The sequence below is a fragment of the Occallatibacter gabretensis genome (genome assembly GCF_001449115.1).
In the GTDB taxonomy this organism is placed as follows: Bacteria; Acidobacteriota; Terriglobia; order Terriglobales; family Acidobacteriaceae; genus Telmatobacter; species Telmatobacter gabretensis.
Genome location: NZ_LAIJ01000007.1, coordinates 1 through 230,686 on the forward strand (window position 1 = coordinate 1; position 230,686 = coordinate 230,686).

The window sequence follows — 230,686 nt, forward strand, 5'->3', positions numbered from 1 at the left end:
CATATCCTGCATCGATCTGAACTCAGAAATCGATGCGCTACACTAACTCTTCACTGGTACAAAACGTCGGGCAATCCAGGCGCAGTAGGGCATTCATCTTCTTGACTGATTCGAGTCCAGAGCCAGTTAGAGCTTCGTTTAGCTCCGGTGGTAACTTTCCCTTAAATTGCAGCAGAAAGTAGCTGAAAACCACATTCGTATGTACTATGCATCGATGAATCCATGCCTTTTCCGATTCCTTGTCTCTCATCCTCATCGCAACATGTAGCGCGTCGCCGTGGACGGACGGATGCAGGACGTCCCGATATAGTTCATTTTCTGTTCCCTTTACCTTTTCGAACATGAAATCGAACATTTGCTGATCCCGATCTTTGAACTGTTCTTTAACCAGAGCAGGCGTATTCAAGTGGGCGACGCTGTCCGTTACCTCTCCGTCTTTCGCATACTTGAGTATCCAGACTCCCAGAACACATGTATCAATTAGGCTCCGAAGAAGCGTGGGAGTTGGCATTAGCAGGTCATTCTCTAAGCAGATTCTTACTGCCTCCTGTAACTCAGAGGCGAGAAGCGCCTGATTGGCAGCGCGAACTTCTCTACGCCTCTCCTTAGGGATCAGATTAATAGACAGGTCCGCGATGCGTTCATCACGCTTCTTTTTGTGCCCAGCCGCCTTTGCTGCCATCGTCAATCCCCCTGTCAATCAAACAATGTTCCTTGGGCCGTGGCTTCAATCACGGTCGTCTCTGTCTTGCTCCCGTTCGTACCTGTTGCACATAAGAACGATCTATGTCCTACTTAATCGGCCAAGTAAAAGCGTGGTAACCGATTTCGGCAAAAATGGAGTCCAGCTGAACGACACCATCAACATTGGTCGCCATCAGTCCTGAGGGATTGAACGCCGAAGTAAAAGCAGCCATTTCAACAGTCCATCCTTCCTCATGGGCGATATTAACGAGCGGAATGAAGTCTCTATCACCAGAAGCAATACGAGAACCATAGGCTGCGATGCCTTAACGATCGTTCTAGTTCCTTGCGCCACTAGCTCCGTATCGACGGCCTTCTCCTTGTTTTGCGCGTCTCTTTCATGCACAGTAACCTTGAAGCCGTTTCGTTTCGCCTCTTCCCACACGGTGTCACTATTAGGGGGAGTGGAGCCCACGAGAATCGCAGCATGAATTTCACGATCGCGTGCAAGTTGTTTGAGGAGCCTCCCAAAGTCAATTCTCCATGACGGGTCTTGGTCGCCTTCGCGCCCTTTGCTCTTGGCGGAGTACTTTAGACCCTCAATAAAGATGTTGGAGTTGTCAACGACGACGACGCATTTGCCGGGCATGTATCCTCCGATAGCTGTATCTGCGGTGCCACCAATGCTACCCTAATTGTCCGTCCCATTTTTGATTATCATTGCACCCCCCGCTGCCTGCATCTTCTCGATAAGTTTCTGTGAGAGCCTGCCCCGGAATATCTCAGTCGGCAGGTAGCGGCGCTTCTCCTGGCAAAGGGGACAGGCCGCAATGATCCATGATGAGGGCATCGTCCCGACCGGAGCGTTGATGTTCTCGTTGCAGCCCTTACAGCGGATGGTGAAGTCGCAGGTGTTGGAGATGAAGAACGCCATGCAATTCAGCATAGGCGAATAAAAAGCAAACGTAAATGACGGCCTGTGGAAAGCTTCAGCACATAGATACGCCTCATCACAGACCTCTACATGAGGCGCGTTAACCAATCGCAACACGCGCTTTCTTTCGCGAGATTGCACGTCTCACGCGAAAGTCGTCCCAATCTTCTAAGACGTCACCTAACAGTCCAAAACACCCTTTGAAGGTGCTTCGAATCGATGTTTTGAGCTTTCTGAGAGCGTAGGGAGCTAACCCAAGCGCAAAAACAATATAGTCGCGGGCGGTAATGGGAAGGATTGAATGTCCGAGAATCAACACATACGCCTCCGTAAATACACCCCGGCCTTAGGTGCTCTGGATTAAGCGTTTGTGATGGTTAGTTCGAACAATTCCAAACTGGCGATCTTGACTAGATAGGATTGGAAGGCCGTTCCGAATCCTGGCTAATGTAGCGCGAATATGCCCTGCAAGAGCATAACGCGGCTTGAAAACACGGAGATCATTTCCTGGTTAAGGAATACTCCCTCTGTTTCAGACTTTAGCGCTGCCCTCGGTCCGAGTCAATAGGGGTTCCCAGCTGAGGTGTAACAAACTCGCTGCCAGCGAGCGCGATTTTCATATCGTGGTTGCTCTAAGAATGGTGGGTTTTACTATCAGTTTTCACTATCAGTTTTGTAGATTTCAAAAGGTTCGACTTGAGCCATTTTGTGATAGCGAAATCACCCTTAACTATCATTTTTTCCAGCGACATGCAGCACTATGCAGCGGTTGTATGCGATCTTGGACACAAACTGATAGTAAAAAGGCCATCTGGAGATGTTCCAGGTGGCCTTAAATCCTTTAGATTCTGTTGGTAGCGCTAACGGGAATCGAACCCGTGTTTTAAGATTGAGAATCTCACGTCCTAACCCCTAGACGATAGCGCCACATTGGTGGGGGACGGCCATTGCGGCCACTCATTTAATGTAACAAAAATCGGGCTTTAAGCCAACGAGCTGAATGTGATTTAGATGCGCGGCTTCAGCGCCTCATCCTCAAATTCCAAGCCGTTTTACTTCATCGTTGTAATACTTGCGGTAGAGGATCTCCCACTCCTGCGTGCCTTCGAGGATGATCTTGCGCTGGGAGGAGATTTTGTTGCGCGCAGCAGCGTCAATCTTTGCCTCATCGCTCAGCAGAACTTCGAGCGCCTTGCGGGCTTCCTGGCGGATAGTGTTACGGTCCTCGTTGAAGCCCACCTCATTCATCTCCGCAAGAGTGTCGGCGACGGTGTGCGCCAGCTTATTGAGCTTGTCTCGGCTGATGCGCATTACAGCACCGCCTTGTATTTGCGCGCCAACTCGTTCTTGACCTTCTTGAACATCTCTGCGTACTGCGCTCCGGATTTCCGCATCTCGTCAGAGTAAGCATCAAGGATCACGCGCACTTCATCATTGATGCGGTCTTCAAGCGACATTTCATCAATGAGAGCCGCAGTGACGCGCTCCTCTGTCATATGCAAGTTGCTCGTGGTGATGAACTTGGCATCGATGAGGTGTTTGACCGCGCGGCGGCCTAGATAACCAATGTATTCCCGGGAAAAGATCATCTGCGTAAGGCTCAGAATAGCGCATTGGGGTGGCGGATGTATAGCCACGGGACGAGCATTCTGCGATGCAGTTCACGATCTGAGAAACAGGTCTAAGAAATGCCCCCTGCGGAGGACATATTCGTGTGCCTTGATCTTTACACTCTGATTTTCTGTATGCAAAAAACGGCGCCACATTGTGCAGCTCACGTCTCCCCAAGAGACCTTTTACTGGAACTGACGCATTGATAGACTTGATAGACCGTAAGGCGAGTGCATAGAACAAGTCTCGAAATAGAAAAAAAAACGGCCCCCGTTTTTGGCGGGGGCCAAGTTGCCTTGGTTCTCTCTTGCGAGAGCTTTTTTGGCGGCCGTCGGCGGGGTAAGCCGAAGGCGCGGTAATAGCCTCGGGGGCGTGGCTGAGCGGTTTAGGGCCGCTCCGCACCTGACGAAGACGCAGCACCCTGGGGTGATGCAGCATCCTGGGCCGCCAAACTATTTTCCATCAACCGGATGCGTACCATGCTCGTACGGACAGGCTCATCACTGTCCTCATTCTTGGCATTGCCAAGCGCAACGGCATGCAAACGGTAGACGGGGATGTTGTGTTCCACCAAGTAACGGTTCACTGCCTGCGCGAACTTCTGGGAGTTCTGGATGCCTGCAGCGCCGTGCACTGGCGATTGAGCTTCAATGTCGATGATGTAGCCCTTGCGTCCATTCACGCTTTGGATCACATCATCAAGCTTGCTTTTAGCATCAGCTGAAAGCGTGGGTACGCCGCCCCTGAACTTAACCTCAGTTTCGGTAACGGGCTTGTATTGGTCCAGACCATTTACAGTCGTGTTCAGAGTGTCCACATGCGTAGACGCGCCCTGAGCTGTAGTAGAAGCTGTTTGCGCCTGCTGTCCTGCTGCGGTAGCCGTCTGGTTGGCTGTGTCCGCAGTGGATTGGGCCTGATGAATGCCTGCTTGCGCGCGCGAATCTACATCTTTAATGTCCGCCGCGTTCTTAGCATTCAGCTGATCGAGTTCGGTGAGTCTGTCGTTAACGGGGTCGAGGCGTTTCTTGACCCACTTCTTGCGGGCAAAGGGATTCATGTGACCCCAGAAGCCTTCCTTGTCCGCGTTGTCGAGCCGCTGTTGATTAATGTCCGGCTGTTGCTGCTGCTGAGCCGCGGCCGGAGCTGCCTCCTGAGAAGTGCTGGAGGATTGCGCTCGGGCACCCGTGGGGAAAGCGAGCGCCGAGGCAAGCGTGGTGAGTGCTACTACACCGCGCAGGGCGTTTCTATCATATTTAGGAATAAGTCCTGTCATCTTTTATCCTCTGTATGTTTCCGTCCCTGCGGCATAACCAACACGGACAGTTATTGACAGTACGTCGATGTATAGAGCAACAACCGGGCCAAACTCTGGTGTCGCCAAAATATTTTTGGAAAATGCTGTATTGACAGGGTTTAGACAACGAAAACTGTTGAAATTTAAAGGATCTGACCGAAAAACCCGAAATAAGAAAGGTAATTTTTACCCACTAAGGGTAACTTCTACCTTGTAACTTTGAGGACAATAGCCGCAAAACAGTCGCGAAACGCTGCAAAAAGCGCCCTGGAACGAGGCATAATTGAGGAAATTAACGAGCCAGACCTGGAGCGCAATTAGCGGGTCTGGACGTGCAGGATGCGGAGTTCAGGGTAGGCTCCATCCCAATCCTGCGTGACAGGGTCGAAGATCAGGCGGAAGTCGCGTTCGTCGCCGGGTTTGAGCGGCGCGTCAGCCACAGACTGCAAGTCGACATACGGCTCCCGGGTACGGATAAGCTTCAACGGCTGAGTCTCGTTCTGCGCCACCTCGTGAGCCGGATCGCGAAAGAGAACCTGAACGGATATGCCCGTCACGGTCTGACTGCCCTTGTTCGCAATGTGACCATCCACATAGGTGACCTTGCCGCCGGCCAGATTGGCGGATTCGCTCAGGACCAGATTCGTGATAGGCAGGTTCGCTGCGTAGGGATCGGCAGCAGCATTAATCGGCGCGACGGTCGGCTTGGAGCGGCCATGTTCCACGACGAAAACAGCGATGGCGGCCACGGCGAGGACAACTGCGGCAGCAATAGCCAACGGTAGCCAGTTGCGCTCGCGCGGTTCGGCGGTTCGGATAAGTTGTGGTCCCGTGCTCACGCACTCCATTTTACTCCCATTACCAAAGACAACCTCTCGGCAACGAAGATCAGAATTTTCACAGAAGAATTGACCCTCAGGGACGATAAGGGGAGCAGCCAGGAAACGCGATTCAAAATAACGAAACCGGCGACAGCACCAGGTGTAGCAAAAGGTTCACCGCAACTGATTGCATTCTGCCGTGTCTTAGTCCCCAGGGAAAGTTTTTGCATCCAAGAAAGTAAGCAGACGGAAACGCTAACTCCACTCGGAACACCATCTGAAGGAAGCTCTAATTTGTGAGTCAGTGATCACCCTCGCCCCCAAAGGCGAAGAAAGACAGGACGCGTGATGCAGCCCTCCCCCAATTCCGGTATCGCGGCACGCGTCCTGCGCGGCCGCAAGTCTGAAGACCTGATCTACCAAGCAGTGGCCGCAGCAGCCATGGCCGCCACTCTGGTCAGCATCTGGTTGTTCTGATCGCAGCAGCATAGTTCGAGGAAACGGGCACGCTCTGGCGTATCCGTTTTCGTTTTCGACATTGTTTGCAGCACCGTACCAAGGTCGGCAATATCCGTCTGCAATAATGAATTCTCTTCGCAATCAGGATAAAAAGACGCACATAACGCAAGCGCCCGTGCGGCATATTCTGAGCGCAAAACTGAGATGGAGAATCTGCCGTGAAGATTGCCGCAAAGACAATGCGCACAGCGCTTACAGCCTCGATCGTTGTGCTCACCGCCGGTGCAGCGCACCGCGCCCCTTGCCAGTCCGCATCTGCCGAGCAGCCGGACAACTACACATGGCTCGAAGAGATTCACGGCGCAAAGCCGATGGCCTGGGTGAACGCGGAGAACGCCAAAACCGAGGCATGGCTCAACAGCGACCCGCACTTCGGCGCGCTTGAAGCCACGGCACTGACAGCTCTCGACTCACCCGACCGCATCGCGTGGCCTTCCTTTGTGCATGGAACAATTTACAACTCGTGGAACGATGCCAGCCACGTGCGCGGCATCGTGCGCCGCACCACGCTCGCGGATTACCTGACCACCGAACCACACTGGCAGACAGTGCTGGACTATGACGCGCTTGGCGCAGCGGAAAAGCAGAGCTGGGTGGGCCGTGGATTGAATTGCCTCCGCCCGGAAGAAGAGACCTGTCTCGCTAGCCTCTCCGCCGGCGGCGAAGACGCGGTCACAGTCCGCGAGTTTAGCCTCAAAACCAATAGCTTTATTGAAAATGGCTTCGTGCTCCCGCGCGGCAAGCAATCCGTCGCCTGGCTCGACAAAGACACGCTGCTCATCTCGCGCGACTGGGGTCCGGGAACAATGAGCCAGGCTGGCTATCCCATCACGGTGCGTGAGTGGAAACGCGGCACGCCGCTCGAAAGCGCCAAAGAGATCTTTCGCGGCGAAGTGACAGACAACGGCTACGGCGATCACGCAACCGTCCTGCGCGACGGCGAAGACCACGTTGCAGTGCTTCTTGAGCGAAGCGCCTCCACCTTTGAACACACCTCCTATCTTCAGTCGCCAGCCGGTCCCCGCAAGCTTGATATTCCACTAAAATCCAGCATCGTCGGATTCCTTGCCAACCACTTCATCCTCACGCTGCAGGAAGACTGGACCCCCGCCGGCCAGACCACGCGTTATCTCCAGGGTTCTGTTCTTTCCATCGATTTCGACGCAGCCAAAACCGATCCCGAGCACCTCAAGCCAACCGTCATCTTCACGCCCACTGAGCGCGAATTCATGCAAGCGGTCCGCACTACGAAGAACCATCTGCTGCTGACCACGCTGAACAACGTGCAGGCCCGCGCGTATATCTATTCGCCCGGGAAAAGCGGCCAGTGGAGCCACAAAGCGCTTCCCATTCCTGACAATCAGACTGCGGCAGTGGTATGGGCCAGTCCCACAGAAGAGCGCTTCTTTCTTTCGCTCAATGGCTTTATCAATCCGCCATCGCTCTGGCTGGGCAATGCCGCTGACGGCTCGTTCAAGCAGATCAAATCCGAGAAGCCGCAATTTGACGCCTCCAACCTCGCCGTTCATCAGTATGAAGCCACATCGAAAGACGGCACCAAAATTCCTTACTTCGTCGTCGGACCAAAAGATATGAAGTTCGACAGCCAGAACCCCACGCTACTCACGGCCTACGGCGGCTTTCAGGTATCGGAAACGCCCGGCTACAGCCCTACCACCGGCAAGCTCTGGCTCGAACGCGGCGGCATCTACGTGCTGGCAAACATCCGCGGCGGCGGCGAGTTTGGCCCGGCGTGGCATGACGCCGGCCTCAAGACCCATCGCCAACGCATCTACGATGACTTTTACGCCGTGGCGCAGGACCTGACAACGCGCAAAATCACATCTCCTGCACGGCTCGGCATCGAGGGCGGCTCCAACGGCGGCCTGCTCATGGGCGTCGAGTTCACGCAGCACCCTGAGATGTGGAAGGCCGTCATTATTTCCGTCCCGCTGCTCGATATGCTCGCCTTCGAGCATCTCTCTGCCGGCGCTTCCTGGGTGGGCGAATACGGCTCAGTATCGATCCCGGAAGAACGCCGATTCCTGGCCTCCATCTCGCCCTATAACCAGCTCCGCAAAGACGTGAATTATCCCGAACCGCTGATCTTCACCACCACCAAGGACGATCGCGTGGGACCAGTGCATGCGCGCAAGTTCGCCGCTCGCATGGAGGAGTTCAGCAAACCCTTCCACTACTTCGAAATCACAGAAGGCGGCCACGGCGCCGGCGCAGACAACAAGCAGCGCGCCCGCACAGACGCAGCAATGTACACCTACCTGACTGTGAAGCTAATGAATTGATCTCTACAGGCTTTGCAACAGAATCGGGTATCCCACCTAAAAGGTTGTCATCCTGAGCGAAGGCCGCAAAGCGGCCGCAGTCGAAGGACCTGCGGTTGTTCTTGCTTTTGCTCCTTCTCAGCCACCACAAGAGCTGGGTGCCCCAGTCCCTCTTCTGGGACCTGGGGCACCACAAAGGCCAGCCTAAAGCTTTATAACTGGACGACTACACCCTAGCCAAACCTAGCCCGCTTCACCGACTGCCGGAAGTCAGCACCTCGCATCTCAACGCAAATACACATTTCGGAGATCCGCGATCTCATGCGGTCACCTATCCGGTCGCCAAGAGTGTCCTCCGATTTGGCGGGTTTGCGACCTTCGTGATCGGCTTGAAAGCCAGCTCCTGCCGGCAAATCTCGATAATTAGTCGTAATAATCGTCGAAAGCTTTTCGTTGTAACGGGTGTTGAGGATGAGAGACACGATATCGGAGGCCCATTCGCTGAGCTTCTGGGCGCCAAGGTCGTCGAGGACGAGGACTTCGGCAGAGAAGACTGGTCGAAGCAGATCCATTTCTGTGGTAGCGATCTGTGGATTGTAGCTGTGTTGAATGTTCTTGAGCAGCTCACGATAATCACAGAAGAGACCGCGCACACCGCGCTCGCGAATGAGGCGCTGCAGGATTCCCGTGGCCAGATGGGTTTTACCGACGCCGATATCGCCAATAAAAAGCAGGCCCCGTCCGGCAGTATCAACCGGATAGGAATCGGCAAATTTGCGCGAGGTTAGCAGGGCCTCACGAAACGAGGGATCTGCGTTACGGTAGCCGGAGTCAAAGGTGTCCAGCGTGCAATGACGATAGCGCTCAGGAATGCGCGCAGCGGTCAGCCGCCGCTCCTCGCGCTCAAGCTCCTGGCACTGGCATTCCCGGGACACCCAGCGGCCGTCTTCTGCAACGACGCGTACAAGACCAACACCACCGCAGATGGGGCATACATTACTCATAGCTCTCTACCAAGCCTAACGCACAAGGCGCGTGCAAACAGATGTGCAAGCAATACGCAGAATGTGGAAATGCCGCCGGACAGCGTAAAATCGAACCCGCAAAAGGTATAGCCAAATTGAGGAGACTTACTCACGTGAAACTGCGCACAGGGTTAAAGATGGCAGCAGCGCTTGTACTTGTAACGGTGGCATGCGGAGTGGGCGCTCAGGGTTTGGCGCAGGCAATTGCAACCCAGGCTCAAAGTGCGGACGGCTACAGAAACGTCCACGAGAAGCAGCTTCTCACCGACTTCGGCTGGCTCGCGCGCTACAAAGATGCCAACGCGCAGCTGCCACCCTCCCAGCCGGACGACAAGCGCGTCGTCTTCATGGGCGACTCCATCACCGAGGGCTGGCACCTCGATCAGTCCTTCTCTGGCAAGCCGTATATCAACCGCGGCATCAGCGGCCAGACCACACCGCAGATGCTCATCCGCTTCCGCCAGGACGTGCTGGAGCTGAAACCAAAGGTCGTAATCATCCTTGCCGGAACCAACGACGTGGCAGGCAACACCGGCCCAATGACGCCGGAACAGACCGAAGGAAACATCCAGTCCATGGCTCAACTCGCCGCAGCCAACGGCATCCGCGTAGTCCTCTGCTCCGTTCTGCCGGCCAGCCACTTCAACTGGGCGCCCGCCGTGCAGGGTTCCGGAGACAAGATCCTCGCCATCAACACATGGATCAAAAACTATGCCACCGGCCAGGGCTACCAATATGTCGATTACCACTCAGCCATGAAGGATGCGCAAAACGGTCTTCCTCCGGAGCTGAGCAAAGACGGCGTTCATCCGCTCCCGGCAGGCTATGCCATCATGGCCCCTCTGGCCGACGCAGGCATCGCCAAAGCATTGGCGAAATAGAGCCGCTCAGTGCTTGCCCGGCGGCGGCGTTGCGGGAGCCTCTGCCGTCTGGGTTCCAGTATGTCCCTTCGACAGGCCGCGCACATATGCGACCAGTCCGCGAATATCCGCATCCTTGGCCCGGCCCTCTTCTTCGGGCGGCATCTTGTCTCCCCTGCCCTTGCGGATCGCGTCAAAGAGCTCTTGATCGGATTTGCCGGACAACGACTTGGCGTCGGTGTAATCGAGCAGCACCAGGTTCATGCTGGTGGCCAGTTCAGATTTGCCGTTACCGGTATCGCCGTGGCACAGCGCGCAGTCTTGCTTGTAGATTTGCTTGACTCGCGGAGTAATCTCCTGCGCAGATGACGCCTGCGCAGCGCCGAATGCAGCAATCACACCGGACAGCAATAGCCCAAAGCTTAAGAAGGTTTTAGCAGACATACCATGCCTCTCCAATTCATTCGGCAGCTTAGAGACTGTCATGAATTTTTCGGCTGAAATTCTAGGCCCGGGAGTCGGCTTTGGGAAGGGTAATCGTCATTGCCCTCAAACAAAAATCGCCGTATAATAACGTAGATTGCAGGAAAGGTCTGTTTCAGCGATGCCTAAGGAAAAGATTCACCCCCAATATGACGCTGTGCGCGTACTCTGCGCCTGCGGTAACAACTTTGAGACCCGTTCGACCCACAAGGGCGACATTCACGTGGAAATCTGCTCGGCCTGCCACCCGTTCTTTACCGGCAAGCAGCGCCTGGTCGATACAGCTGGCCGTGTGGAGCGCTTCCGCCGCAAGTACGCGAAAGCCGAGCCCGCTAAGTAAGCCACTGAAACGGCAGGATTTGTGCTAAACAGGCCTCCGCCGCGGCGGGGGCCTCGTTATGAGTCCCGCCAACGATGTCGACTGGAAAATTGAAACTACGATGTCACGACCAAAACGCCAAATCGGAACAAGCGTAGAAATCGACGGCGCCCGCCTGAACTGGCGCTTGCATCGCGAGCAGCAATATTTCACCGATGGTTGGCAAGGTGTCTCGATTCATGTTCAGAATGAAAAGAATGCACACCGCGACCTGCACTTGGAGTATCCGCTCGTGCCAATGCAGAAGCAGAACCGGGAGCGGGCGGATTTTGTTCAGGTGCAAATTTCGGCAAAAAAGGTAGAAGCCCACATCCGGCAAGCAATCACAGCAGGATGGGACCCGGAATCGCGTGGCAAACCGTTTGTGTTTGAAGTTCCAGAACTGCCGAACTGAATCGGAGTATTCCATGGCAGGACGAGGTTTTACCGTGAAGAAGGAGTGGGAGCAGCCCACCGAGCGCACCGGCTCCATGCCGGTTCCGGCCGAGATGAAAATCGGCCCGGTCCAGGTGCGCCCCGCCACGGTTCTGGCTCCCATGGTCGGCGTCACGGACACCATCTTCCGCCGCTTCATCCGCCACGCCAGTTCGTTTACCACCACTCTGGGTGCCCCCGGTCTCCCGGTTTTGGAGACCGGGGATAGCGAAGCCGCCAACGTCGAGTCTTCCGTCTCGAACACCCAGTCCGGCTGCGGCCTGCTCATGACCGAGTTCACCTCGGCGGACGGCCTCTCCCGCATGCGCGAATCCAAGCGCAAGCGCTACCTTACCTTCTTCGATGACGAGCACCCTATCTCCGCGCAGCTCTTCGGCTCAAACCCGGCAACACTCGCCGAGGCTGCCCGCATCGTCCAGGACACCGGCTTCGACATCGTCGACCTGAATCTCGGCTGCCCGGCCAAGCGCGTCGTCGGCTGCAACGGCGGCTCGGGCCTTCTGCGCGACCTGCCGAAGATCGGCGAAATCTTCCGCGCCGTCCGCAAGGCCGTCTCAATTCCCTTCACCGTCAAGTTCCGCCTCGGTTGGAATGACGAGAATATAGTCTGCGTTGAACTGGCGAAGATGGCCGAAAACGAAGGGCTCAATGCCCTCTCGCTCCACGCGCGCACCCGCGAGCAGGCCTACACCGGCTACGCCCGCTGGGAATGGATCGCCGCCGTCAAGCAGGCCGTCAAAATCCCCGTCATCGGCAATGGCGACATCCGCACACCGGAAGACGCCGCCGCCATGGTCGCTCAGACCGGCTGCGACGGCGTGATGATCGGCCGCGGCGCACCAGCCAACCCATGGATCTTCCGCCAGATCGCACAATTCACCGCGACAGGCGCGTACGACAAGCCCACGTCTGCCGACCGCCACCACATGATCCGCGCTTACTTCCAGATGCTGATGGCTGGCGGAGAAATAGGCGGCATTGCTGAGAACCCGGAGAATGCAGTCCGCGAAGCCGCCGGCAAGATGAAGCAGTTCGCCTCATGGTTCACGCACGGCGTACCCGGCGGAGCCAAACTACGCGCCTCTATCTTCCAAGCCAAGACATCCAGAGCCATTCTCGATCAGGTAGATGCCTTCTTCGAAGCGCAGACCATAGCCGGCACAGCTAACGAAGAGTCCACTGAAGTCAACGCGCCGCTGGATTTCTCTGACGCCGCACTGGTCTGCGATTAAAAATAGTAGCTAATAAACGGCGGGCAGCGGGCAATGATCTTCGTTCCCCGCCGCCTAGAGAAGCGCTTCAGTCATTCCGTCCTCAAACCATGAAAAGTCTGCGTCCTTGGCGGCAATATGGATAAATGAATTCCAGTCATGAACATAGAACCGACAGCAAAACGCATTCTCGGGTAATTTTGGTTTTAGATAAGCGAATGATGGAAACTCAAGCGCGTTCTCACTATGACCGTCAACCTGTATAGGCCGCTGTGGATAAAACAAGTGATCGGCATCGGGCGGATCAATCGCAAAATAAAACATCCCTGACAGAGTGATTGCTGCTTTACGATACTCATCGTGAAGTAGGCTGTCTGGTGGGTTACCACGAAGATTGATGTGTATAACTGCCGTGCGCTTTTCATAATTGATAGCACAGGCATTTATCTCTGCATCAGTAAATCCGTTTGGAAACTTGCAGTCCAGTTCCTCAAAAGTCACGGTAATGATTCCTCCGCCGCGAAGCCGCTAGTCAATCCGCTCCACCGCCATCGCCACAGCATTCCCGCCGCCCAGGCATAGCGCAACAATCCCACGCTTCCCGCCGCATTCCTTCAGGTCCGCCAGCAGCCGCACCAGCAACCGTGCGCCGCTTGAACCAATCGGATGCCCCACCGCCACCGAACCGCCGTGGACATTCACCTTCGAAGCATCAAGACCAAGCTCCCGATTCACCGCAATCGCCTGCACTGCAAAAGCCTCATTCAACTCAAAGCGATCGACCGAATCAAGCTCCCACCCCGCACGCTTCGTCACCTTGAGCACTGCATCAATCGGCGCAAGCCCAAACCACTCCGGCTCCCTGCCCGCCGTTGCGCTTGCACGAATCACGCCAAGCGGTTTCAGATTCCGCTCCCGAGCCACATGCGCGCTGGTAATCACCACCGCCGCCGCGCCATCGCTTACTCCGGGAGCATTGCCCGCCGTCACCGTGCCGCCTTCCTTAAAGGCCGGCTTCAGCTTCGCCAGTGTTTCCACGGTCGTATCCGGACGAATCGCCTCATCAACAGCAAAAACCCGCGCAGCCTCACCCTTCTTTGCCGCCGGAATCTCCACCGTCATCATCTCCTCGGCAAAAATCTCAGCCCGCGTCGCCGCAGCCGCCTTGCGATGCGACTCCGCCGCAAAAGCATCCTGCTCCTCGCGCGTAATGCCGTACTTCTCCGCAATCATCTCCGCGCCAACGCCCATGTGAAAGCCGCGATACGCCTCCCACAGCCCATCATGGATCATTGCATCCACCAGCGTGCCGTTCCCCAGGCGATAACCACCACGCGCCTGCGGCAGAAGATACGGCACATTTGTCATCGACTCCATACCGCCAGCAACCATCACCTCCGCATCGCCCAGCGCAATAGCCTGCGCCGCCAGCGACGCAGCCCGCAGCCCCGACCCGCAGACCTGGTTCACCGTCAGCGCGGCAGACTCAGGAGCCAGCCCGCCATAAATCGCCGCCTGCCGTGCCGGATTCTGCCCCAACCCCGCCTGCAGCACGCAACCCATGATGCACTCGTCGATCTGCCCCGGCTCAAAATCCGACCGCCGCACCGCCTCGCGCACTACCAGCGCACCCAGCTTGGGCGCAGTAAAGCCCGACAGCGAACCCTGAAACTTACCCACCGGCGTACGCACCGCCGAAACAATCACCGCTTCCCGCATTCCCAATTCCTCCACTCCAGCCAGCCGAGAATATCAACTCCGACGCCTGCCACGCGAAAGGCACAAGATTCACTTGAGCAAGCCGCACAGGTTTGCTAGCCTTGAGCCCGTCATGCGACTCACAATTCCTGCCTTCCTTGCAGCGCTCGCCGCTGCCTGCCTTGCCCTGCCCCTATCCGCGCAGAAATTCACGCCCAAGACCATCCAGTTCCAAGGCGCGCCGGATTACGCAAACGATGACTTGCTGGCCGCTGCCGGTATCAAAGCCGGCCAGACGCTCTCATCCGACGATATGCAGCAGCGCATGAACGCGCTCTCGCAGAGCGGCCTTTTTGACAGCGTCAAATTCACCTTCAACGGGCAGGATCTGGTCTTCCAGCTCAAGCCCGCGTCGCAGCTCTACTCCGTGCGGCTGGACAACCTGCCGCTCACGCCCGGCCCCGATCTTGACGCGAAGATCCGCGCAAAGCTCCCGCTCTATCACGGCAAAGTTCCCTCCGATGGCACGCTGCTCGATGGCGTACAGTCCGCGCTCGAAGAGCAGCTTGCCGCCATCGGAATCAAGGCAACAATCACCTCTGCGCCATATAGCGCCATGGGCGCTCGTGAAGCCACTGCCATCGCCTTCCATGTCACCACACCGCAAATTCTCATTGGCGAAATTCAACCTGGCGTCGCCCCGCAACTCACCCCGAAAGCCCAGGCGGTTCTGGCATCTCTCACCGGTTTACCGTACAGCACTGAAGGTTCAACCTCCGGCATCGCCAGGGACCTCCTCGGCATTTACCGCGACATGGGCTACCTGGACGTCAAGGCAGACGCCGCAAAGCAGCCCACCCTGATCATTGCTCCCGACATCGTTAAAGTTCCCTTCCGTTATTCACTCGATGCGGGTGCGCTATATAAAGTCACGGCCATTCAGCTTGCGCCGGACATGCTCGTCAGCCAGGCGGACTTCGACAAGCAGTCGCACGTTCATCCCGGCGACCCTGCCGACGCCGAGCACATCTCGCAGAACTGGCATTTCATCGAGCGGCAGTATCACAATCGCGGTTACGCGCGAGCGCGCATCACGCCCGCAGCCACGCTCGACCACGCACAGCACACCGTCAGCTATGCCGTAACAGCCGAGCCGGGAGCCATGTACACCATGGGCAAAATCAGCGTCGAAAATGTATCGGATGAGATTCGCACCATGATGCTGGCCGCATGGAAGCTGCCCGCCGGAGCCGTCTTCAATGAAAGCGCGCTGCTTTCTTACTTCGCCATCGACGCCACAAACACCCACGCCGACCCGCGGCTCTTCAAGCTCTTCCAATCGGTCAACTACAAATACACGCTGAACGTAAACGACGACACCAAGACCGTGGACGTAGTGCTGAGGCTGGAAAAACGTACCTCTTAAGCTATCCTCATGCCATGCTGCACACCATTCTGAACAACATGTTCCACCTGCCGCTTCCGATTCTGGAGAAGCTGCTCCGTCCAGTCGTCGTCTATTTGGTCCTCGTAATTCTGCTGCGCATCTTCGGCAAGCGCGAGCTGGCACAGCTCAATCCCTTCGATCTCGTTGTTCTGCTCTCGCTCTCCAACACCGTGCAGAACGCCATCATCGGCGACGACAACTCAGTCACCGGCGGCATCATCGGCGCACTCGGCCTGCTGGGCATCAACTGGCTTGTAGCCAGATTCCTGTTCAACTCGCCGCGTCTTACGCGGCTTGTGCAGGGCCGTTCCACGGTGCTGGTGCGTAACGGACAAATTGATCAAAAAGCCATGCAGCGCGAATCGCTCACGCATGAGGAGCTGTTGGAAGCCATCCACAAACAGGGCTTCACAATGGTTCATCAAGTAGGCCTGTGTGAGCTAGAGCCAAGTGGAACATTTTATGTGGAAGGCCTGGAGCCAAACTCTTACGAAAAGCAGCACGCTGATATTCTGGCGCGCCTGGACACACTGACAAAGGAAATAGCAGCACTGCGTCAGCAATCTGCCTGACAAACTCACTTTGTCAGGCATTCTCAGAACTCTGCATCAAATCATTTTTCGACCAACGGGGGGACCACAAAGGTTTCAGCGCGGCGAAGCCGCAGTCGCCTTGATAGCAAATCACTCCCACTCGATCGTCCCCGGCGGTTTCGATGTAATGTCGTACACCACGCGGTTAATGCCACGTACCTCATTCACAATGCGGCTGGAAATCCGCTTCAGCACCTCATACGGTAGCGGAGTCCAGTCCGCCGTCATTCCATCCTCGGAATGAACTGCCCGAACCGCAGCCGTGTAGGCATAAGTCCGCTGGTCGCCCATCACACCCACGCTCATCACCGGCAACAGCACGGCAAAGCTCTGCCATATCTTGGTGTATAGCCCGGCAGCCTTGATCTCGCTCACCACAACATCATCGGCTTCCTGCAGCAGCGCCACGCGGTCCGCTGTGACCTCGCCCAGAATGCGCACAGCCAGCCCGGGCCCTGGGAACGGCTGACGGCTCAAAATCTCCTCCGGCATGCCCATATCGCGGCCAATGCGCCGCACTTCGTCCTTGAACAGATCGCGCAGCGGCTCAATCAGCTTGAGCTTCATGTGCTCAGGCAGGCCGCCCACATTGTGATGGCTCTTGATCGTCTGGCTCGGCCCTTTAACGCTGCTCGATTCAATCACATCCGGATACAGCGTCCCCTGCACCAGCCAATCCACGCCGCCCGTCTCACGCGCAATCCGCGTAGCCTCATCGTCAAAGACAGCAATAAATTCGTTGCCAATGATCTTGCGCTTCTTTTCCGGGTCCGTCACACCGGCCAGCTTACTCAGGAATCGCTCGCTCGCGTCCACGGCCACCAGGTTCAGCCCCAGCTTGTCGCGCAAATTCTTCTGCACGCTCTGAAATTCGTTCTTGCGCAGCACGCCATTGTTTACAAAAACGCACGTCAGCTGGCTGCCAATGGCCCTATGCACCAGCATTGCCGCCACGGAAGAGTCCACGCCGCCCGAAAGCCCACAGATGACATGGTCCTTGCCCACCTTTGCACGGATCGCAGCCACCGTCGTCTCAACAAAGTGAGCCGGTGTCCAGTCGCCATCGGCGCCGCAGATGCCAAAGACAAAGTTCTTCAATATCTGCGGTCCCAGTGGCGTGTGATGCACCTCTGGATGAAATTGCACCGCCCAGATGCGCCGCTCTTCATTCGCAATGCCGGCCAGCGCATTGGAACTAACCGCCGTCCTTGAAAACCCTGCTGGCAGCTCCAGCGCCTCATCGCCATGGCTCATCCACACCTGCAGCCGCGGCGGCAACCCCGCAAACAAGGGCGTTGCGGCATTCTCCACCGTCACTTCGGCATCGCCGTACTCGCGCTTCGGCCCGGGTCTGACCACTCCGCCCAAATGATGCACAATGTAGTGCAGCCCATAGCAGATGCCGAGAATCGGCGTCTGCTCGTCCAGAATCTTCGGATCGGCGGCCGGAGCATCTGGATCATATACAGACGACGGGCCGCCTGAAAGGATGATGCCCAGCGGCTTATAACTCTGTATCTCCTTCAGGGGAGCCGTACAGGGCAGAACAACGCAAAAGACGTTCAGCTCGCGGATACGCCGGGCGATCAGCTGCGTATACTGCGAGCCAAAATCAAGGATAACGATGGTTTGGGTGTCCACTATTCAGTGTGTCAGGGAGATGCAGGGCCTGTAAAGAACTGCATCGAGTCCATTTCGAGAAACGCATCCCCCTGAATACGCTGCAAATTCCGTGTTCTAGCGTTTCCTCCCATATCGGACATCGAATGGCATGGAGTCCTTCGCCTATCTCTTCAATTTCGATTGACTTTCATGGAATGAATCGGAATAGTGAAACTGAAGAAATTCCTTGGTTTATCGGTTTTCCAGTCAGCCGCGCCATTTGCTGAGATTCGCGGAGAAGTAGAGAGCGTCCTCAATGCGTAGCAAGCGATCCGTCGCTCTGCAACTCTGGAAGATCGCGCTTGCGCTCGCTATCGTGGCCGCGGCATACCTGCTGCGCGCTTTCCTTGCTTGGCAATTTGGCTTCCATCTCTCGCTTTACCTCACCTATCTACCGCCCGTGATTGCCATTGCGCTGCTTCTGGGGCTGTGGCCCGGGCTGGCAGCCACCGCGGCTTCCGCTCTGGTCGTGAATCTCACCACCGTCATGCCGAAGGACTCGTCAGAGAATGTCCGGACGGGTCATCTGATCGCGTTTTTATTTTCCATTCTGACCTGCGCAGCCTTCTGCTTTATGGCCGAATATGTGCGCAGGAGCCAGGGCAGGCTGGCAGAGCTCGAGAGCGAAAATATCCTGCACGAACTCAGCGCCAAGCTGCAGGCGGCTCTTGAAAGCTCCGCGGAAGCGATGTTCATCTGCGACGCGAAAGGCAATTTCGTAGATTTCAACCAGGCATTCGCCGCCTTTCACAAATTTAAGGATAGGTCCGAATGTCCGCGTAGGAACGCCGACTATCCCGGCTTCATGGACGTGTATTTTTTCGATGGCACGCCGGCCCCGCTGGAACAATGGGTAGTGCCCCGGGCCCTGCGCGGCGAGCAGGCAACAGGCGTGGAATACCGGCAGCGGCGCAAGGACACCGGAGAAGAGTGGGTCGGAAGTTTCAACTTCGCTCCCATTCGGGATCGCGCGGGTGATATCGTCGGCTGCGTCGTCAGCGCGCTTGACATTACAGAGCGCAAGCGAGCCGAAGAAGCTCTCAAAAGTAGCGAAGAGCTCTACCGCAGCGTCTTTCACACCAGCACAGACGCCATGGTGATTACGCGCTTGTCCGACCGGACATACGTTGACATAAACCGCCGGTTTGCCGAGTACTTCGGATTTACCTGCGAGGAAGCCATCGGCAAGACTTCCGTGGACATGGGCATGTGGACCGACCTCGTAGATCGCGAAGCGGTATTTTCGGCCATAAAGCAAGGAGAGGAATTTCGGGATGTTCCGGTCAAATTCCGCAAGAGCGATGGCTCTGTGCTTTGGGGATTGGTCTCCGCTGCGCCGCTCATCATTCGCGGCGAGTCCTGCATGCTTGCCTCGATTCATGATGCCACCGGAGAAAAGCTGTCAGAGGATGCCCGGCGCGCCAGCGAAGCCCGCTACCGTACTGCTTTTCAAACCAGCGCCGATGCCATGGTGATTACCCGCTTCCCCGATTGCCGGTGTATCGACATCAACGGAAGATTCACCGAATACTTCGGCTATACCCCGGTAGAGGCAGTTGGCAAAACTTCGGCCGAATTGGGGCTCTGGGCCAACCCGGCTGACCACGAGCTCCTGCTGAATGTCTTCCGCGATGGCAAAGACTGCCGTGATGTGCAGGTGGAGTTTCGCAGGCGGGACGGCTCCGCGCTCTGGGGCATGCTTTCCGCTACCCGGCTGATCGTTGACGGCGAGGAATGCCTGCTCTCCTCGGTACGCGACGTCACGCGCGAAAGACAGGCCGAAGGTGCCCTTCGCTACAGCGAAGCACGCTATCGCGCGGCCTTTGAAACCAGCCCGGACATCATTGTCATCTCACGCATTGCCGACGGCATGTACGTAGATGTGAATCCAGCCTTCACTACCGTCACCGGATGGCAGCGCGAAGAGATCATGGGCAAATCTTCGCTGGAGCTTGATGTCTGGGCTGATTACGGCAACCGTGATGCCATGCTCGAAATCATCAGAAAGGGTGAGAGCTTCCGCGGCATCGAGGTTCAGTTCCGCAAGAAAAACGGCTCCTTGTTCTGGGGCGCAGTCTTCGCCACCACCATCGAGGTCAGTGGCGTACCCTGCCTTCTGATCCAGGTGCGCGACGTCTCGCATGAAAAAAGAGCCGAAGAAGAGATTCGCACCCTGGCCTTTTATGACCAGGTCACCGGGCTCGCCAACCGCCGTCTGCTCTTTGAGCAATTCCGCAAGAGCATCGCGCTCAGCTCGCGCACACACCGCAAGCGCGCCATGCTCTTCCTGGACCTGGACAATTTCAAAAGCCTCAACGATACGCGCGGCCATCATACCGGCGATCTGCTACTACGCGAAGTAGCCAACCGTCTGCAGGAGTGCGTCAACTCAGCCGACACCGTCTCACGGCTCGGCGGCGATGAATTCGTGCTTATCCTCGAAGAGCTGCACGGATATCCGGAGATTGCGGCCACGCAGGCCATGAGCGTGGCAGAAAAAATTCTCCTGCAGGTTGCGCAGCCGTATCTGCTGGAACAGGCCGAGGTCCGCACCAGCTGCAGCATCGGTATCACGGTCTTCGGCGACAACCAGGCCGATTTTCATCACGTGTTGCAGCAGGCCGATATTGCCATGTATCAGGCCAAGGCCGCGGGACGCAATTCCATGCGCTTCTTTGCGCCGGGCCTGCAGGCTGCCGTTACCGCGCGCGCCACGCTTGAGGAGGAGATGCGTCAGGGCCTTGAGAACAAGCAATTCGTCCTCTATTTCCAGCCGCAATATCTGAATGGCAAGCTCTACGGCGCCGAAGTGCTGGTGCGCTGGCGGCATCCGCATAAGGGCCTTGTCATGCCAGGGGAGTTCATCCCATTAGCCGAGGAAACGCGTCTCATTCTGCCGCTCGGAGCCTGGGTGCTTGAGAGCGCCTGCCGCCAGATTGCCTCCTGGGCGGATCGATGCTCGGACTTCAACGTCACGATTGCCGTCAATATCAGCGCGCTTCAGTTGCGCAAAGATGATTTCGTGGCGTCCGTGCTGGATGCCATCGCGCGCACTGGAGCCAATCCCAGCTGCCTCAAGCTGGAGCTGACGGAGTCTATGCTTATCGAAAACATTGAGGACGCCATCGCCAAGATGGCCGCGCTCAAAGAGCATGGCATCCGATTTGCTCTCGACGACTTCGGCACCGGCTACTCATCTCTGGCGTATCTCAAGCGGCTGCCGCTCTCGCAGATCAAGATCGACCGCTCGTTTGTGCGCGATCTTCTCGAAGACCCCAGCAGCGGCGCCATCGCGAGTATTGTCATTGCGCTCGGTAAAGAGATGGGGTTGCGCGTCCTGGCCGAGGGAGTCGAGACCCGCGAACAGCGCGAGGCCCTCCAGGCCCTCGGGTGCTACCTTCACCAGGGCTATCTTTATGGGCCGCCGCTGCCGCCGGAAGACTTCGAGCAGCTGCTGCTCGAATGTGCTGGCAATCCTCACCAGCAACAGGCATGAAATCCTTACACATCAAGCTCATCTGTATTCAGCCTGATATCTCTTGCTTCGATCACAGATGAGGATGCGGCCTGAATGCCTGAAAAATGGCTTTGACAAATTATTCCTTTCGATTCAGTATTTGTGGCATTGGAAAGCGCATCTAATCATCTACCGATGAATTGGTGTGCGACTGCCAGGAGTTCTATAGCTCGCAAGGAGAACCTCGATGAAAGCAAAAAAGCATTTTCTTTTCCTGTTTCTGTTATGTCTGCCGTCGCTCAAGCTATTCGCCGCGGATAATACTGCAGACCTCAACCAGAGGATCAAAGACGCCAGAGATGTGATACGGCAGATCATGATGACGCCGGACAAAGCCATTCCCAACAGCATCGCGCGTCAGGCCACCTGTGTCGGCGTCATCCCTAGCGTGAAAAAAGCGGCGTTCATTGTGGGCGCCTCATACGGTCAGGGTGTTGTTACCTGCCGCACCAGCACAGGCTGGAGCGCACCCGTGTTCATCCGTCTGGCTGGAGGCAGTGTCGGTTTTCAAATCGGCGGCCAGGCAACCGATCTCGTCCTCGTAGCGGTCAATGACAAGGGATTTCAGGACTTGCTCAAGTCGAAGTTCAAGATCGGCGCTGATGCTGCTGCATCAGCAGGCCCGGTCGGACGGAATGCGGCAGCATCAACTGACATAGCGATGAATGCGGAACTGCTGACCTATTCGCGCTCCAAAGGGTTGTTTGCCGGTGTCGACCTGAACGGCGCGGTAGTCTCGCAAAACACCGACGACACCAAAACTCTCTATGGCGGAACCGAGGATAATTTCCAGCACATTCTGCACGGCGCAGTTCCAGTTCCGCCGGCAGCGGCCTCGTTTGTGGCGACCGTTGGGCAATACTTCCACGCAGCCCATGCTGGAAAGTAACAATCCGCGCGTGTTCTGGATTTCTATGCCGGAATAACTCACAGCCAGGGGATGCTTAAGCGTCCCTTGGCAACGCGGTACTGAAGAAGTTAGGAGTTGTACATGTTCATTCTCTGGTGGATCATCGTTGGACTCATCGCCGGTTTCATTACCGGGAAGCTGATGAAAGGTAGCGGCTATGGCGCAATCATGGACATCGTGATTGGCATCGTCGGAGCGCTTGTGGGTGGCTTCATCATGCGCTCCCTCGGCTATGCCGGTCGGGGCGGCATGATCTATACCATCATTGTGGCAATCGCTGGCGCCGTAGTTCTGACGTTGCTGCTTCGCCTCCTTACCGGGAATAGATCCAGGAATCTTTAACGCATCCAGCGGTAGAAGGATTGAATCCGTAGGGCTACTGAAACAAAGACAGCAGTCCCAAATCTGCAAGCTGCGTTGATGAGCCAGGCAACCGTCCACACCGCAGCTTGCTCAAACTCAGAATGGGTGGCAGTCTCTCAATAAAGAACAGCGTAAAGAAATTTCACTATTGAACCGGAAGAAAATAACCCAGGAGTGACTATGGCAAAGAAAGATGCTGACGTTCGAGGAACCACGCCCGGTACGGGTAAAAAGATAACGCGCGAGTCTTTTACGGCTGCATTAAACGAAGACCTCTCACGCGAGTATCAGGCAATCATTGCGTATGTAAACTACTCACAGGTCCTCAAGGGCGCAGCCTATATGAACATTGCAGATGAGCTGGCCATTCATGCCACGGAAGAGCTTGCTCATGCTTTGCAGCTCGCCAACCACATCGATTATCTGGGCGGCATGCCCTCAGTCACGCCGAAACCTGTCAAGACCTCTGAAAAAGCGGAGGAGATGCTCAGGTTCGATCTGGACAATGAGAGGGAAACGATTCGTAATTACCGGCGGCGCGTCAAGCAGGCAGAAGAGCTGGATGAGTACGCAATTGCCGAAAGCCTGCGCACTATTCTGGTGCAGGAACAGGATCATCTTGTCTCTCTGGCCACCGCCCTGGGCATTGACCCGCCCAATCCTGGAATTGCCGATTAGGACGAATGTCCGAACACAATCGATCGCCAACAACTCAGCCACGAAAAATCTCCATTTTTCGTGGCTGAGTTTTCTTATGGCAGATCAATCTGTTCGGGGATGCGAACCAGCAATCAAATGACAACGCCCCCCGCTGCGGCGTGCTACATTGCTATCCATCTAAGCACGCACACCCACTCCCAAAGGGAAAACCGATGAACTGTTCTCGCATTGCATCCGCTCTGCTGCTTGCAGCCGGAATCATTTTCACTGCCAGTGCCCAAACCACCGGAGCCCAATCGAATCCTGACAAGCCCGCGCCACCACCCGAGGCCAAAAGCTTCGATCTCTCCGCCATCGACAAAACCGCGGACCCCTGCACCGACTTCTACCAGTACTCCTGCGGCAACTGGAACAAGGCCAATCCCATTCCCGCCGACCAGGTCCGCTGGGCGCGCAGCTTCTCGCTGCTTGGGGAACGCAATCGCTATCTCCTCTGGCAGGAGCTGGACGCAGCGTCGAAGGATCCCAAAACTCCGCTGCAGAAAAAATTCGGCGACTACTATGCCGCCTGCATGAACACCGATCTCGTGGAGCAGAAGGGTCTCGAGCCGCTCAAGCCTGCGCTCGACCGCATTGCCGCCTTGAACGATCCGCATAAGCTCGCCACCCTTGCCGGCGAACTGGCGGCTCACGGCGAACCCGCGCCCTTCTTCCGCTTCGGCGTCTCGCAGGACGAGAAGGACTCAAGCAAACAAATCGCCACCGTCGGCCAGTCCGGCCTTTCGCTCCCCGATCGCGACTACTATCTCGTCGACCGATTCGCAAAGATCCGCGATAAGTACAAAGATCACCTGACCAAAATGTTTACGCTGGCTGGCGACACGCCGGACGCCGCCGCCAAAGAAGCCGACAGCGTGCTGCGCATTGAAACCGCGCTGGCCAAGGCTTCCATGAGCCGCGTCGCCATGCGCGACCCCGAGGCCCGCTACCACATCTACACCGTCGCCGACTTCCAGAAACTCACGCCCGACTTCGACTTCTCCATCTACTTCAAGGATGTAAAGATAGGCAGCTTCGACACGCTCAACGTCACCACGCCGGACTTCTTCAAGTCGCTCAACGGCCTCATCACCTCCGAGCCGGTCGATGCCTGGAAGTCTTATCTGCGCTGGCACACCATCCACGCCGTTGCATCGAACCTGCCCAAGGCGTATTTCGACGAAAACTTCGCCTTCTTCGGCAAGGTGCTCGCAGGCCAGAAAGAACCCACCCCGCGCTGGAAGCAGTGCACGCAGATGACCGACATGGCGCTCGGCGAAGCCGTCGGCCAGGACTGGGTCAAGCAGAACTTCCCACCCCAGGCTAAAGCCAAGATGGACCAGCTCGTTGCCCCCCTCGAAAAATCCCTCGGCGACGACATCAAAACCCTGCCCTGGATGAGCGACGAGACCAAGAAAGCCGCGCAGGAAAAGCTCTCGCTGATCCGCAACAAGATCGGCTACCCGGAAAAATGGCGCAGCTATGCCGCTCTCGAAGTCAAGCGCGACGATCTCATCGGCAACGTCCGTCACGACGCCATCTTCCAGCGCAACTACAACCTCTCCAAGCTCGGCAAGCCCGTCAACGAGAAGGAGTGGGGCATGACGCCGCCTACCGTCAACGCCTACTACAGCCCGTCCATGAATGACATCAACTTCCCTGCCGGCATTCTGCAGCCGCCATTCTTTGATGCCTCCATCGATCCAGCCGTGAACTTCGGCGGCATCGGCGTCGTCATCGGCCATGAGATGACCCACGGCTTTGACGACGAAGGCTCCAAGTACGATGGCAAGGGCAACCTGCGCGAGTGGCAGACCGCCGAAGACCGCAAGAAGTTCGTCGAACGCACCGACTGCGAAGTAGCCGAATACAGCGGCTTTGAGACCTCGCCCGCGCATGATGGCATGACCGCGCAGAACCTCAACGGCAAGCTCACCCTCGGCGAAAACACCGCCGACAATGGCGGCCTCCGCATCGCCTATCTCGCGCTCCTCGACACCCTCGCCGCCGAACATAAGTCCATCGACGACAAGATCGACGGCTACACCGAAAAGCAGCGCTACTTCCTGGGCTTCGCGCAGGTATGGTGCGAAAACCAGACCGACCAGTCCGCCCGCCAGCGTGCCCTCACCGACCCGCACTCCACCGGCAAGTGGCGCGTCAACGGCGCCGTGCAGAACTTCGACGAGTTCGGCAAAGCCTTCAGCTGCACCAAGGGCCAGCCCATGTACCCAACAAACTCCTGCCGCGTCTGGTAGCAGCAAAAGCAAGCCCCGGCGAATATATCATTCACCGGGGCTTGCCTTGGTCTTTTCTATATCAGCGAATGGAACATCACGGCCCGGGTACAGCCACAACTTGGTGCCCCGCTGCAAAAACGACCGTTGATCCAGCCACCGCCCCAAATCCAATGTTCTGGGACACCGGCACCTGCACCTGCCATAAAAGCTCGCCCGACGGCAGCGAGTAAATGCTGTTGGTGGATGGATCGTAAGCCTGCCCAGGCGAGGGGAACTGAAGGCAAGCTGGACACCGGAAAGCGCCCTCCATCGTGATCGGCACTGTCGACAGAACTGCTCCGGTGGGATCGACAATCGAAAACCCCGAAACATAAGGCCCCTCCCCCTGCGACTGATCATCCGTATAATTTGCGACAAACAGATGCCCGTTATCGAGCCACCCCAGCCCGGTGCCGACTGCCGCTGAAATCAACTCGCCATTACGGTAAATATTCGTCGCGTAGCCTGATGCCACGTTAGCATCGCTAACAGTTGAACTTGCAATCAGCGTCCCATCCGGAGAAAGCACGATCGCCGAACCGCTCCCTGTATCGGAGAAAACCGTGGAGCCATTCTGAAGGTTCGTGACCGTGCGGGAGTACTCCATCTGTGTCGTCAACCCAGGGCTGGTGTTCTGCAATACCTGACCTAGGACCGTACCCGAACCGGAAAGGGTGAAGTTGATGAGATACGGGTTTGTGTAAGAGATGCTTTGGCTCGGCGTAGTCGATGGAAGCGAATACAGATTCAGCATTTGATTAGCCGCAAACGGAGTCTCCAGAGCTTCGCCAGCCGCGGCCAGAACCATACTACCGTCAGTTGAAAGACTGAGATTGTTGGCAAAGAAGTCGATGGACTCCATCTGCGTAGCAGTCGCCGGATTGAAGATAAGAACTTTTCCGATTGCAGTCGACACCGCCGCCAGGTTCGAAGAGCCCGCAATGCCAGAGACCGCGCCATATCCAAAGTAACGGCGTGTCGATGCTAAGCTCGCGCCATCCACCAGAACGCCACTACCGTTTCCCGCGATCCACTGCAAGGCCGACGCAGCCCCAAACGAACTCAGATTGCCAATCGGCGGAATTGGAAAGTCCGAACTCACAGGCGCCGAACCGGAGAGATCAATAACATGCACCGTCGAATCTTGTATTGGAAGGACCGCAATGCTGCTTCCTGAAGCGACGTATGTGTAAGAGAAGTCCGGCGAGAAGGAGAACACCTGCATCGGAGTGGCGCTGCCGCCTACCGCGTAGACGCTCACCCCAGGCGGATAGCCTCCCGCAGTCCAGAACCAGTTCCCTTGTCCCGTTAGATTGGTCGTCGAGGGAAGCGTGACCAACTCTTGCTGCACCGCTCCGCTCGAATAAACCCAGACCGTATTGCTCAGGTTGGTCAGGAATCTGTGCCCATCCAGGAACCATGAATTGAAAGTGCCGGAAAACTGCGCGCTGACTACGGACTTTCCGCTTGGGAGCGAATCCGTTTCAATCACATTCGCGCCGGAAGGCCCGCCAGCAAGCTGTATCTGCCCCGGAGCCGCAAACGCATTAGCGGCATGGTAGTCTCCCGACAAACTGAAGACTTGCTCCCCTGTCGATGACCAGGCAGTAAGAGAAGTCGCAGTGCCCGCGCACAGATAGCTCCCATCGGAAGCCAGCTTCCACCAGGTTGGCGAAGGAACCGACAAAATCTGATGACCGTCCACCACGGAATACATCTGCAATTGCTGTGCCGTGCCAACCACCGCAACCTGCCCGGCAAGATCAATCTGATTCAATGCCGGAGTGCCAACCCCAAGTGAGGTAACAGCCCCATCTCCGCTCGTAATAATGGAGCCCAAGCCATAATTCCAGAGCACCCAGTGACCAGATGTATCTTCACTCAACACATTATTCGCGTTCTCGCGTATGGCGAGAATCGGGCTTCCATGCCCCTGTTCCAGCAGAACCGTCTGGTTCACATTCACCGCAACGGTCAGTTGCGCCGTCGTGCTTCCACTGGAATTCTCGGCTGTAACTGTGTAAACAGTCGCCGGAGAAGCCGAAAGCGGAGTGCCGGAAACAATGCCGCTGGTAGGATCAAGCGTCAGACCGGCAGGCAGAGCAGGAGCGATTGAAAATCCCGCAACAGTTCCGGTGAAGGTGGGTACATCAGGCTGCATCGGCGTACGAAAGGTATCATTGACAACCGGCACGGCATAGGCCAGGTTGGCAGGAACAGCAGGGGGAGCAGCCGCAATGGCAATCGTCAACGTCACGGTAACGGATCCCGCCGAGTTCGCTGCTGTAATTACGTAGTTCGCTGAAGCTGCTGCCGTCGTCGGCGTTCCGGACACGGCTCCCGTGTTAACGTCCATCATCAGCCCGCCCGGCAACGCGGGGGTTGCGGAAAACGTGACACTGCTGGTCCCCGATACAGCAGCGGGGTCCATAATAATTGGCATGCCAACCATTCCAGATATGGCGTCCGTCGCATAGGTCAGAGTATTTGGCGCCGTTACCACAGGAGCGGGGGGCGTATTGCCACCGCCGGTCATCTTCGAAGATCCCCCGCAGCCCGTCAATATTGCGCCAATGATCGCCAGAACTGCGGCAAGCACGGCCAAACGCCCGCCATTCCCCCCGGTATCAGCCCGTTTCATGCTCACAAGCCCTGCGCGCACACGCTCAGCACTCTCACCCATAACCACACCCCCGGATAACCCGATGCTCACCCAGCGAACCAACTGTACCGGCGCCGCATCGGGCAGATGTCAGCCCCATGTCATTCAATCGTCAGGAGCCGCTTCCTGGACCGTGCCGGAACATTCGGAATAAACTCACCGATTGAGCTCATCTCCTTCGTTCTTCGATAACTTCCCTCGCCACGTCACGTCCAATTCGCAGCGGTTTCTCTTTCCTGAAACCGTAAATTAGGCACAACGCACCCTCGGCTTTTACAATGCAGCAGGGACCCATCCCAACCCAGCGCCTCCGCAGGGAACGACCACACTTGGCGCAGCACGCCTGACGAGCACGCCAGAGCAGGATGAAGGAATCGCATGAAGTTTAGGAAATTCGGCAAGGCCCTTCTGATGGGCGCAGTTTCGCTTAGCGCCATCCTCAGCATTACGTCTTGCGTTCAGAGTTATACAGTTGGCTTTTTGTATGTAACCGGCACGCAGACAACTGGCACCAGCGGCAGCGCCGGCCAGGGCATTGTCAGCGGCTTTAGAATCGACCACAACACCGGCAAACTGACCGCCATTCACGGCATGCCGCTCAGCTCGGGCGGTTCTTACCCCAATCGCGCTGTACTCATCCTCGGCAGCCGTTTTCTCTATGTTCTCAACCAGGGCGGCTCTGACTGCACTACCAATACCACCGACTCCGACTGCGCACAGGCCAACATCGTGCAGTTTTCCGTCGCCGGTAACGGAGCCCTCGTTTCACAGCAGACCTTCTATACGCAGGGCAAGAATCCCTTCCGCATGTTCGCCGATGCTACCGGCGGGCACATCTACGTGCTCGATCACGACGCTCCGGACAACTCTTCCTGCGCCAGGGCGCTTGGAGCCGGTGTTACCTCCTGCGGTGATATCACGGTCTTCAACGTCGATCCCAGCACCGGCCGACTCAGCCTCCTGCTCAATGCGCAGGTCGCCGCTGCAGATGGTTCGCAGCTGACTTACTTCCCGGTTCCGTCCAACCCCATCGATGTCTTGCTCAGCTCCAACTTCGTTCTCACTCTCTCGGGCACCCCGGGCACCGGCAACTTCGTGTTCCCCTACGCCTACAACACCACCGGCCAGCTCACCCTGAGCCAGAACAGCCTCCAGACGATCAACGCCACGCAGGCAACTGCCCTCCAGGCAGGCAACTCCTTCGTCTACGTCCTGGATAACGAGCCCATCACCTACGTTCCGACCAACAGCACCACTCCCGTGACTGTGCCCTCGCAGATTCTGCCTTTTACGGTGGGCGCAGGTGGCTCGCTTCAGGCGCAGACCGGTGGCGCGGTACCGGACGTGCCGGCCCAGAGCAATCCGCTCTTCCTGCTGGCTGAGTCCAAAGGCAAGTGGATCTATGTGGCCAATGCGGGCGACAACACCAATGCCACCGTCACTAATACGCAGAGCGGCATTGCGGGGTACGTCATTGATACCAGCAGTCACCAGCTGACCACCATGTCCGGCAGCCCCTTCGGCTCCGGTGCGGGCCCCTCATGCCTGGTGGAAGACCCGTCGAACCAGTTCATTTACACGGCCAACTTCAACGACTCCTCGGTCACCGGGTTGGTTCTTGATCCGAACGTCGGCACGCTCAGCAGCCTGCCTGGCTCGGCCAACAAGACCTACACGCTGAACGGTCCGGCCACCTACTGCCTGGTCAACGGTCGCACCAGCTAGCTCCATCCAGAGCGGGATGGACACAACGTCCCTCCCGCTCCGGGATTCCGCAAGGTGCGGAATCCATCCGATTTCAGAATGGAAGCTCCCTACACGCCGCGAGGCGCATTTCGGAGCTTCGATTCACAAACAAGGTATTGCAGGCCAAAACTGGCCGGCGGACGAAAGATGCGCATGAAGTTGAACAAATCGAGCCAGTTGTTGCTGGCCTCTGCGGTAAGCCTGGCAACCGCCGGCTTCCTCTCTGCCTGCGCCACGCTCACGACAGATTTTGTTTTTGTCTCCAGCGCCAAGGCGGCAGGGACCAACAACTACGGCGAAATTGATGTCTATGAGGTCAACTCCGAATCCGGCGTCATGCGCCAGATTCCCACCTCGCCCTTCCCTTCCGGCGGCCGTAACCCCGTTGCCGAGACTGTCTCTTCCGATGAGACCAATCTTTACGTCGTCAACCGAGACGACAACACCATCGTCCAGTTCATCATCGGCAATGACGGCAAGGTTTACCCGCAGAACACCGTGAACACGCCCGGTATCTTCCCCATTGCCACCGCCGTCTCCGGTACCAATCTCTTCGTCGTGGATACCTACCAGCCGCTGCCCACCTGCTCAACGGCCTCGCCCTGCACCGGCTCCATCGCCATGTATCCGATTCAGGTCACTAAGAATACAACCGCGGGAAGCACTAGCAGCACTCCTGTAAATGGCACGCTCGGCTCTCCGGCTGTAAACTCGGCGCTCAATACAAACTATTGGCCGCTCACGCTGCCTTCGTCGCCCACCGACATCATTCTGCCCACTTCCGTCGCCGCGCCGCCCTCCGGCAGCAACGTCTATGTAAGCGCCTACGACACTACATCGGGTGTAGGTTATGTCTTCGCCTTCGCCGTCGCCAATGGCACCCTTTCGCCTGTAAACAACGGCGTCCCCGTCGCAGCCGGCATTTATCCCTCCGGCATTGCTTCGGATCCCACCGGGGCATACGTCTACGTTACGGATTCAAGCAGCGATCGGGTCTTCGGCTTTGCTGCAGGCTCCGGCAGCCTCGCGCCGCTCCCAGGCAGCCCATATAACACTGGCAACCAGCCCTCGGCCGTCGTTGTCGACGCCAAGGGGCTATATGCCTATGTGGCCAACAGTCAGGACTCGACCATAACCGCCTACACCCTCGCCAGTGGCGTCCTCACCCGCATCGGCAGCTATACCACCGGTACGCAGCCAGTGGCCATCGGTATTGATCCCTCGCTCAACGAGTTCCTCTACACGGCCAACTTCCTCGGTAACTCGGTCTCGGGTTTCCAGATTCAGGCCGATAGCGGTTCGCTCGTCAATTCCAAGGGCACGCCCTTTATTGCCAACGCCAACCCGACAGCCGTGGCCGCCATTCCACACGGAGCCACGTCCAAGCAGTAAGGCGCGCTCTGGAAATTCCTCCTTATGGACTTTTACAATCCATAAGGAACAACTGAAACAGATTGCCTGGGCATTTCTCATGGACGCCCGGAATAAAAGGAAGCGCATGAAGTTACGCAAACTCAGCCAGCTCGCACTGGCCTCCGGAATCGGACTGGCCGTGGCCGCTGCTCTTACCGCCTGCCAGCTCGTGACCGTCGACTATGTCTTTCTCGCCGGCTCTGCAACAACCACCAGCGGCGGCGCCATCCAGACCTTCGCGGTCGACTCCCAGTCAGGCGCTCTGCGCTATGCCAACAATTCCGGCACCAAGCCAGTCGACTCCGGCGGCAGCTCCCCGGTGGCCTTGGCCGTCGATGGTACCTACGCCAACCTCTACGTGGCCAATCAGGGCAACAACACCGTCGTACACTTCACCATTGATGGCTCGGGCAATCTCAAAAACTCTGATTCCATCACCCTCCCGGACACACCCGTCGCCCTGGCCGTCGCTCCTTCCGGCTCGGCTCTCTTTGTCGCCTACGGAAGCAGCTCCGCCACGCTGGCAGAGTACTCGCTCTCATCCGGCACGATCGGCTCCGCTGTCGCCCTACAGACCCTCACCGTTCCCGGCTACGAGGGAGACACCGTGGTGCCTACCGCAGTCACCGTCATGGCAAATGGCGCAGGCGTTTACGCCACCTTGTATGACAAGTCGGCCTACAATCCTGGTGGAACCACCACCAGCACCGCCAACCCCGGATGGGTTTACAGCTTCGCCATCAGCTCCGGCGGAGGGCTCACTGCCACCACCAACAGCCCGTATCGCGCCGGCGTCAAGCCCTCCGGACTCGCGGCCGACCCCGCCAACCGTTTCCTGTATGTCGTGGATTTTGCCTCCAATCAGATGGTCGGCTTCGGCATCTCCTCCGGAACCACTCTTAACTATCTGATCAGCGGACCCTACAAGACCGGCAACCAGCCTTCGGCCATCACCATCGACCCGCGCGGCAAGTTCATCTACGTCGCCAATGCGCTGGACTCGACCGTTACCGCCTACGCCATCGATCTGACCACCGGCATTCCTTCCGCTGCAATCAGCACCACCGGCTCATCCAACACCTCCACTGATACGCAGCCCAACGCCATTGTCGTCGAGCCTGCGGAAGCGCGCTACGTCTACACCGCCAACACGCTCGGCAACTCCGTCTCCGGCTTCAGGCTCAACACGAATACCGGCGTCATCAACCAGACTCAGGACACTCCTTACCCATCCGAGGAGAAGCCCGCTGCGATCGTCGTCATCCCGCACGGCAACCGCTCCTCGGCGATTGTTACGCAGTAGGTCGGTCCCGTAACTCGCGCCATCATTCAAAAAGCCCAGCCAACCGGCTGGGCTTTTTTGTTCGGATTCACAGCAACGCCAAACGTATTTCCAGGCATTCAATGCGAGCACAATCTTCCAGCACTCTCCCTGGAAACCATGTTGCCTCGTCACGGGGCGGAATAAATCGAGTGCCCGCCGCGAACTACTTCGTGGATTTTGGAAAACGCAGTAATGTCTTTACCGGGATCACCATCCAGAACCACTAAATCGGCATCCATTCCTTTCGCAATGCGCCCGCTGTGGCTTGAATATCCAAAGCGCGCTGTCGGATTGGTGGTAAGAGAAGCCAGGATTCGCTGAAAGCTCATTCCTCCGCGCGACATCCACATAAATTCCTCGGAAGTATCAAACTGGTAGATGTAGCCAACGTCGGTACCGAACAGGATTTGGCCTCCTGCCTGCGAAAAACTCTGTAGCTGCTGGTCGGCCTTCGCCATACCTTTTTCGATCTCATTGGAGGGGGCATGCTGCTTCTTGGCTTCGATATCCCACAAAGTCAGCGTCGGGGTAAGAGCCATGTGCGCTGCAGCCAGGCGCCCGACAAGGGATGGGCTCCAGGCGTCATCAAAGGGAGTGGTGTGAGCCAGAATGTCGACGCCGCTTTCAAGCGCAACTTCAATTCCTCGAGTAGTGGAAACGTGGGCAAAAACAGGTTTGCCGGCGCGGTGGGCTTCGGACACAATTGCCTTCGCCAGGTCCACAGGCATGGTCAAAATGCCATTTTCCTCGATGGAATCTACAAATATCTTGATGCCGTCGGCGCCGTCGCGGACCTGCTGGCGGACTCGCTCCGTCGCTTGCGCAGCCGACTCAACTTCCGGGATGCTGACGTGATTTGTCTCCAGAAAGTCCTTCACATACACGGGTGTTCCGCCCTTGACCCAGAAAGGTTCCCCGACTGTAAGAATCCTCGGCCCCTTCACTTCGCCGCTTTCGATACGGCGACGGATCAGCATCGAATTGCGTTGAATAGACGCAATGTCAAACACCGTCGTAAAGCCCCAGCGAGTAAATATCTCCTGGAGTTGCGCAGTCAGTTCGTCACCCGAGATTTTTTCGCTGTGCAGAAGCGCAGCAATCAGGATATGCACATGGCTGTTCCAGAAGCCTGCAGTCACAGCCATGCCTTTGCAGTCAATCAACGTCGCATCGCGCGGAACTTTAACCTTGCCGGTCGGGCCAACCTCGACAATACGGCCATTACGCATGAGTATCGTCCCGTTTTCAATGGGCGTCTCAGCGGGAGACGGATAGACTTTGGCGTGGATCAAGGCAAGGTCAGAACACAAACCGGGCAGGCTCGAAAAAAGCGCCCCGACAAATAAAAGGAAGAGAACGCGACGGGCTTGCATGGCAACGGTATACGGCGAGAGTTCCACGATAGTTCCCTGAAATCCGAACCTGAATTCACCGCCGAATATCAATCGTCTTTTGCCACGCCGCTCCTGATAAACCTGCCTTTGTTTCCTAATCCCTGTTCCCTAGTCCCTATTCCCTGCTCTCTGTTATGGTCAGTAAGACACATGAACCCACCCCTAGGAACTCGCGCGGATGCTCAAGCGATGGCGAACTCGAATTCTGCTCTTTCTCGCCGTGCTCGGTCCCGGGTTCATCACCGCAAACGTCGATAACGACTCCGGCGGCATCTTCACCTACTCCCAGGCAGGCGCAAAGTACGGCTACAACCTGCTCTGGACCATCATCCCCATCACCATAGCCCTGATCGTCGTGCAGGAGATGTGCGCCCGGATGGGCGTCGTCACCGGCAAGGGCCTCAGCGATCTCATTCGCGAGGAATTCGGTCTACGCCTCACCTTTGTCCTCATGGTGGCGCTGGTCTTCGTGAACTACACCAACGTGGTCACGGAGTTCATCGGCATCGCCGGCTCGCTCCACCTCTTCCACGTCACCAAGTTCATCTCCGTGCCGCTTTGCGCCCTGCTCGTCTGGTTCATGGTTGTCCGCGGCGACTACAAAAGCACGGAAAAAATCTTCCTCATCGCCTCCGTCGTCTACATCGCCTACATCTTCACCGGCGTACTCTCGCAGCCCAGCTGGCATGACGCCCTGCTCGCCACCGTGCAGATGCCCAAAGAATCTGTCTGGCGCAACAAAGACTACGTCTACATGGCCATCGGCATCGTCGGCACCACCATCGCCCCGTGGATGCAGTTCTACCTGCAATCCTCCGTCGTCGAAAAAGGCATCCGCGTCAAGGATTACGCGGCCTCGCGCCTGGATGTCATCGTCGGCAGCTTCTTCACCGATCTCGTCGCCTGGTTCATCATCGTGGCCTGCGCCGCCACGCTCTTCGTTCACGGCATGGGAGAGATCAAGGTCGCATCCGACGCAGCAGAAGCCATGCGTCCGCTCGCCGGCGACTACGCCTTCGTCCTCTTCGCCTTCGGCCTCTTCAACGCCTCGCTCTTCGCCGCGTCCATCCTGCCGCTCTCCACGTCCTACACGGTCTGCGAAGGCCTAGGCCTCGAATCCGGCGTCGACAAATCCTTCCGCCAGGCGCCCTTTTTCTATTGGCTCTATACTCTGCTCATCGCCGGCGGCGCAATCACCGTGCTCCTGCTGCCGGACGCCACACTGATCCAGTTTTCCGTCGCCTCTCAGGTCCTCAACGGCATCCTGCTCCCCGTCATCATCATCCTCATGCTGATGCTCATCAACCGGTCAGACCTCATGGGCAATTACAAAAACTCCCGCCTCTGGAACCTCATCGCATGGGCAACCAGCATCATCGTCATCGGCCTGACGCTAGTCATGCTCTGGGGAATGATTCCCGGCCACTAAGGCAGCAACGAATTCACAAAGATAGGATTGTCATCCTGGCCATTGCCGTTTTTCAGGCGGAGGGCTGGGGTGGAAAGCGAAGGACCTGCTTTGGCCTTTTATGGATTTGGTTTTGCTTTTTATCTATAGCTCTTGCTCTTTATCTATAACCCTATTCCCGAATCCCTGCCTCACAACAGCTTCCCCTGCGCCAGATCCCTTACCAGCCCGCGGTCCGCCGGAAGAAAATCATACGTCGGTAAATCTTCCAGCTTCGCCCACACCAGCCGCGCAAAGATCCGATTCGTAATCTCGCCCGCAAACTCGCGTACCGTAAAGAACCGCAGATCCACCGCGCCGCCATTGCGATAGTTGTGCCGGATGTGCGTCACCGGCGCCCCAATTGTAGCCTGAATGCCAAGCTCCTCATCCAGTTCGCGCGCCAGCGCCTCTTCCGCGCTCTCGCCCGGCTCAATTTTGCCGCCTGGAAACTCCCATTGGAGCGCCATCGGCTGATCCGGCCGCCTCTGGCAGATCAGAACTTCGCCTCCCCGCATAATCAGCGCCGCAACCACAAAGCGCAAAGCCGGGGAAGACGGTCGGGCGTTGGAGGGGTCTTGCTGAGCGTTCTCCACGGCTTCAGTGTACCCGCTCACGCGCCGCGCATAACTCCGCGGCCCCGGATACAGGTAACGACTTAAGCACCTTTCCGCAGCGCACAACTGCCGAAAAGCCAGCTACTTGCCAGTCTTTGGAGGCTCAGCAATTACGCCGTCCGGGGCTGAAAATAACCCCACCCACGGCTCGTAATCACTTCCAGCAGTCCAGCCGAAGGGTTCACCGCAAACGGGTGCGCCGCAATCTCCAGCATCGCCAGGTCATGGATCGAGTTGCCGAAAACCGCATCCGGATGCGCCAGGCCCACGCGCTTCAGCGCCTCGGCCTTGCCCTCGCCGGTCGGCACATCCACCAGTTCACTGGTAATCACGCCGCTCTTCACAGCCGCCTCGGCAGCCAGCACGCGGTTTTCAGGAATCCCAAACTCCCGCACGCCCTCAGCCACCACCCACTTGTTCGTGGAGCTCACAGCCCACAGCTCAACGCCGCTCTCTCGCAGGCTGGCTACCAGCCTCTCCATCTCCGGAAAAACCACCGGACGCACAAACTCGCTTACATATTCCGCCGCTGCCTTGCGAAGCTCATCCTCGCGCAGCCCGGCATAAATCTGTACCATTTCGCCGCAGATCTGCAGCTCGCTCACGTCGCCCACACGATAGCCGCGGTAGCGCGTGTCAACCCAGTCGCTTGTGGAGCGAGAAACAAGTCCCCGCTCAATCGACCACTCCAAAAAGCCCACGCCGGAATCAATTGCCCACAGCGTCCCGTCGCAATCAAATACGGCAACGGCAGGCTTTATGCCTTCAATCTTCTTCTCAAACTCGCCGGCGCTCCAGCGCTCGGCCTCAAGCTGCGTTTCCATTTAGCTCGCTTTGCCCTGTCTATAAATTCCATCTCTATTCTCCTCGATATCGGGTGAATTTGCACGTTAACGTTCGTTTACGACCTGCCACCTTTTTGCTATCCCCTTCAATCTCTTGTTCCTATCCCCCTTCGTTGCACTCTTGAGTCCGTGATGAACGAGGTTCACATTCCGCTCTAAAACGCCCGACTCATCCCCGCGCCCACAGATAATCATCCTGTGAACCCCACAGCCAATTCCGGAGTCGGTAACTCCTCCCTCATGAAGGACTACCACTCCTATCTCCGCGTAGAAAAAGGGCTGCGGCCGCTCACCTGCGAGGCCTATCTCGGCGACCTGCGCACCTACGCCGAGTTCCTCGAAACCCGCCATGGCGTGCTTCTCAACGCCACCCAGCAGGACGTCGCCGCCTTCCTCGAAAACCTTCGCACCCACGGCCTTGACTCCCGCTCCTCAGCCCGCAAACTCAGTTGCCTGCGCGGTTTTTACAAGTGGCTTCTGCTTGACCGCCGCATCGACCACGACCCCACCGTCAACATCGAATCCCCCAAAACCTGGAAGGTGCTGCCCAAGTCGCTCGCCGAGCCGGAAGTCTCCGAAATGCTCGAGCGCGCCGCCCTCGCCGCCAACCATCCCCAGGCCCGCGCCACCGCCCTGCGTGACCGCGCCATCCTCGAGCTGCTCTATGCCGGCGGCCTCCGCGTCTCTGAAGTCACGGCGCTCAACATCAGCGACCTCGCTCTCGATCACGGTCGCGTCCTCGTGCGCGGCAAAGGCGACAAGGAGCGCATCATCCCCATAGGCCGCACCGCCGTTGAAGCCATCGAAGCCTATCTGGCCCTGGGCCGTCCTCATCTCGCCCGCATCGGCACCTCGCGCCGCAAACCCGGCGCACATGGCAGACCCCAGTCCAGCGGCTCCTGTCTATTTCTCTCGCTTCGCGGAATGCCCCTCACCCGCCAGTGGGTCTGGCATCTGGTCAAAATGGCCAACAATGACTCCAGCCCGCACATGCTCCGCCACAGCTGCGCCACGCACATGGTCGAACACGGCGCAGACCTCCGCAGCGTGCAGACGCTTCTCGGCCACGCCGACATCTCCACCACTCAGATATATACGCATCTAGCGTTGGGCCGCCTCAAAGAAGTCCACCGCCAGCATCATCCCCGCGCCAAACGCGCCTCCGTCGAGCAGCCGGGGCCAGGCATGCTCGAGGAAACCGCATGAACACCACAGCAACGCTCCAGCAGAAACAGGTAGGCCGGGGATTTATCCCCGGCAAAAAGGCCGTTATGAAAGGAGTGGGGCTTTAGCCCCCGAGGTATGTGCTCGCCCGCCGAAGTACAAGCTCCCACGCAAACTCCCCTCCATTCCCTAGCCTCCGCCTATCTCCACATGCTCACCAACGAGCGCGCCGCCTCCGCCCATACCCTCCGCGCCTACGAACGCGAACTCGCCGGCTTCTGCGCCTACATTACAGATATCTTCGGCGGGGATTGCGCCCCCGCCCGCATCGAGCACGTCCACATCCGCTCGTATCTCGGCACGCTCTATACGCGCGGGCTCTCCAAAGCCTCGGCCGCACGCGCTCTCGCAGCAATACGCAGCTGGTTCAAGTGGCTCGCCCGCACCGGCCACGTTGAAAAGAACACCGCATCGCTCGTCTCCACGCCCAAGCTGCCCAAACATCTACCCCGCGTGCCCTCCATCGAACAGATGAACCGCGTCGTAGATACCATCAGCGAAGACGCCGCAACCTGGCCCGCCCGCGACCGCGCCATTCTCGAGCTGCTCTACGGCTGCGGCATACGGAACGCCGAGCTCACCGCGCTCAACCTCAACGACATCCACTGGGCCAACGACGCCATTCTCGTCCGCGGCAAGGGCCAGAAGCAGCGTTACGTCCCCCTCGGCGACGCAGCCTCCCAAGCCCTCCGCGCCTACCTCACCGAACGCTCCGCCCGCCTCGAAGCCAGTGAAACCGCGCGCACCACACCCGCCGTCTTCCTTAATCTCAAGCTCCGTGGCCTCAACACGCCCGGCGGCCAGGCGCGCCTCACCACGCGCTCCGTGGGCCGCATCGTCAAGCGCATCGCCATCCTGCGCGGCCTCTCGTCAGACGTGCATCCGCACACCCTCCGCCACGCCTTCGGAACTCACTTGTTGGAAGAAGGCGCAGACCTCCGCGCCATACAGGAACTGCTCGGCCACGAGCGCCTATCGACAACCCAGCGCTACACACAGCTAACCGCAACCCAGCTGGCCCGCGTCTACGACGACACGCATCCAAGAGCAAAGTAACAACGCTACTTTGCAGTTGGCTTAGGTTGAGGATCTGTATATGCCTCGCAGCTAATCGAGGAATCAACTTTAGCCGGGTTCTCAATCGAGATCGTGAACTTCGACTGTTTTTCGATGTGTCTGATGGCTGATACAAGATGCTCTTGAGTCCATGTACCGCCTAGCGGGGGATCCACAAAAGAGACCCCTTTATCTCCATCCTTGGAGAGTACAAAGCGAGCGTTATTTTGGACATTGAAATCCTGACGGTCATCATGTTCTGTCAGGAAGATAGTAAATACGAATCCATCTGATCGCGAGGGGCTTCGATAATTCACAACGTAAAGCACTCTCGCGCGCGGATAGGACTTCTCATCAAGAAAGTAGCCGAACACCATACTCGACGTTTTGGTTGATCGAAGAAAACCCTTGGTAGCCAGGCAAGAAGCCGCGCTATGTAAGAGCGCGGCTGCGCTATCCTGCGCATGGAGTGCGCAACTCAAGCAGATGAGTGCTCCCAGTAAAACCTGCTTCTTGAAAAATCCACTCATGTTCCCTGTTTCTTGCTGCGCGAACGCGATTTAGCCCGCACTCTCAAAATCAAGCTAGAGGCTAGCGGCTAGAAGCTGTCTTATAACAGCCCCTTCCCCCGCAAATACAACTCCATCCCCGCCACAGCATCCGCCTTCAGCCGCTTGCCCTCAGGCTTAAACGGAATCCCCTCAATCCACGTCGCCCCGCGCCCGCGCCGCGCGCGATCAATCGCCTCATGCGCCACGCGATACACCGCCACCACGTCATTCGCATCCACATACATGCGCGGCAAATGCCCTTCCGCCGGCACATGTTTCGCGGTCTTGCTCTTCTTAGCCGGTCTGCGCACAGCGCGCTTCTCCGCAATCTCATCCGCCGCATCCCCGCGGCTCACCAGGATCAGCGGCAGTGCGTACTGCCTCGCCGCCGCCAGCGCATCTTGAAATGCCACCGCATCCGCCTCACCAAAAACCACACTCACCTTTCGGCTATTATGTGTCTTCGCCAGCAGCGCCGCGCCCACAACAGCATCAAAGCCCGCTCCAACGGAGGGCTTACCCGCGCGCTTCAACCGCAACGCATCATTCGCACCCGCCGAAGCCACCGCATCGCCCTCGCCCAGGTCCATCAACACGCCTGAAATCATCGCGTCAAAGGTCGCGCTCGACCCGCCACGCTTCGCCACGCGCTCGCACTTCCGCAAGTCCGCGTACAGCGCCTTCAGCGTCGTATTCGAAATCAGCGAAAACTCTTCTTTCTTCTCTGCCTTTGCGGACACTGCCGCCTTCGGCTTGCTGCTCTTGATAGCCATTCAGAAGTTTTCCTAAAGATGTAATCCGGTGCTGCGATTGTAACCCGCGCTAGGCTGTGTCTGACGAATCGACTTCGGCTTGCTTTGTAACAGGGCACGACTTCAGTCGTGCCGAAAAAGTCCAAAAACTGACCGGGCTTTAGCCCCTGCGGGAACTTACTTCTGGGGGAAAAACCTACGTCGAATAATCCGCATTGATCGCCACATATTCCTTCGTCAGGTCCGTCGTCCAGAAGACGCACTTCCCTTCACCCTGATGCAACTGAATCGAAATCGAAAACTCGCTCTGCTTCAAATACTCATGCGCAGCGGCCTCATCCAGCTCCTCCGCTCGCCCGCCATCCCGGCAAATCCGCAAATCCCCAAACCAAATATCAATCTGGTTCGGATCAATCTCCGCCCCGGAATACCCAATCGCAGCCATCAACCTTCCCCAGTTCGGATCGCACCCAGCCCACGCCGTCTTGATCAGCGGCGAGTGAGCAATCGCCTTCGCCACCTTCAGCGCATCCGCATCGCTCACCGCGCCATCAATCCGCAGCTCCGCTACATGCGTCACGCCCTCGCCATCAGCCACAATCTGCTTCGCCAATGACGTGCAGACCTGCCTCAGCGCCTCATCAAACTCCGCATCCCCCGCCGCAATCTTCGCCCCGCCAGCGCCGCTCGCCAGCAGCAGCACCGTATCGTTCGTCGAAGTATCCCCATCCACAGAGATGCGGTTAAAGCTCACATCGATCGCGCCGCGCAGATAACCACCCAGTGCCGCAGGCTCAATCTCCGCATCCGTCAGCACATACACCAGCATCGTTGCGTGCGGCACCAGCTGCGGATGAATCATCCCCGATCCCTTGCCCACCGCCGCAATCCGAACCTCTTTGCCATCGCGCTCCAACCGCGCAAAAGCCGTCTTCTCCACCAGGTCCGTCGTCAGAATTGCCTGCGCCACCTGGTGAAAATGATCGCTGTCAGCGCCAATCTGGTGAGCCAGCCCCGGCATCACCGCAATCAGCTTCTCCACCGGCAGCGGCACGCCAATAACTCCCGTCGAAGAAGGAAACACCTCTTCCGCCTTACAGCCAAACACCAGCGCCGCCGCCGCGCACGTCTCGCGCGCAGCATCCAGCCCCGCCTGCCCAGCCGCGCAATTCGCATTGCCTGCGTTAATCGCCACCACGCGCACCTTACCGCCCGTCGCGCGCAGGTTTTCCTTGTCAATCGCCAGCGGAGCCGCGCTCACCTTGTTCGCCGTGAATACCGCCGCCGCGTTCGCCGGCTCATCCGCCACAATCAACGAAAAATCCGCGCGCCCGCTCGCCTTCAAACCGGCCTTCGTTGCGCCAAACCGAAAACCCTTCGGTATCAGAAATGAAGAAATATCGCTCATGATCCTGTCTTGTAACAGGGCACGGCTTTAGCCGTGCCGGAATGAGATTAAGAAGATCTGGGGCTTTAGCCGCTGTACAAAGCCCGGCTCGCCGCACCCGCGTCAAATCAAGCCGACAATTTAATCTAGCAAATGAGGACCCCATGCCGGAGAACGCAATCGCCGCATCGCAAACCAATTTTCTCGAACTCGAAAACGTCAACGTAGCCCGCGGCGAGCGCATCGTCCTCCACGACATCAACCTCACCATCAAAGCAGGCGAGCACGTCGCCATCCTCGGCCCCAACGGCTGCGGCAAATCCACCCTCATCCTCACCATCAACTGCCAGATCTACCCCCTCGTCCAACCGGGCATGAAAGTGCGCATCTTCGGTCGCGATCGCTGGGACCTCACCGAACTCCGCAAGCACTTCGGCGTCGTCGGTATGGATCTCCCCGGCGAGCGCACCGCCGTCACCACCGGCCTCGACGCCGTAATTGCCGGCTTCTTTTCCGCCTTCACCCTCTGGCCCAACCTCCACGTCACAGAAGAAATGCGCACTCGCGCCATGGAAGCCCTCGAACGTATCGATGCCACGCGCCTTGCCACGCAATTAGTCGGCGAAATGTCCGCCGGCGAAAAGCGCCGCATCCTCATCGCCCGCGCTCTCGTCCACCGTCCGCGCCAGCTCCTCCTCGACGAGCCCTCAAACGCCCTCGACCTGGCCGCCCAGCGCGAACTCCGCAACACCATGCGCCGCCTCGCGCACGAAGGCACAGGCCTCGTCCTCGTAACCCATCACCTCGGCGACATCCTCCCCGAAATCGACCGCGTCATCCTCATGAAGCAGGGCCGCATCCTCGCCGACGGCCCGCGCACCAAGCTCCTCACCGAATCCCACCTCTCCGATCTCTTCAATGCCCCCATCCGCATCGGCCGAGATGAAGAATGGCTCCATAGCTGGTAAAAGTATTCATTTCCTTCACAAACAAACTTCTCCGCGACCATCGGGAGCGTTCCACAGCTGACTGGCGCGCAAAGCGCGCAGTGGCTGCATGCAATGCTTTCTGCTACCATTTCGGCTATTGATCGTCTCTCTCTCTCGTAAACCTCACATCCGCCGGAGGTCCCCAATGAATCCCTATTCTCGCCGCGATTTTCTTAAAACCGGCATCGCAGCCGGAACGGTTGCCGCAGCCGCGCCCACAGCGCTTCACGCCGCCATATCCCCAACCACGCGCACGGCTCTCGATAAAGTCACCCTGGGCCGCTCCAACGTCAAAGCCACGCGCCTCGCCTTCGGCAGCGGAACCAACAACGGCTACGTTCTCGCCGCACTCGGCCAGCAGGAAGTCAATCGCCTCGTTGCTCACGCCTACGACCGCGGCATCCGCTTCTATGAAACCGCCGAATCCTACATGACCCCCGCTATGCTCGGCGAAGCCCTCAAGCCCTACCCGCGCGAGAGCTACGTTCTCATGCACAAGGTCACCACGAACAACGACGGCGACCCCAAGCAGCGTTTCGACGCCATGCTCAAAAAATCGCAGACTGATTACTTCGACATCATGCTCCTCCATTGGCAGACCACCGCCGACTGGCCCACCCGCAGCAAGCGCTGGCAGGAAGGCATCGAAGAGTTCCAGTCGCAGAAAAAGATCATCGCCCGCGGCGCAAGCTGCCACGGCCTGCCCGCATTCCGCCAGGTTCCCGGCAACCAGTGGCTGCAGGTCTCGCTCGTCCGCATCAACCACAACGGTTCGCGCATGGACGGCGACACCTACATGGACAACAACAACCCCGATCACCGCGACGAAGTCGTCTCCCACATCCAGCAGATCAAAAAAGAAGACATGGGCGTCATCGGCATGAAGCTCATCGGCGGCGGCCAGTTTGAAAACTCCCGCGCCGACCGCCAGGCCGCCATGCGCTTCGCCGTCCAGACCGCCGGCGTAGACTGCGTCACCGTAGGCTGCAAAACCACCCAGGAAATCGACGAAACCATCGACAACCTGAACCTCGCGCTCGTTTAAACAGGAAAGCTGGTATTCGCAATCCGAAACGGTAGTTCGGGACTGGTAGACCGGGGATTTATCCCCGGCAACAATCGCACAAACAAAAAAGGGCCTTCAGGCCCTGAGGTATGCTCTTTGAGACTCCCCCCAGCTTGACCTCTTTTCCCATCCAGGACTAATCTCTTCTTACACGGGAAAGGAGGTTGATCCAGCCTATGAAATTTGATTTACCAAGTAGTCCGGTACGTGAGGTGACTGAGGCCTAGGGCATCGCGCTCTGGACCCCATGTAAGCCCCCGGCATTTCATCGCTGGGCCTTGGCTCTCGCGAGTAGCGATGGCCTTAGTCCAATCCCAACAGTTAACCGCCAGCGGCCTGAGAGCAATCTCAGGCCGCTGTTGTTTTATGCCAAATTTATGATGTGTCATCCTGAGCGAACGGGGCCCAGGCCGTTCTCTTCAGGCTGGGGGTGGTGAGTCGAAGGACCTGCTTTTGCCTTAACGTCCCCAGGCACCTCGTCCTTCGTCCCTACAACGCACTCCCCCACCGTCTCAGCCTAATCGTCGCCACAAGAAACGCCGCCGCAACAGCCAGCCCAATCCATAATCCCGGACTCGCCAGAAAATGCAGCGGATCGATCATCTCCATCGAATCGAGCTTCATTCCGCCGCCGGCCCCCACAGCGCCTGAGGATTCTCCCGTCAGCCTGTCCCGCAGGATCGAGAAAACATACGTTGTGTTGAACGCAATCTTCTCCACAACGCCTGCCAGCACCGGAGGCACCACGGCCCACAAAAACGGCGCGCGCTTCGCCCACGCGGAAACCATCAGCATATAGGCAAAAATCGGTGCATACCACAGCACATGAATCGTCACCAGGTGGTAGAGCGTCATCCCCCATACCTGCGGCAATCCGGGATTCGGCCACGCCAATGACGCGCCCTGTCCCTGTGCCGCAAACGTCGCGGAAAGAATCAGCAGTATCACCAGGTGCGTCACAATCACCAGCGTCATCATGATCGCTGGAATCACCACAAACGGGATCGCCGCCTTGCCCAGAACCGCCGTCGTATCGGATACCGGCAGCGATTTCCAGAACAGGATGCTCCGGCTGTTGCGCTCACCCTGCAGCGTGCTCAGGCAATAAAACCCGGAGACAATCAGCGCCACGCCCATAATCGCAGCAGACGCCACGTTATATGCCGCCACCACGCCACTGTGCTGCCCTTGGCTCATGTTCATGTCAGCGCTGATGTGCAGCGCTCCGCGGAACACAGCAATCAGAAGCCCCACAATCAGAAGCCCGGCCACAGCCGCCGGCGCAATATAAATCGACCGGTTCTCCCATATCTCGCGCCGCACGCTCCAGTACAGCCGCCTGCCGGGCGAAATAGAAGTTTGCGCCATCGTGCGCCCAGCCATCGGTAGTTCGTTTACTGCATTCGATTGCGTGCTCATCGGCTTGCTCCCATATACGAAGTCGTATACCTCGGCGCCCCAGCGCCGCTCTCGCTAATCATGGCCACAAATACATCCGCAATGCTCGGCGTTCTCACCTCGCCAAGCGCTGTAATCTGCTGGCGATCCACGCCGTTAAACAACAGCATGCTCTTCCCAAACCCCGCACGCTCATACATCGGCTTCAGTGCGCGCGCGGCCTCAATATACTCCGGCCCCACCAGCGCCTCCGTGTACCGCGTTTCGAACTCGTCCATGCTGTGGTTCAACACAATCCGGCCGCTATTCAAAAACATCACATCGGTCAGAATGTTCTGTATCTCCTCCACCTGGTGCGTGGTCACAATAATCGTCCTGCTGCCGTCAAAATAATCATTCAGCAGCGAGTCATAAAACTGCTTGCGGTACAGCAGATCCAGTCCCAGCGTCGGCTCATCCAGCACCAGCAGCCGAGCGTCAATCGCCATCACCAGCGCCAGGTGCAGCTGAGCCACCATGCCCTTCGACAGCTCCCTGACCCGGCTCCTGGGCTTGATCGCCGTCTTCGCCAGAAAACCCTCTGCCTTCGCGCGATTAAACCTCGGATGCACGCCCGCGACATAATCCAGAGCCTGCGTCACCCGCATCCAGCGCGGCAAAATCGCCACATCGGAGATAAAGCAAACCTCGCGCATCAGCGCATCGCGTTCCGTCCACGGGTTCAACCCCAGCACCCGCAGCTCACCCTCAAACGGAGCCAGTCCCAAAATTGCATTCAGCGCCGTAGTCTTGCCCGCGCCGTTCGGCCCAATCAACCCCAGAATGCGTCCTTCTTCCACGCGCAAGTCAATCGAGTCCAGCGCTACCGTAGTGCCATACCTCTTGCGCAGTCCATGTGCCTCAATCAATGCCATAGCTTTACCGCGCCTCCTTCATCGAACCCGAGCCATTCGCTCCATTTTGGCCAGCCAGCAGTTGCTTCGCGCTCAGTCCCAGCCGCTCAATCGTCGCGTACACCCGCGGCCATTCCTCTTCCAGAAACTTCTTCCGCTCGGCCTCAAGCAGCAATCCCTTTGCCCCATCTTTCACATACATTCCGCGCCCCCGCATCGTCTCCACCAGGCCTTCGCCTGACAGCTCCTGGTAACCCTTCAGAACCGTTAGCGGATTTACGCGATACTCCGCCGCCACGTTCCGCACAGAAGGCAATGGATCGCCCTCTTTCAGCGCGCCATCCAGTATCAGCGCCACCACGCGGTCGCGCAGCTGGCGATAAATCGGCTGACTATTGTTGAATTCAATGTCCATAAGCCTTCCAGATACCTTCCATCGTTTTTGTCACCCCGTTTGCAGACTCGGCCCAGCCACTCCGCGCCGCCACACAGCTCACCGCTAGACCCAGTTCCCGAACGGCCGGCCTCAAATGCCTCATCTCACGCGCCACTGCACGCGACGCACATTCAGATGCCCGTTCCATCGTCTCTTCATTCATCCCGGCCAGCGTCTTCACCTTTTCAAATGACTCCTCAAGCGTGAACTGAGCAGCCGATACCGCCGAAATGAGCAACAACACCGCAAGCAAACTACGCATCATCGATTCCATCTCCCCCTCCCAGATCCATAACGGTCGAGGTCGTTTCCCGTTTACACATGATCAAGATCACTCATGCTTACTGCTATACATAACTACAACACTAACTCTCTGTCAAGCCCTTTTCTTAAATATCTCTGGACTATGCGATGTCATCCTGAGCGAATGGCGTCCCAGCCGTTCTCTTCAGGCTGGGGGTGGTGAGTCGAAGGACCTGCTTTTGCTTTTTAGCCAGTTACACCCCAACACACGGGTGCCCCATTCATCCCGGGGCCCCACCGACAGGTCTTCGTCGGTGGGGTGGTGAAGCGCTTTTGCGCCACGGGTGGGATAGCACGAATCCCCATGTTCCCGTTTCGATTACCTAAGCCCACCACCCTTTCGTACCCAAACGTCCCTTCAGAAAGTTTGCGTAGAATTACGAGGTTTTATGCCACACTTAAAATAAGCAGGGAGAAAAGCGGACGAGACTCCAATGACAGACGAAGAAAGAGGAAACACATACCGCCACCCCTCCCCCACAGTCACAGCATGCTCTCGAAATAATTGCTATAAACAATTGAACCTATTAAGGTTAATGGATAAATTGCAGCTCTCCACGTATCGCAATATGATACTTCTTCATAAATCCCGAGCCTTTGACAAACCATGATGTCGGTCCCGCTGATTCCACTACACTGAAATCAGACCGCTATGTCCTTCATCAGCCTCTTTGGCAACAAGTCCGAACCCGAAAAACCCGAGCCAGAGGAACCCGAGCAGAAGAAATCCGGTTTCTTTAGCCGCATGCGCGAGGCGGTAACCCGCACCCGCGAATCCCTCGGCTCCAAAATCGAAGGCATCGTCGCCCTCACGCGCACGGTCGACGAGTCTTCCCTCGAAGACCTCGAGATGGCGCTGCTTTCGAGCGACATCGGCGTCCAGACCACCACCGAAATCCTTGATGCCCTCCGCGACCGCGCCAAGCGTCAGGCCATCGAAGGCGGCGAAGAACTCCGCTCGCTCCTCAAAACCCAGATTCGCTCCATCCTGGAAGCACCGCAGAAGCCCGTCGTCGATCCCGCCCAGCCGCCCCGAGTCATCTTCCTCGTCGGCGTCAACGGCACCGGCAAAACCACCACATCCGGCAAGCTGGCCGCCTGGTCCCGCGCCCAGAATCGCACCGTACTCCTCTGCGCCGCCGACACCTTCCGCGCCGCCGCCATCGAGCAGCTTGAAGTCTGGGCCACCCGCTCCGGCGTCGAAATCATCAAGACCCGCCAGGGGGGCGATCCCGCCGCCGTCCTCTACGACGCCGTCACCGCCGCCAAAGCCCGCAACATCTCAGACCTCTACGTTGACACCGCCGGCCGCCTCCATACCAAGACCGGCCTCATGGATGAGCTCGAGAAAATGCGCCGCACCGCTTCCCGGCTAATACCTGAAGCACCACATGAAGTTTTACTCGTAATGGATGCAACCACAGGACAAAACGGTCTTCAACAGGCGCGTCTTTTCACCCAATCCGCAGGTGTCACCGGCATCGTTCTCACCAAGCTGGACGGCACCGCCAAAGGCGGCATCGCCGTAGCCATCGCCCGCGAGCTCAACCTCCCCGTCCGCTTCGTAGGTGTTGGCGAAAAGATGACCGACCTGCTCGAATTCTCCCCGGAAGCCTTCGTAGACTCGCTCCTCGGTTAGCCTTTATTCTCTTGATCTTGCATCTATACCGTTGAAGGAGCCCTTCATGCGCCTCCGCTTTCCCGTCCTCGCCTCAGCTCTCCTTTTCGCTGCTTCCTTCTTACCCGCCCAGCAGCCCGTCAACCTCACCATTGACGCCAACGCAACCACCACGCCCTTCCCGCACTTCTGGGAACAAACCTTCGGCTCCGGCCGCGCCATCCTAGCCCTCCGCGACAGCTACCGCCGCGACCTCCGCACCGTAAAGGAAGCCACCAACTTTCAGTCCGTCCGCTTCCACGGCATCCTCATGGATGAAGTCGGCCTCTACGATCCCGACCGCCAGACCAAGAATCCCGGCCTTGCCGCCGTGGCCGCCAACGACGCCTCCGTCTACAACTTCTCCTATGTCGACCAGATCTACGACGGCCTCCTCGACAACGGCGTCCGCCCCTTCGTCGAGCTCAGCTTCATGCCCCGCAAGCTCGCTGCCGATCCCAACGCCCTCCACGCCTTCTGGTATCACCCCAACGTCTCCCCGCCCGCCGATTACGCCAAATGGGACGCCATGATCAGCGCCTTCGCCCAGCACCTCATCTCGCGCTACGGAATCGAAGAAGTCTCCACCTGGAAGTTCGAAGTCTGGAACGAGCCCAATCTCGATTTCTGGGGCGGGAATCCAAAGCAAGCCACTTACTTCGAGCTCTATGACCACACCGCCCGCGCCATCAAGTCGGTCTCGCCCCGCCTCCAGATCGGCGGACCCTCCACCGCGCAAGCCGCCTGGGTCACACCATTCCTCGCCCACGTCCACGAGAACAACGTCCCCATCGACTTCGTCTCCACCCACGTCTACGCTAATGACCTCGCAAAAGACGTCTTCGGCGCCGAGGGTTCCAATCCGGCCGAGACCATTCCCCGCGACCAGATGGTCTATCGCTCTGTGCGCAAAGTCCACGACCAGATCGCCGCCAGCGCCTTCCCGCATCTCCCGCTCATCTTCTCTGAGTACAACGCCAGCTACGCCAACGAGCCCAACATCACCGACTCCATCTACCTCGGCTCCTGGCTCGCCAACACCATCCGGCAGTGCGACGGCCTCGTAAGCAACATGGCCTACTGGTCCTTCTCGGATGTCTTCGAGGAGCAGGGCGTCGTCCGCACACCCTTCTACGGCGGCTATGGCCTCCTTGCGGCGGACAACATCCCCAAGCCCAGCCTCAACGCCTTCCGTGCCCTGCATAAACTCGGCGATCGCCGCATAGCCGTCGACTCCGACTCCGCACTCGCGACAACCACCGCATCCCACAGCCTCACCCTGGCTCTCTGGAACTACGCTCCACCCGACGGCACCGGCGCAACCTACACCAAGCCCGCCAGCCCAGCCGGCCCATCCAAAACCTTCCATCTCGAAATCAAAAATGCGTCCAACTCCGAGGTCACCATCTGGCGCGTCGATGAAGACCACGGCAACGTCCTCAAAGCCTTCGACGCCATGGGCCGCCCTCCCGCCGATCTCACCCGCACTCAGATCGAGCAACTTCAGGCTGCCGGCGCCATGGCCCCACCCGAGCACACCCATCTCGTCAACGGCAAGCTCGACCTCACCATCCCCGCCCACGGTCTCGCCGTCCTCACCTTCAACCGCTAGCCACCAAAACAAGTGTCCCCTTCATGCAGCCTCTTTCGGCGCAAGAAGGGGACACAATATCTCTATCCGCCAGAAACTACAGCAGAACATCAAAGTCGATCCGGCACAAACTCCTTCCCATCTTTCCCAGCCTTCACAGCCTGCTCCGCACGATCCACCACCGCATCCCTGTACTTGCGCGCATGAGGGCCTCCGCCGTTATACGCCCGCGCCGCCTCGGCCCAGCTCTTCACACTCTTGTGCTTCTCAAACACCGCCCGGATACCCACGCGAATCCAGAAGTCATAATCCTCCTCGCGCTTCTTTCCGCCATCCTTGGTCTCAAGAAACTCCTTAACCGCATCCACAAATCCCGGATAATCCAAAAACCACGGCTGCCAGTTCTTCTGCGATTTCGCCCTCAGCTCAGTCAGCCGCGCCGTATCCGCAGCCTTCATCTTGCCCGCCTTCTCTTTCGCCACCAACGTATCCAGCTCCGTCTCCGCCGCAATCAGATCCGTCCGAACATTTTCCAGGTGATTCTTTTTGATCAAATCCGGCGCCTCTTCCTCGATCACCGGAAGCTGCTCCTCCGGCCACGAATCAATCGCCTGCAGCAGATTAAACCGGTTGAGAATTTTGTTGGTCGGCGGATCGTCCATAAAATCCCCAAATGTCCCCATCTGCGATTCCTGGTACACCATTGCCTTGATCAGGTTTGGATCCAGCGCATCCGCGCCTTTGAACTCGAACTCACCGTTGTAATGATCCACCCACTTCTTAATACTGTCGTCAAAACGGTTCAGCATCTCCCCCTGAATCAGCCGCTCATTCAACACAGACTCCCGGCTTGACTGCAGCTTCTCGCGGTCATGCAGGTCGCTGGCAAAAGATGCCTTGGACTTTGCGCTTTTGTATGTGGGTTCGGTTTTCTTGAACGCCTCAATATCCGCTGCGCCCTTCTCCACCGTCGATTCCAGCTTGCCCAGTCCCGCACCGTATTGCGAAACCCCGGCCACCTTCGTCTGCGCCGGCTCCAGCAGATACTTTGGCACATTGTAGGAGTCTTTTGCGGAAGCGCTGGTCACTTCAGCCGTGTTGCTCGCGTTATCCCAGCTCTTCACCGTCACCACTTCACCTGCAGGAATGTTCACAGTACCGTCACTGAAGGCTTCACGAATGCTGAACGGCTGCCCCACCATCTCCTTGCCAACATCCGCAGGGCGAATCTTCCGCTGAACTACACTCCTCAGCCCGCGCCCCGTCCCCATCAATGCCTGCGCACTTCCCTGTGCGGGCTCTTTCATCCGCAATACCCGGTCCGCCATCGCATCAGCCTCATGCTCCAGCGGATCATTCACTGCTCCAAGAATCGCCTTGCGCTGGGGCTCAACAGCCTTACTCCCCTGCTGTGGATCGGCAGCTCCACTGCCCTGCTGCTCTTTTGCCTCCGCGTCTGCCTCAGCCTTGTCAAAGTCTTCCTTGGCCTTCGCGTTTTCAGCGTCCACATTGGCCTGCGCCGGCGCCTTGGCGTCATAAAACGGCTTGCCCAAACCATAGCGGTCGTCAAAGTGCATCACATCACCGCTTTGTGTGCCGAAATCAATGGCCCCCCATCGTGGCACAGCCTGTGCAAGACCCAGCACCACCTCGCGTGGAATGGTCAGGAAGCCCGCAGCCGGGTCCCTCTGCGACCCGTTTGGATCAAATGGACGGCTTACATCAGGCCGCAGCTTGAAGCCCGGCAAGCCACCCTTCGGAATCGCGCCGCCGAGCAGTGCATAGTCCTGCCACATCTGTTTCTTGATGTCATCAAACGCTGGCGCAGTTTCCTTAGGATGCAGCGTCACCCAATCTTTCGTCAGAAAATCCTTCAACGCGTTGTCATCCTGCATCAGCTTGAAGTATTTCTGCATGGCCTGGCTTTCCAGCGCGAGCCGGTCATAATACTGTGCCGTCCGGTCTCGCGGAGACAACTTCTGTCCCTTCGGCAAGGTCTCCGTAGACGTGATCTGTTTGGGAATGACCGATTGTTCACCATCAATCGGAATATTGAGTATGAACTGAGCAATGTGTTCGTAAACCTGGTTCAGTTCTTTAGTCAGCTTCTGTGGTGCGCCGGCCTCATCTCCCTGATGGGAGATATACGGATTTTCGCCGGCATCAATATCAATCGCCACACCCGCACCATGTGGGCTCACCTGTCTCCGGTAACCTCCGATAGACTTGATCCCGAATCCGGCTGAAGGCATGGTGCTCGATTTCTTGAACTCATCATTCACCTTTGACTCAGCCGAGGTAAGCAGAGCCTGAAACTCCGGCCGAATCCCCTTTACCGGTTCCGAGCCCCCGTCAATCGCATGCCCAAGAAACTTGCCCGGCTTGATCGTCTTTTCCCAGGCCTCCACATCAGCATAGGGACCTCCAAGTCCCTTCATCTCTTTCACTACGTCATCAATCGAGAGGCCCCGGCCTTTGAACTTCTTTTTCTCGGGCTTCTTGCCCTTCTTCGGCGCACTTTTACTGTCCTTCGGCGGGTCCCGCCGAATACGGCCATCGGCTGCGCGCCCGCCATCCTGTTGCACTACATGGGCCAGCTCATGCGCCAGTAGCCGCCTGCCCGTCTCCGTTTCGGGCGCATACTCTCCTGTGCCAAAAACAACATCGCGTCCAATCGTGTATGCGCGAGCGTCAATCGCACGCGCTGCACCGGCTGCATCTGAGTCAGCATGCACGCGTACCTTGCTGAAGTCATATTGAAATCGCGGCTGGAAGTAGTTCCGAATTTCCCCCGGTAGCGGCTGGCCCACCCCTGCCGCCACCCGCGCCGCCGCATCTACATCCAGCCGTCTGACAGCCTTCTGCTCGGTAGCCGCGCCTGCGCGGTCAGCGTCTTGCGACTTGCCTTGTTGGCCCTTTTGCCGCTTCTGCACAAAGGAATGCATCATCTATTCTCTGGTTCAAACTCTTTTGCCTGCAAGACCAAATAAAGACCGCTCCATCTTGCTCAGTAGTGTGCGTGGAATCGAATCGTATCACGCACCTTGAACAGGGAGATATTCCTATGTGTAGAGCTCATCTCCCTCACACTCATGGTTCTAACCTCCATTACGTCGATGCTTTTTCAAGCATCAAGGCAACTTCCTTCCAATCCACAAGCCCCTGATGCATCGAGTACACCTTGTCAACCACTAAGTGTTCACGCTCCACGGCGAGCTTCACTTCGTGCATCATCTCCGGGTCATACAAAGTGTGATCCGGGTTCACCACCAGCGTATCGCTCGCATACAGTAGCCGGTGCTCAGGGAAATAAACCATATACTGCCGCTCCGTTGCAGGGCCGCCCAGCGGATACAGCACCAGTCGATTATCCCCCGAGCCAATCTCAGTCTTGCCGGAAACAACATGCCAGCGCGGTGCGCGCTTCGCTTGCTCCAGCGCATCGGGATGAATCGTATGCGGCGCCCCCAGCATGCGATCAAGAAGCGGCTGGTTCAGGTCGCGGATATAAACAGTCGCGCCCTGCGCCACGTCGTAGCGAATTCCTCCCACGTGCGGCCAGGAATCCGATGTAGATAAAACAGCCTTGATCGGCACGCCCGGATATCGCTTGCCAGCCTCCGCAAACAGCCCCGCAGTAAACGAAGACGAAATCGGCGACTCAAGCACGATCACGCCATCATCCTGCTTCACAAGCGTCGCATTCCACGATCCTTCAAAGAACTCCACACCCGGAGCAAGCTCCGTCCCATGCCCTGCATCAAATTCGCGATCCCAGCCCTTGGCCTGTGCACTCTGCTGCGCCGCCTTAGCATCCATCGCAAAGTCTTTCTCCTCGATTGGTACATTGAATTCAACATTCAACGCCTGCATCGAGTTCCAGACTTTGCCATTGCGCTCAATCACCTGGTTGGTCGGATAGCGAATCCCGTGGTTCAGGTTCCAGTTCTCCCAATACACAACCTGCCGAACGTCGCCCCAGTAGTACCAGAAGTCGTTAAACTGCTGCACCGTCTCAACAGCATCCGGAAGATGACTCAATCTGTTGATCAAAATCCGCACCGGTATAGAATTCCATCGAAAACTCACCGTCGTATGCATCGTCGACCGCAGCTCTTTCGGAGCCTCATAATGCAGATCCGTCGCCGCCGATGCATTCAACAACAAGCGCTCAGGCCCCAGCGCAAGTTCCTGCCGCGCCGTGTCAATATCGGCAAGCGAGCACGGAGCAAACTTGTCGCCAACGTGATACACCCCGCCATTCGGTGTAGCAATCAGCGCCAGATCGGACTCAGCAGTGCCAGGGTCTGACTCCGGCCACACCGAATGCTGATTCTCAAGCATCCGCTGATGCACCAGATCCAGCACCACCTTGTCGCGCTCATAAGAAGTGATAAACGGATCTTGCCGGTAAGACTGCTCCATCAGCTCCGTGTGCCCAATCACGTCCAGCCGAACACTCTTGAGCGCAGCCAGGCGGTCTCGCCCACCCATCGCAGTCAACGCCTCACCCACACATTGCGCAGCCGTAAGCTTTTCGCAGCCGGGAGCCTCCCGAGATTGCGCCAGGACACGCGCAGAAGGATGAATCAACACCAACGCCGAGAGCAATGACACTGCCTGTAATACAGAGAACCGATTAAGCTTTCGCATCCTTCGGATATCCTCCTGAGTTTCCAATCTCCAATTTCAACAACTTTGATGTGTTCTGATGATTCATTCGACTTAAGCAGCGTAACAAAGTAATTGACCTGCAAGAACTTCCTGCAAACCATCTTCGCCGTTCCCTTTTTATTCGCATCCTGCGCTCATCGCCTCGCATCTTCCAGAGAGGCGGAACGCGAGCACCTCATTCGCTACTATGGATACGTCAGTTAAAAACCCATATCCGCGGTCACAATCAACATCAGGAGCAAATCGGAGATCGTTATGGCCACAGTGGAAGTCGATTTTCTCCACGCCCAGCTCATGAAGCGCAAGTCGCGCCTCGAAGCAGCGCTTATGCACTCCGCATCGAACTCTGGGCTCGCCGGTCTTCTGCGTGAAGTCGATTCAGCGCTCGATCGCATGACCCGGGGCGGCTACGGCATCTGCGATGAATGCCATGACACCATCGAAGCCGATCGCCTTCTCGCTGATCCGCTCATCCGTTACTGTCTCGACCACCTCACCCCAGCCGGACGCGTAGCCCTCCAGCGCGATCTCGATCTTGCCTCGCAACTCCAGCGCCGCCTTCTGCCGCCACCCAGCCTCCGCGCCGGCAATTGGGAAACCAGCTATCACTACGCGCCCGCCGGCCCCGTCAGCGGTGACTACTGCGACCTCGTCCTCTCCGATGGCCAGCTCTTCTTCATCCTCGGCGATGTCTCCGGCAAAGGCGTCTCCGCCTCCATGCTCATGGCGCAGCTCCACGCTCTCTTCCGTAGCCTCATCGGCATCGGCCTCCCACTCTGCCAGATCATCGAGCAGGTCAATCGCGTCTTCTGTGAGAGCGTCCTCGCCGGCCTCTACGCAACGCTCGTCTTCGGCCTGGCCAAGCCATCCGGCGAAGTCGAGATCCACAACGCCGGTCACTTGCCCGTCATGATCGCAGCCGGCGAATCCGTCCAGCGCCTCGACTCCACCGGCCTTCCACTCGGCATGTTCCAGGAGATCGAGTTCACCGCAACCCGCGTCCAGCTCAATGCAGGCGAAACCCTCCTGCTCTTCACCGACGGCCTCTCAGAAGCCCGCAACCACGCACTCGACGAGGACGACGAATACGGCGTCGATCGTCTCGCCCAGCTTCTGCACACGCAGTCCGCTCTCCCGCCCATCGAGCTCATCTCAGCCTGCCTCAATGATGTCCGCACCTTCACCAACGCCAGTCCCTACACAGACGATCTGACGATCCTCGCTATCCGACACCTCGGCGCGGCTTAAGCAGAAATCAGGCTGGCCGGCTGCTTGCATCCTTCAAAAGAATCCAAAAAACGAGCCCATGCGTAATCAGCAATAGCGGCACAATCAAAGTCGGAATAAAATACGCTGCTCCCAACTGCCCTGCCTGCATCCCGGCATGATTGGCCTGGTAGAAAGCATCGATCAGATCTGCAGCCCCCCAGAGATTGAAAATCCACACCAGGACAACGCCCGCCCTGCTCTGCAGAAATAGCAGTGAGAGCAACGCGAGTACCGCCGCAATCAGATCTCCATAAGCCGCAGAATGCGCGAAAGCAGCAGGCAGATTAGGAGACACGACACCCGGCACCAGAAATGCCAGGCCCATGAAGCGAAAACTGTGCAGCATCAGTAGAGGCCGCAGCGCTTCGGCTCGCTGTCTGCCCCGGACTGCCGGCCAGATATATCGAGCCGCAACCAATCCCCACGCCGCAAGACTGAATGCAATACTCACAAAAAACGCAAGCTGAGAAGCAATAAGTGTCCCTTGAACCATGACGACCTCCGTGTATGGTTATGGGATTATATATATCATCCTATAGATTCAGATTTTCTCGGCATCGCTGCGTGCAAGCGCGGTTTTAGATGATGACCGGCATCCTATAATGAAGCATGCGTTATCAGCCCGAGCATAAAATCGAAATTCGCCAGAAGATCGTAAATAACACCTCACACCGGCTCCGTGCCGAGGGTTTAGCAGGCGCCGCAGTCTCAACCGTCATGCAGGACGCCGGACTCACGCATGGAGGCTTTTACAAGCATTTTGCCAGCAAGGATGACCTGCTTTTGGAGTCCTTGAGCGAAGCCTTTCGGCAAATCACAGATGTTTTGACTCGTGCTGCAAATCAGTCCCGGCCGGGGTCGGCCTGGAAGACCATCGTGAAAACCTATTTGAGCCCGGAATACTGCGACCACGCTGAGCGTGGCTGTCCGCTAGCGGCTTTAGGATCAGAACTGGCGCGGGCCGATAAGGCGATGAAGCCACAGATTGCCCAGGAGTTGGCAAAATACAAAAATCATATGCTCCCATTTATGCCGGGCCGACGCATCTCCGATAAAGAGCGTGCTTTCTTTGCGATCTTTTCAACCATGACCGGAGCAATCACAATCGTCCGTCTGCTTCCAGATCTGGCAATGCGAAAAAAAGTGCTCGCAAATGCGCGCAAATTTCTGTTGCGCAGCTTCTGATCGTCTGCCGCCGCTTGTTTTTGCACCTGAATTCGCTGAAGGAATTTTTCCCTTGGGTTGAATTACTCTGCCATACCTCCGAATTGTTCCCTCTGGGCGCAAGCACCATCATGGCTGCGCACCCCGATGCCCTTCAGCGGAACAAGTACTTCGACCAAACACTGCCTTATTAATTTTCCCCGCGCCGCACATGGAATATGATTCTGTACAAATTCTCATCAATCCCAAGCCCACTCTGAAATTTCCACAAGGAGAGAAGGATTGCTATGACAAACGATGCAAACTCAGCGCCCAAACCACCATTCTTCCCGGATGACATCCAGTTCTGGTATGAAACCAAGCGCGCCTTCGGTTCCTCCAGCTATGGCGGCTCTGAATTCGGTGAAGTCATGGCCACCGTTAGCCACATCCTCCCCGGCAACTTCGATAGCTGGTATGACGCCTGGAACGCAACCGCCGAGCGTGTCGCTAGCGCAGCAACAGAACAGCTAGCCCGCGGCCATCGCATCAGTGCCCGCGACGGCTTCCTGCGCGCCTCCACCTATTACCGCACCTCGGAGTTCTTCCTGCACGGCAATCCCGCCGACCCCCGCATCAAAAGCGCATACGAGAAATCAATCCACGCATACAAGACCTGCGCCGCGCTCTTCGATCCGCCAATCCTGCCCGTCGAAATCCCCTATGAACACACCACCCTGCCCGGATACTTCCATCGCGTCGATAACTCAAACCACCAGCGCCCGCTTCTCATCATCCATTCCGGTTTTGACGGCGCAGCAGAGGAAGTACACATGGATGGCGCTCGCGCCGCAGTCGATCGCGGCTACAACGTGCTCGCCTTCGATGGCCCCGGACAATTCGGCCCCCTGCATCGCGAGCACCTCACCTTCCGTCCCGACTGGGAGAACGTCCTGACTCCCGTCATCAATTTCGCCCTCACCCTGCCCGAGGTCGATCCCGCAAAGATCGCGCTCATGGGCATCAGCCTCGGAGGCTATCTCGCGCCCCGCGCCGCTGCCTTTGAAAAACGCATCTCCGCCGTCATCGCCAACGACGGCGTCTATGACTACGGCGTGGCCAACATGAGCGCTTTTCCGCCGGAACAGCGGGCAGCCGCCGAGATAGCAGTTCGAGCAAAAGATGCGCCCCAGATCGATCGCGCAATCGCGCAAGCAATGAAAAACTCACCCACAGCCGCATGGGCCATGACGCACGGCATGCACGCCTTCGGCGCTCCCACTCCGCGCGCATACGTAGCGGCCTCTCTCGACTACAACCTGCGCAACGGAATCGCGGAATCCATCTCCTGCCCAACACTAGTCTGCGAAGCAGAAGACGACATGTTCTTCAAAGGCCAGCCACAGGAACTCTACAATCACCTCGTCTGCCCAAAAACGCTAATGCGATTCACCGACAGCGAAGGCGCCGGCGCTCACTGCCAGGTCGGAGCAGCACGCCTTGCCTTCGGACGCATGTACGACTGGCTCGATCAAACCTTCCGCCTCGCCGTCCCCGCCTAGCACGTAAGCAGCAGCAATCCAGAGCACATTCATCTGACGAGAAGCCACGACGCATCTATAATTTCGACCATGAGCCCGCCGCTGCGAAGCCGCAACCGGCGTCATCACACCCACTCCCCGGCATAGGTCGTGCGCACTTGGAAACGCCGTTAACTGGCAGCGAAGTTCTGAGTATTTTCCGTAGCGATGAAGTGCAGCTCTTTGTCGCAGCAGCATCGATCACCGTGGGTCTGATCGCAATCGGATTCTCACTCATCCGTCGACGATTCGATCGTCTGCTTTCCTTCTTTGCCTGGTTCGCGGCACAGTACGGCTTCCGCCTCTGGATGCAGTCAGGAATTTTCAGCCTCATGGCCGGTCCCTCCGTTGCCATCAATAGGCTCCAGATGGCTATCAACTTTTTTGTAGCGATTCCCGCATTCCTTTTTTTTGAGGCAAGCGGACTCGTTGGCCGCGGGGGCCGGCAGATTGTCTATGCAGCGTGTCTCTTAGAACTGTGCCTGATCGCGGCCATCTTTCTGGGTGTTCCTTTGCCATGGCTCAACAACGCAAATAGCGTGCTGGTTATCGTGGGCTCAGCTTTGTTAGTGTCTCTCGCCTTCCGTCAGCCCGCCCTCACGGCAGATGCAATTGTCTTTCGTGCTGGGATGACCGTGTTCATCACTCTCGTCCTGTGGACGAACATCGTGCGGCTTTTGGGATACCGGGCCGCATATGAATTCTACGGTTTTGCTGTTTTGATGGGCTGCCTGGCCTATATCGCGGCTCGGCGAGCGCTCGACCGCGATCAACAGCTCAGCTCCATTCGGCAGGAGCTTGAAATCGCGCGACGAATTCAGCTCTCCATCCTCCCTGCTGCTGCCCCGGCCGCAAAACACTTCTCCATTGCCGCACGATACAAACCCATGACCTCCGTAGCAGGCGACTTCTATGACTTCCTTGAAGATGAAAACGGGGCGGTCGGTTTACTGGTTGCGGACGTGTCCGGCCACGGCGTTCCGGCAGCCCTTATTGCCTCCATGGTCAAGGTCGCAATCAAAACGCAGCGGCATCGGCAGAACGATCCTGCGGCATTATTGGTGGGTGTGAATGAAGCTCTCTGCGGAAATGCCCAGAGTCAATTTGTAACCGCAGGCTATGTCTACCTGAATCCAAACACTGATCAATTCTGCTATGCAGCCGCCGGCCATCCGCCCATGATCCTGCAACGCGCCCGGCAGATTGTTCGTATCGAAGAAAATGGGCTTGTCTTGGCGCTGCTGCCCTCTGCGGCCTATACCTCTACAACACAGCCTCTTCAACCTGGCGACCGCATTCTGCTTTACACCGACGGAATTATAGAAGCGGCTAACGCCAACGAAGAAGAGTTCGGCCAGGAGCGCCTCGGCCATTTGCTTCTGGAAAGCGATGGCAAAACCGCTGAACAGACAGCACAGCTTATCGAGTCGGCCGTCACCGCCTGGTCCCCCACCCAAAATGACGACCTGACAATCATCGTCTGCGATTACCAGCCAATCTCCACTCGGTAATAGAGGCATTGGATGATCTCAGGCTGGGAGCGAGACCGTAGTTAAATCGCGTTTTGCAGAAGGTCAACGAAATTGACTGAAGGGACACTTGCAATGGTTGTCGTTGCTGTGATTATAATAGAACGGTCATTCGTTTTATTATAATGCGAAGAGGAAACGCCTCATGAAAGCACATGATCCCAGCCGGACGGCAGAGCACAATGCCCTCTTTCGAGCGATCGAATATGCCCGCCGGCCAGGTGAGCGAGTCGTCAATGACTGGATCGCCAAAGAATTTCTTACTCCTCCCTTTCGGTTTGTCGCTGGGCTTTCGCGAAATCGGATTTGCTCGGCATTGCTATGCAAATACATTGACCTCCGCTGGCCTGGATCGCGAACTTCACTCATTGCCCGAACTCGATTGATCGATAACTACGTCGCCTCTGCTGTCGCAAATGGAATTCAACAGATTGTGCTCCTGGGCGCGGGATTTGATTCCCGCGCCTATAGGATTGCTGGAGCTGAACATACGCGGTTCTTTGAAGTCGATCATCCCAACACATCCAGGGTCAAAAAGGCCCACATCGCACGCGTTCTGGGTGCGTTGCCTGACCACGTGAAGTACGTCGCAGTTGATTTTCAACGAGATCGACTACCAGACTCGCTTCAGGGCGCAGGCTTCAACCCGCTTGAGCGAAGTCTGTTTGTGTGGGAAGGAGTTTCGAACTATCTCACCGAGGACGCGGTCAGGTCCACGCTCTCCTACATCGGCAGCTTATCTCAAGGCACTGCTCTGGTATTCACGTATGTGGATCGTGCAGTCCTCGATGATCCTGCGCATTTCATCGGCGGCAGTGAAGTACAGAAGGCCATCGTGCGCCTCAAGGAGCCGTGGACCTTCGGAATCCCGCCAACCCGGGCAGCCGGTTTTCTAGAGGAGTGCGGACTCGAGCTAAATTACGATCTCTCCGCCGCCGAGTACCGGAAGCAGTGCTACAAAAATGCCGCGCAAATCAAAGGATATGAGTTTTATCACGTGGTTCTAGCGCATGTCCCCATGCGAACCGCGTATTGCCAGCCGAACAAAGCCCAGGAGGCTCTCATTGCCTAAAGTAAGCAAAGAATACCTCGCCTCGCGGCGCGAAGAAATTCTCGATGCTGCACTGGTGTGCTTCTCAAGAGACGGCTTTCATCGGACGACGATGCAGGACATCGTCCGTGAATCCGGATTAAGCCCCGGCGCCATCTACAACTACTTCAAGAGCAAGGAGGAAATTGTCGAAGCCATTGCCAATCAACGCCAGACGAAAGAGGGCCAACTTTTAAGAGATGCGGTTGAAGCGGGGCCTGCAGGTACGGCACTGCAACGTGTTCGCGATGCTTTTTTGGGCGAACTCAACAATCCGAAGGAACGGCTTCGACGCAGGGTCAGCGTGCAACTTTGGGCTGAAGCACAGCGCAACCCGAGTATCCGGCGGCTGGTTCGGCGGAGCTTTGAGCAGCCTCGGAAGCTCATCTCTGAAATGCTTTGGGCCGCGCAAAAAGAGGGGGCAATCGCTGGCTCCATCGATCCGGATGCGCTCGCAAGTTTTCTTATCGCGGTTTTTCACGGTCTTGTGTTGCAGCGTGAATGGAATGATCGATTCTCTGCTGAACCACACAAGGCGCTGTTTGACTTGCTCTTGCAAGCGGCCACGGGCTCTGCAAATGCTGCCGAGTTGGAAGTCGTCGAGCGGTGAAGGTACACAATTTCGTCAGAAACTAGATCGTTCACGATTCGCGAGGCCTGGAGAAGCTGCCGAATTTCTCAGTTCTCGGCCACGGCGCGCGCCGCTCGTCAGATTCCCTTCTCTCGCCCCGAAAATATTTCCCCGAACTGTGGAAAACCATTGCGTAGAATTATGGGGTTTTATGAAACACTCATAATGAACTGAAAAATAGCCACGGCCCGAACCGGATTTTATCCGGTTCGGGCCGTGGCCGTTTTGGGGAGGGGACGGGACCCCTCCCCCACCCCCTCTGCACCAGAATGAGTGCAAACCGGGCCAGTTCAAATAAGGTTAGGCGGTTGCGAACACAGGTGAAGCTGCACAGTTCCGGAATGAAGATCGCATAAAGATTTCCATAAGAACTGTGGGACCCACTGCAACCCACAGAAAACAAATAACCTCCGCAAGCGCGCTGCACAGGATAACTCAGCCCGCAGCTCAGATTTCCAGTTTTCCGCCCTGCGCGGTCTATTTGAACTGATTCATGAAGTCCACTACGTAATAGCCGACGACAAACAGCGTCGCCGCCACAGTCAGCCATAGAGCCACGCGTTCAACCGGCTCAATCTTGTGCACACGAGCCACAAGAGCCGCCTGCGCGTTTTTCATATGGTCAAAAGAGTCATCCAGAAAGATCTGGTCGTCTTCGTCGCGCTCGAGCCGGGATTTATAAGCATGCAGCCCGGCCAAAACCACAGCAAAGACGGCCCAAACAGTCCACATCGTTGGCACAAAGTGCATAATCGCCACCTCCAGTGTTTGGAAGGTCCCAGATGCCGGCGGGACGTCAAACGATCGGCGGGCTCGTGGGTAGAGGGGCCTTTCGGCTGAAAATAATACTCCTTTTCCCATATCGCGCAACAGTGACACCCCGCACACCATTTAGGCGAACAAATCTTGCCAATATGTGGAATTTACCCTTGCGACCACGGCGCCCTCTGTTGCATCGAATAAGCAGCCCGACCAAATTGGTCTTGTTTCTACAGCCAAGGCTCGGTAACATAGGAAGAGCAGAATTTCCGAAAACTGGAGACGTCATGGCCACCATCGCAGTTGCACCCGAACTTGAAGTCAAGAAAGCGCCTCTAAACCTGACCCCGCAGGCAATCACCAAAGTGCGCGAAATCATGGCCACCCAGGATCCCCTTCCTTCTGGTCTGCGTATTGGTGTCGTGGGCGGCGGCTGTTCGGGATTCCAGTATTCGATGGCTTTCGAGAATCAGAGCGGCATGATGGATAAGGTCTTCAAGTTCGACGATCTGAATGTCTACGTCGACGCCACCTCGCTTATGTACCTCAATGGCTGCATCGTCGACTACGTCGAGACGCTCGAAGCAGCAGGCTTCAAGTTCGAGAACCCCCAGGTCAAGTCCACCTGCGGATGCGGCTCCTCCTTCTCCGTCTAAGCTGCTCTCTCTTCAAGCAGAAGGCCCGCTCAATTGAGCGGGCCTTCTGCTTTGAACGCAAACTTGTTTGCGCTATTTATTGCGGCGGCTGGCTGCCGGATCCGTTAGATCCATTGTTACCGCTACCAGTCCCGCCATTGTTATTGGTGTTGGTATTGGTGTTGCTGCCGCCATTGCCGTTATTACTATTACCGATACCAATGTTTGTCTGCGTCCCGTTTCCATTCGTTCCAGTCGTGGGCAGGCCGGTGGTTCCACCTGCCATGCCAGGCATGTCTGATAGCGGACTGTAAAGGAATTCCCACTCGTTGTAGTGATTCTTGGTTTTGTATACAAAAATTGATTGCTTCGAGCTTGCCGGAGAGACCCCGATCATCGCTCCACCCACTGTCATGCCCGAGTCTCCAAAACCGCTGGAGGAACTGCTGGCATCTCCCGACCCTGAAGTACCAGTGCCCGATCCTGAATTACCTGTACCGGTATTGCCTGCATTGGAATTACCGATAGTCTGTGGTTGGTTGGAGGTGGTCTGCGGTTGCACAGTTGAGCTTGATCCAATCTGCGTCCCAATGGTCGAGCCAACGCCACCAGGCCCGGTTCCGGCTATCACATTGCCTCCGGTGCCGCCGAGTGGTTGCCCGAAGAATCCCATCGCCATGGGCGTTTTATTTTGTCCTACATAGATTGGCTTCCAGTCGTCTTTGCCGGTAATCGGATCAATATACCGTTTCCGCAAAAAACGGATCTCCTGCGTCTTCACCAGCGCATCCACATTGGGCGGATAAGCATTGAACTTTTTGTAATAAAGCTTGATCGCGCGAATGTACTGCCTGCCGCGGCGCATCGTTTCAAGATCATGGTCTCGCTGAATCTGCTTTGCGACCTTTGGAGCAGCCACCGCCATTGCAATCACAAACAGCGCCAGCAGAATGATCACACCCAGCAGGACGTAGCCCTCCTCACTGGGTCTCTTCGCTCGCCGGATTGAAAGCCGATTCGTCATCGTCCCTTAATTTGCAATCAGTGGCAGCGTCTGCGTGTTGTTGTAAGACAAATCCGTAACCTGCACGCCACCCGGTGAAATCGTGCCCACCTTATATCTGTGATCCACAACCTCGCCCATCCGCGCGATGAAGATGTCGTCACCATGCACAAAAAAAGCCCGGATCGACTTGTCTTTTCCTTGCGAATAGCCAAAGTATTTCAAGTCAATCGGCGGTGGAGGCGGCGGACCCGTAGGCACAGGCGGTGCATTTACTTTCGCCTGCTCCCGACCAGTGGTAAGTGGCTTCGGAATGTTTACCGGCTCGCTTGTCGCGGAGAAAATGTTGCGTCCCGTTCCCGCGTATTCCACATCTTCGGTGGCGGCCAGCATATCCAGATGAAGCGTTACATCCGTGCTTGCATTCGAGGCAATATGCTGTGCCTCAGGGGCTGACGTCGAATTGTGTGCATTACCCGTATTACGCAATGGAGTAGAAACGACCGGTATGGGCTTGGAGGTTGGCGAGGAGAAGAAGCCTGATACCTCCCACACTGCAAGGACCGCAATCACCACGCCTAGACCAGCAAGGATCATCACTTTGCGTCTGTCTTCCGCGCCTGCTTTCATGGCTGCTGACTCTCCTTTCCACCAGCAGCGAGTCCCGAGTCCAGGCTCTCCGTGCTTGGCAGTCCGCGCGGAACATCCGCCGGCCGCAGCCACGTCGAAACCCGAAGCCGCAGGTTCACCTGCCCGCCTTGCTGGCTAGTCAGCGCCATCGCGCGAATGAGAAAGAAATTCTTATCTCGCTCCAGCGAGTTCACAAAGTGCATGATCTGCGAATAGTCACCGCTGATGCCGGCATCCATCGTAATCTCGGTCAATCCGCTGTCCGGCTTGCCCTGCGCATATTGCAGTCGCGAGAGCCGCACTCCCGGCTTTACCTGGAGCTCAATCATCCGCGACTCAATCGCCGAGTAGCTTGCAGGAATTCGTTTTGCGTGAAAGTCCTTGACTTGGTCTCGCGTCGCTGCAATGCGCTTGTCCATGCCGCGCATCGGAGCCGTCTGTATTTCCAGAAGTTTCAACTGGGTCTGTTTGTTCGCCAACGCATCAGTTGTGCTGCTGCTTGTCGCACTCCAATCCATCGCAAATCGTGCGCCAAGCACAAGGGCCAGAATGACCAACACTCCGCATCCGGCAAAATGCCAGGTCAGTGGCGAAGCCAGCCGTTCACGCCATACGGAAGGAGTCGTCTGGCTCATTGCAGTCCTCCCGGGTGCGGGTGAGAAGCACCGGCATATGGCGGCCTGAGAGCGCCTGGTCGGGCGTGGAATTGCGCATGCTTCGGCTCGCCCTGCTCCGAACCTGCGGACGCTGCCGCCTTCTTTGCTGCTGCTTTACGCTCTTCCGGAGTAGCTGGATTGTAGTCCGCCAGAAGATCGAAGTTCACGCGATTCTCAGCGCTTACTGGAACCATGCGTTCAGCCGGTCCGCTACCAGTCTCTGCGGTCTCATTCACAATGCGCGGCTGTACAAAGCGCCTCGAGTGTTCCAGATTCTGCACCAGAGTCACCGCGTGGTCTCGCGGTCCCTGAACGCGCAGATGCAGCGTGATCGTACCATTCTTGTCCCGCACCGGCTCCAGGCTCACCACTTGCACGCCCGCAGGCAGAACCGTCTCCAGATCTTCCATTGCCAGCGTCCAGGAAAACGACTTTTCATCAAATAGCCTGTTAAGCGCATTTGCTTGCGCCAGTACTCCAGCATTGTTAGGTTGTTGCAGCTGATTTTGGTAACTCTGACGCTCTTGGGCAAGCTGCGTTGCTGCTCCGTCCAGAACGCGTTCTCGTTGTCGCGCGGCCTCAGCCTTGCTGCCCAGCAGGTGGATCCCCAGCCAGAATGCACCGGAGAGCACAACAAGAATCACCATGCCGATTCTCAGCCGTTTAAGCGCAGGTCCCAGATCGGCAAAGGGCCGCGTAGCAAGATTGACGGAAATCCGCATCAGGCAGCCCCCGCCAATGCGCCGGTAACACCGGCAAAACCAACCGGGCCCCTCGCTGTCATCGCGCCTACTATCGAAGCCGGCGCCAGCTCCACCATCGGCAGATGCGTCTCCGTTAACGTGCGCGCAAGGTCCTCGGCATCAACGCTACCTGCGAAATGGAGTTGCGCTGGACGCACGCCCAGCCGATCCTCGTAATACGCCGCAGCGACTGCTATGCCGCGCTGTATCTCAACAAGACGAGAATTCGGCTCCGTGGGCAGGTCGAGCGTGCGATACAGCAGCAGATCGTTGCCTGCGGCAATCGCGGTTGTGAGCGATACACCCGTCAGATTGACAGCCAGTATCGGCTCGACTACATTTGCTGCTGCCAGGACGGCCAAAGCGGAGGGCAGAACGACGCCTGGCTCGTAACCCGCTGCTCGCACCGCGCTTTCATACTCGTGCAGGTTCGTCAATGGCATAACGGTGGCAAGCACTTTCACCGAGTGCTTCTCCTGCGAAAGAACTTGATAACTCACTGCCGATTGATCTACATCAAACGGCGCCACTTTTCGCAGCCGGAAACGCAACACCGGCAGCGCTTCCGTGAGCCTCGCAGGCAGCGAATCGAAATCCAACACGAATACACGTGCCGCCGTATCCGGAATGACTAGAGTTACGCTGCGAGAACGCGGGGAAACCTGATCGAGTGCAGAACGAAGTGCCGCCGCAACAGCTTCAGGAGCGAGCAGATTGGTCTCGGCAATGCCCGGTATGAGCGTTCCAGGAGGCAGTGCGACAAAAGAGACCGCTGGAGCTTCGCCAGGCGAGGAGAGCGCTGCGGCCAGCACGCCCTCCGGCGCTATCTCCACCGCAGCCGGAGGACGCCGACCAAAGGGCGTGGCTCGCTGAGTAAATATATCCAGAATGCCCACTATCTCGATGCCTCGATAAACGTTACCTTGTTTATCTCTTTCAGTGTCGTCAACCCGCGCCGTACGCGATCAATCGCAGATTCACGCAGAAACGTCATTCCTTCTTTTTGCGCCAGCTTCCGGACCTCGCTGCTCGGCTTCTTTTCCAAAATCATTTCGCGGATTGGATCGGTCAAATCCAGCAATTCGTGGATAGCTGTCCTTCCCCGGTATCCAGTGCCGCCGCATTCGATGCATCCTGTGCCTTCACGAAAATCGAATTCGCGCCATTCCCCAAGATCAAGCCCGGAAGACAAAAGCAGCCCATCGTCATAGCGCACGGTGCGGGCGCAGTGCTCACAGATCATACGTACCAGCCGCTGAGCAAGAATGCAGTTCAGCGCCGAAACAAAGTTGTATGCTTCGACACCCATATTCAGAAAACGTCCCAGCACATCCACGACGTTGTTTGCGTGCACGGTCGTGAAAACCAAGTGCCCAGTAAGCGCTGAGTTGATGGCAATCTGCGCAGTTTCCTGGTCGCGGATCTCACCTACGAGAATCTTGTCCGGGTCGTGCCGCAGGATCGATCGCAGTCCACGCGCAAAGGTCAGTCCCTTCTTTTCATTGACTGGAATCTGAGTAATGCCGCGAATCTGGTACTCTACCGGGTCCTCGATGGTAATGATCTTGTCTTCGTCGCTCTTGATCTCATTCAACGCAGCATAGAGCGTGGTCGTTTTGCCCGAACCCGTTGGCCCCGTTACCAGAACCATTCCGTACGGCTCGCGGATATAGCGCCGGAATCGCTTCAAATCAGACTCGGCAAAGCCCACTACATCCAGCGTCAGGTTGCGGAACTTCTCGCTCATCGACTCCTTATCGAGCACGCGCAGCACTGCGTTTTCGCCATGCACGGTAGGCATGATGGAGACGCGGAAGTCGATCAATCGTCCCTTGTAGCGCACACGAAAGCGCCCATCCTGCGGCACTCTGCGCTCGGCGATGTCGAGCTCGCTCATGATCTTGATGCGGCTCAGAATCGTGGAGTGGTGCTCGCGAGCAATCGGCGCCATCGCCAACTGCAGCACGCCGTCGATGCGGTACTTCACAATGACTGAATCGTCCTGCGTTTCAATATGAATATCCGAGGCCCGCCGCTCCAGCGCCGTAAAGACGGTGGTGTCCACCAGCCTGATGATCGGGCTGATGTCTTCATCGCGTGTGAGCTTCTCAATCGAAATATTTTCGTCGCTTGTATCCTCGCCGCTGATTACATCGAAGGTCAGGCCTTCGCTGGCCTCATCCAACACCCGCTGCGATTGCTCGGTCTTTTTGAGCAGGTCCGTAATCTGCGAGAGCGTGGCGACGCGGGCAATAATCCGATGCCCCAGCAATCCTGCGACCTCGTCCAGCACCATGAGCTGGGAGGGATCTGAGACAGCAATGACCAGCGTGTCAGCCTGTTGCTCAATGGGCACAAAGTTGTACCGGAACATGAGTTCTACGGGAACAGTCCGCAGAAGGTCGTGCTGAATCTTGAAGTTCTTCAGATCGACAAACTCGGCATGATAACGCGCGGCGGCTTGTTCAGCTGCGGAGCGCTCGTCTTGAGGAGCCGCCAAAGGTATGGAAAGCAGGGTGGAATCGGCCATAGCGTTATTGCCCCGTCTGTCCGGCGCCCATCGAGAAGATGGGCAGATACAGCGAAATGAGAATCAGTGCCACAACTACCGCCATGAACATCAGGATCACTGGCTCAATCAGAGACAGTGCGGCGGTAAGGGCGGTGGAAACATCTTCCTCGAAGAACTCTGCTACAGAATTCAACATTGCCGGGAGCGCACCTGTCTGCTCTCCCACTGCGATCATTTCCGTGGCGAGACCGGGGAAGACCTTCGTTGCGGTCAACGAATCGGACAGTCCCTGGCCTTCCCGTACTGTTTCGATCGACCTAACAACTCCCTTGGCAATCTTGCGCGAAGTAATGGAGCGGGCCGCGGTCTCAAGCGCCGGCACCAACGGAAGGCCTCCTGCAAGCAAAGTGGAAAGGGTGCGCGAGAAGAGCGCAATCTGGTATTTGAGCCAGATATTGCCGATGAGGGGAAGCCGTATCCGCAGGCCATCCACAGCTTCGCGTCCGCGTTCGCTTACAGAAAATCTCCAAAAACTTATGCCGATGGCCAGCACTACCAGCGCCACCCATAGGAAGTTATGCCGCAGCCATGTGCCAAAGTTCAGGAGCCAGGTGGTGAGCGGCGGAAGCTTATTGCCAAGCTGGTTATAAAGGTCGGCGAACTCCGGAATCACTACCGTAAAGAGAAAGACCATGACGGCGGTGACAAGAACCATGAGCACGCACGGATAGATCAGCGAGGCGACAAGTTTTTTGCGAAAAGAAAGCGAGACGCGCTGGAAGGCGACATAGCGCTCCAGCACCTCCTGCAGATTGCCCGAGCGCTCGCCGGCCAGCAGGGTGGTGGTGTACATCGGCGGATAACCGGCCTGCGCTTCAAACGCCGCCGATAGGGAATCGCCGTTCTTTACACGGGCGGCGATGTCGTCCAGTTGCGCAGCAAAGTTCGAATTCTTCTGCGCCTTAGCCAGCATTTGAAGCGACCCGAGGATGGGCAGACCTGCCCGGATCAGTGTTAGAAATTGCTGGTTGAAGATTAGAAATGGTTCGAGCTTTGTCTTTCGGCGCGAGGATCCGCCCCGCTCCTTGACGCTGAAGACGTGATAACCGGCGTGGGTAAAGCGCACACGCAGTTCTTCGGCGGTGGCAGCCGTCTGTACTTGTTGCTGCACGCGCCCGCGCTCATCGGCCAGCTTGATGACGAACTCTGCCATAACGTTCTCGCCGGCACCTCCGGCTTGCTCGCAACCTTCTCCACTTTCAAGGGTAACAGCGCTTGTTGATAGATTGACGCAAGGCTGCGCAGGAGCGTTCGCGGCCGCAATTCTGTCCTATCAGGCAGCTCAATATCCGTTGGCGACGAGCCAGCTTTCGGACAGATCAAACTCCGGTTTCTGCTGCTCGGACTGGCGCTGCCAGGCCATCTTGACCAGTACATCCGCCTCGATGTTGAGGGGCGCGCCAGGTGCGAGAGAGTGCAGATTTGTACGCCAGTAGGTCAGTGGCAGGATTGCGATGCGGATTCTCTCGACTTCTACTTCCGCAATTGTCAAACTGATTCCCTCGATGGCAACAGAACCCTTGGGAATCATCCACTTACGCATAGGTTCCGGAACTTGCGCTTCAAAGATCCAGTCTGTGGTTTCCTTGTGGAAATCAGGGTTGGATGGATCGTTGACCGGTTTCAAAAGCGTGAGAACACCGGTTCCGTCCACGTGCCCCTGGACTATGTGACCGCCCAGCGGGGAGCCTGCTGCTACCGGCAACTCAAGGTTGACTTTGGCGCCGGGAGCGAGCCTGCTGAGAGACGTTTTATCCAGAGTCTCCTGAGCAAGGTCTGCGTAGAAATAAGCAGGATTTACATCTAAGGCCGTGAGGCAGACGCCGGAGACAGAGAGCGAATCACCTTCATGGAGACGCGAGGCGATTCCTGGAGCTTCTACCGTGATGCGCTGAATGCCGCCGCGGTCCTGAATGCTGATGAGTGTGCCGGTTTGCTCGATGATTCCGGTGAACATGGTTTTAGTTTACTGCGTGATGATCTGTTCCTGGCTCTGGGGCCAGGGATCACGAAGCAAGGAGCAGAGGCCGAGGTCATTTCCGTAGCGCTCGACTTCGACAGCTGCCATCTTGATCGGATTCGTCATGCCTTTGAAGGCGGGTACGGCGTCTGATCCCATGATCTGCGGGCTTACGAAAAGGTGGACGCGGTCGACAAGACCACCAGCCAGAAGAGCGGTGTTCAGACGCGTGCCGGTCTCCGTCAGGAGCGTCAGGATGCCTTCCGAGCCGAGGCGATCGAGTACGGTTGGCAAGGAAACGCGGCCCGCCTCAGCGGATAGAACTTCTACGCGTATGCCAAGATTGCGGAGCTCAGAGATGCGCTTTTCATCTGTGGAAATCGTGTAGATCAGGACGTCTTTTTGTGCGGTCTTAATTATCTTTGAATCCAATGGCATACGCAGGGTTGAATCAAGTATTACTCGAAGCAGCGGGCGACGGCGGCGCAGGCCGCTGCGGTCGGTAAGAAGCGGGTCGTCGGAGAGTACGGTGTCGACGCCGGTGAGGGCGGCGTCGGCCTGCCAGCGCAGGGGCTGGACGGCTTTTCTGGATTCCTCGGTCGTAATCCAATATGGCTCCCGGGCGGTGTGCCTGCCGGGTGGCGGGGCGATGCGGCCGTCGAGGGTCATGGCGACTTTCATGAGCACGTGCGGGCGCTTGAATCGGATCCAGTGGGCGAAGCCCTCATTGAGGCGACGGGCCTCTTTTTCGCAGACGCCGAGGACGGTTTCAATACCGGCAGTGCGAAGGCGTTCCATGCCGTGGCCGGCGACGTTAGGGTTCGGATCGCCGGTGGCGGCGACTACATGCTTGATGCCGGCGGAGATGAGGGCTTCCGTGCAGGGGCCGGTTCGGCCGATGTGATTGCAGGGCTCGAGGGTTACGTAAGCTGTACCGCCGTGGAGGCGCTCACGGGCGTGTTCTTTGGCTTCTTCCAGGGCGACAACTTCGGCGTGGTCGAGCAGATCGTATTCGTGCCAGCCCTCGCCGACGACCTGACCGGCGCGATCAAGGATGACGCAGCCGACGGCGGGGTTGGGAGAAGAAACCGCGATGCCTCGAGTGGCGAGTTCGAGAGCGCGCCGCATCCAGTAGATGTCCTGTTCGCTGGCCATGGGTAATTCCAGGAGTGAGTGTAAACCTCGGGAGTTATCCTGTGCAGGGGTGAATTATAAGTAATTTATTTTGTTTATGTTAAGAGTGATTCCACACTCCTTGTCGGAATCTTTATGCGATCTTCATTCCTGGACTGTGCAACTTACACTGAGATGAAAAGGCAGTTTGCATAATTTTTGGTGCAGAGGGGATGGGGGAGGGGCCCCTCCCCCTCCCTAACGACGACGGCCCGAATCCGTATGGATTCGGGCCGTCGCTTTTCTCTGCTGATTATGAGTGTGTCACAAATGGGCCTAATTCTACGCAAACTATCTGAGGGGGCCAGACGGTACGAAAGGACAATGGACGAAAGTAACCTGCTGGTGACGGGTAACAGAAGAGATGCCCCAGCAAAAACTGACGGACGCCGGGACCATTCAGCCGGTTATTTTGCCGGCTGAATGGCGCTCACTTGATTCCATTGCCCGAGATCTATGGTCCTTTGGATTGCGAAATGCGCACCGAAGCGGTTCAGGTGATGGCTGTCGTCCATAAGGGGGATTCCCTGCTGCTCGTTGGCGAACTCGACGCACTTTCCGGCAGGATCACACAGGGCATCATAGATCGAGATGAATGGGAGATGCCACTTGTCCTGAACCAGAGCGCGCAGGCGCTGCTCGACTTGCGCATCCTTTCCGAGGCGGTGTTGGCCGGGCAGTTCAGGCTTGTTCCATTCCACCGAATACGCCACCAGACGGGCGAGTGGCGCGTCGTACTCCGGTACGCAGCCGATGACGATGACAGGGATCTGGTGCTGTTTGGCCCAGGCGAGCGTGTCATCGAGCGCGGGAAGCAGACTCATGAGCCAGTCCGCCTCAAGGATCAGTCCGTCAATGCGGTGCGAGGGCAGATAGCTCTGGAAAATGTGCTCCATGACGGTCTTGCACAGACCTGGCTTGTCATGATGAAGGACGGGGGGACAGGCGGCGACATTGACCTGCATGACGTTTACGCCGGAGAAGGACGACTTGAGGGCAGGCCAGATGGCGGCGGCGTGGCTATCGCCGAGAAGCAGGTAATTCTTCTGCGAGGGGTTCTGCGCGAGGCAACGCTCGTAATCGAAGGAAGTAACGCCGAAGGATGGTTCAAGAAAGCAGGAGCCGAGGCGCTGCGCCTGCTCGTCGCGCTGAAGTTCGGATTTATCGAGGAAGGAAGCAGGACGGAGCGTGGCCTGCGAAAAGCGGACCTGCCAGCCATTGGACCCGATCATCGCTACTGAAAAGGCGACGAAGCAGAGCATGGTAGCTGCCGCAAGCGCAAAAAGCTTTGACCCAGCGAAGCGAAGGCGACCTTTGCGAAAGGGCTGCTCGACGAATCTCCAGGAGAGGATGGCGAGTATGAGGGAGACTCCGATTTCCAGAATATGATCGAAGCGGTCCGGAGCGAACTTGCCCGAATAAGCGTGCTCAAACTGCGCACTGAAATCGAAGATGCCCATGCGATACACCATGATGACGGGCCAGTGCCAGAGATAGAGCGAGTAAGAGATGAGTCCAAGGAAGACGAAGGGACGCCAGGCGAGCACGGAATAGACAATTGAACGGCCTTCTACGCCGGCGCCGATGATCAACGCACAGCCGATGCAGGGCAGAAGAGCGCTGAGACCGGGAAAAAGCATGAGTGGCGAATAGAAGCGACAGGCGAAGAAGATCATTCCGATGCCCAGGAAAGCTACGAGGTTCCTGGACCAGACGGACTGGAGTTTCGGGAAGACTCCGAGGGAGAGCAGGGTGCCGGTGAGCAGCTCCCAGGCACGGGTATAGGGCATGTAGAACGCGGTGTCGCGGCTAAGCGAGACGGTAATAACGCTGCTGGCAAGAGAGACGAGAAACAGAATGATGACGGCGAGGCGGAGTCGCCGCGGGAAGAGACGCCGGACTATGACGAGAAAGATTGGAAAGAGGATGTAGAACTGCTCTTCAACCGCGAGCGACCACGTGTGCAGGAGAAGGCTGGCGTTACGGTGATCGAAGTATCCGGCTTGTCCCCAGAAATAGAAGTTGGATACAGATAAGGTGGCAGCGAGCAGCGATTTGCTGAAATCAACGATCTCACTGGGTAATAAGAAGACGGCTGCGAAGACGGTGAGCCCGAAGAAGAGTGCCAGGAGGGCCGGGAAGATCCGGCGAATGCGGCGCTCGTAAAACGAGACGACGGAGAAGCGTGACTGAGCAATCTCCGCAAAAACGATAGAACTGATGAGATAGCCGGAGATGACAAAGAAGACGTCGACTCCGATGAAGCCGCCGGATATATGCAGGATCCCAACATGGAAGGCAATCACGCTGAGAACCGCAACCGCGCGCAGGCCGTCAATATCGGGACGATAGTCTAACGTTCGCTTGGAAAGCGGAGCCTCTACCATATTCACCATTAGTTATGAATTTTTTATAAGACCAGGACTGCCTAATTGAATTTTACAGAAGTGCGGGAGGGACGGGGGACTGATCCACGTTTGGATCGTGAAATGAATGAGTTACCGTTCTAAGGTATCACCCTAAAGATCGCCGTTATTCAGACGGAGCGACTCCGTTATGAGTGAATTCTGGATGGAAGAGTTCCCCATAAAAGCATGGCTCTGTGGTTGAGGTCGCTTACCCAAGCCTGATGCTGGACCCTGTTTGGGCCGTGCGAATACTCGTAGTACTCGGGCGGCGCGACGGCTCCGGTGGTCTTGTTGTGGCCGTGCACCTGGTCGTGGCAGCTATCGCAGAGGGCCACGCAGTTGATGACGGTTCTGAGCCATGCGTGGTTTGCATCTTCGGGATCGCCGGACTGATTGGGGATGACGTGGTGCGCTTCTTCCCACTGATCATTCAGGGACATTCCACAAACGGCGCAGAGCCCAAACTGACGGAGCCGCGCTTGCTCCCGCACCAAATCGCTGAAGTCAAACGGCCTGTTGCTGCTCATGAAGTCTCCGATTCCGGGGGAACTTGATCGCGACGCGAGCGGGGGCGGCGATCTATATGAAGTGATCCGTGGATCGGGGGCGTTTCAGTAATCTCCGGGCCTGAAGGCCCCGTTTTTCCGGAAGATGTTCCGTAGCCTAAAGGCTCTGGCTCTCTCCGGTTGGGGATTGAAGTCCCGAAATCCGTTTAAAATTGCCCTCCCACCCTGGCCGCACAGAACGCCGAAAGGGTGCGACAGCTAAAGGGAATGATTTTCGTTGTGGTAGGTTGGGGCTTTCCCACAGGTTGGAGGAAGATTGAAGACGCGGAAATGGATTGCGTTTGTAGTGATGTTGGGCGGTTGGGCGTATGCGTCGGCGCAGGAGAAGCAACCTGCTGTCGATCCGCAGCGGGTAGAGGTTTCGCTGTACGAAGCGGGTAAAGTGGCATCGTTTCCGGAGCTGCTGCCTGCTGACTTGTCGAGCCTCATGGCTGACAAGTGCGATAAGTCTGCATCGGGGGAAGTTGAGCTTACCTTCATTGTGGACGCTGACGGGCACCCGCGGAACGTGATGTTTATCCATGCGATTGGCAATGATCTGGATAGGTTGGCCGTCGTGCTGGCGCGCGCCAATCGTTTCAAGCCGGCGATGCTGAATGGCTCTGTTGTGGCAGTGGACCTGACGGACACGATCAAGCTCACGGGGTGCACGGCGACGGAGAAGAATGCACTAGGACAGGAGGTACATTCCCTGCGCTTTCACTCACAGCCGGAACAGCATTTGAAGGCATTGAAAGGTGTGCCGGAGAAAGCGGTATTTGCGCTGGGTTCTATAGCCCAGGTGCGGCACGATCCGGCTGGACCGGGTTTGAAAGATCCGAAGCTAAAAATGCCTGTTGCAATCTTCACCGTGGACCCGTCTTACACCCAACAGGCGAAGGACAAAAATATCGACAGCACTATCATGCTGGAGATCACGGTGAGCGCGGAAGGATTACCTGGGGATATAAAGATCGCGCGGCCGGTAGGCTACGGAATGGATGAACAATCCATTGAAGCAGTGTTGCGTTATCGCTTTAAGCCGGCGACGTATGACGGTATGCCAGTGCCGGCGATCATGAAGATCGCGATATTTTTTCATTCACGATAGGACGAGATCTGGATGAAGTCATACCGGCTAAGCTCGGGCCGAGCATAGCCGATATGCAGCGAGACAGGAGCTATTCGACTTCCGGTTTGGCGCGGTAGCCGTCGCGGTAGACGGTGTCGTACTTGAGCGGCTTGTGCTTTTCGTCCTGGAACTGGAGGGCGTGGCCTTCATCGTCCACCAACTCGACGCGTAGCTTGCGGTAGGTGCCATCCGTTTTGGTGTTGAGAGGGTGGTACACGAGCTCATACTTGGAGCGGATGTTGTGGTTGATGTCTTCGAAGATATCCGGCATTTCGCCCACAAAGCGGGGGAAGTAGGAATTACCGCCGGTGTATTTGGCGAAGGTCTTCATCTCGTTATCGGCCTGGAGGTAGTCGATGTCGCGCATACCGCCGCGCAGGCCGCCGCTGCCTTCTGTCATGGCGCGCATGGCTCCGCCGGTGGAGACGGTGAAGATGGAGATGTCAGGAGTGTTCTTCACCTTCTGAAGAATCTTGTCGTAGGTGATTTTGGAGAAGGTGTCGCGACCTGAGGCGATGAGGACGATGTACTTGCGGCCTTCAATGCGGGAGAGGCGGTCTTCGGCTTCATAGACGGCGTCAAAGAGATTGCGCTCAGAGAAGCCGGGGATGCGGAGCATGTTGATGGCTTCAAGGAGCTGACGCTTGTCCTGGGTGAAGTCGGTGATGATCTGCGTGCGCATATCGAAGGTCATCATGGCGACGTAGTCCTGCGGGTGGAGCTGCTGGGCGAAGGCCCAGGCGGCGTTGCGCATGTCGTAGATGAAGTTGTAGTTGGTGGAGGCGAATTCGCAGACGAGCAGGACCGTGATGGGGGCTTCGACGCGCTTGAAGCCGATGACCTTCTGCTCGACGCCGTCCTCATAGACCTTAAAGTTGGCGGGCTTGAGGTTAGGGACAAACTGATGGGTCTTTTCAAGGACGACGCCTACGTCGACGGTGACTTCAGGCACGGTGATGCGGAGGGCGGGAATGTTGGTGAGGCCCTCGGGGGGCCTCACCTTGGGCTCGGCGGGCGCGGGCGGCGCCGGGGCCGTGTCGGCGGGCTGGTCCTTCTTTTTGGGCAGGGCGATGTTTCCATTGTCGCCTGCGGGGCCGCCGGAGTCGGGTGCGGTCTGGTCTGGCTGCTGAGGTTGCGGGGCCGGCGCGGGTGCGGGAGTGTTCTGCGCGATAGCGAAGGGCGCGGCGAGGGCGAGAAGGACAAAGAGTGGAAGAATTCGATTTGTGATTCCGATATGCATTGCAGCCTCAGTGCCAACAGGATACGCGGTGGGACGCTGATCCGGTTGGGGGATCTTTCCTCGGGGGCTAACGCCCGTCAGTTTCGCAGAGGTTCAAGTACGGGCTAAAGCCTGTACCTTTCAATTCGGTTCGCCGCTTTTCGCACGAGATAACAAATGTAACCGTCTAACTGAATATCCAGACGGAGCGGATTTACAGTTATAGACGTGGGAATTCAAGTAATGGCGATAGGTGTACGGCGGAGATTGGTGGCGGCGGTGCTTGTGGCGGGGTTGGCTGCGGGTGTGGGGTTGTGTGTCGCAGCACAGGATGGGCCGCCGGTGAGCAAGGGGTTTGTTCCGCTGAGCGAGGTGAAGCGCGGCATGATGGCGACGGCCTGGACGGTGTTTACCGGGACGAAGCCGGAGCCGATGCAGGTGGAGATCCTGGGTGTGCTGCACGGCGGGCGTGGGCCGGGACACGACATGATTCTGGCGCAACTGCATGGCGCGAAGCCGGAGTACACGGGCGTGGTGGCGGGAATGAGCGGCAGCCCGGTGTATGTGGGCGACCGGCTGCTGGGGTCGCTGAGTTACCGGATTGGGCAGTTCAGTAAAGACCCGATTGCGGGGATTACGCCGATTGAGCAGATGCTGGAGGTGAGGGATCTGCCTGCTTCTTCGCTATCCCACCCTAGCGACAAAAACAACGACGTCGCGAGGGTGAGGCACCCTAGTTCTGTGACCGACTTAGATCCCAGGTCCCCAAATGCGAGAGACCTGGGGCACCCGGATGATGCAGGAACCAGCATGATGCAGGCGATGGAGACGCCGCTAGTGATGAGCGGGTTTCATCCCGAGGCGGTGCGGCTGTGGCAGGAGCGGATGAAGGGCACCGGGCTGGATATGGTGGCTGCGGGTGGGATGGGATCGAGCGGCACCACAGAGATTGCTCCTGAGGGGACAAGAGTATTGCCGGGTGAGGCGGTGAGCGCGCAACTGGTGCGGGGCGATGTGGAGATTGCCGCGACATGCACGGTGACGTATGTGGATGAAAAGAACCTGCTGGCATGCGGGCATCCGCTGCAGCAGCTGGGGCCGGTGAGCCTGCCGATGACGGAGACGGAGGTGGTGGCGACGCTGGCTTCTCCGCTGAATGCCTTCAAGATTGTGAACACGGGGCGGGAGATTGGGGCGTTTACGGAAGATCGGGACGCGGCGATCAAGGGCGTCTTTGGCGCGAAGGCGAAGATGATTCCGGTGGAAGTGGCGATTCATTCCGGTACGGGAAAAATGCGGATGGTGCGGTTTGAGGTGCTGGATCAGTCCTCGCTGACGGCGCAGGCGGTGCTGGTTGCGCTGTATAACGCGCTGCTGGACTCAAACGACAACGCGGCTGAGACGAGCTATCACGTGACGGGACGGATTGAGATGGATGGGGCGGAGACGGTTCCGGGTGCTGCACCGTTTTCAGCTCCTGTGGACTCATGGGCGAGCGGCGGCGATATGCAGCCGGCGCCGCTGATGGCTGCGCTGGGCGCGGCGGAGGAGTTTAACCGGTTCTACGCGAACAGCGGACGGCAGGGCGCGATGCATGCGTTGAAGCTGGATGTGGAAGTGATTCCGCGACGGGTGAGCGTGGATCTGGAATCGGCGCGGGTGATTTCGAGCAATATTGCGCATGCGGGCGACACGATTGAGGTGGAAGCGACGGTGCGGCCGTGGCAGCAGCCGGCGCGGAATGTGCGGATTGCGGTGAAGCTGCCGGCGCGGCTGCAGCCGGGATCGCTGCGGGTGCTGATCAGCGATGCGGGAACGCTGGACCGCACGATGGATCCACCACGGCTTTCAGCCAAGCCGAGCAGCATGGAAGCAGCGCTGGCGCAGGCGCGGAGCCAGCATGCGGCGGACCGGATTTATGTGAGCCTGCTGGCTCCGGAGACGCAGGCGGGCGTGGCGGGACAGACATTGACGAGCCTGCCGCTGAGCATGGCGAATGCACTGGAGACGCTGCGGGCAGGCCAGGAGGCAAGCCTGAGCGGCGAGACGGCGATTGTGGCGGCGGATGCGGCGGTGGGTGGAACGCTGAACGGTTTTCAGGTGTTGACGGTGAGCATTGAGCCGGGCGGCGGGGTACACTAGGAGGGAATTCGGTTGAAGTAAATCGGATTGTCACTCCGAGACAGTCCTTCACTGGTACCGGCATTTTTCCGGATCATCCCCCTTTCTTGCGAGGACAGGCACGACCATGGCCCAGATACACGGATTGGCAGCCCATGCGGCGGGCGCAGAGCTTACGCGCTTTCACTATGAACCCGGCGAGTTGGGACCTGAAGAAGTTGAAATCGCCATTACCCATTGCGGCATCTGCCACAGCGACCTGCACCTGATTGCGAACGACTGGGGCATCAGCCAGTATCCGTTTATTCCCGGACACGAGATTGTGGGCACGGTGGCGGAGGCGGGCTCGCTAGTGAAGGGCCTGGAAGTGGGCCAGCGCGTGGGGCTGGGGTGGCAATCGAACTCCTGCGGCGTGTGCGACTGGTGTATCCAAGGCAGAGAAAATCTGTGCTCGCAGTCTGAAGGTACATGCGTGAAGCGAAACGGCGGCTATGCGGACCGCGTGCGAGCGCATGCGCGGTTTGTGGCGCCGATTCCGGAAGCTCTGGAGAGCCAGCATGCGGCTCCGCTGCTGTGTGGAGGAATTACGGTCTATAACCCGCTGCGCGAGTATGACGTGAATCCGTCGTCGCGAGTGGGAATTATCGGGATTGGTGGGCTTGGACATATAGCGATCCAGTTTGCGCGGGTTTTTGGCGCTGAGGTGACGGCGTTTTCGACTTCCGCGGCGAAGGAAAAAGAGGCGCGTGCGCTGGGAGCGCATCATTTTGCGAATATTCGCGAAACGCGGTCATTGAAAGACCTGGCGGGCAATTTCGATTTGATTTTGAATACGGCGAGTGCGGATATGGATTGGAGCGCGTTGTTGCAGGCGCTGCGGCCCACCGGGACTCTGTGCTTCCTGGGAGTGACGCCGGGGCCGGTTTCGCTGGGGCCGGTGTTTCCGCTGATTGCCGGGCAGAAGGCGGTGGCTGGAAGTCCGATCGGCAGCCCGTCGCGGATTCGCGAGATGCTGGATGTGGCGGCACGGCACGGTGTGAAGGCGCAGACTGAGGCCTTCCCGATGGCGAAGGCGAATGAGGCAATTGAGAAGGTGAAGAAGAATAAGGTTCGGTATCGGGCTGTGCTGGCTAACTGAGAGATCAGTGGTCAGAGATCAGAGATCAGAGATCAGGAAAATCTAAATAGAAGGGCCGCTTTCATGCGGCCCTTTGTATTTAGAATGCGCGATGATATATCTGGCACGCTGCCGCAAGGAGAGTTCATGTCTCGACAGATCGTCTTTACAACCGATGCGGCGAAACCACCCGCTACATATAGCCAGGCGGTCAGGGCAGGCGGCCTGATCTTTGTTTCCGGGACTGCTCCGCATGATCCTGCGACTGGGAAGATTGTTGGAGAGACGATTCAGGAGCAGACGCGGCAATGTCTGAAGAATATCTCCGCTATTCTCGAAGCGGCGGGAAGCTCGCTGGACAAGGTTGCAAGCGTGACGATCGTGCTGGCGGATGAGGATGAGTTTGCGGGCATGAATGAAGAGTATTTGAAGTGGTTTGCTTCTAATCCTCCGGCACGACAGGGGGCGAAGCTGCCGGCGAAGATTCCTGGATTGAAGGTTTCAATTGCGGCGATTGCTGAGGCTTGAGTGGGTGAGAGATGAGTCAAAGTTCACATATCCGGATTGATAAGTGGCTTTGGGCGGCGCGTTTTTTTAAGACGCGGGCGCTGGCGGTGAAGGCTTGCGATCTGGGGCGGATTCGCATCAACCACCTGGAGGTGAAGCCGGCGCGCGAGGTGCGCGTGGGCGACATGGTGTGGGTACGGAATGAGGGCGGCGAGTTTGAGATTGAGGTGCTGGCGGTGAGCGAGGTGCGCGGGCCGGCGAGCGTGGCGCAAGGGCTGTTTCGCGAGACGGATGCGAGCAAGGAGCGGCGCGCGCAGGAGGCCGAGGCTCGCAGAGCGATGCAGGCGATGATGCCGATGCCGGAACACAGACCGAGCAAGAAGGATAGACGGCTGATACACAAGTTCCGGCAAGGGATGGAGTAAAGAAGATTGCGGTTGTCGCGTGCGGCTCTATAGAACCACATATCTGTGCTCTAGAATCGGCTTTAGCATGACACCTCCATCACAGCGTCGAGCTTTTGGTCTGGTTGCCGGACTCGGAGTGGGCGCAGGAATCTTCTATTACAGATCTCTGGTAAATGCTCACCTGGCCCGCGGTGTCACGCCTGATCTGCTGATGGTTCACGCGGATGTACGGCGGGTGATGAGTCTTGCAGCTGCGCGCGAAGCTCGTGAACTTGCGGAGTATTTATCTGGACTGTTGGCGCGATTGGCAGACGGCGGGGCCGCTCTTGCCACGATTCCTGCATTTGCGCCGCAGGTATGCGCTGAAGAGTTAGCCGCCATGTCTCCTTTGCCGCTGATCAACATTCTGGATGTGATCGTGGATGAGATGGAACGGCGCAGACTTCAGCGCGTTGCTATCTTTGGAGCACGGGTAACGATGGAGACCGGGCTGTTCGGCAGGCTGAATAATCGCGCCGAGGTTGTTTCTCCGCAGGCAGGAGAGATCGACCTGATCCATGAGATTTATGTGCGCATTGTGGCGAAGGAGCAGGCATCGCAAGAAGAGTATGAAACATTGCGTGGATTGGCGCATACGCTGATCGAGCGTGAACAGCTGGACGCGATTCTTCTTGCCGGAACCGATCTTTCGTTTGTCTTCAACCCAGACAATACGGATTTTCCGCATGTGGATGGGGCTCGCGTACACATTGATGCCATTATGGGGGCGATTGCGCCTGATTGAGTTATTGAGATCATTTTCCCGGGATCGAACTCACCGAAAGTTGATGGCGATGTCCCACTGATGCTCGTTGCCACTGGTTCGATGCGTGGCTCCTATCACGCCGGTGTTGACCACGTTGATATGGGGGGCAGCACCCGCCGCGGGAGGCAAAGTGGCGGTAAAAGTGGAAGTCCCTCCGGCTCCGACGTTGTAAATCATCGTCACCGAGCCTCCGGCGTTGAGATCGGCTTCACCGCTATGTCCCTGCACCGTGTTCAAGGGGCTGTTGTGCGGTACGTTCGAAGCGACCGGATAGAGATTGGAGGGCGGCGCGGTGACCCATGCTGCCGCGTTTGTCCCGTAGGCTCTCCGTGCTATCAGCGTCTGCGACATGTTGGAAAAGGTAAAGCGCACTCTCGTCGGCATAGTCCCTCCAGAAAGAGGCTTACAGGTGTTCGAAGATTCAGGCGCGGTATTTCGCCGCGCGTCCACCACAACCTGTGTCTGCGGCAGACATCATAGCAAAAAATCGGTTTTTCTATTTTGAAACTCTGCAATGGACGGTTGGCGGATAACTATTCCCTGCCCCATATCGTCTAGTAGACTCAACGGCAGCATGAGGCGTGAATTTCTCTTGAATTACAGCTACTTACAACGTTGGGTTTTTGCCGGTGTGACGGCAGCAGCAGTGTGTGCTCCGGTGATGGCACAGGGGACGCATCTGTGGACGCAAACGCGGGCTGAGGATTTTGAAAAAGGCACTCCGCTGGGCGTCTCGATTGAGAGCAACGGCAGGCTGCGGGAGGCTCCGGGAATTAAGGAGCTGGCGACCACGCCTTCAACGTTTGTGTGGAGCGTGGCGGCGGATAAAAACGGCACGGCGTTTGTGGGAACGGGCTCGCCGGGAACAGTGTTGCGGATTGGGAGCGACGGAAAGCCGTTCACCGTTTTCGAGACGAAGGACCTGGCGGTGCAAGTGGTGCGTGTGGGGCCGGATGGGGCGCTGTATGTGGCTACAATTCCGAGCGGCAAGGTGTACAAGCTGAATCCTGCGGCGACGGCAAAGCAGGATGAGTCGAATGCGACGGTGGTGTTTGATCTGGCTCAAGCTGGAATGCCCGCCGATGCGAAGGACGCGGACAAAAACGACGATAAGGCTGAGGCAAAGTCGCGGTATGTCTGGGATCTGAGCTTTGACAATGCTGGGCGGCTGTATGTTGCGACGGGTGGGCCGGGCGCGGTGTGGCGCGTAGATGTGTCGAAGTCGAACACTAAGCCGGAATTATTTTTCAAGAGCGATGAAGCGCACATTCGTGCACTGGCGTGGGATGCGAAGGGAAATCTGATTGCTGGGTCGGATGGCTCGGGGCTGGTCTACCGGATTGACGCGAGCGGAAAAGGGTATGTGCTGTTTGAGGCGCCGCGGCGGGAGATTACCGCGGTTTCAGTAGGCGCGAACGGCACGATTTTTGTGGCGGATGTGGGAGACAAGACGCGGAATCCGCTGCCTCCGCTGCCGGTGCAGGGCACAGGCACGGTGACGATTACAGTGGTGCAGCCGGGCAGTGTGCAGGCTGCGAATGCGAGCTCGTCCTTGCCGGAGGGATCGGAGATTTATGCGATTGATCCGAAACAGGATGCGGGCGGACAGGCTCCGCGGCGGGTGTGGGCGGGCAAGGATGAGGTGGTGTACGCGATTGCGGCGGCCCAGGATGGGCTGCTGGCGCTGAGCGGAAATCGCGGAAGGGTGTTCCGGATTCGCGAGGATGGAAGCTTTGCGGATATTGCGCATCTGGAAGCGCAGCAGGGGTTGGCGCTGGCGAGCGCGAAAGATGGCGTGCTGATTGGCACCGGCAATACGGGCAAAGTGGTTGCGCTGACAGCGAACGCAGACAAGCATGAGTACCAGAGCGATGTGCTGGATGCGGGCGCGCTGGCGCGGTTTGGACGCGTGGAGATTGAGCCGGGATCGAGTGGCTATACGGTCTGGACGCGCAGCGGGAATGTGGAGCAGCCGGTACGTGGGTGGAGCGAGTGGGCTGCGGTGAAGAATGGCGCGGTGGCTTCACCCGCCGGGCGATACATGCAGTGGAAGGCTCAGCTGAGTGCGGGCGGCGTGCTGGGCGGAGTGGGCGTGAATTATCTGCCGGTGAATTCGGCTCCGGTGATGGATGAGCTGGTGGTTGTTCCGGGAGCGCGGTGGACGCCGCAGCCGCAAGGATCAGGCCAGCAGCAGACGGTGAATATTACGTTTCCTTCCGCGAGCAGCGGCTCGGGTGGATTCGACAGCGGATCGAGCTCGACGCTGAATGCGGTGAAGGACAAGACGGCGGCGACGGCGCGGTGGGCGGCGCATGATGACAATGGCGATGATCTGACCTTTGCGCTGTATCTGCGCGGGGATGGTGAGACTGTGTGGCGTCTGCTGAAGGATGGAATTACGGAGAAGGCTTATAGCTTTGACCAGACGCTGCTGCCGGATGGCGGGTATGAGCTGAAGGTGGTGGCGAGCGATGCGCCTTCCCACACGCCGGGCGATGCGCTGACGGGCGAGAAGGTCAGCGATCGGTTTGAGGTGGATACGGCTCCGCCGGTGGTGAACGGGCTGGCGGTGAGTGGGATGAATTTCCGGTTTGATGTCGAGGATGCGGTGAGCGCGATTGAGAAGGCAGAGTATTCGCTGGATGCGGGGCCGTGGCAGTACGTTGAGCCGGTGGGTAACTTGTCGGATGCGAAGAAAGAACATTATGAGATTACGATTCCGGCTTCTGCGGGTTTGAAGGCGGGAGAGCATTTGTTGACCGTGCGAGCCTACGACCGGCATGACAATGTTGGTGTGGCGAAGACGGTGTTTGTAAAGTAGGTTTCTCTGGGGGCTAAAGCCCCGAATTATTTTTCTCGCATTTTTGGCACGGCTAAAGCCGTGCCCTTTCAAAGCAAATTCGAACTGAGACACCCACTTCATGCGGTTTGAGCTTTTTATTGCGGCGCGGTACCTGAAGGCCAAGCGGCGGCAGGCCGTGGTGGGCGTGGTGACGGCGATCTCCGTGGCCGGCGTGGCCGCAGGTGTGGCTGCGCTGATTCTTGCGTTGGCGATTACGAATGGGATGCGGCGCGACCTGCAGGACAGGCTGGTGGATGCGAGCGCGCATGTGCAGCTGATGCATGTGTCGGGAGGGATTCGCGCGTGGCAGCCACTGATGGAGAAGCTGCGCACGGTGCCGGGTGTGAAGGCCGTAGCGGGCGAACTGGATGAACAGGTGATGGTAGCGCATGGGGCGCGAGCGGGATTTGCGCTGGTGGAAGGAATTGTGCCGAAGGATGAGCTGACGGTGAGCCGGCTGCTGGAGAAGGCTGGGCCGGAGGCGATGCGTGCGCTGGAGCCAACTAGTGAAATGGACCCTGTGCCGCCGATTGTGCTGGGGAAGGACCTGGCGGATTCGATTGGCGTGACTGTGGGCGACTCCGTGATGCTGGTGAGCCCTCAGGGGGATTTGACGCCGATGGGGATTGTGCCTAAATCGGTCCCGTTCAAGCTGGTGGGGACGTATCATTCAGGGTTTTATCAGTACGACTCGGGGTGGGGTTACGTACGGCTGACAGATGCGCAACGGCTGTACGACGAGCCGGACCTGCTGAGCGTGATGAGCTTTAAGCTCGATGACCTGAATCGCGCGCCGGAGGTGGGACGGGCGATTGAGCAGGTGGCGGGCAAGGGCTTTCTAACGACGAACTGGATGGAACAGAATAAGGAACTCTTTCGCGCGCTGAAGCTGGAACAGTATGTGACGTTTATTGTGATTGCACTGATTGTGATTGTTGCGGCGCTGAATATTCTGATTGCGCTGACGATGATGGTGATGGAGAAGACGCGCGACATTGCGGTGCTGATGAGCTTTGGCGTGGCTCCGGGGCAGGTGCGAAGAATTTTTCTGCTGCAGGGGCTGCTGATTTCTGCGATTGGCACGGTGATTGGCCTGGTGCTGGGGTATGCAGGCGCTTGGGTTGGCGGACATTATCCGATTCACTTGTCAGCAGAGGTGTATGCGATTGACCGGCTGCCGTTTGCGCCGCGGCTGGTGGATGGCGTAGTTGTGGCTGTAGTGGCGTTGGGTGTTTCACTGCTGGCGACACTGTATCCTTCGCAGGCGGCTGCTCGGATATTGCCGGCGGAGGCGCTGCGGTACGAATAGTTTCTGCTATCCTGGGGCGCGTTGGAACGTCCAGTGGTTAGGGGGGTGCAATGAAGCTGATCGTGCTGGGATCTGTGTTTTGTGCTGCGGCGATGGCTGCGGGGCAATCTGCTAATGAAAAATCTCTTGGCCGCGGTGGGACGATTTTTCAGCTTCCACAGGGTGCAGTACCACCGGACCATAACTCCATTCAACTTCCTAATATTGTTCTCACTCCACGGCTCGATGAGGGAATTATTGTGCACCCGCCTGCGGGGAGCTTTGTGTTGCAATCTCCGGTGCCTCCAGCGGCGCAGGCCCAGAAACTCTATCCCGGCTTGAAACTGCTGCCCACTGATACTGCGAAATTAGAGGCGATTCCGCTGGAGTGGCCGAAGTTCAAGATGGAGCAGATTCCGACGCAGTGGCAGGGGATGAAAGTGATATCGGTGAAGAAGGATTCTGCTGCGAACACGCCTTCAACTGCAAGTGCGTTAAAGAAGAAATAGCGATTTCACTGTGGCGTGATGATGCCGCCGAGGGCGTGACGGCGGGGCAGGACGATGCCGCGATGATCGACTTCTGGCTTGCCTGCGGCTGTAGGGTGCAGCGCGGGATCCGATGCGCGTTCGAGGATTGCGCCACCGCAGGCTGGGCACCAGTCGGCCTGAGTTTCTTCAGCGAGAACAGCGTGGCAGTTGGCGCAGAAGCGTTCCATAGGTTTTAGATTATTCTTTTTTCTCTTGATCTGCTTCCGTTGTGTTTTCCAAATCAACTTCAGATTCATCTTCCGGGTCGTCTCCTGGTTCGGCGGCGAGTTTGGATGGTTCGCTCGGAGAGGGATCGGGTTCGAGTTCAGACGTGTCTATGGTTCCCGGCTCTGATTGCGGCTCTATTGATTCAGGGTCTGGTTCTTCGATTGGTTCGGCGGTTGGCTCGGTTGTTGGTTCTTCGATTGGCACTTCCGTTGGCGTTGTCTCAGGCTCGGTGATTGGATCCGGTGGGATGATTTTGTCGAGTCGATAGCCGGCGTCTTCGAGAACCATGAGATTCCTTTCTACCTTTTGGGAGAGTGATTCAAGCAAGGCCGGATTCGGCGCGGGTTGTGCGGCCAGCGAAAGCAGGTCAGGAAGCTGAAGGAACCAGAGAAGTTCTTCGTAGGGCTCGCGGACGATGTATTCGTGACCTTCGGCCTCGTGGACTCCAGTGAGCCAGTGGAAGTCAGGATCGTGCCAAAGATCGTGCGGGACTGTCGGCGACTCGGCTTCCACGTTTTCGGCCTGGGTCTGGACGAGCAACAGGATCTTGATACGGGCCGCGGTGCGCCAGGCTTCTTCGCTCTCCATACCGAGAGCTTTAAAGGCTTTGGCGAACGGCTCGCGGAGGCGGAGCGCGTCAAAAAGAGCGAGTGCTGTTTGAGCAGGATTTTTTGTTTCCTGCGCTTCAGTGAGCGTTTGAACGATACACCAGCCGAAGACCGGGCCCCAGAGGGCTGTTGAGACAGCGCTGGGGCTGGCGGAGGGCAGGACACGGCGTGCGGCTGCCGGCCAGGAAGCGGGGAATGCGGCTTCAAGCGCTGGAATATGAAGAGCCGCGCGGATGAGCTTGCGGAAGACGGCGGATTCGCCGGTGAATTCTTCTTCCTCACAGGAAGCGGACTGGCTGGGCTTGGGGGCAGCGGAGCGCGTTTGGGCTACGCAGGCCTGGGCGAGCAGGGACTGGAGGCGGGTCCAGGCATCATCGAGAAGAGCGGTCAGTTCCCTGCTCTTGATTGTAGAAGCAGGGCTTGCAGAAACAGGGCTGGATGCTGTGGGCGCAGTGGCGGCGGCGATTTGCGTGGGGGTGATAGTGGCGTTGTCTGCGAGATGGCGGATGAGAACCGGATCGAGAGCGGCGGCGAGAGCAGCGTGCACGGGACGGAGTTCGAAGTTGGCCAACGCATCTTCAAGATGAGGCACGCCTGCGCCTACTAATTGATCACAGAGTTTGTCCCAGGGCTTTTGTGCGGAGGCGTGGAGGGTGCGCCAGTTAAGGAGGACGCGGGACTCGTATGCGTGGAGCGAGAGCGGGAGACCGCGAGTGGCGAAGTCCGTAGCCCGGACGAGATATTCGAGACCGGTGAGAGAGTCCGTCCAGGCGAAGATGACGTTGGGGGCGGTATCGGCGGGTGTGAAGCCGAGGGCGTCCCAGAGGGATTTCTCGCGGATGGTGCCGGCGGACTTGTCAGCGTAAGGGACCGACTGGCGGATGGTGCCGCGGGTGGATCCGTAGACGTTGTTATAGACGACGAGTGCATGTGAGCTGCCGGAGCTGTTCGAGTAGGCGAAAACGTTTTCGTCGACAGCGCCGCTGTGATGAATGAAATCGTAGAGGAAGAAATTGGAAGATTCCGCGAAGAGACGGCGGAGCTTGAGGAGCGGGGCGACTTCGCGCTGATGGCGCGCGATGAGCGAGGGATCAGGGTCTTCGTTGTAACGCGGGCGGCGATACTCCATGCCATACTTTTCGGTAAAGCCTTCAATCTGGCCGTGACCGAACATGGGCAGGCCCGGGAGCGTGGCCATGAGCACTGCGACGCCAAAGCACTTGTCGCCTTTACCGAACTGGTCGATGGCGGTGCGCTCGTCTGGATTAGACATGAAATTAACGTAGCGCTTGAGGATGTCGGGATCGAACTCGATGGTGTTTTTGAGGACGGTGCGGTAATTGGCGTTGTCTTCATCGCGAAGCATGACCATGAAGGCCGAGTTATAGACGCGGTGCATGCCGAGGGTGCGGACAAAGTAACCTTCCATGAGCCAGAAGGCTTCCGCGAGGAGAAGCGTGCCGGGGACTTCGACGGCGACACGATCGACGACTTCGCGCCAGAATTCCAGCGGCATGTGGCGATCAAATTCAGCCTGAGTCATGCCGTATTCGGCGCGTGAGGGAATGGCGCCGCTTGCGCCGGGACCAGGAAACCAGAGGCGATGAAAGTGGCGCTTGGCAAGGGTCATGGCGGCGTCGAAGCGGATGACCGGAAAGAGGCGCGCGACGTGAAGGATTGTCTGGATGACGTGCTCGCGGACGTCGGGGTTCATGTAGTCGAGCTGCGCGGTGTCATTCCAGGGAAAGCTGGTGCCGTCATTGCCGTGATAGACGTAGCGGATGTCGCCGGAGGAGTTGTCTCGACGGCGGAAGACTACGGCGGCGTCTTCCTGGGAAAAGTATTTGTCGTCGATTTTGATTTCGACGCGAGGATCGGCGGAGAGATCGGGACCGTTGAAGCTATAGGCCGGGTAGGGCGAGTCGCCGCGGGACATAAACCACTCGGGATGTTCGACTACCCAGGGGGAGTCGATGCCCATGTGGTTCGGAACCATGTCACTGGCGAGGCGGATGCCGTGATGGTAGGCGCGATCGCGGAGGCGAGTGTAGCCGGGATCGCCGCCGAGATCATCGGCGATGCGGTAATCGAAGAGCGAGTAGGCGGAGGCCACGGCGTCCGTGTTGCCCATGAGGAGCTTGATGGTGCGTGAGGCGCGGCTGCGCTCCCAGACGCCGATGAGCCAGAGAGTGTTGATGCCGCGCTTGGCGAGAGTGGCGAGCTCTTCGTCAGGAATTTCATCGAGACGAGTGATTTCGCGGCCGTGCGCCCTGCTGAGCTGGGCGAGCCAGACGTAGGTGCTTTTGGCAATCATCACCGTTTCCGGCATCCAGGCTGTGTCTGGGGAGAACTTTTCGTATTCCTGCGCAGGATCGCCGTAAGTTGGGACTTCTGCGCGGCTTTCCAAGCCGCCCCAGTCGTGGTGGAGGCCTTGCTGGCGAGCGAGTTCGCGCTGCTCCGCAGCTTGTGCCGCGGTTGCCTGAGCTTGAACAGCGGGTGGGTTGAACTGCATCCAGATGGCGAGTTCTTCTTCGTGGAGTACTTCACCGGCGACTAAGAGGAAGCGATCCAGGGATTCGCCGAGGAGAGGCTTCCAAAGCTGGCGGAGACTCTCAAGCTGGGCTCGAAGCGATGTGGGCGCGGCCTGCGCCGGGGCGACAAGGAGCGAGAGAAGATCAAGCGCTTCAGCGCCTTCCACGGGAATGAGCGGACGCGTGGCGAAGTAATCAGGAAGCTGCTTTGCGACTTCACGGTAGGCGGTGGTTTGCGCTAGAGCTGAGTCGTTGAAGAGCTCATTAAAGGGCTGGAAAGCGGGATTGTGATTGGCGGCCCAGAGAAGCAGGAGCTCTTCCAGAGCGACTTCCCGATGCGGGCGGCCCGAGGTGGCGGCAGCGAGCCACTGCTGCGGGGTGTGCTCGCTGCGGATGACTGTGGAACCCGGGAAGTTTTCGACGAAGGTGAGCAGAAGCTTGTCGACCTCAGAGCCGCCGACTTGCCCGGCAAACCATTCGAGCGCGCTGGTGAGGAATTCGGGATCGAAGCGCTCACGGTAACGGGCGATGAGGGCGTGGCTGGCCTCATCAATGAGGCCCATGGCGTAAAGCTGGCCGGCGTGGATGGTACGCTCGGGGTGTTTTTCCACTTCGCGGATGAGATTCATGCGGTGCGCGAAGTCGCGGCAGGCGGAAAGCGAGGCAAAGATGACGTTGCCGTTGAAGGAGAAGAGGGTTTCGTCGAAGTGGTAGCGCTGGCGCACGGCTCGCGCGATGTGGAATTCCATCATGGGATGGGCTTGCTCCTGTCCGGCATCTTTTCGGCGAAACGCAATCCAAGGGTACAGTATCATTCCGGGAGTGTGTGATGCTCAGGAAGCATTCTGGGCTGTCGCGGCATTGCCATGCAGATGCTGACCCGGTAGACTAGGAGAGTCCAATCGATACGGAGAGGTGGCAGAGTGGTTGAATGCACCCGCCTCGAAAGCGGACGTAGCTGAAAGGCTACCGTGAGTTCGAATCTCACCCTCTCCGCCATCCTATGAAAACATAAGGGTTATGGGAGCTGTTACTACTCCTGTTACCGAATTCTGGTCTGATCCACAAAAAACCTGTGCTGACGTCGGTATTCCTCTACGGGAGTATTCTCGTGAGTGCTGGTATTTACATTCGCATCCGCAGGGGCGGACGGGAGCTGCCCGTTCGCCCCTGCGGTTAAGACCAGCAATGGAAGACTCAGGCCCTTTTACGCGTTAGTGAATGGCGAGCCAGAACATCATCAAGGAGGCGTTTACCATGTTCGTCATGTGGTGAATGAGAAGAGAGGCTGGGAGAGACTGTTTTGTTAATATTATTGCGCGGCATCTTAACGAGATCAAGCAGCCTTACAGTCGCAATTAGACTTTCTTCCGTTGATTGAAATCCTGCTCGGTATTGATTTCCCAGATATTTTGTTTGCTTTTGACGCCTGTGAGAATATTCTCGACAGCAACCATGGCGGTCAACATGGAATGGTCCTGATTGTTGTACTTGTGCATGCCATTGCGCCCGATCAGGAAAAGGTTCTCATACCTTTCCATATAGCGCACGATCTCATCGAAACGGTCGTAGGTTCCAAAGTAAGCCGGGTAGGCTTTGGGGACCCGCAAGACGCATGAATCGCGCACTTCGTCGCTCTTCAGAATGCCGATGCTTGCTACCTCATCAATAGCGAATCGTATAAGATCAGTGTCGGATTTCTTCCACAAGGGGTCGGCTTCATAGCAAAAATATTCAAGTCCAATCCACATTTTGGTTGGATCTGCAACTAAGTGCGGACTCCAGTTATTGAAGATTTGGATGCGGCCGACCATTACATCCGGTTCTTGAATGTAGATCCAATTGTCTTTTACGGCAGAGCCGTCGTTTTCAGTGATCAGGAGGCGGTCAACCAGCAAGCCTACGGTAATGAAGTCGCGGTAAACCAGGCCATCCGAGATGGCCTTCACATCTGGCGGCGCTGGAACATCGATAGCACGAATCAGTTCACACACGGGCATCGTAGAGAGAAAGTAATCTCCGTGTACGGTTTCCAACGCCCCATCGGGAGTCAGGGCGCCCAGCGAAACGATACGCGCCGTTCCATCCGAATCGATGTCCACGTGCAGCTTTGTTACCTTCCAGCCCATGCGGATCTCACCGCCGCAGTGGCAGATAAGTTTCGATACGTGTTCCCATAACTGACCGGGACCATATTTTGGATAAAGAAACTCCTCGATGAGCGAGGTCTCAGAGCTCTTCTGCCGAATATCCGTGGAATTCTTACCCGCCAAGAGCCGATTGAAGAAGTGCAGTAGAGCTGTACGTAAAGAAAGGCCTTTGATACGTTGTGCACCCCAGGCGGCGGAAATCTTATCGCAAGAAACACCCCACACTTTCTCGGTATAGCTTTTAAAAAAACTGCGGTAGAGCTCCTGTCCAAAGCGATTGATAAAGAAATCTTCGAGGCTTTTCTCCGGTCTGCGCTGGCGCAATTGCGAACGGAGATAACTTATCAAGATGAGAACGGTGCGACGGCCGCCAAGAAGACGGAATGTCGCGCGTGAGAAAGAAAGAGGATAGTCCAGTAAAGAGCGCATGAAGTAAATTCGGCTCTTACGCGGCCTGACGAGCATGACGCAATCTGCATTTGGAATGGGATTGAGCAGGTGTGAAGATGCAGAGCTGGGCGCTTTTGTGACAATACGCTGTTGGTTTTGATACTGAATCAAGAGATCTGTCTTCTCTTCCCTCCCTTCGATGGGCATGATGCTCATCCACCAGTCCATCACTCGATCGGACTTGGAGAAAAAGCGGTGGCCGCCAATGTCGATGCAATTTCCATTGTGGCGAATGGTGCACGATATTCCGCCAATTCGGTCGGACGCTTCAAGAACGATGGGATGGATTGATGAGTGTCGACAAAACTCCAGAGCTGCCGTCAAGCCCGCTGGTCCTGCGCCGATGATCACTGCAGTGCGGGTTGGTTTCGACATCGTAATGATTACTTAATGTCCTGCGGGTGGCCATCGGATTCACCACACTCCGCATCGGCGGAACACGACAGCTAACTAAGTTGACTCGCAATCCTGGCATAACGCGTTCTTGCAGACGGCGACGCCGCTGTGAGGGCTAGATCTTCCAGTTCCGCCTTCGAGGGTTTGAGCGTAAGCGGAAGGTTTTCCCAATAGAACTTCAACTCATCTGAGCGCCAGAATGCGTAAGTCTTGTGCCACGATTTGCCGGACTCTCCAGCAAAAACCAAATTAGACGGGTTGACGGCGCGTCGCGCATCTTGAAATCTGCAATCAAGTGAAATACGAAGACACTCGGAGCGATTGGGCAGGGCTGCATGAACGGTCAGGCTATGAAATATAAGCACGTCGCCTGCGTTTACACGGCCGCCTACCCATTCTTCTCCCGCGAGTACTCCATCCTGAATCTCTGGAACGTGCAGATTATCTCGTTCGTGGTGCAGAACTCCGAAGCGATGCGATCCCTCCAGTATCTGCAAAGGTCCTGCTTCAATCGGGCAGTCATGCAAGGATATCCATACAGTGAAGAACTCCGGATCTCCACCCATGAATTCGTAGTCCTGGTGTGCATGGACCACCAGGCGCTCGCAGTCTGGAAAGATAAGGCGCCCAATGGGTTTTGGATGAATCAGAACCTGATCGCCGATAAGCATCTCCATGATTTTTCTCAGCGCTGGATGATGTGGCAGAGCATGAAATGATTCCAGGTTAAATACGTCCTGATAGGTCCGTTTAAATGCGGGGTCAGGATCCCCACATGCCATATTAGAATCCGCGATGCGCTCCAGTGGTTCGCGGTCATGGAGAAGCCATCCTGCTGCGGATAACACCCGTGTTATATCGGCAAGCACTGGATCAACAGCTTCACACGGCAAGAGCTCGCGTATGAGCGCATATCCCCTAGTGCTGATTTCTTCCTGCAGTTGCTCCGACGTGATGTTCTCTGCCCGAGTTTCATGAAAAGCTTTCAATCAACTGCCCCCGCCGATTACTGGATTGTGACGACACCATGGTAGTCACGATACACAGTGGAATCGCGGAGCTTGTCTGGAGATCGTATGTCGATTGTCAACAAGTTGTCATGCTCGCCTCTTCGGCATATACGTCGTGATGGAAATGGCGTTGTGACAATCCCATGACCTGCTGGTGACAAAGACTTTGTCTGTGTGGTCCTATGCTTACGATAGCGAGGGCGGAGCGGACATGCGTACTTCGCTTTCCTGTCCTAAATCAGCTCCGCAGAAAAGACGGAATGCAAACGCGGATGGCCACGTTCTCTCAACAGGCACAGTCAAAAGAGGATGAAAAGAATAGGCCTGCAGCCGGTCCAGATTCCCTTCTCTTTGATATGGATTTGCCTCTGCGCGAGACCTTCTATCCTTTGGGCTTCGCTGTTGAAATTCTCACGAACGATCAAGATGTTCTCGCAGCCGCAGAGGATAGCTTCGGCCACGTCGCCGCGTGCAGGACGAATACTAACTTGCAGATCAGAATCGGTATAACAGATGGAATCGATTCTGGAACTCCGCCAACGCCCACCAGGCGGGAGTACAACCATCTATATTCCTTGATCGCTGATGCCTCAAATCAATCGCTGCTCGATCTGAATACTCACACGAACTTTGCGTGGCTGACACGTTCGGCACTCAATAACAGACTCTACTTCCGTTACAACTTCCTTGAGAAGATTGTCTATCTTCTCCTCGGATCTTCCTTAGTAACCGATATTCATGCTGCCTGTGTCGGGAAAAATGGGAAAGGTATCCTATTGTGTGGCAATTCCGGCGCAGGCAAATCAACTCTGGCTTACGCCTGCGCTCGCGTGGGTTGGACCTATACATCCGATGACACGAGCTATCTGGTTAATTCTTCTGATGTTCCATTCGTGATTGGACATGCGCATCGGGTTCGTTTCCGGCCAGCGGCGAGAGATTTATTTCCGGAGCTGAGAGACTTCGAAATCACGCCGCGCATGGAAGGAAAGCCGTCAATCGAGCTACCGGTATCCAGACTTCCGATCTTCAATACCGCAACCGATGCAACAATCCATGCCGTGGTCTATCTCAATCGTTTTCCAGCAGCAATGGGGCGACTTGACCGGTTATCAGACGGTACGGCAACAAGGAGTATGTGCGCGGAACTTTATTCCGCCGGAGAAATCCGCGCGAAGCACGAGAGGTTACTTGAGGTGTTCTTCAATACTCCAACGTATGAGCTTCAATATTGCAGTCTGGATCAGGGTATAGCGCAGCTGGAAGAATTAGTACAAGCCATATAAAGCCGCCGGCACGGGAAGAGATTATCCTTCAAGGTACTACCTTTCTTCTTGATACTGCTGTAAGCCAGATACTTCGGCCGCAATCGGTATCATACAGCAATGTTTTCGAGTCGCTTTCCCAGAACGGTTGAATCTGGTTACAGGGAACATCAGCGATTCTTCGCGTAGTTCCGTCCACTTGGTTACGGAGCCAAAGATTCCAGACACCGTGATCCAGTTGGCTATACGCCATCCATCGCTCGTCGGGTGACAGGGCAGGATAGCGTGTTCCCGGGATGGAGATAGACGAGTTGTTGTGGGTCACATCTGTCAGATATATCTGCGGAAGGCCGTCCCCATCGGTAGCTGAGAACGCATAGTGCTTCTCCGACAACAGTGACGCTTCATAGACGTTCATTTCGAGCGGCGTGAGTTCAGTTTCACTTGCCGCATTGGACAAAACGTTTTTGCGGAGCATCAAGCGTCCGCGGCCATACTCGTCGCGGATGAAAGCAAGACTTTGTTGATCGGCTGACAGCATTGGTTCACGGGCATTCTCTATGAGTGTTTGGGATGGCTGCTGGAGATCTACGATTTGAGAACCGGTGCTCGAAGCCCGTTCCGCCCAGGTATGGCCGGCCCCGCTGGCAAACGACAGCAGATCGTATGAAGCGTCGACATCGGGCTCTTGGTGAACTCTATCCTGAGCTTGTGTGATCAAGCGGTATCCGGCCATCGTGAACGCTGAGAAGCGAACGCCACTCGCAGTCAATTGCGGCCCGCTATTTGCAAATCCTTGCATCTGCAGAGGTATCCGATAGGCATATTCTTCTCGCTCGGCTCGTTCCGTATAAAGCGTGGAACGCATACTCAAGGCTACCGCTGTGACCATCGCAACAGCCCATGCGTAACGAGTCCAATCTCGCGTAGAGTCTTTCCGGCAATCGCGCCAGAGCAAGACATAAATCCCCAAGAGTATCGCGAGCATCAACGGAAGCCTCGGGACGTAGAGCAGAACCCTGAGTCCTTCAACATTTGGTGGCGACGCGATGGAAAACCCAATACCGAGATACGCCACGATCAAGGCACTAAGCCACCAATATTGTCTCCGCGCGAGCAATGTAGATGCGAGTACGCATATGGGAAATACCATGAGAACGAAGTTGTACGACGCGGGAATAGTAGAGATCGTGAGTGCTGCAATCACGAGCGCGGACCACTCAAGGAGAACCCGCTCTTTGCTCCTATCGTCTCTACGAATCAGCAGGATCGCTGGAGCCAAAGCCAGCATCTGTAACCCAGGGGCCAAGAGGGAATACCAGAACGGAGAGTAGTGCCACGGATGTGGATTCCACTGCGGCTCTGAGAGCAGAAGACCATGTAGAACGCCAGAGATCGATGACGACCCCCCATATGTTCCTAAACCCTCACCTCGCATCACCCAGGGAAATATCTCTTGCAACCACGTACGGTGAGCATTCAATCCAAAGATGGCGATAGAAATACTGACTGCAACTAGGCTTGTAATTGCACCAGAGACTAATGCGCGCCAATCTCTCCTCTGAAAGAAAAATACAAACAGCAGAAGAGGAAAGATTTTGCATGCGGCGGCGACCGCTATCAGTGCTCCGGCCAAGATGCGGAGTCCACGTAGATAGCTCCAGCACGCTGCCGTGAGCAGAAGGAGAAGAACAATATAGAACTGCCCGAAGAGCAGATTGCGATGCAAGGGGTAACTGAGTGTAATCACCAAGGCTATGCGCCGGTAGCTCAATCCTGTCATTGCCCGCAACATCCATCCAATGGGCACGAGTAGAGCAAGGTTGATCAGAATCCAGTAATGCTTGGCGGTAAGCGGTGACAGACCGACAAGGGGCCAGACAGCCAGTGTCGAAAATGGGGTGATTGGAAGCAGTCCGATGACGCGGACATCGATAGCGCGATGGTCCTTCTCGCGTTCGACCCAGGGCCACTCATACATGCGCGAGGTGTCGAATCTCTCCTGTGCCAAGTGAGCGGCCAGATAGTAATTCGGGAAGTCGGTGTTCAGCGTCTTCCATGCACGCGGTAACGTATGCACGCACAAGAATAGAGTGCACAGGCAAAGTATGGCATTTTCAAATGTTGAAACAACCTGGCTGTGTGGAACGATCACGCCTCAGGGTACGGCCCACTCCAAGCTAAGTTGTCATTCATTTGTCAAACGAACATATTCCCTTATTGTCCGATTTGTTGTTGGCTGACTTGCTAGTCAACAACACGGCTAGCCACGACTTTTCAGGGTCTCTTCGATAATATCCGTGGCGCGCTTGAGACCGTGGGCAGACAGTATCTCTTTTTGCAGCTTTTGGGCAGCGAACCGATACTTTGGATCGTTCAATATTCTCATCACTGCATTGCGAAGGTGAAGCGCGGTAAGGTCCTTCAAACGAAGCACTTCTGCCACACCCAACCACTCCAATCGAGCTGCAATTGCTGGCTGGTCGAAACACTTTGGCAGAGCGATCATCGGTTTACCTTGTAGCAGAGTTTCAAACACTGTATTCGGGCCAGCGTGCGTAATCACTATATGCGCGAGCCTTAACAGTTCAAGTTGAGGAGCATTTCTCACGACCAGTGGTCTTCCCGGAAGACCCTGGAACACTTCGGGATCACGACGGCCACCGAGAGAAATGACGAGCTGTATTTCCGGTCCGCTGCAAGCCTCAGCAATCAACCGATAAGTACTCAATTCACCCTTCAAAGTCGTCCCAAGGGAGGCGTATACAAGAGGTCGTCCATCAAGGCGATCCCACGGGAAATCGACGGATGATCTTCCAGTGCCATCTACGAAAGGCCCAGTGTAATAGAAGTTGCGAGGTAGTTTCGTTCGTGAAAAGTCGAGACTCTGAGGCAACTGAGTTATGTGCGCTAGCTCGGGATAGACCGAGCTTCTCTCTCGAACAGGGCCTAGTCCAACTCGTCGCCTATACCTGTCCAGTCTCCAACGTACTGGACCCCTCATCCGGAATATTGAAATCTCCACGAAGGCTTTCTTCACAATTGAGAACCACGACTGCGGTGGAGTGATTCTACGGGGAGCAGACCAACCAAAATTGTGTGGAATCGAGGTAGAGATAATGTAATAGGGCACGCGCAATATCTCGGCGAGAGTCGGACCAGACAGCACAATCTCGTCCAGGATGAGTGCCTCAACTCCTGCGCGAATCATGGCCTCAGGGGCCTCACGCAGAGAACTCTCCATTTCCCCAATGATGCGAGAAATGCGAAATCGCAGGTCGGCCAGTCCCAAGGGCCGCTTCTGCCGGCTCTTGGAGCGATTGTCTTTTACTAAGCCTCTGACTTCCGAAAACTCCAGTCCGGCCTCGAGGATCCTTTCCTTCATCTCAAACGGCAGAAAGAATGTAACCCTGTGCCCTCTGGCAACTAATTGCCGGGACAGAGCGATCATCGGATTCAAATGGCCGGTTCCCTGAATGGACAGTACACCGAAGTGTGACATTGGTTTCGTTTGCGAGAGATTGTGGTCTACGGAGACAGTAATCGTCCTTACCTTCATTCAAGTTACGCGAGTCATATCCATACGCATACAGCGATCGAGGTAATCGACAACAGGATGACAATCAAAAGACATGTCCACAATGCCAGGCACAGCGAGACAGAGTAGTTGGACCTTCAATTCGCGGCTTCTATGCAGCTGGCATAGGGTTGAGGGATTATAAGAAAGACTTGGGTCTTTAACTCGCCACAGCCCTCTTGCTTCAGTCTCTCGGTAAATGGCATGTCTTGATCCGCGCAACGTCGATTCATTGCCAGGAGTCATACTTCGTCATTATCCGTATGGATGAGTTACGAGAGGACAACTCCCTTGCCACCCAATCGTACTTGCCCCTTACCTAGAACCTCCTCCGTTCTCTGCAGGAGATCTTTAACCGGTGCCCGTAACCACCGCAAAATGCCGTCAATCCACAATGGTTCAAGTCCCTTTTTCGATGCTGGCGGCAGCCGTTCGAATATCGTCTCAGAGGCAAGCTGTACCTGTCCTGAAATCATTACTAACTCAATGTCTTTAAATGAAAGCCTGGGTAAAGTGTCGGCGGCTTGGCGGCCGGTATCTCGAACGGCGATCAAGTCAGCTGACCCCGACAACCTGATGACGCCTTCGCCGTCTTTCAGCCGGAGCACAGCAGCAGGCGCTTCTGTCACCATTCGATAGACTTTCTCCAATGCGACACCGCACATGTTTGCGGCAAACCGCACCTCATCCAACAGGTCTCCCGTTGCAGTCAATGGAGAGTCGTTTCCGAGGACGAGATTCTCGATCCTGTCAAAAGCAAAGATGTTTGGGAGTCTTTCAAACAGGAACTCGTTCGAAGAAGGACAGACAATGAGAGAGACTCCTCGCTCTCGCATCAGTGCGGCTCCACGATCGTCTATCGCCAGGCCATGGACCAGGACAGTATCTGGCTGTAAGAGGCCGAGTCGATCGAGACTGGAAAGCTCTTCCCTTGCCTGGTCATCTATGCCTTCGCATGCATGCATAATAAAGACGGCTCCCTTCGGTGTCGAAGCATATGCCTGCACAATGTCTCCACCGAGCGCGAGGGAATGTGCCCAGCCGTACTTTTGCACCACCTTAATCGGAAAGTCTGTTTTTTGCAGCTCGGGCCAAAGAACGTCGTGATGGCATACGGTCGTAGCACCACAAAGGAGATTCCGTATGCCACCCCAACGTAAACGAACATCCTTCGGGATCTTACGGTGAATTGCGAGAATGTCTGCAAATTCCGTATGGATGTCTTCTCCCCAATCAACGTAATTTCGATACGGTGGATTTGCCAGCCTGGGAAAGAGAGCGAACTGAAGATGATCGTGTGCGTTGACCAAACCAGGCATCACCATATAGCCATCAAGGTCAATGACGGAACGCGCTGAGGACACATCGTCCTTTAAATATGAGGCGCTTTGAAGTTGAGTTATCCGGCCATCGAGGATGCTTAGCGAAGCATCCATACTGTGACGGGGACCCAGGCAACAGCGAGCCCCGAAAAGAACCACCGGTGCGCCACTGCCCAAAAGTTGTGCAGACTCAACCATGCTTTCTCGCCACGTAGATGCGAAATCGCGAAGGCTCGCGACGACGACTCAACTTTGCGCCCCAGGGACGCATTGCCCACTTCACGCCGTACCATGGAGCGTATGTCGTCCAGGAGATCGACAACTGTTTCTCAAGATCACGGAGACGTTCATCCGTCAGATACTCAAGACTTCTGACAGAATTCGAAGCTGTTCCGAAACGTTTGCGAAATGCGGCCTGACGCTCCGCGATCATCTGTCTGCCACTTTCTTCACAGGAATACCATGGAGTATCGCTGACGATAACGCAACCGTTGCTCCGCACGCAGCGCAAAGCTTCCCGCAGAGTGGCCTCATAATCTTCGGAGTAGTGGAATGAAGCATTAAAGACAGCAGCATCGAACTGCTCGTCTTGAAAAGGCAAATACGTATTCTCGGCTTGGAATCTCGCGATAGGAATTGAAAGATATTTACTATAGTGGGCGGCAGCTCCCAGGCCGTCGTGGTTGTTTGTGAGTAGATCCACCGCGACAGCTCGATGTCCAGCGAGTGCCAGGCGATAGCTCATCCAGCAGTTGCCGGCTCCTAGATCAAGAATTGTCCGAAATGTTTCAACCGGTTGCACGATGTGCCGAGCCAGATAATCGAAACTCTTTGAACGGATTTTCCATTGACTGCTGTTTCTTCCGGTTGTGTCCTCGTAGGGAAGTCCGAGGTAATATTCGTCGCTCGGGCTGCTCCGGCCTTCCGCTGAGCGGATCGCTTCGTAATCCTCTACGAACTGCGAGAAGTGCTGGACACGCTCCGGCGGCAACGCGCGAACAATTCCCCCCCTGTCAATTAGAAAAATGAAATTACACTTTGAGCACTCTGGACCGTTCAAGTGTGCCCTACAGCGCGTGCACTGCAATAGCAGATCCGTAGGAATGACGTTGTTGAATTTTGAATGCTGAGGTTCGTGAACTAAAGGAGATCTCAGCATCTATGCCTTCCAGGATGAGGCTAGTTGCTCTATCGATACAAACGGCGACTTAGAGCGAGAGTTGACTGTTTCTGAAAGGGTGAGGGCGTCCGACTCTCTGCTCACTGGCTCAAGATCAAGAACTGTCTGCCACAACGCTTTCACTCTTGCATCTACTTCCGTAGTTATGGACTCCATGCTCCAGGAGTCAACTTCGGCGTGGAGAGCCTCGCGTACGGCTCTATAAAAATCGGTCTTATAGGCTGCATGAAACATGATGCACAAATCGTCGCTATCGGTCCAATTGCGCTTCAGACCAAGTTCCGCTCGTACACGCTCGTAGAACACAGTGCCAGGCAGAGGATATGAGAACGAAATGCCTATATCGTCGGGGCGCACCTCTCGAACGAAAGCGATTGTCTCCTGCAACTCAGCCCAGGTCTCGCCGGGATATCCGAATTGAAGAAAAAAGCAGGCTCGAATGCCTACTTGTTTCAACCGCTCCCGTGCGGTAATCACTGTTGAAAGATCGAGTCCCTTATCCATAGCATCAAGTATGGCCTGAGCGCCGGACTCAACTCCCATCCACACCTCGGTGCATCCAGCGATCTGAAGGTTCGCCGCTGTTTGTTCACTCATAAGATCAGCGCGCGATTGCACCTTGAATGGTATGGCGGCGTTCCGCTTCGTCACCTCTTCAGCAAGTGCCTCGACCCAGTGATGATTCAGCGCAAAGATATCATCGCCAAACCAGACATGCTCCACTCCCGCGCTCTTCAACAAGCTCATCTCTTCCGCAACGCTATTAGCAGAACGCAAGTGAAAGCGGTTACCCGAGATAGGCTTGGCGCACCAGTTGCAGTGGAAAGGGCAACCGCGGCTAGCGACCATGTTCGTGGAAAAGTAGCCGTGAGTATTGAGCCACGCCGTCCGATAAAGATCCAGGTCGATGAGGTCGCGCGCGGGCGAGGAGAGTTGAGTCCAGGATGGATTCTTAGCCAGATACTGCTCGCTTCTCACGAGTTGGCCCTGATCACCGAGACTCACGAGCCCATCTACCTGGGGGACCGGAACGCCTCGAATGATCGAATCGCATAGTTCTCTTAAAACATTTTCGGCTTCTCCGCACAACACGTAGTCAAAGCCATTCAGAAGAAACAGGCCGGGATTGTCTGTAGCGTCAGAACCATGCACAATCACAACTGCGCCAACTTCTCGAGATGCTTTCGCAATCTCCCAGGCGACTTCTCTCATGCGGGTAAGACACATCTTCGAGAGAAAGTTGAAGTCGTCTTCGTAAACAACAACGATTTTAGGTTGGTGCTTGTGCAGCATAGCCTGAAACTGGATGGACGGTTCTTCGAGCATCGCGTCGAAGACTGCAACGCGAATACCCTGTTCGCGCAGCGCAGTAGCCGCGTAAAGTGTGCCAATCGGCGTGTACGGCTGCATCTTACGTAGTTGCTTCGCGTCGTAAGGAAGATGATACGAATGCGTTAGCAGGACATCAGTCAAGAATCACCTCGAGAATCGGTCGGCGGTGGATTTGAAATCCCGCGTATCCAAGTCATTTGCAATGGATGTTGACGCACCCTGCGGATACACTAGCCTCACTTCGCACGGCGTTTGTCTCGACAATGTCATGTCAATGTCAGCTTTTAATAAGAGGGATTAAGTCTCATAAATGTCCTAGCTGATCGCGCTTTACAGCAATGTAATGAGCGGAATAAGGGCTAGCAGGAACGCTGGCGCTCAGTCGTTCAGTGATTTCGATGCCCGACGACAGTACCGCCCCTATCTTGTCTGGATTATTGGTCATCAATCTCAGTGAGGTGACTTTGAGAAACCTGATGATCTCCACGACAAGCCGATAGTCGCGCAGATCGACTGCATGGCCTAGCATCCGGTTGGCTTCAATGGTATCGAGGCCATCATCTTGGAGCGCATAGGCACGTAACTTCTCCATCAGACCGATGCCTCGGCCTTCCTGCTGTTCGTAGAGCAATACTCCTGCGCCTTGATCGGCTATCGTTTGCAATGCCAGGTGAAGCTGGTCATGGCAATCGCATCGCAGTGAATGGAAGACATCTCCAGTAGCACATTGTGAGTGGATACGAACAACGGGCGGAGTGCTGTGAATGTCACCCAGTACAAGCGCGACGGCGCTTTCCTGGTGCTCCTGTATTACTCCTTTCGATGGAAGGGTTCTCTGAAACGCCAGAAGGCGAAAGTGAGCCCAGCGCGTTGGGAAATCGATGTCGGCGATTGGTTGCAGCGTTGTAAGCGTGCATAAATCATAAGAAACCTTCAATTCTTCCCCCTGTAGCGGCCGCAGCAACGATCGCAAATCATCCTCGAGTACCGTTAATAGCGGCGATCTACTGTTCCGTGCGCCGAAGTTGATACAGCACATGGTCTCCGAAGGCCGCCATCCGATGCGACAGAACACGGTCTAGCGATTCCATTGCAGAAAGCAGCCGAGGTTGCTTGGTGATCCACGGCTCAGCCGCGCTGGGTGGCACAGTGATGCCAATACCAATTCTCTTCTCAAGCACAAACCACGGGGCAAACGCGCGCCTGATCGAGGCAGAGCGATGGTAGACAACATGAAACTCACGCTTTGCGATCTTTGCCCGAACGTTGCCTTGCTTGCAGCGGCGAAGCGCCTCTCTCGGACGGCCACGAAGGATCTCGATGAGCATTTCAGCGGGACAAAACGTGCCAAACACAACCAGCATTGCGACAGCTCCTGGCTTGAGTAGCCGTGCGAGGCCACGCGCCGCAGGCACGAGGTCGTCAACGCAGTTAAGCGGAGCAAAATTGGAGAAGGCGCCGTCAAACAGCGGTCTTTCATCAGCGAGGTAGCGTTCCGCAAAATCTTCCATTTCCTCTGCAGCGGCAACCTCTGCTGAAGAGCTCAGCGGCGTCAGCCTGGATTGCGCCAGTGCCACCATGGCCGGTGAAGGGTCCGTAAGAACGACATCGAAGCCGTGCTCTGCAAGAAAAGCAGCATCCAGTCCGGTGCCTCCACCAATCTCAAGCACGCGGCCTCGAGACGGGAACTGTCGCAGCAATGCTGCGCGCACGGCGCGACGCTGCGCAGCAACGCTTTCCCAAACGCCGAACCGCTTATCGAAGATGGGTGCGACCGCGTCGAATGCGATGGCTGCAGGACGGAGCATAGGGCTGCTCATGGAAGCCTCTCCAGCAATTGCCGCCAACGGAAGGACTCCCAGAAATAGCAGGTTCCTTCTCGTAAGTGAAATAACAGGCGGGATAAGATCACGCGGCACTGCAGGCGGTAGCGGGCGATACGGGTCGAGAGAGTCTCGTTAGCGGTGGCTCGTATCACCGGTAGAGGCAGGCGCAACGGTAGCAAGATCTTTCTAAGAGAATGTTTACCGGGAAGGCCGGCATTCTCAAGCTCCTTTTTCAATAGCAGATGAAGCTTTGTGCCCGGAGGCTTTCCGAAGACGATGCGATGGCCATATACGTCTACCCAGAGCCGCACGGAAGGCGGGAGAATCTGGACGGTCCAGTCTGTGAGCTCTCTGGGAGCAAAGTCACCCATGATGGAGGTAAGCAAATATGTGACGACGCCTATTCCCAGGCAAGCCTTGCGGTTGACCGCTGGATTGCAACGAAGTTCTAACCAGAACGCAGGATCATCGCGCCGGGAGGCTATATGACGATAGAACTCGAGAAGATGCGAGGCGCGGGAGAATGGGCTGCTTACGTCCTTGAAGGCATGCAATGCATGCCCCAGGAAAAGATCGACAGGCGAAAGCACCGGCATCAGAATGCCGGATACCTCACGGTAGATGACTCGGCTTAGACGGGAGGAGTCTCCAGAATCCTCTGGTTCTACATGCAGCTCTACGGCCTGCTCAGGCGAAGGCTTGTACATGTCTTTAAGCGAGCCATGTGGTACTTCGTTGACTCTGAACTCCCAGCTCTTGCCACTGATGGCATATAGACGGTAACCCCTGCTCTGAAGAGTTTTGCTGGCGTCGAATATGCTCTTTTCCGAGACGAGAAAATCGAGATCGAACTGATGCCTCAATTCCGGCCGCGGGACAGCATTAGGACAGAGCGATAGACCTTTCAGGACAGCGTAAGAATGACCTGCCCGTTGGAACTCCCGCTGGATCGCAATAGACTCCTTCACCATGCTCTGAGTGCGTTTCTCGTTGTCGATGGTATTTTTCCTGAGACGATCAACAACGGCAGGAGGAAGTCTATCGTGTAATCCGAGTTCAACAAGTCGATCCAACAAGTACAACGCAAGTCCACTCACATCCAGCCAATAAAATAACCTATGCCACTCTTTGCCGGTGAGACGAAATAGCCGCTGACACTCGTCAGGTATGGGATCGAGAAAGATGAGCAACACGGCTCGCCGTATCAACCGCACTCTGCTCAGGGGCTTCCTTTCCCTGGCAATGTTTGGTCTGTCGATCGACACGGCCGGCTTATTTTGTAAATACGGCATGCGCTGTTGCAGTGAAGCGGACTTTAGCATACCCCAGGTTTCAGTCTTAGAGGGAGTTTCTGGACCATGCAGCGGCGTCAAGCAGATGCCTCTTTCCAGTTCTTTTTTCTCCTGCGCAATGAAGTGTATGCGCCGGCCCGACCTCAAGAAACAGGCCGTGATGCGACATTAGCAAGCTCCGGTGGAGAAATTGTCATGTGTTGGTCAAAGGATTGTCAGGAGCTTTGCCGAAGCAACTATTGCATCCCAGTGATAACGCGGCGGCGTCTTTAGGGTTGGAGGCGGTGTCCAGCGTCATGTTGCGCCCGGGCCGGCGGCTAGTGAATATCGCCGAGGCTTGCCAAAATCGATTCGTCCGTCAGATGATCACGACGAGCAGTAATAGTCTCGCAGGCGACCAATCTTCGGCTCTTTGGGGGCACACGCTACGATTCCAATGACGAGTTTGTCGATGGCGGAGTGGAAGCGCCACGAAGAATGCCGCCTCCATAAACATCTAACTCGCCATAGCCCAGATTGTCTACGAGGATGAAGACGATGTTTGGCTTTTTACTTGGCGCTGGAAACTGCGTCTCTGGACTCTGAGCCCGGCTTTCATAGGGTCACAGAAAATCCGGCAAACATTGCGGTACAGATCGCCAATGTTCGGCATAGTCGCTTCATGACTTCCTGCTTTCCCGGCTCTTGCGTTCCTATACGTTCTCAGTCATTTGCGTCTTGCACATGCTGTTGCGCCTTTTGCATCTGCTTGATCTTCTTGTTTATTCCCTCGGTGATCTGATCGACGGAAAAACTTGCCGGCAATTGGCTTGGCGGATATTCGATAAAGGTGTGGAGGAATACCGCAGTCCTCCTGATCCCCTCGAAGGCTACATATCCGTTGTCGTTCCTCCATTCGTCATATTCCGCACCTGAAATCTCGGCGTGTTCGAGGGGGTCCATCCGCAGATTGAACATTCTGGGAGCACGCAGGCAGGTGAAGGGATTGGACCTGACGTCGAGCTGGCCGGGCTGTCGTTGATCTCCCAGGTTGTCAGGAAAGAGGTATTCCACAGCTTCTTCTTGTCGAGCGAATAGCCTGCGCCGCCCTGGATCTGTTGCTCCCAGAACCCCAGGCCGGGATTCAACGGCGAGGATGGATCAAAGCTGCCGGTGGGCGCGTAGAAGCCATAGTTGACTGTGTAATTTGCGTTCCCCTTTTCCCAGCCAAGCACGAGGGGGGAGAAATAGATGTCCGACAAACCACCCGATTCAGCGGAAGCATTGAGGAGATTTGCGGTGAAGCGTGTGTTGACCAAGGGGACAATGACGCTAATTCCGTATTCTGCTCCGAGAATCTTCTTCGGCGTGGTTGCGGCGATCGCAATCATGTCGGCGAAGATATTGATGTCGGGTCTGGCGAACGTGGCCCCCTCCGGCCCCTTCAACGCATTCACGCGCTCTACAATCGGCATATTACCGATGTAAAATCCGGGCGGCGCGGTCGATCCGTTATCAAGGCCGGTGGCCCCACCGATGTAGTGGCCGGCCTGTTGCGCGCAGACCCTTGGCGCCACCAGGAAGCCAGGGATCGAAAGAGCAACGGAAATCATGAGCAATACACGCGCATGGGGTTTCAAGAAAACCTCCATCAGCAGTGAATCGAGTGAACCTAGTGCACTCGTATGCGATCTTCTCGTTTTTTACGATTCAATGGCCCGAAAATCGGAGAAAGATCCGAGGCTGCCCAACCGGTTTGCGTTGGACCGAGATGGAGGTAGAGGTCGCTCCAGGTCCTTTGGGAACCATCGCCGATTCGCAACAACCCTACGCTGGTGACTACTATGCCGACACTGGCAGAATTGACAGTTTACCGAGAGGCTGATGATCGGCAGGCGTCCTTCAGATCAGGACCGAGGATCGACGAACACAAGTCGCCTTGCGTCCTTCAATCAGAACCCATCCACTCGAGAAGAACTTCCGGCAGACGCGATGATTCAGCCAGCTTGAGTCGCCTACCTTGAGTAGTTGCAGTCCTAAAGCGGCGTCGCTCGAAACGGGGGGAGTGAACTCGATAGTTTAGTGTTGCGGAAGCTCACTGGGATGCTGAAGCCAAGGCTGCTGCACACTGTTCCGCATGCAGGGCGACTTGATCTGTGTATACGCGATGACGTAATCAAACAGACTACGGATGAGTTCCTGTCCGGTTGATAGCATGCTCATCCTTTGGGCGACTTCACATTTTTGAACACTGTGACCATTAAGTCGATAGGGAATACGCTGAAGAGGCTCATATGGTCGCCTCTTAAGAGCTCCTGAACATCTCGTTTGAGCGTCCACAAAGCGAAGCCTGCCCGATGACGCCGGATTTAGATAGCAGCAAGGCGTGAATTGCATGTGATTTGCTGAGATACTCGCGGCATTGCATTTGAATTCCAGAGCCTTTGTAATGCGCGCACGCTGTCTAACACTTTTCGGCAGTGCGGGCTCAGGGCAGCAGCCTGAACACGTTGCTCAGCTTCGCTGCACGCTCTTCTCAGGCTCGATGCTCGATTGGGCGTGCGTGCTGTCAGCGGAAGAAACAATTTGACAGTGTAGCGATATGTGATATACAAGACACATGCGCAAGCGCGGCTATAGATTCGTTGATGGTTCTGTTGCCGCAGCGGTGTGCCTCCTTCCTTGTCGATGTCGCTAACGGCATCCAACTCAATTCCATTCTCATCCGTATCGAGCTATAGCTGACGCGCGAAGTCACGATGCATTGCTTGGTTTCGTGTATCTGAAATCTGCGCATTCTCCTGGTTGTTCCGCAGTGTGAATTTGTGCGTCCCGGCTCGCCCTTGACCTGCGTGCATTTGCACGTGCAGCCAGCGCATTCTCACGCGCCGAGAGATGAAAAATGATTTCAAAAAAGATTTCCACGCTCCTATTTGCATTTTTCCTGTTCGCATTGCCAGTGCGCTCCATCTTTGGGCAAACACTCACCAGCGCAACCGTTGTTGGCACGGTGAGAGACACAAGTGGCGCTGTTCTGGCGGGCGCTACGGTTCGCATCCGACAGCCGCAGACGGACGCTATCAGTACTACCGTCAGCGGCTCGACCGGACAATATCGCTTCCCGTTTCTCAAGCCTGGCGACTACGAAATTTCAGCGGAGGCCAACGGACTTTCGGGAGCACCAGTGATTATCCATCTGCTGGTGGGACAGGAGCAGTCTGTCGATGTGGCGCTTTCCGTATCGTCCGTAAGCCAGACGGTTCACGTGGAAGGCGGGAATGCTCTGCTGCAAACAGAAAACGGAAATAACCTGACGGACTACAACCTGCACTACGTGGAAAATACGCCGATCAATGGCGGCGACATCACCAACGTCGCGTTTTCTACGCCGGGCGTGCGCGTGAATGTGGGGGGCGGCAACACAAACTTCAACGTCAACGGCCTTCCCTTCAGCTCGGTGCTTTTTACCTACAACGGCGCCGACATTGTCGAACCGTACAACCTGAACAACAAGTCGGGATCGAGCAACAACACACTGGGGCAGAATGATGTTGCGGAAGCATCGGTGATTACGAATGCTTATAGCGCGCAATATGGGCGCATGGCCGGCGCTCAGGTGAACTACATCAGCAAGTCCGGCACCAACAGGTTCCACGGCAACCTGGTAGAAAATTACAACGGCGACGTGTTGAATGCGAATGACTATTTCAGCAACGCGTCGAACACGCCGCGCGGTCGCGCGGTTGCCAATCAGTATGCCGGATCAGTTGGCGGGCCGATCAAGAAAGACAAGATCAGCTTCTTCTTCAACTACGAGGGTTTGCGCTACGCGCTGCCGACCAACAAGGTGGTTTCGCTTCCGTCGACGTCATTGCAGAGCTATGTTCTGGCTAACCTGCCGAGTGCATCCGTGCCGTACTACCAGGACCTCTTCAAGTTGTATAACGCGGCGCCGGGAATTAATCGCGCTGTTGCTGTGACGAATGGGACGGGCCAACTGCAGGATGGTACGGGCAACTCAGGCTGCGGAAAGAACAATGGATTGACCGGAGTTACAGCGCCAGGCGGGGGCACGTTTGGCGGCGCAGATGGCGTTTCGTGCGCTGTGGCTTTTGTTTCCACGGCATCAAGCGTGAACACGGAATATCTGACGAGTGGCCGCGTGGACTGGAACATCAATACCAAGCAGAAACTCTACTTCCGCATCAGCCGCGACTATGGAGTGCAGGCCAGCAGCACCAGTCCCATCAGCCCTTTGTTCAATGGCTTCAGTCCGCAGCCGTGGGTGATTCCGCAACTGAACTACACCTACGCCATCACACCGAACCTGGTGAACAACCTGGTGCTGAATGGCAACTACTACTCAGCTATATTCTACGGATCGAGCAACTTTCCGGAGGCGCAATCGGCGCTTCCGCTGGCCTTCAGTTTCTCGGATGGCGGCGCGGGAGACGCGGGGTTCCAGGCTCTGGGACCGGCAGCGCCGGAAGGTCGTCTGGGCCAGCAGCTCGGCATTATCGATGATCTCTCATGGGCGCACGGAAAGCACACACTGCAATTCGGTGTGAACAACCGCAACAACCGGATTACGAGCACGGCGAATCAGACGGGAACGATTATTGGAACCTATGCGTTCGGCAGCGTAGCTGATTTTGCCGAGGGTAACATTGCCGATGCGAAGAATTACAACAGCTTCACGCAGTCGTTCCCGCTGCTGCCCACGGTTCATCTTCGCGTTGACTCGCTGGGATTTTATGGTCAGGATGAGTGGGCGATTCTGAGGAATCTGAAGCTGACCTATGGCGCACGGTTCGAGTATCAGGGAAATCCCTGGTGCAAGGAAGCGTGCTACTCGCGTGCAAACACGGAGTTTCTGGCGGACGGCTATGAGGCGGGAAGCAATGTGGCATACAACACGACACTGCAGACGGGAATCCACACTAACTTCACCCACTTCGAAGGTGTGATTCCAGAGCCGCGCGTGGCCGTTGCGTACTCGCCATTCGGCGAAGGCAAGACGGTAGTTCGTGGCGGCATCGGGCTGTTTGCCAATACGATTGCCGCCAGCATTGCCGCCAACATTTACGGAAATGCGCCCAACAAATTTTCGCCGAAAGTGACCAACGGAATTGTGGGCCTGACGAGCGACAGCGGCTCATCGCAAGCCGCCGCCGTTGCCTCAAACACTGCCTTTCAGACGGGTTTCTCGCAGGGTGATACGTTAAATGAACTCAAGGCAGCGGTACCGAGCGGGGTTACATTCTCAACGCCGACGCTCTACGTAAATCCCAATCGCTTTCATACCATCAAGACGCTGGAGTGGAGCTTTGAAGTTGAGCAGCCGCTGACGCATCGCGATGTGTTTTCCATTGCATATGCCGGCAATCACGGCTACAACGAGTCTATTTCCAACACCGCGCCAAATGGCTGGGCGGCAAATGGATTCGGCGGACTACCGACTGCGATTCCTGATCCGCGCTTCGCTACAGTCACGCAGGTCTTTGACGAGGGCTATTCGCGTTACAACGGCGTCACCCTTGTGGAACGGCACGCGTTGTCGCACAACCTGCAGGGACAGGCCAGCTACACGTGGAGCAAAGCGCTTCAGCTAGGCACGATTTACAACCCGACGGTCTACGCACTGAATGGGCTGGTTGCCACCGGAACACCGGATCAGAATTACGGTCCGGCGGCTTTCGACACGCGGCACAACTTTACAGCGGATCTTGTCTACTCCACGCCGCGGCTAAGCAACGCATATTTGAACAGGGGTCTGAGCAACTGGAAACTGGGCGGCAAAGTATATCTCTACAGCGGCCGGCCATTTGCGGTGACGAACAGCGGTGTGAGCACGGCCAATGTGTTTTCAAGCTCCTTCACTGGCACAGTGCTCGCGGACACAACGAATCATTCGGTGATTGGAATTCATTGCGGCAAGGGAGCCGTGACCACGCCCTGCCTGAGCACCAGCGACTTCGCTCCTGCAACGGCCACAGGATCGACTCCAGCGCAGTCGGACTGGGGCAACACGAAGCCAGACAGCTTCCGCGGACCAGGCTTCGCGTCCTTTTCTGCGCAGCTCGGCAAAGAGATTCGCGTCACCGAAAGCACGCGCTTTGAAATTGGCGCCTCAGCCTACAACTTGTTTAATCATCCGAATTTCGGCGTGCCAAATTCGGATGTGAACAAGGGGCAGACCCTGGGCACGGTCACGACGGATGTGAGCGTTCCGACCAGCATTTACGGAACCGGGCAAGGGGCAATCGTTTCCGGGCGCGTTCTGGTGGTCTACGGCAAGTTCATCTTCTAACCGCGCGAGGCCGCACTTGCGGCCTCTACGCGCTTCGATTTGGAGCATACGCAATGCGAAAAATACTGTTGATGATTCTACTGGCCTCGCCTGTGTTGCTCACGGCACAGGCGCAGAAGCTGACGATCGATGATTTGCTGGGCGCAGGATCTGGCGGCGGCTACGCACGTAGCGGTGGCGAGGTGACAACACCGGATGGGAAGTACACCGTCACGCTCGACAAAGGACAGATTGCACTCAAGCCCGCAGACGGCGGAGCAGAGAAGCTGCTGACGTCATCGCCTGAACCCAAGTCCGAGCTTGTACTCGCGCCGGATGGCCTGCATGCGGCCTACATAAGCAAAGGCCAGGTGTGGTCGGTCGCCCTCGATGGAGGCGATCCTGTTCAACTGACTCACGACCCGGCAGGCCCGGGCGACCCGCGCGGCGCCACGGACCATCATCCGCAGTGGAATCCCAAGGGGAAGTGGATTCTCTATGAGTCCGGTCAGAAGGGGTTCAATGAACTCTATGTCGTGAGCGAAAACGGCAAGACACTCAACCTGCTGGCCGCGACGGAGATTTATCACGGCGCCGATTTGATTGCGAGTTCCGCGCCGGATCGCGGCGACGCGGTCTCTTCCGACCGCTTCGATCCGCGGCCGCTCTGGGCTCCGGATGGAACACGTGTCTCGTATACGGAGCGCTCGCGCGAGTTTTTCTCAGGCAAGCTCAAGGTGCTTCCATTCAATCAGAACACTGGAAGCGCAGCGGGTCCAGCGATTGATGTGTATGTGGCAAAGAATGATCCCGGCGGCGCGTGGGCTATCAACACAGCTGCATGGTCGCCGGACAGCCGCACGCTCGCCGTCGTTCTGCAGGAAACGCATTGGGACAAGATCTGGATCATCCCCGCGACTGGCGGAAAGCCAACGCAACTGACCTTCGGAACCGGGGAGGATGAAGAGCCAGTGTACTCGCCCGATGGCAAGTGGATCGCATTCGAGTCCAACCGCGGTATCGCGGAAGAGCGGCATATCTGGGCGGTTCCAGCATCCGGCGGCGAAGCCCATCGGATCACGAATCTGAAAGGTTTTGAAAGCGGGCTGCGCTGGACCGCTGACAGCAACTCAATTCACTTCCAGTGGCGATCCACACTCGGCGCATCGGCAACGTACATTGCCGCCGTCTCAGGCAAAGGCGAACCGCAGCTGCAGGGCTCAGTCCGTCCTTCCCGCTTTGAAGAACTCGGCATTGTGCCTGAGGTTGTGCACTACAACAGCAAGGATGGCCTCCCGTTGGCCGGGATTCTCTACAAGCCGATAGGCTATCAAGCGGGCAAACACTATCCGGCTGTGATTCTTGCGCACGGCGGCCCGGAAGGCCAGGTAACTTTGAGCATTGCACCGTGGTCCATCTTTCTTGCGGACCAGGGTTACGTAGTGCTTGAGCCGAATTTTCGCGGCGGCACCGGCTATGGCGAGCGATTCCGCAACGCGAATGTCGAGGACTCCGGCGGCGGCGAGATTGATGACATTGCCGCATCCGTAAAGTACCTGGTGGATGCGGGCCTGGCAGATCCGAAGCGTGTCGGGATCTCCGGCGGCAGCCATGGAGGCACTGTAGTAGCCAACGCGGTGGCAAAACTGCCGGACACCTTTGCTGTGGGCATTGAGAAGTTCGGCGTTGTCGATCGCGCGCTCTTCCTGCGCTATACCAATCGCAACTCCGCGATTCGCTGGGAGACCAAGATGGGCGGACCTCCAGAGAAGAAACCTGCTGTCTATCGCAAGGCAAACATTCTTCCAGATGTCGCCGATATCAAAACCCCGCTCCTGATTCTTCACGGTGAAGAAGATCCGCAGGTGCCTCCGCAGGAGTCGCAGGAGCTTGCCGCAGCGCTTAAACAGAAGGGAAAAATCTATACCTACATCACATATCCAGGCGAAGGCCACGGCTTCCAGCAGCGCGAACACAGGCGCGATGCGTTTGAAAAGGAACTTGCGTACCTGAACAAATATCTGCAACCGGAATCGGCGCAATGACACGGCGCATGGACCACGATCGAGTGATTCGAACGTGGTCCATGCCTAACGATAGAGAATGAATTTTCGCCGCGAGGCGAGCCCACCCTTCCGCTCCGTGCTCATGTGGAAGAGCTTGAGCCGTCCAGATCACATCCGAATGCAATAAGCAAAGAAACGGCGAATACGCTAGAATTTGCTATGCAGATTTCGGCAGAACTGTCGTGGGCTCACCCGGTCACGGCCGAATGGTTCATCCGCAAATTCGGCTCGCCTACAGAGCCGCAGATTGAGGGTTGGCCGAGCATCCTGGCGGGCAACCCTACACTCATATCCGCGCCCACAGGATCAGGGAAGACTCTCACCGCGTTCCTGGTCTGCATCGACCGCTTGCTTCGTCAGTCCATTGAAGGATCTCTTCGGCCTGTCACGCAGGTGGTTTATATCTCTCCGCTCAAGGCACTCTCGAACGATATACAAAAAAACCTTGACGGCCCGCTCGCTGAAATCCAGCAGCTGGCACTTGAGCGGGGCTATCTCTCCGCTGAAATTCGCACAGCCGTGCGCACCGGCGACACTCTGCCACGTGAGCGTGCCGCAATGCTGCGCCATCCGCCGCACATCCTTGTCACCACCCCTGAATCTCTTTACATTTTGCTCACTGCCGCGAAAAGCCGGCAGCGTCTCCGCTACGTACAAACAGTAATCGTCGATGAGATTCACGCGCTCGCAGACGACAAACGTGGGTCGCATCTCTCCCTATCGCTGGAGCGGCTCGATGCGCTTGTCTGCGGAGAAAACCGGCTTTCGGGCGATGTTTGCTTGAATGGCCTGATCGCTCCGCCGCAACGCATTGGTTTGTCCGCCACACAAAACCCGATTCAACTTATAGCCAATTATCTATGCGGCTCAGATGAAAATCGGACGCCGGCAACCATCGTGCAAGTGGGCCAACGAAGAAAATTCGACATCGCTATTGAGATACCTTCTGATCCGTTGACCGCTGTTGCCTCCACAGCCATGTGGGAAGAGATTTTCGATAAGCTCGCCGCTCATACACAAAACCATCGCTCAACACTGGTATTTGTTAACACGCGCAAACTGGTGGAGAAAGTTGCGTACGCTTTAGCCGAGCGGCTTGGGGTAGATGATGTTGCCGCGCATCACGGTTCCCTTTCGCGCGCGTTGCGCCTCGATGCAGAGCAGCGATTGAAGAATGGCGTAATCAAAATACTTGTTGCTACTGCATCGCTGGAGCTCGGCATCGACATTGGCAATGTTGATCTTGTATGCCAAATCTCCAGCGCTCGCGCCGTCGCTGTGGCGATGCAGCGCGTCGGCCGAGCCGGTCACTGGCGTGGCGCCATCCCCAAGGGTCGCCTTTTTGCCACCACCCGTGATGATCTTTTAGAGCAGGCCGCGCTGGTGCAAAAAATGCGCGCCGGGCAGCTCGATGTCCTTGAGATCCCACCCCAGCCCATCGATGTGCTCATGCAGCAAATCGTCGCTGCATGCGGTGCGGAATCCTGGGAGATCGGAGCCCTCTATCGCGTCTTCCGCCGCTCCTGGTCGTATCGCAATCTCTCCCGCGAAGAATTCCAACAACTTATCGAAATCCTCAGTAACGGTATTCAGTCCAGCCGCGGCCGATACGGTGCTTACCTCATGCAGGATGGAGTCAACGGTCACGTCCACGCCCGCCGCGGGGCGCGCATGGTAGCCATTGCCAACGGCGGAGCCATCCCCGATAGCGCGCTCTATCAGGTCATCCTTCAACCCGATGATATTCAGATCGCCACTCTGGATGAACACTTTGCCGTAGACTCCTCACCGGGCGATGTCATTCTTCTCGGCAATACAAGCTGGCGTATCCAGAGGATTGAGTCCGCAGGCCGAGTCCTCGTCGAAGACGCGCACGGCGCATCACCCACCGTGCCCTTCTGGAATGGCGAAGCCCCGCAGCGCAGTGACATTTTGTCTGATGGCGTAAGCGAGCTTCGAGGACAAATTTCTGAGCGCACCACCAGCATCACTCCTGAAACTCTTTCGCTTGCCCAGCCACATGTCACCGACACGGCACAGTGGTTAATGGAAGAGACGAGTATCTGTGCATCCGCAGCTTTGCAGCTCATTCAATATATTGTCTCGGGACGTGCCGTACTTGGAGCAGTTCCCACCAAAAAGACAATCATCGCCGAGAGATTCTTCGATGAGGGCGGCGGTCAGCAACTCATTCTCCATGCGCCCTTTGGGGGCCGCATCAACAAGGCATGGGGTCTGTCGCTGCGCAAGCGCTTCTGTCGCGGCTTTAACTTCGAGCTTCAAGCCGCAGCCACGGACAATGGCATTAACATTTCTCTTGCGGAGCAGCACAGCTTTCCGCTTCTCGATGTCTTTCAATTCCTTACAGAGCGCACTGCAAAAGAGCTTCTCGAACAGGCCTCCATTGCTTCCCCCATCTTTAAAGCGCGCTGGCGCTGGGCGGCTGGCCGCAGCCTGCAGCTTTTGCGCTTCGCAAAGGGCAAGCGCATTGCTCCCCAGATTCAGCGAACCCGCTCAGACGACCTTATGGCGAGCGTCTTTCCCCAGGCAGCGGCTTGCTTTGAAACTCTCGTCGGAGACATCCAGATTCCAGACCATCCTCTTGTCCGCGAGGTCATGCAAGATGTCCTGCAAGAGGCCATGAATCTTGAAGGTCTACAGGAAGTCCTCCGCGGTATTCAGTCTGGTGCGATTCGCTGCGTTGCCGTCGACACACCGGTTCCATCGGTATTTGCCCATGAGCTCATCAATGCCAATGTTTACCACTTCCTTGACGATGCAGGCCTGGAGGAGCGTCGGGCGCGCGCTGTGTCACTTCGCGGGTCCATTCCTCCCAGCGTCCTTGAGCAGGCCGGCAGGCTCGACCCAAATGCCATTGCAACTGTCTGCGAACAATGCTGGCCTGATCTGCGCAGTGAGCACGAGCTGCATGATCTTCTGCTGAATGTTGTAGCCTTCCCGTTGACTAAGCTTAGGTCACAGACAGCACCTGCCTGGACGCAATGGTACGAAATGCTGGAGCACACTGGACGAGCCTCTACGGTCAATCTCAGTAATAACGCTTGCTGGGTTGCCACCGAACGCATGGAGTCCGCTACCGCTCTGCATTCAGGTGCTCCCACCTCCCAAGCCGTTTTGCAAGCTACGGATCCCCTCGTCCGTGGTTGGCTCCAGATTTTGGGGCCAGTAACAGCCAACGAGCTCGCGAGCCTATTTGGAATCGAAGCCTCGGCAATCCAACAGGTCTTCATTGCCATGGAAACACAGGGCTTGCTCATGCAAGGGGCTTTCAAATACCCCGTCGCCGTGGAAACCCACGATATCGAATGGTGTGAACGCCGCATCTTGCAAAGAATTCATCAGCTCACCCGTAACACTTTGCGTAAACAGATTGAAGCAGTCACACCGCCAATGTTCATGCGTTGGCTGCTTGCCTGGCACCACCTTACGCCGCAAAGCACACTCACCGGCGAACAAGGTCTCTTTCAAGCCCTTTCTCAACTTGAAGGCTTTGAAGCTCCGGCAATCGAATGGGAACGCACCATTCTGCCTGCGCGCATTGCCAACTACGATCCCGCGTGGCTCGACCAGCTTTGTCTCTCCGGTTCGGTAGGCTGGGGCCGCGTCTCGCCACACGCAGCCTGGTCCGGTGGCAGCGAATCTGCCCCCGTGCGCGTCATTCCGTCCAATGCTGCACCCATTACCTTTTATCTTCGAGACTCCGCGGAGTGGCTGCCCTATGCTCTCGCAGAGCAAAGCGTGGAAGAGTCAAGATTGCAGAAAGCATTGAGCGCCGCTGCGCTCGAAATCAGGTCCTATCTGCAGCAAAGGGGCGCATGTTTCGCTGAAGACATCGAACGCTCGCTCGGTTTAAGCCGTATCGTAACGCTTGAAGGACTGTGGGAGTTGGCGGCCGCGGGACTCGCTGCCGCAGATGGGTTCGATCAACTTCGCGCGATGATTGATCCGGAGCGTAAATCGGCAATGCGCCATGGATATCGCAAGATGCGTAGCACTGCGGGACGCTGGTCTCTTTTTCATCGGGAATTGCATGACCGTTCGAGCGAAATCGGACAAGTTCGGCATCGCGATCTGGCTCTCGAATCTGCTGCGCACACATTGCTTGCGCGATATGGCATCGTTTTTCGCGACCTTCTTGTGCGCGAATCAAATTTGCCTAAATGGCGTGATCTTGTTGGCATGTTACGGCGTCTTGAGGACCGTGGCGTCGTTCGAGGCGGACGATTTGTCAACGGGTTTAGTGGTGAGCAGTTCGCCCTCCCGGAGGCTCTCGAAAGTTTGCGAGCATCGCGGCAGATTCACTCTGACGAAGTGATCACACTCGCCGCCGCTGATCCGATGAATCTCGTCGGCATTCTGTCGGCAGGAAATCGCGTCGCCTCAATCCCCGGACGATCAGCTCAATATCAAAATGGCTTAGTCGTGGGAGAACCAGAAGAAACGCAATCTCCGCTTAACCGGCGGCAACGCCCGCGACAGATCATAGACGAGGCATACAGGCGTATCCCGATGAGCAAAACCGCCACGAAGAACAGTTCCATGCCTCTCTTCGATAATTGGGAAAGCATCAAAGCCTAGCGGTAGATGGCGCGATGACAACCATCAGCGAACTCACTGAACGCATTGAACATTCCCTGCTTTAGAACGCCAGATTATCGCGAGGTGCGCGTGTTCGATCTTTTCGCTGTTTTGTGGTGAACATTTCGATGGGCGCGTTTGCGGATTTTGACGCCATCGGATTCAAGGTCGAACGCGGCATTGACCAGGGCTATATGGCTAAAGGCCTGAGGAAAATTTCCAACCATGCGGTTTTGCTCAAGGTCAAATTCCTCGCTAAGCAGTCCCACGTCATTACATAGGGCAAGCAGCCTTTCGAAGAGTTTTTTGGCATCGCGCTTTCGTCCGATGGCCTTAAGAGCAGAGACCATCCAGAAGCTACACGCAAAGAAAACGCCTTCACCCGGAGGCAAGCCGTCCTGGACCTTCGCGGTGTCGTAGCGCAGAACAAAACCGTGCGGCATCAACTCACGCTCGATGGCCGTTACCGTGCCTTTCACACGCGGATCGTGACCGGGTAAAAAGCCCACGGCGGGCATGAGGAGAAGCGCAGCATCGAGGTCTTCGGAACCATAGGCCCGTGTGAAGCTGTTCTTGCCATGATGGAATGCATGTTTGCAAATTTCCGCATGAATGGCGTCGCGTATCGTCTTCCATGTTTCAATCGGCGCATCGTAACCGAACTGCTCAGCTAACATCACTGCGCGGTCGAAAGCGACCCACGCCATCATTTTTGAGTGAGTGAACTGCTGAGGGCCGCCCCGTGTCTCCCAGATGCCCTCATCGGGTTCCTGCCAGATCGCTTCCAGACGCTTGAGCAGCAGACTCAGCACGCGGAAATCGCTCTGGTCATGACGGCGCATCCTGTGATGAGCGTGGAAGAAAGAGTCCAGCACCTCACCATAAATATCAAGCTGCATCTGCCCGGAAGCAGCATTCCCAACCCGTACGGGGCGGGAGTTTTCATAACCGGCAAGCCAGGGAATTTCACTCTCGATGAGCTGCTGCTCGCCACGCAGCCCATACATAATCTGTGCCTGGTCAGGGCTTCCCGCAAGTGCACGAAACAGCCAGTCGTTCCATGCTTCCGCTTCGTGATAGAACCCGCCATTCATGAGCGCAAGCAGCGTGAACGTCGAGTCACGCAGCCAGCAGTAACGGTAATCCCAATTGCGTACGCTCCCAATTTGCTCGGGCAGCGAGGTCGTGGGTGCGGCCACGATGCCGCCTGTGGGGCGGAAGGTAAGGGCTTTGAGCGTGATTAGCGACCGTTCAACTGCTGTGCGGTATTTTCCCTCATATTTGAGACGGCGAGTCCAATTGCGCCAGATGCGCACGGTATCGTTGAATGCGCCTTCCCAATTAACCTGCGCCGGGTCATCCTCCCACGAGTTGCCATAGGTAAGGGTGAACCAGACGCGCTCTCCCTTTCGCACTGTGAAATCAGCGACGGTTTTGAGCCCTTCGCCAAGTACAGGAACGGAGGCGTGCAGCATAGCAAGACTGGGGCCGGCCACGGCACGAATGCCATCGGGAATGCTTGTAACCCATGGGACTACGCGACCGAACTCGAACCGTAGGGCCAATCCCATGCGCATGGGCACACTGCCACGAACACCTTCGATAATGCGGATAACATCGGAATGATGACCGCGAGGAGGCATGAAGTCGATCAGCCGAACTGCGCCGCATGCGTGATTGTAGGTAGTTTCAAGAATGAGCGTGTGTTCGCGGTAGCGACGAGAAGAACTCCACTCCCCTTCCAAAGGAGCGATCTTCCAGTTGCCATTCTCTGGCGTACCAAGGAGTGCTGCGAAGCAGGCATTCGAGGAAAAATCGGGCCAGCACAGCCAATCAATCGAACCATTACGGTCCACTAAAGCTGCCGCTTCCATGTCGCCTATAAGTGCGTAGTCTTCGATTTTTGAGGCCATGCATCTCCAATGGATGGATGTTCCGGAAAGTTCTGATCGCTATTCATTGTTCGTGATAGTTACGGATCAGTCCGCCATCTACGGTGTAAGTTGCACCATTGACGTAGGCAGCTTCATCCGAAGCAAGAAAAGCAACCACGGCGGCAACATCTTCCGTGGTGCCGAGGCGGCCAAGCGGAATGTTCTTCAGAAGCGCATCGAGCTTAGGCTTATCTTCCAGCAGCGTCTTGTTGATGGGGGTAACAATAGCGCCCGGAGCTACGTTATTAATGGTGAATCCAAGGGGTGCTAGTTCGACTGCAAGATTGCGCATGAGCATGCGGAGCCCGCCTTTACTGCAGCAATAGGTGGAGAACCCAGGAAACGCCATGTCTTCATGCACGGAGCTGATGTTGATAATGCGGCCTCCCCGGTATTGGACATCAATCAACCTTTGAACGAATCTTTGAGTCAGAAAAAAAGGGCCGCGGAGATTTACGGCCAGCACCTTGTCGTATTCCTCTTCAGCCGTTTCCCAGAAGTTCGATTTGTGCTCCATGCCGGCGTTGTTGACCAGAATGTTGGCCGAACCAAACCTGCTCCATGCGGTATCAATGAGCTTGTCGACATCAGCGCGTTGAGTAATATCGGCCTGGACAATTTCTGCATCGCCGCCAGATTCGCAAATGGCGCGTTTTGTCTCTTGGGCTCCTTCTGCGCTACCCACGTAGTCGATGACCACGCGGGCACCTTCGCTACCGAGCCGTTTTGCGATTGCCTGCCCGATGCCGCTTCCAGCGCCCGTGATAATGGCGATTTTTCCCTCAAGACGCCTCATAGTTAGTCAGCCTTTCAGAGTTGAAAGCATTCGAGCAAGAAACGTGGACGACGATTCACGCATGTTATCTGGCTAATCGCATGTTACCTGAGTGAAATTCAAGCCCAGCAGGAGTTTGGTGACGGTGACGCATGCATTCTGGTGAGCGGAGGCGAGGATGCCGCCTGCAAGTGCGGACTGGCGAAGGTTTTCAGCAGCTTTCTCACGAACTTCGCCCTCTAGGCTCGGATCGACAGGAACAAGGAGGCCTGTCTGGCGCTCGTAAACATGGGTTCGAGCATTGTCCAAGGCGACAGTGAAGAGTTGTGCCGGCGGCAGATGGACGTGGATGGTGCGAGCGTCAACATGAACATCCTGGGAATTGAGCTGAGTGAGGTCAACCCCGGCAATGGCCTCACCATGTACTTCAAGCAGGATGCGGTCACCCGTGAGGACTGGAGGAAGAATGCGGCCTTCCCGGTCGCCGCTTACCATCTTGTCCATGGAGTAGGAAACGGACTCGAGCCGAGCGAGCCTTCGGATTTGCATGACCACCGTGGGCTGTGAAGTGTCGATGCGCGTCATGCGCGCGGAGACGGCGGTTGCGAGCCGATCCCAAATGCCGACCCTGGCGGTGTGGAGGAAGACGACGAGAAGTAAGATGCCTGCCAACACACCGATGATCCCTGATAAGGCGGCAATAGTAACGGTGCGCGTGCGGCGGCCGGGTTCAGTCATTACGGGCACGATGAGTTAGATGCACGATATGAGCCTGAAGCTGACCGATACAAGAACAAGCCTGGTAGCTGTTAGCCGGAAAAAAGGCTTCAAATGCTCGAAATAATGTCTCCGGACTCTGAAAGCAACCGATACCGCGATCGAGAATCTCAATCTTATTAGGGAGTTTTCTCAATGGCTCGTGCATTCTGGTCTGGTCAGCTACGCATTTCACTCGTATCGTTCGGAATCAACTTGGTTCCTGCCTCCGAATCCAAAAGCGAAATCCGGTTTCATCAGCTCGATCGTCGCAGCGGAGAGCGCATTCGGCACCAAAAGGTGTCTGCCGTAGACGAAGAAGCGGTTGAGAAGGACGACATAGTTAAAGGTTACGAATATCGTAAGGGGAAATATATACAGCTGGAGCCGGCCGAGATTGCGCAGGTGCGAATCGCATCCCGTCACACGATTGAACTTGAGCAGTTTGTGAAGACGAGCGAGATTGATCCTGCCTATTATGAGAAGCCTTATTTTGTTTTGCCTGAAAATGCAGCGCAAGAAGAAGCATTTGCCGTAGTACGCGCGGCGCTTGAAGATACGAAGGAAGCAGGCCTGGGAAAGATCGCGCTGAATGGCAGGGAACGCCTTGTTGCGGTATGCGTTCCAAACGATCCTAAGCTACGCGGCTTGATGGCTTATACGCTGCGATTTTCAACAGAACTGCGAAATGCAGCGGACTATTTTAAGGACATGGCGAAGCACGCAGTTGATAGTGATCAGCTCTCCCTGGCAAAAGAGTTAATCCAAAGGAAGTCGGCTTCGTTTGAGCCAGACAAATTCACCGACAACTACGAAGCTGCGCTGCGTGAATTGATTGACGCCAAGCTTAAGCATGTGGCTGTGCCGGTAGACGAGCCCCGCGAATCGCGTGGAAAAGTTATCAACCTAATGGACGCGCTACGGCGCAGCGTAGGCGAACATGGCAAAGGAAAGAAGCCTATTGTTAGGGCTGACGGCAACGCCTCAAAAAGTCGAACAGGCAAACAGACTTTACGGTTGATGCCCGCCCGCTCGCAGCGCGTGGATAAGCGCCGCAAGTCGGCCTGAGTCTGCAATCATGGCCATCCGAAAGAAAGACCTCTCCGATTCGGCGAAACCTGCTGTCAAACGTCAACTTGCGAAGTACCGTGCAAAACGGGATTTCCAGTTGACTTCCGAGCCAACTGGAAATCCCGAGAAAAAGGAATCTGACCGCAAGCGCAAGGGCTTGGCTTTTGTGATTCAGAAGCATACGGCAACCCGCCTGCATTATGACTTCCGCCTGGAATGGAAGGGAGTTTTGAAGAGCTGGGCTGTGGCGAAGGGGCCAAGCTACAACCCGAAAGATAAGAGGCTGGCCATCCAGGTAGAAGATCATCCGCTTGAATACGGTGGCTTCGAAGGGATCATTCCAAAGGGACAATATGGCGGAGGCACGGTGATGGTGTGGGACCGTGGAACGTGGGAACCGCTTGGCGATGCTGCCGCAGGGTTTCGCTATGGGAACCTAAAATTTGTGTTGCACGGCGAGAAGCTGCGTGGCCACTGGGTTCTTGTTCGCATGGCTGGTAAATTTGCGAATCAGCCGAAGCCGAGCTGGCTGCTAATTAAAGAACGAGATGGGGATGAATTGGAGCAAAGTGATGTTTCCATCACAGATGCGGCCCCGAACAGTGTACTGAGCGGGCGTGAGATGGATGCCATCGCTAAAGCGAAGGACGCGGTGTGGAATTCCAAGGCGGCAGATCATTCACACTTGGAAACCAAGCCTGTTGCTAAGCAGGGGAAGCCATCCAGCGCCAAATTGTTTTCAGGGATGAAGGCGCAGATCGCACATTTGCCAAAGGAATCACTACCACCTTTTGTGCCGCCGCAGCTCGCCTCGATGGCCACATCTTCATCCGGCGGCGAAGAGTGGGCGCATGAACTCAAACTTGATGGATATCGCATCCAGGCCCGAGTTGATCATGGAGCGCGCAAACCGGTTCAGCTTCTTACCCGGACGGCTTTGAACTGGACAACACGGTTGCGACCAATTGCTGAGGCAGTTGATGCACTGCCTGTCCACAGTGCTCTATTCGATGGAGAGGTTGTGGTGCTGGATGACAACGGCACCTCGAGCTTTGCTAAGCTGCAGGCCGCATTTCAGGAGGGGGCACCGTATTCGCTTACTTATTTCATATTCGACCTGCTACACGTGGATGGCCGCAATTTGCGCAATCTGCCGTTGCTAGAGCGAAAAGAGATTCTGGAGCAGATCATCTCCGGCCTACCTCCGGAAAGCTCGATTCGCATCAGTGAGCATATCTCTGGCGACGGCAAGATCATATTTGATAAAGCCTGTGGGCTGGGTGCTGAGGGAATCATCTCGAAGCTGGCAAAAGGTAAATATGTCTCGGGCCTCAGCAACAGCTGGCTGAAATTGAAATGTTATCGAGAACAAGAGCTTGTCATTGGCGGATACACCCTTCCATCTAACGGGACCCATGGAATTGGCGCACTTCTACTGGGATACTACAAGGACAAGAAGCTCATTTATGCGGGTCGCACTGGGACTGGATTTACTCAGAAGACTCACCGCATGATGCGTGATCGCCTGGAATCCATCCGAAGCAAGGCATCTTCGTTTGTCGAGGTGCCTGCAGGAATGACCCGCGGAGTGCACTGGGTCAGGCCAGAGCTTGTAGCACAGATCGCTTTTGCCAACTGGACCGCCGATAACCTTGTGCGGCAAGCTGCGTTTAAGGGTTTACGCGAGGACAAGCCCGCGAAGTCGGTTCAACGAGAAGAGGAGGGGCAAGTGTTGCCAAAAGATGCTAATACAAAGGCAAAGCCGCGACCGGCTCGAAGCAAGGCGCCGAACACTTCCAAGGCATCTGCTAACAGAGGTTCATCAGATCTTTCGGCGATCCGTCTGACTCATCCTGACAAAGTGCTCGATAGTGCGTCCGGTCTTACCAAGGACGAGCTTGCACATTATTATGCCGCGGTTGGCCCTCATATGCTGCCGCACATCGCTGGCCGTCCGCTATCTCTTGTTCGCTGTATGAGTGGAACCAGCAAGCCTTGCTTCTTCCAGAAACATGCGAATGAGACGTTGCCGAAAGACATTGAAAGTGTCGACATTACAGATAAGAAAACAGGCAAAGCTGAGCCATACATCACCTTGTCAACTGCCCAGGCGCTGATTGAACTTGCCCAGCTGAGCGTACTGGAGATTCATTCCTGGGGATCCAAAAATGATTCTATTGAAAGGCCGGATCTGATTGTGATCGATCTTGATCCGGATGAAGCTATCGACTGGAAAACGCTGGCATCTGCCGCTGTCGAAGTCCATGAGCGAATGAAGTCAGCAGGTCTTGAGTCTTTTCTTAAGACTACCGGCGGGAAAGGATTACATGTCGTAGCTCCGATTCGTCCTGAGCATGATTGGGCATCCGTGAAGGATTTTGCTCATCGTATGGTCATTGCCATGGAGACGGATAATGCATCGCTTTTCCTGACACGGATGACAAAAGCGGCGCGCAAGAACAAGATATTCCTCGATTATTTACGTAACGACCGAGGGGCTACAGCCATTGCGCCGTATTCTCCGCGCGCACGGAATGAAGCGCACGTAGCTCTGCCGTTGCATTGGTCAGAATTGAAATCGAGGGAGCGACCAGTTTTTCTTGTGACGAATTTCTCAAAGTGGCAAAAGCGGTTGAATGATGATCCCTGGGAGGGGATGTTGAAGACGACTGCACGATTGAAGCTCTGACTTTCCATCGGGAGGATTTTCCATGACAACAGATCTTCATTGGCCGGAAATTGCATTGCGATTATTAGTCACCGTCGTGGCCGGAAGTGCTCTTGGTGTGGAGCGAAGTAAAAACGGCCATCCTGCAGGCCTGCGTACCACGCTACTCGTCATGCTCGCGGCCTCTATCTCAATGATCCAGATGAATCTATTGATTCAGACTAACGGAAAACCGCAGGACTCTTACGCGGTGATGGATCTAATGCGTCTTCCTCTGGGCATTTTGACCGGAGTTGGCTTTATTGGAGCGGGCGCAATTGTGCGGAAGGGAGAGCTTGTCCTAGGGATCACAACAGCCGCAACGATGTGGTTTGCGACAGTTGTGGGATTATGCCTCGGTGGCGGACAGCTCGCGCTGGGGATCATTGCAACGGTTCTTGGCTTACTCGTTCTATGGGCACTTCGCTTTGGTGAAAATCACCTGGAAACTCACGAACGAGCCGTAGTCACCGTAGTGAGTAATGGCGAAGATGTTTCGGCTCAAATGTTATCGCGCCTTCTCTGTTCAACGCACATGCGTATCCAATCGACCTCTGCGCTTTATGAAGGCCCGGAATGCCGCAATAAGTTTCGATTTGAAGTGCACTGGCATAGAACCAGCCGGGGCGATGTACCAGGAGTAATTGAGCAGTTACGTAACTTTCCAGGAGTTATCTCTTGCGAATGGAGCGTGAGCGGCCAATCCTCGGTTTGATGATTGCATTTAGCGCTCTAACATCCTTGTATCGCTGCCCAAGGGCAAAAGCGCAATCAAGTGGAGCACGCAGCGCTCCACTTGATTGCGCCGGGATCTGATTACAGGCACTCAACGAATCGTTTTTCAATCGCATGGCTGGGTTTCTTCGCCGGCAAATCTTTGCATCCATGGAAGCATGGCTTATGTAATCGCGTCTCCCTGCATGACATATGGCTGCTCAGTGAATGCCGATCGCACGAAGCTTCTGATTCCTACGGTCCAGCGGAATCAGAGCGATATCAATATTGCTACGCTCAATTAAGCGCGACGGAGACGAACAGTTCTAAATGTCCTGTCTTCAAATTAAATACAAAGCCCGCTCAAGCGGCCGGCCAGGTGGGTGCCGGTATCTTTGAAAACTCCCGCGAGGATGACCGGTCGTCAGATATTGGATTGTGTTCTATCCGTAATCCCCCGCCTCCAGAGGTTGTTGGCGCATCCAATACGCCTTCAGCAGGAATAAAGATGCGAAAAGAAGTAGCGCAGCCAGCTGTGTGGAAGTAACTCCGGCACACAATGCGGCCATTATATTTCTGGATAATTCCCTTGCTGATCCAAAGCCCAAGGCCTGTTCCCTTGGTTGACTTTGTGGTGAAAAACGGCTCGAAGAGCCTGCTCTTGTGCTCAGGCTGAATACCCTTTCCTGTGTCAATGATGGATATAGACACTCCGTGTTTACGGGTAACCGAGTCAATTGTGTCTTGCACACTGAGCCGCAAAATACCTCCATTGGGCATTGCCTGTATGGCATTCGCGATCAGGTTCATAAACACCTGGCGCAGCTCGAATGGAAAACCATACACACTGGAAGAGTCGGAATACCTCTTCTCTAACACGATATTGCTACTGTGAATCCGGGTGTCCTGAAGCTCAACGACTTCGTCGAGCAGCATTCCGATGGAAACCGATACTGGCTGCTTTGATTCGCGATAGAAACTCAGCGTTTGACGCGTGATGTGAGAAACCCGCCGCAACTCCTGATCAGCAAGTGAGGCAAAATGCCGCGCTTCATCATTTAAGGATGCATGATTCTGAAGCAGATAGAAGATGTTCGTAATTGCAGCAAGAGGGTTGTTAATCTCATGCGCAATAATGCCGGCTACTCGCCCCATTGCCGCAAGCTTTTCTGTCTCGCGCAGAGCCTCCTCCGCACGTAACTGAGCAGTAATATCTCTTCCGACCTCCAGAATCGCGTTGCTCTCCTGATTCACCGTCTTGCGGCAGGCAACAATGATCTCAAATCCGCTTTTGGTCTTCTGAAGCAGGTTTCCCTGCCAGGAGCTTTGCATTTCAAGCGTTGCAGCAACTTCTTCCCTGGAAGTAGGAAAGATCGTATGCAATAGAGCATGCAGATCCCGGCCAATAGCTTCTTCCCTGCTCCACCCGTAGAGATTTTCAGCGCCAACGCTCCAGAGTTGGATTGCTCCGGTCAAATCCCGCACGATAATGGCCTCGGTGGCCAGATCGAGTAACTCTGAACGAGTGCGAAACGCGGCTTCACGTTCCCGCAGTTCCCGAGTTCGCTCTTCCACGCGCCGCTCAAGATCCAGGTTCAGTTTTTCGAGCATTCGCGTCTTGCGATGCAGTTCAGCAAAGATGCTTACCTTGGCGCGAAGCACCTCGGGAATAACCGGCACTGCAATATAGTCCACGGCGCCGCTGCGATAGCCTTGAATCTTATCTGAGTCCGCAAGATGAACGCCGGAGACGAAGATAATGGCGGTTTTCTGAAACCGGGGATGCTTGCGAATGACATCCGCAAGCTCAAATCCATCCACGTCCGGCATGCTGACATCCATTAGTACGACAGCAATGTCGTTTTTCAACAAGATATTCAATGCCTGAGATGCAGTGGTGGCCTTAATGAGATTCGCATCCAGCTGCTCGAGAATTACCTCGTAACTGAGCAGCTTGGCAGGCTGATCATCCACCATGAGGATATTGACTTTTTGATCCCAAGTCATCGCTATTCCCCTGGTCCCTTCTTGAACGTCTATAGTGAAACCGTAGTTATCATCATTTACCGGTGAAGCCACAACCGCAAGGCCGACAGCAATTGCTCAGTATTTACCGGCTTTGCGAGATATTCTGAAGCTCCTGCTTCAAGGCAGCGTTCACGATCGCCTTTCATTGCCTTGGCGGTGAGCGCAATGATGGGAAGGCGCCGCAATGCCGCGTTCTGACGGATCACCTGCATCGTCTCGTAGCCGTCCATCTCTGGCATCATAATATCCATCAGCACGATCGCAAGATCAGGGGTCGATTCAATCATATGGATTGCCTCGCGGCCTGTGCCTGCTGAAAGCACGGTCATGCCGCGACGTTCCAAAACGCTGCTCAAAGCAAAGATATTGCGCACATCATCGTCAACAACGAGCACCTTGCGTCCAATCAGGGCTTCATCCGAACGATGCAGCTTTTCGAGCATCCGCTGTTTTGCCGGAGGCAGATCTCCAACGACACGATGAAGGAAGAGCGCCGTTTCATCCAGCAAACGCTCCGGAGATTCAACATCTTTAAGCACTACACTGCGCGCCAAGGTGCGCAATTGCAAATCTTCTTCTCGTGTAAGGTCTCTGCCCGTAAACACTATTACGGGAAGGTCCCTTAAATTTGGCCTGGTACGAAGCTGCTCGAGAACTTCAAAGCCTGTCATATCCGGTAACCGGAGATCGAGCACGACACAATCATATTTTTGCTGGTCAAGAGCCCGTAATGCCGCTGATCCAGAATCCGCAATATCGAGATCGATATCGTCATGCCACAACAATTCCCTTGTACTCAATTGCTCTGCAGGATTGTCTTCCACCACGAGCAGGTGTCTACGACGCATATTGGAGAATTCCCGAACGTTCGTTAAAGCATGATCCAGGTCTTCTGCCGAAGTCGGCTTGGTGATAAATGCAAACGCACCGCGTGAAAGGCCGTGGTGGCGGTCTTCATCGAGAGTAAGCATCTGAACTGGAATGTGGCGGGTTTTGGGATTCTGCTTCAAATGGTTGAGCACCGTCCATCCCAGCATATCGGGCAAAAAAACGTCTAGCGAGATCGCTGAGGGATTATATTCGCGCGCCAGAGATAATGCCTCAGTTCCAGTTTGAGCAACGAGGGTCTTGAATTCTTTTGTACGGGCGAGATCGCGCAAAAGGCGTGCATAATGCGGATCGTCCTCGACGATCAACAAAATTGCATCGCCGGCCGATAGGCTTCCGCGATCATCCTCCACGCGAGATTCCTGCTCGACAACCGAAACCTTGGAAAGAAAGGCCGGCACCTGCAGCTGCGCACCGCTCTTCTCCGCCTTGGGAATGTTGGGCACAGCTGGTCCCACATAGGTCTGCGGGAGGTATAACGTGAAGGTGCTTCCCTGACCGGGCGCGCTCTTCAGCTGGATTTCACCGCCAAGGAGATTGGCGAGTTCGCGGCTGATGGCCAACCCAAGCCCTGTGCCGCCAAATTTGCGGCTGGTGCCCGCATCTGCCTGCTGAAAGGCCTCAAAGATGATGCGCTGTTTCTCTGCCGGGATTCCGATGCCAGTGTCTGAAACCTCGAAGGCAATCACAGAGCCGGCTCCGCTCAGCAAAGGATGATCGGCGCTCCATCCACTTTTTGGGCGTGAGATGTTCAGTCGCACGTTGCCCTGCTCGGTGAATTTGAACGCATTCGAGAGCAGATTTTTGAGAACTTGTTGCAGACGTTTTGAGTCAGTGACAAGGCTGCGGCCCAATCTTGGATCGCTGGCAACCTCGAAGACGAGCTTTCGATTTTCCGCCTCGTGACGGAACGGCCGCGAAACAGTTTCTAGTAATGCCCCGAAGAAGACTTCCTCTGCTTCAACGGAAACGGTGCCTGATTCGATCTTGGAAAGGTCGAGAATATCGCTGATGAGGTTGAGCAGGTCGGTTCCAGCACCATGAATGGTGCGTGCAAACTCAACCTGTTTAGCCGAGAGGCTGCCATCAGGGTTTTCCGCAAGCTGCTGGCCGAGAACAAGAATGGAGTTGAGCGGCGTGCGCAACTCGTGGGACATGTTGGCGAGGAACTCAGACTTGTACTTGGAGGTGAGTGCGAGTTCGCGCGCTTTTTCTTCCAGGGCACGCCGCGCCTGCTCGATCTCCTGGTTTTTGCGCTCTACTTCGTAGTTCTGCTCGGCAAGCTGTTGGGCCTTTTGCGCGAGCTGTTCATTGGTCTGCTGTAATTCCTTTTGCTGCGTCTGCAGCTCAGCGGCAAGTTGCTGCGACTGTTTCAGCAAGCCCTCTGTCTGCATGGTGGCTTCGATCGAGTTGAGCACAATGCCGATGGAAGAGGTGAGCTGTTCGAGGAATGCCAGGTGAGACGCAGTAAAAGAGCTCAGGCTCGCAAGCTCGATCACAGCCTTGACACGATCTTCGAAGAGCACGGGCAGAACAATGACGTTCTTTGGCTTAGCCTTAAAGAGACCGGACTGTATAGGCGAAGTGCCTCTGGGCAGCTCTGTAATGTGCATGCGGCGCTTTTCCGCAGCACACTGACCGATCAGACCTGCGCCGATGCGCACTTCACGGATGCTCCCCTCAGGTGTATCAGCGTACGTGGAAAGCAACACTAACGTGCCGTCGCCAACTGAAGACTCGCTGCCCATCTGGTAGATGACACCCTGCTGCGCATTCACGAGTGGAGCCAGCTCGGAAAGCAACATGCGACCGACAGTACTGAGATCCCGCTGGCCTTGCAGCATGCCGGTGAATCGAGCAAGGTTGGTCTTTAGCCAGTCCTGCTCTGTGTTGCGGTCAGTGGTGAGCCGCAAGTTGTCGATCATCGTGTTGATGTTGTCTTTGAGCTCAGCCACTTCACCGCGGGCCTCCACCTGAATGGAACGAGTGAGATCGCCCTTGGTCACCGCAGTTGCCACTTCAGCAATGGCGCGCACCTGGTTGGTAAGGTTGTCGGCCAGCAGGTTCACGTTGCCGGTAAGGTCTTTCCAGGTTCCGGAAGCGCCGGGAACATTGGCCTGACCGCCGAGACGGCCTTCCACGCCGACTTCGCGGGCCACTGTGGTGACCTGATCCGCAAAGGTAGCAAGGGTGTCCGTCATATTGTTGATGGTCTCGGCCAGCGCTGCAACTTCACCTTTCGCGTTCACCGTGAGTTTTTGGTTGAGCGCGCCGTTGGCCACAGCCGTAACGACTTTCACAATGCCGCGGACCTGTTCCGTAAGATTCGCCGCCATTACGTTGACGTTATCTGTAAGATCCTTCCAGGTTCCGGCCACACCGGGCACCATAGCCTGGCCGCCAAGATTTCCGTCCGTGCCTACCTCGCGGGCCACGCGCGTTACTTCGGCAGCGAAGGCGTTGAGCTGATCCACCATCGTGTTGATCGTGTTTTTCAGCTCGAGGATTTCGCCCTTCACATCCACTGTGATCTTGCGGGATAAGTCGCCACGAGCAACGGCCGTAGTGACCTCGGCGATGTTTCTCACCTGTGCAGTGAGGTTACCCGCCATCGAGTTCACGTTGTCAGTAAGATCCTTCCAGGTGCCGGCTACACCGGGGACGTTGGCTTGGCCGCCGAGCTTGCCGTCTGTGCCCACTTCGCGTGCTACGCGCGTGACTTCACCGGCAAAACGGTTGAGCTGATCGACCATCGTGTTGATGGTTTCTTTGAGCAGCAGAATTTCACCGCTGACGTTTACGGTGATCTTCTTGGAAAGATCGCCGTTCGCGATAGCCGTCGCGACATCTGCGATATTACGCACCTGGCCGGTGAGGTTGGAGGCCATGGAGTTGACCGAGTCAGTAAGATCTTTCCACGTTCCTGCTACACCGGATACCTGCGCCTGGCCGCCGAGCTTGCCGTCTGTGCCCACCTCGCGCGCCACGCGCGTCACTTCGCCTGCGAAGGCGTTGAGCTGGTCCACCATCGTATTGATGGTGTCCTTCAGCTCAAGAATTTCTCCCTTCACGTCCACGGTGATTTTGCGGGAAAGGTCGCCGCGTGCGACGGCTGTTGCGACTTCTGCGATGTTACGCACCTGGCCGGTAAGGTTGGAGGCCATGAAGTTAACGTTGTCGGTGAGATCCTTCCAAGTGCCGGCAACACCGGATACCTGCGCCTGACCGCCGAGCTTGCCGTCCGTGCCCACTTCGCGCGCCACGCGTGTTACTTCGCCTGCGAAGGCGTTGAGCTGATCGACCATCGTATTGATAGTGTTTTTCAGCTCGAGGATTTCACCCTTCACGTCCACGGTGATCTTGCGGGACAAGTCACCACGCGCAACGGCTGTTGTTACTTCAGCGATGTTTCTTACCTGCGCGGTGAGGTTGCCGGCCATCGAGTTGACGTTGTCGGTAAGATCCTTCCACGTGCCGGCAACACCGGGCACCTGCGCCTGACCGCCGAGCTTGCCGTCTGTTCCGACTTCGCGCGCGACGCGCGTCACTTCACCGGCGAAGCGATTGAGCTGATCCACCATCGTGTTCAGTGTTTCTTTGAGCTGAAGGATCTCGCCGCGCACATCTACGGTGATCTTGCGGGAAAGGTCTCCATTCGCGATGGCTGTTGCAACTTCAGCGATATTACGTACCTGACCGGTGAGATTGCCGGCCATGAAGTTCACGTTGTCGGTAAGATCCTTCCAGGTGCCCGCCACACCGGGAACGCTGGCCTGGCCGCCGAGCTTGCCTTCCGTGCCGACTTCGCGCGCCACGCGCGTCACTTCACCGGCAAAGGCGTTGAGCTGGTCGACCATAGTGTTAATGGTGTCCTTCAGCTCAAGAATTTCACCCTTCACGTCTACAGTGATCTTGCGGGAAAGATCGCCGCGTGCAACGGCTGTAGTCACCTCGGCGATGTTTCTCACCTGCGCGGTGAGATTTCCGGCCATTGCGTTCACTGAGTCCGTAAGATCTTTCCACGTGCCGGCCACGCCGGGAACGACGGCCTGACCGCCGAGCTTACCGTCAGTGCCGACTTCGCGCGCCACGCGTGTCACTTCCGCCGCAAAGGAGCGAAGCTGATCGACCATCGTGTTGATGGCTTCCTTGAGCTGAAGAATTTCTCCTCGCACGTCGACGGTGATTTTGCGGGAGAGATCTCCGCTGGCCACGGCAGTTGCCACTTCTGCAATATTGCGAACCTGACCGGTAAGGTTTGAAGCCATGGAGTTGACCGAGTCCGTAAGGTCTTTCCATGTGCCGGCCACGCCAGGAACGACAGCCTGGCCGCCGAGCTTGCCATCTGTGCCGACTTCGCGCGCCACGCGCGTCACCTCGGCCGTGAAAATGCCGAGCTGCTGAATCATCGTATTGACGATGTTGGCGGAGCGCAGAAAATCGCCCTCAAGCGGACGGCCATCTACATCGAGACGTACGGTTTGCGTCAGATTTCCCTGGGCCACGGCAGCAATCGCACGCGTAACTTCAGTGGTGGGCCGCAGCAGATCTTCAACGAGCGTATTGACCGAGACTTCCATGTCGTCCCAGGCCCCGCGGTGCCGCTCAACACGGATACGCTCACGGGTTTTGCCTTCTTTGCCCACAGCCTGGCCGACACGCTTCAATTCGCGAGCCATCTCTTCATTGGCCGTCACAATTTCATTGAAGATATCCGCAATTTTCCCAGGCAGACCGGTCCAGGTACCCGGCAAGCGGGTACTGAAGTCACCGTCCTTCATGGTTTGCAGGCTTTGCAGGATGGCCGCCAAATACTCGTGCGAAGGCAGTTCTGCCCCATTGGCCGGATACGAAGAAGTCGCTCCCCCCTCGTTCTGAGGAGGCTGTACGTAAGTCCCCATGCAAGGACTCCTACTATATATGAAATGTCAGGCAATCATTGATGCAGGAAGCATATCCCCGGCCAGCATGAACCGTGGGATATGCACCGACACAAAAATACTTTAATACAGATGCCGAGATCCAATGTCAGGTTGTCTGTTACACCTCAAACGGAATCGACAATCCGTTTTATCTGAGACATTTAGCTCTGTAGTCGTGGATACTCGTGGTGTGCGGCGATTGATATGGCTGATAAGCGCTTTGGTTTTCCTGGCGGGCGGTCCGCTGTGTGCGGCACAGGCAGCTGCTTGGCAGGCGGCTGTGACGGATGTGGCTAAGAGCGCGCCGGACGCGGAGATTGTAGTGGTTGATCTGGCGTCGGGACACGTAGCGGCGTCACGAAGGCTGATTGAGGCGGGGCGAACGCTGGCTCAGCCCGGCTCGACGCTGAAGCCGATCGCACTGTACGAACTGCTGGAGCAGGGAAAGTGGAATCCGGAACGGCGGATTGCGTGCAGCAGACAGTTGCATGTGGCGGGTAAGGAGCTGAACTGCTCGCATCCGGAGATACCGGCGCTGGATGCGCGTGAAGCGCTCACATGGAGCTGCAATACATACTTTGCCGCTGTTGCGGGAAGTGTGTCGCCAGCGGAACTGCGCGGTCTACTGGAGCGATCGGGACTGCTGGGGGCGACAGGGCTGGCGGGAAGTGAGGCTGTGGCGCAATTTCGCGAGCCACGCACGACCGATGAGGCAAAGCTGGCACTGCTGGGCGTGGAGGGGATTGAGGTGACGCCGCTGGAACTGGTCCGGGCATACCGGTGGCTGGGGCTGAAGTTTGCAGCGCATCCCGAGACAAAGGCAACAGAGATCGTGAGCGCGGGAATTCGAGATTCAGCGAGCTTTGGAATGGCGGGTGCGGCAGGTTTAGGTGGCGTGACGGTAGAAGGCAAGACCGGAACAGCAAGCGCAACAGCTGGCGGGCGAACGCATGGCTGGTTTGTGGGGCTTGCGCCAGCGCAGAATCCTAAGGTAGCAGTGGTGGTGTATCTACCCGTGGGGCGCGGCGCGGATGCGGCAGGGGTCGCCGGAGAAGTACTGAAGCGATCCCCGCTGAGGGCGCGATGAAAAAATTGTGTCTGGTGTTCGCGTTGGCACTGAGCGCGGCTGGCGCATTTGCGCAAGAGGCTGCGACGCTGCGCGTGGGGCTGTGGACACTATGGCACGACCGCGAGATCACAGTGCGAGAGGTACAAGGCGGCCCCGCAAGGCTTCGGACGTGCGACCAATGCAGTGCAGTTCCGCTGACGCAGGAAACTAGACTGCGCGCGGAGGGCAGTGCAATTGCCTTTGGTGACAAGCACGCTGCGGAGATCTGGCTGAGCGGGTCGCTGACCCTGGAAGCGCATGGCGAGCATGTGGCGCTTCCCTACCCCGTGCATGTCACGGCGCGCGGCGGAGTGCTAGTGATGGCTGTAACGATGCCCGTGGAGCGCTATGTGGAGCGCGTGGTGGCGAGCGAGAGCGGAATGGGCGATTCCGACGAATCCTTGAAGGCGCTGGCCGTAGTGGTGCGAAGCTTTGCGTTACATGTGCGGCATGGACACACCGAATACGACGTGTGCGATGCGACGCACTGTCAGCTTTTGCATTGGGGCCCAACAGGACGCGAGACAGCTGCTCATGCGGCTGCGCTCAGGACTGCAGGCGAAACGCTGTGGTTCCATGGGCGACGGGCGGCGGCATGGTTTCACCAGAACTGTGGCGGGCATACGTCTGCACCTGCGGAGGTTTGGGGCGCGAAGGGCGATGTGGCTCCGTGGCTGGTGGGACGAGCGGACCCCTATTGCACGGCACATGGCGTGCGGGAGTGGAGCACAACCTTGACGTTGGAGGATCTGACGCGGGCGCTGGCGGATGGAGGGCTGGTTGCGCCGGGATGGAAAACGCTGGCAGTAGCGAAGAGAGACAAGTCAGGACGAGCAATGACGCTGATGGTGGGCGGGACATCGGTTTCCGCAGAAGATTTCCGGCTGGCGGTGGGACGGACGCTGGGATGGAACAGGATTCCGAGCACATGGTTTGAGGTATCACGAAGTGGCGATGGGCTCCTGTTTCATGGGCGCGGCACGGGACATGGGGTGGGGCTTTGCCAGGCAGGTGCGGCGGCCATGGCAGCGCAGGGGATGGCTTGGGATACGATTTTGGCGCAGTACTTTCCTGGCGCAGAAGTGCGGGATGAAGCGAGCGGCTTGAAATGGCAGAGTTTCGAACGCGCGGGTTACATGCTGGAAACTCTGGAAGATGAAGACCAGGCATATTTGCCGGAACTGGATCATGCACTGACCGAGGCGCGGAGCCGCTCTGGATTGGAGCCTGCAGGGATGATTACTATCCGGGCATTTCGGTCCACTCCGGAATTTCGCGCAGCGACGCTTGCCCCGGGATGGGTAGCAGCGTTTACAGAAAATAGCTGGATTGGCATTCAGCCGTTGCGAACGCTGGAGGGACGTAAGATGCTTGAGCCTGTGATGCGGCACGAAATGCTGCATGCGCTGGTGGAGAGCACAGCGGGAACCAAGGCGCCGCTATGGCTGCGCGAAGGACTGGTCGAAGCATGGAGTGTAGAGACGCCTGGCACAGCCGCGTGGAATGCTGAGAAACAAGCCACAGTTGCGCCGAAGGTGAAACTTGAGGATGTGGACCATACGCTGGCACATCCGGCGAGCGAAGCTGAGTCCGAGGCAGCTCATGCCGCGGCACGATGGTACACACAAAAGCTGCTGGGAAGCTATGGGCGAGCACAGGTAATTGCGTGGCTGCGGAATGGCGTGCCCGCGCAAGCGATGACTGCCGTGCAGCGTTAAAGCCTCGTTGCTTCCTGCTGTTTGAGCAGTGCGCAGACCCAGGCGAGAAGCAGAGTCCAGCCGAGGAACATAAGCAGGTACGCGCCGATGAGCTTCAGCGCGACGGCCCAGATTTGTGCGCTGAATGTGCCATGCGGCAAGCCGTTGAAGAAATGGCTGGGCAGGGCTACGCCAACGAGCGCAAAGAAAGCGACAGCGAAAAACCAGCGCCAGTTGTGCACGACATGAAGCGTGCTCAGCCAACGAAGACGCCAGGCGCGCACGGCAGAGGCTGCGCCGAACGGGATGAGAAGTGCAGGAATGACGATCCAGCGCAGGCACCACTCGATACGTGAAAGCCAGAGCGAGAGATGCTGATAGGTAAAGATGCGCGCACGCCACCAGGCCGAGGCTTTGGAGTTAAGATACCCAGCCCAGAGATAGATCTTGTCGTCCCAGCGGTCGAGCAACGCCCAGAGGAGCCAGACAATGGCGATCCAGACGAGCAGCGAAAGCGCTCCCCAGAGGAACGGTACACGCGGTTCGCTTTCACCCATCATGCGGCGGACAATTCCAGCCTTCAGCATAAGCGCTGCGGCGAGAAGCAGTAGTGGCAACAGGACGGAAAGCGCAAATTGCCACCAGTACTTGTCCGGCAGACGCGTCCAGCCAATGCCGGCAAAAATGATGAGCAGGAAGCCGATAAATTGCGCGAGAATCCAGCCGCGTGCAACGCGCAGGTTGCGTGCCAGATCGCGCATAAGCTCACGTGAGGCCATCACGGTTGCACCTCCAGCGTAGCGGGATCGGTGGTGGCATTTACAGAAGGCTGGTACATAGGGCCGGATTGTGCTGGGCTGATCATAAAGCGACCGGGCGTAACCACTTTGAGCAAGTAAACGTACTCAGTGCGCTTGCTGAATTCGGTATTGAAGAAAGCCGCGCGATCATCGTGGAATTCCTTGCGCGTAAACCAGTCCGCCCACCAATCCGGCTTGTTGTTGAGTTTATATAGATCGCTGCGCTCAAGGAACTCAGTGCCTGCGGGGATGGGATCTTCAGAGAGCATGTATTTCCAGTCCGTGCCTGCAATGGCAAAGCGCACGGCAATGATGTCGCCGACGTGAACGGGGCCGTGGAGTGGGACAAGATCGTAGGTGATGGGATCGTCGGGCTTGTCCTGCTTCTTCTGCAGCAAATAGTAGTCGCGCGTGGCGTTAAGAGAAAGCTGACCGTTCTGGTAGAGCTTTTTATCGGCGCTGTACCACTGGCTCTCAGCGGACCAGTAGGTGATGCCATTGCCGGTTTTGCGGATCGTGAGCTGACCGCCTGAGCCGACCTGTTGAGCAGGGATCTTGATCTTCCATGGAACGCCAAATGCATCTGCCGGAGCGAAATGATGGCTGCCGACGCTTGTGCCATTGACGAGAACTTCGACGTCAGAGCTGTTAGCCAGCTCGCCGCTCAGAGAGAGATAGTCCGTAAGGCCAGCGATAACCATGGCGGTCTGCTTGGTGGTCTCCCAGTAGTCGCCGCTGCGATGCTGACCAAGCCAGACTGCGGCTTTGGGTACGAGACTGCTGTTGCGATCCTGGCGAATGAGCAGTCTGAGCGCGACGGAGGTAGCTTCGGGCGAGTTATCCCCCCAGTCGTCAAGAAGGTTATCGTACTGCGACTCCCACCAGACATCGTTGCCGCTGACTTTCGCCCTGAATTCGAGAATCCGTGTTGCTTCATGAGCACGGCTGTCGCCTGCGGCGTCGAGGGCCAGGCCTGCGAAGGCAAGAGCTTCTGTGCCGAGCTTGCCGCGATCGCTCCAGAGCGGGTCAAATTGCTCCTTCGGAACGCCGCCCGTCGTGGCCATCGCGTAGAGTGTGTATGCGCGGAGATCCGGAACCATGTCAGGGTGCTGCGAGAGCGCGGTGAGCAGCCACTGACGACCGCGATTGAGGCGGTTACCTTCGATCTTGTAGCCTGCGTCACGCGCCTGGCCCAACCCGCTGACAACGTAAGCGGTCATGAAGACGCGGCTTGGATCATCCGGCCACCAACCCCATCCGCCATCATCGTGCTGGTAGTTGTAAAGGCGTTCGAGGCCGGCGCTGACCATCTTGTTAAGCGTGACACGGTCAATGGGAGACTTGAGGTGCAGCTTGTCCACTGCCTGCGCAACGATGATGTCCGGCAGGAAGCTGGACATGGTTTGCTCGGTGCAGCCCCAGGGATAGCCCGTGAGGTAGTCGAGAGCATCAAAGATGGTTCCGGCGACTGAGGGCACGACGGTAACAGCAACAGCGTGCGTGCCTGCGTCAGAATTTGCCGGGAAACTGTAGCTCCACTGCGCCTGACTTGCACCGGAAAAGATTACGCCAGAGCCCGCGCTTCGCTGTTTCACACCGTAAGGCAGAATGGGCAGTGGAATTTCAAGCGCGTCGGACTCCTCATTGGTAAGGGCTTTAGCGGTGAGTGTAGCGGAACCAGTAGCGCGAGCGCGGACACGCCACTCCGCGACGCTTTCGCCGCGCGCAGGTATGTTGATCTTCGTGGTTTGGCCGCTGATAAGGTCAAGTCCTGCGACATCGAGAGCGAAGGTGACGTCTTTGGCAGATTCAAGATAGTTGTGCGCGATGACTTTCAGCGTAGCTTCATCGCCTTGCCGCAGGAAGCGCGGCGCGGCCAGGCGCACAATGAGATTCTTGCGGACTAGAACGCGCGTGATAACGCTACCCGCTTTGCCATCATCGGTCATGCCGCGAACGGTAGCGCGCCAGGTGGTAAGAGCGTCGGGGAAGTTGAAGTCGACACGCGCATGGCCGTCGGGGCCGGTACGGACGGTAGGGTTCCAGTAGGCGGTATCGGGAAACGCCTTGCGGATCTTCGGCACGACCAGATCCGAGCCGGGCTTGACCTGCGCCATGCGGGGATGGAAGAGGCCATCTCCGGCGAGGCGCGCTAGTAGCAGACTCTTTGTGCCGGCTTCGCCGTGAAAGTAGTACTCGAAGGAAGTTTCTGGATTAAGCCACGAGTAGCGCTTGGGATAGAAGACGGAAAGAATGTCGCTGGTGGTATCGGGACGGACGGAGTAGAGCGCCTCATCGACCGCGCCGAAGCTTAGGTCGGCCTGCACTGGCCTGCCGGATGCATCCTGCGCAAGGACATCGAAGGAGCCCTTTTCGCCGGGCAGGTATTTGTCCTTGCTGGGCGTGGCCGTGATAGTGAGGCGGCGCTCAGTGAGCGGCACGGAAAGACTCTTTTGTGCCGTAATAAGTTGGTCCGCGTGGACCAGCATGGCGCTGATGATGAGATTGGGCTGGGCGCGATCAGTAATTGGTAGATCGAACGCAATGCTGGTGCCTTTGCCGTGAAGTAGCTGGCGCGATTGGATGCTGGCGCCTTCCGCGGTGACGATGGCCCAGAACTCCTGATCGGTCTTGTCGTCGAGGCCTGTGACGAGAAGCATGTGGGCGGTTTCGCCGACCTTGTAGGACTTCTTATCCGGAACGAGCTGAGCCTGGACGTTCTGGTTGTACATTGTGCCAGCGCCGCTGAATATCCAGAGCCAGGTGCGTCCTTCCACGATGCGTTTTTCGGGTGTGAAGGCGGAGGCTACGACGGTGAAGCTGCCGCTCGCGTTATTGAGAGGAAGATCAACAAGCACTGTGCCGTCCGCGCCGGTCAAGGAGTCGCGGTTATCTACAACGGATTTGGTGGCTGTGTGCGTTGCGGGATCCCACTTTGTCTGGCTGGATTCAAGGTGAACGGGGGTTTGCACAGGCTTGCCATCGTAATCCTGCGCGGTGACTTTGACGCGCGGCGTCTGGCCGGGCGAGATGATGTAGCTGGTGGGTTCCACGCTCAGGCGGAAGGAGCCGTAGGTGGCGAGAACAGTAGCGTGGCCGGCGACTTCGCGGTTGGCGGCGTCTGTGACGCGGGCCTCGACGCGAAAGTCCTCGTCGTTGTGTTTGGGATCGAGACGAACAGGGAGCGAGATGGTGAGGCGGCCATCGGCGTCAAGCACGCCTTCGTGTTCCTGCTGTTCCTCCGCGCCCCAGGTCTCATCGGAATCATTGGAGTTATCCGAACTGTCGGAACTGTCCCCGCTCGCCTGGTCGCTTGAGTCATCTTCGCCATCATCCCACCACCAGTGCGTGGAGGTGTGCACGACGTACTTAACCTTGGCTCCGGCGACAGGCTCGCCGAAGAAGTAACGCGCCTCAATAACGGCCTGGAGTGTGTTGCCCTGAAGGATGCGCTTGGCTGCAGGCTTGACGGTGACCTGATATTCGGGCTTTTTGTACTCCTCAACGTAGAAGCTGCCCGCTCCCTGAACCTGGCCGCCGATCTGGATGTTGTAGTAACCGAGTGATGCGTCGGAAGCGAGTGTGAGATCCGCCGAAACTGTACCGTGTGCGGAGACGGGCAGGTCTTTCTTGAAGATAGTTTTGCTGTCAGCATCCTGCACGCTGAGCTGCACAGTTTTGTCTGTGGGCAGAAGAAGATTGTCGTCTTTCTGTTGGCGCAGGACTGCTTTGATGTGGACATCGTGGCCGGGACGATAGACGGGACGGTCGGTATAAATGAATGCGTGCGTGTTGGCTGAGGGGTTCTCATTAAAGCCGTAACCCCAGGGCGTAACGATAGCTGCTTCGCTGCCTTTGTGCGCGAGAACCCAGAGGTTTTCCGGCTGACCGGCATGCTCGCCCATGGTGAGCGAGGCGAAGCCTTCCGCACTGGTTTTTGCCGTGGATTGCTGTTTGGCGCTGGCCCAGAAAACGACGTCGGCATCAGCGACTGGCGCACCGGTTTTGCGATCGGCGACAAAGACTTCAACGTTGTTATTCAGTGAGCGTTCCACCAGAACCATACTGGTGACGATGGCGATGGTGTAAGCCTTGTATGTGCCGTCGGTGGCTTCAATGAGATAGACGCCGGGCCCGGGATTGTCGATGGGCAGAACCTGTGTTTCGCTAACCAGCGAAGGCGGCGTAATGAGCTTCCATCGGGCAACGAGCTGGCTTTCGTTCAGCAGAAGAATGTTGGCAAATTCCGTAGCGCCGATGATGCGGCTGCGCTTGCCCAGGCTGGCTTGGTGGTCACGGATGCTGTCGCGGGCTTCTGATGTGAGCTGGCTGCGGAAGAAGTGGCGGATGTCCCACCAGATGTCGGCTTTGAAATCGTGCAGGCGTTCGATGAAGGTGCGCTTGTCGATCTGCTCAGATGGCGAGTAGCTCTGCGCGCCAAAACTATGCAGGTCCTTGAGACCGGAAAAGAATTTTTCGGTATCGCGCACCTTGTAGACGCGGAACTCGAATGCGGGCACGTTGCGCGCATAGAGCTGGATCTTCATCTGCTCGCCCGGAGCAAAACTACGCTGCGTAGAAAGCGAAAAGGAGCGCGGCTCGGCGCCACGGGCTGCGAAACCGGCGAAAACGAAAGCAAGAACCAGAGCAAAGAGCAGCCGTAGAGGTTTCATTCCGCTCCTCGCAGGATGTTCCAGCGGTAGACGCCAAGGAAGTTAGGGTTGGACGCGACGGGCCGCCATTGCGGCTGGGGATGATCGAGCAGTTCGGCGATGAGTACGCGGCGAAGTTCGCCAGGGTGTCCGTGATCAGGACCGGTGTCGTAGACGACGCGGGCCTGCGCGCCGACTTCGGCAACAATCATGGAGTGCCAGGGCGACGACTGGCCAAATTGGCGGTAGAAGAGCAAATCGCCTGGTTGCGCGGCGCGCACGTCGCGACTGACAAGGAAGGCGTTGCGCTCGACGAGGATTTTGGCGTCGGCAAATTGCGCGAAGCTGCCATTTGTGAGGTCGGAGGAGTCAAAGCTGCCGGGCTGGATGCGGAAAAGCTGCGCGCCGAGAGGCGTATCGGGATAATGCCAGGCGCGAATTTCGCCGGGAAGCGCATCGACTTCGATGCCTGTTGAGAGAAACCAGGAGTCATCATGCCGCTTGAGGGCTTCACGGTAAGCGTAGCGCAGCAGGCTTGCGCAATCCGTGATTTCGGAGGGGACTTCAGCCTTGGGCCGCAGGGCCTGCTCATCGGCAATGAGCACGAACCAGCGCCGGAAAGCGGCCTGATCTGCCGGATCGGCGAGACGAAGAAAATCCGGCGTGCCGTCGGAGAAGCTGTCCGTAACGACAAGCGGTCGGGAGTAGGCGGCGGTGGAAATCGCATAGACGCGGGTACGATGCGAAGCGAATCTGCCTGACTGAGTCAGCAGCAGTATTGCTACACCTAAAAGGAGGATTCCTGCGAACGAGCGCATACATGCACGAGACAACTCTCGTGACCGGGCTATTCCAGTTGGCAGCGCGATTTGCGGCATATGCAGGGACGAACGCTATAGTACCCCAAATTCGTTTCTGTGGAAAAAATGCCGTAGATGTGGGATGAAGCGGGGCTGCGGGTTACATCCGCCCCGCTATCCCTTACCGAGCGGCTTGGCATAGATCTCTGCACCATGGCCGTTTTGATAGTAGTGCGGGTGATGGCCGTGACGTCGGTAACCGCAGGCACAGTAGAGGGCAATGGCGGCCGCGTTGGTTTCATCCACGTGCAGCCAGATGTGGGTGGCGTGGGCCTGACGGGCTGAATCTTCGGTGAGACGGAGAAGCTCGCTGGCCACGCCGCGGCGGCGGAAGGCGGGATCGACCTCGATGGTTTGGATATAAGCCACGATGCCGCGCAGCATCCGTGTCCACTCGACAATAGCGAAGCCGGCTAGCCGGGTGCTTTCTTCAGTGGCCCATTCCGCCGTCCAGGTGACGCTTGAGGCTCGCTCGGTGAGCTGCTTCATATAGTGACGGTCAAAGCGTAGGACGGAGTCGAAGCACGCCTCTTCTATGGCGTAAAGTTGCTCGAAGTCGGCGGGATGGTAGAGGCGGTATTGCACGGATTCATCCTGACATGAATTCACGGTGCGAATGCGAATAAAAAGCCATCCCGGAGGGGATGGCTTTTCGTATCGGACAGAGCGTACTACGCTAGACCTTGGCTTCGAGGCCGGCGATCACATCGAAGAAACGCTGGTCAAGGCGACGGTTGGTGGAGATAGCTTCCTTGATGGTGATGTCTGTGATGTCCGTGCCTTTGAGAACGGCGATGCGGCCCCACTTGCCTTCATGCACCATGTCGATAGCGTGCAGGCCATAACGCTGGCCGAGCAGACGATCGTATGCCGTTGGCACACCGCCGCGCTGGGTATGGCCCAGGTTCACGCTGCGGGTCTCAAAGCCGGTCTTTTCTTCGATGAGCTTGGCGAGCGCCTCTCCCACGCCGGAGAGCTGCGCGTGGCCGAAGGAATCGACCTTGCCGGAGCCGAGAATCTGGCCGCTTTCCGGCAGGTGGCAGCCTTCAGCGACAACCACGACACCGTAATGCTTGCCGTGGTCGTAGTTGTACTTGAGCAGCGCGCAGACGTGATCGAGATCAACGGGCTTCTCTGGCACGAGAACGACATGCGCGCCACCAGCAATGCCTGAGGCCATGGCGATCCAGCCTGCGTCGCGCCCCATCACTTCCACCACGATGACGCGGTTGTGTGAGTCGGCCGTGGTGTGAATGCGATCCACGGCTTCTGTGGCAATCGAAACAGCGGTATCGTAGCCGAATGTCGCGTCAGTGCCGTTGATGTCGTTATCGATAGTCTTGGGCACGCCGACCGCGCTGATCCCGTTCTCGGCAAGGAAGAGCGTGACAGACTGCGTATCGTCGCCGCCGAGCGCGATGAGCGCATCAATCTTGTTTTCTTTAAGAACTTCCTGGACCTTTTCGATGCCGCCGGGGATCTTCTTCACATTCGTGCGCGAGGAGTGAAGGATGGTGCCGCCTTTGAGCTGAATGCCGTCTGTGCTTTCCAGCGTCAGCGGAATCCATTGGTTTTCAAGAACGCCCTTCCAGCCGTTGAGAAAGCCAATAAATTCGTCGCCGTAATGGTTAATTCCCTTCTTCACGGCTGCATAAATCACGGCATTCAAGCCAGGGCAGTCTCCGCCGCCGGTCAACAAAGCTACACGCATCGAAAAGCTCTCCTAGTGAGGAATCTTTTGGGGCGCAGGGCCCGCAGGGCGCTTCGATTTCTGGGCCACTGTAAGAGCATGCGGCCAACTCGACGCCATGTACAGTGTACTCCGGGAGAGTCAAGAGAAAATCATGACGGGCACGCCTTTACAATGAGGAACAATTCGCTTTTCATTCGGAATTCACACACTGAGATGTTCCAATAAATCATGCCCGGAACCGGAGCACTGCTTTTACTAGCCTTTGCCACTTTCGTCGTTGCGGTGCTTCTGGTGCTGCTGCAATTGACGCGGCTGGGCTATCTGATCCGCGCCACGATTCCCGACCGTCCGCGGCGGCGGATGTTCCTGTCTTCGGTCTCGTTCCTGATTACGTTTGTAGGCGTTCGCTTCATTGTAGACATGGTTGTGCGTGATCGCGGCCCCTTTGACTGGGTGATGGTGCGCGGAGTGCACATCCATCATCTGGTATGGGGAATCCTGATTTTGCTTCTGGTCGGTTACGGATGGCTGCTCGATGTAGGCCGCTCGCACTCACCGACCTCTATTTTTCTGAGCAGGCTGATGTGCGTAAGTTATGGAGCGGGCGCAGCGCTGACGCTGGATGAGTTTGCGCTATGGCTGAATCTGGATCCGAATACCTATTGGACGCGCCAGGGACGCGTCAGCATTGACGCCGTGATCCTGTTTGGCGGACTGCTGGCCGTGAGCATGTGGGGCGCGCCGTTCTTTCGCGGCTTGCATCACATGTGGACAAAGCGAGGAGCCTTTGGCCGCGGCTTGATTTCTCCTATTCGGCGCGCGAGGTTGCTTCGTCCGCGTAGATCTCGGCGACAATCGAGGCATAACGTTCCGTAATTACGCGGCGCTTCAGCTTCATCGATGGAGTCAGCTCGCCGGTCTCTTGTGTCCACTCCTCGGGTACGAGCCGGAAGCGCTTCAGCGATTCGAAGTTGGCAAGATCCGCGTTAATGTTATGAACGATGCCGCGGTAAAGCTCATGCACACGGCTGTCGGCAACCAGCTCGGCGTGGCTTGCGAAGGTGATTCCCTGCTGGCGCGCCCACTCATCAAGCGCCGTAAAGTTAGGCGAAATAAGCACGGAGATGAATTTGTGCTTGTCGCCGATCAGTGCCGCATTCCCAATAAGGACATTCGTCTTGAGCTTGTTCTCAATCGGTTGGGGAGCCACGAGCTTGCCGCCGGAGGTTTTGAGCAATTCCTTCTTGCGGTCGGTAATGTAGAGAAATCCGTCGGCATCCCGGTGGCCGATGTCGCCTGTATGAAACCAACCCTCGCCGCTGAAGCACTCGGCGTTGGCCTGCGGCTTCTTCCAGTAGCCCTGAAAGACGATGGGGCCGCGGACGAGCAGCTCGCCGTCCGATGCAAACTGGATTTCAATGTTGGGCTGTAACGGACCAACCGAGCCCATGCGCTGCGCGGTGGGATTGTTGAGCGCGATGACAGGCGATGTTTCCGTGAGCCCGTAACCCTCCCATACAGCGATGCCTGCCGATGCAAACCAGCGAGCGGTATCTACGCCGAGCGGTGCACCGCCTGAGACGAAGTAGCGCACGCGCCCGCCGAATGCCTCCTGCACCTTGCTGTAGACGAGCTTATTGGCAAGCTTCCAACCCAATGCAGAGGGCATGTGGCCACGGTAGACTTCATCGCTTTGCCCCGCGCCGATCTTGAGCGCGAGAGCGAGCAAACGCTTGCGTATGGGGCTGGCTGCGGACTTATGTTCTACAGCCTGGCGGATCTTTTCATACACGCGCGGGACGCCCACGAAAAAGGTTGGGCGAATCTCCTTCATGGCCTGGGGGAGCTTGTCGAACTGCGCGCAGTAAGCCACCTGCGCTCCGGCGTTGTACATGGCGTAATCCAGTGCGCGCGCCGTAATGTGCGAGAGAGGCAGAAAGGAGATGCAGGTGTCGCTGGGAGAAATTTCGTAACCGCCAACGCAATGGCACTGGTTGGATGCGACGTTACCGTGCGTGAGCATCACACCCTTCGGCTCGCCGGTGGTTCCTGACGTATAGATGAGCGTGGCCAGGTCTTTCGGGTCGGCAGAGTGCGCGAGAGCATCAAAGACCGGATCGTGTTTCGAGCCGACCGCATCCGCACCTTCGATGAGATCACTGTATGGAATCGCGTCTTCGAGTGCGTCCGCATCCATCATCACGATGCGTTCAAGCGGTGTCTGACTCCTTACAGCATTAATCTTGTCAAACTGCGCGCGCGTAGAGACAAATGCAATGCGGCAGTCTGCATCCGTGAGCAGCACGGCGATCTGCTCACCGGTAAGCGTGGGATAGACGGGCACATCTGCCGCTCCGACGGCGAGAATGGCGAAGTCTGTAACTGCCCACTCCCAGCGGTTTTCCGAAATAAGCGCAACGCGGTCGCCTTTTTTCACGCCCCATTCAAGCAACCTGGAGCCGACAGCGCGCACCCGCTGATAAATCTGATCGGATGAAAGCGGCTGCCATTGGCCTGCGTGATCCTGCCAGAGAACGGCGCGCGGATTGGCGGCATTCGCGACGCGAAAGAAGAGGTCATTGATAGTGCTGGTAAGAGCTGATGTCATGGGCGCAAACTGGATCGGCGGAAGCTGATGCACTCCGAACCACCGTGAGTGTATCAGCCCCGTGCCTGTTTGTCGTCTAGCAGTGTCACGCCTGCGGCTTAGGCGTAAGGCGCACAAAGCGCTGAGACTCGACTTCCCAGTTGGCCAGCAGCCACCGTGCGCGGCGGCTCTGCGTTTTAGCGGCGTGCAGTTCCACCAGTTCGTATATGGATTTGCGCGCGGCGTGATCGAGGTCATCCCATGTTTCCGGCTGCAGAAAAGAGTTATGGTAACGGCCCTTGTTGAGGAAGTCGCCCTCCTCGTCATAAATCCAGGCGAGACCTCCGGTCATGCCCGCACCGAAGTTGATGCCGGTTTCGCCCAGGACAACAGCAAGGCCGCCGGTCATGTACTCGCACCCGTGATCGCCTATGCCTTCCACAATGGCCAGCGCGCCGGAGTTGCGGACACCAAAGCGCTCGCCTGCACGACCTGCAGCAAAGAGCCATCCGCCGGTGGCGCCATAGAGCGCCACGTTGCCCAGCAGCGTATGAGCAGCGGAATCCTCCGCGGCACGCCCCACGGCACGCAGAATCAGCTCGCCGCCGCTGAGGCCCTTGCCAACGAAATCATTGGCAAGACCGTCGAGTTCCAGCGTCATGCCGGAGCCCGCAAAAGCCCCGAAAGACTGGCCGGCAACGCCGTGCATCTTGAAAACAAGCTTTGAGCCGGTAGCTGCCGGATTCTGCGTTTTAAAGAGCGCCAGTTCACCGGAAAGCCGCGCACCCAGCGTGCGGTCTTCATTGGTGACGCGCGTTACAAGACGGAAGGGCTTGTTCAACTTGAAGGCTTCGAGTGCCGGCTCGACCCATGCGTTATCGATGGGGATGTGCGGCTCGGGGCGGTCGTTACGGCGGCCCTCCCAGCGGATGGCGCCGCCTGTCTTCTCGGCGATAGTCACAGACTTCAACATCGGCTTGAGGTCGAGATCTGAATCCCACCGAACCTGTTCCAGGAGATCGGCGCGGCCCGTGGCTTCAGAGAGGGAAGAAAGACCCAGCTTGCCAAGAAGTTGGCGGACTTCCGCGGCCAGCTCGTCGAAGAAACGGACCACGTGCTCCGGCTTGCCGCGGAACTTGGCGCGCAGCTCGGGACGCTGTGTGGCAATGCCCGTGGGACACGTATTGAGATGGCATTGGCGCGCCATATCGCAGCCAAGCGCGACAAGAACTGCGGTGCCAAAGGCATACTCATCCGCGCCGAGCAGTGCAGCCATAACAATATCGCGCGCCGTGCGAAGACCGCCGTCCGTCCGCAGTCGGACGCGGCCACGCAGCCCATTGTGCACCAGCACCTGCTGTGCTTCGGCCAGGCCAAGTTCCCAGGGATTGCCGGCATACTTGATGCTTGAAAGCGGCGAAGCGCCGGTTCCGCCGGAGTTGCCGGCGATGACAATGTAATCGGCGTATGCCTTGGCCACGCCGGCAGCAATAGTGCCCACGCCGCAGCCGGAGACGAGCTTGACGCCCACAGCAGCGCGCGGATTCACCCGCTTCAAATCCCAGATGAGCTGTGCGAGGTCTTCGATCGAGTAAATATCGTGGTGCGGCGGTGGAGAGATGAGCTGCATTCCCGGCTGCGCGTGACGCAGGCGTGCGATCAACTCCGTGACCTTGTGGCCGGGAAGCTGGCCGCCTTCGCCCGGTTTTGCACCCTGCGCGACTTTAATCTCAAGCTCTTCGGCGTGGGCCAGGTATTCGGCCGTAACGCCGAACCGCGCACTGGCTACTTGCTTGATCTTGTTATTGAGCAGTGAGGGCGCACCGTTGATCGGAGAATAAACGGCGGGATCTTCTCCGCCTTCGCCGGTATTGGAGCGCCCGCCGAGCAGGTTCATCGCTTCCGTAATGGTCTGGTGCGCCTCTGGTGAGAGCGAGCCAAAAGACATGGCCGAGGCGATGAACTTGCGCGTGATATTGCCCGCGGATTCGACGGACTCGACGGCAACCTCAGGGCCTGCGGGACGGATTTCAAGCAGATCGCGAAGATTCTGCGGCTCGGTCTCCGTGGCTTGCGCAGCAAAGGATGCAAACGGCGTGAGCGCCAGGGCCGCGCCTTGCTTGGTGGAACCGACAACAGTCTGTAGTGCGCGCACAATCTGCGGCTGCCACTGGTGCAACTCAGCGCCCTCAGCTTTGCGGAAGCGAATGAAGCCGTAGTCGGGCAGATCCTTGGTTTGAGTGGTCACCTGCGCCGCGGCCACAACAGCAGCATCGGCCTCAGAAGGCTCATCAGCGCTGTCGGATGCGGACCAGAACTGGCGCACATGAGACTCGATCTGCTCAAACCCGATGCCGCCAATAGGCGCGGGAACGCCAGGGAAGCATTTATCGACGATGTGCTGCGCGAGACCGATCGCATCAAAGAGATGAGCGCCGCGATAGCTGTCCACTACGCTGATGCCCATCTTCGACATGACCTTGGCAAGGCCAAGCTCCATTGCGTGAATCAGGTTCGTCTCGCCCTTTTCAGCGTCAAGATCGCGTGCTGTTTCCAGTGCCAGCCATGGACAAACCGCACCCGCGCCCATGCCCAGCAACACAGCAAGATGATGAATCTCGCGGCAATCGCCGGCTTCGACAGCCAGGCCAACCTCAGCGCGCACACCGGCGCGAATGAGCGCATGATGCACAGCACCCGTGGCTAACGCCATAGGAATAGGCAGCGCATCCGGTGAAGCATTGCGATCGGTAAGCATGAGCAGAGCGGCTCCTGCGCCCACTAACTCAACCGCGCGCGCTGCGAGGATGTCTACCGCAACTTCAAGTGAGGTATCAGGCGTCCAGGTGCAGTGCAGAATGGCATGCTGCATGTTACCGGCCTGCGCATGATCGCCCTCCATGAGCGCATGCATCTGGCCCAGCGTAAGCAGCGGCGAATTGAGGCTGAGGCCAGGCAACGGCTCCCGCAACTCAAAGATGTGCGGCCACGGCCCGAGGCGCGTGTGCATTTTGAGCACCACTGCCTCACGCAGTGGATCGATGGGCGGATTGGTGACCTGCGCGAAGCGTTGGCGGAAGAAGGCGTAGAGCGGGCGCGGAGCCCTGGCAAGCGGCGCAATGGCGGTGTCGTCGCCCATAGACCAGACGGCATCCTTGCCCTCTGTCGCCATCGGAGCCAGAACCATCCGCACATCTTCACGCGTATAGCCAAAGCCGCGCTGCAGCCGGTTCAGCTCCGCGGCAGCAAGCGGCGCAGGCGCACCGACGGCGTCCGTGAGCGGCACATCCTGCTGAATTAAATCTTCGTATTGCCGCTTCTGATCGTAGATATTGAGAATCTCATCATTCTCAAAAAAACGGTTAAAGTCGAGATCGGCCACGATCATCTGGCCAGGGCCCAGACGGCCACTGTGCACAATATGCTCCGGGTCCATGTCGACGAGGCCCACCTCCGAGCCAGCGACCACGAGGCCGGTGTCATCCACGGCAAATCGACAAGGACGCAGACCGTTGCGGTCAAGAATGGCGCCCACTTGGCGGCCATCCGTAAAGGCCAGCGCGGCGGGGCCGTCCCACGGCTCAATACAGTCACCGCTGTACTGCAAAAACGCGGAGTTGTAGGCAGGGTTTGCGGGAGGCAGCAGCATGCGCGCGGCTTCGCCCACGGTTCGGCCGTTGTTCGCCAGCAGCTCCACGATCTCATCCAGCGAAGTCGAATCCGAGCCACCCTCGCTCAGCACCGGATACAGATCGAGCGGCAGAGTGGCCGCGCGAGCTTCCATACGCGCACGATTGCCCCAGATGGTGTTGATTTCACCGTTATGCGCTATCGTGCGGAAAGGCTGTGCGCGATCCCATGAGGGCAGCACATTCGTAGCGTATCGCTGATGGAAAAGTGCGATCGGTGTCTTGAACTCCCGGTCTGCGAGATCGGGATAAAACTCCTTCAGCAGGCGGCCCGCGCATAGAGCTTTGTAGATCATGATGCGGGAAGAGATGCTGCAGATGTAACCCGGTAGAGCTGAACGCTCAAACTGCTTGCGCGCCAGGTAGAGCCGGCGGTCAAAGTCTTCCGCATTTCGCGTGGTGATGAGTAGCTGCCAGATGGCCGGCCGCGAGGAGTTGGCGATCTCGCCCAACACCTCAGGACGCACCGGCACGGAGCGCCAGAAAAGCTCGTCAAGGTTTTGTGCGGCAAGGGCCGTGCTCATTTCGGCGCGTTGCGCGGCATCATCCTGCGGCAAAAAGAACACAGCCACGCCCAGCGGCTTATGCTCGACCAGAGTCAGGCCCACCTGCTTCAGCAACCATTCACGCGGCACCGTGGTGGTGACGCCTACGCCATCGCTCGACTTCCCGTCTGCCGCAACTGCGCCACGATGCTCAAGGCGCGAGAGCGCCGTAAGCGCGTGATCCAGAATCTGATGCGAAGGCTCGCCCGAGAGCCGGGCCACAAAACCCACACCGCAGGAATCGGAATCGAAACGCGGATCAACCAGGCTGCCCTCAAGATGGCGAGCGGGATGAACGGGGTAAGAGCCTTCCGGCGCAGGCGCTGGGTATGAAGCAGTACGAGCAGAAACTTCCATGTCTAACTGTAGCCCTCAAATTGTTAAATTTCGAGGCCCGCGACAAAAGTTTTGCCGCATTTTTCGATTGGGTATACATTTTTGGCTGCAAAAGAAGAAATTTTGCCGGTGTCGTTCCGAAGACGATCGGAGAGGCAACCCAGAACTGAAATGAAAGAGCCAATCGGCGCAGCTTGCGTGGCAAAAAGCGCCAACAATTTTCAATAAATCTTCTTTGCATAGTTATACAATTTCGTTGTATATTTATGCAAGCGCGGCGCCATTTGGAGCCGCGCTCATTTCTTTTGCCCCCAATTACACGGGGGCGAGGCGGCGAAGTTGAAGATGCGGCGGCACAATGCGATACGCGAAGTTGTTGCCAGCTCTCCGGTGACGAATCAGGATGAGCTGCGCCGCAAGCTGCGCCGCCGCGGCTTTGCCGTTACGCAGGCCACGCTCTCGCGTGACATTCACGAGCTGCATATTTACAAGGGGCCTGCAGGCTACTCGCTGCCGAACGGCAACGGCAATGGAGCCAGCGCAGCCGCAGCGGAAAAGGACGAGGACACGCCTCCCTCCGCGCAGGAAGTGATTGACAGCTTTGGCCTGCGCGCGCTTCAGGCAATGAATCAGGTGGTTATCCGTACAATGATGGGCGGAGCGCAGCCAGTGGCTGCCGCACTCGATTACGAGGAATGGCCAGAGATTGCCGGCACGATTGCCGGAGACGATACGGTTTTGGTGATTTGCAAAGACGCGCGCCGCGCCGCGGAGGTGGAAGCACGGCTTAGGGTGATGTTGGAGTCATGAGCAACACGGTACAGACTGCTGTAGTGGGCATAACAGGGTATGCAGGCGCGGAGCTTGCACGGCTGCTTCTAAGGCATCCGCGGCTGAAAGGAACGCCTCCGATCTTTGCGGGCAGGCTCGATCAGCGCGAGGCTGAGCGTGGTGGGGTCCCTCTCGCCGAGATTCATCCGGAGCTTGTGGACTCAAAGGGCAGCGGCAACTTGCGGCATCAGCCCTTTTCATGGGAGTTGCTGTCAGACCACGACGTTCAGACGCTTTTTCTCGCCACACCGCATGAACTGTCGCGCGAATGGGCCCCTGAAGCGCTCTCGCGTGGGATACGCGTTATCGATCTGAGCGGCGCGTGGCGGCTGACTGAAGCAGCCAATCGCGCAATCTACGCCTTCGAGGATGAAGGCTCAGTGCAGGCGATCAAGATTCAGAATGAGGCTGTGTACGGGATGCCGGAGCTGCATCGCGCGGAAATTGCCGGTGCGCGGCTGGTAGCAAATCCTGGTTGCTATGCGACGAGTGTGATTCTGGCGCTGAGGCCGCTCGTGGCAGCCGGCCTGGTGGATCTCGAAGCGGGAATTGTGGCTGACTCCAAAAGCGGCGTAAGCGGGGCAGGCAAGGCGCCCACTGCCAAAACGCACTTTATGTACGCGGCTGACAACCTCTCCGCGTATGGGGTCTTTAGCCATCGGCACACGGGCGAGTTACTGGAGCAGATTGGAATTTCAGGGGATGCAATTGTTTTTACGCCGCATCTGCTTCCGATTCCGCGCGGGATTCTGTCCACCATCTATGTGCGTTTTAAACAGCCCCAGACGCGCGATAAGGTGCTGCAAACCTACAAGACGTTTTTCACCGGCAGTCCGATGGTTCGGCTGCATGAAAAAGGGCTGCCGCAGATTCTGCATGTGGTGCGGACAGGCTATGCGGACCTTGGTTTCCAGCTTTCCGCAGATGGACGTCGCGCGGTGATTGTGAGTTGTCTCGACAATCTGTTGAAAGGGGCATCCTCACAGGCGGTGCAGAATTTCAATGTGATGCACGGCTGGGGTGAGCAAGAAGGACTCGAATAGAGGAGGGTCTCGAATGAAGTATGTCGTAAAACTCGGCGGCGCGGGACTCGAAACGCCGGAGTTGTTGGCTGGCTCGCTGAAGGCGATTGCGGACCTGGTGCGCGATGGCAACCAGGTAGCCGTAGTGCATGGGGGCGGCGTCCAGCTGACCAAAATGCTCAAGGCGCTGGGCAAACAAAGCGAATTTATCAATGGCCTGCGCGTGACCGATGCCGAAACGCGCGATGTGGCGTTGATGGTATTTGCGGGCCGCGTGAACAAGCAGCTTGTAGCCGGACTGGGCGCGCTTGGACAGCCCGCAGTGGGGCTTTGCGGCAGCGATGGACTGACCTTTCGCGCGCGCAAGAAGCGCACTTCGCCGGATCTTGGCTATGTGGGCGAAATTGCGGCGAGCGATCCGCGCCTGATTGAAGCGATATGGCAGATTGGCGGAGTGCCTGTATTTTCGTCTATGGCGCTGGGCTTTGACGGCGAATACTACAACATCAATGCCGATGAGATGGCCTCAGCATGCGCGATTGCCTGCCATGCCGATGCGTTGGTCTTTTTGACCGATGTGCCGGGCGTGCGCGGTGGCAACGGCGAAACACTGCGATGGCTCAGCATTGACCAGATTGCCGAGATGGCGAAGAACTCCGTTATCTCCGGTGGCATGCTGCCCAAGCTGAGCGCCTGCCGCGAAGCGCTGTTGAACGGAGTGAAGCGCGTACGCATTCTGCCCGCAGACGCTTCCAGTTCCCTTCCCGATCTGACAAGCACGCGCGTGGCTTACGGCACGGAAGTAATGGTGGCCTAGAGGAGATTGAAAATGTCTAAGCTGGAGCAAATTAAAGCTGCGGAAGCAAAACTACTACTGCATACCTACGACCGCAATCCGATTCTCTTTGTGCGCGGCGAAGGCGTGCACATTATCGACGAGAACGGCGAGCGTTATCTCGATCTGCTGAGCGGCATCGGCGTGAATTCACTGGGATACGGTCACCCGGCAATCGAGCGGGCGATCATCAATCAGAGCCGCGCACTGATTCACACCTCGAACCTCTTCTACCACGAGGGGCAGGCAGAGTTGGCTCTGCGGCTCACCGAGCGCTCGGGCCTTGACCGCGCCTTCTTTGCCAACACCGGCACAGAGGCGATTGAAGGCGCACTGAAGCTGGCGCGCGCGCACGCCGGCCTGCTGCGCAGCGAAGGCAAGACAATTGGCACCAAGGTACTGGCGCTTGAGGGCAGCTTTCACGGGCGTACCTTCGGAGCTGTCTCCGCAACGCACAAGGCCAAGTACCGCGAACCCTTCGCGCCTGTCGTGCCCGGCTTTGAGTTTGTGAAGTTCAATGACGTAGCCGATCTGCACGCGAAGTTTTCAGACGAAGTCTGTGCAATTCTCGTCGAGTCGATCCAGGGTGAAGGCGGCATCCGTCCGCTCACGCAGGAGTTCTTTGCGGAGGCGCGTAAGCTCGCGTCGTCCACCGGCGCTTTGCTGATTGCGGATGAAATTCAAGCCGGCCTGGGTCGCACCGGCAAGTGGTTCGGCTATCAGCATTTCGGCATCCTGCCGGACGTTACCACACTGGCCAAGCCGCTCGCGGGTGGCATTCCGCTCGGAGCGATTCTCTGCACGGAAGAGGCAGCGCGCGCCATTCACGCTGGCATGCACGGCACCACCTTCGGTGGTGGTCCGCTGGCCTGCGCCGTAGCACTTGCCGTCCTTGAAACCATCGAGAGCGAAGGCCTGCTCGCGCACGCAACAGAGGTAGGAAACTACTTCCAGGAGCAGCTGCGCGCGCTGGCCAATAAGCACGAAAGCATTGTTGAGGTTCGCGGCAAGGGCCTGATGATCGGAGTCGAGCTCGATTCCGCCGATCTGGCCAAGCTCACTGTAGCGGAGATGCTCAAGCAGCATATCGTCATCAACTGCACCAGCGATACGACGCTGCGCTTCCTTCCGCCGTATATTCTGGAGCGCGCACACGTAGATACAACCATTGCCGCGCTAGATGAAATCTTTACCGAACACGCAGCCGCATTCAGCGGCGCAGCGGCTTCGCAGGCCGCAGGAGGGAACCGTGGCTAGTAAAGCAACCATGGAACGTTTACAACTTGAAATTAACGTCGCATCGGATTCCGATATTTTGGCCGCTGCCACGCGTATGGCAGGCGAGGATCTGTGCTCCATCTCGGATCTTTCGAGCTCTGAAGTACGCGCGCTTCTCAAGATCGGCCATGACGTAAAGCGCAATCCACGCGATTACCGTCATGCACTGGATGCCAAGCAGATGGTGCTGATGTTTGAGAAAGCCAGCCTGCGCACTCGGCTCAGCTTTGAAACCGGCATCAACACCATGGGCGGCAACGCGATCTTTGTTGACCAGACCAACTCGCCGCTGGGCGAGCGCGAATCCATCGCCGATGTGGCCAAGAACGTGGAGCGCTGGGTGGATGTGATTGTGCTGCGTACGTACGCACATGACACCATCACAGAGATGGCCGCCAACTCGCGCGTGCCGGTCATCAACGCGCTCTCTGACTTTGAGCATCCATGTCAGGCGCTTGCCGATTTTCTGACATTGCAGGAACACTTCGGCACCGTTAACGGCCTGAATCTCACCTACGTCGGCGATGGCAACAACGTTTGCCACTCGCTCATGCTCACCGGCGCACAGCTTGGCGCAAATGTCACCGTAGCTACGCCGCGCGGTTACTCGCCGGACATTGAGATTGTGACCAAGGCGCGCGAATTGGCCGAGGTCAACGGCTGTGAGATTAAATTGCTGCAAGACCCGCATGCCGCTGTCGAAGGCGCCGATGCAATTTACACAGACGTCTGCGTGAGCATGGGGATGGAGCACGAGTCTACGAAACGAGCGCCCATCTTCCGGCCCTTCCAGGTGAACGAGACGCTGATGTCGGAGGCGCCTTCGCACGCGGTCTTTATGCACTGCCTTCCGGCACACCGCAATGCGGAGGTTTCGGATGTGGTGCTCGACGGACCACAGTCGATTGTCTTCGATCAAGCGGAGAATCGCATGCACGCGCAGAAGGCCTTGCTACTTCTTCTGCTGGGCGGGCTGCCGAACGTAACCAAATTTAGCGGACAGTGAACAAGTGACTGTGGGCAGCGAAAAGCACTGCACCACGTCGCATACTTATTGTTCCCTATCTGCTTTGCACGATTCACTGGAGAGACTGAAGTGAAGATGTGGTCGGGCCGCTTTCGCGAGCCCCTGGATACTGAATTCGAGCAGTGGCAGCGGTCGATTGTCTTTGATTGGCGTCTGCTTCCGCAGGAGGTCGCGGCCAGCAAGGCGCATGCCTCTGCGCTTTATGCGGCTGGAATTATTACAGAGAGTGAAAGAGCGGAGCTCCGCGCGGGGCTGGATGCAATTGCCTCGGAACATTCGTCAGACGCAGGCAAAGCTGCAGTGCGTGATCACGCAACCGCCGAGGACATTCATCATTTTGTCGAGCTGTCGCTGGTGGAGCGTGTCGGCTCGCTCGGCCTCAAGCTGCATACGGGCCGCAGCCGCAATGAACAAATCGCAACCGATCTGCGGCTCTATGTCCGCGAGCAAATTCAGCTCACCATTGCATCGCTTGCCGCATGGGCCAGTGCGCTTGTGGAGTTGGCTAAGCAGTCCGGCGACGCCGTGATGCCGAGCTATACGCATCTGCAGCGCGCCGAGCCTGTGCTTATCGCGCACTGGCTTTTGGCTTACGCAGAGATGCTGCTGCGTGACGTATCGCGGCTGCATGACTGTGCTGCGCGACTCAACTACTGCCCCCTCGGCTCCGGCCCCATTGCCGGCGCAACGCTTGCATTGGATCGCACGATCGCCGCGCGCGAGCTTGGCTTTACCGCTCCGACTGCGAATTCCATGGACGCAACGAGCGACCGCGACTTTGTGCTGGAGTTTCTAACTGCGCTCACCTTTGTCGGCCTGCATGCCAGCCGCTTTGCCGAAGAGATCACACTCTTTGCCACGGCGGAGTTTGGTTTTGTCTTGCTGCCGGAAGCATTTTCAACCGGCTCCAGCGCGATGCCTCAGAAGAAGAATCCGGATCTGACCGAGTTGCTGCGCGCGAAAGTCGGCCGCATTCATGGCGCAGCGGAGGCCGTAACGCTACAGATCAAAGGACTACCACTGGCTTACAACAAGGATTTGCAAGAAACGCAGGAACAGGCCTTTGCCGTCGAGTTTGTTCCGCAGATGCTGTCCCTGGTGGCGCGTTTTACCGCCGCGCTTAAATTCAATCAGGATGCGATGCGAACCGCAGCGCAGAACGGCTATCTGAACGCGATGGCAGCGGCCACGTACCTCGTCTACAAGGGAGTTCCCTTCCGCATAGCACATGAAAAGATCGGCAACACTGTTCGCTATGCGCTTGAGAAGGGCGTGGAATTGAACGCGCTGTCGCTTGCAGAGTTGAAAGAGTTCGGCGAAGAGTTTGAAGCGGACTTCTTCCCTGCCGTTGATTTGAATGCGACTCTTGATTGCCACGATGTCATCGGCGGCACGGCCCGCGAGCGCGTGCGTGAGGCATTGCATGCAACGGAGTCTCGGATTGCGGCTCTGACGCATCCTCAGGAGGCCGTTCATGCTGGTGCGTAAGGCCCGGCTGCATGACGCATCAAACGTCTACGACCTGGTGAACTCACTCTCGCATGATGGCACGCTGCTCAAGCGTTCTTTCGCGGAAGTCTGCGAGAACATCCGCGACTTTACCGTGGCCGTCTCAGACTCCGGCATCTTTCTGGGCTGTGGCGCGTTGCATTTATATGGCCCACATCTTTCCGAGGTGCGCTCCATCGTTATTAAGCCTGAGGCGCGTGCGCAAGGTGCAGGTGGTCGCATCCTTGGCGCGCTCATTGATGAGGCCGAGGAACATGGCATCCAGTCCGTGTGTCTCTTCACACGTATTCCGGATTTCTTTTTCAAGTACGGCTTCCGCGTGGTTGAGGATAAGACCGAGCTGCCGGATAAAATCTTCAAGGACTGCCAGACCTGTCCCCGGCTACACCGTTGCGATGAAGTCGCGATGGTGCGTGGGAGGATTCCACGCGTCTCGATCCTGGGTCCGCGTATTGAAGCCGAACAACTGGTCCGCATTGGCGGTTGACCCTTAGTCAAGCCCCATCGCGGGCAACCAATTTCTCAAATTAGTCATTTATTCCTATGTAGTTGTCATCCTTTGCCGCGTGCACGCATCTCGCGCCGCGGCAATTTTCCGCGCGTTCCAGGTGTCGAGAAAGGCGCGTACAGTTTCCCGTTGCTGCATAAATTAATAGGAGAAGATGGAATGAAGAAGCAATTGATAGTTTTGAGTGCAGTGCTTTGCGCCACTTCCTTTGCATGGTCCGAGTCACGCGAGGATGCAACCAAGCGGCTGGCGAATGCTGCCCAAGTGCTTACGGCAATTACAACGGCGCCGGATAAAGGCATCCCGCTTGAAGTCCTTGATCATGCCAAGTGCATTGCAGTGGTTCCACACATGGTGAAAGGTGGATTCATTTTTGGCGGAGAGGGCGGTCGTGGCGTAGCAAGCTGCCGCACAGCCACCGGATGGAGTGCGCCGGCGTTCTTTACCATTGCGGGCGGCAGCTGGGGCCTGCAGATTGGCGTTGAGGGCGTGGACCTGGTCATGATCGTGCAGAACCAGCAGGGCATGGATCATTGGCTCTCCAGCAAATTCCAGATCGGCGGCGACGCCTCGGCTGCCGCGGGCCCGGTGGGCCGCCATGCGTCGGCGGACACAGACTGGAAGATGGATGCCGAAATCCTTACCTATTCGCGCGCCAAGGGAGTCTTTGCTGGGCTTACGCTGAAGGGTAATGGCATAAGCGGCGACGGCGATACGAACAAAAATGTTTACGGTACAGACGACGAAAAGGCCATTCTCACCGGCACAGTACCACCTACGCCGGAGGGCACGACTTTCCTCCACTCCATTCACCACGCTCGTGAGGCGGCTGCCGCTAGCAAGTAACGGCGTTTGTCCCTGGTTTAGCAATTTTCCTCCTTCAATCCCCGGTTCGCTGCGCATGCGGATCGGGGATTTTTGTTTGCCGCTGCAATATACTGCACACGAGATGCTTTTTCCCGGTGACTGGAAACTTGATGCTGCGCTTGGCTCCTGCCTGCTGTTGGGGCTGCGCCACGGTTTTGATTACGACCACCTCGCCGCCATCTCCGACATTACCGCTGTTCAACGTAACTGGCGCAGCGGCTTGCGCTTGGGCGTGACCTATGCGTTGGGTCATGCTTTTACCGTAGCGGCGCTCGGCATTGCGGTATTGCAGCTGCATATGGGCCTGCCGGATGGGTTGGATCACTGGATGGAGCGGTTGATCGGCCTCACTCTCATCGTGCTTGGCATTGGCGTGGTGGCAGGAATTCTTCGCAAAGACGCGCATGGCCACGCGCACGGCCGCATCGAAAGCCGGCTGGCCATTGCCATCAATGGCATTCGCTGGCTGGGCTGGCGCACGCGCCGGATCTGGAATCAAGAGGCTCCGCGTCCAGAACGTTTCCAATGGATGTACACCGGTAAATCGGTCTTTCTCATCGGTATGCTGCATGGCGTCGGCGCGGAAACTCCCAGCCAGCTGGCACTCTTTTTTCTCACTGCGAATCTCGGCGGCACATCGCGCGGGATGCTCGGGCTGGCGGCGTTTGCCGTGGGTCTGGTGGCTATGAATGCGCTGATGACAGCCTCCATTGGCGGAGCCTTTCAGGCGGGCGCCGTCCATGCGCGCTTTTATCGCATTATTGCGTGGACCGGCGCAGCATATAGCTGCGTCATCGGCACCATCTTCCTCTTCGGCCTGTCGGAAAAGCTGCCGCCGCTCGGTTAAAGCATTTTCATCAACAACGCCATGTCTCAGGACTCAAAGCCCACGTTACCTTGGTACATTGTCCTTTCGTACTGAAATTCCCTCCAGATAGTTTGCACAAAATTACCGTCATCTATGCCACACTGATCTTGAAGTGAAAAAAAGGCCAAATCTTCTCATCAATCCCGAGGAGGTAGCCTTCATCTTCCAACAGCATTTCAGCCTGATTTGAATTCCAAAAGTGCGATTTTCACCGCGTTTTGACCGCATTTTCGCACTATTTTTTAGGTAAAAAATCGCCTATAAATGATTGAATATAAACGACTTACGAAGGTACAAAAACCAAGAAATACAGATTTTTCTCCCGTACAGAATCTGTATTTCTGTAAATCTGCAAGCCCCTCCGCAGGTTAAACCCATGAAAAAGAACTAGATAGCACCATCGCGCACCTGTTCCTGCCCACAGATTCTGTAAATCTGTAAGTCAACAGCCTGTTGGGGCCCCCCATCGAGGGATTGTTGCTCCCGGGGGCAGAAATCCGTAGCAGCAACCGTCTCTGAATCTCAAAAAGACACACCGGCTCAGGATTCGCCTTAAAGACTCACTTCTCCCGCGGCCATGCTGCCTGCACAGCCTCGCTCAGTTTTTCCTGTCCCGCTGCATTGGGATGCAGGGCATCGCTCATCTCAGCGCTGGTGCCTTGCAGATACTGGCGCGTATCAAAGAGCAATACGTTCAGCCCGTCTCCGGCAAACATATTTACATCCGCCAGAGTATCGCTGTTGTAGGCCAGGCAGGGCGCATCCGTGGCCTGGCATCCCACGTTCAGGCCGGTATGCAGTTGATATGGAACCGTGCCTGCCAGTACGGTGGGAAGCTGTCCTGCCGGCAATGCTGACGGCGCACCGATGCCTACAACGGAAATTCCGGCTGTGCCGGCGCTGGTCTGAATGAACGTGACGATATGCTTTCCTGCGGAAACCCATGGCCAACGCAGAAAACCCAGCGAGCGCGTGGTCCCGTTCTTCGTAGCCATTTGCGGACTAGTCTGCACTGCGGAGGTTCCGGTCTCTACTCCATCGAGTGCGTACCCATAGGCCGCCGTTGAGGCATCGTCAATCAACGGCCATGCATAGATCGGCCCTCCCGTTGCCATGGTGATAGTAAAGCTCACCGTCGATCCCTGCCCCGCCGTGGTCCACGCATTCCAACCGTTTGTGGTGTCTACCTGGCCAGGTCCGTCGGCGACAAAGCCAGCCGACCCTGCCAGCACTTTGCCCTCTGCGGGCAGCGCCAGCCAGGAGAGAGCAGCCTGATGGCACTGAACAAATACCTGCTCATAGGCGCCCTGGCCCTGGTTGTCCACGTCATTGGCTCCGATCAGTACGGAGTATGTGGTGTGCGAGGCCAGTGTAGGCGAAACGTTATTGGGAAAGATCTGCCGCGCAGGCACGTCGCAAGCCTGATCGCCCGCGATAGCCAGATTGGTCAGGGGTGAGTTCTTTTCCCGGGAAACAAGCGCGGGGTACGCCTGCTGCGACGGATTGCTCAGCGTAACACCGTCGGTAATAAAGTCTCCCAACGCAAAGTACGGCGGATTAGAGTTCAGCACCACGTCAGCGCATCCGGATAGGCAAGCGAGAACTGCAAGTACAGAAAAGGATGCAACCTGGAATCGCAGCTTCATAACAACGGATTCAACGGCTGCAAAAGCGAAGAGCTTCCGGTCACGCAGGTAATATGTAGAACGCTAGATGCCAGCCTTGAACTTATATTTCAATTCGGGACCAGCTATTGCTCGCTTAGACCCGCCACCAGCGCTTGCCACTCTTCTTCGAGAGAAGGTCGCCGATATGCTCGACCGGCGCGGCGGTACCAATAGTCCGCATTCCATTCCTCGCCTTCTTTACGATGCAGGTAGGCATGGATGGCCATTCCCTCCGGCGTATCCAGCTCGTCTACCAGGCTGTGCGCGCGTGACCAATTCCCTTTGGCGTCCCACCAGAGTGCAGCTAGTGGGACGCTCAACTCAGCCGGAGGCTCGTGACCCTGCAGGCTTTTCTTGAATTCAGCTGCCTTCATTCCGTCCTCCGATCAAAGATAATGTGAGATCCGTCGCATTCTGCGCTGTGCATACACGATACGACTGAAGTGGCACAGCGAGGCCGGCAATGAAACTCATCCCTTTTCCTCAAAAACAGCATCGGCGCAATCTCCGCAACGGAGGATCAGTTGACCGGACCGCTAGTCCTTGTAACTCAGACTGTTTCGGTCGTATACTGAAGTCCGACTGTTCTAGTCGCAGATTCAGGTTACGCGGAGTTTACCGGGTGAGCGTGCTGAGCGAATTAAATGTTGGTCAACACGGTGTCGTGATGGCGCTTGATCTGCCCGAATCTGTCCAGAACCATCTAATGCACATGGGTTTTGTGCCCAGCGCTCTCGTGACGGCGCTGCGGCGCGCTCCGGCTGGCGACCCCATGGTCTATCTCGTGGACGGACTTGAAATCGCACTGCGGCGTGAAACCGCCAGGTCGATTCGAGTGAAGATTCCGCGCACGCTGAGCCGTCAGCAGGAGCAGGAGCTGCTCGAATCTGCGCGGCAGGCAGCACAAGCCGATCCCGTACAGACTGATTCTTCTCAGCTTGAGGCTGCCCCGGTTGAGGCAATTCGATGAGCAGCTGTTGCGAGACTCCGGCCTTTGTTCCGCCTCCGCCTCCTCCGCCGGGAGGAGTGCTGCGGACCATCGCACTGATTGGCCCGCCGAATGCCGGTAAATCCACGCTCTTCAATCGCCTGACCGGCCTGCGCCAGAAGGTGGCAAATTATCCCGGTGTAACCGTGGAGCAGCGCATGGGCTCAATGGCCGGAGTGGGCCGGCCCGATCTGACGCTGATCGACCTGCCGGGTATTTACTCGCTTACACCGTATTCCGAGGACGCGAGGGTAGCCGTCGATGTGCTGAAAGGGCGGATGAATGGCACGCCCAGGCCGGACGCGGTTCTCCTTGTTCTTGATTCGCTGCATCTGACACGCCAGCTAATGCTCGCGGCTCCGGTATTGGCCCTGCGGCTTCCCACCCTGGTGTTGTTGAACATGAGCGACCTCATGGAGTCACGTGGCGGCGCGGTGGATGTGCTGCAACTGGCCCGCGAGCTGGGCGCTCCTGTTGCACAGATTTCCGCATCCCACGGGACTGGCATCGATTCTGTACCGCTGTTTCTGAATCAGCACGACCGTCCGGCCGAAGCGCCGCAGCGGCCGCTCTCGTTGCCCGTTTTGGGCAACGCGGCCAGCACGCACACCTGGGCCGCACAGGTAAGCCGCAACACCGGCTACCGGGCCCCACTCTCCGCCGCGAGCACGCGCCGGTTAGACGACATTCTGCTGCACCGCATCTGGGGACCGCTGCTGTTTCTTGTCGTCGTAATCGCTGTCTTTGAAGTGGTCTTTTCACTCGGCCAGCCACTCTCGGACGGCTTCGGCGATCTGCTGGCTAAGATTGGCGATCTGGCTCGTCCGTTTCTGCCTGCCGGATGGATTCAGTCCCTGGTCCTGGACGGCGCATGGAAGGGCATCGGCTCCGTACTGGTCTTTCTGCCGCAGATTCTGCTGCTCTTTCTCTTTATCGGCATCCTCGAAGACACCGGCTATCTGGCTCGCGCTGCGCTCATCGCCGATCGCGTCATGCGCGCCATCGGCCTGAACGGCAAGGCGTTTATTCCGCTACTCTCCGGCTACGCCTGCGCGGTTCCGGCCATCATGTCCACGCGCACGATCGAGAACAAACGCGACCGCTTTGCGACGATTCTCGTGACGCCGTTCATGACCTGCTCGGCACGGCTGCCGGTGTATCTGCTGCTGATTGCGGCCTTCATTCCGAACACGTATGTTGTCTATGGATTGCTGAGCCTGCGTACGCTTGTGATGCTGGGCTTGTATCTCGCGGGTTTTCTGGCTGCGCTGGCTACGGCTCGCCTGCTCAAGAGCTCAATCCTGAAATCGAGCGAGACACCATTCATTCTGGAGCTGCCACAGTACCGCATGCCTACCCTGCGCGCACTTGGCCTTCGCCTGCTGGACCGCTCAAAGATTTTTCTGAACCAGGCTGGGCGCGTGATTCTGCTTGTCACCCTTGGCGTCTGGGTTCTTGCGCATTTGCCGGCTATGCGGACGGCTGCGGGCGTGCTTACCGCGCCGGAACTGGCAGACAGCCTCATCGGACGGCTCGGCCACTTTATTGAGCCGGTCATTGCACCGCTGGGCTTTAACTGGAAGGTTGGCATTGGATTGCTTTCGAGCGTGCTGGCCCGCGAGGTAATGGTGAGCACCATGGGCACGCTCTATGGTGCCGACCCAGGTACACAGGCCCTCAGCCTGCAGTCCGCCATGCACCATGACATGACGCTGGGCGGCGCGCTGGCGCTGATGATCTTCTTCGCCTTCGCAATGCAATGCACGTCCACCATGGCCATAGTCAAGCGCGAAACCAATAGCTGGAAATGGCCTGCACTGCAGTTTGTTTACATGCTGGTGTTGGCCTATGCCGCGGCGTTCGTGGTCAATCACGTTGTCACCGCAATCTTCGGGTAAAAAATTACTCGCAATTCACAAAAGCCATGTTATTCTTGTTGACGCTGTAGTCACGCATATAGTTCTCTTTGCGAGATTGTGACGTAATAACGGGCCCCATCCGAACACAATCAGGAGGGATTCCAAAATGAAACGTCCAATTGTCTGGAAACTGTTCATTGCAACCGCGGTATTGTTGTTCACCCAACTTGCATCAGCTCAACACCTACCAAGCTTGGTCAATTCGACAGGAGCCCCATTACAAGTTGTCTCTATAACAGGCACCCGAGCAGATTTTCTGAGCGTAGTAACTACACAAAATTCATCTGGTAAGGCCATCGTCGATTTTCAGCTTGGCATGATTATGGCTGTTCCGCAGGAATGCGGGCCCGAGGAAACATATAGCAATGAACTGAAGCTTCCAATTGATAGAGTAGCCATTCAACCCGGTGCACAAGCGCAGACGCGAGATTATGGTGTTGCGCCAAATGATATATCCACATTTGAAAATGATCACGCCGCCAAATTTGTCCACAGCCAACTTGCAGTAATTCGAGTAGATTTTGCTGACGGAACCAATTGGTCTATTACACGTACCAGCCCGATCTACGATCAAAAGCTGATGACTCGTGATGCAGAGTTGCAATGCTCCAATAAGCCCAGTGCTGTCCTTGCACGAACAAACCTGAGTTGCGCGCATTTAGTTATTAGCCAAGCTAAGCCCGATGGGGTCTACGGCTATTATTCGTGTGCAACTGGTGCTGGCCAAGTATGTTCGAATGCCAGCAATGCCTTGAGTTGCACCAATACCGTGTGTTCTGGCAATGGGGGCTACTATCCTGACCAGACCTGCCAATTTACTGTTCCCAAAACTCCTCCTCCTAGTTAATACAGCCGCCTCATCTGAGTGAATCCATCCGCTCGGCCGCCGCCAACATCGCTGCGCCTGTGATCAATCACTGCGATTTTCGGCTGATACCGGTGCCTTTGCCTTTGCTGCAGTCGCCACGTCATACGACTGCAGTACCCTTGTCTGCTCTGTTCGAATCGAGGTAAGATCGTCGCATTATGCAGGCAAACGCAACCAAACAGCCGGCAGTGGGTCAATTTGAAGGCAGGGGCTAAGCCTCTTCTAGGCGGCTCATTCAGCGCGACTAAAGCTGTGTCTTGTTACAAAGTAAATTCAAACTGACCTTTCCCCATATCGAGTCCCGGCCAGTCCTGTGAGAAACTAGAAGAGTCCGAGTTCTCCGCGCGCTACCCTGCGCGCCTGCCGCCTCGACTCAACTCAAGCGCGATTTCCGCCCGGCGGCTTCATGCTCCGCGTGTGGGTGCGCCAAAACACAACAGGAAACGAATGATCAGCGTCAGCAATGTCTCCATGCGTTACGGCTCGAAGATACTCTTCGATGAAGTCTCCGTCACTTTTACCCCGGGCCGCCGCTACGGTCTCACCGGCCCCAATGGCGCGGGCAAGTCTACTTTCATGAAGGTCCTCACCGGCGAAATCGACGCTCAGAAGGGCAACGTGGTGCGCCCGCGGAAGCTGGGCGTGCTACGGCAGGACCAGTTCGCCTTTGACAACTACCGAGCGCTGGACACGGTGATCATGGGCAACGCTCCTTTATGGTCCGCGCTTGAAGAGCGTGACCGTATCTACGAAAAGACCGACATGACCGACGAAGACGGCATGAGGCTTGGCGAGCTCGAAGGCATTATTGGCGACGAAGACGGCTACACCGCAGAGGCGGATGCTGCGGTGCTGCTCAGCGGCCTGGACATTCCTGATGACTTGCATGAACGCAAGATGGGCGAGCTACAGGGCGGCCAGAAAGTTCGCATCCTGCTGGCGCAGGCGCTCTTCGGCAAACCGCAGGCGCTGCTGCTGGACGAACCGACGAACTATCTCGATCTCGACTCAATCCACTGGCTGCAGGATTTTCTGCAGAGCTACGACGGCACACTGATCGCCATCTCGCACGACCGCCATTTCCTCAACAGTGTCACCACGCACACAGCTGACATCGATTATCAGACGATCATCGTCTACACCGGCGGCTACGACGACATGGTGATGGCGAAGACGCAGGTCCGCTCCACGCTGGAGCAACAAAACGCACAGCGTGACAAGAAGATTGCGCAGCTCAATGAGTTCATTGCGCGCTTTGCTGCCGGTACGCGCTCCTCGCAGGTCACAAGCCGCCGCAAGGAAGTCGAGCGCCTGCAGACCAGCGACCTTGCGCGGTCGAATATCCAGCGCCCATTTATCAAGTTCGACCAGATCAGGCCCAGCGGCAAACATGTGCTGGAGTTCAAGAGCCTCACCAAGTTTTACAGCGACGTCAAGGTGCTTGATAATTTCACCGCCAACGTTCTGCGCGGTGAAAAGGTCTGCCTCATGGGCCGCAACGGCGCGGGCAAAACTACGGTGCTCAAGAGCCTGCTGGCCAACTACCCCGGCCTCTCCGATCCCGAATTTACGCTAGATAACGGCACCGTTTTCTGGGGCCATGAAGCGCAGGTGGGCTACTTTCCGCAGGACGTAGGCTCGACCATCGAGCACGGCCTCACCGTCTCTGAGTGGTTGCACCGCTTCGACCCAAAGGCCAGCACCGAAGAGATTCGCGGCATTCTTGGCCAGATGCTCTTCAGCGGCGAAGAAGGCCAGAAGCCCACCAAGGCACTCTCCGGCGGCGAAGCAGCGAGACTCATCTTCTGCAAGCTGATTCTCACCAAGCCGAATATCCTCATCCTCGACGAACCGACCAACCATCTGGATCTCGAATCGATCAACGCGCTCAACGTTGCACTGCAGCGCTTCGAGGGAACCGTACTGCTGGTCACGCACGACCATGACCTGATCGACGAAGTGGCCACGCGGCTCTGGATCTTCAAGGGCGACCATGAGATTGAGGATTACAGCGGCCCCTACCAGGAGTGGAAGGGCAAGCACGCTTAACAGCATTCATAGTGTGGCGCGTGTCATCTTATATTTGGAGTTCTCCGGATGAAGATTACGCGCGTCACACAGAACGCCCTGCAACTCACTCGTCTCAATTTTGTGAATTGCTATCTCGTCCGCGAGGACGATGGCTACACGCTCATCGATGCCGGGCTCAAGGGTTCAGAAAACGAGATTCTTAAAGCCGCCGCCAATATTCCCATCAAGCGCATTCTCCTTACTCACGCGCACATGGATCATGTCGGCTCAGTTGATGCTTTTGCCGCGCATATTCCCGATGTAATTCTTGGGGCTTCCAAGCGATCCATCCCCATATTGAAAAAGCCGCCGAACCTTTCACTTCGCCCTGGCGAAACTGGTCCCATTCGCGGTTATCCGCCGGGCATTCGAAGCGAGGTTTCGCTCGTCATACAAGAAGGCGATTGCATTGGTTCGCTTCTCGCCATCGACACTCCGGGACACATCCACGGTCAGCTCTCTTTTCTAGATGAACGCGATGGCACGCTCTATGCCGGCGACACGTTTTTCTGCTTTTCGTATCTGGCCATCCCAGGCTGGACACCCTGGTATTTTCGACTCAAAGTGAATTCCAACCTAGCCCAAGCAAGAGAGAGCGCCATCAAACTGCTCGACTATCCCATCCAGCGCTTCGCTTGTGGCCACGGACGGGTTCGCGGAGGCGGCAGAGCCGCGCTTGAAGAAGCTATCGCCCGCGCGAGGTTGTAAACAGCGTAATCTGCCTTGACATCCAATCAGCTACGCCGCTCTAATAAATCGAGCGGGGATGGAGTTCCCCCTTAACCGCTGTCCTTCCAAAACGGAGCCGGACAGATGATGACTCCTGGCAGGGATACCTGTCGTGGAGAGTTGTCCCGGCGATCTCCCTGAAAAATTCAGTCCGCGCAACGCTGCTGCACGCGTGTGTGCGTGACAATCCAGACGAGGAGAACTGCCTTGCAGAAATATCTGCTCATTGCCCTGGGAGGCGCGCTCGGATCCATTGCCCGCTATTGGGTGGGCACAACGATTGCCGCTCGGGCTGGTCTCAAGTTCCCTTACGGCACGCTGGTGGTGAATCTCACAGCGTGCATTGCCATCGGCTTCACGCTCAGCTTTCTCGCTGAGCGCACCGACATCAACCCGGCATGGCGCTTCTTTATTCCCATCGGCTTCATCGGCGCATACAGCACCTTCTCCACCTACGAGTGGGAGACGCTCTCTATTATGCGCAGCGGCGCATTCGCCATCGCCGCACTCTATGCAGTGGGCAGCTTAATCCTCGGTCTCACCGCCACGTGGGCAGGCTCTGCGTTGGCTCAGCGATTCTAGAAATCTTTGATCGATGTAAACGGAGAAGCCGGAAGGCCCTCGCCGTTAAAAAGATTGCACTGCGGATTGCCCGCCCAGCCGTAGCGAACAGCAACAGGCTGCGGCACATCGGGGCTCGAAGCCAGGATCGTCTCACCTTCAATCATCGCTTTCGCAGGCACAAACTTGCCATCCTTGCCTGCAACCTCCACGCCGGTCAATTCCCCGCCCTTCGCGTTGAGGCCCTTCGCATGATCAAACCACACGCGCACAGCACTGCCGTCCGGCACAGCCTGCCGAAAGAGCGGCCCCGAGTACTCAAGCATCTCGCCGTAACTCAACGCGCGCGCCGCCAGCGCCAGCCTGCGCCCCACATCCACCTTGTCGGGCGGATGCACAGTATCCGGCGTGCCAATATCGATGGTTACCGCCATCGCGGTGTTCTTTAGTCCCAGCGTCTCTACCTGCTGCTGGCGCAGGCTGGCCCACTCATCATGCGAGTCGGCCTTGAAACTCGCAATCTGCACATACAGGAACGGAAAATCTCCCACCGCCCACTCGCGTCGCCAATCCTCAATCAGCGCGCGCATGATGCGGTTGTAGATAGGGAAGCGTTCCAGCGATGCGTTGCTCTCACCCTGGTACCAGATCGCTCCGCGAACCGGAAACGGCGTCAGAGGCGCAATCATCCCGTTCCAGAGATTCCCCGGCCCCCAGGAGGTGAGCGACGGATGCCAGGGAAACTGCGGTGCGGGCTTGCCCGCCGCCTTTGCCTCCGCAATCTGTTTCTGCTCGCTGGCAATCTGGCGCGCAGTGTCCGCGCCGTCTTCAACCATCTTTCCGCGCGAAGCAAACAGCGGATTCAACGCCGCGTCCTCGCCCAGCGCGGTCAGCCGCACCCAGGCTTCGGCCGGTGTGCCGCCCCAGGCGGACTGGATGAGACCAACCGGAACCCGCTCTTTGGCGGCCAGTTCGCGGCCGAAAAAGTAGGCTACAGCGGAAAATTCGCCCGCGGTCTGCGGCGTGCACACCGTCCAGGATGCATCAATATCGTCTACCGGGTATTCAGAGGTCTTCTGCTTAACGATCAGCAGGCGGAGGAGCGGCTGATTTGCGTTAGCGATCTCTTCGGCTGAGTTTTGCAGCGGGGAGTCAGGAGGCCACCCCTTCAATGGCATTTCCATGTTCGATTGCCCTGAAGCTACCCACACATCGCCCACCAGGACATCGTGAATTGTAATCGTCAGTTCGTTCGCGTTGCTGCCCTGGACCTTTATCTCAAATGGGCCGCCTGCTGTTCCGGGCTTGAGATACACGCTCCAACGACCGATTCGGTCTGTCGTCACCATGCGCGATTCGCCGCGAAAGTCCACGCTCACTGTTTCGTTCGGCTCGGCTGAACCCCACACATGCACAGGCAGATCGCGCTGCACCACCATGTGGTCAGAGAGAATCTTCGGCAGCGTCACCTGCGCGGACATGGCCGCAGGCAATAACGCAAACAACAGAATCGATTGCAGCTTCAAGGCAGTTTTCCTCATATTCAGGCTTCTCCGGAGCAGAAGCCAGCCCATGGGCAGGATTTTTTCCGGAAAGAAAACGGTATCAAACGAGCCGCCTATGCGTCCCGTTACATTTGGCTAAATCGGCGCGACATTTTATTTAAATTCGGTTTTAAACCTAAGTACAGCAGAGTGTTCCCTGTTAATTCGCTTAGCGCTATATGCCTGAATTACGGCTTCAACCAACACGGTTTACTAAAACTACAACCCACAGGGAAAAGCTAACGTCCTATCTTGCATATCAGGGAGGAGACAGATGCCGATTCCGCGCCACCGTATTCTCATCGGGGCTTTCGGTCTATGCGCTTTCTTAGGGCTTTCGCCACGCGCTCACTCCCAGGCAGCGCTGCTTATGGAAGAGCCTTATGGCTTCTTCGGCACCGTCAATCCCACCGGCCATAATGCGATCTACTTTGCGCGCATCTGCGCGGAAACGCCCGTTAAGCTGCGCCGCTGCGGCCCCGGCGAGCCCGGCTCCGTTATTGCACGCTACCAGGGCATTGCCGGTTATGACTGGGTGGCCATGCCGCTCATCCCATACCTCTACTCCGTCGAGCAAATTGCGGATGTCCCGACACACGTCGACCGCCGTACCGTGACCACACTCCGTGATCGCTATCACGAGCAGCACCTCGGCGCTCTTGGCGCGAATGTCTTTGAGGGCGGCTTTACCCACGGCGGGTGGAATCAGCTTATCGGCACGGCTTACGAGCGCCGTATTTACGCCTTCCGTTTTGACACTACCCCAGAACAGGATGACGCCCTTATCGAGCGCATGAACGACAGCAAAAACAAATCCGAATTCAATCTCACCTTCAACAACTGCGCTGACTTCGCGCGCGGGCTGTTGAACCAGTACTTCCCTGGAACCTTCAAGCGCGCTATCTTTCCGGACGCAGGCATGACCACTCCACGTCAGATTGCCTACAAGCTGGTCAAGTACTCGAAGAAGCATCCGGAGACGGATCTGGTGGTCTATGAAATTCCGCAGGTGCCGGGTTATCGCCACCATAGTCATTCCAACAAATCCATCTCAGGCTCGATCATTACAACCGGCTATGTCATCCCCATTGTCCTGCTCAATCCCTATCTAGCCGGCGGCATCTTTGTCGATTACCTCGTTCGCGGCCGCTATCCGCTCATCGAAGGCCACCCGCCCGCGCTCACGCCGGACCAGCTTTCCGTGTTAGCCTCATTTCCGAAGGCTCCTTCCGCTCCAGCCGTGCCTTCTTCCGTAACATCCACGATGGCAGCCGGCCACCCTATCGTCGTTGTCTCAAACACGCAAACGTTACCCACTACCACAGCAGTAGCCGCAAAGGCGACCCCAGGAGCGCATGACTGAACCGCAGAACCTTGCCAATCACACCAGGCGCGATCCGCTGTATCATTTCATCGCGGTGCCGTTGCTGCTGGCCAATTTGATCATTTCTATCGTCTGGGCAGTGCAGAGACCAAACTTCCATCACATCTGGTTTGCTGTCTTTTCCTTTGCGGTCCTCGTGCTCACGCTTATCGTGCGCATGTATTCAGCCAAGGTTCAGGATCGCGTGATCCGCCTTGAGGAACGACTACGCCTCCAGTCGCTTGCGCCGCAGGAGTGGCACGCGCAGCTTTATAAGCTTACGGAAGGCCAGCTCATCGGCCTGCGCTTTGCCGGGGACGATGAAGTTGTGGAGCTCGCCAAGCAGGCGCTTGAGCATAACCTGAATCGAAAGCAGATTAAGGAGCGCATCAAGAACTGGCGTGCCGACGACTGGCGCATATAACTCCTGTGTTGGTCCTGCACGCCTGTTGGCGGCGGCTCGTAAACCCGCACCAATTCATCAATTTTTCCCGTGAATTATGGTAGTTTTACTAGAGCAGTTCTCCCAGCCTGCGTCTCTTCTGTGACGCTTGAGAGACCCTCTCAGCAAGGCCGATCCGGCGAACAATTTTTCATTTGAACGAGGAGTCAAGCATCGCCATGCCCGCAATTACTGAATTCATCAAGCATCACTACCGCCATTTCAACGCTGCCGCCCTTGTTGATGCAGCGCAGGGCTACGTCGATCACCTCGCAAAGGGCGGAAAGATGTTTGTGACTCTTGCCGGCGCCATGAGCACGGCAGAGTTGGGCCTCTCGCTGGCCGAGATGATTCGCCAGGACAAGGTTCATGGCATCTGCTGCACGGGAGCCAATCTTGAAGAGGATGTCTTCAATCTTGTTGCACATGATTTCTATGAGCGTGTTCCCCGCTACCGCGACCTGACGCCCGCTGACGAGCAGAAGCTCCTTGATCGCCATATGAACCGCGTGACTGATACCTGCATCCCCGAGATGGAGGCCATGCGCCGCATCGAGAAGGTGGTGCTCGACGAGTGGGTGAAGGCTGACCAGGCCGGCGAGCGCTACTTCCCGCATCAGTTCATGTACAAGATTCTGCTTTCAGATGCGCTCAAGGGCAGCTATCAGATCGATCCGAAGAATTCGTGGCTTCTTGCCGCTGCCGAGAAGAACCTGCCCATGTTCGTCCCCGGCTGGGAAGACGCCACACTCGGCAATATGTACGCAGGCCACTGCATCTCCGGCGACGTGAAGAAAGTACACACCGTTCGCACAGGCATTGAGTACATGATGGAGCTGGCTGAGTGGTATACAAGCCTCACGGAAAAACATTCACTTGGCTTCTTCCAGATTGGCGGCGGCATTGCGGGAGACTTCCCCATCTGCGTTGTGCCTATGCTTCATCAGGATCTGCAGCGCGAACATGTGCCACTCTGGGGCTACTTCTGCCAGATCTCGGACTCCACCACCAGCTACGGTTCTTATTCCGGAGCCGTGCCTAACGAAAAAATTACCTGGGGCAAGCTTGGCATCGACACGCCCAGCTTCATCGTCGAATCAGACGCAACGATCGTTGCTCCGCTGATCTTTGCGTATGTGCTCGGCTGGTAGAAGAAATGCTTTCCGCAAAACAATGGGCTGCATCGATGATCGATGCAGCCCATTTTCATTTTGCGGGCGAGTTCTTTGTTACCTGGCAGGAGCTGAGTTCAAACGCCATGGAGAGCGAGCCGGGAATGTCAAAGGCAACGTGGCGCGGAACGAAGAATGTGTCCACGGGCTGGTAGTCCATCTTCATGTTCACCTTGATCGTTGACTCTCCGAGAAACTGCACAATATGCGCCTCGGAGATGCGCCTTGGGTCACCGGGAGCTGGCGGCTCTGTCGGAACGAACAACAGATCAATAGTCGCATTCAATGCCGGAGTACTGAGCTTGTAGCGCGTCGGCGTGCCTTCGCTATCCACATCGATGACAAGTTTCGAGTTATCGCCGCCGGTATAGATCGTGGAGGTCGAGTCGGTGTGCGCCTCAACCTTTGTCACCTCCGAGGCTTTGAGCTCCGCCATCTCAAATGTGCCCCAGTAAGACTGGAAGAACCCTGCAACCGTCTGTTTCAGGCCGCCTTCAACCTGGTCTTTTGCAAAAGGAGATCCCGCGCTCCAGTCAAACGTCAGCTCCGCTGGCTTACCCCGCATCGCGTGGGCGTGTAATTTGAGGCCGCGCAAGACAGCCAATTCCTTTTTGCCTTCGTCTGAGGCGAGGTCGATCTTCAGGGCCGTCATGAATGGCTCCCAATCCATTTGCACGCTGCAATCGATACCGGCCAGTTCCTCAGGGTGGTAATAGGCGTCAGAGACTTCCTTCGCCAACTTCTCTGCATCAGCCGAACTCGGTGCCTGTGCAGCGGCTGGTGTATCAGCGGTTTTGGACGGCGCCTGCTGGGCACATACAGAGATTGCGGGCAATAGAGCAAGAAAGAGAACAGTTTTGCGAAGCATAGAGGCAGTCTTTCCGTTCTTCGCGGCATTGTCCAGTGAATTTGTTTACCGAAATAAATGCGGCACAAAGGAGCTGGTGTTATTTGTCACCAGTCCCTTCGATTCCCTCACGCCCATCCCTGCGGGTTCGCCATCCACGAGCCATGAACCAAAGACCGCAGTCTTTCCCGCTGCTGTAGCCATTGGCGCCAGTGCCTGATAGACTTGGCCTTCCGCAGGCGAACCTTCGAGTGTTCCTTCCACGGTCAAGCCATCGCGCACGTACGCAATTCCCGCGCCTTCGCGTCCCATCAGCGGCTTGCGAACATAGCTCCGCATCTCACGCGGTCCATCGAGATACGCCGGTAGCAACAATTCATGCCCTGGATTCAGCTCCCACAGAATCGCCAGTAGAGCCTTGTTGGACCACATCATCTTCCAGATGGGCTCAATCCACAGCATCGAGCCCCACGACCGCCGATCCTTGTGCGGCCCATACTCGACCAGCGCTGACGCAGGAGGCAGCGTCTCCAGCGCGTGCGCGCCAAACGGCTCCTTCAGCATCCACTCCCACGGATACAGCTTGAACAGCGTTTGCATGCGGTTGTTATCGAGATCCACAAAGCCGAGCTTCCGCGAGTCCCACCCAATCTCACGCATGGCAATATGCCGCGTCTTCAGCCCCGCCTGGTGTGCCGTGTCTTCCAGGTACCCGGTCGTCATGCGATCTTCCGGCGTGCCCGCATCGGCAAAGTACACCGGACTCTCCACAAAATCCTTGAGGTCCTTCCACTTGGCAATCAGCTTTTCATGCAACGAATTAAACTGATCCGCATTTGGAAAGCAATCCTGCAGCCAGTACCACTGCGCAATCGCCGTTTCCACCAGTCCTGTCGGCGTATCCGCGTTGTATTCCAGCAGCTTGATCGTTCTGCCATCAAAGGCCAGGTCCATTCGGCCATACAGCGCTGGCGGCTCGCCATTCCACGATGCGCGAATCGCCTCCACCGCCTCCGTGGGAACTCCCATCTGCGTCAGCCGGTTCTGGTTCAGAATTACTTCGCCCGCAGCCAGGGCCAGGCGCTGAAGCTCCGCCGTCGCAGCCTCCAGTCGGTCAATCTCAGCCGAAGTAAATTCCCAGTAAGCCGTTTCATCCCAGTAGGGCGAGCCATCCGCCAGCGTGTGAAACGTAAGTCCCACGCGCTCCACGCGCGTCTGCCAGTCATTTCGCGGAGTCACCGTAAGCCGTCTCACTTACTCGCCTCCGCCTTCACCGCCGCCGCTGTGCCCCTCACCGCCTTCAGCGCTGCCGCCAAAGCCGCCCCGCGAAACGCTGGAGCCCACCACCGCATCGCCAACATGCCCACCACTTGATCCGCCATAAACATAATGCGCGCCAACAGGGCGGTTGCTCACCTGGCAGCTTGAGTCAGGCAGCAGCCGGTTCCGCCCATCCACGCAGTGCTGCGGCTCATCGCGGCAGGCAGTTAAGGATGTTAGGGCAAGGGAAGCAAGAAGTGTCAGTTGAATTTCGCGGGAGCGGCGCATGAGGGGTCTCGTTCTGTCGTAAATGAACTACGCAATTTTCTGAAGCTGGGTTCCCTTGACCTTACCTCACGCCCGCGCGCACTCTTCCACCGGAATCCCGACCTGTTCCACGATCTCCAGCCCGAATCCTTCCAACGCTGGAATGTGCATGGGTGTGTTCGAGATCAGCCGGATGCGGTGAATTCCCAGGTCCGTCAAAATCTGGCCGCCGAGGCCGATGGCGCGCACGATCCTGCCTGATCTGTCCTGCGCCGCCTCGCGCGATCGCAGTTCTTTATGCAGGACAATTCTGCCGGCGTCGTGCGTCATGCCTTCCCTGGAGCCGGACTTTTCTCCAGCTTCTGCAGGCGTGGCATCAATCTCGAAGCCGGGCGCGGTGTTATGCAGGTAGATCAGAGCTCCGCAGCCCTCCTCGGCAATCATCCGCATGGAGCCATCGAGAATCTCCCTGCAGCGGCAATCGGCGCTAAAAATATCTCCTGCCGTACACCGCGTATGGACGCGCACCAGAACGGGCTTGCCGGTCTGAGCATTGCCGCAGGCCAGATCGCCTTTTACCAGCGCGACGTGGCTTTCGCCGCCATTCACTTCGCTCTGGTAGGCGATCATGCGGAACTCGCCGAACTTTGTCTGTACAGTCGTTTCCCCGGCCCGCACGATGTAGCGCTCGTTGCGCAGCCGGTAGCGGATAAGCTCGGCCACAGTGAGGATCTTGAGGCCGTGCTCTTTGCAGAAAGGAATGAGGTCGGGAATCCGCGCCATCTCGCCGTCGTCGCGCATGATCTCGCAGATGACGCCTGAGGGATTGAGCCCCGCCATGCGGGCGAGGTCGACGGAAGCCTCGGTCTGCCCGGCGCGCACCAGCACGCCGCCGCGCCTGGCTCGGAGCGGAAAGATGTGTCCTGGCCGGGCGAGGTCAGCCGCAGTTGATTTGGGATCAATCGCTGTTTGGATGGTATGCGCGCGGTCTGCCGCGGAGATTCCGGTCGTGACGCCCTCGCGCGCTTCAATGGTTTCAGTGAATGCCGTGCCAAAGCGCGAGGAATTATGCTGCGTCATGGGAAAGAGCCGGAGATAGTCGGCCCGCTCCTCAGTGAGCGTGAGGCAGATGAGGCCCCGGCCGTACCGCGCCATGAAATTAATCGCTTCCGGGGTGGTATGCTCGGCGGCCAGCGTCAGATCGCCCTCGTTCTCGCGATCCTCGTCGTCTACTACCACGACCATTCGCCCGGCGCGAATCTCATCGAGCGCTCCGGGCACATCTGTAAACACCGCATTGTCATGCATTCGTTCGGCTGTCATCTGCTCTGACATTATTGTCTCCGAATCAGCCGACGAGCACCAATGGGGAGTGTCATTACGATGTAAAAAGAATGTCTGAGCCCAAAGCAAAAGCACCGCATATAGCGGCGCTTTCGTCTACATCCAAAACGACTTAAAGCCTACAACGTCGATTCGATCTCGAAGCCCCAGGCCTCGAGAAGCGCCTCAGGAATGTACTTGGAATTCTTATTGCGGCGAGCCCATTCACGGAGCCGGGTTGACCGAATGTACTGATCCGGGGTGAGCTTGAATTCCTTCACGATCTGCTCGAAAGAGGTAACGGTAGGCACAACGGGCCCAATGGGCTCCGGCTTGCCCCAATTCGGATTTCCACGACGCTTTGCCATGATTTAGTCCTTAACTGGGTAGGATTTTCTTTCAGATGTAACTCGTTCGGACGTGTGCGTGTCAGCGGGGGGGTGACTGGTCCGTTAAAGCAACAACACTGGTTTCTATTTTAGGGATGTTTTATTCAAAAATCAAGAGAAATCTGTTATGAAAACGATACGCAAGCGCGGCCTGCCGCACTATGCCTAATCCCCTTTAATTTGCACATTGCAGGCTAATTACGCTCCGCACTATTGCGCTTTCTGGCATTTCCCTGCCCGGAAATGGCACTATCGAGTTATGAGGCCGTTTCAATGCACAGCGTTGCTTGGGGCTATACTTCTTTGCCTGGCTGCGATGCCGGCTCGCGCCGGCCAGCTCAAAGTGAGCCGTGCAGCCCTGCAGCGCACCCTGGAGAGCCAGCTTTTTAACGGCCCGAACGGCCGTTATTACCTGAAAGGCTCGCCCGTTACGCCCTGTTCCATCTATGTGGATAACCCACAGATGACCTTTGCTGGAGATCGCATCCAGGTGCAGGTGAAGACCCATGCTCGCCTGGGCACAGCCGTCCGCGGAGCCTGCCTGGGCATCAGCCTTTCGCCCAGCTCAGTGGTTTCTGTTGCTCCGTCGGGTGAGGGCGAGACGATCGGCTTCCGCGATGCTCGGGTTGAGCGCGTGAGTGACCAGAAGGAGCTGAATTTCCTGCTCATGCCATTTCTCAGCCACCAGATTCCCGACAGCATGACTGTAAACGCCGCCGATCTGCTCCGCAAAGCGCTGGAAGGATCGACAGCCAGCTCCGGCTATAAGGTCACCCTCGACCACCTCAAAATTCACTCTATCCGGATTGCGGGGGACGATCTGATCGTCGATATAGATGGCGACGTCAGCGTGCGATAGGCAGCCGCGACGGGCGACGGTAATTTTCCAGCTACCCCTTTGGCAATTTGCAGAAATTTTGACATCAATAGGTTCCGGCGGGTTCATTCTGAGGACATGAGCCTTGTGAACCGCAGAGAATTCCTCTCACTTGCCGGAGCCGCCGGTCTTGTGGCTATTGCACCTTCGCTTCCTGCTGCTGCTCAATCCGCGTCGCAAGACTTCAGCTTCCTCTTCATCACAGATACGCATCTGCAGCCGGAGCTCAACGCCGCCGGCGGTTGCGATATGGCTTTTAAAAAGGCTCGAGGCCTGAAGAGCGACTTTGTGATCCAGGGCGGGGACCACGTCTTTGACTCGCTCGGCGTGAGCAAAGACCGCGCTTCAAGCCTCTTCGATCTTTACGGCAAAACCGAACAGGATCTTGGCCTGAAAATTCATCACACGATTGGCAATCATGACTGCTTCGGGATCTATCCCGCCAGCGGAGCTACCAGCGCCGACCCGCTCTATGGCAAGAAGATGTTTGAAGAGCGCTTTGGCAAAACTTATTACTCGTTCGATCACAAGGGCGTTCACTTTATCGTGCTCGACTCGATTGGCTTTACGCCGGACCGCGCTTATGAGGGACGCGTGGATGCCGAACAACTGAGCTGGCTGGCCATGGATCTTAAGACGCTTCCCACAGCGACGCCTGTCATTGTCTCCGTGCATATTCCGCTGGTCACAGCTTTTGACTCCTACGTGCCGGTGCCTGCGGAACAGCCGAAGCATCACGGACTGTCAGTGGCCAACTCAAGCGAAGTGATCGCGTTGTTTGAAGGCCACAATGTTCTCGGCGTGCTGCAGGGTCACACGCATATCAATGAGCAGGTCGTGTGGCATGGCTTGCCTTACATCACCAGCGGCGCGGTCTGCGGAAACTGGTGGCGCGGCATCCGCCTGGGAACGCCTGAAGGCTTTACCGTTGTTGACATCAAGGGCGGAAAACTTTCTACCCGGTATGAGACCTACGGCTTCAAGAGCGTCGATCCGCAGAATACTTAGAGCAGCTTCGCTGGTTTTGTGCGGGCATGGAACGGATCACATGCGGAAAGCCAACTCTTTCGGTGCGGACCTAACCTTCGATGAGCGCGTTGGTGATTTCATGTTAAGCCAGTACTTTCCAGGTGTAATCAACGGTTGTCGTTCCAGGTGTTTCAGATCGTTGCATTCAGCGCGCGGGCGTGTGCGGAATTCCTATTTTGGGAACTGGCAACTTGCAATCATGGCCGCTACCACCCCCACAAAGGTGCCACTATCATCCCCACAAAGGTGTAGTATCAGGACCAGCGGAACCAGCTCACAACCGAGACAGCAGGCGTTCACTGAAGCCCCCAAAGGAAACGCAAGGCAAGGCATCCACTGGCATTGCCGGGTTTGACGAGATTACAAATGGTGGTCTCCCTCAAGGCCGAACGACTCTTCTAGTAGGCGGTCCAGGGTCTGGCAAGACGATATTCGGAGTTCAGTTCCTCAAGCACGGCGCAGAGGCCTATGAAGAGCCTGGAGTTTTTGTTGCCTTTGAAGAGTCCCCTAAGCGTCTGATGGAAAACTTCAAAAGTTTTGGCTGGAAGCTTGCTGAAATGCAAGGAGCGAAGCTGTATTTTCTGGACGCCCAGCCCATGCCCGATATGATCCACGCGGGCGCTTTCGACCTGGGTGGGATGTTGGCTGCGCTCAGCGCCAAAATCAAGCAAATGGGCGCGGTCCGTATTGTGTTCGATGCATTGGACATTGTCCTCGCGCTGCTACCAGACGCGCCGGCCAGACATGTGGAGATGAACCGGCTCCATCAGTGGCTGCTGGACCATCATATGACTGCTCTGATCACCGCCAAGGCGGGCGGAGATGACACCAGTTCCGCTGGTCAGCAGTTTGGGTTTATGCAGTTCATGGTCGACTGTTCGGTGGTGCTGAACCACCGCGTGGACCAGGGAGTCTCGCAGCGCAACCTTCGGGTACAAAAGTATCGCGGCTCAAGCTTTAACGAGGATGAGTCGCCCTTTGTTATCGGTAAGAGCGGCTTCGATGTGGCGTTGGCTCGCTCACTTGGCCGTGCCGATGCCAAAGTGACGAACGAGCGTGTTTCGAGCGGGGTGGAGCGGCTGGACACGATGCTGGATGGCGGCTACTATCGCGGCGCCTGCGTTCTGTTGACCGGCTTTCCCGGCACTGCCAAGACTACGTTGAGCGGCGCCTTTGCAGAGGCGTGCTGCCTGAGAGGCGAACGCACAGTGTTCGTCAGTTTCGATTCCGATGGCACGGAAGTCGTTCGCAACCTGACATCTGTTGGAATTCGTTTGGCCCGCTTTGTTGAGAGTGGTTGCCTACGCATGGTCTCAGGGCGCACATTCACGGGCAGCGCGGAGACTATGCTGGTCCATATCAAGACACTGGCAAAAGAGCATGAAGCCCGCTGCGTGGTGATCGATCCTGTGTCCGCACTTGCAAAGGCGGGTAATGAGCTTACGGCACATGCCGTAGCTGAGCGGCTGATCGACTGGTTCAAAGGCGAAGGTATGACACTTGTGTGTACCAGCCTATTGGATGAGATTTCGACCGAGGGGCTAAGCAGCACTCCTTTGCAGATTTCTACGCTGGCGGACACCTGGATACACCTGAATTATCTGGTGCAGGCCGGCGAGCGGAATCGCGGGATATCGATTATCAAGTCTCGAGGCACAGCGCATTCTAATCAGGTACGGGAGTTGATCCTGAGCAAGGAAGGGGTAACAGTCGCCGACATTTACACTGCTGGCGGCGAGGTACTGATGGGCACGATGCGCTGGCAAAAGGAGAGCGCTGAACGCCTCGCTAATGAGGTCGCGGAGGTTTCGGCGAAGCTGAAGCGCGTGAGCCTCGACGCGGAGCAGGCCGTGCTAGAGGTTCGCGCCAAGTCGCTCAAGACAGAACTGATTGCCAAGAAGGTGGAAAAGGATCTGTTGATTCGAACGACAGCGGTCCGCAAGCGGGAGATGTCAGGAGGTCGCGCACGGATGCGGGAGCTGCGCGGCGCTGATATAGCAGTGCCGGCGAAGTTGGCGAAGCCATGACCGATCCCGGAATTTTCAAGTTCCGCCTCTACGTCGCAGACGACACATTGAACTCGGGGCAAGCTTTAGTTAACCTCCATGCCCTTTGCAATACGCACCTTTCAGGAAAACATCATATCGAATTAGTCGATGTGTTCAAGGAGCCAGATCTGGCTCTGGAAGATCGCGTTTTCATGACTCCGACTCTGGTAAAGCTCGCACCCGGCCCAGTCGCGAGAATTGTCGGGACTCTCAGTCAGACAAAGCTGGTGCTGCAAGTGTTGGGTCTTGAAGAGCTGACCGTATGAGCATGAAGAAAGATACTGCCCGCGATAAAGACGAGAAAGAAATCGCCACGCTACTGGATGTTCTGCGTGAAACGGGGATGCGATTGGAGGCGCTGACATCGGGCGAGATCGATACCGCAACGGACCCCGAAGGCAGGACACTGCTCATGCGGGGCACACGGGAACAGTTGAAGCGCAACGAGGCGGCCAGGCAGGCGGCGATCCTGAATGCCCTGCCGGCGCACATCGCTTTACTCGATTCCAACGGCATTATCGTTTCAGTGAATAACTGTTGGAAACAGTTTGCCGGGACGAACTCAATGCGGGGTGGCCCCGAACAAGGGCTGGGCATCAATTACCTGGGAGTTTGCGATTGTGCAACCGGGCCTGGCTCGCGTGAAATTCATTTAGCGGCCGCCGGTATCCGGTCAGTTCTGAACGGGAGCAGCAAGAGTTTCTCCTTCGATTACGAATCCAATTCGTCAGTTGAGGAACGATGGTTCCAACTCACAGTCACTCCTTTGTCCACCGACCGTCCCAAAGGCGTTGTCGTCATTCACGCCAATATCAGCACCAGCAAGCGCGATCAGTTGGATCTGGCATCGTTTGCCGAACGTTTGGCGCTTGCGACGGCAGTTGCCAAAGTTGGTGTCTGGGACTGGGAACTCGCAACAGATGTGCATGCATGGGATGCCACGATGTCTGCGATTTATCGTTTCCAGGCAGGCGAACTGATCAATTACAGCAAGTGGGCTTCCACGGTTCGTCCCGAGGACCTGTCCGAAATCGAAGGGGCATTGCGCAACGCGGTCGATACGAAGGGCGATGGAGCTGCCGAGTTCCGGATCATCCTGGCGGACGGCACTCAAAGAAATATATCGGCGGCTTTCAGGGCGGTTCTCGATGCAAGCGGAGAAGTCATCCGACTCATCGGCGTCAATGTTGACGTGACCGAACGCAAAAAAGCTGATGAGGAATTGCATAGCAACCAGGCCATAATTACTCATCTGGCCGAGCATGACTTTCTGACTGACCTACCCAACCAGAGGGTCCTGCGCGATCGAATTGACCAGGCCATCAAAATTGCGGCCCGTAATATGAAGAAGTTCGCGATATTATTCCTGGACCTGAACGGCTTCAAATACATAAACGACTCTCTGGGCCATCCCATCGGCGACAAGCTACTTCTTTCGGTCGCGAAACGGTTAGTAGAGTCCGGACGCGCTTCCGACACTGTGTGTAGATTTGGCGGCGATGAGTTCATCATGCTGCTTCCAGATGTCGAACACCCGGAGGGAACCGGATCCATGGCAGCCCGCATGCTCGAGGCCATTGGGGCAGTTCACTTCGTCGACGAGCTTGAACTTCAAGTTACATCCAGCATTGGTATCAGCGTATATCCAGACGACGGAATGGATGGCGAGACGCTTATCAAGAACGCAGACGCGGCTATGTACCATGCCAAGGGCAGCGGTGGCTCAAATTTCCAATTCTTTCACCCAGACATGAATAGCCGGGCCATTGAGAGGCAATTCATTGAACAGAACCTGCGTCGCGCCATGGAAAGGCATGAACTGGCGGTGCACTACCAGCCAAAATACGATCTCAAGAGCCGAGCGATCACGGGGGTCGAGGCGCTTCTCCGCTGGACCCATCCTATTCGAGGACCGATTTCCCCCATTGCCTTCATTTCAGTTGCCGAGGATTGCGGGCTCATTCTTCCGATCGGAACGTGGGTGTTGGAGGAAACGTGCCGCCAGGCTCGTGCATGGCTCGATGCAGGCTTGCCTGAAATATACATTGCCGTGAACGTCTCCGGAAGGCAATTTCAGAGTGAAGACTTCGAAGAGAAGGTGCTGTCTATCCTGGACGAATTCCGTATCGACCCGGAATATCTTGAACTGGAAGTGACCGAAAGTCTGCTCATGAAGAATCCCGAGCTCACTGCGCCGCTGCTCCAGAGCCTGCGGCAAAAGGGAATCCGGGTCGCAATCGATGATTTCGGCACCGGTTATTCCAGCTTGAGCTATCTCCATCGTTTCCCAATCGACACCTTGAAAATTGACCAGTCCTTCGTCCGTCAGATCGGCACCGCGGATGGGGTCAGCATGGTGAAGGCAATAATCCAGTTGGGCCGAGAACTGGGCATGCGCGTTGTTGCGGAAGGAGTCGAGTCCGACCTGGAAGCAACAACACTTGAGGCCATGCGCTGCGACAGTGCGCAGGGATATTACTTCAGCCTGCCACTACCAGCCGCGGAGGTCGCCTCGTTGCTTGAATTGCGCTCTTCCACGGGTGTGACCGATCCAGATGAGTTGGTCAGTGTAACTTAATCGCCCTGCGCATCGTCCTCGATTGGTGAGAACAGGCCAAAGCGCTCATGAAGTTTTGTCGAGCCCGAGGGACGACCGCAAACGATCGTCCACTCGCGTTTCGATACGTTAGGGGACGAGCCTTACTCGCCCTTGCCTGATGCCGCGCCGCTCAACACAATTCGCTGCTGATCGTACTTGGTGACCTTCTGGTAAAAGTCGCTCAGCCCGCTATAGTCCTTCGGGTCCAGCAGCGTAAACCCACGCACCAGCACGCGCGAACTCACCACCGTACTGCCATCAGCCTTCGCTTTCAGCTGATAAATGGCGTTCGGCTCGTCCTTCGCCACGTCATCCTGCGGCTTCTCCTGCAGAGAGAGACCGGACGCGAGTGTGTAGGTGATCTGTTCCTGGTCCTGCGAGGGATAGCGCACATCTACGGGCGAGACCCGCGATGTTGCGGGGAAGGGGTTCGCCTCACTGCTTTCAAAGAAGGCGCGAGGAAGCTCAATGTGCCCGTTCGACGCAGCGAGCGAACCTGAGACATTCACCACTGCCAGCAGCTGACGGCTCGGATCATCCAGATAGGCAATATGATCCACCTTTGCGCTTACGCCCGCAGGCGCACTGGATGCGAGAAGCTGATCGACGGAGGTTTTCACAGCATCCGGGCTGGCCGTGAGAGCAAGCTGGCGCAACTCAATTGCCTTCTGTCCTGTAAATGCGACCTTCAACATGCCGCTCAACGCGCCCTTCGCATCGACGCTCAGTGTGCCGACGTGCAGAGTCAGGTTATCGGAGTTCTTCTCGAGCGGTGTCACGAGAAGTTCCACTTTGCCGTCTGCCATGGTGATGCCGCCTGCGCCGGCATGCGCCCAGTGCAGCGTTGCATACGGCGCCATTTTGGTTCCGGGATCGACCAGTGCCTCTTTGCTGTCCACCGTCAGGCCAATCAGCACCGTGTCCAGCTGATCTGCGCTCATGTAGCCCACTGAGAAGAGCCGGTGGCTGCGGCTGGCAATGCGCACAGGCCGCGCATTCAATCCCGCCGCGCGCGCCAGCGCCAGATACATGAATGCCAGCTGATTGCTCGACCCCTTCTTTGTATCGAGCAGGTGTTCCACGCGCCCGCGCGGAACCCAGTCGCTGTCAACGTCCGGCACGCCGTTCGAATTGAAATCCGTATTCTCAAAGCGCTGCACATAGGCATAAATCTTCTTCGCCTTCTCCGCGGGCGCGTCTGAGGGAGCAACGATTTCCTGCAGCGCATGCTGCAGTGGGGGCGTGGAAGCCGTGTAGCCGTTCACAAGCTTCATCCAGAGGCCCATTTGCTTCTGCCAGAAATCCCGCTCCTCGGACGAAGGCGTATAGAAGAAGTTCACCTCGTATGCCTGTCCCGCAGGAGCAGGTGCAAAGGGATCGTTCGGAATGGCGGGCACATCCGCTACATCGAGCGTGTAACGTCCCACTGCATCTTTGTGCACGGCAGTGCCGGCAGGCAGGTTGGCGGAAGAAACGATGTCGGTCATAAAGGCGCCGTGGCGATCGGTCAATGCGCTGTCTGATACGCCTCCGGTCTGGCCGGCTGATTCGGCGCGCTGCATCTGCTCGGCAATCGTAAAGGAGTAGTGCGCGCGACGCACGAAATACGCCTGCTGAATCTTCCAGTCGGGCCCCTGTTCATAGCGGTCGTACCGAATCTGGTAGCGGTACTCCAAAATGCTGCCGACTTTGGCATCCGGCAGCGTGAAGCTTACGTCTGCAACCCCGTTGCTGCGGTTCTTCGCAATCTTCAAGATCTGCGACTGCGGCCCCGAGAGCGGAACAATCGCGCCGCCCGGCTGGATGGTGCGGCCTTCCAGCGCGCCTATATCCAGCGGCACATTGAAGGAATCTGAATCCATCGGCGCATCTTCGCCGGAATGATTGATATCCGGCGTGGACCAGTTGTTGGAATACGCGCTCGCAAACTGACTTGAGTTTTCCCCTTTCGCGTAGTACACAAAGTTCTTGTTAAGCGGGATATGCACCGTCGCTGCCGCCAGACCCTCAGGCGTAAGAATCTTGAGCCGCGCGTACACCGTGCGGAAGTGATGCGCATCGTCGGTGATCTCTTCGCGATAGAGATAGACCGCGGCCGCACCGGGAGCCTTGGGGTCGGATGTCATGGAGAGCTCATCTGCCTGCGGCGGCTGAAACTGGCTGTAAGAGGCCAGCGGCGCGGCCGTGCCAAGCAGTAGCATTCCAAATGAAGCAACAAGATAAGAGCGCATGGGATTGATCCCTCGAGTCCGATAAGGTCCGATAAGCCTTGCAATCGGTTGCCGCGCATTCGCTCCACTGGCTCTCCGGCCGGCCATCCACGAGCGGGCAGAAGACGAGCCCTCAGGGGCAGCGCGCGTTGCTATGCAATTTTACGCCGGGAGCGCGGTTCCTATGTACAGCTTCTTCGAGTCACTGATGTATCCTGTGGCCTACGGGAGAGAGCAACGATGTACCTGGGGCGCGTAGCAGGCGCGGTGGCACTGTTTTTGGCTGCAACACTTATCACACATGCAGCGCCCGGCCCAGCGGCTACGAATACCGCGTGCGCAGGCCCTCCAGCATTGGCAGCCGCTCTCAAGGCTCATCCCACCACGGAAAATACCATTACTCAGGGCAGCTGGTTTGCCCAGCATGAGCAATTTTCTTGCGCCGCAGAGACCTTCCGCGCCGGAATCAAGCGCGATGCCGGCTCCGCGCAGCTTCACTATCTGTATGCGCTTGCCCTGGTGGCTCAAAAGCAGATTCCCGCAGCCGTTCCCGAGCTGCAGAAGTCGATTCAGCTCGAACCGAATGCTCTCAATCCGCACCTGCTGATGGCCTCCTTGTACGCAGGCGCGGACAAACAAGTGGAGGCCGCCGAGGAATGGCAGAAGGTGCTCGCCATCGATCCTAAAAATGAGCAGGCGCTCGATGGCATCACCGGAATGATGATCGATCATGGCGATTATGCCGATGTGGTCAAACTGCTAGGCCCTAATCACCGCACTGAAAAGCTGGCCATCCGCCTCTCGCAGGCCCTAGCGCTGATGAATGATTTCGGTCACGCCGAGGGTGTGCTCAAGGATGGGCTTGAGGCCAATCCCCATTCGGTACAGCTGGCGCGCGCTCTCTCTGTGATTCTGGTTCATCAGAAAAAACCCGATGATGCTATCGCCGTCATGCTGAAAGCAGTCCAGGAACACCCGTCAGACATTGTCGCGGCCGTCGATCTTTATCGGCTCTATATCCTGATTGGCCATCTGCAGGAAGCCGCCACCATGGAAAGCAGGCTACTGGCCGCTCGCCCGCATGACCGCGACGTGCTCTATCTGAGCGGCATCATCGAGCGCTCCGCAGGCCATTACGAGCAGGCCAAAAAACTCCTCGAAGAGTCGGTTGCCATTGATCCGGAGTTCTTCTACACACGCTACAACCTGGGCGCTGTGCTGGTGATTCTGCATGAGTGGCAGGAAGCAAAAGTCAATCTGGAAAAGGCCATTGCCCTCGGCATTGATCAGTCGGAGGTGCATTATGAGCTGGCCAAGGCGCTCAATGCTCTGGGCGAGCACGACCGCGCGCAGGAAGAGCTTGCCAAATATCAGAAGATCAAGATCGACTCGGAAAAACATCTCGAAGCCGATGTGGCTGTAGCGCAAGCTGACGCGGCCTTGGATGCCGGGCATCTGGAGGAAGCTGTTACTTCCTATCGCCAGGCGGTCCATGCCATGCCGGATAGCGCGTATTACCACTACAAGCTTTCCGTAGCGCTTCATAAGCATAGCGATTTCGCAGACGAAAAAACGGAACTGCAGGAGGCCGTGCGTCTCAATCCCAAACTTGCCAGCGCGCAGGGAGCGCTTGGCTTTCTCCTGTCTCGTGAGGGCGATGTAAATGGATCGATCGAGCACTTCCGCGTAGCCGTTCAGACTACGCCCCAGTGGACCGACGCATGGATCAACCTGGCCGCTGAGCTGGCCATGAGCGCTCAATACACTGAGGCCCGTCAGGCCATAGCCGCTGCGCTGCAGCTTGACCCCAAGAATGACCGCGCGCGCCAACTGAACGACCAGCTTTCCCACGACCCGAATGCGCAGCAGGCGCATCCGTGATTGCCTGCCTCAGCGTGGCAATGTCAGAATTGGTCTGTTTGTGAGATTGTGAGACCTGGTTGTGAGATCTGCCTGTGATCTGAACGCATGACAAAAGACCCGCTCCTTCTACCGCATTGGACCCGGCGAAAGTTGCTCTCTGCTGCGTCCGTAGCGTGCGCCTCCGCTGCCTTTCCGCGCATTCTCTCTGCCGCCGAGCCGAATGCACTGGAAGAGCCCGCCACTGCGGCCCAAAAGCCTTTTTCCACCTTCGTCGATGTCTCGCAGAGCGCGGGGCTCAAGGCAAAGATGGTCTACGGCAATCCCGCAGACAACACGTTCATCTTTGAAGTCATGGGCGGCGGGTGTGCGTTCTTCGATTACGACAATGACGGCTGGATGGACGTCTTTGTTGTAGGGGGCACCTTGCTCCATGGCAATCCTCCCGACGCCTCGAATCGCCTTTACAAAAACAACCGTGATGGAACATTCACGGATGTCACCAAACAAGCCGGCCTGTGGGATTGCGGCTGGGGCGTAGGTGTCTGCGTTGGCGACTACAACAATGACGGCTTCGAAGACCTCTTCATCACCTACTACGGGCAAAACAAGCTGTATCGCAACAACGGCGACGGCACCTTTACCGACGTTACAGAAAAAGCCGGGCTCATCCACGAGGGAATTCACTTCGGCGCCGGCTGCACCTTTGTGGATTACAACCGAGTTGGCTACCTCGATCTTTACGTCTCTAACTATGTCGAAATCGATAAGGAACACGGTCCCAAGCCATCGCTTGAAATCCCCAACTGCAACTACAAGGGCGTGCCTGTCAACTGCGGGCCACTCGGACTGAAGAGTTACCAGCACTTTCTCTATCGCAACAATGGCGACGGCACCTTTACCGATGTCTCCAAGGAATCCCATGTGGCAGCCATGCCTGGCTCCTATGGAATGACCGCCGTGGGCTATGACGTCGATGACGATGGCTGGCCGGACATCTTCGTGGCCTCTGACATGATGCCCAGCCTCCTACTTCTCAACAATCACGATGGCACCTTTCGCGAGGAGGGCATGCTGCGCGGCATAGCACTGAGCCCTGAAGGTCTTGAGGAGGCCGGCATGGGCATCGGCATCGGCGACTACGATCTCGACGGCAGACTCGACATCCTCAAAACCCATTTCCAGGAGCAGGCCGCCGGGCTTTATCACAACACAGGCCATGGACAATTTGAGGACGCAGCAGCCACCACCGGCATTGCCACGGAAAGAAGATATGTCAGCTGGGGCGCTGGCATCGTCGACCTGGACAATGACGGTTACCCTGACATCTTCTGGGTTACAGGCAATGTCTACCCGCAGCTGGAGCATCTCCATCCCCAGTATCCTTACGCTGGCCCACGTTTGCTTTACCGTAATAACGGCAACAGCACGTTTACACGCGTCCTGGATGGCAAGGCTGGGACCGCGCTCGACGAGCACCATCCCAGCCGCGGCTGCGCCTTTGGTGATTTCGACAACGACGGCGATCTCGACATTCTCATCATGAACCAGAACGAGCCGCCTACGCTGCTGCGCAACGACGCCCCAAAGGGCAACAACTGGATCAAAATTCGGCTGGAAGGCACCAAAAGCAATCGCAGCGCCCTGGGCGCAACCGTGCTGGCCCGCTACAACGGTAAAACCCAGGCGCAGGCCCTGCTCAGCCAGACCAGCTATGTCTCCGTCAACGATCCGCGCCTGCATTTCGGTCTGGGTGGAGCTACTTCGGCGGACATTGAGGTCCGCTGGCCCTCCGGCAGAGTCGAAAAGTACCCCGCCCAGCCCGCAAACCGCCTCATTACCATCCGTGAAGGCAAAGGCGTCGTCCCCGGCCGGCCTTTTGCCAAAGCTTAGCCTCTTCCGGCAGCCGATTTTCGCCGCGCTGAGTCTCTCGAAATCGCCCGCATTCCATGGGTCCAAAATCCGTTACGCGGGATCAATTCTCTATTGAAATAAGTTCCAGTTTTGACACCTTTTGCCTGCTCAATTGTCACCCAAAAGTCACTGCGGCTGGCACTTTTGCGCCATGCTTCCAGCCTATTCGGCCTGGGAATAGAAAATCGCTTTTCCTGCGGTAAACCGTTTAAAAAATTCCTTGCTCATCGTATCTTGACTGTGTTATCTACAGCGAGACTCATAAATAGGTTCTGTCCGCGCTTTACCTTCAACAGCAGAAAGGTGGCGTGTAGGAACTAATGACAAAACGCGTCAACGAATGATTCAGGAGGCTTACCAAATGGACGCAAATTACGCTAGAGGACTATCCAAATCCTCTCGCTCTAACTGGCTGCGGAGAATACCTTGGCTACTGCTACCCGTACTGCTTTTCGCAGTCGGTACCGCTCGTGCCCAGCAATTAACGGGCAGCATCTCGGGTACCGCTCTCGATCAGTCGGATGCGCGTGTTGCAGGCGCCAAAGTCGTCATGAAGAATGATGCCTCTGGTGACGAGCGCACAACCGTCTCCGACAAAGAAGGCTTCTTCTCGATCACCGCACTCGTACCAGGCTCTTACACAGTCACCGTGTCTTCAAAGGGCTTTGCCTCTTTTGAGATTACGGGAGTCATGCTGAGCCAGGGCGACACCAAATCAGTCACAGCACGGCTCAAAATCAGCTCGGACAGCACGGCGGTAACAGTTATCTCCGGCGCCGACGCTGAAGTACCCACCGACACGGCCGAGGTCAGCGCCACACTGAACAACGAACTCGTTGACTCCTCGATTCTGACCACACGTAACGCTGCCGAACTGATCAAGATGATGCCTGGCGTGGCTTTTGCCAGCTCCGGCGCTCCAACACAGTCGCTGGCCTCCAGCACCAACAGCGGTCCAGCCGGCAGCTATAGCGCCAACGGCACCCAGCCCTACGGCACCACGGACGTGTACCTCGATGGCGCCAACCTCCTCGACCCAGGCAACGCGGGTACGCAGGTGGCCAACATTAACCAGGACATGACGGATAGCGTCAAGTACCTGTCTGCTTCCTACGGCGCTGAATATGCCAAGGGTCCTGCTGTTCTCCAGGCTTTCTCCAAGAGTGGCGGACAGAAGTTCCACGGTGAAGGCTATGTGTACGCCCGCAATTCCAATGTAGGATTTGCGAACGACTGGCTGCAAAAGAACCAGCAGATTGAAAACGGAGGGCAAAACACCCTCCAGCCCCAGAGCTACTACTATTTTGGCGGCAACATCGGCGGTCCGGTTTTCTTCCCGCACTTCAACCATAATCGCGACAAGCTCTTCTTCTGGGGCGGTTATGAGTACATGAAACAGAATCCCTACGTTCCGCACAACCAGATGAACGTGCCCACTGCCGCACAGTTGGGTGGCGACTTCAGCACGACCACATTGCCCTCCGGCCTTCTCACATCCGGAAACGGCTCAGCCTATACGCTCCCTTGTAACTTTGATAACGGATATCAGGGCTGCGGAGCGGCCAATTCTCCCTGGGGTAACGCAGCTAGCCCATGGGTCAACCCGACGACACCGCCGAATCTTCAGCAATACTTCGACCCGACCGGAACACTTCTCGGCGGAAGTGTTAACGGAGCATGCGGCGTGAGCGGTGGTGCGGCAGGCCTTATGCCGTGCCCGAATCAGACTCCGAGCCCTTCCAATGGCTGGACCAACTACCTCCAGACCTACGGCGATCCAACGTCAGCCGGCGCAATTACCGGAAATCGCTGGGAAGCTACGGGCAAGCTCACGTATGCCTTTAACGACAACAACAAGCTCTGGGGCAGCTACGCGTATCAGTCGGAAAATGACCTGCACAACGCAGCTCCCTGGTGGAACCCGGCCAACACCATTGAGTATCCTTCCCAGCCAATCGGCAAGGAAACGGCAAATCTCTACCTGGCCAACTACACTCACGTCTTCAGCGCCACGTCAACGAACGAAGTCGTTTTTGCCTACGCCAAGTTCGTCAATGACATGAGCGGGTCTCAGCCTGCCGCTCAAGCTCGTGCCACCTACAGCCTGGCAACGCAAAGCATCTTCCCCGGCAAAACGGGCAATTCGCAGATTCCCAATACCAGCAACAGCACTGGCTGGGTAACCTCGATTCCGTGGATCGCCTTCCCGGCTCTCACCGGCGGCATCTACGGCCCGAACAGCTTCGGCAAGACCTCCAAGGCGCCCAGCATTTCAGACGTCTTCACCAAGATCATTGCCACTCACTCCATCAAGGTCGGCTTCTACTGGGATGCCCAGGAGAATGTCCAGTCCACCGACGGCCAGGATGGCGCCGGAGTTCAGGGTAACTACGAAGTTGCTACCTGGAGTTCTTCCTCAACCTACAACGCACAGCTTGACCGCCTGATGGGACGCAACTTTGCTTACAACGAAGTCAGCACCGATCCAGTTCCGGACGAGCTATGGCACCAGTGGTCAATCTGGGGTCAGGATCAGTGGAAGGTTACGCGCAAGCTGACCCTCACCCTGGGCCTTCGCGCTGACCATATGGGTCAGTGGTACGACAAGCTTGGCGGCACACAGGTATGGGATCCCTCCAAGTACAGCAACTCGCCAGATGCTCCAGCAAACACCGGCCTGGTATGGAATGCAACCGATCCATCCATTCCGAAGTCCGGCTTCCCCAGCGTGCTGTTCCAATACGCGCCTCGCGTGGGCGTTGCCTATGACCTGTACGGCACCGGCAAAACCGTTCTGCGCGCCGGCTTTGGCACCTACAAATACCAGATCTCCAACAACTACGCCGGTCAGGGTATGAACGGGCCGCTCGGCTCCTTCACGTACAGCACCTATCCGAGCGTATCGGGCTTTTACGGATACGGGATCAACGGTGGCACCCTAAACACCCAGAACCCAGCCTCAAGTGGTGGTGGCATGCCGAAGACGCTCAACGTGCCGTCAGGCCTGAACCAGAATGGCAGCAGCCCGTTGACGGACATGAAGGGTGACGACAAGATACCCTACGCCGACACCTACAGCTTTGGTCTTGCGCAGGCATTGCCCGCTCATACCGTGGCTGAAATCTCCTACGTAGGCAGCTTGAGCCGCAATCAGTTGGAAGCTTCGCCGTTTGCCTATACCGATGTGAATGCTGTCAAACAGGCAGCCCTCTACACACCGGATCCCCTCAAAGGCACCTATGTCAACCTTTACCCTGTTACCGGTACGTCAGTCGGAAACTCGAACGACTGGAGACCGTTTAACAATTACCAGGCGTTGTACGCAAACTCACACGTCGGGTACTCCCAATACAACTCGCTGCAGATTTCCGGCCAGAAGCAATCCGGCAATCTGTTCATGTTCTCCAACTTCACCTTCGGCAAGGCGCTGGGCGTCCGCGATGCCAATACCGGCAACGGCAACGGCAACGGCAACGATCTTGATCCGTATACGCTGAAGAACAACTACGGCCCGCTGGCTTTTGACCACACCAAGATCTTCAACTTCTCGGCCAGCTACAAGCTGCCCAGCCCAGTCCACAACCACGCCTTCCTCGGCCAGGCTGTGAACGGATGGCAGATCTCCACCTACACCACCTACCAGGATGGCGGCCCGCTGCAGGCCAACATCCCGAACCTCAACATGAACTATCGCCAGTACCTTTGCGGCCAGGACGATCCGCATCCTGGTTGCATTACCGGTATTAACGGTAACCCGGCTGCAGGTGCTGGTGGCACCGTCAACCAGGTCTTCAACATTCCCATCCCGGCTTCAGCGCAGGGCGGGAATACGACGACCCAAATCAATCAATCAAACTTCTATGGGTCGAGCGAAATCCCGCAGATGGAACCTGTACTGACCTGCGATCCCCGTACGGGACTGCATAAGGGCCAGTACTTCAACCCCACCTGCTTCCGCGCGCCGATGGCTCCCACAGCAACGCAAGCCGGCGAGATGGGACAATACATCTGGCCGTATGTCCGCACGCCTCACTACTTCGGCAGCGACTTGGCGCTCTTCAAGGCATTCCGGGTCAATGACTCGCAGCGCTTTGAAATCCGCGTCTCTGCTACCAACTGGCTCAACCACCCGAACCAGTACTTCGGTGGTGGCAATAACGCGGACGACCAGCTGATCTTCAACGGATTGGCAACCGGGTCGCAAACCGTAACCAACTCGAACGCAACCACCACCGGCGCCCCGCTCGACAAGACCGGGTTCCGTTGGATTCAGTTGGCCGGTAAATACTACTTCTGATCTAGCATCAGGAGCACAACCAGAAAGGGGCGGCCATTGGCCGCCCCTTTCGCTTAGCTTCAACTTCCGCCGCGCTCTCTCTTCTCCGCTTCCGGACTAACGCACTCGCTGCTTTTCCTCCAGCTGCTGCACAATGGCCCGCTCCCGTTTGCCGTCCTCGGGGCGATTCATAATGAAATAGATTGTCGACAGAATGATGTGCGGTTCCATCCATTCTGGATCTGACTTCGTCAGCGATTCCAGTAATTGAATCGCTCCTGCATTATTCCCCTCGGACTTATAAACCCTGGCAAGTTCCAGCCGCGCAAGAGGCCAGCCCGGCCGCAACGTCAGCGCCAGTTCCAGCAGCGGCCGGGCAGAAGCCTGATCTCCCCGCTCGGAATACAAAACTCCGAGGTACAGATTGGCGTCAAAATCATTCGGTTCGCTGCGCAGAGCCGCCTGAAATGCCTCAGCTGCCGCATACCTGTTGCCGGATGCATACAGGCATTTTCCCTTGAGCGTCTGCGCTCCTGGATAATTCGGATTGATCTTAATTGCCTCTTCGGCATTCGCCTGCGCCTCATGAAACTGCCTGCGCTCAAAACGCATCGTTCCGGCGATCATCCATGCATCGGCAGCACCGCGCGCTCGCGCGACCGTTTCCATTCGCTGCACGCCCTCACCGGTTTTTCCGGTCCGGATCATCGCGTAGCCAAGCACATACTCAAGATCCAGATTGTTTTCGTTACCTTTCTCGAGTGGAGCCAAGGTTTCATATGCTTCCGCATCTCTTTGCAGCTTGATGTCCGCATAGCCCAGCAGCGCTGCGGCGCGCACATCCTGCGGATGGCTCGCAAGAATCTCTGAAAGTTCCCGTCGTGCATGATCCAGATCGCCGGATCGGTAGTCCGCAATCGCCCTGTCCATCTGCGCCTTGGGATCGTCCTGAGGCACGCTCTGCTGCGCAGGAACTCCCGCGGCCGCACACAACGCAGGCGTCAGTACAAATGGCAAAACGGATCGCATAGCAGTTCTGATTCTACTGTGGCATACGCGGCAAATCGTACAATCCATAGAGGCAATGCAATCCAGAGCAATCATCTATTGTGTGTCCGTGGTGCTGGCGACTCTCGGTTTTACTTCCTTGGTCCTGGCGCAGCAGTCTGACGCGCCCATTCAATTCCAACTCACCACACTTCCCTTTCAGGTGGATGGCAGCCCCACCAAAGCCAAGAACATGCCGGAAACGATGGCCGGTGGCGTCGCTGTCTTCGATTACAACGGCGATGGACGTCCCGACATTTTCTTTACCAATGGCGCGGATATCGCCACGCTTAAGAAAACCTCCGCCAAATATTCCAACCGCCTCTTCCGCAATGACGGCAACGGCAAATTCACGGATGTCACCGCGCATGCCGGCCTGGCCGGTAAGGGCTTCGATATCGGCGTCGCCGTTGGCGATTACGATAACGACGGCCATCCAGATCTCTTTGTCGCTGGTGTCCATGGCAACACGCTCTATCACAACAACGGCGACGGCACCTTCACCGACGTTACAAAGCAGGCGGGGCTGGATCAATGGACCGATCCCGAGTACGGGCCTTTGTGGTCCGTGGCCGCCGTGTGGGTGGATGTCAACAACGACGGCCTACTCGATCTTTTCGTCGTCAATTATCTGCAATGGAGCTACTCCGACCAGCCACGCTGCGTTACCGAGAACACGGCTGAGTACTGCCATCCCCGCTATTTCAAAGGGCAACCTAACCAGCTCTTCATCAACCAGGGCAATGGAACTTTCAAAGATGCCTCGAAGGAATGGGGTATTCGCGAGCAGGTCGGTAAAGGAATGGGCGCGGGCGTAGCCGATTATGACCTCGATGGGAAGCCCGACATCTTCGTCACCAATGACGCCGAATACAACTTTCTCTTTCACAACCTGGGCAAAAAGTTTGAAGAGGTCGCCTTCCAGACGAATGTCGCGCTCGCTGAGGATGCGGCATTCATCTCCGGCATGGGCCTCGATTTCCGGGACATCGATAACGATGGCTACCCGGATATCGGATATGTAGCTCTCAAAGGCCAGACCTTCCCCGTTTACCGCAACACCGGCAAAGGGGATTTCGTCGAGATCACATCGCAGACGGGTATTCGCGCCGGCAGCATGAAAATGTCCGGCTTTGGCGCCGGGTTTTATGACTTTGATAATGACGGATGGAAGGATTTCTTTGTCACCCGCGGCAATGTCACCAGCTCCTGGCCGCTCGGTTATGCCTTCGGCGAGCCTAACGCGGTCTTTCGCAATCCCGGCGCAGGCGGCGGCAAGTGGACAGCCTACGTGGCCGAAGCCGGCTTCACGGACGCAACGATAGCGCGCCATCGCGGCTGCGCTTTTGGAGACTTCGACAGTGACGGACGCATCGATATCGTCGCCACCAGCGTTGACGCCCCTGCCGAACTCTGGATGAATCGCAGTCCACATGCCGGACATTGGCTTGACATCGCCCTTACCGGCGTCAAATCCAACCGGGATGGCATCGGCGCGCGCATCAAGGTTGTGACCAAAGCCGGCGCGCAGTATAACCATCAGACATCCAGTGTGGGCTATGCCTCATCGAGCCTGGGCCCCGTACACTTTGGCCTCGGTGCAGAAACCCGCGCGCTTACCGTGGAAATCACCTGGCCCAGTGGCACTGTTCAGAAGCTCGAAAACATCAACGCCGATCACATCGTAAAAGTTACAGAGGCAGTACCAAAGAACTAATCGGCCGCGCTATTGTGTGCGCGGCGCCCCTGTCTGCTGCTGCTTCGCGTCAAGCTGCTGCACAATGCCGCGCTCGCGCTGCCCATCTTCCGGACGGTGCAGCTTGTAGTACAGCGCCGCAAGCTCGACATGAGGATCGAGCCAGCTCGGGTTTGCTTTTTCCAGATCTTCCAGCGTCTTTGCAGCCTCGGCCTCTTTGCCTGTCATCGCATTCAGCTTCGCCATCTGAAAGCGCGCCTGCGCCATCTCCGGCTGCAACGCCAAGGCTTGTTCCAGCAGTGGCCGTGCCTGATCGAACTCACGCTTCTTCACGTGCATCGTGCCCAGGTAGAGGTTCGCCATAAAGTCCTTCGGATTCTGCCGCAATGCCGCCTCAAATGCCGGCTGGGCTCCTTCCGTATCGCCCATGGCATCCCGGGCCTGACCTGCCAGCGTCGCCAGCCCTGGAAAATCGGGATTCAGCTTCATTGCGGTATCCAGATCCTTGCGCGCTGCTTCAAACTCGCGCCGATGCAGCCTCGCCGATCCAGCAATCACCCACGCATCCACCGAGTTCGTAGCGGCCGCAGCCTTCTCCATGCGCGGCATTCCCTCCACTTCCCTGCCGCTTTCAATCAGCGCATACGCCAGCACATATTCAAAATCCATGTTGTCGCTATTCGCTGACTCAAGCGGCATCAGCATCCCTGCAGCCTCTTCAGCCCGGCCCAGCTTCACGTTGCAGTAGCCAAGCAGCATTGCCGCTGTGAGTTGCCCGGGACGTTCATCGTGAACAGACTTGAACTGTGGCACTGCATTCTCGCAATCGCCTTTTTTGTAATAGGCCAGAGCCATGTTCAGACGCACTGAGGTTTTATCCGGCACCAGCTCCAGCGCGCGCTTGTCCTCTTCGACTGCAGCGTCAAACTGACCGGCGGCAGAGAGCGCCGCGCCAAGATTCGCGTGCGCGTCCCCGAAGTTCGGGCGCAGTGCCAAAGCCTTTCGGTAAATCTCAATCGCACTCTGTAGATTCCCCGCCTGCTGCGCCGTAATACCCTGACGCAGAAGGTCGTCCGCCTGCTCGCTTGCTGCAGAACCCTGTTGCTGCGCCCCAGCCGGGAGGGCCAGCGCTGCCAGCACTAAAAGAAAAAAACGCATAATGACAAGGATAAAACGAGTGGCGCGTGGCGCGAAATACTCGCTACTGCGGCTTGGTGCCCTCTGCCGGTTTCTCTTGCGGCGCGGCTATCGGCGCACTCCCGGCTTCGTTGTAGTCCACGATTCTCATGCTCGATCCAAACCGCTTGTAATCGCGAAACTCCATCGTATTCATCACCGCCGCATGGCCCTTCACCAGCCGCATCTGCGCGCTCACCGGCAGCAGATAGTCATGGCTGTTGATCGAAACGTAATCGTAGTCCACGCCGATGCTTGTTGCGCGTGTCTTGAAGGTCGGCGGCATCTCGTCGGCAATCAACGTCACTCTCCGCACGCGGCGCGTCACCGAGTCGATGAACACCTGCCCATGAAAGGCCGCCATCACCTCATGGTTGTCCGTGTCCACCACACCGAAGCTTGAGTTCTCCTTCGCAACCTTGTAGTTGAAAACCTGCACAGGCTGATCGTTCAGCTGGTCGGTCTCCTTCCACACAAGCTCCGCCTTCGATTTCTCTCCGAAGATCGACTTCAATACGCCGCCGAATTCGCCCGTGGAAACAGCACCCTTCATGCCGTCGCGATCCACTTTACTCGTCTTGCCGTTCACTTCCAGTGTGTTGCGTGATTCTATCTTGTCGCGGAAACGCAGCAGCTCCACGATCGTGTCCTGCAGCTTCCATCGCCCGCTCGCGGATCCATCCACCGAGCGGTTGGTCACCTCGATACACATGAAGTTTGGAAGCCCCTCGTTGTAATCCAGCGCTGCATGCCGCGCGTCTTCCACAAGCTGATGCGCCTCGGCAGTCGCCAGCGGCGGAAACGGATTCGTTGCCGCGCCGATTGCCAACGTGCCCGGCCCATGCGCCTCCGTATCGCCAACCGTCAGCGATACATCCACCTTTGCAGGAGCTCCGCCACCCATGATCGTAGCCGCTTCTCCATCCACGTGGAATGCAATATCGCTCTCCGCTGTTTTGCCGCCCTGCGTAAAATACGCCTTCACCTTGTAGTCGCCCGGCGTCAGCGCATGCGATCCAAAGCTCGACAGATACGGCATCGCCGCGCCATCCGCATCGGCGGCGATATGAACCGGCAGTGTCGAACGTTGCCCGGCCTTACCGTTGTGCCAAACCTCTAGTTCCAACTTCGGCGCGTCTTTCACTGTCGCGTCTGGATGCGCTATGAAGAAGATCGAAACGCCCTTCGCATTCTCCGGCAGTTCGCCTGTCAGATTCGGCGTTACCCGGCCCTTGTCGTAGCGCAGCGGTTCCAGCGGATCGTCATCGTCATTTTCATGCACTGGATCCATCTTGCGTACCAGCACCATGTCGCTCAGCACCGCCGGCGGAGGAACTGTAAACGGTATCCGCTGCGCGCCGATCTTTCCGCGCTGCTCGTCGGAGACTGCCACCTCCAGCGTGTACTCGCCCGGCGTGGTCAAAAAGTACCGGTGCAGCTCGATTGTGCCGGTGTGATCGCGGTCCAGCTGCTCCAGTGCGCCGCGCTTTGTAATGTCCTCGCCAAAGTGCTCCACGATCACGCCGGATTTGTCCACGATACGCCCGGCCACAATCACATGGGCCATGTATAGATTCGTGTTCGCGTCCTGCTTCGTCTCTAGTCCACTTAGCGGGACCTCAACCGCAACGGTATTGGTATTCCCGCCGGCGAGATCACCAAAGCGAAGCAGCGCTGCGTGAAAGTCCACATCATTCGGCAGCTTCAATTCGCCCAGAGTCTTCAGCAGTGGCGCTTCGAATGGCCGTATACTTCCATCCGCGCCCGGAGCCAGCGCATAGTAGCCTGTCTTGTACTTCACGTGCACGTTCGCGCGCACCGGCTTCACTTCAATTGAGTGAAAGCTTCCGTCGTACTCCTTGGTCGGCGGCGCATACGTTCCCTCGTAATAGGTGTTCAAGTCCTCCACCATCTGCTCGAGAGGACGCTTTACATTTACCTGCGCGTCGATATAAATCCCGCCCGTACTCACCGCCAGGTCTGCCATCGGGCTCTTCGCCGCAAACATCTCGTAGTCATGGCTCTGCCGGTGCCAGTCCGTCATCACAGCAACGTCCTGCGCCACGCCCCAATTCGCCGCGCCCGACCCCTGGTCTGGCGCGCCCGCAATCGGTCCCGATCCCTGCTGCTCTGTCGGCACCAAGATCCTTGGATCGGGCCCGGCTCCTATCACGGTCATCTTGGGATTAAAAGTTGCGGTATTGAGCCCTATTGCCGTTGCCATCTGGTACTGCGCGCCTACATCCAGCGCGTCCATGTCGATCGTGTAGATCGTCACGCCGGACCGGCTCGCCGCAGCCTCAATCGTCTTGAGAAACTGCTTCTGCGCGGTATCCATCTGCCGGTTAGTCGTGAAGTAGATCAGCGCCTTCCGCTCATTCAGCTTCTCCTGCGATTTCACAATCGCCAGCATCGCCGCCAGAGCCACCGGCGTATGCTGCTCATGCGCAATGGTATGTGTGTCCTGCAGCGCCTTCACCAGCGTCTCTGCCAGAGCGCGCTCCTGCGTTGAAACGTGCGTGCCCGTAGTGTCTGCGCCGGTGCGCGCAATGGCAATCAGGTTTTTCTCCCCAGCAGCGGCCGCCTTGACTCGCGCATCCTCAGCCGGGTCCACCACCAGGCCAACGGAAAGCTGTGCGGAGGAATGTGTCGTAATCGCTCGGCTATTCGTCGCTACTGTAATCGCCTCTTCCACGGCCTTGCGATGGTCCGTAAATCCCTGGATCAGCCGCAGCCTGCTCCCGAGATCCAGCACTGCAACCGAGGTGTTCTTCTCCGGCAGCGCCTTCAGAAACTTCTGGCCCAGCACCTGCACCGTCTTCGCCATGGTGTCGCCAAAGCGGTCAAAGACAAACGTAATCGCGTAGCCGTGTGTCGAATCACCTTTCACCAGGTGCAAGCCGTTCAATTTCACAGGCGCGCCGTTATCCGTAACGGTCACGTCCTCTGCCTTGATGTCCAGCACCGGATTGTTCTTCTTGTCGTGTGCAACAAAGTCCAGCGAGACCTCATTCACTGTCGTCGAGAACGTCGGTGTCGGCGCGGCTTCCGGCGCGGGTGCGGGTGGATTCTGTACAGGAGGCTGCTGCGTGACTGGAGCCTGCGCCATCGCCAGGGAACCAATCGCAAGAACAAGCGCTGCAAGGCAACGCGCGGGAATAAGGCCAGTTACACGAATCGTCATTGTCATCTCAGTCGTCATCATTCAGGAATTGCTGAGCAGAGAGAGCGGTACCCTCACGTCAACCAGTGTGCAATGGCCAATACGCGTTCTGGCTCTGATTTTTGCTTGTATGGCATTGTAGCGATTCCGCGCTACCAGAGGCGATGAATTTTTACACCGCGATACTGACCACAGTCATTGCTGTATCCCATCGAATGCTGTCCGCAGCAACTCGCGCCCCATCTCGACCTCTGCCGGCAGAATGGTATGCGGCCGCAGCACATGTTGACGCACCTCTACCCGCGCGCCCATTGCCTCCAGCTCACGCGCAGACTCCTGCACCCTTACCCACGGCACATGCGGATCTGGATCGCCCGAACTGAACAGCACCGGTGTACCCTCAAGCGATCCCTCGTGATGCAGATTCATCCCCGGCGGCCCGATCAGCCCCCCAGTAAACGCCGCCACTGCCGCGTACCGCCTCGGATGCCGCGCCACAAACTCCGTGGACAGACATGCCCCCTGCGAAAATCCACTCACCGCAATTCGCTCCGGGTTAATCCCCACCGCCAGGCACCGTTCTACCAGCCATTCCACCAGCCTGAGCGCGGAAGAAAGCCACGGCTCATTCTCCTGAATGGGTGCAAGAAATGACTTGGGATACCACGTATGCCCCACCGCCTGCGGAGCCAGCAAGGCCACACCCTCCGGCGCAATCTCATATCCCAGCCCCAGAATGTCTGTGGCGGAGGCCCCGCGCCCATGCAGCAGAATCAGTGCGCCGCGCGCCTCGTACAAGGGCGCGCCGGCCTCAATGACCTCCGCATCCGCATGCGGGCCACTTAACCCTGTGCCAGTAGCCATCACAGCGCCTTCTGGTAGTGGAGCGTAATCGGCGGCACCAGGTTTTCAATCACACTTCGCCGGCTCTCAAGCCAGGCGGGAAGCTTTAGCGCCTCGCCCAGCGTGTCAGCCGATTCGTCGGTCGCAAATCCCGGCACGTCTGTTGCAATTTCAAACAGCACACCGCCCGGCTCGCGAAAGTAAATCGAGTGGAAATACGTCCGGTCCAGTACCGGCGTGATGTTCAGCTTCAACTCTTTCAGCGCCTCGCGCCACGCAAGCTGCTCCGCATCGTCCGTCACGCGAAACGCAATATGATGCACGCTACCCGAGCCCATTCGCCCATACGTCAGTTGCGTCTGCACCAGCACGTCGATATAACTCGCCAGCCCATCGCCCGTTGCAGCGGTCGTTGCGGTGGAAGTAAACCGATAACGATTGCCATCGCTCTCTGACTGTGCGTAGCCCATCTTTTCCAGCACCTGCGCCGTAAGATCAAAGCCCCCTTCGCACAGCGTCACGCCGAAAAATCCATGAATCCCATGCTCCGCGGGAACCTCGCTCTGCCGCACCGGCTTCGCCGGATCCCCCACCGTATCGCCAATCACTTCCAGTTTCATCCCATCTGGATCTGCAAACGCCAGCACGCGCTTTCCAAATCGCTCCGCGGACTTCTCGACCGGAATCCCTGCACTCAGCAGCCGCTTCTCCCAGTAATCCAGCGACTCGTGCGCCACACTGAAAGCCGTCGCGGAAGTCTCTCCAATCCCGCAGTTGCCGCGCGAGGCGTGAGGCCAAGCAAAAAACGTGAGCAGCGTCCCCGGCGAACCAGCATCGTCACCAAAGTAAAAGTGGTATGTGCCCGGATCGTCAAAATTCACCGTGCGCTTCACCAGCCGCAATCCCAGCAGCTCGGTGTAGAAATCCAAATTGCGCTGCGGGTCGGAAGCAATGGCGGTAACGTGATGCAAACCAACAATCGGCTCTGGCATGGGGAAATCTCCGTTTTGCTTAGGTCTGCATTGAACCACAAGCTCGATGAAAAAGAAAACCCCGGCGCTTCGCTGAGCGGCCCTAGACTGTAAAAAGCTGCAAAGAAGGTTTGGATGAAGAGAATTCCATTCAACGCATTGGTAGTGCTTGCGTGTCTTGCGGGGTCCGATCCTCGAATCTTTGCACAGACAAGCACGCCGGCCACTCAGGCACCAAGCGCGAGTCAGCCCGGCGAGACAAGCCAAACCGGCCAGCCACGTCAGAAACCGTCCTCCAAGCCTGCTGACGCTGCTCTCACTCCCGACGATCCAGAGGAGCAGATTCCTGTGGTGAGGTTGGAGTTCAAGCCCGCCGGAGTTGTTCCCGGGGTCAGCGGCACATCCGCTTTCGTCAACCCAGTTGTATGCTCCGCGGATGGCGTTCCATATGTGTCCTTCATGGATGCAAAAAGCATTAGCATTGACTCCGTGACCTCGCTTGATCCGAAGGGAGGTCATGTCTTTTCTACTCAGCAGATTCAGGGCCTGTATGGCATCAGCTCCATTCTCGGAGTCTCTGTGACCGATTCGATGGTGGGTCTTCGCATCACTGCGACAAAAGACCCCACGAAGTCTCCGCAAACCATCGGCACGGGACAGGGAGCGCCGCCCATGAATGGTTATTCCGGCAAGCGCCGTTTCTTTCTTGCGGAATTCGACCTGAGCGGCAATTTCATCAAGGCGGTGGAACTGCCGGAAGAGCTGTACATCTGGCGGCTGGCTGCGCTGCCGGACGACTCCCTGCTGGCGCTGGGATATGACCTCATCAATGCCCGGCCACACCTGATGATTCTCGACTCCGGCGGAGAGAGAAAGCGGGACCTGCAGATTCCGGCCATGATGGATGAGAATACTGTCTTTTCAGAAGCGTCGTCTGGTGATTGGAAGAAGCGGAATCAGGCATTGGGCGCCCTGAACTCGTGGCAGTTTGCATGGGCACGGCAGAAGGTGCTGCTGTTTCAGGCGCATTCCAGCGCGCCGATTCTGGAAGTCGGAGCCGGAGGCGCTGTGCGAGAGGTCACGATTGAGCATCCGAAAGGCTACGGGATCGATAGTGTGCTTCCATCAAACGACCGCTGGCTGATTCGCTTCCGCAAGGACGGGTTAAGCGAAATGGGAGCAATTGACTCCGATCCGAAGACAAAGAATTATGTACTATATGAGGTTGATTCGACGGATGGCAGCTTGAAGCGGCGGATTGAGATGGCAGACGGGATGTTTTACAGCTCCAGTTGCGAAAAGGATGGGACCGTCACGGCCTTCACTATCGATCAAGGTAAGGTCAACCTGTTTTCCGCCGATCTGGGAAGGTAATTTCCGGCCATAACGGAAGAAGTTTCATTGCGCAAAAGAAGACCCCGGCGTCACCACCGGGGTCTTCGTCATTCGCCCTTCTTGCCTACTGCCGCTGGTTTATCTTCGTCAGCAGCCGCAGAATCTCCAGGTACAGCCACACCAGCGTCACCAGCAGCGCAAACCCGCCATACCACTCCATGTACTTCGGCGCGCCGGCATTTACGCCCTGCTCAATGAGAGCAAAATCCAGCACCAGGTTCAGCGCCGCAACAATCACAATCACCACGCTGATGCCGATGCTAAGCGGCCCCGATCCGTTGATGGTCATGAACTGCACGTGGAAGAATCCCATGACCATCTGGAACAGGTAGAACAGCGCAATTCCGCCTGTCGCCGCCATCACGCCAATCTGAAACTTGCGCGTTGCGCGAATCAGACCGGAGCTGTACGCCAGCAGCAGCGCAATAAGCGTTCCAAAGGTCAGGCAGATCGCCTGGAACGCAATCCCGTGATACTTTGCGTCAAACACGGCTGATATGCCGCCCAGGAATAGCCCCTCGCACAGCGCATACATCGGCGCGGTCACCGGCGCCCACTGCTTCTTGAAGATCGTCACCATCGCCAGGATGAATCCGCCAAAGACGCCCAGCATCATGTACGGCGCCACCGCTGACATATCCTGTGACTGCGTAAACAGATACCACGTCCACGAGGCCGTGGCCATCACGCACAGCAGCAGAATCCCCGTCTTATTCACCGTTCCGCTCAATGTCATGCGCGCCGAGGCATCAATCGCGCCGCCATATCGAGTCTGAAACGCATTCCCGCCAAAGGCCGGGTTGGAAGTTCTCATCAGAGGCACAGAAGTTCACTCCTTCTATCGGAAAAACCGCCACAAAGCAGCCAATCTTCCCTATGCTTATATTCTAAATCTCGACGACCATGACCCGCTGCCTTCGCAACATCCCCCGAGCCCTCGCCTTAGCCGCCATCCTTCTGCCCAATCTCTGCGCTCAAACCACGTCCGCCCCACCAACGCGTGGCTTTGCGTCCATTGACGCCCTCATGCAGGACGCCGTCGCCAAAGGCACAGTCCCCGGCGCAGTCGTCCTCATCGGCCACAACGGCCACGTCGTCTACCGCAAGGCCTTTGGCTCGCGCTCGCTTGAACCCACCCGCGAGCCCATGACCGTCGATACCATCTTCGATCTCGCCTCACTCACCAAGTGCATCGCCACAACCTCCGCCGTCATGGAGCTGGTGCAGCAGGGCCGCATCCGCCTCAACGCCACTGTCGCCAGCTACATTCCCGAGTTCGCGCAGAACGGTAAGGAAGATATCACCGTCCGCGAGCTCATGACGCACTACTCCGGCCTCGCGCCCGACCTCGATCTCAAAGCCCCATGGCAAGGCCGCGACACCGCCTACACCATGGTCATGCAATCCAGGCCCGCCAACCCTCCCGGCACACGCTTCGTCTACAGCGATATCAACTACGAAACCCTAGGCTTCCTCGTCGAAAAAATCTCCGGTCTCTCACTCGACGACTACACCGCGCGCTACGTCTTCGCCCCGCTCGGCATGAAGGAAACCCGCTTCCTGCCGCCATCCTCGTGGATTCCGCGCATTGCGCCTACGCAGTACGATGAGCAGAACCACATGCTCCGCGGCGTGGCACATGATCCCACCGCACGACGCATGGGTGGAGTCGCCGGTCACGCCGGCCTCTTCTCCACCGCAGACGATCTCTCCCGCTTCGCCGAAGAACTACTCCACGGCACGCGCATCCTGAACCGCGCCATCATCGAGAAAATGTCCACGCCCCAGCAGCCCGCCACAGGCCCGGCGCTGCGCGGCCTCGGCTGGGATATCGACTCGCCCTTCTCCACCAATCGCGGCGAGCTTCTGCCCGTCGGCTCCTACGGCCACACCGGCTTTACCGGCACTTCGCTCTGGATCGATCCCATCACAGACACCTACGTCATCCTTCTCGCCAACGGCGTCCATCCGCGCGGCGGCCATCCCGTCACCGATCTCCGCGGCCGTCTCGCCACCACCGTCGTGGACGCACTCAACCTCACCGTCGCTCAGGCCGAAAACTACCGTCTCGCCCGCAACACCGGCTACAACGAATCCCTCATGGCCGCGCATCGCCTCTTCTCCCGCAACGGCGACGTGAAGGTTGGCATCGACGTCCTCGAAGATCACAGCTTCAGCGATCTTCATCCCGAAACGGCACACCCTGTCCGCATCGGCCTCATCACCAACCACACCGGCATCGACGCGCACGGCCAGCGCACCGCAGACGTCGTCGCACACGCACCCGGCCTGCAACTCGCCGCTCTCTTCACACCCGAACACGGCATCGCGGGCAAGCTCGATACCACGCAGATCGGCAACTCACGCGATGAAGCGACGGGCGCCGTCATTTACTCCGTCTACGGCGAAGGCGATGCAAAGCGCCGTCCCACCGCCGAAGAGCTCGCCACCATCGACGCGCTTGTCTACGACATTCAGGACATCGGCGTGCCCTTCTACACCTACGAGTCCACGCTCGGCTACTTCCTTGAAGCCGCCGCCAAATCCAACAAGCCCATCTACGTCCTCGACCGCCCCAACCCCATCGGCGGCGCTTATGTGCAAGGCCCCGTTGCAGATGCCGGGCACGAATCTTTCGTCGGCTATACGCAAACACCCATCCGCCACGGCATGACCATCGGCGAGCTCGCGCGCCTCTTCAACTCCGAGCGCGGGATCAACGCAAAGCTCACCGTCATTCCCATGCAAGGCTGGCAGCGCGGCGACTGGTTCGACTCGACAGCCCGCACCTGGATCAATCCCTCGCCCAACATGCGCAGCCTCACAGAAGCCTCGCTCTACCCCGGCATCGGCATGATCGAAGGCACCAATATCTCCGTCGGCCGCGGCACAGACACGCCGTTCGAGCTCATCGGTGCACCGTGGATTGAAGCCTCCGTTCTCGCTCGCTACCTGAACGCCCGCGAGATTCCCGGCGTACGCTTCGTCCCCATCCAGTTCACACCCAACGATTCGAAGTATGCCAATCAGCTCTGCAGCGGTGTCAACATTCTCCTCACCGACCGCAATTCTCTCGACGCGCCCGAGCTAGGCGTCGAGATCACGTCCGCTCTTCAGCATCTCTATCCCAACGACTACAAAATCGCGGCTCTCGACACGCTCATGCGCAGTAAGTCTACCCTCAACGCCATCACCTCCGGCGCAGATCCCCGCCGCATCGCAATGGACTGGGACGACGCCCTCAGCGCCTTCCAAATCACTCGCGCCAAATACCTGCTCTATTAATTGCAGCAAAAATCAGCTGTCAGTGGATTTGTCTTTCAACTACCAGCCTGCTCCTCAGCAGGCTTACATCCCATTCGGCGAACTCATCACCGCACGCTTCGTCCGCATCAGCCGGTTCACAATCTTGTACCGATCTCCCCGGTACGTCGATTTCACATGCTCCACCGGTCTACCATCCTCGCCAAACGAAAGGCGCGTAAACAGAAACACGGGGCTCTGCCGCGGAACCTTCAGCAAGCGCGCCTCTTCCGCATTCGCTTTGCCTACTTCAATCACTTCCTCGGTGATCGTCAGCTGAATCCCATACCGGCTCGCCAATTTTTCATACAGTGAAGTATCCGGGTCAAATGTTTCCAGCAGATCCGGACACATGCTTTCCGCCAGGCAGCTGCACTCAATTCCAATCGGCATTGAATCCTCATACCGCACGCGATGCAGCCGGAAAACCTTCTCATCCTCGCCCAGCCCCAGCGCGGCATGCGTCTCCGGCGTCGGCTTCTGCATTTTGAACGAGATCAGTCTCGAATGCGGCGTCGCACCATGCGCCCGCGCCTCTTCGCTGAAACTCAGCACATGCCGGAACTCCTTCTCGAGTTTCACGCCCGAGATATACGTTCCCTTGCCCTGCCGGCTGTAAATCAGCCCCAGCTCGCTCAGCGACTTCACCGCCTGCCGCACCGTCATCTGGCTCACGCCCATCTGCGCCGCAATCTTCTGGATGGAAGGCAGCGGCTCCGATGGCTTGTACACACCCGATTGAATCTGGTGCGCCAGCCGCTGCTGGATCTGCTGATACAGCGGCAGTCCATTTCCGCGATGCAGCGGAAGTGTCGGATGAGTTCGTACAGCGGTCATTTGCTTTCCTGATATACCAGATTCAAAGCCAAGTCAATGCCTTCCGGGCGAACGGAAAAACAATATATAAGGAAAGCATAAGTAACAAGAAGTTCTCATGCATTCCTCATTGACTTCGGAATCGCACCCAGTATACCGTTTCGTCATTCGGTCATCTAGATGAATTCTCCGAACGTAGAGAACAAAACGCCGAAGCAGTAAAGAGCGCAAGCCAATACACCTTTCTGGAGAAACCATGAAACGATCCATAATGAGATGGATGCTTTGTTGCATCCTGTCTGTCGCAAGCGTTGCATTCAGCCAGAGCGCAAACACCTCGCTTCGCGGAGTGATCACAGACTCCAGTGGCGCTCTTGTCCAGGGCGCATCCATCATGCTCTCCAATACTGCCAACGGCAACAGCTATCATGCACTCTCCGACGCTGCCGGATACTATATCTTCCCCATCGTCCCTCCTGCGCGCTATGGGATCACGCTCAGTTCCAACGGTTTCGCCACGCAGAAGCGCACAGCCGAGCTGCTCGTAGATCAGCCGGCCACAATCAATTTCGCACTCAGCGTCCAGGCAAACACGGTTACCGTCGACGTCAGCTCCGAGGCGGAGACACTTAACTTTACGGATGCCTCGATGGGCAACGCCGTCGGCAACACCACCATCGAAGCGCTTCCCATGGATGGCCGCAATCCCATCAACCTGCTCAGCCTGCAGCCCGGCGTGCTTTACATGGGCAATGAAGTCTCAGACAGCCGCCAGGGAGCTGTTGCTGGAGGCAGGTCCGACCAGGGCAACATCACCCTCGACGGCATGGACGACAATGATCAGATCTTCGGCACCGCTTTCTCCGGTATCCTGCGCTCCACGCTCGACTCTACCGAGGAGTTTCGCGTAACCACCTCCAACGGCACTGCCGCCGCGGGCCGTTCCTCAGGCGCTCAGGTCAACCTGGTCACCAAGAGCGGAACCAACCGTGAGCATGGCTCGCTCTATGAGTACTATCGACCCACCAACACTGTCGCCAACTCCTTCTTCAACAAGAACCAACAGATCCTCTCGAATGATCCGAACGTCCCTCAAAAATATGTGCTCAACACGTTTGGCGGCACCGTGGGCGGGCGAATCAAGACGAATAAGCTCTTCTACTTCTTCAACTATGAGGGCCAGCGCCAGGCCATCTCCAACGTCGTAGAGGCCACCGTCCCTACGCCCACCTTCATGCAGGGCAGCCTTCAATACACTGACACGGGTGGCGTGAACCAGCTCCTCACGCCATCGCAGGTTGCCACTATGGACGCGCCTTGCCTCAGTAACACCTTCAACGGTCAGCCGGTTTGCACCACGCCAGGCGCCAATGCCGCCATACTCAGCTATCTTGCGCCCATCACAACGTCTACCAACCCGGTCGGTGGAGACGGTGGCTTGAATAGCGCCGCCCTGTTCTTCGCCTCGCCTGCGCCTTCCACCCTCAACACCAGCATTCTCAAGTTTGACTACCTCCCCAGCAGCAAGCATCACCTCTTCGTTCGCGGAAACCTGCAGAAAGACACCTCCACAGGGGATGAGAACCTTCCCGGACAGGGCCCTTCCACCTTTTACGATGACAACACCAAAGGCATCGCGGCCGGCTACACCTGGACTCCTACCACGCACATCGTCAACGATGTGCGTTATGCCTTTATCCGCCAGGGGTGGCAGAGTGGCGGAATCGCTCCCGGCAACTGGGTTGACATCTACGGCCTCACGCAGCCCACCGCTCAGACCGGCACCACCCTGCTCCACGTGCCGGTGAATAACATTACGGATACACTCACCTGGAACAAGGGATCGCACACCTTCGCCTTCGGCGGAAACTGGCGCGGCATCACCAACCATCACTCCGGCAACACAGCTTCTTTTGCGGGTGCCAGCACCACCTATCAGTATGCCAACACCCTAGACCTGCCCACGCCCGCAAACATGAGCGCCAACTTTACAAATTCCTGGTCGCTCGCCTGGGCCGATCTGATGGGCGTCATCCCTCAGGTAAGCCAGCCTTATAACTACTCCATTACCAGCCCCACCGCGGCAACGGCCCAGACGGAAGGCACGCCCGTCACTCGCAACTTCCGCTCCAACGAATGGGAAGGCTTCGCTCAGGACGCCTGGCATCTCCGCAGTAACCTGACCATCACCTACGGCGTGCGCTACACCCTGCTGCAGACGCCCTATGAAACCAACGGCCAGCAGATTTCTTACACCACTGACATGGACGCCTGGTACAAGAAACGCGAGTCAGAAGCGCAACAGGGCATTATCTACGAACCAACCCTTGAGCTGGCCCCTTCCGGCAAAGTCAATCACGCGCCAGGATTCTGGCCCATGCAGAAGGATGCTGTCGCCCCGCGTCTCGGCATTGTCTTCGCGCCCAGCGCAAGAACCTCCATCCGCGCCAGCGGCGGCATGTATTACGACCACTATGGCGAGTCCATCGTGAATACATGGGACACCAGTGGCGAGAGCGAAATTGGTCTTGCGGCGGAAGTCACCAATGGAGCGGATCAGTATGGCTTCGAGAACGCGCCGCGCTTTACCGGCCCCCACGACATACCCGCGATTCCATTGCCCACAACTCCCACTTCGCTGACCTACCCCTTCGCCCCAAATGTGGACGACTACGGGATCAACTGGGGCATGGACAACCACCTCAGAACCCCTTACGCGTATGCCTTCAATCTTTCGTTCCAGCACCAGTTTCCCGCCGGCTTCACATTTGAAGAAGCGTATGTGGGACGCCTTGGGCGGCATCTGCTGCAACAAATCGATCAGGCCGAACCAGTCAACTTTGTTGATCCGCAGGGCGGCGGTGACTACTTCAGCAACGCCGCAATCCTCTCCAGAGAAGTGGATGAGTCGCCCTCTGTTCCCGGCCATCCCAACCAGAAGGTCAACAACAATATCCAGCCCATCCCCTACTTTGAGCATGTCTTCCCTTACATGAAGAACCTTGACTACCAGGGAGAAAGCGCGACTCAATCCGTCTTCAACAACGCATGGGAACCGTTCCGCTACACCGATGGCGAAACCTTTTCCCTCATCCTGATGGACGCATTCGGCGTATTTCCGGGCTCACCCGGTACCGTCGGCGGCGCAGCTCAACCAACCTTCTGGAGCAATCAGTTCTCCTCCCTGTACGCGTTGTCTTCCATTGGCAACAGCTCTTACAACGCACTGCAGTTCACGCTTCGTCATCCCGCCTCGCACGGTTTGACCGTCGATCTCAGCTACACCTTCTCAAAGTCGCTGGATCTTGGCTCTGAAACTGAGCGCGCCAGCGTCTTTACGAATTCTGACAACGCATATACGAACTTCGGCATTCAGAACACCTGGAATCCCAAGCTCAATAAAGGAGTTTCGGACTTTGACACGCGCAGCCTGGTGAGTGGCGACTGGGTATATGCGCTTCCCGTTGGGCGCGGAAAGGCTGCGCTGAGCGGACTCAACCGCGTGGGCGATGCATTCCTTGGCGGGTGGCAATGGGCTGGCCTTTTCCGCTGGACCAGTGGACTGCCTTTTACCCTCGAATCTCCGGCCTTCCCCACGAATTACGAAAACCCAGCAATGACCTTCAACGTGGGTAACGTCAGAACCCACAGAAACTTCCAGAGTGGAATTCCGCACGCCTTTGACGCCGCGACCACTACCGCCATCGGCAACGGCATTTACACCGGCGGCCCCATTCGTCTGCCCTACGCCGGAGAAGCAGGAAGCCGCAACAACTTCCGCGGAGACGGCTACTTCGACATCGACTCCTCGCTGGCTAAAACCTGGGGCCTCGGCGAGTGGGCAAAGCTCAAGTTCGTCGCCGAAGCCTACAACATCACAAATTCCGTCCGCTTCGACCCCAGTCCCAACGGCCTCTCGGCAGGCACCGGCAACGCAACCCTCGGCACCTACAACACTCCCCTCTCCACGTACCGCCGAATGCAGTTCGGCCTCAGGCTGGACTTCTAAAGCGCCCACGAAGCACGTACGACGAAGAGGCTGGAGTTCACGCTCCAGCCTTTTCAATTTTCCGTTCCTCTCTTCTTTGGCAAATCAGCCGGAGCATGACAACGAAATATACGATCCTCACAAAATATTTATTGACTTTCGAATTGCAGTCGGTATAAGTTGTCGTCATTCGGTCATCTAGATGAGTTCCCAAGCAGAGCAGTTTCTTTACCGGGAATCAACAGAGAACGGCCTTTCAACAGCAGGGACAATCAGCTTTACCGGCCCGAACACCACCCCATGATGGCGTGAATCAGAGAAACCGGAAGCACACAGCATTTCGGAGGCAAGTGAATACCATGTCCAACACTTTCAAAAAGTGTATTTTCGCCCTGTGGATAGCCATGGGGCTGGCTCTCTACATCCCCTTTGCTGAAGCACAGAGCAGCACTTCGGGCAGCATCAGCGGCACCGTCACAGATGCAAGCGGAGCCGCGGTGCAGAATGCCACCGTCACGCTCACCAACACGGATCGCGGCTCCATAGCCGCCACCCGTAAGACAAACTCTGCTGGCTTTTACACCGCGGAATCCCTCCCCCTCGGCACCTATTCCGTCACCATTGCCTCCGGCGGATTTAAGACTGAAACCATCACCGGACTCGCCCTTCATGCTGCCGACGCGCTCACCGTCAACCGCAATCTTGTTCCCGGCGCAGTCAATGAGGTCATCACCGTTACAGCGGAACAGGCTCGCGTAAACCTCGAGGACGCGACCTCCGCCGGCCTCATCAACAGCACGCAGATCAATGAAATGCCGCTGCTCACGCGCAACTACGAAGTCCTGATGACCCTGCAGCCAGGCGTTGCTTTCGGCGGAGCCACGGACGACCTCACCCGCGGCCCCTCCGGTCTCAGTGGCGCGTCCAGTACCGTCGCATTCTCCGTCAACGGCGGCCGCACCACCTCCAACAACTGGACCATCGACGGCGCCGACAACCTCGACCGCGGCGCAAATCTCACCCTCTACACGTACCCCAGCCCTGATGCCATCGCCGAGTTCAAAACACTTCGCGGCCAGTACTCTGCGCAGTTCGGCCGCAACGCCTCCGGCCAGGTGGATGTCGTCACCAAGTCCGGCACCAACTCCATTCACGGCAGCGCCTACGAGTACTTCCGCAACAACGACCTCGACGCCAACGGCTACGCCAACAACTTTCTCGGAACCAAGATCGGCCCCTATCACTACAACGTCTTCGGCTTCTCAGCCGGCGGCCCCGTCTATATCCCCAAGCTCTACAACGGCCGGAACAAGACCTTCTTCTTCGTCTCCGAAGAGTGGCAGCGCATCATCCAGACTCTTTCCTCGGCCGAGGCCACAGTGCCGCAAGCCTCGGAGCGCAACGGCGATTTCAGCCAGTCCGGACAGAAGATCGGCAGCAACTGGACCACCGCTCCGGTCAACGTCTGCACCGCTTACACCACCAGCACAGCCAACCAGGTCAATACCTGCACTGCGGCGGGATACCAGGTCACCAACCTTTCGCCACTCGCGCAGGCTTATATGAAGGATGTCTACGCCAATATTCCCGTGCCCGATGTCGCCTACAATCTCGCGCACAATCTTGACCCGCATACCATCCTCACTAATTTCAAAGACACCTTCAACAATCTCGACTCCGTCGTCCGCATCGATCAGCAGTTCGGCCAGAGGGTCAGCGTCTTCTACCGCTACATGCATGACACCTTCCCTGAGCTGCTTCCGCAGGGCCAGTTCACCACCGTCTACATTGCCGGAGCCAACACCACCAGCGTGGTCAACCCGGGCACGCAGCATCTTGCCCACGGCACTGTTACCATCAGCCCCACTCTTGTGCTCAATGCCGGTTACGCTTTCTCGAACGGCAACATCGTCAGCACGCCATCCGGCTTCCTTGCCTCGGCCAACTCGCCGGACATCAAGCCCACGCTTCCCTATGCCAACACCGTCGGCCTGGTGCCTACACTCTCCGTCAACGGTATGACCACGCTCAACGGCAGCGTTGCCTACACCGACCACGGCACCAATCATCAGATCTTCGGCGACCTCACCAAGACCCTCCATACGCACACCCTCATCGGCGGCTTCTCTTACAGCCACTACCAGAAGCTTGAAAACAACACCACCGGCACGCAGGGCTCCTTCGGCTTCAACACGGACGTGGGTTATGCCTGCCCGGCTGCACCGGCAGCGCCCACACCTGGCTGCGTTATCTACAACGGTTACTCCGGCGAGGGAGAAGCGCAGGCCTTCGCCAACTTCCTCACCGGTAACGCGAACTCCGGCTTCAGCCAGCTTTCCAAAGACCCCGTCACAGACCAGAAGGAAGCGCTCTGGGAGGGCTTCGCGCAGGACAACTGGAAGGCTACTCCGCGCCTCACCTTCAACCTCGGCGTTCGCTACTCCTACTATGGGCAGCCCTGGGATGCCAACGGCCTGCTGAGCAACTTCGATCCGGCCAAGTACGATCCCACCAAGGCTCCCACCATCAACGCCAATGGCCTCATCTGCTTCACCGGGGCATGCAATCAAACCAACAGCAACGCCGGCCAGCCCACCACGCCCAATCCCAATGCGGATTACGCCGGCATCAACTACATCAACGGCATGATCTTCAACGGCCCCTCATCCGCCAACAACAACCAGGCTTCGCCCTGGGGCAACAAGGTAGGCCGCGCACAGAAGCTCAACTTCGCGCCCCGCTTCGGCTTTGCGCTCGATGTCTTCGGCGATGGCAAAACCGCTCTCCGCGGCGGCTACGGCTGGGCCTTTGACGATGCTGAAGTCAGCTACTACGAAACCACCGTCTTCGATAATCCTCCCGCAGTTGCCACCTACTCGGTAAGCGAAGGCTCACTGGACAGCCCTGCTGGCGGCGCTCTCACCGCACTCTCCGCCACGCCGGGCCGCCTGCAGGCTGTGCCCACCGACTACAAGACGCCTTACGTGCAGCAGTTCTCGCTGGACGTTCAACAGCAGCTCTCCCCCACCTTCTTCCTCGATCTCGGATACTTCGGCGATCACGGCACACATCTGCTCGGCGCGCTTCAGGCCAACCAGCCCTTGCCCGGCTCATGGATGGGAGTTGTCAATCCGACCTCCGCAAGCAGCGGATGCACACTCGGCGGACAGCCCGCATTCATCAGCTCCACATGCGACCGCGTGCTCAATCAGATCAAGCCCTACATCGGCTATTTCGCGATTGACTCGCTCAAAACCATCTTCAGCTCCAACTACAACTCGCTGCAGGCCAAAGCCACCAAGCGCTTCTATGGCAAAACCTACATCGACGCCAACTTCACCTGGTCCCGCGACCTCACCAACGCACAGGCCGACTACTCCGGCTTCGTTCAGAACATCTACAACATCAACGGTGATTACGGCCGCGCCGCTGTCGATCGCAAGTTCACATTCACTCTCGACGGTGTTCTCGAAGAACCCTGGTTCCGCCAGCAGCATGGCCTCACAGGCCGCCTGCTCGGCGGATGGGAGATCTCCGGCATCTACAGCGCCAACTCCGGCCTCCCGCTTACCGTCTCCGCCAGCGGCGGCAGCACGGTTCAGTACAACCTTCCCACAGGCGTAACCAGCGTCTACAACAAGCAGATCAACGGCGGCGTCGAAACCGACAACGCCGGCCTTAGCGTACTCGGCAACACCAACGCGGGTCTCCGTCCCAACCAGATCGGCGACCCCAACTCCGGTCATAACATCAAGATTCACAACAAGTCCTATGAGTCGGGAGCGAGTCCCTGGTTCTACACCGGCGCATTCGCGGCTCCGGCTCAGAACAGCCCCATCCCCGGCACCGCACGGCGCGGCACCATCGCCGGACCCGGCTATGGCAAGCTCGACCTCGGCATCTTCCGCAACTTCCGCATCTGGGATCGCGTAAATTTCCAGTTCCGCGCTGAAGCTCTCAACGTAACGAACCACACCAATGTGCAGACCATCGGCACAAGCTCCTCCTCCAGCCTCTTCGGCACTGTCGAAGGCTACCGCGACGCGCGCATCATGCAGTTCGCGGGCAAGTTCACTTTCTAGCAGGTCGCTCGAAGGTTGCTCTCTCCTGCTAGCGCCCCATTCCCGGCTCAGCCTCCTCTGCCAGGAATGGGGCAAACTATAAGTAAGCCAAAGGACTTGCTCTTGCATTGATTATTCCCTCGGTCCCTTGGCCCTTTGGTCCCTCGCTTCCTTTCTCCCCCATCTACTAGGATCACTTCATGGGATTGAACACGCTCGATCTGGGAGTCATCGCCCTCTATCTCGCAGGCGTCACTCTCTTCGGACTCCGCTTCCGCTCTCAATCCCGCACTCTCAAGGGCTACTTCCTCGCAGACAAATCCATTCCCTGGTGGGCAATCTCGCTTTCCATCGTCGCCGCAGAAACCAGCACCCTCACCATCATCAGCGTCCCGGGCCTCGCCTACGACAAGGACTTCCGCTTCCTTCAACTCGTCCTCGGTTATCTCCTCGGGCGCATCATCGTAAGCTTTCTCTTCATCCCGCAATACTTTCGCGGCGAGCTCGTCACCGCCTATCAGCTCATCGATCGCCGCTTCGGCAAGCGCCTTCATTTCATCGTCGCCGGTATCTTCCTCGCCACGCGTGCCGCGGCGGAAGGCGTTCGCGTCTTCGCTGTCGCCATCGTCATCCGCGCCGCCATGGGCGCATTACTCGGCAACTTCTCCGATCTCTCACGCGACATCTGCGCCATCGGCATCGTCACCCTGCTCACGCTCGCCTACACCTTTGAAGGCGGCCTCTCCGCAGTCATCTGGACTGATGTCGTACAGCTCGGCATCTACATCGCCGGAACCATCACTGCGGTTTTCACTATCCTTCATCTCGTCCCTGGCGGATGGCCCGCCATTCACTCCATCGCCGCCAGCGCCGACAAATTTCGCCTCTTCGATCTCTCCTTCAACCTCACCAGCACCTACACTCTCTGGTCCGGCCTCATCGGCGGAGCCTTCCTCACTGCCGCAAGCCACGGCACCGACCAACTCATCGTCCAGCGTCTTCTAGCCGCACGCACCCAGCGTCAGTCGCAAGCCGCGCTGCTCACAAGCGGCCTCGTCATCTTCATTCAGTTCTCGCTCTTCCTCCTCATTGGAGCCATGCTCTTCGTCTTCTATCGCATCAACGCTCCAGCATCACCCATCACAAGAACCGACACACTCTTCCCCACCTTCATCGTCACCCGCATGCCGCACCTCATTGCCGGCCTTCTCATCGCCGCTATCCTTGCCGCCGCAATGTCCAATCTCTCCGCCGCGCTCAACTCGCTTTCGTCCACCACCATCGTCGACTTCTACTCACGCCTCCGCCCGCAATCCTCTGAAGCTCAGCGCATTCGTCTCTCGCGTGCGTCAACCATCTTCTGGGCACTCGTCCTCTTCGCCCTCGCAATCCTCTCGCGCAACGGCGGCAAAGTCATCGAGAACGGCCTCGCCATCGCGTCCATTGCATACGGCGGTCTTCTCGGCGTCTTTCTCCTCGGCGTGCTCACCCGCCGCGCATCAGAGAACGGAGCCATCCTCGGCTTCATCGTCGGCTTCGCCGTTAATCTCTATCTCCGCTTTGGCACCTCCATCGCATTCACGTGGTACGTCGCCATCGGCAGCATCGTCACATTCATCACCGGCTATCTCGCCAGCCACATCATGCCTATAAAACCAACACCTGTTTCAGCAGAGGTCTCCCAATGCAGCAATTGACGCAACTGAAAGAGCTGACTACGGAACGTCGCAATCGCGCCTCCGAGCATCTCGATTCCATGACTGCGCTCGCAATGGTTGCGCTCATGAATCGCGAAGATGCCATCGTTCCTCGCGCCATCAAAAAAGTTCTTCCCAACATTGCAGAGGCCGTTGACGTCATCGCCGCCTCACTCGCCAAAGGAGGCCGCCTCATCTACGTCGGCACTGGCACCAGCGGCCGCATCGGCGCGCTTGACGCCACAGAGGTCCATCCCACCTTCGGCGCGCCCACCGAAATGGTTCAGTTCGTAGTCGCCGGCGGAGAAGCCGCGCTCACCCGCGCCGTTGAAGCCTCAGAAGACTCCTCCGAACTCGGCCTCGCTGACATCGCCGCACGCAAACCTGGCAAACGCGATGTCATCGTTGGCCTCGCCGCTTCCGGCCGCACGCCCTACACCATCTCGGCCCTGGAATACGCCGCACGCAAAGGCGCAACCACCATCGGCATCGCCTGCAATCGCGGCTCCGAGCTCGGCCACATCGCCCACCACTCTATCGAAGTCGATGTAGGCCCCGAAGTCCTCACCGGATCCTCGCGCCTAAAGGCCGGCACTGCGCAAAAACTCATCTGTAACATGCTCACCACCGGCGCAATGGCTCGCCTCGGCTATGTCTACTCGAACCTGATGGTGAACTTGCATCTCAAAAACGAAAAGCTCCTCGAACGCGGCATCGCCATCGTTGAAACTCTCGCGCACGTGGATCGCGCCACCGCCGTCACCACACTCGAAAAAGCCGGTATGAGTCTTCCGCTGGCTCTCGTCATGCTCCTCGCCAAAACCGGCAAGCAAGACGCTCAGCAGCGCCTCCGCAAATCCAAAGGCAACGTCCGCAAAGCCATCGAAGGATGAGCGACAAAGCCCAAGTTGAAAAAGAAGTCGTCATCCTGAACGTAGCCGTACTTCAGGCGGAGTGAAGGACCTGCTTTTATTTTCAGTTTGTTCCACCACAAAGATGGGTGCCCCAGGTCTCGATTTTGAGACCTGGGATAGCAACAACAAAGACCAAATGAATCAGCCAAAACTCCGCAGTCTCCTCATCCTCGCCGCCCTAACCCTCCAGGCCTTCGCAGCCGAACCCGTCCATCTCGACCACAAGGGCGAACGCTGGGCTGCATCCACCCTCCGCCACATGTCGCTCGAAGAAAAGATCGGGCAGATGCTCATGATCTGGGTCCACGTCCAGTACATGAATACTCAGAGCCCCGAGTATCAAAAACTCACCGACGCCATCCACACCTATCACCTCGGCGGATTCGGCGTCTCCGTCGCCGTCGACGGCCCGCTTCTCCTCAAAGGCGATCCCATCGAGGCCGCCTTCCTCACCAACTCGCTCCAGAAGCAATCCAAATACCCGCTCCTCATGGCCGCAGACTTCGAGCGTGGCGCATCCATGCGCCTCATCGGCCCCACGGACTTCCCCGCCGCCATGGCCTTCGGCGCAACCAACGATCCCGCGCTCGCCCGCCAGTTCGGCCAGGTCTCGGCCCTTGAAGCCCGCGCCATCGGCATCCACTGGAACTGGTTCCCTGACGCCGACGTCAACTCCAACCCCGCCAACCCCATCATCAATACGCGTTCTTTCGGAGAAAATCCCGCCCAGGTCAGTACCATGGTCACGGCCTACATTGATGGCGCGCGCGGCGCAGGCCTTCTCACCACAGCCAAGCACTTCCCCGGTCACGGCGACACCGACACCGACTCACATCTAGCCCTCGCCCGCGTCACCGGCGACACCGCCCGCCTCAACTCACTCGAGCTTGTTCCCTTCCGCGCCGCCATCGCCGCCGGTGTCGATTCCGTTATGATCGGCCACCTCGTCGTCCCCGCCGTCGAGTCCGATCCCAATAAACCCGCCAGCGTCTCCGGCAGTGTTATCACCGGCCTGCTCAAGAATCAACTCGGCTTCAAAGGTTTGGTCGTCACGGATGGCATGGACATGAACGGCCTCGTCAGCACCTTCTCCGGCACGCGTCCTCAAATCTCCGCGGAGGAATCCATCGCAGCCGTCCTCGCCGGAGATGACATGCTTATCCTCCCACCCGATCTCGACGGCGCGTATCACGGCCTCATCGACGCCGTGCACCAGGGCAAAATCAGCCAGCAGCGCATCGACGAATCCGTGCTCAAAATTCTCCGCATGAAAGCCTCCGTGGGCCTCAACACCAACCGCCTAGTCTCGCTCGATGACGCCGCCAAAGCCATCGCCGCACCCGAAAACATCACCCTCGCACAGACCGTCGCCGACCGTGCCATCACCTTAGCCAAAGACGGCGCCAACCTCGTCCCAATCCAGCCCGCACAAAAAGAAAAACTCACCGCCGTAATTTTCACTGACTCACCCCGAGGCTCCGACGGCACACGCGCCTTCATCGCCGAACTTCGTCAGCGCGCGCCGGAAGCATCGATCCTTGCCGTCGACAACGTCAACGCAAAATTCATCTCAGAGAGCGTTCTTCACGCTGTCAAAGAAGCCGACCGCGTCATCATCCTCGCCGAAGCCGTTCCCAGCGGAGGCCGCATCCGCGGTGGCAACGCCACAGGCTCAGCGGGCCTCGACACAGCCCCCGCACAACTCCTCGCCACCATCGCAAAAACCGCCGGCAACAAAACCATCTTCACCGCCTTCGGCAATCCCTACACCGGCGTCAACGTCCCCGGCATCGAGACGTACATCTGCACCTTCTCGAACGTCCCCACCTCAGCCCGCGCGTTAGTCCGCGCGCTCTTCGGCGAAATTCCCATTCAGGGCCACCTCCCCGTAACCCTCCCCGGCATCGCCACCCGCGGCACCGGCATTACCCATTAGCAAATAAAAGTTGTCATCCTGAGCGAAGCCGGTCACGCGGCGCGTGGCTGGCGCAGTCGAAGGACCTGCGGTTGTTCTTGCTGTTGCCTCTCGCTCGTTTCACCGCAACGATGGGTGCCGCCACTTATCGAATGCGCCCCAAGTTTAAGTAGATGAACGTCCTGAAAACTACACGCTGGATTCTCGTCCCTGAACACGGCATCGCATCTCTCACGCAACACCGAGGCCGTGCTATCATCTCTCGTCACCCAAACCGCGATGCTAGAAGCAGTAGAAGTCGAGCACGGAACAACGCCCGAGATCACCGCCGACATGATCCGGACACAGCTCGAACTGCTCGTCCGCGATGAAGCCTTCCGCTCCAGCAAACGCTCCGTTGCCTTCCTCCGTTACGTCGTCGAGCAAACTCTCTCCGGCCAATCCGAGCAGATCAAAGAACGCTCCATCGGCGTTGAAGTCTTCGGAAAAGATCCCTCTTACGACACCAACATCGACCACGTAGTCCGCACCGCCGCTACCGAACTCCGCAAGCGCCTCGCCACCTATTACGTCGATCCCAAACATCACTCCGAGCTGCGGATGACGCTCGTCCCCGGCTCCTACATCCCGCGCTTCACTCTCCCGCACCCTGCCGCGACGGAAGAAACCGAACCCGCCGTTGAGAAATCCTCACGGCATCTCGATACTCCCGCCGAACCCGAGTCAACGCGCCGGTCCTTCCGCTATGTCTGGGTTTTCGCCGCCATTGCACTCATCGCCGCAGCCGCAGCCATCAGTTATATGCGCTTCCGCGCCAATGACGCGCAGAATCTCTTCTGGCATCCCATCCTCAGCACCCCCGGCCCCATCCTTCTTGCCGTAGGCGACCACCCCAACGGACCGCCCACAATCCCTGACGCCGATTCCAGCGGCACGCTTCCAACGCCCGTCCCCAGCTCAGACGCCTCAGAAACCGTCCCCTTCGCGGACACCGTCACCATCGCCCGAGTCGCCAGCGTTCTCGCCGCCCATAACAAGCAGGTCATCATCCGCCGCGAATCCGCCAGTTCCTTTTCCGATCTTCGCCAGGGCGCGGCTGTCCTCATAGGAGCCTTTAACAACGAGTGGAGCCTTCGCCTCACCCGCCAGCTCCGCTTCTCCCTCGCCATGGACGCCGACAAACACCTCATCTACATCCGGGACGCGCAAAACTCCGCCTCACGCACCTGGAGCTGGGGCACCAATCAGCCCCGCACGCCCGTTACTGGAGCTAACAGCCCGAGCCTCCAGGACTATGCCCTCATCTCCCGCATCCGCGACTCGGAAACCGGCCACACCGTCGTCGTCATCGGCGGTCTCTACACCTATGGCACCCTCGCCGCCGGCGAATTCCTTACCGACCCCGCGCTCATGCAATCCATTGCCCGCGAATCCCAACTGAACCCCTCCGCCAAAAATCTCCAGATCGTCCTCGGCACCACCGTCACCGACGGCATCCCCGGCCCACCCCGCGTCCTCGCCCTCTCCGCCGAATAACCCTCTTCACAATCTATACCTCCCTCTAAAAGCCCATGTAATCCCAATTCCTGACCGTCAGGGACGGTCCCTGTCTTTTCAACCTTGAATTTATTTCTCTATAAGCGCCGTGTTCCTGAAATCCTGCACCCGCTCCTCACAAAAGCAGGACCTGACCAACCAGACGCAACCGAACCACCCATTTTCGGAGGCAACTATGCGAACATTTCTCGCCCGGCTCGGGACTCTTGCCACTCTCTGCGCCATCTTCTCCATCCCTTTAGCCATACACGCGCAGGGATATGGCAGCATCAGCGGCGCTGTCACCGACTCCACAGGAGCCGTCATCCCCAACGCGCAGATCACCGCCGTTCAGGTCGGCACCGGGACCACCCTCAAGACCGTCTCCGGCGGCGCCGGCACGTACGTGTTCCCATCCGTTCCGCCCGCCGCCTACACCATCTCCGTCTCCGCCCAGGGCTTCGAATCCTTCCAGCAGACCAACGTCGTTCTGCAGGCCGACCAGGCCGCTACCGTCAACATCGCCCTCAAAATCGGCAGCTCCGCCACCACCATCACCGTCACCACCGCGCCTCCGCAGGTGGATACCACCACCGGCACGCTCTCGCAGGTCATCGGAACCGAGCAGGTCAACGATCTTCCGCTGATTACCCGCAACGCCGCCGCCCTCACCATGCTCGTCCCCGGCGTCGTCACCGCCCCCAGCGCCAACATCGATCAGGGCCAGACCAAGACCTTCCCCGCTCTCGCCGTCGTCACCATTAACGGCTCACGCGCCAACCAGACCAACTACATGCTCGACGGCGGCAACAACGTCGACGAATACACCAACGTCAACGCGCCCTTCCCATTCCCTGACGTCATTCAGGAGTTCTCCGTCCAGACCAGCAACTACGCCGCCGAGTACGGCCAGAACGCCGGAGGCGTCGTCAACATCGTCACCAAATCCGGCACAAACAAGTTCCACGGCGATGCCTTCGAGTACGTTCGCAACCGCGTCTTCAACGCCGCCGACTACTTCAGCTACGTCAACGGCGTAAAAACCCAGGACTTCCTCAAGCGCAACCAGTTCGGCGGCACCGTCAACGGCCCCATCTGGCATGACCGCACCTTCTTCGCCTTTGGCATCCAGGCCACGCGCTTCCGCAACAAGGCCAACGGCGGCACCGCAACGCTTCCCACGCCCGCGCAGCTCGCCGGAACCTTCACGGGCATGCCCACTGCCACAGCCATCAAGAATCCCCAGACCCTCACGCCTTATCCCTGCACACCGGATGGTTCTACTTACACCTGCCAGGTCAATCCCAGCGATTACAACTCCGCCTCGCTCAAGCTGCTCACCTATCTGCCCACCATCAGCGGCGATGACGGCCAGCTCACTTACTTCAAACCAGTCAGCCAGAACTTCATCGAGTACTTCGGCCGCGTCGATCACCAGCTCACCAGCAAAGATCACCTCTGGGGCCACTACTACTACAACCGCTTTGACGCGCAGGGCGTCCTCGATCCCACAAACCTTCTTACCTACTCAGACGAGGCATCCATCCGCTATCACAGCGCTCTGCTCGCCGAAACTCACACCTTCTCGCCCAATCTCCTCAACAACCTCAACGTCAGCTATCAGATTGAAGATGCCTCCCGCGGACCTCTCCCCGGTGCGCCTGACATGAACGATCTCGGAGTCAACATCTGGCAGCCCGCCTTCAAGCAGATCAACCAGATCTGCATCGGCGGCGGTTCCACCTCCTGTGGCGGCGGCGCTCTCGTCAACATCGGGGACAACCCCGCCGCCACCTTCCGCCGCAACAACTACACACTCGCTGAAGACCTGAGCTGGGTCAAAGGCGCTCACACCTTCGGCTTCGGCTTCCACGGAGAAATGGCCAAGGTCGACATCGACAATCAATACGAGCAGCCCGGCCAGTTCTTCTTCGATACCAGCACCACCGACGCCAGCCCCATGGCCGACTTCCTCCTCGGCGGCCTCCTCCACATCAATCAGGCCTCCGGCCAGTACTTCAACAATCGCTACAAGGTCACCGGCTACTACGCGCAGGACTCCTGGAAGATCTCCCGCCGCCTCACCCTCGATCTCGGCGTCCGCTATGAGCCCTTCCTGCCCATGGATGAAATCAAAGGCCGCCAGGGTATGTTCAGTGAGGCCGCATGGTCAGCCGTTCAGGTCTCCACCACGCACCCGACCGCACCCGCCGGCCTGCTCTTTCCCGGCGATCAGGGCTTCGTCCACAACATGCTCAACGGCGTCTACAACCACTTCATGCCGCGCCTCGGGTTCGCATGGGATGTCTTCGGCACCGGCCGCACCAGCGTTCGCGGCGGCGCAGGCCAGTTCTATGATTCGCGTCTACCCGGCGTCTTCGACAACATCTTCGCCAACGCCGTCCCCTTCGTCGCCTCCGTCGGCTACTCGTACTCGCCCACCAACCTCGGTGTCTTCACCGATCCCTACGCCAACGTCCCCGGCGGCAATATCTTCCCCGCTCCGCAGCCGCCGCCAGCCAACTACTTCACCAACGCCAACTACCAGGCTCAGGGATTCTCCACCTTCCTGCCCAATCAGTTCCGCGTTCCTGTCACCTACGCCTGGAACCTCTCCGTCGAGCAGCAGTACACCAACACCCTCTCCAGCCGCATCGCCTACGCCGGCCTGCAAAGCGAGCATCAGGAGAACCCGATGGACATCAACCCCATCTGGAACCAGGGCCCCAACGTAGGCCATCGCATCTACGCCTCCGCCAACCCCGCACAGAACTTCACCTCCGCACTCGCAGCCGTCGACACTGGCGGCATAGCCACTTACCACTCCCTCCAGGCCTCGCTCCGTCAGACCTATCACCACGGCCTCTCCGCCAACTTCAACTACACATGGTCCAAAGCCATCGACGACAACACCTGGGGATCATCCGTCACTGCTGTTGTCCCCGGATCGTCATACGTTCTGCCTATCTACGAACCCAACTTCAAGCGCCTCGATCACGGCCGCTCCGACTACGACCACCGCAACGTCATCTCCGCCTCCTATCTCTGGACCTTCCCCAAGTGGACAGGCGGTAACGCCATCTCGCGCTACATCGTCAACGGCTGGCAAACCACCGGCGTCATCTGGTATCACACCGGCGACCCGCTCACCGTCACCGGTTCCAACGTCGATGGCACAGGCCTCGGTCGCGACCGCGCCATCTGGAACGGAAGCAATCCCTACGGCGGCGCAGCCTGCGCAGCCACCACCGCCGTCTGCAAAAACTGGCTCAACCCCGCCAGCTTCTCCGTCAATCCCAGCTACACCGTTGCCAACCCACTCGACCTCACTTACGGCAACGTCGTAAAAGGCACCTTCACCGGACCCAACTACACTGACTGGGACACCAGCGCCTCACGCTACTTCACATTCACCGAACGCGCGCGCCTGGAATTCAAAGCCGAGTTCTTTAACGTCCTGAATCACGAAAACTTCGGCGACCCAGCCAACAGCGTCACCAGCAGCTCTCTCGGCCGCATCACCGCCAGCGCCGTCAGTGCTGTCAGCGGCTCTCAGGGCACCTACCGCACCGGTCAGCTATCGTTAAAGCTCGTCTTCTAACAACAAACTCCACTCCGCACGATCATGGGTGCCCCATTCATGGCGCAGTTTCATCGCGCCATGAGTGGGATAGCACAAAAGCAAACCACCCGTTTTTGCTTTTCGTCCGTTCCACCACAACACGGGATAAAAAAACGGGGCCGTCATCCTGAACGTAGCCGTTTTTCAGGCGGAGTGAAGGACCTGCTTTTGCTTCTCGTTCGTTCCACCACAATGATGGGTGCCCCAGGTCTCGATTTTGAGACCTGGGATAACTACAACCCGCTGACTCATTAACCTACAAGCTCTTGGAGGATTCGCTCGGAATGACACACCATCACCCCACCCCGCGTCATCCCAAGCGCAGCAAAGCACCAGCCTTGTCCCTTGTCCCTTGTCTCTTCCTCCTCTTCACCACACTCGTCCACACCCAAACCCCCTACAACAACCCCATCCTCTACGCCGATTACTCCGACCCCGACGCCATCCGCTACGGCAGCCATTACTACCTCATCGCCTCCACCTTCCACTTCGTCCCCGGCATCCCCATCCTTTCTTCAACGGATCTCGTCCACTGGACCATCGCCGCCCACGCCGTCCAGCGCCTCAACATGGACCCGCGCTACAACCTGACGGGATCAGGTCCGAGCGGCAACCGCTACGGTATGGGAATCTGGGCTCCCGCCATCCGCCGCCATAATGGCCTCTTCTACATCTACTTCCCCACTCCAACGGAAGGCATCTTCGTCACCACGGCGCACAACATCACCGGCCCATGGACGGAACCCACTGCAGTCATAGCTCAGCCCGGCCTCGAAGACCCATGCCCCTTCTGGGATGACGACGGCCAGGCATATCTCGTCCACTCGCGCAAAGGCGCAGGCCCGCTCATCCTGCATCACCTCTCGCCTGACGGACTGCACGTCCTCGACGAAGGCAAAGTCATCGTGGACGATCATCAGAACCTTCCCACCCTCGAAGGCCCCAAGCTCTACAAGCGCAACGGCTGGTATTACATCTTCGCGCCCTTCGGCGGCGTCACCACCGGCAAGCAGGCTGTCCTCCGCTCGCACTCGATCTACGGCCCATACGAGCAGCGCGTAGTCCTCGCCCAGGGCAGCACAAAGATCAACGGCCCGCATCAGGGCGCTTATATTGAAACCCCATCAGGCCAGGGCTTCTTCCTGCACTTCCAGTCAGCAGGCGCACACGGCCGCATCGTCCATCTCGAACCCGTCACATGGCAGAACGACTGGCCCATCATCGGCGCAGCAGGCGAACCCGTCCCCTCCGGCACCGCTCCCAAACCCGCCGAAGCATCACGCGCACTCCGCCCGCAAACATCCGACGAATTCTCAACCCATACTCTAGGCCAGCAATGGGAATGGAACCACAACCCCGACAACGCACACTGGTCTCTCACAGCACGCCCCGGCTACCTCCGCCTGATCCCCGCACAAGCCGAAGGTCTTCTCACCGCGCACAACACCCTCACCCAATGCATGCAGGACAACGCCTTCGACTTCACCACCCGCATCGACATCTCAGCCCTCAAACCCGGCACCCACGCCGGCCTCGCCATGTTTGAAGCCTCCGCCTCCGGCCTGGAGATCATCGCCGATGCCACTCAAAAACATCTCCAGTACTTCCACCAAACCGGCCCCACCGCCTCAACTATCCCCGGCCCCGCGCTGACCCAGCCCACACTCCAGCTCCGCATCCACGTAGAAGCCGACACAGCCACTTACTTCTACTCTCTCGACAACGGCAAAGCCTTCCAGTCCCTCGGCCCACCAACCCCCATCCACTTCAGCTGGTGGAAAGGCTCCCGCCCATCCCTCTTCGCTTACACAACGGAAGCCACCGCAGGCACAATTGACTTCGACTGGGCCCACTACACCCAAACCGCCCCAAACCCCTGGTAGCCAAGCCATCACAGCACAATTCCCACCAACGCCCGTCATCCTGACCATAGCCGTTCTTCAGGCGGAGGGAAGGACCTGCTTCTGTCTTTCGTTCGTCCACCAGGCGGGTGCCCAGTCTCGATTCTGAGACTTGGGATAGCACTCCCGCACCTGTCCCTCAGGCCCGCCAAATCACCGCCCCGCACTGGATTGCGAGTGTTTATGGCCGAACGGTGGAAAGTCGACAGCAAATCCTACTTGACCGCCGACCGATGGGCTTGCTTCATATCTGCCCCCCAGCACAGCGAAGGTCGCGCTCAAGCCGTTGCGCAGACGGTACGATCCGCCGGTCAGGAACTGCAGCTGGTCTCGTCCAAGCCCGCCCGTATCGGCAATTCCGCCATAAGCCTCGCAGCCCAGCGTGAGA

The 230,686-nt window shown here is 57.2% G+C and carries 169 protein-coding genes, 2 tRNA genes and 1 riboswitch (1 of these 172 cut by a window edge); of the genes, 87 read left to right on the forward strand and 84 right to left on the reverse strand.

Annotation, left to right across the window (positions count from 1 at the left end; translation table 11 throughout):
* Positions 1-37: 37 nt before the first annotated feature.
* The 9 genes from VO84_RS04930 to VO84_RS22750 all read right to left on the reverse strand — a co-directional run bounded on the left by VO84_RS04930 (position 38) and on the right by VO84_RS22750 (position 6,000).
* Positions 38-682 (reverse strand): hypothetical protein, encoded by a 645-nt coding sequence (locus VO84_RS04930; RefSeq protein WP_058186187.1) that lies wholly within the window; start codon positions 680-682, stop codon positions 38-40.
* 195 nt (positions 683-877) lie between these two features.
* Positions 878-1,333, reverse strand: coding sequence for an NYN domain-containing protein (locus tag VO84_RS04935; RefSeq protein ID WP_058186188.1), 456 nt, complete (start codon positions 1,331-1,333; stop codon positions 878-880).
* A gap of 42 nt (positions 1,334-1,375) precedes the next feature.
* Positions 1,376-1,618, reverse strand: a complete 243-nt coding sequence (locus tag VO84_RS04940) for a hypothetical protein (protein WP_058186189.1) — start codon at positions 1,616-1,618, stop codon at positions 1,376-1,378.
* A gap of 852 nt (positions 1,619-2,470) precedes the next feature.
* Positions 2,471-2,545: transfer RNA gene (locus tag VO84_RS04945), tRNA-Glu, on the reverse strand.
* 108 nt (positions 2,546-2,653) lie between these two features.
* A complete protein-coding gene (locus VO84_RS23125) occupies positions 2,654-2,929 on the reverse strand; it encodes a DUF507 family protein (protein WP_058186190.1) in 276 nt (91 codons plus the stop codon).
* Positions 2,929-3,255, reverse strand: a complete 327-nt coding sequence (locus VO84_RS23130) for a DUF507 family protein (protein ID WP_269431404.1) — start codon at positions 3,253-3,255, stop codon at positions 2,929-2,931. The genes VO84_RS23125 and VO84_RS23130 overlap by 1 nt, the downstream gene beginning before the upstream one ends.
* 359 nt (positions 3,256-3,614) lie before the next feature.
* Complete coding sequence (locus VO84_RS04960) at positions 3,615-4,502, reverse strand: OmpA family protein (protein ID WP_058186192.1); 888 nt, start codon at positions 4,500-4,502, stop codon at positions 3,615-3,617.
* A 338-nt stretch (positions 4,503-4,840) separates the two neighbouring features.
* Positions 4,841-5,362, reverse strand: a complete 522-nt coding sequence (locus VO84_RS04965; protein WP_197413900.1) for a DUF2393 family protein — start codon at positions 5,360-5,362, stop codon at positions 4,841-4,843.
* Between the two features lie 398 nt (positions 5,363-5,760).
* Positions 5,761-6,000 carry a hypothetical protein gene (locus VO84_RS22750; protein WP_197413901.1) on the reverse strand — a complete coding sequence of 80 codons (240 nt, stop codon included), beginning with the start codon at positions 5,998-6,000 and terminating at the stop codon, positions 5,761-5,763.
* 21 nt (positions 6,001-6,021) lie between these two features.
* Here VO84_RS22750 and VO84_RS04970 point away from each other — a divergent pair, with 21 nt between their 5' ends.
* Positions 6,022-8,166 (forward strand): prolyl oligopeptidase family serine peptidase, encoded by a 2,145-nt coding sequence (locus tag VO84_RS04970; protein ID WP_231737786.1) that lies wholly within the window; start codon positions 6,022-6,024, stop codon positions 8,164-8,166.
* Between the two features lie 212 nt (positions 8,167-8,378).
* Here VO84_RS04970 and VO84_RS04975 read toward each other — a convergent pair whose 3' ends face one another.
* A complete protein-coding gene (locus VO84_RS04975) occupies positions 8,379-9,149 on the reverse strand; it encodes an ATP-binding protein (RefSeq protein ID WP_058186194.1) in 771 nt (256 codons plus the stop codon).
* A 134-nt stretch (positions 9,150-9,283) separates the two neighbouring features.
* Here VO84_RS04975 and VO84_RS04980 point away from each other — a divergent pair, with 134 nt between their 5' ends.
* Positions 9,284-10,051, forward strand: coding sequence for an SGNH/GDSL hydrolase family protein (locus VO84_RS04980; RefSeq protein WP_231737787.1), 768 nt, complete (start codon positions 9,284-9,286; stop codon positions 10,049-10,051).
* 6 nt (positions 10,052-10,057) lie between these two features.
* Here VO84_RS04980 and VO84_RS04985 read toward each other — a convergent pair whose 3' ends face one another.
* Entirely contained in the window at positions 10,058-10,474 is a 417-nt protein-coding gene (locus VO84_RS04985) for a c-type cytochrome (RefSeq protein ID WP_058186195.1), read from the reverse strand.
* A gap of 160 nt (positions 10,475-10,634) precedes the next feature.
* Between VO84_RS04985 and rpmE the strand changes: the two genes are divergently transcribed.
* From rpmE to dusB, 3 genes are read left to right on the forward strand one after another with little or no spacing between them, the layout of a single operon-like run.
* A complete protein-coding gene (rpmE, locus tag VO84_RS04990; protein ID WP_058186196.1) occupies positions 10,635-10,853 on the forward strand; it encodes a 50S ribosomal protein L31 in 219 nt (72 codons plus the stop codon).
* A 58-nt stretch (positions 10,854-10,911) separates the two neighbouring features.
* Positions 10,912-11,286, forward strand: coding sequence for a hypothetical protein (locus tag VO84_RS04995; protein WP_058186197.1), 375 nt, complete (start codon positions 10,912-10,914; stop codon positions 11,284-11,286).
* 13 nt (positions 11,287-11,299) lie between these two features.
* Positions 11,300-12,559, forward strand: a complete 1,260-nt coding sequence (gene dusB / locus VO84_RS05000; protein ID WP_197413902.1) for a tRNA dihydrouridine synthase DusB — start codon at positions 11,300-11,302, stop codon at positions 12,557-12,559.
* 54 nt (positions 12,560-12,613) lie between these two features.
* Here dusB and VO84_RS05005 read toward each other — a convergent pair whose 3' ends face one another.
* Entirely contained in the window at positions 12,614-13,039 is a 426-nt protein-coding gene (locus VO84_RS05005; RefSeq protein WP_058186198.1) for a hypothetical protein, read from the reverse strand.
* 27 nt (positions 13,040-13,066) lie between these two features.
* Positions 13,067-14,257, reverse strand: a complete 1,191-nt coding sequence (locus VO84_RS05010; RefSeq protein ID WP_058186199.1) for a thiolase family protein — start codon at positions 14,255-14,257, stop codon at positions 13,067-13,069.
* Between the two features lie 112 nt (positions 14,258-14,369).
* On the opposite strand from VO84_RS05010, the gene VO84_RS05015 reads away from it, so the two are divergent.
* Together VO84_RS05015 and VO84_RS05020 are read left to right on the forward strand one after the other, a co-directional pair.
* Positions 14,370-15,662, forward strand: coding sequence for a POTRA domain-containing protein (locus tag VO84_RS05015; RefSeq protein WP_058186200.1), 1,293 nt, complete (start codon positions 14,370-14,372; stop codon positions 15,660-15,662).
* 14 nt (positions 15,663-15,676) lie between these two features.
* Positions 15,677-16,255, forward strand: a complete 579-nt coding sequence (locus VO84_RS05020) for a DUF421 domain-containing protein (RefSeq protein ID WP_231737788.1) — start codon at positions 15,677-15,679, stop codon at positions 16,253-16,255.
* Between the two features lie 111 nt (positions 16,256-16,366).
* Here VO84_RS05020 and guaA read toward each other — a convergent pair whose 3' ends face one another.
* The gene (gene guaA, locus VO84_RS05025) at positions 16,367-17,917 is read right to left on the reverse strand and encodes a glutamine-hydrolyzing GMP synthase (protein WP_058186201.1); all 1,551 of its coding nucleotides are present in this window, start codon (positions 17,915-17,917) and stop codon (positions 16,367-16,369) included.
* A gap of 277 nt (positions 17,918-18,194) precedes the next feature.
* On the opposite strand from guaA, the gene VO84_RS05030 reads away from it, so the two are divergent.
* From VO84_RS05030 to VO84_RS05050, 5 genes are all read left to right on the forward strand, one after another.
* The gene (locus tag VO84_RS05030; RefSeq protein WP_058186202.1) at positions 18,195-21,434 is read left to right on the forward strand and encodes a PAS domain S-box protein; all 3,240 of its coding nucleotides are present in this window, start codon (positions 18,195-18,197) and stop codon (positions 21,432-21,434) included.
* 208 nt (positions 21,435-21,642) lie between these two features.
* Positions 21,643-22,344: a lipid-binding SYLF domain-containing protein gene (locus VO84_RS05035; protein ID WP_058186203.1), complete on the forward strand. Its 702-nt coding sequence runs from the start codon at positions 21,643-21,645 to the stop codon at positions 22,342-22,344.
* Positions 22,345-22,446: 102 nt separating this feature from the next.
* Positions 22,447-22,707 carry a GlsB/YeaQ/YmgE family stress response membrane protein gene (locus VO84_RS05040; RefSeq protein WP_058186204.1) on the forward strand — a complete coding sequence of 87 codons (261 nt, stop codon included), beginning with the start codon at positions 22,447-22,449 and terminating at the stop codon, positions 22,705-22,707.
* A gap of 201 nt (positions 22,708-22,908) precedes the next feature.
* Positions 22,909-23,406: a ferritin-like domain-containing protein gene (locus VO84_RS05045; RefSeq protein WP_058186205.1), complete on the forward strand. Its 498-nt coding sequence runs from the start codon at positions 22,909-22,911 to the stop codon at positions 23,404-23,406.
* Between the two features lie 194 nt (positions 23,407-23,600).
* A complete protein-coding gene (locus VO84_RS05050) occupies positions 23,601-25,685 on the forward strand; it encodes a M13 family metallopeptidase (protein ID WP_058186206.1) in 2,085 nt (694 codons plus the stop codon).
* Between the two features lie 76 nt (positions 25,686-25,761).
* On the opposite strand, the gene VO84_RS05055 is transcribed toward VO84_RS05050, so the two are convergent.
* Entirely contained in the window at positions 25,762-28,389 is a 2,628-nt protein-coding gene (locus VO84_RS05055) for an Ig domain-containing protein (protein ID WP_058186207.1), read from the reverse strand.
* A gap of 357 nt (positions 28,390-28,746) precedes the next feature.
* On the opposite strand from VO84_RS05055, the gene VO84_RS05060 reads away from it, so the two are divergent.
* From VO84_RS05060 to VO84_RS05070, 3 genes are all read left to right on the forward strand, one after another.
* On the forward strand, positions 28,747-30,093 hold the full coding sequence (locus tag VO84_RS05060) for a beta-propeller fold lactonase family protein (RefSeq protein WP_058186208.1): 1,347 nt from the start codon (positions 28,747-28,749) through the stop codon (positions 30,091-30,093).
* Between the two features lie 174 nt (positions 30,094-30,267).
* Positions 30,268-31,506 carry a lactonase family protein gene (locus VO84_RS05065; RefSeq protein WP_197413903.1) on the forward strand — a complete coding sequence of 413 codons (1,239 nt, stop codon included), beginning with the start codon at positions 30,268-30,270 and terminating at the stop codon, positions 31,504-31,506.
* Positions 31,507-31,612: 106 nt separating this feature from the next.
* Entirely contained in the window at positions 31,613-32,830 is a 1,218-nt protein-coding gene (locus VO84_RS05070) for a lactonase family protein (protein ID WP_058186210.1), read from the forward strand.
* 149 nt (positions 32,831-32,979) lie between these two features.
* Here the strand turns inward: VO84_RS05070 and VO84_RS05075 are convergent, their stop codons facing one another.
* Positions 32,980-34,251 (reverse strand): amidohydrolase family protein, encoded by a 1,272-nt coding sequence (locus VO84_RS05075; RefSeq protein ID WP_231737789.1) that lies wholly within the window; start codon positions 34,249-34,251, stop codon positions 32,980-32,982.
* Between the two features lie 172 nt (positions 34,252-34,423).
* On the opposite strand from VO84_RS05075, the gene VO84_RS05080 reads away from it, so the two are divergent.
* Complete coding sequence (locus VO84_RS05080) at positions 34,424-35,674, forward strand: Nramp family divalent metal transporter (RefSeq protein WP_058186211.1); 1,251 nt, start codon at positions 34,424-34,426, stop codon at positions 35,672-35,674.
* Positions 35,675-35,844: 170 nt separating this feature from the next.
* Here the strand turns inward: VO84_RS05080 and VO84_RS05085 are convergent, their stop codons facing one another.
* Positions 35,845-36,309: a (deoxy)nucleoside triphosphate pyrophosphohydrolase gene (locus VO84_RS05085; protein WP_331458392.1), complete on the reverse strand. Its 465-nt coding sequence runs from the start codon at positions 36,307-36,309 to the stop codon at positions 35,845-35,847.
* A gap of 110 nt (positions 36,310-36,419) precedes the next feature.
* Positions 36,420-37,133: an HAD family hydrolase gene (locus VO84_RS05090; protein ID WP_058186212.1), complete on the reverse strand. Its 714-nt coding sequence runs from the start codon at positions 37,131-37,133 to the stop codon at positions 36,420-36,422.
* Positions 37,134-37,352: 219 nt separating this feature from the next.
* Between VO84_RS05090 and VO84_RS05095 the strand changes: the two genes are divergently transcribed.
* Both VO84_RS05095 and VO84_RS05100 read left to right on the forward strand, forming a co-directional pair.
* Positions 37,353-38,360 (forward strand): site-specific tyrosine recombinase, encoded by a 1,008-nt coding sequence (locus VO84_RS05095; RefSeq protein WP_408033303.1) that lies wholly within the window; start codon positions 37,353-37,355, stop codon positions 38,358-38,360.
* 168 nt (positions 38,361-38,528) lie between these two features.
* Positions 38,529-39,434 carry a tyrosine-type recombinase/integrase gene (locus VO84_RS05100; protein ID WP_058186214.1) on the forward strand — a complete coding sequence of 302 codons (906 nt, stop codon included), beginning with the start codon at positions 38,529-38,531 and terminating at the stop codon, positions 39,432-39,434.
* A gap of 5 nt (positions 39,435-39,439) precedes the next feature.
* Here VO84_RS05100 and VO84_RS05105 read toward each other — a convergent pair whose 3' ends face one another.
* The 3 genes from VO84_RS05105 to argJ all read right to left on the reverse strand — a co-directional run bounded on the left by VO84_RS05105 (position 39,440) and on the right by argJ (position 42,145).
* Positions 39,440-39,964 carry a hypothetical protein gene (locus VO84_RS05105; RefSeq protein ID WP_058186215.1) on the reverse strand — a complete coding sequence of 175 codons (525 nt, stop codon included), beginning with the start codon at positions 39,962-39,964 and terminating at the stop codon, positions 39,440-39,442.
* A gap of 80 nt (positions 39,965-40,044) precedes the next feature.
* Entirely contained in the window at positions 40,045-40,758 is a 714-nt protein-coding gene (locus tag VO84_RS05110) for a thiamine pyrophosphate-dependent enzyme (protein WP_058186216.1), read from the reverse strand.
* A 175-nt stretch (positions 40,759-40,933) separates the two neighbouring features.
* Positions 40,934-42,145, reverse strand: coding sequence for a bifunctional glutamate N-acetyltransferase/amino-acid acetyltransferase ArgJ (gene argJ / locus VO84_RS05115; protein ID WP_058186217.1), 1,212 nt, complete (start codon positions 42,143-42,145; stop codon positions 40,934-40,936).
* A gap of 143 nt (positions 42,146-42,288) precedes the next feature.
* On the opposite strand from argJ, the gene VO84_RS05120 reads away from it, so the two are divergent.
* Both VO84_RS05120 and VO84_RS05125 read left to right on the forward strand, forming a co-directional pair.
* Positions 42,289-43,092: an ABC transporter ATP-binding protein gene (locus VO84_RS05120; RefSeq protein ID WP_058186218.1), complete on the forward strand. Its 804-nt coding sequence runs from the start codon at positions 42,289-42,291 to the stop codon at positions 43,090-43,092.
* 166 nt (positions 43,093-43,258) lie between these two features.
* Positions 43,259-44,158 carry an aldo/keto reductase gene (locus VO84_RS05125; RefSeq protein ID WP_058186219.1) on the forward strand — a complete coding sequence of 300 codons (900 nt, stop codon included), beginning with the start codon at positions 43,259-43,261 and terminating at the stop codon, positions 44,156-44,158.
* Between the two features lie 510 nt (positions 44,159-44,668).
* On the opposite strand, the gene VO84_RS05130 is transcribed toward VO84_RS05125, so the two are convergent.
* From VO84_RS05130 to VO84_RS05145, 4 genes are read right to left on the reverse strand one after another with little or no spacing between them, the layout of a single operon-like run.
* Positions 44,669-45,598 carry a hypothetical protein gene (locus tag VO84_RS05130; protein WP_058186220.1) on the reverse strand — a complete coding sequence of 310 codons (930 nt, stop codon included), beginning with the start codon at positions 45,596-45,598 and terminating at the stop codon, positions 44,669-44,671.
* Entirely contained in the window at positions 45,595-46,491 is an 897-nt protein-coding gene (locus VO84_RS05135; RefSeq protein WP_058186221.1) for an ABC transporter ATP-binding protein, read from the reverse strand. Before VO84_RS05135 ends, VO84_RS05130 begins: the two co-directional genes overlap by 4 nt.
* A 4-nt stretch (positions 46,492-46,495) precedes the next feature.
* The gene (locus tag VO84_RS05140) at positions 46,496-46,885 is read right to left on the reverse strand and encodes a GntR family transcriptional regulator (RefSeq protein ID WP_058186222.1); all 390 of its coding nucleotides are present in this window, start codon (positions 46,883-46,885) and stop codon (positions 46,496-46,498) included.
* Positions 46,875-47,180: a hypothetical protein gene (locus tag VO84_RS05145; RefSeq protein ID WP_058186223.1), complete on the reverse strand. Its 306-nt coding sequence runs from the start codon at positions 47,178-47,180 to the stop codon at positions 46,875-46,877. The genes VO84_RS05140 and VO84_RS05145 overlap by 11 nt, the downstream gene beginning before the upstream one ends.
* 681 nt (positions 47,181-47,861) lie before the next feature.
* Here VO84_RS05145 and ftsY point away from each other — a divergent pair.
* The gene (gene ftsY, locus VO84_RS05150) at positions 47,862-48,848 is read left to right on the forward strand and encodes a signal recognition particle-docking protein FtsY (RefSeq protein WP_058186224.1); all 987 of its coding nucleotides are present in this window, start codon (positions 47,862-47,864) and stop codon (positions 48,846-48,848) included.
* Between the two features lie 46 nt (positions 48,849-48,894).
* Entirely contained in the window at positions 48,895-50,478 is a 1,584-nt protein-coding gene (locus VO84_RS05155) for a GH39 family glycosyl hydrolase (RefSeq protein ID WP_058186225.1), read from the forward strand.
* Between the two features lie 89 nt (positions 50,479-50,567).
* Here VO84_RS05155 and VO84_RS05160 read toward each other — a convergent pair whose 3' ends face one another.
* Positions 50,568-53,405 carry an eCIS core domain-containing protein gene (locus VO84_RS05160; protein ID WP_058186226.1) on the reverse strand — a complete coding sequence of 946 codons (2,838 nt, stop codon included), beginning with the start codon at positions 53,403-53,405 and terminating at the stop codon, positions 50,568-50,570.
* A gap of 160 nt (positions 53,406-53,565) precedes the next feature.
* Complete coding sequence (locus tag VO84_RS05165; protein WP_058186227.1) at positions 53,566-55,110, reverse strand: MBL fold metallo-hydrolase; 1,545 nt, start codon at positions 55,108-55,110, stop codon at positions 53,566-53,568.
* Positions 55,111-55,386: 276 nt separating this feature from the next.
* Between VO84_RS05165 and VO84_RS05170 the strand changes: the two genes are divergently transcribed.
* The gene (locus VO84_RS05170; protein ID WP_058186228.1) at positions 55,387-56,379 is read left to right on the forward strand and encodes a SpoIIE family protein phosphatase; all 993 of its coding nucleotides are present in this window, start codon (positions 55,387-55,389) and stop codon (positions 56,377-56,379) included.
* A gap of 7 nt (positions 56,380-56,386) precedes the next feature.
* On the opposite strand, the gene VO84_RS05175 is transcribed toward VO84_RS05170, so the two are convergent.
* On the reverse strand, positions 56,387-56,893 hold the full coding sequence (locus tag VO84_RS05175; protein ID WP_058186229.1) for a hypothetical protein: 507 nt from the start codon (positions 56,891-56,893) through the stop codon (positions 56,387-56,389).
* Positions 56,894-57,009: 116 nt separating this feature from the next.
* On the opposite strand from VO84_RS05175, the gene VO84_RS05180 reads away from it, so the two are divergent.
* The 5 genes from VO84_RS05180 (at position 57,010) to VO84_RS05200 (ending at position 62,352) form a co-directional block, all read left to right on the forward strand.
* Positions 57,010-57,585, forward strand: coding sequence for a TetR/AcrR family transcriptional regulator (locus VO84_RS05180; RefSeq protein ID WP_058186230.1), 576 nt, complete (start codon positions 57,010-57,012; stop codon positions 57,583-57,585).
* A gap of 266 nt (positions 57,586-57,851) precedes the next feature.
* On the forward strand, positions 57,852-59,105 hold the full coding sequence (locus VO84_RS05185; protein WP_058186231.1) for an alpha/beta hydrolase family protein: 1,254 nt from the start codon (positions 57,852-57,854) through the stop codon (positions 59,103-59,105).
* A gap of 191 nt (positions 59,106-59,296) precedes the next feature.
* On the forward strand, positions 59,297-60,634 hold the full coding sequence (locus VO84_RS05190) for a PP2C family protein-serine/threonine phosphatase (protein WP_157439735.1): 1,338 nt from the start codon (positions 59,297-59,299) through the stop codon (positions 60,632-60,634).
* Between the two features lie 163 nt (positions 60,635-60,797).
* The gene (locus VO84_RS05195; RefSeq protein ID WP_058186233.1) at positions 60,798-61,724 is read left to right on the forward strand and encodes a class I SAM-dependent methyltransferase; all 927 of its coding nucleotides are present in this window, start codon (positions 60,798-60,800) and stop codon (positions 61,722-61,724) included.
* Positions 61,717-62,352, forward strand: coding sequence for a TetR/AcrR family transcriptional regulator (locus VO84_RS05200; protein WP_058186234.1), 636 nt, complete (start codon positions 61,717-61,719; stop codon positions 62,350-62,352). Before VO84_RS05195 ends, VO84_RS05200 begins: the two co-directional genes overlap by 8 nt.
* 498 nt (positions 62,353-62,850) lie before the next feature.
* Here the strand turns inward: VO84_RS05200 and VO84_RS05205 are convergent, their stop codons facing one another.
* Positions 62,851-63,123 (reverse strand): hypothetical protein, encoded by a 273-nt coding sequence (locus tag VO84_RS05205; protein ID WP_058186235.1) that lies wholly within the window; start codon positions 63,121-63,123, stop codon positions 62,851-62,853.
* A 296-nt stretch (positions 63,124-63,419) separates the two neighbouring features.
* Here VO84_RS05205 and VO84_RS05210 point away from each other — a divergent pair, with 296 nt between their 5' ends.
* Positions 63,420-63,788 carry a HesB/IscA family protein gene (locus tag VO84_RS05210; protein WP_058186236.1) on the forward strand — a complete coding sequence of 123 codons (369 nt, stop codon included), beginning with the start codon at positions 63,420-63,422 and terminating at the stop codon, positions 63,786-63,788.
* 76 nt (positions 63,789-63,864) lie between these two features.
* On the opposite strand, the gene VO84_RS05215 is transcribed toward VO84_RS05210, so the two are convergent.
* From VO84_RS05215 to VO84_RS22410, 11 genes are all read right to left on the reverse strand, one after another.
* The gene (locus tag VO84_RS05215; RefSeq protein ID WP_058186237.1) at positions 63,865-64,791 is read right to left on the reverse strand and encodes a type II secretion system protein; all 927 of its coding nucleotides are present in this window, start codon (positions 64,789-64,791) and stop codon (positions 63,865-63,867) included.
* 6 nt (positions 64,792-64,797) lie between these two features.
* Positions 64,798-65,400, reverse strand: a complete 603-nt coding sequence (locus VO84_RS05220) for a hypothetical protein (RefSeq protein WP_058186238.1) — start codon at positions 65,398-65,400, stop codon at positions 64,798-64,800.
* Complete coding sequence (locus tag VO84_RS05225; protein WP_058186239.1) at positions 65,397-66,035, reverse strand: hypothetical protein; 639 nt, start codon at positions 66,033-66,035, stop codon at positions 65,397-65,399. The genes VO84_RS05220 and VO84_RS05225 overlap by 4 nt, the downstream gene beginning before the upstream one ends.
* Complete coding sequence (locus VO84_RS05230) at positions 66,032-66,778, reverse strand: hypothetical protein (RefSeq protein WP_058186240.1); 747 nt, start codon at positions 66,776-66,778, stop codon at positions 66,032-66,034. Before VO84_RS05230 ends, VO84_RS05225 begins: the two co-directional genes overlap by 4 nt.
* Positions 66,778-67,695 carry a type IV pilus biogenesis protein PilM gene (locus VO84_RS05235; RefSeq protein ID WP_058186241.1) on the reverse strand — a complete coding sequence of 306 codons (918 nt, stop codon included), beginning with the start codon at positions 67,693-67,695 and terminating at the stop codon, positions 66,778-66,780. The genes VO84_RS05230 and VO84_RS05235 overlap by 1 nt, the downstream gene beginning before the upstream one ends.
* On the reverse strand, positions 67,695-69,329 hold the full coding sequence (locus tag VO84_RS05240) for a GspE/PulE family protein (protein ID WP_058186242.1): 1,635 nt from the start codon (positions 69,327-69,329) through the stop codon (positions 67,695-67,697). The genes VO84_RS05235 and VO84_RS05240 overlap by 1 nt, the downstream gene beginning before the upstream one ends.
* Positions 69,330-69,333: 4 nt before the next feature.
* Positions 69,334-70,524 (reverse strand): type II secretion system F family protein, encoded by a 1,191-nt coding sequence (locus tag VO84_RS05245; protein WP_058186243.1) that lies wholly within the window; start codon positions 70,522-70,524, stop codon positions 69,334-69,336.
* A gap of 129 nt (positions 70,525-70,653) precedes the next feature.
* Positions 70,654-71,328: a riboflavin synthase gene (locus tag VO84_RS05250; protein ID WP_058186244.1), complete on the reverse strand. Its 675-nt coding sequence runs from the start codon at positions 71,326-71,328 to the stop codon at positions 70,654-70,656.
* Positions 71,329-71,337: 9 nt separating this feature from the next.
* Positions 71,338-72,486, reverse strand: coding sequence for a bifunctional diaminohydroxyphosphoribosylaminopyrimidine deaminase/5-amino-6-(5-phosphoribosylamino)uracil reductase RibD (gene ribD / locus VO84_RS05255; RefSeq protein WP_058186245.1), 1,149 nt, complete (start codon positions 72,484-72,486; stop codon positions 71,338-71,340).
* 425 nt (positions 72,487-72,911) lie between these two features.
* Positions 72,912-74,900, reverse strand: coding sequence for an acyltransferase family protein (locus tag VO84_RS05260; protein ID WP_058186246.1), 1,989 nt, complete (start codon positions 74,898-74,900; stop codon positions 72,912-72,914).
* 158 nt (positions 74,901-75,058) lie between these two features.
* Positions 75,059-75,439 (reverse strand): HNH endonuclease, encoded by a 381-nt coding sequence (locus tag VO84_RS22410; RefSeq protein WP_157439736.1) that lies wholly within the window; start codon positions 75,437-75,439, stop codon positions 75,059-75,061.
* Positions 75,440-75,734: 295 nt separating this feature from the next.
* Here VO84_RS22410 and VO84_RS05270 point away from each other — a divergent pair, with 295 nt between their 5' ends.
* The gene (locus tag VO84_RS05270) at positions 75,735-76,568 is read left to right on the forward strand and encodes an energy transducer TonB (protein ID WP_058186248.1); all 834 of its coding nucleotides are present in this window, start codon (positions 75,735-75,737) and stop codon (positions 76,566-76,568) included.
* A 70-nt stretch (positions 76,569-76,638) separates the two neighbouring features.
* Here VO84_RS05270 and VO84_RS05275 read toward each other — a convergent pair whose 3' ends face one another.
* Positions 76,639-77,829 (reverse strand): VWA domain-containing protein, encoded by a 1,191-nt coding sequence (locus VO84_RS05275; protein ID WP_058186249.1) that lies wholly within the window; start codon positions 77,827-77,829, stop codon positions 76,639-76,641.
* A gap of 222 nt (positions 77,830-78,051) precedes the next feature.
* Here VO84_RS05275 and VO84_RS05280 point away from each other — a divergent pair, with 222 nt between their 5' ends.
* From VO84_RS05280 to VO84_RS05300, 5 genes are all read left to right on the forward strand, one after another.
* Positions 78,052-79,950 carry a SpoIVB peptidase S55 gene (locus tag VO84_RS05280; RefSeq protein WP_157439737.1) on the forward strand — a complete coding sequence of 633 codons (1,899 nt, stop codon included), beginning with the start codon at positions 78,052-78,054 and terminating at the stop codon, positions 79,948-79,950.
* Between the two features lie 106 nt (positions 79,951-80,056).
* Positions 80,057-81,067: an NAD(P)-dependent alcohol dehydrogenase gene (locus tag VO84_RS05285; RefSeq protein ID WP_058186251.1), complete on the forward strand. Its 1,011-nt coding sequence runs from the start codon at positions 80,057-80,059 to the stop codon at positions 81,065-81,067.
* 126 nt (positions 81,068-81,193) lie between these two features.
* On the forward strand, positions 81,194-81,574 hold the full coding sequence (locus tag VO84_RS05290) for a RidA family protein (protein ID WP_058186506.1): 381 nt from the start codon (positions 81,194-81,196) through the stop codon (positions 81,572-81,574).
* An 11-nt stretch (positions 81,575-81,585) separates the two neighbouring features.
* Positions 81,586-81,978 carry an RNA-binding S4 domain-containing protein gene (locus VO84_RS05295; RefSeq protein WP_058186252.1) on the forward strand — a complete coding sequence of 131 codons (393 nt, stop codon included), beginning with the start codon at positions 81,586-81,588 and terminating at the stop codon, positions 81,976-81,978.
* Between the two features lie 67 nt (positions 81,979-82,045).
* Positions 82,046-82,744, forward strand: coding sequence for an aspartate/glutamate racemase family protein (locus VO84_RS05300; RefSeq protein ID WP_082661731.1), 699 nt, complete (start codon positions 82,046-82,048; stop codon positions 82,742-82,744).
* Positions 82,745-82,774: 30 nt separating this feature from the next.
* On the opposite strand, the gene VO84_RS05305 is transcribed toward VO84_RS05300, so the two are convergent.
* Positions 82,775-83,149: a hypothetical protein gene (locus tag VO84_RS05305; protein WP_058186254.1), complete on the reverse strand. Its 375-nt coding sequence runs from the start codon at positions 83,147-83,149 to the stop codon at positions 82,775-82,777.
* A 190-nt stretch (positions 83,150-83,339) separates the two neighbouring features.
* Between VO84_RS05305 and VO84_RS05310 the strand changes: the two genes are divergently transcribed.
* The 3 genes from VO84_RS05310 to VO84_RS05320 all read left to right on the forward strand — a co-directional run bounded on the left by VO84_RS05310 (position 83,340) and on the right by VO84_RS05320 (position 87,404).
* Positions 83,340-85,586 (forward strand): NHL repeat-containing protein, encoded by a 2,247-nt coding sequence (locus VO84_RS05310; protein WP_231737790.1) that lies wholly within the window; start codon positions 83,340-83,342, stop codon positions 85,584-85,586.
* A 100-nt stretch (positions 85,587-85,686) separates the two neighbouring features.
* On the forward strand, positions 85,687-86,916 hold the full coding sequence (locus tag VO84_RS05315) for an FtsX-like permease family protein (protein ID WP_058186256.1): 1,230 nt from the start codon (positions 85,687-85,689) through the stop codon (positions 86,914-86,916).
* A 50-nt stretch (positions 86,917-86,966) separates the two neighbouring features.
* Entirely contained in the window at positions 86,967-87,404 is a 438-nt protein-coding gene (locus tag VO84_RS05320; RefSeq protein WP_058186257.1) for a hypothetical protein, read from the forward strand.
* A 5-nt stretch (positions 87,405-87,409) separates the two neighbouring features.
* Here the strand turns inward: VO84_RS05320 and VO84_RS05325 are convergent, their stop codons facing one another.
* Together VO84_RS05325 and VO84_RS05330 are read right to left on the reverse strand one after the other, a co-directional pair.
* The gene (locus tag VO84_RS05325) at positions 87,410-87,613 is read right to left on the reverse strand and encodes a hypothetical protein (RefSeq protein ID WP_058186258.1); all 204 of its coding nucleotides are present in this window, start codon (positions 87,611-87,613) and stop codon (positions 87,410-87,412) included.
* A gap of 10 nt (positions 87,614-87,623) precedes the next feature.
* On the reverse strand, positions 87,624-91,544 hold the full coding sequence (locus tag VO84_RS05330; protein WP_157439738.1) for an alpha-amylase family glycosyl hydrolase: 3,921 nt from the start codon (positions 91,542-91,544) through the stop codon (positions 87,624-87,626).
* A 157-nt stretch (positions 91,545-91,701) separates the two neighbouring features.
* Here VO84_RS05330 and VO84_RS05335 point away from each other — a divergent pair.
* Positions 91,702-91,791 (forward strand) — tRNA-Ser (locus tag VO84_RS05335).
* A gap of 359 nt (positions 91,792-92,150) precedes the next feature.
* Here the strand turns inward: VO84_RS05335 and VO84_RS05340 are convergent.
* On the reverse strand, positions 92,151-93,767 hold the full coding sequence (locus VO84_RS05340) for an NAD(P)/FAD-dependent oxidoreductase (protein WP_058186259.1): 1,617 nt from the start codon (positions 93,765-93,767) through the stop codon (positions 92,151-92,153).
* 71 nt (positions 93,768-93,838) lie between these two features.
* On the reverse strand, positions 93,839-94,777 hold the full coding sequence (locus VO84_RS22025) for a phytanoyl-CoA dioxygenase family protein (protein ID WP_082661732.1): 939 nt from the start codon (positions 94,775-94,777) through the stop codon (positions 93,839-93,841).
* A 293-nt stretch (positions 94,778-95,070) separates the two neighbouring features.
* On the opposite strand from VO84_RS22025, the gene VO84_RS05350 reads away from it, so the two are divergent.
* Complete coding sequence (locus VO84_RS05350) at positions 95,071-96,084, forward strand: hypothetical protein (protein WP_058186508.1); 1,014 nt, start codon at positions 95,071-95,073, stop codon at positions 96,082-96,084.
* 28 nt (positions 96,085-96,112) lie between these two features.
* Here VO84_RS05350 and VO84_RS05355 read toward each other — a convergent pair whose 3' ends face one another.
* From VO84_RS05355 to VO84_RS05395, 9 genes are all read right to left on the reverse strand, one after another.
* Entirely contained in the window at positions 96,113-98,143 is a 2,031-nt protein-coding gene (locus VO84_RS05355) for a glycosyltransferase family 87 protein (protein ID WP_082661768.1), read from the reverse strand.
* A 183-nt stretch (positions 98,144-98,326) separates the two neighbouring features.
* On the reverse strand, positions 98,327-99,622 hold the full coding sequence (locus VO84_RS05360; RefSeq protein WP_058186261.1) for a glycosyltransferase: 1,296 nt from the start codon (positions 99,620-99,622) through the stop codon (positions 98,327-98,329).
* Positions 99,623-99,912: 290 nt separating this feature from the next.
* On the reverse strand, positions 99,913-101,160 hold the full coding sequence (locus VO84_RS05365) for an amidohydrolase family protein (protein WP_058186262.1): 1,248 nt from the start codon (positions 101,158-101,160) through the stop codon (positions 99,913-99,915).
* Positions 101,153-101,953 carry a class I SAM-dependent methyltransferase gene (locus VO84_RS05370; protein WP_231737791.1) on the reverse strand — a complete coding sequence of 267 codons (801 nt, stop codon included), beginning with the start codon at positions 101,951-101,953 and terminating at the stop codon, positions 101,153-101,155. The genes VO84_RS05365 and VO84_RS05370 overlap by 8 nt, the downstream gene beginning before the upstream one ends.
* Positions 101,954-102,121: 168 nt before the next feature.
* Positions 102,122-103,615 carry a B12-binding domain-containing radical SAM protein gene (locus tag VO84_RS05375; RefSeq protein WP_058186264.1) on the reverse strand — a complete coding sequence of 498 codons (1,494 nt, stop codon included), beginning with the start codon at positions 103,613-103,615 and terminating at the stop codon, positions 102,122-102,124.
* Between the two features lie 163 nt (positions 103,616-103,778).
* Positions 103,779-104,411 (reverse strand): GTP cyclohydrolase II, encoded by a 633-nt coding sequence (locus tag VO84_RS05380; RefSeq protein ID WP_058186513.1) that lies wholly within the window; start codon positions 104,409-104,411, stop codon positions 103,779-103,781.
* A gap of 67 nt (positions 104,412-104,478) precedes the next feature.
* Positions 104,479-105,294: a class I SAM-dependent methyltransferase gene (locus tag VO84_RS05385; protein ID WP_058186265.1), complete on the reverse strand. Its 816-nt coding sequence runs from the start codon at positions 105,292-105,294 to the stop codon at positions 104,479-104,481.
* Positions 105,291-106,673 carry a nucleotidyltransferase family protein gene (locus tag VO84_RS05390; RefSeq protein WP_231737792.1) on the reverse strand — a complete coding sequence of 461 codons (1,383 nt, stop codon included), beginning with the start codon at positions 106,671-106,673 and terminating at the stop codon, positions 105,291-105,293. The genes VO84_RS05385 and VO84_RS05390 overlap by 4 nt, the downstream gene beginning before the upstream one ends.
* A gap of 788 nt (positions 106,674-107,461) precedes the next feature.
* Complete coding sequence (locus VO84_RS05395) at positions 107,462-108,211, reverse strand: SphA family protein (protein ID WP_197413905.1); 750 nt, start codon at positions 108,209-108,211, stop codon at positions 107,462-107,464.
* Positions 108,212-109,530: 1,319 nt separating this feature from the next.
* On the opposite strand from VO84_RS05395, the gene VO84_RS05400 reads away from it, so the two are divergent.
* The 3 genes from VO84_RS05400 (at position 109,531) to VO84_RS05410 (ending at position 119,525) form a co-directional block, all read left to right on the forward strand.
* Positions 109,531-112,881, forward strand: a complete 3,351-nt coding sequence (locus VO84_RS05400) for a TonB-dependent receptor (protein ID WP_408033305.1) — start codon at positions 109,531-109,533, stop codon at positions 112,879-112,881.
* A gap of 53 nt (positions 112,882-112,934) precedes the next feature.
* On the forward strand, positions 112,935-114,905 hold the full coding sequence (locus VO84_RS05405; RefSeq protein ID WP_082661735.1) for a S9 family peptidase: 1,971 nt from the start codon (positions 112,935-112,937) through the stop codon (positions 114,903-114,905).
* 180 nt (positions 114,906-115,085) lie between these two features.
* Positions 115,086-119,525, forward strand: coding sequence for a DEAD/DEAH box helicase (locus tag VO84_RS05410; RefSeq protein ID WP_082661736.1), 4,440 nt, complete (start codon positions 115,086-115,088; stop codon positions 119,523-119,525).
* A gap of 74 nt (positions 119,526-119,599) precedes the next feature.
* Here VO84_RS05410 and VO84_RS05415 read toward each other — a convergent pair whose 3' ends face one another.
* The 3 genes from VO84_RS05415 to VO84_RS05425 all read right to left on the reverse strand — a co-directional run bounded on the left by VO84_RS05415 (position 119,600) and on the right by VO84_RS05425 (position 122,972).
* Complete coding sequence (locus VO84_RS05415) at positions 119,600-121,438, reverse strand: glycoside hydrolase family 15 protein (RefSeq protein WP_082661737.1); 1,839 nt, start codon at positions 121,436-121,438, stop codon at positions 119,600-119,602.
* A 43-nt stretch (positions 121,439-121,481) separates the two neighbouring features.
* Positions 121,482-122,255 carry an SDR family NAD(P)-dependent oxidoreductase gene (locus VO84_RS05420; protein ID WP_058186269.1) on the reverse strand — a complete coding sequence of 258 codons (774 nt, stop codon included), beginning with the start codon at positions 122,253-122,255 and terminating at the stop codon, positions 121,482-121,484.
* A gap of 72 nt (positions 122,256-122,327) precedes the next feature.
* Positions 122,328-122,972 (reverse strand): DUF4230 domain-containing protein, encoded by a 645-nt coding sequence (locus VO84_RS05425; RefSeq protein ID WP_058186270.1) that lies wholly within the window; start codon positions 122,970-122,972, stop codon positions 122,328-122,330.
* Positions 122,973-123,146: 174 nt separating this feature from the next.
* Between VO84_RS05425 and ku the strand changes: the two genes are divergently transcribed.
* The 3 genes from ku to VO84_RS05440 are packed head-to-tail and all read left to right on the forward strand — an operon-like array spanning position 123,147 to position 127,483.
* Complete coding sequence (gene ku, locus VO84_RS05430) at positions 123,147-124,058, forward strand: non-homologous end joining protein Ku (protein WP_058186271.1); 912 nt, start codon at positions 123,147-123,149, stop codon at positions 124,056-124,058.
* Positions 124,059-124,068: 10 nt separating this feature from the next.
* Positions 124,069-126,750, forward strand: coding sequence for a DNA ligase D (gene ligD, locus VO84_RS05435; RefSeq protein WP_058186272.1), 2,682 nt, complete (start codon positions 124,069-124,071; stop codon positions 126,748-126,750).
* Positions 126,751-126,772: 22 nt separating this feature from the next.
* Entirely contained in the window at positions 126,773-127,483 is a 711-nt protein-coding gene (locus VO84_RS05440) for an MgtC/SapB family protein (RefSeq protein WP_058186273.1), read from the forward strand.
* Between the two features lie 362 nt (positions 127,484-127,845).
* On the opposite strand, the gene VO84_RS05445 is transcribed toward VO84_RS05440, so the two are convergent.
* Together VO84_RS05445 and VO84_RS05450 are read right to left on the reverse strand one after the other, a co-directional pair.
* Positions 127,846-129,489: an ATP-binding response regulator gene (locus VO84_RS05445; protein ID WP_058186274.1), complete on the reverse strand. Its 1,644-nt coding sequence runs from the start codon at positions 129,487-129,489 to the stop codon at positions 127,846-127,848.
* Positions 129,490-129,545: 56 nt separating this feature from the next.
* On the reverse strand, positions 129,546-135,299 hold the full coding sequence (locus VO84_RS05450) for a HAMP domain-containing protein (RefSeq protein ID WP_082661738.1): 5,754 nt from the start codon (positions 135,297-135,299) through the stop codon (positions 129,546-129,548).
* Between the two features lie 211 nt (positions 135,300-135,510).
* Between VO84_RS05450 and VO84_RS05455 the strand changes: the two genes are divergently transcribed.
* Complete coding sequence (locus tag VO84_RS05455; RefSeq protein WP_197413906.1) at positions 135,511-136,407, forward strand: penicillin-binding transpeptidase domain-containing protein; 897 nt, start codon at positions 135,511-135,513, stop codon at positions 136,405-136,407.
* A complete protein-coding gene (locus VO84_RS05460; RefSeq protein ID WP_058186276.1) occupies positions 136,404-138,146 on the forward strand; it encodes a SpoIID/LytB domain-containing protein in 1,743 nt (580 codons plus the stop codon). Before VO84_RS05455 ends, VO84_RS05460 begins: the two co-directional genes overlap by 4 nt.
* Here the strand turns inward: VO84_RS05460 and VO84_RS05465 are convergent.
* The 5 genes from VO84_RS05465 to VO84_RS05485 form a co-directional block, all read right to left on the reverse strand.
* Positions 138,143-138,904, reverse strand: coding sequence for a hypothetical protein (locus VO84_RS05465; protein WP_058186277.1), 762 nt, complete (start codon positions 138,902-138,904; stop codon positions 138,143-138,145). The two genes, VO84_RS05460 and VO84_RS05465, sit on opposite strands and share 4 nt — an antisense overlap.
* Positions 138,904-143,598, reverse strand: coding sequence for an alpha-2-macroglobulin family protein (locus VO84_RS05470; RefSeq protein WP_058186278.1), 4,695 nt, complete (start codon positions 143,596-143,598; stop codon positions 138,904-138,906). Before VO84_RS05470 ends, VO84_RS05465 begins: the two co-directional genes overlap by 1 nt.
* Positions 143,595-144,395 carry a DUF1175 family protein gene (locus VO84_RS05475; RefSeq protein ID WP_058186279.1) on the reverse strand — a complete coding sequence of 267 codons (801 nt, stop codon included), beginning with the start codon at positions 144,393-144,395 and terminating at the stop codon, positions 143,595-143,597. The genes VO84_RS05470 and VO84_RS05475 overlap by 4 nt, the downstream gene beginning before the upstream one ends.
* Before the next feature lie 156 nt (positions 144,396-144,551).
* The gene (locus VO84_RS05480; protein WP_058186280.1) at positions 144,552-145,022 is read right to left on the reverse strand and encodes a GNAT family N-acetyltransferase; all 471 of its coding nucleotides are present in this window, start codon (positions 145,020-145,022) and stop codon (positions 144,552-144,554) included.
* Between the two features lie 91 nt (positions 145,023-145,113).
* Entirely contained in the window at positions 145,114-146,148 is a 1,035-nt protein-coding gene (locus tag VO84_RS05485) for a 6-phosphofructokinase (RefSeq protein ID WP_058186281.1), read from the reverse strand.
* A gap of 210 nt (positions 146,149-146,358) precedes the next feature.
* On the opposite strand from VO84_RS05485, the gene VO84_RS05490 reads away from it, so the two are divergent.
* Complete coding sequence (locus VO84_RS05490; protein ID WP_197413907.1) at positions 146,359-147,006, forward strand: hypothetical protein; 648 nt, start codon at positions 146,359-146,361, stop codon at positions 147,004-147,006.
* Here VO84_RS05490 and VO84_RS05495 read toward each other — a convergent pair.
* Positions 146,939-148,771 (reverse strand): AMP-dependent synthetase/ligase, encoded by a 1,833-nt coding sequence (locus VO84_RS05495; RefSeq protein WP_231737793.1) that lies wholly within the window; start codon positions 148,769-148,771, stop codon positions 146,939-146,941. The genes VO84_RS05490 and VO84_RS05495 overlap by 68 nt on opposite strands.
* Positions 148,772-148,823: 52 nt before the next feature.
* A complete protein-coding gene (gene gltB, locus VO84_RS05500) occupies positions 148,824-153,308 on the reverse strand; it encodes a glutamate synthase large subunit (protein ID WP_082661741.1) in 4,485 nt (1,494 codons plus the stop codon).
* A 324-nt stretch (positions 153,309-153,632) separates the two neighbouring features.
* On the opposite strand from gltB, the gene VO84_RS05505 reads away from it, so the two are divergent.
* The 9 genes from VO84_RS05505 (at position 153,633) to VO84_RS05545 (ending at position 162,011) form a co-directional block, all read left to right on the forward strand.
* On the forward strand, positions 153,633-154,097 hold the full coding sequence (locus VO84_RS05505) for an arginine repressor (RefSeq protein WP_157439739.1): 465 nt from the start codon (positions 153,633-153,635) through the stop codon (positions 154,095-154,097).
* Complete coding sequence (gene argC / locus VO84_RS05510; protein ID WP_058186283.1) at positions 154,094-155,161, forward strand: N-acetyl-gamma-glutamyl-phosphate reductase; 1,068 nt, start codon at positions 154,094-154,096, stop codon at positions 155,159-155,161. Before VO84_RS05505 ends, argC begins: the two co-directional genes overlap by 4 nt.
* A gap of 13 nt (positions 155,162-155,174) precedes the next feature.
* On the forward strand, positions 155,175-155,957 hold the full coding sequence (gene argB, locus VO84_RS05515; RefSeq protein ID WP_058186284.1) for an acetylglutamate kinase: 783 nt from the start codon (positions 155,175-155,177) through the stop codon (positions 155,955-155,957).
* 12 nt (positions 155,958-155,969) lie between these two features.
* Complete coding sequence (locus tag VO84_RS05520; protein ID WP_058186285.1) at positions 155,970-157,232, forward strand: aspartate aminotransferase family protein; 1,263 nt, start codon at positions 155,970-155,972, stop codon at positions 157,230-157,232.
* Between the two features lie 76 nt (positions 157,233-157,308).
* Positions 157,309-158,259, forward strand: coding sequence for an ornithine carbamoyltransferase (argF, locus tag VO84_RS05525; protein ID WP_058186523.1), 951 nt, complete (start codon positions 157,309-157,311; stop codon positions 158,257-158,259).
* A 96-nt stretch (positions 158,260-158,355) separates the two neighbouring features.
* Positions 158,356-159,768, forward strand: a complete 1,413-nt coding sequence (gene argH, locus VO84_RS05530) for an argininosuccinate lyase (RefSeq protein WP_058186286.1) — start codon at positions 158,356-158,358, stop codon at positions 159,766-159,768.
* Entirely contained in the window at positions 159,755-160,276 is a 522-nt protein-coding gene (locus VO84_RS05535) for a GNAT family N-acetyltransferase (RefSeq protein ID WP_058186287.1), read from the forward strand. The genes argH and VO84_RS05535 overlap by 14 nt, the downstream gene beginning before the upstream one ends.
* 180 nt (positions 160,277-160,456) lie before the next feature.
* Entirely contained in the window at positions 160,457-161,143 is a 687-nt protein-coding gene (locus VO84_RS05540) for a lipid-binding SYLF domain-containing protein (protein WP_058186288.1), read from the forward strand.
* A gap of 103 nt (positions 161,144-161,246) precedes the next feature.
* Positions 161,247-162,011, forward strand: a complete 765-nt coding sequence (locus VO84_RS05545; RefSeq protein WP_197413908.1) for a hypothetical protein — start codon at positions 161,247-161,249, stop codon at positions 162,009-162,011.
* Positions 162,012-162,592: 581 nt separating this feature from the next.
* Here VO84_RS05545 and VO84_RS05550 read toward each other — a convergent pair.
* Both VO84_RS05550 and VO84_RS05555 read right to left on the reverse strand, forming a co-directional pair.
* Positions 162,593-163,678 carry a hypothetical protein gene (locus VO84_RS05550; RefSeq protein ID WP_058186290.1) on the reverse strand — a complete coding sequence of 362 codons (1,086 nt, stop codon included), beginning with the start codon at positions 163,676-163,678 and terminating at the stop codon, positions 162,593-162,595.
* Positions 163,679-163,782: 104 nt separating this feature from the next.
* On the reverse strand, positions 163,783-164,073 hold the full coding sequence (locus VO84_RS05555) for a hypothetical protein (protein WP_058186291.1): 291 nt from the start codon (positions 164,071-164,073) through the stop codon (positions 163,783-163,785).
* Between the two features lie 248 nt (positions 164,074-164,321).
* On the opposite strand from VO84_RS05555, the gene VO84_RS22030 reads away from it, so the two are divergent.
* The 6 genes from VO84_RS22030 (at position 164,322) to crcB (ending at position 170,855) form a co-directional block, all read left to right on the forward strand.
* Positions 164,322-164,669 (forward strand): FeoA family protein, encoded by a 348-nt coding sequence (locus VO84_RS22030; protein WP_231737794.1) that lies wholly within the window; start codon positions 164,322-164,324, stop codon positions 164,667-164,669.
* Positions 164,666-166,585: a ferrous iron transporter B gene (feoB, locus tag VO84_RS05565; RefSeq protein ID WP_058186292.1), complete on the forward strand. Its 1,920-nt coding sequence runs from the start codon at positions 164,666-164,668 to the stop codon at positions 166,583-166,585. The genes VO84_RS22030 and feoB overlap by 4 nt, the downstream gene beginning before the upstream one ends.
* A 127-nt stretch (positions 166,586-166,712) precedes the next feature.
* Entirely contained in the window at positions 166,713-167,453 is a 741-nt protein-coding gene (locus tag VO84_RS22415; RefSeq protein ID WP_157439741.1) for a hypothetical protein, read from the forward strand.
* A gap of 468 nt (positions 167,454-167,921) precedes the next feature.
* Positions 167,922-169,523, forward strand: a complete 1,602-nt coding sequence (locus VO84_RS05575) for an ABC-F family ATP-binding cassette domain-containing protein (protein ID WP_058186294.1) — start codon at positions 167,922-167,924, stop codon at positions 169,521-169,523.
* 48 nt (positions 169,524-169,571) lie between these two features.
* On the forward strand, positions 169,572-170,252 hold the full coding sequence (locus VO84_RS05580) for an MBL fold metallo-hydrolase (protein WP_058186295.1): 681 nt from the start codon (positions 169,572-169,574) through the stop codon (positions 170,250-170,252).
* A 45-nt stretch (positions 170,253-170,297) separates the two neighbouring features.
* Positions 170,298-170,377: riboswitch (Fluoride riboswitch) on the forward strand.
* A gap of 103 nt (positions 170,378-170,480) precedes the next feature.
* The gene (gene crcB, locus VO84_RS05585; RefSeq protein ID WP_058186296.1) at positions 170,481-170,855 is read left to right on the forward strand and encodes a fluoride efflux transporter CrcB; all 375 of its coding nucleotides are present in this window, start codon (positions 170,481-170,483) and stop codon (positions 170,853-170,855) included.
* Here crcB and VO84_RS05590 read toward each other — a convergent pair.
* Positions 170,852-172,375, reverse strand: coding sequence for a sialate O-acetylesterase (locus VO84_RS05590; RefSeq protein ID WP_058186525.1), 1,524 nt, complete (start codon positions 172,373-172,375; stop codon positions 170,852-170,854). The two genes, crcB and VO84_RS05590, sit on opposite strands and share 4 nt — an antisense overlap.
* 277 nt (positions 172,376-172,652) lie before the next feature.
* Between VO84_RS05590 and VO84_RS05595 the strand changes: the two genes are divergently transcribed.
* The 3 genes from VO84_RS05595 (at position 172,653) to VO84_RS05605 (ending at position 175,334) form a co-directional block, all read left to right on the forward strand.
* Positions 172,653-173,741, forward strand: a complete 1,089-nt coding sequence (locus VO84_RS05595; protein ID WP_058186297.1) for a hypothetical protein — start codon at positions 172,653-172,655, stop codon at positions 173,739-173,741.
* On the forward strand, positions 173,734-174,165 hold the full coding sequence (locus VO84_RS05600) for a DUF6526 family protein (RefSeq protein WP_058186298.1): 432 nt from the start codon (positions 173,734-173,736) through the stop codon (positions 174,163-174,165). The genes VO84_RS05595 and VO84_RS05600 overlap by 8 nt, the downstream gene beginning before the upstream one ends.
* A 197-nt stretch (positions 174,166-174,362) precedes the next feature.
* Positions 174,363-175,334 carry a deoxyhypusine synthase family protein gene (locus tag VO84_RS05605; protein WP_058186527.1) on the forward strand — a complete coding sequence of 324 codons (972 nt, stop codon included), beginning with the start codon at positions 174,363-174,365 and terminating at the stop codon, positions 175,332-175,334.
* Positions 175,335-175,389: 55 nt separating this feature from the next.
* On the opposite strand, the gene VO84_RS05610 is transcribed toward VO84_RS05605, so the two are convergent.
* From VO84_RS05610 to VO84_RS05630, 5 genes are all read right to left on the reverse strand, one after another.
* On the reverse strand, positions 175,390-176,223 hold the full coding sequence (locus VO84_RS05610; protein WP_058186299.1) for a hypothetical protein: 834 nt from the start codon (positions 176,221-176,223) through the stop codon (positions 175,390-175,392).
* Between the two features lie 45 nt (positions 176,224-176,268).
* Entirely contained in the window at positions 176,269-177,456 is a 1,188-nt protein-coding gene (locus tag VO84_RS05615; RefSeq protein ID WP_058186300.1) for a glutathionylspermidine synthase family protein, read from the reverse strand.
* Entirely contained in the window at positions 177,457-177,750 is a 294-nt protein-coding gene (locus VO84_RS05620; protein WP_058186301.1) for a hypothetical protein, read from the reverse strand.
* Between the two features lie 66 nt (positions 177,751-177,816).
* Positions 177,817-179,064 carry a 3,4-dihydroxy-2-butanone-4-phosphate synthase gene (gene ribB, locus VO84_RS05625; RefSeq protein ID WP_408033304.1) on the reverse strand — a complete coding sequence of 416 codons (1,248 nt, stop codon included), beginning with the start codon at positions 179,062-179,064 and terminating at the stop codon, positions 177,817-177,819.
* 128 nt (positions 179,065-179,192) lie between these two features.
* Positions 179,193-179,420, reverse strand: a complete 228-nt coding sequence (locus VO84_RS05630) for a hypothetical protein (protein WP_026447189.1) — start codon at positions 179,418-179,420, stop codon at positions 179,193-179,195.
* A gap of 337 nt (positions 179,421-179,757) precedes the next feature.
* Here VO84_RS05630 and VO84_RS05635 point away from each other — a divergent pair, with 337 nt between their 5' ends.
* The 5 genes from VO84_RS05635 to VO84_RS05655 all read left to right on the forward strand — a co-directional run bounded on the left by VO84_RS05635 (position 179,758) and on the right by VO84_RS05655 (position 185,973).
* Positions 179,758-180,300 (forward strand): hypothetical protein, encoded by a 543-nt coding sequence (locus tag VO84_RS05635; protein WP_058186302.1) that lies wholly within the window; start codon positions 179,758-179,760, stop codon positions 180,298-180,300.
* Between the two features lie 96 nt (positions 180,301-180,396).
* Positions 180,397-181,326 carry a metallophosphoesterase gene (locus tag VO84_RS05640; RefSeq protein WP_058186303.1) on the forward strand — a complete coding sequence of 310 codons (930 nt, stop codon included), beginning with the start codon at positions 180,397-180,399 and terminating at the stop codon, positions 181,324-181,326.
* A 179-nt stretch (positions 181,327-181,505) separates the two neighbouring features.
* Positions 181,506-183,374: a circadian clock protein KaiC gene (gene kaiC / locus VO84_RS05645; RefSeq protein ID WP_231737795.1), complete on the forward strand. Its 1,869-nt coding sequence runs from the start codon at positions 181,506-181,508 to the stop codon at positions 183,372-183,374.
* Positions 183,371-183,661 (forward strand): circadian clock KaiB family protein, encoded by a 291-nt coding sequence (locus VO84_RS05650; RefSeq protein ID WP_058186305.1) that lies wholly within the window; start codon positions 183,371-183,373, stop codon positions 183,659-183,661. Before kaiC ends, VO84_RS05650 begins: the two co-directional genes overlap by 4 nt.
* Entirely contained in the window at positions 183,658-185,973 is a 2,316-nt protein-coding gene (locus VO84_RS05655; protein ID WP_058186306.1) for a sensor domain-containing protein, read from the forward strand. Before VO84_RS05650 ends, VO84_RS05655 begins: the two co-directional genes overlap by 4 nt.
* A gap of 122 nt (positions 185,974-186,095) precedes the next feature.
* Here the strand turns inward: VO84_RS05655 and VO84_RS05660 are convergent, their stop codons facing one another.
* Entirely contained in the window at positions 186,096-188,225 is a 2,130-nt protein-coding gene (locus tag VO84_RS05660; protein ID WP_058186307.1) for a DUF3857 domain-containing protein, read from the reverse strand.
* A 219-nt stretch (positions 188,226-188,444) separates the two neighbouring features.
* Between VO84_RS05660 and VO84_RS05665 the strand changes: the two genes are divergently transcribed.
* The 3 genes from VO84_RS05665 to VO84_RS05675 all read left to right on the forward strand — a co-directional run bounded on the left by VO84_RS05665 (position 188,445) and on the right by VO84_RS05675 (position 196,275).
* Entirely contained in the window at positions 188,445-190,085 is a 1,641-nt protein-coding gene (locus tag VO84_RS05665; RefSeq protein WP_058186308.1) for a tetratricopeptide repeat protein, read from the forward strand.
* Between the two features lie 87 nt (positions 190,086-190,172).
* A complete protein-coding gene (locus tag VO84_RS05670) occupies positions 190,173-191,957 on the forward strand; it encodes a CRTAC1 family protein (protein ID WP_058186309.1) in 1,785 nt (594 codons plus the stop codon).
* A gap of 382 nt (positions 191,958-192,339) precedes the next feature.
* Positions 192,340-196,275: an outer membrane beta-barrel protein gene (locus VO84_RS05675; protein ID WP_197413910.1), complete on the forward strand. Its 3,936-nt coding sequence runs from the start codon at positions 192,340-192,342 to the stop codon at positions 196,273-196,275.
* Between the two features lie 96 nt (positions 196,276-196,371).
* Here VO84_RS05675 and VO84_RS05680 read toward each other — a convergent pair whose 3' ends face one another.
* On the reverse strand, positions 196,372-197,283 hold the full coding sequence (locus VO84_RS05680; protein WP_058186311.1) for a tetratricopeptide repeat protein: 912 nt from the start codon (positions 197,281-197,283) through the stop codon (positions 196,372-196,374).
* A 55-nt stretch (positions 197,284-197,338) separates the two neighbouring features.
* Here VO84_RS05680 and VO84_RS05685 point away from each other — a divergent pair, with 55 nt between their 5' ends.
* Complete coding sequence (locus VO84_RS05685; protein WP_082661746.1) at positions 197,339-199,018, forward strand: CRTAC1 family protein; 1,680 nt, start codon at positions 197,339-197,341, stop codon at positions 199,016-199,018.
* A 9-nt stretch (positions 199,019-199,027) separates the two neighbouring features.
* On the opposite strand, the gene VO84_RS05690 is transcribed toward VO84_RS05685, so the two are convergent.
* The 4 genes from VO84_RS05690 to VO84_RS05705 form a co-directional block, all read right to left on the reverse strand.
* Positions 199,028-200,155: a tetratricopeptide repeat protein gene (locus VO84_RS05690; RefSeq protein WP_082661747.1), complete on the reverse strand. Its 1,128-nt coding sequence runs from the start codon at positions 200,153-200,155 to the stop codon at positions 199,028-199,030.
* A gap of 43 nt (positions 200,156-200,198) precedes the next feature.
* A complete protein-coding gene (locus tag VO84_RS05695) occupies positions 200,199-203,357 on the reverse strand; it encodes a VWA domain-containing protein (protein ID WP_058186313.1) in 3,159 nt (1,052 codons plus the stop codon).
* A gap of 174 nt (positions 203,358-203,531) precedes the next feature.
* The gene (locus VO84_RS05700) at positions 203,532-204,200 is read right to left on the reverse strand and encodes an alpha/beta hydrolase (RefSeq protein ID WP_058186314.1); all 669 of its coding nucleotides are present in this window, start codon (positions 204,198-204,200) and stop codon (positions 203,532-203,534) included.
* Complete coding sequence (locus VO84_RS05705; protein WP_058186315.1) at positions 204,200-205,171, reverse strand: ring-cleaving dioxygenase; 972 nt, start codon at positions 205,169-205,171, stop codon at positions 204,200-204,202. Before VO84_RS05705 ends, VO84_RS05700 begins: the two co-directional genes overlap by 1 nt.
* A gap of 114 nt (positions 205,172-205,285) precedes the next feature.
* Between VO84_RS05705 and VO84_RS05710 the strand changes: the two genes are divergently transcribed.
* On the forward strand, positions 205,286-206,524 hold the full coding sequence (locus VO84_RS05710) for a hypothetical protein (RefSeq protein ID WP_058186316.1): 1,239 nt from the start codon (positions 205,286-205,288) through the stop codon (positions 206,522-206,524).
* A gap of 85 nt (positions 206,525-206,609) precedes the next feature.
* On the opposite strand, the gene VO84_RS05715 is transcribed toward VO84_RS05710, so the two are convergent.
* A complete protein-coding gene (locus tag VO84_RS05715; protein ID WP_058186317.1) occupies positions 206,610-207,359 on the reverse strand; it encodes a Bax inhibitor-1/YccA family protein in 750 nt (249 codons plus the stop codon).
* 89 nt (positions 207,360-207,448) lie between these two features.
* On the opposite strand from VO84_RS05715, the gene VO84_RS05720 reads away from it, so the two are divergent.
* A complete protein-coding gene (locus tag VO84_RS05720) occupies positions 207,449-209,830 on the forward strand; it encodes an exo-beta-N-acetylmuramidase NamZ domain-containing protein (RefSeq protein WP_058186318.1) in 2,382 nt (793 codons plus the stop codon).
* A 63-nt stretch (positions 209,831-209,893) separates the two neighbouring features.
* On the opposite strand, the gene VO84_RS05725 is transcribed toward VO84_RS05720, so the two are convergent.
* Entirely contained in the window at positions 209,894-210,685 is a 792-nt protein-coding gene (locus tag VO84_RS05725; protein WP_058186320.1) for a GntR family transcriptional regulator, read from the reverse strand.
* Between the two features lie 235 nt (positions 210,686-210,920).
* On the opposite strand from VO84_RS05725, the gene VO84_RS05730 reads away from it, so the two are divergent.
* From VO84_RS05730 to VO84_RS05765, 9 genes are all read left to right on the forward strand, one after another.
* Positions 210,921-214,673: a TonB-dependent receptor gene (locus VO84_RS05730; RefSeq protein WP_058186323.1), complete on the forward strand. Its 3,753-nt coding sequence runs from the start codon at positions 210,921-210,923 to the stop codon at positions 214,671-214,673.
* 338 nt (positions 214,674-215,011) lie between these two features.
* Entirely contained in the window at positions 215,012-218,734 is a 3,723-nt protein-coding gene (locus VO84_RS05735; protein ID WP_058186325.1) for a carboxypeptidase-like regulatory domain-containing protein, read from the forward strand.
* A 179-nt stretch (positions 218,735-218,913) separates the two neighbouring features.
* Positions 218,914-220,410: a sodium:solute symporter gene (locus VO84_RS05740; protein ID WP_058186327.1), complete on the forward strand. Its 1,497-nt coding sequence runs from the start codon at positions 218,914-218,916 to the stop codon at positions 220,408-220,410.
* Entirely contained in the window at positions 220,398-221,303 is a 906-nt protein-coding gene (murQ, locus tag VO84_RS05745; protein ID WP_058186329.1) for an N-acetylmuramic acid 6-phosphate etherase, read from the forward strand. The genes VO84_RS05740 and murQ overlap by 13 nt, the downstream gene beginning before the upstream one ends.
* 157 nt (positions 221,304-221,460) lie before the next feature.
* Complete coding sequence (locus tag VO84_RS05750; protein WP_058186331.1) at positions 221,461-223,260, forward strand: glycoside hydrolase family 3 protein; 1,800 nt, start codon at positions 221,461-221,463, stop codon at positions 223,258-223,260.
* 258 nt (positions 223,261-223,518) lie between these two features.
* A complete protein-coding gene (locus tag VO84_RS05755) occupies positions 223,519-224,775 on the forward strand; it encodes a hypothetical protein (RefSeq protein WP_058186333.1) in 1,257 nt (418 codons plus the stop codon).
* Between the two features lie 196 nt (positions 224,776-224,971).
* Entirely contained in the window at positions 224,972-228,376 is a 3,405-nt protein-coding gene (locus VO84_RS05760) for a TonB-dependent receptor (protein ID WP_058186335.1), read from the forward strand.
* Between the two features lie 39 nt (positions 228,377-228,415).
* Entirely contained in the window at positions 228,416-228,652 is a 237-nt protein-coding gene (locus VO84_RS22755; RefSeq protein WP_197413911.1) for a hypothetical protein, read from the forward strand.
* Between the two features lie 29 nt (positions 228,653-228,681).
* A complete protein-coding gene (locus VO84_RS05765; protein WP_058186337.1) occupies positions 228,682-230,280 on the forward strand; it encodes a glycoside hydrolase family 43 protein in 1,599 nt (532 codons plus the stop codon).
* A 171-nt stretch (positions 230,281-230,451) separates the two neighbouring features.
* Here the strand turns inward: VO84_RS05765 and VO84_RS05770 are convergent, their stop codons facing one another.
* Positions 230,452-230,686 carry the final stretch of a transporter gene (locus VO84_RS05770; protein WP_197413912.1) on the reverse strand. The gene runs 533 nt beyond the window's last position, so 235 of the gene's 768 nt are visible here — the last part of the coding sequence; its start codon lies off the right edge, out of view; the stop codon is at positions 230,452-230,454.

What these genes read in the sequence shown, in the direction of transcription:
- VO84_RS05540 (WP_058186288.1), top strand. Translation starts at nt 160,457, where the DNA reads ATGAAGAAGCAATTGATAGTTTTGAGTGCAGTGCTTTGCGCCACTTCC.
- feoB (WP_058186292.1), top strand. Translation starts at nt 164,666, where the DNA reads ATGAGCAGCTGTTGCGAGACTCCGGCCTTTGTTCCGCCTCCGCCTCCT.
- VO84_RS05485 (WP_058186281.1), bottom strand. Translation starts at nt 146,148, where the DNA reads ATGCGTGTAGCTTTGTTGACCGGCGGCGGAGACTGCCCTGGCTTGAAT.
- VO84_RS04975 (WP_058186194.1), bottom strand. Translation starts at nt 9,149, where the DNA reads ATGAGTAATGTATGCCCCATCTGCGGTGGTGTTGGTCTTGTACGCGTC.
- VO84_RS05680 (WP_058186311.1), bottom strand. Translation starts at nt 197,283, where the DNA reads ATGCGATCCGTTTTGCCATTTGTACTGACGCCTGCGTTGTGTGCGGCC.
- VO84_RS05020 (WP_231737788.1), top strand. Translation starts at nt 15,677, where the DNA reads ATGCTGCACACCATTCTGAACAACATGTTCCACCTGCCGCTTCCGATT.
- ribD (WP_058186245.1), bottom strand. Translation starts at nt 72,486, where the DNA reads ATGGCCAGCGAACAGGACATCTACTGGATGCGGCGCGCTCTCGAACTC.
- VO84_RS05135 (WP_058186221.1), bottom strand. Translation starts at nt 46,491, where the DNA reads ATGGCATTGATTGAGGCACATGGACTGCGCAAGAGGTATGGCACTACG.
- argC (WP_058186283.1), top strand. Translation starts at nt 154,094, where the DNA reads ATGAGCAACACGGTACAGACTGCTGTAGTGGGCATAACAGGGTATGCA.
- VO84_RS05065 (WP_197413903.1), top strand. Translation starts at nt 30,268, where the DNA reads ATGAAGTTGAACAAATCGAGCCAGTTGTTGCTGGCCTCTGCGGTAAGC.
- VO84_RS05010 (WP_058186199.1), bottom strand. Translation starts at nt 14,257, where the DNA reads ATGCGGGAAGCGGTGATTGTTTCGGCGGTGCGTACGCCGGTGGGTAAG.
- VO84_RS05465 (WP_058186277.1), bottom strand. Translation starts at nt 138,904, where the DNA reads ATGGCCTCACGTGAGCTTATGCGCGATCTGGCACGCAACCTGCGCGTT.
- VO84_RS05295 (WP_058186252.1), top strand. Translation starts at nt 81,586, where the DNA reads ATGAGTCAAAGTTCACATATCCGGATTGATAAGTGGCTTTGGGCGGCG.
- VO84_RS05325 (WP_058186258.1), bottom strand. Translation starts at nt 87,613, where the DNA reads ATGGAACGCTTCTGCGCCAACTGCCACGCTGTTCTCGCTGAAGAAACT.
- VO84_RS05475 (WP_058186279.1), bottom strand. Translation starts at nt 144,395, where the DNA reads ATGCGCTCGTTCGCAGGAATCCTCCTTTTAGGTGTAGCAATACTGCTG.
- VO84_RS05220 (WP_058186238.1), bottom strand. Translation starts at nt 65,400, where the DNA reads ATGAAAGCAGGCGCGGAAGACAGACGCAAAGTGATGATCCTTGCTGGT.
- dusB (WP_197413902.1), top strand. Translation starts at nt 11,300, where the DNA reads ATGGCAGGACGAGGTTTTACCGTGAAGAAGGAGTGGGAGCAGCCCACC.
- VO84_RS05155 (WP_058186225.1), top strand. Translation starts at nt 48,895, where the DNA reads ATGCGCCTCCGCTTTCCCGTCCTCGCCTCAGCTCTCCTTTTCGCTGCT.
- VO84_RS05710 (WP_058186316.1), top strand. Translation starts at nt 205,286, where the DNA reads ATGAAGAGAATTCCATTCAACGCATTGGTAGTGCTTGCGTGTCTTGCG.
- VO84_RS05310 (WP_231737790.1), top strand. Translation starts at nt 83,340, where the DNA reads ATGAGGCGTGAATTTCTCTTGAATTACAGCTACTTACAACGTTGGGTT.
- VO84_RS05315 (WP_058186256.1), top strand. Translation starts at nt 85,687, where the DNA reads ATGCGGTTTGAGCTTTTTATTGCGGCGCGGTACCTGAAGGCCAAGCGG.
- VO84_RS05655 (WP_058186306.1), top strand. Translation starts at nt 183,658, where the DNA reads ATGAGCATGAAGAAAGATACTGCCCGCGATAAAGACGAGAAAGAAATC.
- VO84_RS22415 (WP_157439741.1), top strand. Translation starts at nt 166,713, where the DNA reads ATGAAACGTCCAATTGTCTGGAAACTGTTCATTGCAACCGCGGTATTG.
- VO84_RS05215 (WP_058186237.1), bottom strand. Translation starts at nt 64,791, where the DNA reads ATGACGAATCGGCTTTCAATCCGGCGAGCGAAGAGACCCAGTGAGGAG.
- VO84_RS05630 (WP_026447189.1), bottom strand. Translation starts at nt 179,420, where the DNA reads ATGGCAAAGCGTCGTGGAAATCCGAATTGGGGCAAGCCGGAGCCCATT.
- VO84_RS05015 (WP_058186200.1), top strand. Translation starts at nt 14,370, where the DNA reads ATGCGACTCACAATTCCTGCCTTCCTTGCAGCGCTCGCCGCTGCCTGC.
- VO84_RS04960 (WP_058186192.1), bottom strand. Translation starts at nt 4,502, where the DNA reads ATGACAGGACTTATTCCTAAATATGATAGAAACGCCCTGCGCGGTGTA.
- VO84_RS05240 (WP_058186242.1), bottom strand. Translation starts at nt 69,329, where the DNA reads ATGGCCGATTCCACCCTGCTTTCCATACCTTTGGCGGCTCCTCAAGAC.
- VO84_RS05550 (WP_058186290.1), bottom strand. Translation starts at nt 163,678, where the DNA reads ATGAAGCTGCGATTCCAGGTTGCATCCTTTTCTGTACTTGCAGTTCTC.
- VO84_RS05230 (WP_058186240.1), bottom strand. Translation starts at nt 66,778, where the DNA reads ATGCGGATTTCCGTCAATCTTGCTACGCGGCCCTTTGCCGATCTGGGA.
- VO84_RS05605 (WP_058186527.1), top strand. Translation starts at nt 174,363, where the DNA reads ATGCCCGCAATTACTGAATTCATCAAGCATCACTACCGCCATTTCAAC.
- VO84_RS04985 (WP_058186195.1), bottom strand. Translation starts at nt 10,474, where the DNA reads ATGTCTGCTAAAACCTTCTTAAGCTTTGGGCTATTGCTGTCCGGTGTG.
- VO84_RS05750 (WP_058186331.1), top strand. Translation starts at nt 221,461, where the DNA reads ATGAATCAGCCAAAACTCCGCAGTCTCCTCATCCTCGCCGCCCTAACC.
- VO84_RS05425 (WP_058186270.1), bottom strand. Translation starts at nt 122,972, where the DNA reads ATGACTGAACCCGGCCGCCGCACGCGCACCGTTACTATTGCCGCCTTA.
- VO84_RS05105 (WP_058186215.1), bottom strand. Translation starts at nt 39,964, where the DNA reads ATGAGTGGATTTTTCAAGAAGCAGGTTTTACTGGGAGCACTCATCTGC.
- argF (WP_058186523.1), top strand. Translation starts at nt 157,309, where the DNA reads ATGGCAGGCGAGGATCTGTGCTCCATCTCGGATCTTTCGAGCTCTGAA.
- VO84_RS05635 (WP_058186302.1), top strand. Translation starts at nt 179,758, where the DNA reads ATGCCGGCTCGCGCCGGCCAGCTCAAAGTGAGCCGTGCAGCCCTGCAG.
- VO84_RS05685 (WP_082661746.1), top strand. Translation starts at nt 197,339, where the DNA reads ATGCAATCCAGAGCAATCATCTATTGTGTGTCCGTGGTGCTGGCGACT.
- VO84_RS05675 (WP_197413910.1), top strand. Translation starts at nt 192,340, where the DNA reads ATGGACGCAAATTACGCTAGAGGACTATCCAAATCCTCTCGCTCTAAC.
- VO84_RS04930 (WP_058186187.1), bottom strand. Translation starts at nt 682, where the DNA reads ATGGCAGCAAAGGCGGCTGGGCACAAAAAGAAGCGTGATGAACGCATC.
- VO84_RS05460 (WP_058186276.1), top strand. Translation starts at nt 136,404, where the DNA reads ATGAAAAAATTGTGTCTGGTGTTCGCGTTGGCACTGAGCGCGGCTGGC.
- rpmE (WP_058186196.1), top strand. Translation starts at nt 10,635, where the DNA reads ATGCCTAAGGAAAAGATTCACCCCCAATATGACGCTGTGCGCGTACTC.
- VO84_RS05120 (WP_058186218.1), top strand. Translation starts at nt 42,289, where the DNA reads ATGCCGGAGAACGCAATCGCCGCATCGCAAACCAATTTTCTCGAACTC.
- VO84_RS05440 (WP_058186273.1), top strand. Translation starts at nt 126,773, where the DNA reads ATGACAACAGATCTTCATTGGCCGGAAATTGCATTGCGATTATTAGTC.
- VO84_RS05760 (WP_058186335.1), top strand. Translation starts at nt 224,972, where the DNA reads ATGCGAACATTTCTCGCCCGGCTCGGGACTCTTGCCACTCTCTGCGCC.
- VO84_RS22410 (WP_157439736.1), bottom strand. Translation starts at nt 75,439, where the DNA reads ATGAGCAGCAACAGGCCGTTTGACTTCAGCGATTTGGTGCGGGAGCAA.
- VO84_RS04935 (WP_058186188.1), bottom strand. Translation starts at nt 1,333, where the DNA reads ATGCCCGGCAAATGCGTCGTCGTCGTTGACAACTCCAACATCTTTATT.
- VO84_RS05660 (WP_058186307.1), bottom strand. Translation starts at nt 188,225, where the DNA reads ATGCGCTCTTATCTTGTTGCTTCATTTGGAATGCTACTGCTTGGCACG.
- VO84_RS05470 (WP_058186278.1), bottom strand. Translation starts at nt 143,598, where the DNA reads ATGAAACCTCTACGGCTGCTCTTTGCTCTGGTTCTTGCTTTCGTTTTC.
- VO84_RS05340 (WP_058186259.1), bottom strand. Translation starts at nt 93,767, where the DNA reads ATGTCGAAACCAACCCGCACTGCAGTGATCATCGGCGCAGGACCAGCG.
- gltB (WP_082661741.1), bottom strand. Translation starts at nt 153,308, where the DNA reads ATGGAAGTTTCTGCTCGTACTGCTTCATACCCAGCGCCTGCGCCGGAA.
- VO84_RS05045 (WP_058186205.1), top strand. Translation starts at nt 22,909, where the DNA reads ATGGCAAAGAAAGATGCTGACGTTCGAGGAACCACGCCCGGTACGGGT.
- VO84_RS05385 (WP_058186265.1), bottom strand. Translation starts at nt 105,294, where the DNA reads ATGAGCAGCCCTATGCTCCGTCCTGCAGCCATCGCATTCGACGCGGTC.
- VO84_RS05225 (WP_058186239.1), bottom strand. Translation starts at nt 66,035, where the DNA reads ATGAGCCAGACGACTCCTTCCGTATGGCGTGAACGGCTGGCTTCGCCA.
- VO84_RS05250 (WP_058186244.1), bottom strand. Translation starts at nt 71,328, where the DNA reads ATGTTCACCGGAATCATCGAGCAAACCGGCACACTCATCAGCATTCAG.
- VO84_RS05040 (WP_058186204.1), top strand. Translation starts at nt 22,447, where the DNA reads ATGTTCATTCTCTGGTGGATCATCGTTGGACTCATCGCCGGTTTCATT.
- VO84_RS05490 (WP_197413907.1), top strand. Translation starts at nt 146,359, where the DNA reads ATGCCCGGAACCGGAGCACTGCTTTTACTAGCCTTTGCCACTTTCGTC.
- VO84_RS05695 (WP_058186313.1), bottom strand. Translation starts at nt 203,357, where the DNA reads ATGACGATTCGTGTAACTGGCCTTATTCCCGCGCGTTGCCTTGCAGCG.
- VO84_RS23125 (WP_058186190.1), bottom strand. Translation starts at nt 2,929, where the DNA reads ATGCGCATCAGCCGAGACAAGCTCAATAAGCTGGCGCACACCGTCGCC.
- VO84_RS05300 (WP_082661731.1), top strand. Translation starts at nt 82,046, where the DNA reads ATGACACCTCCATCACAGCGTCGAGCTTTTGGTCTGGTTGCCGGACTC.
- VO84_RS05320 (WP_058186257.1), top strand. Translation starts at nt 86,967, where the DNA reads ATGAAGCTGATCGTGCTGGGATCTGTGTTTTGTGCTGCGGCGATGGCT.
- VO84_RS05700 (WP_058186314.1), bottom strand. Translation starts at nt 204,200, where the DNA reads ATGGCTACTGGCACAGGGTTAAGTGGCCCGCATGCGGATGCGGAGGTC.
- VO84_RS05205 (WP_058186235.1), bottom strand. Translation starts at nt 63,123, where the DNA reads ATGCACTTTGTGCCAACGATGTGGACTGTTTGGGCCGTCTTTGCTGTG.
- VO84_RS05125 (WP_058186219.1), top strand. Translation starts at nt 43,259, where the DNA reads ATGAATCCCTATTCTCGCCGCGATTTTCTTAAAACCGGCATCGCAGCC.
- VO84_RS05715 (WP_058186317.1), bottom strand. Translation starts at nt 207,359, where the DNA reads ATGAGAACTTCCAACCCGGCCTTTGGCGGGAATGCGTTTCAGACTCGA.
- VO84_RS05410 (WP_082661736.1), top strand. Translation starts at nt 115,086, where the DNA reads ATGCAGATTTCGGCAGAACTGTCGTGGGCTCACCCGGTCACGGCCGAA.
- argH (WP_058186286.1), top strand. Translation starts at nt 158,356, where the DNA reads ATGTGGTCGGGCCGCTTTCGCGAGCCCCTGGATACTGAATTCGAGCAG.
- VO84_RS05275 (WP_058186249.1), bottom strand. Translation starts at nt 77,829, where the DNA reads ATGCATATCGGAATCACAAATCGAATTCTTCCACTCTTTGTCCTTCTC.
- VO84_RS05195 (WP_058186233.1), top strand. Translation starts at nt 60,798, where the DNA reads ATGAAAGCACATGATCCCAGCCGGACGGCAGAGCACAATGCCCTCTTT.
- VO84_RS05535 (WP_058186287.1), top strand. Translation starts at nt 159,755, where the DNA reads ATGCTGGTGCGTAAGGCCCGGCTGCATGACGCATCAAACGTCTACGAC.
- murQ (WP_058186329.1), top strand. Translation starts at nt 220,398, where the DNA reads ATGCAGCAATTGACGCAACTGAAAGAGCTGACTACGGAACGTCGCAAT.
- ribB (WP_408033304.1), bottom strand. Translation starts at nt 179,064, where the DNA reads ATGTCAGAGCAGATGACAGCCGAACGAATGCATGACAATGCGGTGTTT.
- VO84_RS05595 (WP_058186297.1), top strand. Translation starts at nt 172,653, where the DNA reads ATGCCGATTCCGCGCCACCGTATTCTCATCGGGGCTTTCGGTCTATGC.
- VO84_RS05415 (WP_082661737.1), bottom strand. Translation starts at nt 121,438, where the DNA reads ATGGCCTCAAAAATCGAAGACTACGCACTTATAGGCGACATGGAAGCG.
- VO84_RS05740 (WP_058186327.1), top strand. Translation starts at nt 218,914, where the DNA reads ATGGGATTGAACACGCTCGATCTGGGAGTCATCGCCCTCTATCTCGCA.
- VO84_RS05545 (WP_197413908.1), top strand. Translation starts at nt 161,247, where the DNA reads ATGCTTTTTCCCGGTGACTGGAAACTTGATGCTGCGCTTGGCTCCTGC.
- VO84_RS05050 (WP_058186206.1), top strand. Translation starts at nt 23,601, where the DNA reads ATGAACTGTTCTCGCATTGCATCCGCTCTGCTGCTTGCAGCCGGAATC.
- VO84_RS05670 (WP_058186309.1), top strand. Translation starts at nt 190,173, where the DNA reads ATGACAAAAGACCCGCTCCTTCTACCGCATTGGACCCGGCGAAAGTTG.
- VO84_RS05360 (WP_058186261.1), bottom strand. Translation starts at nt 99,622, where the DNA reads ATGAAGGTAAGGACGATTACTGTCTCCGTAGACCACAATCTCTCGCAA.
- VO84_RS05035 (WP_058186203.1), top strand. Translation starts at nt 21,643, where the DNA reads ATGAAAGCAAAAAAGCATTTTCTTTTCCTGTTTCTGTTATGTCTGCCG.
- VO84_RS05290 (WP_058186506.1), top strand. Translation starts at nt 81,194, where the DNA reads ATGTCTCGACAGATCGTCTTTACAACCGATGCGGCGAAACCACCCGCT.
- VO84_RS04995 (WP_058186197.1), top strand. Translation starts at nt 10,912, where the DNA reads ATGAGTCCCGCCAACGATGTCGACTGGAAAATTGAAACTACGATGTCA.
- VO84_RS05555 (WP_058186291.1), bottom strand. Translation starts at nt 164,073, where the DNA reads ATGAAGGCAGCTGAATTCAAGAAAAGCCTGCAGGGTCACGAGCCTCCG.
- VO84_RS05665 (WP_058186308.1), top strand. Translation starts at nt 188,445, where the DNA reads ATGTACCTGGGGCGCGTAGCAGGCGCGGTGGCACTGTTTTTGGCTGCA.
- VO84_RS05350 (WP_058186508.1), top strand. Translation starts at nt 95,071, where the DNA reads ATGGCCACGTTCTCTCAACAGGCACAGTCAAAAGAGGATGAAAAGAAT.
- VO84_RS05600 (WP_058186298.1), top strand. Translation starts at nt 173,734, where the DNA reads ATGACTGAACCGCAGAACCTTGCCAATCACACCAGGCGCGATCCGCTG.
- VO84_RS05330 (WP_157439738.1), bottom strand. Translation starts at nt 91,544, where the DNA reads ATGATGGAATTCCACATCGCGCGAGCCGTGCGCCAGCGCTACCACTTC.
- VO84_RS05445 (WP_058186274.1), bottom strand. Translation starts at nt 129,489, where the DNA reads ATGACTTGGGATCAAAAAGTCAATATCCTCATGGTGGATGATCAGCCT.
- ligD (WP_058186272.1), top strand. Translation starts at nt 124,069, where the DNA reads ATGGCCATCCGAAAGAAAGACCTCTCCGATTCGGCGAAACCTGCTGTC.
- VO84_RS05610 (WP_058186299.1), bottom strand. Translation starts at nt 176,223, where the DNA reads ATGCTTCGCAAAACTGTTCTCTTTCTTGCTCTATTGCCCGCAATCTCT.
- VO84_RS05725 (WP_058186320.1), bottom strand. Translation starts at nt 210,685, where the DNA reads ATGACCGCTGTACGAACTCATCCGACACTTCCGCTGCATCGCGGAAAT.
- VO84_RS05130 (WP_058186220.1), bottom strand. Translation starts at nt 45,598, where the DNA reads ATGAGCACGCAATCGAATGCAGTAAACGAACTACCGATGGCTGGGCGC.
- VO84_RS05590 (WP_058186525.1), bottom strand. Translation starts at nt 172,375, where the DNA reads ATGAGGAAAACTGCCTTGAAGCTGCAATCGATTCTGTTGTTTGCGTTA.
- VO84_RS05620 (WP_058186301.1), bottom strand. Translation starts at nt 177,750, where the DNA reads ATGCGCCGCTCCCGCGAAATTCAACTGACACTTCTTGCTTCCCTTGCC.
- VO84_RS05705 (WP_058186315.1), bottom strand. Translation starts at nt 205,171, where the DNA reads ATGCCAGAGCCGATTGTTGGTTTGCATCACGTTACCGCCATTGCTTCC.
- VO84_RS05140 (WP_058186222.1), bottom strand. Translation starts at nt 46,885, where the DNA reads ATGGACATTGAATTCAACAATAGTCAGCCGATTTATCGCCAGCTGCGC.
- VO84_RS05650 (WP_058186305.1), top strand. Translation starts at nt 183,371, where the DNA reads ATGACCGATCCCGGAATTTTCAAGTTCCGCCTCTACGTCGCAGACGAC.
- VO84_RS05720 (WP_058186318.1), top strand. Translation starts at nt 207,449, where the DNA reads ATGACCCGCTGCCTTCGCAACATCCCCCGAGCCCTCGCCTTAGCCGCC.
- VO84_RS05755 (WP_058186333.1), top strand. Translation starts at nt 223,519, where the DNA reads ATGCTAGAAGCAGTAGAAGTCGAGCACGGAACAACGCCCGAGATCACC.
- VO84_RS05030 (WP_058186202.1), top strand. Translation starts at nt 18,195, where the DNA reads ATGCGTAGCAAGCGATCCGTCGCTCTGCAACTCTGGAAGATCGCGCTT.
- VO84_RS05090 (WP_058186212.1), bottom strand. Translation starts at nt 37,133, where the DNA reads ATGGAAACGCAGCTTGAGGCCGAGCGCTGGAGCGCCGGCGAGTTTGAG.
- VO84_RS05735 (WP_058186325.1), top strand. Translation starts at nt 215,012, where the DNA reads ATGTCCAACACTTTCAAAAAGTGTATTTTCGCCCTGTGGATAGCCATG.
- VO84_RS05690 (WP_082661747.1), bottom strand. Translation starts at nt 200,155, where the DNA reads ATGCGTTTTTTTCTTTTAGTGCTGGCAGCGCTGGCCCTCCCGGCTGGG.
- VO84_RS05100 (WP_058186214.1), top strand. Translation starts at nt 38,529, where the DNA reads ATGCTCACCAACGAGCGCGCCGCCTCCGCCCATACCCTCCGCGCCTAC.
- VO84_RS05145 (WP_058186223.1), bottom strand. Translation starts at nt 47,180, where the DNA reads ATGGAATCGATGATGCGTAGTTTGCTTGCGGTGTTGTTGCTCATTTCG.
- VO84_RS05305 (WP_058186254.1), bottom strand. Translation starts at nt 83,149, where the DNA reads ATGCCGACGAGAGTGCGCTTTACCTTTTCCAACATGTCGCAGACGCTG.
- VO84_RS05280 (WP_157439737.1), top strand. Translation starts at nt 78,052, where the DNA reads ATGGCGATAGGTGTACGGCGGAGATTGGTGGCGGCGGTGCTTGTGGCG.
- VO84_RS05245 (WP_058186243.1), bottom strand. Translation starts at nt 70,524, where the DNA reads ATGGCAGAGTTCGTCATCAAGCTGGCCGATGAGCGCGGGCGCGTGCAG.
- VO84_RS05080 (WP_058186211.1), top strand. Translation starts at nt 34,424, where the DNA reads ATGCTCAAGCGATGGCGAACTCGAATTCTGCTCTTTCTCGCCGTGCTC.
- VO84_RS05070 (WP_058186210.1), top strand. Translation starts at nt 31,613, where the DNA reads ATGAAGTTACGCAAACTCAGCCAGCTCGCACTGGCCTCCGGAATCGGA.
- VO84_RS05185 (WP_058186231.1), top strand. Translation starts at nt 57,852, where the DNA reads ATGACAAACGATGCAAACTCAGCGCCCAAACCACCATTCTTCCCGGAT.
- VO84_RS05260 (WP_058186246.1), bottom strand. Translation starts at nt 74,900, where the DNA reads ATGGTGAATATGGTAGAGGCTCCGCTTTCCAAGCGAACGTTAGACTAT.
- ku (WP_058186271.1), top strand. Translation starts at nt 123,147, where the DNA reads ATGGCTCGTGCATTCTGGTCTGGTCAGCTACGCATTTCACTCGTATCG.
- VO84_RS05505 (WP_157439739.1), top strand. Translation starts at nt 153,633, where the DNA reads ATGCGGCGGCACAATGCGATACGCGAAGTTGTTGCCAGCTCTCCGGTG.
- VO84_RS05405 (WP_082661735.1), top strand. Translation starts at nt 112,935, where the DNA reads ATGCGAAAAATACTGTTGATGATTCTACTGGCCTCGCCTGTGTTGCTC.
- VO84_RS05520 (WP_058186285.1), top strand. Translation starts at nt 155,970, where the DNA reads ATGTCTAAGCTGGAGCAAATTAAAGCTGCGGAAGCAAAACTACTACTG.
- VO84_RS05210 (WP_058186236.1), top strand. Translation starts at nt 63,420, where the DNA reads ATGGCCACCATCGCAGTTGCACCCGAACTTGAAGTCAAGAAAGCGCCT.
- VO84_RS05450 (WP_082661738.1), bottom strand. Translation starts at nt 135,299, where the DNA reads ATGGGGACTTACGTACAGCCTCCTCAGAACGAGGGGGGAGCGACTTCT.
- VO84_RS05175 (WP_058186229.1), bottom strand. Translation starts at nt 56,893, where the DNA reads ATGGTTCAAGGGACACTTATTGCTTCTCAGCTTGCGTTTTTTGTGAGT.
- VO84_RS05170 (WP_058186228.1), top strand. Translation starts at nt 55,387, where the DNA reads ATGGCCACAGTGGAAGTCGATTTTCTCCACGCCCAGCTCATGAAGCGC.
- VO84_RS05730 (WP_058186323.1), top strand. Translation starts at nt 210,921, where the DNA reads ATGAAACGATCCATAATGAGATGGATGCTTTGTTGCATCCTGTCTGTC.
- VO84_RS05765 (WP_058186337.1), top strand. Translation starts at nt 228,682, where the DNA reads ATGACACACCATCACCCCACCCCGCGTCATCCCAAGCGCAGCAAAGCA.
- VO84_RS05575 (WP_058186294.1), top strand. Translation starts at nt 167,922, where the DNA reads ATGATCAGCGTCAGCAATGTCTCCATGCGTTACGGCTCGAAGATACTC.
- VO84_RS05420 (WP_058186269.1), bottom strand. Translation starts at nt 122,255, where the DNA reads ATGAGGCGTCTTGAGGGAAAAATCGCCATTATCACGGGCGCTGGAAGC.
- VO84_RS05285 (WP_058186251.1), top strand. Translation starts at nt 80,057, where the DNA reads ATGGCCCAGATACACGGATTGGCAGCCCATGCGGCGGGCGCAGAGCTT.
- argJ (WP_058186217.1), bottom strand. Translation starts at nt 42,145, where the DNA reads ATGAGCGATATTTCTTCATTTCTGATACCGAAGGGTTTTCGGTTTGGC.
- VO84_RS05180 (WP_058186230.1), top strand. Translation starts at nt 57,010, where the DNA reads ATGCGTTATCAGCCCGAGCATAAAATCGAAATTCGCCAGAAGATCGTA.
- VO84_RS05060 (WP_058186208.1), top strand. Translation starts at nt 28,747, where the DNA reads ATGAAGTTTAGGAAATTCGGCAAGGCCCTTCTGATGGGCGCAGTTTCG.
- ftsY (WP_058186224.1), top strand. Translation starts at nt 47,862, where the DNA reads ATGTCCTTCATCAGCCTCTTTGGCAACAAGTCCGAACCCGAAAAACCC.
- VO84_RS05640 (WP_058186303.1), top strand. Translation starts at nt 180,397, where the DNA reads ATGAGCCTTGTGAACCGCAGAGAATTCCTCTCACTTGCCGGAGCCGCC.
- VO84_RS05055 (WP_058186207.1), bottom strand. Translation starts at nt 28,389, where the DNA reads ATGGGTGAGAGTGCTGAGCGTGTGCGCGCAGGGCTTGTGAGCATGAAA.
- VO84_RS05580 (WP_058186295.1), top strand. Translation starts at nt 169,572, where the DNA reads ATGAAGATTACGCGCGTCACACAGAACGCCCTGCAACTCACTCGTCTC.
- argB (WP_058186284.1), top strand. Translation starts at nt 155,175, where the DNA reads ATGAAGTATGTCGTAAAACTCGGCGGCGCGGGACTCGAAACGCCGGAG.
- VO84_RS05110 (WP_058186216.1), bottom strand. Translation starts at nt 40,758, where the DNA reads ATGGCTATCAAGAGCAGCAAGCCGAAGGCGGCAGTGTCCGCAAAGGCA.
- VO84_RS05365 (WP_058186262.1), bottom strand. Translation starts at nt 101,160, where the DNA reads ATGGTTGAGTCTGCACAACTTTTGGGCAGTGGCGCACCGGTGGTTCTT.
- VO84_RS22755 (WP_197413911.1), top strand. Translation starts at nt 228,416, where the DNA reads ATGGCGCAGTTTCATCGCGCCATGAGTGGGATAGCACAAAAGCAAACC.
- VO84_RS05165 (WP_058186227.1), bottom strand. Translation starts at nt 55,110, where the DNA reads ATGCGAAAGCTTAATCGGTTCTCTGTATTACAGGCAGTGTCATTGCTC.
- VO84_RS05160 (WP_058186226.1), bottom strand. Translation starts at nt 53,405, where the DNA reads ATGATGCATTCCTTTGTGCAGAAGCGGCAAAAGGGCCAACAAGGCAAG.
- VO84_RS04940 (WP_058186189.1), bottom strand. Translation starts at nt 1,618, where the DNA reads ATGGCGTTCTTCATCTCCAACACCTGCGACTTCACCATCCGCTGTAAG.